This is a genomic window from Streptacidiphilus sp. MAP12-20 (assembly GCF_041262525.1).
Classification (GTDB): Bacteria; Actinomycetota; Actinomycetes; order Streptomycetales; family Streptomycetaceae; genus Streptacidiphilus.
This window is the reverse complement of sequence record NZ_JBGCCK010000010.1, coordinates 54,921-255,048: the sequence shown is the minus strand read 5'-3', so window position 1 is coordinate 255,048 and position 200,128 is coordinate 54,921. Positions and strand designations below refer to the sequence as shown.

The window sequence follows — 200,128 nt, the reverse complement described above, 5'->3', positions numbered from 1 at the left end:
AGACGACCTTCGACCAGGTTTACGCGGTCAACGTGAAAGCCCCGTTCTTCCTCACCGCAGCCGTCGCACCCGCCATGGCGGAGGCCGGCAGCGGAACGATCATCAACCTGGGCTCCTGGATCGCGCGCCTCGGCATTCCGATCGGCGCCCTCTACAGCTCCACCAAGGGAGCCATCGAGACCCTGACCCGGGCCTGGGCCGCGGAGTTCGGGCCGCAGGGCGTCCGGGTGAACGCGATCTCGCCTGGAGTGGTGTTGACGCCCGTCCCTGGCCAGATTCATCCCGGCGAGGCCATGATGAAGGGCACCCCTGCAGGCCGGATGGGCACCCCGGACGCCATCGCGCACGCCGCCGTGTACCTGGCCGCTGACGAGTCCGCCTTCGTGCACGGCATCGTGCTCGACGTCGACGGCGGCCGCACCACCGTTGCCGTCATCGCCGGCTGATTCGGGGAATCGCCCTGAGCGAGGCTGATGTGTGAAGCGTTCTGGCGCCAGGTCACGGCACTGCGCTGCCCGCGTGGCGCAGGTCCGTGATCCCTTGGCTCAGGGCGGCGCGCAGGTGGGTGGACTGACCTGTCGACAGCAGGATCGACACGCCCCCTTGAATCGCGGCCAGCAGTGCGGCAGCCCTGGTGTCGACGTCGAGTGCCGCGGGAAGCTGGCCGGCGGCCTGTAGCGACCGGATGCCCACCGCCAAGCTCTCCTGCCAGCGGCGCATCAACTCGATCACGATCGCCCGTGCCCCGGGGGTCGAGCGCCCGATCTGAAGAAACAGCGATCCGAGCGGGCACTCGTCCCCCTGGGCCTCGTAACGCTTGATCACCACATCCTGCCACTGCTCCCAGGCTTCCCAGGAGTCCAGGCAGCCCAGGTACGGCTGCTGGTCCTCCAGGACTTGATCCGCCTCGAACTGGGCGACCGCGACCAGTAGTTCGTCCTTGCCGGCCGGGAAGTAGTGGAACAGCTGGCTCTTGCTGGTGCTGGTCCGCGCCATGATGTCGTCCAGCGTCGTCGAACTGACGCCCTTCTCCCTCAGCACCGCCGCAGCCCCTTCGATGATCCGGCTACGTGTCGCCTTCCCCTTCGCCGTCAGCTTCCCGCCCATGACCCGCCTCCTCACAATGGACTGCGCGGTCCAGTGTAATCCGGCGTCTCCGGGCATCGCCCCAGCGCAGGGTCACGTGGTCGAGTCCCGCGTCCCTGGCCGCGCAGCGCAGACAGCGGCCGAGGGTGGCCGCGCCGGATGGCCGCGCCTGGGCGATTGGGGGCGATCAATGAACGCAGAACTCGTTGCGTTCCGGGTCCTGCATCACGACGGAGAAGGAGCCCGAGTTCTCCGAGTCCTGGATGCGCTGCCTGGACGCGCCCAGGCTCTCCAGACGCGTCATCTCGGCGAGCACTCGCTCCTTGCGCGTGGCAAAGGAGACGCTCCGCCCTCCGCTCACGCCAAGATCGAGGTGCAGCCGGTTTTTGACGGCCTTCGACTCGGGCACCTGCTGGAACCAGCTCCGTGGCCCGACGCCTCGCGGATCGATCACGGAGTCACTGCAGTCGCCGGTACCGAGCTCCTCCTCCGGCACACCCTGGTCCAGCCAGTACGCGCGCCAGGTGGCGAACGATGCGGGCGGCGGCTCGACTTCGTACCCCAGTGCGGCGGCCCAGAACGCCGCGATCCGCTCCGGCTCGGCGCAGTCGATGGTCAGCTGGAGTGTGGGATGTGTGATCACCGGCCAACTGTACTGGCCGCATGAGGCTCAGACGGTGGGTTCCGTCGGCTTGGGGTTCCCATCGTGAGGGGTGCCGGTCGAACGGGAGTCTCGATCGGGTGACGGCAACCGGGGCCACCGCGGTGGGCGGGTCGTCAGGGTCGCCGGCATCCGGCGTCGCGCAGGCTGCTCGGCGTGATCGAGGCGGATGCCGTTGTCCGGGCCGGAACTGACGGCCCGGCCGAGCAGTAGGCGTCAGTAGGCCACGCCGACCACGGCCCGCTCCGACTCCGGCATGGACAGCGTGCGCAGCATCAGCTGGGCGCAGTCCGCACGGGAGATCTTGGTGCCGCCCTTGAGGTTGCGCCCGAGCGCCGTGCGGTAGGTACCGGTGAGCGGCTTGTCCGTCAGCTGCGGTGGCCGGACGAGCGTCCAGTCCAGGCCGCTGGCGCGGACCTCGTCCTCCATCGCGGCCAGGTCCGCGTAGTGGCCGCGCAGCGCGGCTTTGACCAGGGGGTTGAGGACATGGCGCATGACGAAGCCGTCGCCCGGGTCGTGCCGCGGCGGGTTCGGACGGGCAGGGGAGGGGAACGTCCCGATGGGCGCCGCGCTCACGACGACGAGGCGGCGCGTGCCCGTCGCCTGCATGGCGTCGACCAGCGCACGGGTGCCGCGCGTCGCCACGCCGTGGTCGGCCTTCGTGCGCGCTCCCAGGCCCGAGAGGACCGCGTCCGCGCCGGTCACGGCGCCGCGCAGCGCGTCGGCGTAGGCATCGGGGGAGGAGAGGTCGACCGCGATGGCGGGGACGTCGGCGTCGAGCTTGGCGGGGTTCCGGACCACGGCGGTGACCTCGTGGCCGGCGGCGAGGGACTGGGCGAGGAGCTGGCGGCCGATGCCGCCGGTCGCGGCGACGATGGTGAGCTTCATGGGTGCTCTCCTGGTTCAGGCGCAGGGGCTAGGGTTTCCTCTGTACGCCGTACTCTATGGAGACGATATCATATGGATTCCAAATCATCTCGGAGCGGTCGGGATCGAGGGCGGGCCCGCCAGGACGTCAGGGACGCGCTGCGCGAGCTCGGAATCCAGCTCGCCCAGCTGAACCGCCGCGTCAGCGGCAGGCTCAAGCTGCGTGACGTCGACATGGACTGCCTCGACCTGATCACCCGCCTCGGTCCGCTCGGGCCGGGCGCCCTCGCGAAAGCGGGGGGCTTGCATCCGGCCACGGTCACCGGGATCCTCGACCGGCTCGAGGGGGCGGGCTGGATCGTGCGCGAACGTGACCCCGACGACCGACGCGCGGTCCGGGTCCGGGCCGTGCCGGAGCGGGGCGGGGAGGTATTCGCGCAGTTCGCGGGCATGAACGGCGCGGTGCAGGAGATCTGCTCCGACTACGACGAGGAGCAGCTGCGGGTGATCGCCGGCTTCCTCGGCCGGGTCGCCGAGGCCGGGCGCGCGTCGGTGCTCGCGTTGGAGGGGGAGCAGAATTGACTGCCGGTCGGCCGGGAGGGCGCGTATGGCGGTGAAGGCTCAGCTCAGCAGGGACGCGGTCCTCGACGCCGCCGCCGAGCTCGTCCGCGCGCAGGGCCCGGCCGCGTTGACGATGCGTCGACTCGCGGCGGAGCTCGGCTGCGCGGTCACCGCGATCTACTGGCACGTGGGCAACCGCGAAACGCTGCTGGACGAACTGGTCGCCCGCACCGTCAAGGACATGGGCGAGATCCACGCCGAGGGCGACTCGCCCGCCGCCCGCGCCGAATCGGTCGCGCTCTCCCTGCGCGCCAAGCTCCGGGCCCGTCCGCATCTGATCGCACTGGTCCACGAGCGCGGTCTCACCGAGCTGATGATGCTCCCCGCCCAGCGCGCCCTCGCCCACGAGGCCCACGCGGCGGGCCTGCGCGGCGCGGCGGCGGCGGAGGCGGTCCGCGCGCTGCAGTTCCAGGTGGTCGGTTTCGTGCTGGTCGAACGCAACCGCGAACGCGCTCCGGTCCAGCGTCCGGGCGAGCCGGACCTCTGGGACACGGAGACGGCCGAACAGGACCCGGACCTGGTGGTGGCCTTCGCCGCCGCGCCGGACATCGAACGCCTCTTCCGTGCGACGATCCGCGGCCTGGTCGCCTCGTTCTGGGGCGAGGGCTAGGGCCGCTCAAGGCAGCGGCGGCTCGGTGCGGCGGACCGGCGTCCGGCATCAGGGCCGGACCGGGCCCTGTCGGGGTTCCCTGCTGCTCCGGGCCGCTGGGCTCACCCGAAAGGGGGATTTCCGTGCGGCGCGGGATACACGATCGTCTTTCGCACGTTACGCCCGACATATTGCCAGCAAGGTCGAGCAAGACCATGATTCTACGCACGTAGAACGACGCTGAAGGCGAGGCCCCGTCATGTCGGATTCCGTCAGCAGTTCCAGCTCCACCTCCTCCGCCCCGTCCCGCAGCGTGCGCGCAGCGCTCGTGCAGACCCGGTGGACCGGGGACACTGCCTCCATGGTGGATCTCCACGAGCGCTACGCGCGTGAGGCCGCCGCCCAGGGCGCGCAGGTGATCGGGTTTCAGGAGGTGTTCAACGCCCCCTACTTCTGCCAGGTCCAGGAGCCCGAGCACTACCGCTGGGCCGAGCCGGTGCCGGACGGGCCGACGGTGAGTCGCATGCGTGAGCTCGCGCGCGAGCTGAACATGGTCATGGTCGTGCCCGTCTACGAGGTCGAGCAGCCCGGGGTCTACTACAACACCGCCGCCGTCATCGACGCCGACGGCAGCTACCTCGGCAAGTACCGCAAGCACCACATTCCGCAGGTCAAGGGCTTCTGGGAGAAGTACTACTTCAAGCCCGGCAACCTCGGCTGGCCCGTCTTCGACACCGCCGTCGGCAAGGTCGGCGTCTACATCTGCTACGACCGCCACTTCCCCGAGGGCTGGCGCGCGCTCGGGCTGGCCGGGGCCGAGATCGTCTACAACCCCTCCGCCACCAGCCGCGGTCTCTCCGCCTACCTATGGCAGCTGGAGCAGCCCGCCGCCGCCGTCGCCAACGAGTACTTCGTCGCCGCCATCAACCGCGTCGGCGTCGAGGAGTACGGCGACAACGACTTCTACGGCACCAGCTACTTCGTCGACCCGCGCGGCCAGTTCGTCGGCGAGGTCGCCTCCGACAAGGAGGAGGAGCTCGTCGTCCGCGACCTCGATCTCGGTCTGATCGAAACGGTGCGCAACCAGTGGGCCTTCTACCGGGACCGGCGCCCTGACGCCTACGGTCCGCTCGCGGAGGCCTGAGCGCCGATGAGCGAGAACGAGACCTTGCTCGCCCGCCACCGCGCGGTCACCCCCTCCTGGCTCGCGCTCTACTACCGTGAACCGTTGGAGCTCACCCATGGCGAGGGCCGCCACGTCTGGGGCGCCGACGGGCGCCGCTACCTGGACTTCTTCGGCGGCATCCTCACCACCATGACGGCCCACGCGCTCCCCGAGGTCACCAGCGCCGTAGCCGAACAGGCCGGACGCATCCTGCACAGCTCGACGCTCTACCTCTCCACGCCCATGGTCGACCTCGCCGAGCAGGTCGCCGAGCTGTCCGGGATCCCGGACGCCAAGGTCTTCTTCACCACCTCCGGCACCGAGGCGAACGACGCCGCGCTGCTGCTGGCGACCAGCTACCGCCGCTCCAACCAGGTGCTGGCGATGCGCAACAGCTACCACGGGCGTTCCTTCAGCACCATTGGCATCACCGGCAACACCTCCTGGTCGCCGACCAGCCTCTCCCCGCTGCAGACCCTCTACGTGCACGGCTCCGTGCGCACCCGCGGTCCCTTCGCGGAGCTGGACGACGACGCCTTCATCGAGGCCTGCACCGCCGATCTGGAGGACATGCTCGGCCAGGTCGGCGGGCCCGTCGCCGCGCTGATCGCCGAGCCGATCCAGGGGGTGGGCGGCTTCACGCACGGCCCTGACGGCCTCTTCGCCGCGTTCAAGCGGGTGCTGGACCGCCACGGCATCCTGTGGATCAGCGACGAGGTGCAGACCGGCTGGGGACGCACCGGCGACCACTTCTGGGGCTGGCAGGCCCACGCGGACGCCGGGCCGCCCGACGCGCTGACCTTCGCCAAGGGGCTCGGCAACGGCCTCTCCATCGGCGGCGTCGTGGCCCGCGCCGAGCTGATGGACTGTCTGGGCGCCAACTCCATCTCCACCTTCGGTGGCAGCCCGGTCACCACCGCCGGCGCGTTGGCCAACCTGCGCCATCTGCTGGAGCACGACCTCCAGGGCAACGCCCGCCGCGTCGGCGCGCTGCTGCGCGAACGGATCGACACGGGCACGCGACAGCTGCCGATCGTCCGCGAGGTGCGCGGTCGTGGACTGATGCTCGGCGTCGAGCTGGTCGACCGCTCCGGCGAGCCGTCCGCCGCCGCCGCGGCGCTCGCCCTCGAACACGCCCGTGACCTCGGCCTGCTGATCGGCAAGGGCGGCCCGCAGGGCAACGTCCTGCGCGTCGCGCCGCCGCTCTCGCTCACCACCGACGAGGCCGAGCAGGGCGCCGAGCTCCTGGTCCAGGCGCTCGACCGGGCCCAGGGCGAGCTGCGGAAGATGGAGGACGCGCTGTGAGCGCCCAGCTGAGATGCAGCGTAGGTTGCGGGGTCCCGGAGCGAGGGACGAGCGAAGGGGGCACGCGGCCGGCGCGGAGCCGAAGCGGAGCACGAACGGGGAGCAAGCTGTGACAGCGAGCAACGAACGCACCGTCATCCGCGGCGGGTTGGTGGTCACCGCCGCCGAGGAGATCCACGCCGACGTGCTGATCGAGGGCGAGCGCGTCGCCGCCCTCGCCGCGCACGGCAGCGCCGCCGCCCGGGCCTGGCAGGCCGAGCACGAGATCGACGCCACCGACTGCTACGTCGTCCCCGGCGGCGTCGACGCGCACACCCACATGGAGCTGCCCTTCGGCGGCACCTCCGCGTCCGACACCTTCGAGACGGGCACCCGCGCCGCCGCCTTCGGCGGCACCACGACGATCGTCGACTTCGCCGTGCAGGGCGTCGGGCACAGCCTGCGCGAGGGCCTGGACGCCTGGCACGCCAAGGCCGAGGGCAAGTGCGCCATCGACTACGCCTTCCACATGATCATGTCCGATGTCACGCAGGACGTGCTCAAGGAGATGGACGTGCTGGTGGAGGAGGGCGTCACCTCCTTCAAGCTGTTCATGGCCTACCCCGGCGTCTTCTACAGCGACGACGGCCGCATCCTGCGCGCCATGCAGCGCTCCGCCGCCAACGGCGGGCTGATCATGATGCACGCCGAGAACGGCATCGCCATTGACGTGCTGGTCGAACAGGCCCTCGCCGCCGGGCATACCGATCCCCGCTACCACGGCGAGGTCCGCCGCGAGCTGCTGGAGGCGGAGGCCACCCACCGGGCGATCCAGCTCGCCCGGGTGGCGGGCGCCCCGCTGTACGTCGTGCACGTCTCCGCCGAACAGGCCGTCAACGAGCTGGCCCAGGCGCGGGACCTCGGGCTCAACGTCTTCGGCGAGACCTGCCCGCAGTACCTCTTCCTCTCCACCGACAACCTGGCCGAGCCGGACTTCGAGGGCGCCAAGTACGTCTGCTCGACGCCGCTGCGACCGAAGGAGCACCAGGCCGCGCTCTGGCGCGCGCTGCGCACCAACGATCTGTCCGTGGTCTCGACCGACCACTGCCCGTTCTGTTTCGTCGGGCAGAAGGAGCTGGGCCGAGGGGACTTCTCGAAGATCCCGAACGGGCTGCCGGGCGTCGAGAACCGGATGGACCTGCTGCACCAGGCCGTCCTCGACGGGCACCTCTCCCGCCGCCGCTGGATCGAGCTGGCCTGCGCAACCCCGGCCCGGATGTTCGGCCTTTACCCCCGCAAGGGCACCATCGCGCCCGGCGCGGACGCGGACATCGTCGTCTTCGACCCGCACGACCGCTACACGATGTCCGCCGCCACTCACCACATGAACGTCGACTACTCGGCCTACGAGGGCAGGCAGGTCACCGGCCGGGCCCGCACCGTCCTCTCGCGCGGCACGACCGTCGTCGACCGGGGCCGGTACCTCGGCCGGGCCGGCCACGGCGCGTACCTGCCGCGCAGCACCTCCCAGTACCTGATCTGAGCAGTACCTGATCTGAACGTGATCTGAAAGGGCGCTTCCGCATGGACATCGGCCTCGTGCTCCAGACCGACCCCCCGGCCCGCCTGCTCGTCGAGCGGATGCAGCGGGCCGAGGCGGCCGGCTTCACCCACGGCTGGACCTTCGACTCCTGCGTGCTGTGGCAGGAGCCGTTCGTGATCTACAGCCAGATCCTCGCGCAGACCGAGCGGTTGACGGTGGGCCCCATGGTGACGAACCCGGTCACCCGCACCTGGGAGGTCACCGCCTCGCTCTTCGCTACGCTGAACGACATGTTCGGCAACCGCACGGTCTGCGGCATCGGACGCGGCGACTCCGCCCAGCGCGTCGCGGGCCGCAAGCCGGCCACGCTGGAGCGGCTCTCGCACGCCATGCACGTCATCAAGGAGCTCGCCGAGGGACGCGAGGCCGAGGTCGACGGCACGGTGATGCAGATCCCCTGGATCAGCGGCGAGCCGAAGCTGCCGATCTGGATGGGCGCCTACGGACCCAAGGCGCTGGAGCTGACGGGCCGTCAGGCCGATGGCTTCATCCTGCAGCTGGCCGACCCGTTCCTGACGGAGTGGATGGTCAAGGCGGTGCGTTCCGCGGCCGAGCAGGCCGGGCGCGACCCGGCGTCCGTGACCGTCTGCGTCGCCGCCCCGGCGTACGTGACCGACGGCAGCGAGGAGCAGCTCGCGCACGCGCGTGAGCAGTGCCGCTGGTTCGGCGGCATGGTCGGCAACCACGTCGCCGACCTGGTCTCCCGCTACGGAGAGCACAGCGGGCTGGTGCCCGACGCGCTCACCGACTACATCAAGGAGCGCCAAGGCTACGACTACTCCCACCACGGGCGGGCGGGCAATCCGGACACCGCCTTCGTCCCGGACGAGATCGTCGACCGCTTCTGCCTGGTCGGACCGGTGTCCGCGCACCTGGAGAAGCTGGAACACCTGCGGTCCCTCGGCGTGGACCAGTTCGCGATCTACGCCATGCACGACGCCGTCGAGTCGACCATCGACGCCTACGGCGAGCAGATCATCCCCGTCCTGAGAGGCCGACCCCACATCGACTGACAGTGAGGATGTAGATGGCACCGCTCGGGGGTCTGACCCTCCGACTGACTGACGCTCCGGCTGTCCTTGGGTTGAATCGTCGGCCGTCCGGGCGGTGCCAGTACGCACCGCGCCGGTCGGGAGCCTGTGACCTAATAGCGCCTCTGTGTGTCAAGCGGCGGCGGCGAGGCGGGTGTGATGGTCGCGTTTCATGATCCGGTAGACCACGTTGGACAGCCGTCGCTTCAAGGCCCGGCGGGCCTCGGAGGGCGTCTTCCCCTCGGCGATCTTGCGCAGGTAGTAGTCCTGGCCGCCCATGCGGATCATGATTTATCGGACATCAGGAGGAAGATCTGCTGATTTCCAGTCGGAGTGACGCAGGGTAACCTCCGCGGTCCTGGCGTTGCCCCGTGCTTGGGGACCCTGACCGGGGATGACTATCGCTCGGCGGGCGCGCGGGGGCGGGGGACTCCGTGGAACACCTGTTGGGTGTGCCGGGTGCGGTGTTGGGGGTGGACGCGTGCCGCGCCGGGCTGCGGGCCGCGCAGCGGCCGGCCGGTCAGGTCGATCACCTGGCGTCCGGCGGGGTTTGCTGAGACGAAGCGTTGGGAGACCGTGACGGTGTCGTCGTTGGCGAGGCCGAGGACGCCCTTGTCGAAGAGCTTGTGGTGTAGTGAGCACAGGCACAGTCCGTTGTCGACCTGGCGGGGCCGTCGAAGGCCCACCAGCGTAGGTGTGCTGCTTCGAGGCATACGGGGACAGTCCCGATGCGGCCGTCGTAGCCGCAGAAGGCGCACTGGTACTCGTAGGCGGTCAGGACGAGTTCGCGCATTCTGCTGTCGCGCCGCCGAGGTCGGGACGCGTTGGACGAGGCGACTGTCTCGGCCGGCTCGAGTTAGAGGCCGACGGCCTGGCACAGGTCCTCGTGCAGGGACGGCGGGAAGTGAAGTTCCAGCAAGACCCGGGCCATGCGGGGGAGCAGTGACGGGTCTGTCCAGGCGGGCGTTCCGGTCTTCACGGCGACCACCTGCCCTCGCTCAGCCGCCCGCGGGGTGGGTGGGGTCGACCCAGGGGACGGTCTCGGGCTCGGCCACCCCGGTGATGTCCAGGTTGACCACGATGGGTTCCTGGCCGCTGCGGATCACCACGCATTCGAGAAGCCGGTCGTCGAGAGCGTTGATCTCCTGATGTGGCACGAACGGTGGCACGAAGATGAAGCTGCCGGGTCCGGCTTCGGCGGTGAACTCCAGGTTCGCACCCCACCGCATGCGGGCACGACCGCGGAGCACGTAGATCACGCTCTCCAACTCGCCGTGGTGGTGTGCCCCCGACCTTGCGCCGAGGTGGATGGCGACAGTGCCGGCCCACAGCTTCTCTGAGCCCGCCCGCGCTTGGTTGATCGCCGCGGCCCGATGCATCCCCGGCGTCTGCGGGGTGTTCGCGTCGAGCGCGTCGCCGGGAACGACCCGCACACCCTCGGTTCGCCAGTCCGGCGTCGCGCCCGGCTCGACGGTGTCCACAGCTCCAGCATAGGCCCGGTGCCGCAGGCCGGCCGGTCACCGCCGCAGAGATACGGGGATGCTCTGGGCATGGGTGGCGTCCACCCCGCAGGCGACCGACCAGGGAAGGGGCAACGGCCCCGTCTTTGAGAATCTCGAAGTCGAGGGTGTAGGCCTGGGACGACCGCAGAACCTTGCCGGTGTTGAAGGTGCCCGCGGACGCGGGCCTTCACGCGCCGGCGCTGTCCCGGCGGCAGGAGGCTGGCCAGGGCTGCGCGGCCGATCGCCTGTTTGGAGCGCTGTACTGCACGGGGGTGGAATTTCATCTCGTCGGCATAAACGGTATGGCAGTGAGCCATGCTGCCTGGGCGACGTACGACGTTCCTGCTGCGTGTCCGGAGCGTTGCCTGCTGTCGCTGCACCCAGGAGGTCGTCTGGCGACCTGGTCTTGACCGCAGGTGCACCAAGGCAATGTAGGGAGAACGCATGAGGCGTTGGCGTAGGCGGATCGCGCTCCTGGCCGCGAGTGGGCTCGCTGGAGCACTTGGGACGGCAGTGGCGCCAGCCGCGAGCGCGCAAGGTCCCCAGCACGGATCCAAGATCACCGTAGTGGCTGACCATCTGGGCAATCCGCGTGGCCTGTCGGCTGGGCCGGATGGCAGCCTCTACCTCGCGGAGGCGGGATCCGGCGGCACCGTGTGCGTCCCGGGAGGCCTGTCGGGCACCACGTGCGTCGGCCTGACCGGCTCGTTCGACCAAGTGAGTGACAGCGGCACCGTCAGGCGCGTCGTCACCCACCTGATTTCCGCCTCCGGTCCCGGCGGAATCGCAGCCGAGGGGCCGGTGTCGGTCTCCCATGGTCCCGATGACACGTTCTTCGGCCTGTTCGGCGAGAGTTCGCACGTAGTGCCGCCGAAGGGCGCAATCCCGAACAACCTGCGGCGGGCGGGGTTGGCCCAGCTCGGGCACCTCGTGCTGGTGAAGCACAACGGGAGCGTGAAGGACCTGTCGGACGTCGGCGACCAGGACTGGACGTGGACGTCCGCGCGGGTGAATCTTGCGCCCCATGACTTCCCCGACGCGAACCCCAACGCAGTCCTCTTCTCCCGGGGCCGTGTCTTTGTCGCCGATGCGGGATCGAACCTCCTGGACCAGGTGAAGCGGAACGGCAAGGCACACGTGGAGGCGTTCTTCCCGGTGCCGGCAAAGTCGCAGACCGACTCCGTGCCCACATGCGTCGCCCGTGGTCCGGACGGCGCGCTGTACGTGGGGGAGTTGCTTGGCGGTTCGGCCTCTCCTGGTGGGGCGCGCGTATGGCGCGTTGCGCCGGGCCACCAGCCGACGGTGTGGGCCACGGGGCTGACCACCGTCCAGGGCTGCGGCTTTGGTGAGGACGGCGCCTTCTATGCCACGGAGTTCCAGGTGCACGGGTTGAACTTCGGTCCGACGGCCAGTCCTGCGGGTGACGTCGTGCGGATCGACCGCTGGGGCCACCGTACTCACCTGGGGGTCGGCACGTTGTTCTTCCCTTCCGGTTTGGCTGTGGGAGTGGACGGTTCGATCTACGTGTCCAACTGCAGCATTGCTCCGGTGACTGGGATGGGTCCGCACCTTTGCTCCACCGGCGGTCAGGTTGTCCGCATCCGGCAGTAGCAGACTTCAAGCCGGGGTGAGGGTTCCGCTGTGTCGTCACTCGCGACTGCTTGGCGGGCACTACCTCGGATAACGGCCTCCCGCCTGATCCGGGAGGCCCCCGCAGAGGGGGCAAGTAGCGTCGGGGCCTGGGCGCGCGGCCATTCGGGTCGGGGGCGGCGAGGCGACGCGCACGGCGCCCGCGTCTGATGGACGCTGGAGGAGGCAGCCGGCTGCGGTGCCGCTGAGTCAAGGAGGGACCGAGCGATGAAGTTCGTTCAGATCATTGAGTTCAAGACCAGTCGGATTGACGAGTTCAATGCCCTGCTGGACGCCTGGGTCGAAAAGAACGCGGGCAACCGTCTGGCGTCGCGGGCCCTGCAGGCCCGTGACCGTGACAAGGAGAACGTGTACCTGAACATCGTGGAGTTCCCGTCCTACGAGCAGGCGATGGACAACTCCAACCGCCCCGAGACGACGGAGTTCGCGGCGCAGCTCGCGGCGCTGTGCGACGGCCCCCCGGCGTTCCGCAACCTCGACCTGCTCAACGAACGGACCTTCCAGGACTGAGTCGGGACGAAGCCTGGGGCGGGCCCGCCGGCCGGCTCATCCAGGCGTGTCGCCCGTATGGGACCGCCGCTCCGCTCACGCCTCGGCGCGCATCCCCGCCCGGCTTCCGGATGTCGGAAGACCCGTACCTCCGTGGTCAGGTACTGAGCCGGAATGCCGTGACGATCTCGCGGTGGACGCGGATGGTGTGATCCATCGTGTGATCGGTCCAGGGGCGTAGCAGGATGGCGTAGTCGGCCAGTTCCTGGGGGTCGGGGACCAGGGTCGCGTATCCGCTGACGACGACGCTCCATCCGGTTCGGCTGGACGGGTCGATCTCGTCGGCCTCGTAGGCGACCACCACGCCCACGGGGCCGGAGGCGCTCGCGGCGTTGACTAGTGCAGCAACGCGTTGATCTTGCGGGGGTCTGACTGGACGCTGGTCATGCCTCTTTGGTCGGTCGTTGGACCCATGCGTCTCCCGCTGGGGTGTTCTCGATCCAGCAGCCGGCGCCCTGCGGTTGCCAGTCGAAGTGTGCGCACTGGGCCACGAGTCGGCTGGCGACCTGCTCGGGGGTGCCCGGCCAGGGGATGATCCGGTCACCGAGTTCGCCGATCTTGGCCAGGCCGCCCTCGACGAGGGCCAGGGCGACGTCGTGGACCAGGCCGGGGCAGTCCAGCCGGTCTCCCGCCGTGGCCCGTGCGTGCCAGATCAGCGTGTCCAGGGGGACGAAATCGTCCGTTCCCTCCGTCAGCACCGCGCTGACCACGTGGCGGACCTGTGGCTTCACGGGCGGGCCTTGGTCAGGTCAGCGAGGGCAGCGTTGACTGCGGCGAGATCGAAGGCCACGGGGTCGAACTGGTCGGCGCTGTCCAGGCCGAGCCATTCCAGGCGGTCTTGGTGTTCGTCGTCTGTGGGGTCGGCGAGGATCCGCAGCAGGTCCTCGTAGCCCCAGATGCCTCCGCAGTCCTCGGGCGGGCAGGCGCGGCGGCCTGCCAGGCACTGGGGGTAGGTCGTGTCTGATTCGGCGGGGTGGACGGCCTCGACGAGGACGTCGTGCTCCCAGCCGTCGCCGAAGTCGTAGGTGTAGCGGACGCGGTCCGCGGCCTGGGGGCGACGTCACGGAGCTTCTTCGCGGCGGCGCTGCGATAGCCCAACTCCGGGTCGGGGATGCCGAAGTCACCGGCCGGGGTCTCGAAGACCCACAGGTGGGAGTCCTGCCAGCCGAAGGCTTCCTGCACCATGTGGTGGACCTGTTGCAGCGTGGCGCTGGAGGGAACCTCCAGTCGGCGCCAGATCGGCGGTCGGGACCCGCGAAGGGTGACCTTGATCCGGTGGACGCTGGTGCGGGGGTTCGCCATGCGGTCATCCTGCCAGCCGTCAGGCAGGTGGACGCGGACCCGGTCCGCGTCGACGTTGGCGTCACACTCTTCCTGAATGATCGCGGTTCGGGGGTGGGGCATGCCGGCAGTCAGTCCGTTCCTGGTGGTCTGGAACAGCGATCAGCGGGTGTTGTTGCAGGAGTTGGCACGCTCGCGGAGTGAGCCGCTGCGGCGGGTGCAGCGGGCACAGGTGGGGCTGGCCGCTGCCGACGGCACCGCGAACGCGGCCATCGCCCGCCGACTGCGGGTGCATCTGGACACCGTGCGGCGGTGGCGCAAGCGGTTTGCCACAGAGGGCCTGGCCGGGCTGGAGGACCGGCCCCGCCCGGGCCGTCCCCGGCGTTACGGTCCGCAGGTGCACCTGGCCATCGTGGCCACCGTGACCTCGACCCGGCCCGAGACCGACAGCCACTGGACCCACCGGGCCATCGCCTCGCACCTGGTATCCACCAACATCTCGGCTTCCCAGATCGGGCGGATCCTGGCCGACCTGGACCTCAAGCCGCACCTGGTGCGCGGATGGCTCACCCGCCCCGACGATCCCGACTTCTACGCGAAGGCCGCCGAGGTCTGCGCGCTCTACCTGCGCTGCCCGCCGGGTTCAGTGGTGCTGAGCGTGGACGAGAAGACCGCGATGCAGGCCCGCTCCCGCCGCCATCCGACCCGGCCGACGCGCCCCGGCCAGGTCGAACGGCGTGAGTTCGAATACCGACGATGGCACCGCCTCCGTCGTCGCGGCCCTGGACGTCCACACCGGGCAGGTGCTGGTTGAGGACATCGACCGAAACGACTCGGCCACCTTCATCGGCTTCCTACGTCTGCTCGACCAGAGCGTCGACCCGGCCCTGACGCTCCACCTGGTCATGGACAACGGTTCCTCGCACACCTCGAAAGCCACCCGGGCGTGGCTCCAGGCGCACCCCCGCTTCAGGGTCCACCACACGCCCAAGCACGCCTCCTGGCTGAACCAGGTCGAGCTCTTCTTCTCGATCCTGGCCCGCCGCCTCCTGCGACGCGGCGAATTCACCTCGCGCCAGGACCTGATCGACAAGATCCGCGAGTTCACCCTCGCCTACGACGAGCAAGCCCGGCCATTCCGCTGGACCTACGACGGCACCCCGCTAAAGACAACCTGACCCCCGCAGGATCAACGCGTTGCTGCACTAGGTCCGCGCCGTTGTGGCTGCGGATGATGATGTCGCCCTGGTCGACGATGTGGTTGACCGGGCGGATGGCCGGCAGGGCGTGCTGGGTGAACACCACGCGGCCGATCTGGGCGCCGGGCCCGACGGTGCTGCGGTCCTCCTCATCGCCGCAGGTGACAACCCCGATCGGCTCACGGATGTCATCGACGCCGTCGGACGCTACTGTGCAAGGGTCTGGGACCGGGTCACTGGCTCGGTCGGGCGGCGAACGGCGGGGTCAGGTCGTACCGCGCGATGAGGTCGGGCAGCCAGTCGGGTTGCCCGAACTGGAGCCCGTACCTGGCGGCGAGCTCCGGTATCGCGTCCTCGGTCGGCGGAGGCCCGTCGGCGAGCATCTCGGCCAGTTCGCGGAAGCAGTGTTCGAAGCCGGCCGGACTGATGATCTCGATCATCCGAGCCGGGACAGGACCGGCGTTCCACATCGTGTGCAGCTCCCCGCGCGGCTTGGTGATGTAGCCGCCGGCGCCCAGGACGACTTCTCGGTCGCCGGAACGGAAGCCGATCTCACCCTCGGTGACGATCGAGTATTCGTCTTCCCGGGTGTGCAGGTGCGGCGGCACCAACGCCCCGACCGGGAAGGGGTGTTCGACGACGGAGACCGCGCCGTTGGTGTCGGCGCCCCAGAGCTTGAAGGCGACCCCGATCGAGCCGAGGTAGCCCTCACCTCCCTCGCCGGGGCGGACGATGGTGAGCGGCGGGGCCAGCGGCTCTGTCATGGTGATCACTCCTCCATGCAATTTGGAGATACACTGGCGTTCTCCTAAAAAGTGTCCGTCTCGGATCGCAGGGCGTCAACAGGTGAGTGAGAAGCAGCGTTCATCGAAAACGCGTGGCTACGAGATGCGCAAACGTGCCGAGGACGTGGGCCGGACGCGGCAGCGCATCGTCGAGGCCGCCGTGCATCTGCACGGCACCACGGGACCGGCGTCGACCAGCATCGCGGCGATCGCCGAGCGCGCTGGGGTCACCCGGCTGACCGTCTACCGGCACTTCCCCGACGAGACCGCGCTGTTCCAGGCCTGCTCGGGGCACTGGCTGTCGCAGCAGCAGCTGCCCCAACCCGAGGAGTGGGGCGCGATCGAGGATCCGGTCGAACGGCTGACGGCCGGGCTCGCCGACCTCTACCGCTTCTACCGCGCGGGCGAGCAGATGCTGACGCTGGTCAGCCGCGACCTGCACGCGGCGCCCGACCCGATTCGCGAGGCCTGGGAGGCGAGGGACAGGCGCTACCTCGAGGTGCTGGCCGATGCGTGGCCGACGGCGGCTGAGCCCGTCCGGCGGGCGGTGATCGGCCATGCGGCGGCGTTCTCGACCTGGCGCTCCCTCTGCCGGGAACAGGAGCTGACGGACCGTCAAGCAGTCAGGGTCATGGTCACGCTGGTGGGAGCGGTCGGTCCACCAGTGCAGCCCGTACTCGACAACCAGCCCACGATCCGCCCTTAAGGGGTAGGGGGTGACCGAGACAACGCTTGCCCACGACCCCACCGGCCGCAGGGGCGGCCCTCACCGCCAGGTCGACATCCAGGCCAAGGTGAAGAGTGAGGCACTTGTCCAAGGCCGCGCGCACTGCCTCAGTGCAACCATCACGGACTTCGTCCGAATTCAAGGGCACTTGGTGGATCTTGGATCGGGAATCTGGTTCTGCGTGGACGGTGACGAGCTCATTGCGGGCCTTGACGCAGCCGCCGAATCGATGGCCTTGGCGGACACGGGGGTCAGGAGAACCCGCAACCACACGAAGTAGTCTCCGTGGCCCTGGCCGTGGCCGTGCCCGCGGCAAGTGGCTCGGGGGATCTCCAGCACTTCTGGGAGGCGTGGCCAATGATGGTTCCAAGGAACCCCGTCTCCGGCCAGCGCTGCCCTCCCGACTGCATCGACGAAGCCGTGCCACTCCAGGGCTTTCGTCCACTGGTCCTGGGTCGGATCTCCGCCGCTGCGATTGAGCGACCGGGCCGAAGCTGTAGAGGATGCTGCGATCCCGTTTAGAGGTTCGCCTGCAGGTTGGTTCCGGGAGGTAGGTCAAACGGTCTTCTACATGATGTAGTACGTTGGAGTGCCCTTCTGCTGTACGTCCCGGAGGAGCCTTCCGTGCTTGCCCAGACATCTTGCCTCTGGCTGGACCGGCTCACGTCCGCGATCGCCGGCGGTGTAGTTCGGTCCGACGCAGCGATCGCACGCGCGTCGCGGCGCTGGGTCGGGGTCCAGCGCCGGGTCTGCGTTGCTGTCACTGCTATGGCGTTTGTGGTCCTGGCCGTGCTGCCGTTGTTCGCGCAGTCTCTGCTGTTTGGGTCGTGGCGGCTCTGGCTGGACATCGTGGCCGTGCTCGCAGCGGGTGTGTCGTACTGTTCCGTTGGCGTGGAACAGGAAGGGGTGTAGAGGTGTCGGACGAGGGCGGAGCGCACACGGGTGGCGCTGGGCGTCGGGCTGCCGGAGAGCTGGAGTCCTCGGTGATGGCGGTGCTCTGGGCGGCCGACGGTGCGTTGACGGCATCGCAGGTCGGGGCGCGACTTCCGGGGGAATTGGCGTATACCACCGTGCTGACGATCTTGTCTCGGCTGTACGAAAAGGGGCAGTTGGCGCGGCACAAGGCGGGCCGTGGCTATGCCTACGCGCCGGTGCGCGACGAGGCTGCGGACACGGCGGGGCGGATGGTGTCGCTGCTGGAGCGCGGGTCGGACCGCAAGGCGGTGCTGGCCCGGTTCGTGGATGAGCTGAGCGCCGAGGACGAGGCGCTGATGCAGGATCTACTGCGCGGCGACGACGAGGGGCGCTAGGTCCGGTGCACGTCAGCGTCTACATCCCCTTCGCCGTTGCGGCCGTTTTGGCCGTGGCGGCGCCGACGCTGGCACGGCGCTTGCCGCCGCGCACCGCGACCTGGGCACTGACCTGCGCGGCGGTGGTGGCCGCGGGCAGCTGGCTGGGGGCGCTGGCGCTGCTGGCGTTCACCGGCTTCGGGCGGATCCCGCTGGTGGCGTTCGTCGGATCCTGGTCCACGCAGGCTCTGGATGCGCAGGATCCGGTCACCGGAGATGTCGCGGCGGCCTGCGCGGTGCTGCTGCTGACCGCGACCGTCGCGCTCGGCGTCGCGTCGTGGCGGCGCGGGCGGGTGCTGATCGCCGCGTTCAAGGAGTGCTGGCAGCTGGCCGGCGACGGCGAGCTCGCGGTGATCGACGACGCGGAACTGGAGGCCTTCGCCCTGCCCGGTCTGCCGGGCCTGGGCGGACGCGTCGTGGTCTCCACCGGCATGCTGCGCACACTGGAGGGCACCGAGCGCGAGGCGCTGCTGGCGCATGAGCGCGCTCATCTGCGCGGCCACCACCACTTCATTCTCCTCGCCCTGCAACTGGCCGCAGCCGCCTGCCCGCTGCTGTTCGCCCTCGCCAAGGAGGGGGCTTACACCGTGGAGCGGTGGGCGGACGAGAGCGCTGCAGAGGCCGTGGGGGATCGAAAGGCCGTCGCGCGCGCCCTGGCCCGCGCAGCCCTCGCGAAGAAGGGGCGCCAGGCACGGTCCCGGGCGGGGGTGCTGGCTGCGACCGGCGGACCGGTGCCCCGGCGCGTCAAGGCCCTCCTCGCGCCGGCCCCGGCTGCGAGCCGGGTGCCACTGGCGGCGTTCGTGCTGCTTCTGGCGCTGTGCGTCGGCAGTCTGGCCGAGGCCGCACACGACACGGAGAAGCTGTTCGAAGCCGCCCAGCACGCCTACAGCACCACCAACTGACGCGCCCCACCGCCCTGCCATCCGCTCCAGGAGATTCCCCAGATGACCGCGCCCGCCGCCACATCCTCCGACGCTGCGCCCAGGTGGCGGATGTGGCCGCTCTACGCGGCCGGGTTCACCACCGCGTTCGGCGCGCACGGCATCGCCGCGAACCTGGGCTCCTACACGGCCGGACACCACCAGTCGCTGCTCGTGCTCGGCGGGCTGCTCGCCCTGTACGACGGCGCGGAGGTGCTCCTCAAGCCGGTCTTCGGGGCGCTGGCTGATCGGATCGGTGCGCGGGTGGTGCTGCTGGGCGGGCTGGTCGCGTTCGCACTCGCCTCGCTCGGCTTCGTGCTCGCGAACGACACCGGGCTGCTGTGGGTGGCGCGGCTTGGCCAGGGTGCCGCGGCGTCCGCGTTCTCCCCGGCTGCCTCGGCGCTGGTGGCCAGGCTGAACCCGCAGGCCAAGCATGGGCGGGCGTTCGGCAGTTACGGCTTCTACAAGAGCCTCGGCTACACCGCAGGACCGCTGCTGGGCGGTGTCCTGGTCTGGGCGGGCGGCCTGCCGGTGCTCTTCGCCGTGATGGCCGCGCTCGCCGCGGCCGTCGCCGTGTGGGCCGTGGTCGCCGTTCCGTCGGTGGCACCGCTGCCGAAGCGGCGGCAGACCGTCCTGGACCTGGCCCGCGCCTTGACCCGGGGGGACTTCCTGCGCCCCACTGTCGCGTTGGCATGCGCGACCGCCGCTCTGTCGGTCGGGGTCGGCTTCTTGCCCGTCTCCGGCGCGGCCGCTCACCTGGGTCCGGTTGCCACCGGCGCGGCCGTCTCCGTCCTCGCCCTGTGCGCGGCGATCGTCCAGCCGCGGGCGGGCCGCGCGCTGGACGCGGGTCGGATCACCACTGGGTCGGGCATCCGGGTCGGGCTGCTGCTGACGGCCGCCGGACTGGCCGCGGCGATGCTGCCTGGGATTGCCGGGATGCTGATCGCAGCCCTGACGATCGGCGCCGGTACCGGGGTGATCACCCCGCTCGGCTTCGCGGCGCTCGCCGCCTCTGCCGAGCCGGAACGCCTGGGCCAGACCATGGGCGCGGCCGAACTCGGACGTGAACTCGGCGACGCGGGCGGGCCGCTGCTGGTGGCCGGTGTAGCGGCGGGCGTCACCTTGACCGCCGGCTTCGGCGCGCTGGCCGCCCTGATCGGCGCAGCTGCCTTCGCGGTGCAGCGTCGGGGCGCTACCGGCTGATCGGGGCTGAGGCCTTGGCCGGGCCGACCGGCGCGCCCGCTTCCGCGACCGGGGCGTCGGGGTCGCCGAGCGGGCCGAAGCGGGCCAGCAGCGGGGAGACGACCGGGATCTTGTCGAGTCGGGGCAGCAGCCAGGTGTGCCAGATCCCGCACAGGCAGATGATCGCCGAGGTCGAGACAAGGACGGAGCCGAGAATGTCGGTGGGGTAATGCGCGCCGATGTACAGGCGTGAGAAGCCGACGAGTGCGACCGCCGCGAGCCCGCCGAGGGCGACCGGCCACTGGCGGTGGGTGCCGCGGGCGAGGAAGTAGGCGGCGATCACGGCGGAGACGGTGAAGGCGACGTGGCCGCTGGGGAAGCTGTTGGAGCCGATCTCCGGATCGAGCGAGTGCACGGCAGCGATCGGGGGTCGGTTGCGCGCGACGAGGATCTTCGCGATCTCGCTGCTGTTCCAGCCCACCGCGACCACCAGGAACGTGGACACGGTCTTGACCGGGTCGTGGCGCCGGAAGAGCAGCCAGCCGCACCAGATCGCGAGGATGGCCAGGCCGCCGACAGGGGAGGCGATGTCGCTGATCAGCTTCATGACCGGCGTGAGCAGCGAGGAGCGGGTGTCGTTCTCCAGGTGCTGGTCCCACTTGAGGTCGTGCGGCTGGATCAGCGAGGTGTGGGCCGCGACCAGCCCCAGCACGAGCGCGATCCCGAACAGCAGCAGGGAGTTGCGCAGCCAGTGGCGCACGTGGGGCATGGGTGGGTCCTTCCAGTGGCAGGGGCACCAGCGGGTGCCGGGGGCAGCCTCCGCCGTTCCCCGGGTCACTCCGCCGCCATAGAGAAGGTGGCGTCGAGATGGCGTAGAGATGGCATGGCGGCGACTGCCCGGCATAAACTACTACACGCTGTAGATTGGTGGGTGGTTCCACCGATCCGGGCGGCGTAGCAGCGGCTCGGCCCGACGTGAGGAATGGCGGATGCACGCGATCACCGACTGGCTCGGCAGCCTGTCCGGACCCGTGGTCTACGCCGTGGTGTTCGCCCTGGTCTTCTGCGAGGATGCGCTCTTCGTCGGCTTCGTCCTGCCGGGGGAGACCTCGGTGGTCCTTGGCGGAGTGCTGGCCAGCCAGGGCAAGGTCTCGGTGTGGTGGCTCGCCCTGGTCGTGGTGCTGGCCGCGATCAGCGGCGACAGTGTCGGCTACGAGGTCGGCCGCCATTTCGGACCGCGGATCCTGACGGTCCGACCCTTGAGGAAGCATCAAGAACGCGTCGCGAAGGCTCAGGACCTGATCCGCCGCCGCGGACCCGAGGCGGTCTTCCTGGGCCGCTTCATCGCGTTCTTCCGCGCCATGATGCCCGCGCTCGCGGGCATCTCCCGGATGCCCTACCGGCGCTTCCTGCTCTTCAACGCCCTCGGCGGCCTGGTCTGGGGAATCGGCTTCACCCTGCTGGGCTACTTCGCCGGCAACGCCTACACCAAGGTCGAGGCCCAGGTCGGCCGGGCCATCGCCATCATCATCGCAGTCGTTGTGGTCGGCGGCCTGGTTGCATGGCGCCTGCGGCGGCGCCGCAGGATCGACGCCGCCGAAACCGACTCCGAGACGTCCACCACCGGCGTAGCCAGCCGGGACATCCAGCCCCCGAAGCCCTGACTGCCGTAGGCGCGGTCACGTCAGATACCCGCTGAGGACGGCCGTGATGTACACGATGACCAGCGGGATGGTCATGCACAGCAGCGCGAGGGTGAGTTCGGCTCCGACTCGGCGGCGCAGCGACGGACTGAGCAGCAGGGCGATGACCAGGGCGCAGGAGAGCGGCAGTACGGGCAGGACGAGCCAGTCCGCTACGGAGAAGGTGCTGGTGGGATCGGGCATGCTCACCGGCCGGTCGAGCGGAAGTCGTTGACTACATGTTCCAGGCCGCGCTCCGGTCTCAGCAGGAAGCCCACCACGCCCAAGCTCCCTTGTTCATGCGCGAGATCACGCTCACGACGGCCTCTGTGTCGGCCCTGTACTCCCGAAGCTACGGCCAACCGACAAGTACTCTCTGTAGCCGATCCAACTGGCTTCTGTCCCGGATTCCGGGGTTCTCGCTCTCGCTCTGATGTGCTCGCGTCACTTTGGTCGCGTCGTGGCATGGCTCTGTCAGGAATTCTCCCCGGGTGGGGCACCATTGTCTCGGCGCTTCTGTGGTGCCTGGATGGCGCGATCGGCGTCTACGCTGGCTGGATAGGCTGGGAACTGTTCAACCATCCGAACAACGGTGTGACGATTAACATCGACTGGTGGTACGACGTATGGATCGGCCATGAGTAGCCGGCGACTAAGCGCAGGGCTTTCCATCGCGGGCATTCTGGTCCTGCTCGCAGGACTCCTGCTCTTCATCGCTGGAAGTAACAGCGACAAGGGCGCAGCTGCACTCGCAAGCGGATTTGGGTTCGCCCTGATCTGCCTGGGACAGGCCGTCCGGAAGCTCTGAGCTGACCCACTGGTCCGCCCTGCCCCGGCCATCAAGCCGGGGCAGGGCGGCTCCGAGGCCTGCTTCATGCGTAAACGATCGTTCGCGAGACACAAAGATCGACATGACGAACCCGCAGGCCGCGACTGTAACGCTACCCGCGTACGCGCCTATGTAACGCTTACCCTTGTTCGCGATACAGTCGGGGTATGAGAATCGGCGTCGCCCGGGTCGGCACTCGCGACCGGCACCCCGAAGCCCAGCAGGACGCGTTGCGCGCGGCCGGCTGCGAGAAGATCTTCACCGACAAGGCCTCCGGCAAGCTCGCCCGCCGACCCGAACTCGACAAGGCGCTGCTCGTCGCCCGCGAAGGCGACCAGATCGTCGTCACCAAGCTCGACCGCCTCGGCCGCTCCCTGGAGAACCTGATCGAGCTCTCGAAGGAGCTGCAGGAGCGCGGGGTCGGCCTCGTCGTGCTGGACCAGGGCATCGACACCACCACGGCCGTCGGGCGGATGTTCTTCCAGATCCTGGGCGCGATCGCTGAATTCGAGCACGCCCTCATGTCTGAGCGCACCATGGACGGCCTGGCCGCAGCGCGCTCCCGGGGCCGGACCGGCGGTCAGAAACCCAAGCTCGGCCCCCGTCAGGTCCAGCTCGCCCGCGAGATGTACGACTCCGGCGAGCTGACCGTCCAGCAGATCGCCGAAGAGTTTGGCGTCACCCGCCCCACCATCTACCGCCACCTCGATAAGAACGCCGACAAGCCGTCGACCTGACCATGAGCACGGTCATCGCACGGCCGGGCGCTGGGGTTGCCTCCCACAGAGGCAGCCCCAGCCTGCCGACAAGCCTGCAGCAATGGCACGGGACTGACGCTGCGTGACACACCGTCCCCGTCGGCGGGACCACCACCTTCCTAGGCTGCGCGTAGCCGCTGAACCAGAAGCGTCAGGCGTCGGCTCGCGTCACCTGCACCGATGAGGCGGTCCCATTCCGAATCCGGGCGCCCCGGTGCCGTGCGTCCGAGCGACTCCAAGTGCGTCATCGTCAGGCTGACCCAGCACCAAGATCATTCCGTGGCGGGTTTTGGGCTTACCTTGGCCGACCCCCCTGACACTCCGGCGGGGGGCAGGCCGCACCAGGGCGTCCGCTGTTCAGTTCGGCACTGACTGGCGCCCATAGTTCTACAGCATGTAGTAGTTTAGTGCGTGCCCCGCCCACCGCTGTCCACCCCGTCCGTCGGAGCGCCCGATGACCATGCACTCACCCGATGCCGTCGCTCTCGCCCAAGGTGCATCCGCCCTGGCCTGCCTGGTTGCGGTAGCCCTGGCGTGGGTGCTGCTCTCGCCGGACGTCCGTCGCCAGTTGCGCGCGTCGGTCCTGGTCGCAATGGTCGCGTTCATCGTGATCGTGACGCCCGCGACGCTCTACGCAGCCGGACGCGTCTAAAGCCGACGCTGGTTCCCGCGTCGCGAATCATGCGCCGCGCCCGTGCCCGAGCGCGGAGCGCGCGATCGAACACCCCTGGAGGGATCCATGTCCGCTGGCCAGGGCCGCGCCGCAGACCAGGGCCGCCGACGGGTGAGCCCTGATGCCCCTGCCCGTAGTGCTTCGCAGATCGCGGTCAGGATGGGCGACCTCACTGTGCTGGTCCTGGTGATGCTTCCGATCGTCCTGGTCCTGACCGGGGTGGCGTTTGGCCTCGTGGCTGCGGTTTTCGCGCTCATCGCCGCATAGGACTCTTGGATCGGCCGAGTGGTACCAGCCTCCGGGAGGCCGGGCCGCCCTGGCCAGGGCGGCCCGGCCCGCTGTGGCTCTTGTCACCGGCGTTCTCTTCGCGCTCGCGGTGACGGGCCCCGGACACTTGGTGGCGCCGGGTCGGCGCGCGACGCACGCGTAGGCCGTTGCTGGACCCTCGCACCGGAGCCGCCGTGAACGAGGCTCGCGTATGCGGGGTTACCCGAACAGCTACATCTTGTAGTAGTTTCTGGCCCCAGTCCTCCGAGCCCGCCGCCGCGGCCTCGCGCAGACCCCCTTCTCCTCATGCCCGGCTTCGGCCGGGCCGTCGTCGCAGCGACGCCCCGGGTGCTTTCCGTCAGTCAGGAGGCTGATCAGCCGTGCCGTATCGCGACAAGCTGGCGAACGCCGACACGCTCCCGCTGCCCGGCCCGACCTCCGCGCGGGACCGGCAGCGCATCGTGATCGTCTCCGCGAGCGTGGGGGCGGGGCACGACGGCGCGGCCACGGAACTGGCCCGGCGTCTTGAGGCTTCGGGCTTCCACGTGGACAGGCACGACTTCCTCGACTTCCTGCCGGCGCACTCGGGCGGGGCGCTCCGCGCCGCGTACCACCTGCTGCTGACCTGGACGCCCTCCGTCTATCAGCGGATCTACGCAAAGACCGAGAAGACCGGCCGCCCAGGACCCGGCATCCGCGCGCTGTTCCGCGCCGCCGAGCGCCGGATCCTGCGGGCACTGCCAGCGGACACCAGCGCGGTGATATCGACCTACCCCGGAGCCAGCCAGGTCCTGGGGCGGCTGCGGAAGACCGGCCGACTGGGGATACCGGCACTGACCTACCTGACGGACTTCTCGGTCCACGGACTGTGGGTCGCCGCAGGCATCGACGTCCATCTCGCCGCCCACCCCGTTCCGGCCGCCCAGGCCCACGCCCAGGGCGCAGCCGGCGTCACCGTGTCCGGCCCGCTGGTGGATCCGCGGTTCCACTCGGCCACCGAAGCCGAACGGCACGCCGCACGCACACGGTTCGGACTCCCCGAGGACGCCCGGCTGGCGCTGCTGGTCGCCGGTTCCTGGGGCGTGGGACCGGTGCGGCAGGCCGCCGCCGAGATCGCCTCAACCGGGGTCGCGGTTCCGGTCGTGGTGTGCGGACGCAACCAGACCCTGGTCGACCAGCTGCACGCGGACGGCATCGAGCACGCCTTCGGATGGGTCTCGGACATGCCCGAACTGATGCGCGCCGCCGACGTGCTGGTGCAGAACGCGGGCGGCCTGTCCTGCCTGGAGGCCTTCGCCAGCGGACTGCCGGTGGCCAGCTACCGGTGCATCCCCGGCCACGGCCAGACCAACGCCGCCGCCCTGGACGAGGCCGAACTCGCCACCTGGATCCCGGAACCGCACCACCTCGGACCGGTCCTCGCCCAACTCCTCGACGGCCCCAGGGGCGAACGTCAGCGCGCCGACGCACTCGCGCTCTACCAGCACTCGACCGGCCCCATCGCCACCATCGCCCAGAGCGTCCGGACTGCCCAGACTGCTGCCGTGGCGACGCCGACCACTGCGGTGCGCCGCCCGGCCCGCCGCCGACTCACCCTGGTCACGGCGACGCTGGCCATGACCGCCGTGCTCGGGGTCGGCGCGCCACTCGCCGACGCCGCCACCGGGGCGCCGTTCTACCTGGGCGCATACACCAAGTTCCTCGCCGGGCCACCACGGTGAGCCGCGCCACATCCGTCATTGGGGCGGTGGCACTGTCCGCGCCCGCGTTGCGCGCCGACTCGGTGCGCTCAGCGCTTGCGCCGCTGCGCGGGGCCCTCATGCCGCGCGTGGCCGGACAAGGACGCCCTGGGCACGTCGCGCTGACCTTCGACGACGGCCCCGACCAGCTGTCCACCCCGCGATTCCTGCGGATACTGGAAGCCCGGGGCGTCCACGCCACCTTCTTCCTCCTTGGCTCCCAGCTGGCCCGGAACCGCTCGCTGGCCAAAGAGATGGCCGCCGCGGGACACGAGCTCGCGATCCACGGCTGGGACCACCGCCCGCTGCTGCTGCGCGGCCCCCGCGCCACCCGCGAGGACCTGGCCCGCGCGTGCGACCTGCTCGGTGAGACCACGGGCCAGGCGCCGCGCTGGTTCCGGCCCCCCTACGGCGTCATGAGCACCAGCGCCCGCCTTGCCTGCCGAAAAGTCGGGCTGACGCCGGTGCTGTGGACCACTTGGGGCCAGCACTGGCGCTCCCGCGCCGCCCCGCGCACTCTCTACGACACCGCAGCCCCCGACCCGGCAGGGGGCAGCACGATCCTCCTCCACGACGCCGACACCGCCTCCGCGGTCGGCTCCTGGAAGCCCGACCTGCATGCCCTGCCCGCCCTCCTGGACGCCTGCGAGCAGCGCGGCCTGGCAGTAGGCCCGCTGCGCGACCACCAGCCGTCCCACCCTGCCACCGACGAGAGCACCATGACCCTCCAGCACGACCTGAGCCAGCGCCGGTGATCGGCTCCGAAGTAGCCGCAGCGGGCACCGCGTTCGGCTCGGCCGGCTGCTTCGCCGTGTCCACCTCCCTGCAGCACCGCACCAGCAGCACCGCCCCTGCCGGAGCCGACAAGGCGGTCGGGCTGCTGAGCTATCTGGCCCGTCAACCGCTGTGGCTGCTGGGCACCGCCGCAGGCGTGTGCGGGCTCGCCCTGCACGCGTTGGCACTGCACCTGGGCGCGATCGCCCTCGTGCAGCCGCTGATGGCCAGCGGCCTGGTCCTCGCCCTCCCGGTCCGCGCCGCCCTGGACCGGCGCGCCCCCGCGCCGCGCAACCTGGCCTGGGCCACGACCGTCGCCACCGGGCTGGCCCTCTTCCTGATCGTCGCCGATCCCACCCCCGGGGCCGCACCGGCGGACCAGGCCGCCGCGGCGCTTCTCGTCCTGGCCGGCGCCACCATCGCTCAGGGCCTCACCGGGGCGGCGGCACGGGCGAGCACCGGCCGCAATGCCGCCCTGCTGCTCGGCGCCGCAGCCGGCGTGCTGTTCGGGTTGGTCGCGGGCCTGACGAAAATGGCCACCGCCGCCCTGGCCAGTCGCGGACCGGTCGGACTGCTGGTCAGCTGGCAGGCCTACGCACTGTTCGCTCTGGGCGGCTGGGCCTTCGCGCTGAACCAGCGTGCCTACCAATCAGCACCGTTGAGCGTCTCGATGCCGGTCCTCAACGTGATCAGCCCACTGGGAGCCATCGGCTTCGGGCGCCTGGTCTTCCGGGAACGCATCAGCGACCAGCCCTGGGACATCGCCCTCGAACTCCTCTCCCTGGCCCTCGTCGTGGCCGGGATGGTCCAACTGGCCCGCACGACCACCCCCACCGGCCACGGCACCCCCACCACCGGCGCAGAACGCGCCCTGGCCAGCGAGCACGCATAAACACCGACACAGCAGTCCCGCTCGGCGCGCTCGCCGGAGCCCACGGCCCCTACTGCGGCGTGTGCAAGGACGTCCCGACCGTGCTCGCCTCCGGCTGAAGCGCCACGCAATCGACGTGGCCAGCGACGGCCTACCTGCCGGCCCGGGGACGCAACGGCACAGGCCCACTCATGTCGCGGCCGCCGTCGGTTCGGGGCGAAGCCCGATGGCCCCGCGAGCGGCGGAAGGGCGGGCAACGGGCCGTGCCCGGCCATGGCGATGGCCGGGCACGGGAATCAGCTGTCTTCCCGAGAGGGGAAGTGAGCGAGCGTCAGGACACGCTGATGTCGTCGTAGTAGGTGTAGGTCGGGTCGCCTGTGTAGTTGTCGTCCTTGTTGGTCAGGGTCAGGGTGTAGCTGTGACCTGCCGTGACGGACGCGGTCTTGAGGACCCAGCCGGAGCTGGAGACGCAGGTCTTGGCGAGGACGGTGGTCGTGGTGCCGCTGGTGTTGTCCTTCAACGTGGCCGTTGCCCAGTCGTAGGTGACGGTGTCGGGGCAGGTCACGTTGTAGTAGAAGGACAGCTTGGTGGCGCCGGTTGGTGCGGTGAAGGTCTGCGCCGCAGTCGAGGTGTTGGACGGGCTGGTCGCGCCGAGCATCGCGCCGTAGCTGCCGGTGTGCTTGGCCGTGGCGTTCACCGCGGCGTTGCCGGTGCTGGTCCATCCGGAGAAGGTGCCGGTCTCGAAGCCCCCATTGGTGATGCCGCCGGTGACCGCGGTGGTCACGGTCCAGGTGAAGCTTGCGGTCCCGGAAGCGGTGCCGGAGGTGGCGGTGACCACGACCGAGGAGGACCCGGTCGCTGTCGGCGTGCCGCTGATCAGACCCGAGGAGGAGATGGACAGGCCGGCGGGGAGCCCGGTGGCGCTGTAGGTCAGCGACTTACCGGCCGAGTCGGTTGCGGAGATCTGCTTGGAGACCGAGGTGTTGACCGTGCTGCTCTGGTTGCCGGGGTTGGTCACCGTGACCGTCTCGACGCTGGAGCCTGCCTTGAACGCGGCGACCCCGTTCGGCGTGCCCCAGCCGGTGGGGCCGTCGTAGCCGACCTCGGCGGTGCAGAGGTACGCCGGCGAGCAGCTTCCGTTGTTGCCGGAGGTGACGTCGTTGAGGGAGGAGGTGTGCTGGTAGGGGTACTTGGCGGGGTAGTCGCTGCTGCCCGGGGTCCCGGCGTCGGCGTAGACGCCGGCGATGATCGGGGAGGAGGCGCTGGTGCCGCCGTAGACGTTCCAGCCGGTGGCCTGGTAGCTGTCGTAGACCGCGACACCGGTCGCCGGGTCCGCGACCGCCGAGACGTCGGAGATGGTCCGGTTCGAGCAGCCGGTATCGGTCTGCCAGCTCGGCTTGGGATCGTAGGCCGAGCAGCCGGAACCGGTGCCCTCGGTGCTGCTGGTCGACCAGACCGACTCGGTCCAGCCACGGCTGTTGGACGCGCGCGAGAGCGCCGTGCCGCCGACCGAGGTCACGTACTGCGAGCCCGCCGGGTACTGCGCGCCGTACGCGCTGTCACCGGCGGAGACCGTGATGGCCACGCCCGGGTGGTTGAAGTAACTGCTGTCGGAGGACAGGTCGGTGGAATCCTCCGCGCCGCCGTAGCTGTTGGAGACGTACTTGGCGCCCAACGCGACGGCCTCGTTGACGGAGGTGCCGAGGTCGGAGATCGTCGCCGAGGTGGCCTCGACCAGGATGATGTGGGCGTTCGGGGCGATCGCAGAGACCATGTCGAGGTCGAGGGAGATCTCGCCGGCCCAGCCGGAGTCGGCGGTGGGGTAGCTGGTGCCGCCGTTCTCGTCGACCTTCTTGAAGCAGCCGTTGGCCGTCGTGCAGGCGGACAGTCCGTACTGGCTGCGGTAGGTGGCCAGGTCGGACTCGGCGTTGGGGTCGTCCTGGGCGTCGACGATGGCGATCGTCGCGCCAGCGCCGCCGTTCGCGGGCAGGTTGTAGGCGGAGAGCAGGTCACTGGGCCCGTAGCCGGAGGGTGTGGCGTTCGGTGATACGGCGTTGATGGTGAAGGCGTGCGGCTGGGTGACGTCGGTGCGGGCCAGGGCGAGGCAGGACATCTGGCGCACGTGGGCGGGTGCGGCGCACAGGTGCTTGACGTGGACCGCCTGGCCGGCGGAGGCGTCCGCGGGAACTGTGCCCGCGGCGAGTGCGCCGGTGGCTATGGAGAGCGAGGCGAGGCCGGACAGGACGATGCGCCTTGTCCGGGCCGGGCTTGGGGCGGTACCCATGATTGGGGTCCTCTCTCAACGGCTGGCCCTGGCGCGCCGGTCGGCGATAGGGGCCACGTGCCGGGACTGGGAACCGAGCGCGCACTACCCCGCATTCCGAGCAGGGACCGGGAATTCCACACGCTTCCGACCGACAGACAGCCCGCGGGGGCAGTGCCGGCTGGGCAGCACGGGAGTCACTCGGGGCTCCAGCGAGGCCACCCGCGAAGCAGAACCACACCGTGCTGCTGTGGAGCTCAGGCGCTGATCTTCAAGCAGGACACCATGATTGACTGCGTGTCACCACGGCTTGGGGTGTGTTCTCGGCGAGCAGAGCAAAGCAGACTTGACGAAAGCGGGTCAACGGTGCGGACGGAGCCTCCTGGCCGCCCGAATATTTCTTCTGAATTACCTCTGAGGCCAGGGGTCGTCTCCGCGCGTAGACCTCCAACTGGTGGGAATTTTCCCGCTGTTCGACGGATGGCCTGGATCGCCCTCCGGTCCAATGCGAGTGACCGGCAACCGCGCGGATACCGCCGCGACCACCCTGGGATGGGTCCGCGGCCACTGCGGCGACCTGGGGCTCCGGTCAGGAGTGACTGGCGCGGGTGCCGGATGTCCGGGCGCCTGGCGTGTGAAGCTGTCGCCCCGGAGGCGGGGTTGACTGAGAGGAAACTCAGAGGAACGATCGGCTCCGCTGCCGTGCCGCACCCCCGGGTGCCGATGCGCTGGCGACGAGACTGCTCCGGGTGGGGGTGTGCGGGTGGACGTGCTTGTGGAGCCCGGCCCCGGCCGTCTCGCCGGCGGGGAGTCGGGGCCAGGGTCGAGCGTCGCGGGCTACGGCGCGCTCTACTGCCGGGTCCCGCATCGGCGCTCGCCGAACCAGTCGGGTGTGGACCTGCGCGAGGCGGCGTGCCGGGCTCTCGCCGCCGAGCAAGGTGTCCACATCGCGCCCCGACATATCTTCATCGACCACCAGGCCGCCTCCTGGTCCAAGGACCGGCGACGTGATGCCTGGCAGGCGATGGTGCGGACGGTCGAGACCGCGCGGCTCTCCCACCTCCTTCTGTTCGACGCTCGGGAACTGCAGCGTTTCCAACCCTGGGATCTCCAACAGCTGCTGACCTTGGCCGACCAACACGGCCTGGTCCTGCTGGAACCCGCGGGCGAATGGGAGTTGAACGCGCCCGCCGCCCGTGGCTCCCTCCTTGAAGAGACCGAAGCGCTGTGCCGTCGACGTCAGAACTCCTCTCGGTCAGCCCGCACGGCCCAGCGGGCCGCGGCCGACCAGGGCCGGCCCCACGGGGGAGGCCGCCGAGCTTACGGATACACGCTCGGCACTTATGAGCTGGTCCCGGCCGAAGCTGCAGTGGTCCGCGAGATCTTCGACCGCTACCTGGCCGGGGACTCGCTGCGCTCGATCGCCTGGTCGCTCAACGAGCGCGGCGCCCTCACTGCGTACGCGGCCCTGTGGAGCCCCTCCCGGGTTGCGCGGATCCTCGACGCCCCGCGCTACGCAGGAATTCTGGTGACTGGCAGTGAGCCCGCCCGCACCGCTGACGGCAGCTACCGCTTCGGGGACTGGACCCCGTGCGTCAGCGTGGCCGACTGGGAGGCCGTCCAGGCGCTACGCCAGCGGCATGCCGAGCAAGCCGACCAGGAGCGGCGCCCGTCGCGCTACTACCCGCTGACCGGATTGGTGTGCTGTACACGCTGCGAGCGGAGCATGGTCGGGTCGATGGTCGTCAACTTCCCCACCTACGCCTGTGCCGGCAGCAGCTTGCCCGCACCGCACTCTTGTTCACGGCACATCAGCGCGGCCCGTCTCGAAGAGCACGTCGACGAGTGGATCGTGACCCTGCTCGAACGCCTCGGAACGGGCGTGGACGCAGCGGCAGTCTCCGTCTCCGTGCTCAGTCGTGAATCGGCGAAGCGTAGAGCGCTGGCAGAGGCGAGCCTGCACGAACTCACGGACATGAACGGCTCCTCCGGCCAGAGACGCAAGGCGCTGATCGCGCAGATCCGCGCCGAGAACCAGGACATCACCGTCCGGGCTGCCGACGCTCTCGACGACGTGGTCACCGGCAAACGAGCCCGCCAGGCATGGAGGCGGACCTCCCGAGCCCGGCGCGACGAGGTACGTCGGTTCCTCATCTCCCAGATCCGCGTCGGCCCACTGGCCGGACCCCGCGGCGTCTTCGATCCGTCCCGAGTGGAGATCGTGCCGAATTCCCTGTGATCCAGCCGGTATCCGCAGGCCCGACGGCCACACGGTGCGACGGATACATGGACGCGCCGACCGCTGCCCAAGACTGGTGGCGGGACCGCCTCGCGGTGAAGATCCTGTGCCTGCGGCAGTCCGGTCGCGGCGGCGGGCGCAACCGCTCAAGCGCGCGCAGTGACGCGCGTTGCGCTATGCGGCACCACCGTGGTGCGTATACGGCAGGGGACGACTGGTTTTGGCCAGGTTCGTAAAACGTGAGGATCACCTTCCGTTCACTCTTGTCGGCCTCTCATCACCTCGCTACCGTTCTCGCCAGCTGTCACCCCAGCAGAGGGTGTACAGAAGTTCCGAAGCGCCATCAGGCTCAACCCGCAGCAGGGCCACCCCCTTTACGCGGTCGCACCAGCACGCCCCCCGTTCACCCGTTTCAGGAGGTCGTACGTTGCGCACCACTTCGATAGCCACTGCCGCCCGGCGGACCGCCGTCCCGCTTCTCGGCTCGGCCGCCCTCGCGGTTTCCGGTCTGCTCGCCGCCCTGCCGGCCAATGCCGCCGGTCACGGCGTCACCTGGAGCCGTGCCTGCGCCGTCGACCTGACGCCAGGTCACGCCTACTGCAACGCGCTGCACGTCACGAGCACCACCGAGCGCGTCCACGCGATGGGCGTCACCCCGAACGCGACCCCGTCCGGTTTCGGCCCCGGCGACCTGCTCTCCGCGTACAACATCCCGGCGAACGGTGGCGCGGGTCAGACCGTGGCAATCGTGGACGCCTACAACGACCCGAACGCGGCCGCCGACATGGCCACCTACCGGGCCCAGTACGGCCTGCCCGCCTGCACGGTGGCCAGCGGCTGCTTCAAGCAGGTCAACCAGAAGGGCAGCACCTCCAGCCTGCCGCGCAACAACGCCTCCTGGTCCGGGGAGATCTCGCTCGACCTGGACATGGTCTCCGCCATCGCCCCGAACGCCCACATCATCCTCGTCGAGGCGTCCACCGCCTCCATGACCAACCTGGGCACCGCGGTCAACACCGCCGCCAGCCTGGGCGCGACCGAGATCTCCAACAGCTACGGCGGCTCGGAGTCCTCGGCCGACACCGGCTACGACTCGACCTACTTCAACCACCCGGGCATCGCCATCACCGTCTCCTCCGGTGACAGCGGCTACGGCGTGCAGTACCCGGCCGCCTCCAAGAACGTCACCGCCGTCGGCGGCACCGCGCTCACCAAGGCGTCCAACTCCCGCGGCTGGAGCGAGAGCGTCTGGAACACCAGCGCCACCGAGGGCGCCGGCTCGGGCTGCTCCGCCTACGACCCCAAGCCCACCTGGCAGACCGACTCCGGCTGCTCCCACCGCACCGTCGCCGACGTCTCTGCCGTCGCTGACCCGGCCACCGGCGTCGCGGTCTACCAGACCTACGGCGGCACCGGCTGGACCGTCTACGGCGGCACCTCCGTCGCGTCCCCGCTCATCGCCGGCGTCTACGCCGACGCCGGCAGCCACAGCACCGCAATCCCGGCCGCCAACCTCTACTCGCACAGCTCCTCGCTGAACGACGTCACCACCGGCGCAACCGCCACCTGCACCCCCGCCTACCTCTGCACCGCGGAGGTCGGCTATGACGGCCCGACTGGCCTGGGCACCCCCAACGGCCTGACCGCTTTCACAGGCTGATCCACGTGCACTGACCCAGGCTCCGGCTGCCCCCCATGGGCGGTCGGAGCCTTCGTCGTGTCGTGCCGGGCGGCGACCTCGCCTCGGCGATCTGCGAAGTCACGGCCGGCTGCATGCCCGGCTGTGGGATGGGCGTCGGGAAGACCGAGTTGATCCAGTGAGCCGAGCGCCTCCGGCGCCCTAGTCGGGTCCCGCACCGGGAGTGCGGGCAGTTGGCGACTTACTCGCCATCACGTTGCCGCTCTACCCGTTCTTGTCTCCTGCGGGCCCATCCTGGGTTGACCGGCTCGCGGTCAACGTGTCGGAAGGGCGCGACTGGTAGAAGACCTTCGCCCAGGCACCGCGAGCTGGATCACTGACTCGGCCGCCTCCGACGGACAACGACGAACCCGCCAATGGCCGCGAGCACCACCGCGCCACCCGCAGCAGCCCACGGCCACGTCGCGGATCCCTCCGCAGCGACAGTCGTTACGGTGACGGCGCGCGTGTTCGGGGAGAGTGAGGGCGGGGCCCACCCCGCCGGAAGCGCGTGGGTCGCGGTACACGCGTTGTCCTGGAACGGACTGGACGCGTTGAGCGGGTCGAACACGTACCAAGCACCCGCCTGGTACGTCCGGTCCACCGTTGTATGCTCCGCACCCGCCGCAGGTGAGCCGACCACCTCGACCACGGCGCCTGTGAGTGTCCGCACTTGGGCGTCTACACCGCCCCGGCTAGTGGACAGCACCTTCCCGGTGAACTCGTCCGCCGAGACAGGCCCCGGAGCAGCACAGGACGCATAGGCTGGGGCAGCCGTGATCAGTGCACTCGCCATCGCCGCCGCAGCCACGATCCAGCCCCCACGCGCAAGTCTTCGCATGCGGCTGGGACGCACCCCGATCGCATCCGGTTCCCCTTCCGAGGAGGTGAGAGCGTCCCGCCCCAAGACCTTCGCGCCCGCGGGGGCAGCCGCGACTGTACGTCGGTCAGCGGGCGCTTGCACTCCCGGCAGCGCACCACCCGGCGCTCTGGGGAACTGCTGTGTGCGGGGGAGTGGTTGCTCGATCATCCGGAACTCCGTTCAGCTTTTCGGCTCTGCCCCTAAATGCTGGCCGTGGACACGGCGCACGCGGTCAACTCTTCCACGGCAACCCGGCCAGCAGGCCGGACGCCACCGTCGTGAGGAGTCAGCCACTCATGCTCAAGCTCCAGAAGATCCGCCACGTCACCGCGATGACCGCCGCCAGCCTCGCGCTCGCCGGCGGCGGCATCATCGGGCTCGGGGCCACTGCCGCGCACGCGGACACCAACTGCTCGGGCGGACTTGGCGGCTCCGCCGGATACCCGTGGTGGAGCTGGACCATCCACGCTTGCCTGAAGCTCGACGGAAGCGGTCTTCATGGCGTGACCGAGGGTGCTGGGGGCACCACGGACGTGCGCTTGTACGTGAAGCTGTGGAGGGAGTGCAACGGGAACACAGCCACGGTGGTCGCCAGCACCAACAACCTGGCGTACCCGTCGTCCGGCAGTGCGGTGACGTCCGGCGCGACGGTCTACTCGGGCTGTGACTACTACTCGGAGTCCTGGCTCACCGAGAGCGGTAACGCGACGCCGCACGCCTACTCGGCCACCTTCTTCGGCTAGTGAATATCGCGTGATGGGTAGCCCACCATGGTGCGCTACCCATCACGCATCGCCCGCGCGTTCGGCGCTGCCGGCGTTGCTCCCGCCGGGAGTGGGCAGGTCGTCCATGGTTTCCAAGGTCGCCGCCGGGTCGCCCGGCGGCATCCCGACTGCGACCGCCTCAGTCTGTCGCCCACTCGACCACGAGCCCTTCGCGGGTTCCGAAGCGCGCGATGTTGTCGCCGATGATCTGCTGCAGTCGGGCCAGGGCCGCCGGGCCGGCAGCCTCGATGGTGAACACCAAGCCGTCGGGCTGCGCGGTCATCCGGCAAGTTCCCATATGGTCGGGGAACTCGATCACGCCGTGGGGCGAGGTCCACTGCGCGTGGGGCGTCTTCCAGGTGGCATGGCTGCACAACTGCTTGGCGTACCGCTCGGCCTTCGGCGTCGCCACCCGGCCGGTGGACCGGACCGCCGACCCGTGGGGAGGGGGCGGGGCGGTCGGTCCGGGGTTCCGAGGCCGGGCTGCTCGGAGCCGGGCCGTGAGCGGAGCGAGATGGGTGAGGATCTGGGCCATGTGCGAGCGAGGGGTGTGCATGGTGCTCTCCCATTCCTGCCGGGAAATGTACCTTCTGACGCGCAGCTAGGCGTCGCGGCGCTTGATGAGGAAATAGCCCAAGGTGAGCGCGATGGCCGCGTACAGGCCCAGGACCGCGAAGCCGGACCACGGCCCCAGACCGCCCGCTTCGGGGTGCAGCGAGTAGATCGCGTCCCCGGCGTTCATCGGCAGGTAGGGGCCGATGCTCGTGCGCCAGTTCTGCGGCAGCAGACTGACCAGGATGGTGGGCACGAACAGCAGGCCGAACAGGGTGGCGATGGCGCCCGCGCTGGCCCGGATCACCGCGCCGAGCCCCAGCCCGAGCAGCCCGAGAAGAGTCAGGTAGAGGCCGCCGCCGACGGCCGCGCGCAGCACGCCGGGGTCGCCGATCGAGGCCTTCAGACCGTCACCACCCGAGGGCAGGAACGCCTCAAAGACGAAGAACGCGGCCAGACAGGACCCGATCCCGGCGACCAGGGCAGTCGCCGCGAAGCTGACGAGCTTCCCGGTCAGGACCAGTCGGCGCTGCGGCACGGCCGCCAGCGTCGCGCGGATCATCCCGGTGCCGTACTCGCTGGTGATGATGAGCACCCCAAGGACACCGAAGGCGATCTGCGAGAGGTGGATACCGGCCAGGCTGAGCCGGACGGGGTCGGCGGTGGCCCTGTCGGCGGTGCTCAGGCGGCTGACGAGGAACAGGGCGACCAGGGCCGCCAGGACAATGTTCGACAGCAAGGCGGTGAACACGGTCCAGAACGTTGAGCGGATCGAGTAGAGCTTGCAGAACTCCGACCGCAGGACGTTGCCGAAGTCCGCCAGTCGGCCGTCGGTGGCGCGCCGCTGTGGTGTCGCGAGGGTGGTTGCCATGATTCAGCCTCAGTTCCTGGCCGCCGGGACGGAGGCGTCCTCGGTCGTGCGGTAGTCGACGGCGTCGCTGGTGAGTTCCATGTACCGCTGCTCCAGCGACGTCTGCTGCGTGGAGAGCTCCAGCAGGGCCAGTCCGTTCGCGCGGGCAAGCTCGCCCACCAGGTCGCTGGTGGCGTCGGTGACCTTGAGTGCGTCCTGTCCCTCGTGGACGGCGGTGGCCCCGCGGGCCCGCAGGAGCGTGGCGAGAGCGTCGCGGTCGGGGGAGCGGACCCGCAGGTAGTTGCCCGCGCCGCCGTCCAGCAGGTCCGCGACGGTCGTCTCGGCGATGAGGCGACCGCGTCCGATGATGATCAGCCGGTCCGCAGTCAGGGCCATCTCGCTCATCAAGTGGCTGGAGAGGAACACCGTGCGGCCCTCTGCGGCCAGCGCCTTGAGCAGGTTGCGGATCCACAGAACTCCCTCGGGATCCAGGCCATTGACGGGCTCGTCGAACATCAGCACCGGCGGGTCGCCTAGCAGCGCGGCGGCGATACCCAGGCGCTGGCCCATGCCGAGGGAGAATCCCCCCGCGGGCTTGCGGGCGACGCTGCGCAGGCCCACCTGGTCCAGGACCTGTTCCACCCGCACCTTGCCGATGCCGTTGCTCAGTGCGAGGGAGCGCAAGTGGTGGTAGGCGCTGCGCCCGCCGTGGATCGCCTTTGCCTCCAGCAGCGCTCCGACCTCGAACAGCGGGCGGCGGTAGGCGGTGTAGGGCTTTCCGTTGACGGTCACCGAGCCGGAGCTGGGCGCGTCCAGGCCCAGGATCATCCGCATGGTGGTGGACTTCCCGGCGCCGTTGGGGCCGAGGAATCCGGTCACCTGGCCCGGCGGCACAGTGAACGACAAGTCGTCGACCGCCACCGTGTCGCCGTACCGCTTGCTGAGGCCGATCGCCTCGATCATGACAGTGAACCCTTCTGCTGCGCTTTCGTCGTGGAGGTACCGCGACCACGTCTCTACGCCGAAGCGGAGACGCTCAGTGCGATCCGGGGCCGAAGACTCCGGCCAGGTGCAGGACGAGCATCAGCACGACCAGCAGGACGCCGAGCGCGATCCCGGCCAGTGCTTTCCCCCGTGGCCCTCGGGGCGTGAGCGCGCTCTCCGGCGCTTCGGTGGTGTTGTCGCCTGCGTCGGGGTGCGTGGGCAAGTCAGCCATTGGAATCTCCTGAACGGCTCGAACGGGGACGTCGGTCCCTGACGGCGCCAGTTTTGCGAGACAAACTGTCTCTGTCAACTCATTCTGTCGCTCCATGGGCGTCATGTATAGTGCGAGGGTGCCGAAGCTGTGGAACGAGACGGTCGAAGCGCACCGCCACGCGGTGCGCGACGCGATCATGGAGACCACCGCCGCCCTTGCGGCCGAGCACGGGCTCGCGGCCGTGAAGATGTCCCAGATCGCCGAGCAGGCGGGCATCGGGCGCGCCACCTTGTACAAGTACTTCCCCGACGTCGAGTCGATCCTGGTGGCCCGGCACCAGCTCCACGTCACCGCTCACCTCGCGCAGCTGGCCGAGCTCCGTGACCGCGCCGGCACGCCCGTCGAACGCCTCGAAGCCGTCGTCGCGGCCTACGCGCTGATCTGCCACTACCGGGCCCGCCACGGCGGCACCGAAGTCGCGGCCCTGGTTCACCGCGGCGAGCCCATGGTCCAGGCCGAGCAGCAGCTGGTCGACCTCTTCCGGGACCTGCTCGCGGAGGTCGCGGCGACCGGCGAACTGCGTGGCGACATCGCCCCGGATGAGCTGGCCGCCTACTGCCTGCACGCCCTCGGCGCGGCGGGCAGCCTGCCTTCCGAGGCGGCCGTACAGCGCCTGGTCACGGTTACCCTGGCCGGTCTGCGCCCGGCGACGGAAGCGAGTTCATCTCCCGCGCACGGGGCCGAGCCGCCTCAGGCGCACCGACCTCCCCACTCCCATCGCCACAGGGCGCACTGAATTCAGGCGACCAGTTCGGGCTCCTTGGCCGGACGGGGCGAGGGGGTGAGTTTGCCGCTGCGGGCGAGCAGGGCGAGGGCGCCGGTGCAGGCAGCGCCGGTGACGGCGAGGGCGAGCCAGGGCAGGCGCGGGTGTCCGGCGGTCCGGGCCGTGTCCCAGACGGCACCGGTGGCGAGGTTGCCGAGGGTGATGCCGATGCCTGTGATCGTGTTGTAGAGGCCGTAGTGGGTGGCCACCAGTCGGTTGCCCGAGAGCGCGACGACGGTGTCCATCTCGAAGGGGTAGAGCAGCGCAGTGGCCAACGCGATCAGGGCCGCCGTGGCGAGCAATGGGGTGAGGGCTTCGACCCAGTGGCGCAGAGGATCCGCGCTGGTGACGACGTGCGAACCGGTCAGCGGGGGCAGGAACGCGGCCGCCATCAGCGCCAAGCCGTAACAGATCGCGCGGGCGGTGGACCAGCGGGCGCGGGCCCAGCGGGTCAGCCGCACCTGGGCCGTGACCGCAACCAGTGCGGAGACGGCGAACAGGGCGGTGGTCACGTCGTTGCCGTGGCCGGGCACGGTCTGCTCGGCGGCAAGCGGCAGGGCGAGGTAGACCTGGAAGGAAAGCACGTAGGAGCCGGTCATCGCAGCGGCGAAGAGCAGGAACGGGCGGTTGGCGATGACGCTGCGCCAGTCGGCCAGCACACCGTTGCTGTTACCCGGGGCGGTGGCGCGATGTTCGGGCAGTGCGCGGGCCTGGAGCAGCGTGAGGGCCAGGAAGAGCAGGGCGGCCACCGCGCAGACCAGGCGGAAGTCGAAGGCCAGCAGGGCGAGCCCGATCAGCGGCCCGATCAGCATGCCCGCCTGGTAGAAGGCGTTGAAGAGGGCGAACGCCTCCACCCGGCGCTCCGGACCCGCGGAGGCGGCGAGGTAGGCGCGGACGGCGGGGTTGAACAGGGCCCCGGCGAAACCGGTGGCGGCGGACGCGATGATCAGCACAGGCAGGTCGGTGGCGACCCCGAGCAGTACGAACCCTGCGGTCCGCAGCAGGCAACCGGCCATCATGACGCGCTTGTAGCCGAGACGGTCGGCCAGCGTGCCGCCGATCAGGAACAGGCCCTGCTGGCTGAGGTTGCGCACGCCCAGCACCAGGCCGACCGCCCAGGCCGCCAGTCCGAGGCCGTGGGCCAGGTGGGTGGCGAGGTAGGGCATCAGCATGTAGAAGGCGGCGTTGATGGTGAACTGCTGCACCATCAGCAGCCGGACCGGGCCGGGGAAGGACCGGAACTGGGCGAGAGCCGTCTTCATCGGACACCTGCTCTGGGGGTGGTGAAGGTGGTGGTGCGGGTCCAGCGTTCGACCGCGCGGGCTGCGGGATGGGGGATCTCGTCGGGGTTCTCGGCGGGTGGGCGGTCCAGCAGATCGTGCTCGCGGCACCAGGTGTCGTTGTAGACGGTGTCCCAGTAGCGGTGGACTCCGTCAGGGAAGACAGCGGCAATGCGGGTACCCGGAGGCTGCGTGCGCGCGAGCCAGCCGGCGACCAGCGCGACCGCGCCCACGCTCCAGCCACCGCTGGTGTAGTGGTGCCGGGCCAGTTGGCGGCAGGTCCATACGGCCTCGTGAGGGGCGACCCAGTGGACCTCGTCGAAGGCCTGGTGGTCGACGTTGCACGGGTGGATGCTGCTGCCCAAACCGCGCATCAGTCGCGGACCGGCCGGCTGGCCGAAGACAGTGGAGCGGATCGAGTCCACCCCGACCAGTCGCAGCTCGGGGAACCAGCGCCGTAGCGCGCGGGCGATACCGGCCGAGTGTCCGCCGGTGCCCACTCCACAGACCAGAGTGTCGACGCGGCCGAGCTGATCGACGAGCTCGTGGGCGAGCGTGGCGTAGGCGGCGGGGTTGTCGGGGTTGTTGTACTGATCCGGGCACCAGGCGTCACGGTTCGCGGTCAGGAGGGCGCGGACCTTGGTGCGGCGGGCCTCCTGCCATCCGCCGGTCGGGTGCGGTTCGTCAACGATGACCACCTCGGCGCCGAGCGCGCGCAGTTGGTGCACCATCAGAGGCTCCAGCCCCGGGTCAGTGACCAGGACGACGGGGTGGCCGAAGGTGATGCCGGCCAACGCCAGGCCCAGGCCGAGGGTGCCGCTGGTGGATTCCACGATCGGCGCCCCCGGCTTGAGCCGGCCGCGGGCGCGGGCGGCGGCGACCATGTGCAGGGCCGGACGGTCCTTGATGCCGCCCGGATTGGCGCCTTCCAGCTTGGCCCAGAAGCCGTGCGGCGCGGAGACCAGCGGCTCCCCGATCCACAGCACAGGGGTATCGCCGACCAGTTCGGCCGCTGAGCGGCGCGGGGGCCGCGGGGGCTCGGTCGGACGGCCGAAGGGGTCGGCGGGGTAGGGGGCGTGAAGCGGGGGCAGGAGCTGAAGACGGTGTTCGAGGAGGCTGCGCGCGGTGGTGGCCGTCATGGCGTGGTCCTTCTGCGCCCAGGGCAGGGGGAGCGCCGGGCGTCGGGGAAGTGCGTACGGGGAGGCGACGGGCGCGGCGGTCGGACCCATCTGGGAGCGGTGACCACCGGGCGGCCGGCTCTACGTACGGCTCACGCAGTTCAGCAACAGGGCCGGGGCCGAAGGCGGAGGGAGCCCGAGGAGACTGTGCGGCACCGGGGCCGGTCCGGCAGTTGCGAGCGTCCCAGCCCCGTCCGGTCCGTCGGTCGGTGCGGGCGCCAGGTCCGCGAGCGCAATCGGGGTCAGGGTGCGCGCCGCAGGCAGGTCCGCCTGATCCGCGCAGCAGGTGTCGTGTTCAGATGCCTCGGGTTGCGCGGGAGCCGCCGCGGCGATCAGGGTGCGCGACCCGGCTTCAGCGGCCTGGCAGCCCAGGAGATGCAGCGATCCTAGGACGACCAGGGCTGCGGCGACAGCCATCGCCGTCACGCGCAGCCCGACCAGTTGCAGCAGAACCGGACGCATGCGACTGATCGTAACCATGCGATCGCTCTGTGCTGCATTCTGACAACTCCCGGGTGATAAGTCGGACCAGCTGCCCGCGGCGGATGCACCGGCGATCGCCGGCTTCGAATGAGGGGCGCGGCTCCGGTTCCGCGCTCGATGCTGCTGCGGGGAACGCTAGGCTCACCGGGTAACGACTCGTCCCCTGCGGAAGAACGGCCGGACCCGATGGCGCCCCAGCCCGCACCCCTCGCCCGCAGGGCGTGCGGCGTGCTGCTCGCGCTGCTGGTCGCGCTCGCCGTGCTCGTGCATCACGACGCCCCGGCCGCCATGGCCGACGCGCAGGCGATGCCGATGGCAGCAACCGGCGCGCCGCAGAACCCGGTGACCGCGGTTGTGCCAGTCGGCCCAAGCGTGTCCTCCGCTCCCGCGTCATGCGCGGGCTCGATGCAGACCTGCACCGCCGCCGGCGTCGTCACCAGTGAATTCTTCCCGCCAGCGTCGGCATGCCTTCCCGCCACCGGGCCGACCTGCCCGACCGCATCAGCGCTCGCGCTGCATGCCGACCGCGCGCACGCGCGCTCGCGGCCGCCCGAATCCTCGACTGTCCTGCGCATATAGGCCCAGCGGCCGGCCGCCGCATGCCTGCACGGCGGGCTGCGGCGCCCCATCCGCGACCCCTGAAGCCTTCAGCGCGCCCTGTTGAGGTGCGCCGTGCAGTCACGAGGACATCTCCATGAACAAGCACACCCCTGTCCCGCAGCCCACCCGCCGAACCGTCCTGCTCGCCGGGACCGCGGTAGCCGGCGCGGGGCTCCTGGCCGCCTGCACCAAGAGCAGCAGGACGCCCGGCAAGGGCGACAGTTCCACTACCGGCAGCGGCGCCGAACTGGTCAGCCCGTCCGGCCCGCAGGTGGCCGCCGCCGACGCCAAGCGCACCCGCACCGGCCGCACCACAACGGTGGCGCTCACCGCCACCGCGGGCACGGTCGACCTCGGTGGACCAATGGTGAAGACCTGGACCTTCGGCGGACAGCTGCCCGGCCGCGAGATCCGCTTCACCGCCGGCGACGCCCTGGAAGCGAAGGTCGCCAACCACCTGCCCGCCCCCACCGCCGTGCACTGGCACGGCCTGGCCCTGCGCAACGACATGGACGGCGTAGCGCCCATCACCCAGCGCGCGATTGCCGCGGGCGGCTCCTTCACCTACCGCTTCACCCTCGACACTCCGGGCACCTACTGGTTCCACCCGCACGTCGGCGTCCAACTGGACCGCGGCCTGTACGCGCCGCTGATCGTCGAGGACCCGCACGAACCGCTGGCCTACGACAGCGAATGGGTGGTCGTCCTGGACGACTGGCTGGACGGCACCGGCACCACCCCCGACGACGTCAAGGCCATGCTCACCATGGGGATGAGCTCCCCGGCCGCGAGCGCTTCCCCCTCTGCGTCCGACTCGATGGGCGGCATGGCGAGTATGCCCGGCATGGACATGAGCTCCTCAGCGTCTGCCGGTGCGTCGTCCACGGCGATGCCCGGCATGAGCGGCATGCCGGGGATGGGCGGCGGAGCCGCTTCCTCGTACATGCTGATGGGCGCGACCAGCACCCTGCTGGGCGGCGACGCCGGCGACGTGAAGTACCCCTACTACCTGGTCAACGGTCGCGTCCCGGCGGCACCGGAGGTCTTCACCAGCAAGCCCGGCAAGAAGATCCGCCTGCGGCTGATCAACGCGGGCGGCGACACCGCGTTCCGCGTCGCGCTGGGCGGACACCGGCTGATCGTCACTCACACCGACGGCTTCCCCGTCCAGCACCAGCAGGTCGACGCCCTGCTTATCGGACCGGGTGAGCGCTACGACGTGCTGGTCACCCTCGGAGACGGCGTCTTCCCGCTCGCTGCGCTCGCCGAGGGCAAGGGCGCCGCCGGGCGGGCGCTGGTGCGGACCGGCTGGGGCAGCGCCCCCGCAGTTGGAGTACGGCCGAAGGAACTGGACGGGATGCTGATGACCGGCGCGCAGCTGCGCGCCGCCGACAGCGTCCGTCTCGCGTCGAAGACAGTGGACCGCACCCACCGGCTGGAGCTGACCGGCAGCATGAGCAGCTACAACTGGGCCATCAACGGCCGCCGGTTCGACATGAACCAACCGACCGCGAACCCGTTCCTGGCGCGCGAAGGCCAGCGGATCCGGCTGGAGTTCGTCAACAAGACCACCATGTGGCACCCGATGCACCTGCACGGCCACACGTTCCAGCTCGGTGCGGACGGCCCGCGCAAGGACACCGCGATCGTGCTCCCAGGACGGACTGTCGCCTGCGACTTCGACGCGGACAACCCCGGGCAGTGGCTGATCCACTGCCACAACGTCTACCACGGCGAGGCAGGCATGATGGGCCTGCTCGGCTACACCACCTGACGCGAGGCTGGCCCCGCCCGCTGGGGCGGGGCCAGCGCTCACGCCCGGCGTCCGCGGAAGGCCGCGACCAGTCCCGCTCCCGCCACTTGGACCTGGACCCCGGTCAGCGGGGCTCGTCGAGCCGACGGCGCAGCTCCTGATCTGCGGCCAGCCGGAACTGTGCGCCTTCCAGGCGATGGAAGCCCCGGGCCAGGGCTGTTTCGAGTAGGTCGTAGCCCATCAGCAGACCACCCGGTCGCAGCACCCGGGCCGCCTCGGCCAGTGCCTCCTCCCAGGCGCCGACGTGGTGCAGCATCAGGAACATCAGCACCGCGTCGAAGGACCCGTCGTCGAACGGCAGATCGGTGGCGTCTCCCTGGACCGCGCGCGCCCTGTGCCCGTAGGGGGCCAGGCGCGTTCGGGCTGCGGTGACCATAGCGGGGTCGGGGTCCAGCGTGGTGAGCGAGAGCCAAGGGCGGTCGGCCAGCAGCCGGGCGGCCATCGCACCGCTGCCGGCACCGATCTCCAGCCCATCCCCGGCGGGATCCGCGCCCCAGCTCGCCGACGTGCTCGCTGGGCTCCTCCCCGACTGCGGGTCTCAAGTCGGCGCAGGGCCGCCTCGGACAGGAGGTTGAGCCCCACGGGGAGAGCTCCCAGCAGCCCCGGGGCAACGACGGCCGGGCCCGCATAGGACGCCACGTGATAGCGCAGCAGGACGATGCCGGTGACGGTGAGGCAGACCGACAGAAGCAGCAGCACCCCTCCCCAGCGGGACAGAGCCGCGTCCGGTTCAGGCTTCCCTGCTTGCTCGGGTCCCGCCTCTCGCCAGGCCTCGACAAGCCAGCCCAGACCGAGGACCACCAGGACCGCGCCGACGAACAGCAGGTCGTCCCGCTTGAAGGCGACGTACCAGGCGATCAGCAGCGCCGCCCCGACGGCGAGCGGGATCACGCCGAAGAAGACAATCAGCCACCAGGGACGGCCCCCTGACGGGGTCTTGGTGTGCCCGTAGCGGAACTGGCGTCCGATGAAGACGAGACTGCACAGGGCGTACACCGTCAGGGTCCAGTTCAGCGCCGACTGAGACAGCGCGTGCGTGGACTCATAGACCAGGACGACCGTGCCGACCAGGAAGACGGTGCGGGGAAGTCCCCACTTCAGGCGACTGAGCCAGTTGTTCCTTCGGGATTCCTGCACGGAACCTGACGCCATGCTCGTGACTCCCTGCGTCGTCCGCCGCTCGCTTTCGGGAATCGCTGTTCGTTCCCCGAATTGTGCCCGTCGTTGTCGGCGGCAACCGGGCTCTGGCCTGGTCCTGGGGGCAGTGTCGCATCGCCGAGCCCGGTCTGTGCACCTGATATTCGGGTGCCTGCGCGGCCTGCTCCTGGCGCTCGATCAGGATGCCGTTCTCGAACCTAGCCCCCGCGCGGACCAGTGCGACCACGTGGGCGGCGGTGATCGCGCGTCAGCGTTCCTGGGCGGACTCGACCAGCTTGAAGACCATCGCCGGGGCTGCGGCCGGGCTGCCGGCGCCGCGGTGACCTTGGTGCGGAGTTTGACGGTGGAGAACTGGCTTTGCAACTCAGGGCGGGAGTCGTTCCGACGCGGATGCGGGAGTCAGTACTGGCCCGCTGTCGGAACCGTCTTTCGGGAGGCGGCTCACGTCCCGCGGCGGTGCCGGTCTTCGGGCGTAGGGTTCGAGAGATCGTGCAACTGCTCGTCGTAGTCGGCCAGCAGGCGCCTGAGCTGGTCGAGCGATTCCGCAGGGACGTTGTTGGGGGCGGCGTCGACAAGGTATCGGGCGGCGGCGGTGAGCGCGGCGAGTTCGTAGGTGTGGAACTTGCCGCGCAGCACCGTCGGCCGGATTCGCTCCAGTTGCATCACGCGGCCTTGGATCGGATGTAGTCGCCTACCTGCTGGAGTTCGGCCTTGAACTGGTCGTAGTCCTCCTGCATGCCGTTGATGTAGGCGCTCCAGCCCAGGCTGGCCTTGGCGTAGTGGACGGCTTCCTGGATCTCCTCGTCGGTGGCGCCGAAGAGCTTGGCGGCCTCGGTGTGGAACAGCGAGCAGTAGTGGCACTTGGTCTCGGCGTGCAGGTGTTGGGGATCAGCGTCTCGCCGAGCTCGATGCGCTTGAAGATCTCCCACTCGGGCCCGAGCAGTTCGGTGGGGATCGCGGTGAAGAAGTGCGGGACGAGGCCGAGGGTGGCCTTGATGTCGGCCTCGATCTCGGCGCGGTTGGTGGTCATGGTCCGTCCTCGGTTCCCTTGAGGTTCGTTCGGGTGTTTCAGGGTTCCTTGCGTGCGAGCAGGCTGATGCTGGTGACGCCGTAGGTGCGGGTCGCCCCTTGGGCGCGCTCGGACAGGAAGCGGTAGCGGTCGTTCGCGCGGACGGTCTCGATCCGGAGTCCGGCTTGTTCGATCGCGTGGCGGTAGTCGTCCTGCTGCATCGCGCCGCCGATGCAGGCCGCCCACAGCGCGGCATCGCAGGTGACCCCTTGGGGCAGCTGGGTCGCGGTGACGATGTCGGCGATGGCGAGTCGGCCGCCGGGGCGCAGGACTCGTGCCGCCTCGCGGAACACGGCTGGCTTGTCGGGGCAGAGGTTGATGACTCCGTTGGAGATCACCGCATCGGCCGAGGCGTCCTGGACGGGCAACTGTTCGAGGTACCCGGGCCGGAAGTCGGTGTTCGACACGCCGGCCTGCCTGGCGAGCCGGGTCGCCTTGGCCAGTTGGGCGTCGGTCATGTCGACGCCGATCACCCGCCCGGACGGTCCGGTGGCGTGCGCGGCAAGGAAGCTGTCCGTCCCGGAGCCGCTGCCGAGGTCGACGACGGTCTCGCCGGGGCGGATCGCGGCCAGGTCGAGGAAGTAGCCCACCCCGGCGAACGAGTCGATCGCCTGCGCCGGGATCGCGTCCAGTTCGCCGGCCGGGTAGCCGAGGCGTTCGGCCAGGGGGCGCCCGGTCTCGAAGTGGAACGCATGGGTCGGATGCTCGGCGACCTCGCGGTACATCTGCTGGACGCGCTGCTTGAGGTCGGCGGTGTCGAGTCTGCTCGCTGTACTTTCGGCGGTCGTCATCGTATGCTCCGATGCATTCAAGAATTCTCTTGATTACTTGAGAACAGCACTCGGACGTACTCTTGTCAAGAGACTTCTTGAATACTGACTGTCGAGGCATCGCATCCCGGAGGCCGATACCCATGGGCGACCGAACGGCCAAGAACGCCCTGTACGACGGCTTCGCGCAGGTCGCCAGAGCCCTCGCCAGCGGTCGGCGGGCTGAGATCGTCGACCTGCTGGCCCAGGGCGAGCGCTCCGTCGAGGAGGTCGCGGCCGAGATCGACCAGTCCGTCGCGAACACCTCCCAGCACCTGCGCGTCCTGGCCCGCTCCGGCCTGGTCCGCACCCGCCGCGAGGGGAACCGGATCTTCTACGGCCTCAGCGGCACCCATGTGGCCGCGCTGTGGACCGCGGTGCGCGAGGTGGCCGCCGACTACACCGCCGACATCGACCGCCTGGCCGCCGCCTACCTGGGCGACCGCACCGGCCTGGAGACCGTCACCCGCGAAGACCTCCTCCAGCGCCTGCACGACGGCACGGTGACCGTGCTCGACGTCCGCCCGGCGGCCGAGTACCGCGCCGGGCACATCCCATCCGCCCGCTCGGTCCCGCTCTCCCGGCTGCACGCCGAACTCGCCGCACTGCCCGCCGACGGTGAGATCGTCGCCTACTGCCGCGGCCCCTACTGCATCTACGCCGACGAAGCCGTACGCGAACTGCGCCGCCACGGCAGGCAAGCCAGCCGGCTCGAAGACGGCTTCCCCGAATGGGCGCACGCCGACCTGCCGGTCGCCGCGGGCGCCCCCGACCAGGACGACGCGGACGCCAGGACCGGACCCGCGACCAGCCTCAGGAAGGACACGTGATGGGCTTCACCGACGACCACCTGATACCGCTGGTCGACGGGGGCCTGGGCAACAGCGCCTACCTGGTCGACCTCGGCGACGGACGGGCCCTCGCCGTGGACGCGAGCCGGGACTTGCGGACCCTCAAGGCCGCCGCTACCCGGCGCGGACTGCGGGTCGCCTTCGCCGCCGACACCCACCTGCACGCGGACTTCCTCTCCGGCGCCGTCCAGCTGGCCCACGACGACGACGCCCGCGTGCTGGCCTCCGCCGCCGGACAGCGGGCCTTCCCGCACACGCCGCTGGCCGACGGGGACGACACCGACCTCGGCGGCTTGACCCTGCGGGCGCTCGCCACCCCCGGTCACACCGACGAACACCTGTCCTTCCTGCTCCTGGACGGCGATCGGGAGCTCGGCGTCTTCACCGGCGGCTCGATGATCGTGAACTCCGCAGCCCGCACCGACCTCCTCGGCCCCGACCGCACCGAGGAACTCGCCCGCGCCCAGTACCGGTCCCTGCGCCGCCTCGCCGCACTGCCGGACCAGACCGCGGTCTGGCCCACCCACGGCGCAGGCTCCTTCTGCTCCGCCGCGCTCGGGGTCGACCGGACCTCCACCATCGGCGCGCAGAAGCAGACCAACCCCCTGCTGGCAGCCCCGGACGAGGACGTCTTCGTCCAGCGGTTGGTGTCCTCTCTGGGCAGCTACCCCGGCTACTTCGACCGGCTCGCCGACGCCAACCGGCGCGGCGCCGCCGTCCTGACAGCGGCCCCGCTCCTGGCCGACCTCACCGCCGCCCAGGCCACGTCCCTGCTCGGCGAAGGCGGCCAGATCGTCGACGTCCGCCCGGCGGCCGACTACGCGGCCGGCCACATCCCCGGTTCCCTGTCCATCCCGCTGCGCGGCCAGTTCGCCACCTGGCTCGGCTGGCTCCTGCCCGACACCGCACCGCTCGTCTTCGTCGCCAACGAGGACCAGGACCTCGCCGAGATCGTCTGGCAGTCCTACAAGATCGGCTACGAGCGCCTGGCCGGCCGCCTCGCGGGCGGCATGACCGCCTGGCTCGCCGACGGCAACCCGCAGACCAGCACCGCCTTCCTCACCCCCGACGACACCGCGGACCGTCCCTACCTCGACGTGCGGCAGAACGCGGAGTTCGCGGCCGGACACGTCGCGGGCGCGCTCAGCATCGAGCTCGGCGGCCTCGCGGCCGAAGCCGTTGACGCCCCCGCGGGCGCGGTCGTGGCCTGCGGCCACGGCGAGCGCGCGATGACGGCCGCCAGCATCCTCGAACGCGCCGGCCACACCGACGTCGCCGTCCTCGACGGAGGACCCGCCGACTACGCCGCCGCCCACGGCCGACCCCTGATCCGGGGAGCCGAGGACATCCGCCCGTGAACACCACCACCCCCGCGACTGCGCCGGCAGGCGCGCACGGCCGGCCCGTGCGCCTGGGCCTGCGCGAGAACTGGCTCCAGTTCACCCTGCTGGTCATCGTCAACATCTGCGTGGGCGGCCTGGTCGGCCTGGAGCGCACGACCGTCCCACTCATCGGCTCCAGGACCTTCGGCCTGACCAGCGACCTGGCCGTGTTCTCGTTCATCATCGCCTTCGGCGTCACCAAGGCCCTGACCAACCTCGCCGCCGGCGCTCTGACCGCCCGGTTCCACCGCAAGCAGCTGCTGGTGGCGGGCTGGCTCATCGGCGTCCCCGTCCCGTTCGCGCTCGCCTTCGCGCCGTCGTGGGGCTGGATCGTGGCCGCCAACGTACTGCTGGGCCTGAACCAGGGCCTGACCTGGTCGATGACAGTCAACATGAAGATCGACCTGGTCGGCCCGGCCCGGCGCGGGCTCGCCACCGGCCTCAACGAGGCCGCCGGTTACACGGCCGTGGGTGTCACGGCTCTGCTCACCGGCTACCTCGCCACCACGCACGGCCTGCGCCCGGTCCCCGAGCTCATCGGCGTCGTCTTCGTCGTCGCCGGCCTGGCCCTGTCCCTGGTCGTCCGCGACACCGCCGCCCACGTCGCGCTCGAACTCGCCCACCACGCCAAGCCGTTGCCCAGCGGCGAGGGCACGGGCCTCAAGGCCGTCTTCGCGCGCACCTCCTGGCACAACCGCTCGCTGCGCGGCACCAGCCAGGCCGGACTGGTCAACAACCTCAACGACGGCCTGACCTGGGGCGTCTTCCCACTCCTGTTCACCCAGCACGGGCTCGGCCTGACCGCCGTCGGCCTGATCAAGGGCCTCTATCCCATCCTGTGGGGGATCGGGCAGACCGTCACCGGCCACCTCTCCGACCGCGTCGGCCGCAAGCCCCTGATCGTCTACGGCATGCTCGTCCAGGCCGTCGGTTTCGGCCTCGCCCTCGCGCTGCTGGACCGCCCACTGCAGGCCGGGATCCTCTCCGCCGTCTTCCTCGGCCTGGGCACCGCCATGGTCTACCCGGCCCTGATCGCCTCCGTCTCCGACCACGCCCACCCTGCCTGGCGCGCCAACGCCCTCGGCGTCTACCGCTTCTGGCGCGACATCGGCTACGCCGCGGGCGCGCTCGTCGCCGGCGTCCTCGCCGACGCCCTCGGCCTCAACGCGACAATCTTCGCCGCCGCCGTCCTCACCGCCGTCTCCGGCCTGCTCGCCGCCCGCTGGATCACCGAGCACCAGACAGGCTGAACCCCCGCCAACCGGCCCCACCCCAGGCCGCCATCCCGGATGTCGCAGCGGCACGCGCGCCCTTTGCAGGTCAGACACCTACTTCCCTACGGAATGCTAGGCCCCGAGGACGTGCGTCCTCGGGGCCTACAGCAGTTCCTCCCGGTCGTCGGTGAAACGCCCCAGGTCGCGGTGGGTGGGGCTGCGACCAGGGCGAATGCCTCGAATATCCTGGACGCATGAACGAGACCCTGCCGCCCTGCCCGAAGTGCTCCAGCGAATACACCTACGAGATGGGTGAACTGCTGTTCTGCCCCGAGTGCGCCCACGAATGGCAGCCCGCGGCGGCCGGCAGCGCCGACGACGCGGAGAGCGGCGGCGTGATCCGGGATGCGGTCGGCAACGTGCTCGCGGACGGCGACGACGTGACCGTGGTCAAGACCCTGAAGGTCAAGGGCGTCCAGGGCGGCATCAAGGCCGGCACGAAGGTCCGCAACATCCGTCTCGTCGCCGGTGTCGGCGACCACGACATCGACTGCCGGATCGACGGCATCGGCGCCATGCAGCTCAAGTCCAGCGTCGTCAAGAAGGCCTGACCCGGCCCGCGTTCCGCTGCTCGCTGCGAACGGCTGACCAGGGGCCGGTCTCCCCGGGTGTCGCCGAGCGGCTCCTCCCGCCCGGCCGTACCGTGCGGCCAGACCGTGCCCACCGGTTCACCCCACGCCGCCTCGCATCCACCTGGTCACCCGGCGGCGCGGGGCCGGGCGGTCGCAAATCAGTCCAAGCTGGTCGAGGAAGTCCAAGACGTACGCGTCCTCGCCCCGCGCGCGGACGGAAAGGGCAGGAAGCCCCTGACGGACGGGGCGTGCGGCGCGCAAGCCACCCGGGGAGCGGCTCCGCAGTGCCTATCGGAGGCAGCTCTGTCGACGGGGGAGGCGTCAGGGCTGCCAGGCGACGATGGTGACCGAAGGCCGTGTTCCGGTCAAGAGTGGGTCGTGTCCGCTCATTTCCGGCTGTTTCATGGCAACTCGCAGGACGGGTGCCCGACGCACCGGCCCGTGGGTGAGCTGCAGCGCGGCTGGTCGCGGATGATGTCTACGAAACGGTCCGAATCGAGAGGTGGCGACCATGAAGTACGTCGTGTTCTACGAATCGGCTGACGACCTCGCGGACAGGGCCCCCGCGCATTTCGAAGCCCACGTCGCCCGTTACACGCCGTACATCGAGCGCGGCGAGCTGCTCATGATCGGCCCCTTCGCGGACCCGCAGAAGGACGGCTCCATGGCGGTCTTCGCCACCAGGGAGTCCGCCGAGGACTTCGTGAAAGACGATCCCTTCGTCGTCCACGGGGTCGTGAAGTCCTGGCGGATCCTCGAATGGAACGAGGCAATCGCGCTGTAAGCGATCAGACGGCAGTCCTGGGTGCCGCTCACGCACCCCCACGTGCATCAACGATGCGGTCACCCGGTCTCGTCGCCGAGGCGAACAGGGTCGAGGATGACGATGCGGCCGCGGGCGAGGCGGAGCAGGCCGCGGTCTGCGAGGTCGCGCAGGACTTTGGTGGTGGTTTCGCGGGTGGTTCCGGCGAGGGCGGCGATCTGCTGGTGGGTGAGGCGGATCTCGGGCTTGCGCGGGCCGAGCGGGCCGCGTCTGCTGGTGTCGGCGGCCAGGGTGACCAGCGTGGTGGCGACGCGTTGTGGGACGGATTTGAAGACGGTGTCGGTCAGGCGCTGTTCGATGTCGGTGAGGCGTTGGCCGAGGAGTTCGGTGATGCGGGTGGCGATGCGGGCGTCGGCCAGCAGGAGGCGGCGGACGTCTGTGCGGCTCATGACGCAGACGATGACGTCGTCGAGGGCCTCGGCGAAGTTGTCGTGCATGCGTTGCCCGAGCAGGACCATTTCGCCGAAGATCGTTCCGGGCTCCAGGATGGCCGTGGTCAGGGCGCGGCCGTCGGCGGAGACGCGGAAGAGCCGGACTCGGCCGGCGCGGAGCATGAACAGGGTCTCGGAGGGTTGGTGGGGGGAGTAGAGGAGTTCGCCGGTGGTGTAGGTCTTCATGGGGGCTGCGGCGGCGAGGGCTTCCATTTCCTGGTCGTTGAGGTCGCGCAGGATGTCGACGTCGGCGATGCACCACGTGGGGCTGTCGGGGAGCTCGGGGTCGGTCATCCGTACGGCTCTTTCGATCAGGGTCGGGGTCTCGCGGCGGCCCGGCGCCCACGGCGGGGGCGTGGTGCCCCACGGGGGCCGGGCCAGCGCACGGGTGGTGGTCTCGTCGAGACAGTACGCGCCGGGTTCGGGTTCGGGGGCGCGGCCGTCGGATGCCGCGCCCCCGGGGGTGTCGTTCACGGCTACCGGCTGTGGCGGGTGCGGCACATGGCCCTGTGGACTCCGGCGTAGGCCAGGCCCAGGACCGCCCCGTACATCAGGTGGCCGACCAGGCTCTTGCCGCTGGTGGCCGTGAGCTGGAAGACGGGCATGCCGAGCCGGGCGGGCATCAGCCACAGCGCGCCGAGCACCCACCACACCGCCCCGTAGCCCATGCCGAGGAGCGCCGCGGGTCGCAGTTTCTCGGCGCGCCCACCGGCGAGCAGTGCGAAACCGGCGCCGAGGGCGGCGGAGACGGCGAGGTGGACGGTCCACGCGACGGCCGTCGAGTTGCTGTGGACGAGCATGCCGACCATCGAAATCATGCCCATCGCCTGCATCTTCACGCCGAAGACGATGCCGCCCGCCAGGCCCGCAGCGGCGCCGAGGGCGGCGTGCGCGGGCGCGGCGGACAAGGCGTGCGGGGTGGCGTGGGTCGTGGTCATTGCAGGGATCCCTTCTCCGGGTGGTGCTGACGGTCTCGACGGTAGGAGGAGGGACGGCACCGGGTATGTGAGCGGCCTTACGTACCCGCCGTATCGCAGGTCGGTCACGGTCTCGTCGGTCACGGTTTGGCGGCGACGAGCAGCGCGTAGCCGAGATGCCCGTCCGCGACGGCCGCTCGTGCGGCGGCCAGGACGGCGGGTGCGGCGCCCGCGTCGACACCGAGTTCGGCGAGTCGGCCGGGCGAGGTGGCGTGAAGGAGCTGGAGGCGGGCCTGGATCTGATCGAGCATCCGCAGCAGCGCGTGGTCGTGGCGTTCGGTCCGCAGAACGCGCAGGCCGGCGTGTGTGAGGAGTGTGGTGTAGCCGGTCAGGGGTCGGGCGTCGGCGATGCAGGCGATGCGGGCTGCGAGGCCGCGCAGTTGGTCGGGCAGGCGGTCCGGGTCGGCGGTGACGTCGGTGATGCCGAGGCGTCCGCCGGGGCGCAGGACCCGGGCGAACTCGGTAGCGGCGCGGGGCTTGTCGGGGAAGGTGCACAGGGCGCACTCGCACACGAGGGCGTCGAAGGTGGCGTCGGGGTAGGGCAGGTGCTCCGCGTCGCCGGTGGTGAAGCGGGTCCGGTCGGCCAGACCGAGTCGCTGGGCGGTGCCTTGGGCGAGGGCGGTGTTGGCGGGGGAGTAGTCGATGCCGTCCACCTGTGCCCGGTAGGTGTCGGCGAGGAGCAGGGCGGTGGTGCCGCGCCCGCAAGCCACGTCCAGTACCCGCGATCCGGGGGCGAGCGCGAGATTGTCGGCCAGTCGGCGGGTGAGGGCGGTGCCGCCGGGGTGGTAGGCGTCGCCGAGCAGCAGCGCCACGGTGTCGCTGGAGTAGGCGGCGGCGCAGCACGCCTTCAGCCGGCGGCTGTCGTCGGTCATCGTTTCTCTCCCAGGAAACCCCTGGCTTCAGCCAGGGGAGGAATGGGTCCTTGGCGCGGAGCCGCGCAGCGGCGGAGGTCGCTGCGGGGCTGGTGCCAGCAGGGTGGATGAGACGGTTGTCGGTGGGTTGTGTGAGGGTGTGGATCATGCATCTGCGGTACTCCTATCGGGTCTATCCGACAGCCGGTCAGCGCCAAGCGCTGGCGCGGACGTTCGGCTGTGCCCGCGTGGTGTTCAACGACGCGCTCGCGGCACGCAAGCAGGCGTACCAGGCCGATAAGTCGCGGATCGCTACGGGTGTACTGGCGAAGGCAGTGATCACCGATGCGAAGAAGACGCCGGAGCGTGCGTGGCTTGCAGAGGTTTCCGTGGACGCCTTGCAGTCTTCGCTCCGCGACCTCGACACCGCCTACCGGAACTTCTTCGACTCGGTGTCGGGGAAGCGTCAGGGCCGGAAGGTCGGGCTGCCCCGGTTCAAGTCGAAGCGGGACAGCAGGCAGTCGCTGCGGTTTACCCGGAACGGGTTCCGGCTGCGGCCGAACGGGAAGTTGAACCTCGCGAAGATCGGTGACGTGCGGGTGAAGTGGTCCCGCAAGCTCCCCGCCGACCCGTCGTCGGTGACGGTCGTGCTGGACCCCTCGGGCCGGGACTACGCCTCGTTCGTCGTGGACGTGGAACCCGACCACTTGCCCGCCCTCGACACCGAAGTCGGTATCGACCTCGGGCTGACCACCTACGCCGTCCTCTCCGACGGCACCGTGATCGACAACCCCCGGTTCCTGCGCAAGGCCGAGAAGAAGCTCAAGGCTGCGCAGCGGGACCTGTCCCGTAAGGCGAAGGGGTCGAAGAACCGCGCGAAGGCCCGCCGGAAGGTCGCCCGCGCGCACGCCCGCGTGGCCGACACCCGCAACGACTGGATGCACAAGCAGACCACCCGGTTGATCCGCGAAAATCAAGCGATCTACCTGGAAGACCTGAACGTCCACGGCCTGGGACGCACCAACCTGGCGAAGTCCGTCCACGATGCCGGATGGGCCACCTTCCGGCGCATGCTCGAAGAGAAAGCCACCCGCTACGGCCGCCACATCGGCGTGATCGGCCGGTTCGAGCCCACCAGCCAGGTGTGCTCCGCGTGCGGGGTGAAGGACGGCCCCAAGCCCCTGCACGTCCGGGAGTGGACCTGTGGTGCGTGCGGTGCCCTGCATGACCGTGACCTCAATGCTGCTCGTAACATCCTGGCCGCCGGACAGGCGGACAGGCTAAACGCCTGCGGAGGGCCGGTAAGACCTGGTGTGGCGATCCCACACCAGGCACAGCCCGGTGAAACAGGAACCCACCGGAACGCCAGCCGCACGGGGCACAAGCCCCGCGCCGCAGGCGCGGCCGGAATCCCCCGGCTTTAGCCGGGGGAGGAAGTCAAGACGGCTGGTCCTCCCCGGCGAGGGTTTTGGAGCCGTATGGCGTGGCGGTGAGCCGGTCGGTGAGGGGGAGGGCGTTGGGGGCGACCGGTGCCACGGGCACGCCGGACATCTGCGCGCGGACCTGTTCGCGGTAGCCGACGGAGTTGTAGGCGCAGAAGGGGATGAGCCGCCCGTCGGGGGTGATCTCTTCGACACAGCACTTCATCAGCTGTTTGACGTTGAGGGTGTAGGGGTCCTGGAAGTCCTGCACCACGATCATGAACGCGTGTTCGCCCAGGTTCTTGACCGCTTCGGGCAGGTCGATGCCGCAGGCGTCGGCGCAGTCCAGCGCCTCGGCGGCGGTGCGCAACTGCTCGTCGGTGGTGGCGCTGCCCATGAACGCGGACGCGGACCAGAGCCGTTCGAGGGCGTCGCGGATCGCGGGGTCGGGCATGACCCGGTTGGAGACGTAGTCGAGGTAGTCCTCGACCTGCAGGACGCGGGGGATCGGCACGACGGTGCGGTGACCGCCGGGTTCGCCGGCGGTGAGCAGGTAGGTGATGGAGCGGCAGGTGGGGAAGCAGCAGGGGACGGGGAAGAAGTCGCCGGGCTGGAACCACTGCGGCAGTTGCTGGTTGATGAGCCTGATGACGTCGGGGTTGGTGAGCCGGTTCAGCGGGTCGAAGGGGACGTGGCGGCCGGAGTGGGTGACCGGCTGGAACGCGACCGAGCGCACGGCTGGGTGGTCGAGGCCGAAGACGATGATCGGCCCGAGTTCGTGCTCGTTCAGACCGCGTTCGACGGCGGCCACCAGGGTCACCGTGAGGCCGTGTTCGGCGCAGCGGTCCAGGGCACGCTGCTTGATGGCGCGCAGGTCGCGGCCGCGCAGTTCGCGATGGGTGCGCTCGTCCAGGCCGTCGAACTGGAGGTAGATGTTGACGGAGCGTCCTGGGGTTCGGTTGCGCTTGCCGAGTTCGGCGACGAAGCCGGGGTCGGTGGCGAGGCGGATGCCGTTGGTGTTGAGGTTGACGTTGCGGATCGGGCGGGCCTGGGCGAGGTCGATGAAGTCCAGGATGTGCTTGTGGATGGTGGGTTCACCGCCGGAGAACATCACCACCTCCGCCTCGCCCTCGGAGGCGACGAAGGCGTCGAGCATCGTCGCGCACTGCGCCATGCTGATGCTGTAGCCGTCCTGCTGATGGCCGGAGTCGGCGAAGCAGACGGGGCAGTCCAGGTTGCAGCCGGTGTTGACCTCGATGATGCCCAGGCAGGCGTGCTGCTTGTGCTCCGGGCACAGGCCGCAGTCGCTCGGGCAGCCGTCCCGCACCTCGGTCTGGAAGGTGAGTGGGATCGTGCCGGGCTTGTTGAAGCGGGCGGAATTCAGGTACTCCTGTGCATCGCCGTAGACCAGGGCCTCGAACCAGCCGTGGTCCGGGCAGCGCTTGCGCAGGTAGACCTTGTCCTCGCGGATGTTCACCTGCGCGTCCACGACCCGCTTGCACAGCGGGCAGACCGAGCGGGTGAACTCGACGAACACCTCCTCCCGGTCCCGCTTCACCTGTGCTGCCACCGGGATTGACCCCGCTTCCTCCACGGACATCGCAACCTCCTTGAATCACACCATCGGGACAGGCTGGCGGTGACCGGCCCCGGCGCGGGCACGGCGGGCGGATCGCAGGAGCACGGCCGCGTATACCAGGGTGAGGGCGTCCTGGGCGAGCGTGAAGGCACTCAGGTGCTGGCCGAGGTAGCGACCGAAGCAGCCGCAGTTGGTGACCGTGAGCCCGCGCGCGTAGGCCTGGACCGCGAGTACGGTCCAGGCCACCGATACGGCGGTGTACACCCACACCGGAGCCACGGCCGTCGAGCGGGGCCGGGCCAGGAGCCACAGCCCGCACACCAACTCGCCCACGATCAGCACAACGGCCATCGCCCCGGCCGCCGGGCCGCGCACGAGACCGTAAGCACCCAGGATGCACGGCATCACCGATAGCGAGGCCAGCTGGCCGATGCCCATGGCCGAGTACACCGCACCGAGCACGATCCGCAGCACCATGACGCCACCGTAGGCGCGCCGAACCCGAGGCTTCTGTAAGCGCGCTCACCGACAGCACGTGCGAGCGAAGGATCGCCCGCCCATGGCTGACCGGCCCGTCACCGCGGAGCAGCGCTTCGACGCCCTCGTAGGCGAACTCAGCTCCCTGGAGGGTGTGACCGAACCACAGGACGCGCCGGGACGCGAGGGCCGATTCGGCTCCGCCGCGCTCAAGGTCCACGGGAAGATCTTCGCGATGCTCGTGCGCGAACGCCTGGTGCTGAAGCTGCCACGCCGCCGTGTGGACGAACTCGTGGAGGCCGCGGAGGGCGAGCGGTTCGACGCCGGCCGTGACCGGCCCATGCGCGAGTGGCTCTGCCTCGCCCCGGAGTCCGGCCAGGACTGGTCGACGCTGGCCCGCGAGGCCTTGGCGTTCGTCGGCCGAAGCGCCGGGCCGGCGGGACGCGACTGAGGGCTTCGCCGCCCTGCTTCAGCGGCGCGCGCCGGTGCGGCGTTCCCCCTCCGCCTTCACGGAGGCGATGGAGGAGGCCACGGTGGCCTCCCACTGTGCGGCGACCAGACGCCCCCAGCGTTCGCCGAGCGCCCACAGGTCGGTGCCCAGCTCGCCCGCGTACTCCAGCCGTGTTCCCCCAGCCGCGGTCTCGGTCAGAGTGAAGGACTCAACGACATGCGGGACCGGGCCACGGGTCAGGCGGAAATCGATCCGGTCCGGGCGGGTGAACCGGACCGTCTCCACGGTCACGGCGTTCAGCCGCCCTCGCGCCAGCGGGGTGGTGTGCGCGGCGAGCACCAGGTCGCTGCCGCGTTCCAGCACCCGGACCTTTTCGAGCTGAGCCCGGGTGGGGCGTCCCAGGTAGGGCTGCGCGAGGATGTCGAAGACCAGCTCACGCGGCGCGGCGATCTCCACCGTCTGCGGTCCGAGCGGCCGCACGCGCCGCCCCACCCCGAGATCCACCGGGACGGCGCCGGACACCAGCCCCCAGTAGCCCGTGGCCAGGGCCCCGCCCGCCACGAGCGAGCCGACAGCGAGACGCAGGGGCCAGCCCATCGTTCACGCCCGCCGCTCGGTGGCGGTCTCGTGGGACTCCTCCACGACGACGCCGTGCCAGAACGCCACGTGATTCTTGATCTTCCGCGCGAGCGGACTCGGCCTTGGGTAGAACCACGCGGCTCCCGGGTTGGTCCGCCCGTCGACGGTCACGTCGTAATAGTGAGCGATGCCCTTCCATGGGCACAGCGTCCGCGAGCTGCTGTCCGCGAAGTACTCGTTGTGGAGCGCCTCGGGCGGGAAGTAGTGGTTCCCCTCGACGACGAGGGTCTGTTCGGACTCGGCCAGCACCACGCCGTTCCATACCGCACGCACCATGATCTGTCCTGCCTTCCTCGTCGCTCGTCGCCCCCGTTCCTCACCGTAGAACGACTGTGGGCCCCGATTCGGTGTCCGTCCTCACACTTCGCCACCGACCTGCCGCCCTGCGCGCCAGCGGCGCACGGCGAGGACAAGCTGCATGGCGGCGGCGGGCCGCAACAGTGCGGGACGCGGGGCGTCCACCATCCGCCCGCGCGTCAGGCTGGCGACGGTCACCGCGGCCACGGGCGCAGCCCAGAGCAGCAGCGCCGCCCGGCGCCAGCGCGGGTCCCGCTCGCCGCACAGCGTCAGCCAGGTCCAGAAGGCGGCATCCGCAAAGGTGTCCGCATAGGCGCCGAACGGCGACGTCGTCCCGCTGCGCCGGGCCATCCGCCCGTCGGCGAGATCCAAGGCGATGGCCCAGAACCCGAGCCGGCGGCCACCCGTACGGGCCAGTGCCGGGAGGTTCCCCCGGGCCAGACTCAGCACGTCCGCGGCGGAAAGATGACGCCGCTCCTCCAGCAACCCCAGATGCGTGACACACAGCATCCAGCTCGCGCCGGTCCAACGCCGGCCCGGCTCCTGCGACATCCGAAGGAAGAGACCATGCAGGGCGGTGACCTCGGCCAGCGCCGCCGGTCGGCGCAGGGCCTGGCTCGCCGACCTCTTCGCCGCGCAGAACCCGAACTCCACCCAGCCGTCCCTGTGCAGCACCGCGAGCAGCTCGTCCGTCGCAGCCCGACTGCCGGCCAGCGCGGCGATCCGCGCGGACGGACCACGGCGCAGCCACTCGCTGAAGCCAAGCCGACGCAGCGCGACAGCCACTCCACCAAGAGAGCTGGACATTTCCTCAGATGGAGTGATTGGCCAGTCAGCTCTCACCTGAGGGCTCCTCTCGGCGGACGCGAAGTACTGAGTCCGGCCCTTCACGCTACGCCGTTGTGAGGGCCCTCGGTTCTGCCAAGGTCAGCCGGCGGTAGGGGCTGCGAGGTGCTGGCTGAGCCATTCCAAGCCGGCGGGGATGACGATCTTGAAGTCCGAGGTGAGGTACTGGGCGTGGGGGACCTCCAGGTTGGTGATCTTCACGGTGGCGGAGGCCTTGGTGATGAAGGCCTTCACCCCGTTGATTTCGTAGGGCTCTGCGCCCCTGGCGGTGGCCAGCGTGTCCAGGTCGGCGGTGCTGCGGGGGAGCATCCGCTGGGGGTTGTTGGCGAGACGGTCGGCCTCGTGCCTTTTCCACAGCAGCGAGTACGGGATGAAGTAGGCATCGATCGGCACGGCGGCCTTGAAAGTGCCTGGGTACTGCAGGGTGCTCGACGACCAGTTCGCCCTCCCCGATGAGCAGGTCCGGCTCGCTGTGCCAGTCGGGGCAGGCGGCCGAGGGCGATGGCCTGCTCGGTGCCCCGGAACTCTGGGGTTCTCCCGTCCAGGGTGAGCTTGCCGCGGCACCGACAGGGAGGTACGTCAGCGGACGACGTCGAAGACGTTCTTCTGGATGCCGTTGGCGTAGGCCTCCTGTTCGACGAGCTTCAGCTTCTGGGCGTCCCTGTCCGTGGCGCTGAACAGGCGCTTGCCCGCGCCCAGCAGCAGCGGGAAGACGAGCAGGTGGTAACGGTCGATCAGGCCGGCGTCCGACAGGCTCTGGTTCAGGGCGGCGCTGCCGTGGAGGATGATCGGGCCGCCCTCGGTCTCCTTCAACGCTGCGACGTCGTCGATCGAGCGCAGGATCGTGGTCTCGCCCCAGTTCGACACCAGGTCGCTCTCGGTGAGGGTGGTGGAGACCACGTACTTCGGCATCACCTTGTAGTCGGCGAACTCCGGCATGGTCGGCCACACCGGGCTGAACGCCTCGTAGCTGACCCGGCCCAGCAGCATCGCGGCGGCTTCCTGCTGCTCGCGACCCTTGATGTCGAAGGCCTCGGGGAGGAACTCCACGTCCTTGAAGGTCCACCCGGAGTTCCGGTAGCCGGGTTCGCCGCCCGGGGCCTCCACGACGCCGTCGAGAGAGATGAAGGCGGAGCTGATCAGGGTGCGCATCTTGGGTTCCTTGCGTCTCGTATCTGATTCTCGGCGGATTCGGTTTGCCTGTGGGGTGTGTGTTCAGCGGGCCTGGAGGGTGTAGTGGGCCTCGATGACGCCGTTGTTGAAGGAGCGGGTGGAGGCCAGGGTCATCGGGATCTGCTCGCCGTCGGCGAGGGTGCGGCCGGTGCCGGCGACGACGGGATCGATCTGGAGGTAGAGCTCGTCCAACAGGCCGTTGCGCATGAGCCACTGGACGAGGGTGACGCTGCCGCCGACGTTGATGTTGCCGCCGGGCTGCCGCTTGAGCTCCTGGATCTGGCCGGCGACATCGGCGCCGGTGATCAGGTGGCTGTTGCGCCACTCCTGCACGCCGGTGAGGGTGGAGGAGACGACGTACTTGGGCGCGGCGTTCATCCAGTCGGCGGTCGGGACCTGCTCGTTGGTGACGTGGGGGAAGAAGCCGCTCCACATCTGGTAGGTGTGGCGGCCCAGCAGGGCGGTGTCGGCATCTTCGAAGAGCCGCATCAGGGACGCGGTGACCTCGGGGGTGCTGTAGGGCATGCTCCACTTCTCCGGGGACTCCACCACGCCGTCCAGCGAGACGAACAGGCCTGCGACGATCTTCTTCATGAGGTACTCCTGCAAGCTTGGGTATCGATTGCTTCACCCGGTCAGACGGAGCACCGCGGCGGAACTCATCGCTGCTCGGCAGAGATTTCCAAGAAACTTCTCGGGCCGTCCGGACGTCCGGCCGTCGCACCGATGAGTCGAAGGCTCCTGGGCGGTCTGAATCGGTATGAAGACCGTCGTGTTCACCCTGGACCAGCTCGGTCCCGGCAGCGGGCCGTTTCTGTGTGACCAGTTGGCCGCGCTGCTTGCGGACCACCCCGAGGCGGTGGTCGTGATCTGCGACGTGTCCGCCCTGGAGCACCCCATGCCTGCCGACCTCGACCACCTGGCCCGGCTGCGGTTGACCGCGCGGCGCGCCGGACGCGAGCTCGTGCTGCGCGGGGTCGGAGCGCGGCTGCGGTTGTTGCTGACCCTGACCGGCCTGGCGGAAGCCTTCGGCTGCGAGGCCGAGGCATCAGCTCCCGGCGGAGTCGGCGGCCAGCCGCATGGGCAGGCCCCATAGCGGGAACAGCCGCTCGGTGTCCATGTGGTTGGTCATGGCGCTGATCCTGCCGTCGGTGATCTCCAGCAGCGTGATGCCCCACGGCGTCCAGCCGTCGCCGTCCTCGGCGGGCCGGTACTGCGCGAAGGCGGGCGTTCCGTTCGCCTCCACCGGGAGCATGCGCGAGCCCCGGCAGCCGCAGCCCGCGCCGAGCCACCACTCGCCGAGCTCCACCACGCCCTGCACCCACATCTGGTACGGCGGCATGTTGAGGACGGCGTCCTCGTGCAGGAGCCTCTTCAGCCCGTCGATGTCGAACGCCTCGAACGCGCTGACGTACCTCGCCAGGAGGGCCTGCTGGGTCTCGTCCAGCGGCTTGAAGGTGTCACTCTCCGGTACGCCGCCGCTGTCGGCGAGCGTGGCCCGCGCACGCTGAAGTGCGCTGTTGACGGAGGCGACAGAGGTCTCCAGCAGTTCGGCGGTCTCGGCCGCCGACCAGGCCAACACCTCACGCAGGATCAGCACCGCGCGCTGGCGCGCGGGCAGCTTCTGCAGTGCGGAGACGAAGGCCAGCCGTATCGTTTCACGCCCGACCGCGATCTCCGCCGGGTCACCGGAGAGCACCCGCTCGTCAGGGATCGGCCCTACCCAGATGTTCTCCTCCAGCTGCGCCAGGTTCGGCGCGGTGGCCGAGCACGGCGCGGACAGGTCCATCGGCCGGGCGCGGCGCTGCGCGGCCGGGGCCATGTCGAGGCACACGTTGGTGGCGATCCGGTACAGCCAGGTCCGCAGCGCGGCGCGGCCCTGGAAGCCGTCGAACTTCGACCAGGCCCGCACCAGCGTCTCCTGGACGGCGTCCTCGGCTTCGAAGGCCGAACCCAACATGCGGTAGCAGTAGGCCGTCAGCTCCCGCCGGAAGGGCTCGAGCTGCTCGACGACATCATCACGATCCATGGTCACAGGCACACCGGCACCCTAGCCGCCGAAGCCGACCAAGATCAGTATCCTGGCGGCGCGGCCACCCTACAACTCGCCCAGGGAGTGGGCTTCAGCGCCCGCTCGTGCTCCGGCGGTGGGCCAGGAGCAGGCCGAAGGCGGCCAGGAGGGCCGCGGCGGCCTCGGCGAAGGCGGAGAGGGTCTTTTCCGGGTACCAGACAGGTTCGTACATGTCGCGCAGCGGTCCGAGCGCGCCGACGTCGACGTAGCGATAGAGCAGCACGGCGCCTACGCCGGCTGCGGCCACGCTCAGCGCATAGGCCCAGACCAGTCGCCGGGTGCCGAAAAGGATCAGTAGCAGGGCGGCCAGGGCGGCGGCCGCGGCCTCGATGCGAAAGAGCTGGCCCTGGCTGATTCCAGGACCGCTGAAGTCGTAGGTGGGAGCCAGGTCCGCGTGCACGTAGGCGTCCACCGCGAGGCCGGCTGCTGTGAGCAATCGCAGCGCCCAGAGGGCGGCTACGGTCGCGACGGCGAACCGATGGGTGGGCTCAGTCGCTGCTGTGCCGGAGCGCATCTCATTCACCCCGGCCGGCGTCGCCCTGGGATTCGGGTATCGGTGTTGGGGGCATGTCACCATTCCTTTCGGGTTGATCCCGGCGCGCGCGGGACAGCTCTCGCCTGCCTTGGCTACGCCTGCCGCGCTTGCCGGGTTCACTGGCTTGAGCGTCGCGAGCCGACGCGGCGTGCGGGGGCGGGCGGGGTCAGGTCTGCGGAATCTCGACGAGCAGGCGGCCGGAGGCGTCGAGGACGTCCATCCGGTTGATGTCCTGCGGGCTGATCGAGGCGGAGGCGGGGATGCTCACGCTCGTGGCGTAGCCCGACGCCCAGGTCGCTGCGATTTCGGTGCGGCCGTCGCGGGCGTGCACCACCAGACGGCAGGTGATGGCCGACGGCAGGCCGCCCAGCTTCAGCTGCACCGCGGTCCCGGACTGGGTGGCTGTGAGTGACGCGGAAGCCGAGACCTGCGTCGTCGGGCTGTGAGCGGGCCGTCACCTCGGCCCCCGAGGTCGGACGGGCTGGATCGACGCTGCTCTTCGTTGAAAGGCGGTTCCGACCGCTCTCGTTCCTCAGGTAGTTGGCCCGGCAAGCAGGTGAGGGGCGACTGTGTGCGGCGGTGTCGGGTCTCGGCGGGCGCGTTGGGTCTGGGCGGGCGCCTACAGCTGCTCGAAGTGGAAGGAGCGGATGAAGCAGTCTCGCGGCTGGCCGATCGCGAACAGGACGCAGTCGAGCACGGATTGGGCGGTCAGCGGGTCGCTGGTGGTCCGGGAAGCGTGATCCCAGGTGGGGTGGAGTGAGTCGCCGTCCATGAAGTCCGGTGGGTAGAGCGAGATGACGCGGATGCCCTCGGGTCGGAGCCGGTGGGAGAGGATGTCGACGAAGCCGGCCTGGGCGGCTTTCGCCGCGTAGAACGCGGGGTGGGCCTGGGAACGGTGGTTGCGGGCTTCCGCCGCCGAGGAGACCAGATTGACCACGTCCGCACCGTCGGAGGCGCGCAGCAGCGGCAGGAAGTGCTTGACCGTCAGCAGCGTGCCGGTGGCTCCGGAGGCGATGGTGTCGGCGATCGCGTCGTCGTCTGCGTCGCACAGATCGGGACCCTCCAGGTAGCGGGCACCATTGTTGATCAGCACATCCACCCGGTCGGCGCGAGCGGTGATCCCATCGGCGAAGGCCCGTATGGAGGCCGGGTCGGCCAGATCGCAGGCGAACGCGTCCGCTTTCGCGCCGCTGTCGGTTGCTACTTCATCGGCCACTGTCCGGGCTGCAGTCAGAGATCGCGCGGACAGGAATATGCGGGCACCCAACCGTCCTGTTTGCAGCGCCAACGCTCGCCCGAACCCACGTCCGGCCCCGGTAATCACCACCGTGCGCCCAGTGAGATCCACGCGCACACCTCCCTCTACTCAGTCTTGATCACCGCGAGCCTAGCCCTGCGATCCAACGCGCTACCCCTCAGCCGGAGCAAGGGTGGGGAGATCCACTGGCACGCTTGCCCAGGACATGAGCTTCACCTGGCCGTTTCTTGACAGAGCGCCAGCGGGATGACCAGGGCGGCGAAGCCACGCCCATCGAGGCCGAACGCACCTGCATGACCCTGCGCGGGGTCCAGGCCACCGGCTGCACCACCATCACCTCCACCCTGTTGGGGCTGCTCCGCCGTGATCCGCGCTCGCGCGGTGAGTTCCTCGCTCGACCGGCCACCTCATCGAACGGCGAGGTGGAGTGGCGGCTGCGAAGGGGAGTAGCCCCGCGATACCGGTCGTCGACACACTGGAGCCCTCGGGTTCCCGGTGGCCGGGCCCGCCGTTCGTGAGGATGCGGGTGGGCGAGACCTTCGGCCCAGTGTCGACGACATATATCAGCGTGTCGGCGGGGTCGAAGCCGTCTGCCGCTCCCGCGGCGGTCACGCTTCTCGACCCGCGGCGGATCGTCGTCGGCGGCGGCCTCGCCCGTGCGGGTGGTTTCCTGCTCGAACCGCTGGAAGCGGCACTCGACGCGCGGCTCACCTTCGAGGCACGCCCGCAGGTGGTGCCGGCGGCGCTTGGCCACCGCGCCGGCGGCCTCGGGGCCGGTCTGCTCGCTCTGGAGACGTACCGTGCGCGCCGGTGCACCCGCTCCTCGTGGTCGGTGCCGCGTGCCGTGGAGCCTCGTGTGCTGCGCGCAGCCGCAGCACACGGGGGGCGGCAGCCGGGACACCGGGGAGTGGCCGGCCGTGAACTGTCAGGCCGCCCCCAGCGCCGGCGCAGGCATCGTGTGCGCACCTGTTGGCCTGCGCCTGGTCAGCGAGAACCCGTCCGTCCTGGGGCTACCGCTGGATCCAAGGCGAACTCACCACGTTCGGGCGGCGACATGCGCCACCGCTGGGTTGAAATGTGACCCAGCTAACATATGTCACAACACATGTGTCGTGTAATCTATTGGATATGGACACTGCAGCGAAGAACCCGACCCTCGTCTTCATCCCCTGCTTCTCCGGCGCCCCGTGGAGCGCCGAACAGCTCGCCCCCTACGGCGAGGCGCCCAAGCGCACGCTGCGCCTGCCCGAGGGCGTGAACGACATGGAGCGCTACGCCGACTACGTCGAAGACGCGATCGCGGACCTGGACGACTACGTGCTGGTCGGCGACTCGTTCGGCGCGAACATCGCGCTCGCCCTCGCGACCCGCCGCCCGCGGGGCCTGCGCGCCCTGGTCCTGTCCGGCGGATTCGCGGCCAACCCGGTCGACTCGAAGCCCTTGAAGGCGCTCGCGCAGGTGATGGGCAAGGCCCGCGGCCCGCTCTACCGGCAGCTGACGCTGCGGGCCCACGTCCACCGCCTCGCCTCCCCGTTCGACGGCGAGGGCCAGGTGCCCTGGGCCGAGGCAAACAGCCGCGAGCTGTTCATTACCAACACCCCGGCCCCCTCCTACGGTGCCCGCGTGCAGGCCGCCCTCACCGCCGACTACGTCGACGTGCTCGGCCGGGTCCAGGTCCCGACCCTGATTCTGACCCCCTCGCACGACGTGCTGATCGGCGAGAACGCCTCCAAGATCATGCTCGCCGGCATCCCCGACGCCCGGGAGGTCGTGCTGCCGCGCACCGGCCACATGTTCCGCTTCTCCCACCCGGCCACTTACGCCACCGCAGTCACGGACTTCCTCGCCGGCCTGCCTGCCACCCGGCAGGCCGCCGGTGCGTAAGGCCGAACACCTCCGGTTCGCGATCCTGGCCGCCCAACGCGAAGGCAACCGGCTGCTGACCCAGGCCCTCAAACCCCACGGCATCACCCCGTCGCAGGCTGAGGTGCTGCGCCTGCTCCAGCAGCACGGCACCCTGAGCCTCAACGGGCTCGGACAGCTCCTGGTGTGCGAGAGCGGCACCAACCCCAGCCGACTGGTCGAACGCACCGTCGCCGCCGGCCTGGTCGAGCGCCGCACCGACGCCGAAGACCGCCGCTACCTCCAACTCAGCCTCACCCCCGAGGGCGAACGCCTGGCCACCACGGTCGCCGGGATCGAACAGGACATGTACACCCTGCTCGACGCCGTCTCCGAGGGCCTGGAAGCCGACGCGGTCCTCGAATTCCTGCACAGGCTCATCGACACCCTGCCCTCGGGCGAGGCCCTCAACAAACGCCTCGACCTCGACTGACCCTACGACCCGCACGGGACGTGCCGACCGCGCGCCCAGGCAAGGAACGATCATGCGATTCGACAACACCGTGACCATCAACGCGCCTGTCGGCGAGGTCTTCGCCTACCTCGCACGGCCCGAGATCCTCCCACGCTGGAACTACGCGCTCGACCACACCGAGCAGACCTCCCCCGGACCGATCGGGGTCGGCTCGACCTACCGCCAGACCCGCACGATTCCGCGCCCGGCCGAGGAGCACTTCCGCATCATCGAGTACGACCCCCCGAACCTGCTGACCATGGACGGCAACTTCGGCCCGTTCACCGGAACCGCCTCCTACCGGCTAACCCCGCTCGACCAGCACGCCACCCGACTGGTCAACACCTTCCACGTCACCGCACCCGGAGCCCTCAAGGCCATCGCCGCGATCGCCGGCCCCCGGGTCAAACACGCGGTCGCCAGGAACCTCAACGTCCTGAAGGGCATCCTCGAAACCCGATGAACGCCCTCCCTGTCACCGACGACCCGCGCTCACAGCCAGCCAGCGAAGAAAGGACGACATCGGAAGCGTCAACTCCCTCATCCCGCGGAAGTTCTTGACGCTCAACTGCGATATGCGCAAGACCGGCTACCTCACCGTCTGTTGCTCTGTGCGCCGTGCCCGAGTTCGCATGCCCACAAATTCGTCCAGCAGTCCCGGCCGAGCGGGAGGACCTGAGTCCGGCCGACGGGCCCACCGCTGACTCCCGGCTCCGGCAGGTCATCGGCGTCGGCTCCGCGATGCGGCCGCTTTTGCGCAGGCGTTGCTATGTCGGGTCGGCGAGGCCGCTGCGGGGGCGAAGACGACGAGTTGGGCGCGGTCGCGGGCGCCGATCTTGACCATGGCGCGATTGGCGTGCGTCTTGACCGTCGCGGGTTTGAGGACAAGGTGGCGGCGATCTCGTCGTTGGACTGTGCGGGTGCCGATGAATCGTCGGGCCGGAACGCGGGACACCGCGTGTGACCTGCGGAAACGACCCACCCTAGAGACGCGCCCTCCAGGCGGTCGCAGCAATGTCCCCGCAGGTCAGGCCTAACTTTCGGCCCTCCAGGCCGCCGACTTGTGTCGGACCCCGGCGACTCGGCCCGCCGCGGAGCTACACCGCGTTTGACCCACTGGAGCCAGGCTTTCCGTCCGTGCAGATCGTCACACGCCGCGCTCATTCTCGATCTGCTCAAGGGATTTGCCGGACGTGTCTGGCATGAAGTTGAAGCCTGTCACTGCGCTGATCATCAGGAACAGCGCCAGCAGCCCGCTCAGCGGCCTGATGCCGCGGTGGTGTTCGTCTCGGTGAAGCGGCCGAGCAGGGCGCGGGCCTGTCGTCGACTGGTGACGTGGTGCACGGTCGCGTCGCCCGCGTGCGACTGGATGAGCTGTGTCACGCGCGGGGCCATCGTCGTGCGGTACTGCCACACGTAGCGCAGGAACGACCAGGTGATCCGGTCGTAGACGCCGGTTGCGTCGTTCTGGCCTCCGCCGTACCGCAGACGGCGCTGGGCGATCCCCCACAGGCAGACCCGTGCGGTCAGATCCAGGAAGATCACGGTATCGGCGCGGGCGAGCCGGATCGGCAGCGTCCCCGCGTAGTTCCCTTCGATCACCCAGGCCGGCGCGGAGACCAGTTCCTCTTGGATCGCGGCGAACTTCTCCTTGTCCAGCGCGTTCCAGCCGTCGTCGTAGTACACGGCGTCCAGGTGCGTGACCGGAGCGTCGACGAGTTCCCCGAGCTGCTTCGACAACCACGTCTTGCCGCTGCCGCCGCAGCCGATGAGGGCGATTCGTTTCACGGTTACGGACGCTACCGAGACGGGTGGGTGGGATGAGGTGGGAAACCACCATCTTCCCCCCAATCGACGCAAGGTGGTGTTGATCGTTTCGATTTGCCGAGACAAGCGAACGGTTAAGTACGGGCAGATCCTCGTCGACGGCTCCGGCCGCACCCTGTATCTTCTGACCGCGGACTCGGGCATGAAGTCGACGTGCTACGGCACCTGCGCCTCGATATGGCCGCCGGATGTGACGACCGGGACCCCGGCCAGCAGCGGTCTGACCGCCTCGATGGTCGGCACGACCGCACGCACCGACCACACGATGCAGGACGCCTACCACGGTCACCCCCTCTATACTTTCACCCACGACACCAAGGCCGGTGACGTGAACGGCGAGGGCCTCACGACGTTCGGCGGCACCTGGTACGTGGTCGGCGTCGACGGAAACGCGATCACCAGCGCCCCGGCGGCCCCCGCCCCGAGCACCTCCGGCGGCCACAAGTACTGATTCCGGCGTCGCGAACACCCGGGACGGCACGGTGCACGGGTCGGGACCTCAGTGGGCATCGTGCGGCCGGCCGCGGGTCGCAGGACGGGGCGCCCCGCGACTCTGCCCCGGCCGACACCATCCAGCCCCCAGCGCCCTCTCTATGGGCACCACGCGGCGCGTGGCCAGGACGTCTCCCCGCAGCGGACCGTTGACGGACAGCCCCGGGGTCCGAAGCACGGCGGAGGGCCCCGGGCTCCCGCACGGGCCGCTCGCCGCTGGTGTCAGGCGAGTTGGTTGACGACGGCCGTGAAGACGGCGGGGAGGCGGGCCGCTGCCGGAACGATGGCGGAGGCCAGGCGGGGCCGGTGACGGGCCCACAGCAGGGTCTCGGTGAGCAGGCGGTGGCGGCGTGAGACGCGGCGCCACGCGTGTTCGTACGCCTGCGGGCGTTCGGCGCGGACGCAGTGCACCAGTTCGGCGGCGGAAGCCAGGGCCAGCGATACGCCCTCCCCGGTGAGAGCGTCGATGTAGCCCGCCGCGTCGCCGACCAACAGCACCCGTCCGGCCACGCGGCAGCGGACGAGCTGACGCAAGGGGCCGGCCCCCCGGACCGCCGTGGCAGCTGTCGGGGGCAGCCGCCGGGCCAGGGCCGGGAACTGCGCCAAGTGCGTCTCGAACGGGCCACGCTCGGAGGTCAGCACGGCGACGCCGACGAGGTTGCGGGCCAGCGGGGTGACGTAGGCCTCGGCCCGTGGTGACCAGTGCACCTCGACGCAGTCGGTCCAGGGCCGAACCGCGAAGTGACGGCGCAGCCCGTACCTCGGCGGCCTCGGGTCGGGCCGGTCCAGGGCGAGCTGACGTCTGATCGGTGAGTGCAGGCCGTCCGCGGCGGCCAGGTAGCGGGCGGTGATTCCGGCGGCGGAGACCCCGGAGTGCTCCTGCCGGACGGCGCCTACCCGCAGCGGGAGGACTGGCACGCCGAGCTCCGCGGCGCGGCGGGCCAGGGCAGCGTGCAGGTCGGTGCGCCGCACCCCCCGGCCGGATTCGCCCTGGAAGAGGGCCTGGGCGCTGCGGAGGTGGTCGAGGTAGCGGATGCCCCGGATGGGCTGTCCCTCGATCGCGATGCCGAGATCCGCCAGGGCGTGGACGGCTCCCGGCATCAGTCCCTCGCCGCACGCCTTGTCGATGGGGGCGGGGCGCGGCTCGGCGACGGCGACGTCGAGTCCGGCTCGGGCGGCGTGGATCGCTGTGGCGAGTCCGGCGGGGCCGCCACCGACGACCAGCAGGTCGATCACAGCCCGGCCGGTGCCGCTGGTGCGGCCGGTTCGGCGGCCGGCGGGGCCGACCCGGCGAGCGCCGCGTTCTCGCAGCGCACGCGGGTGGCCAGCAGCGGCAGATTGAGGGCGGTGAAGCCGGTGGCGGAGAGCCAGTTGGAGTGCACCAGCGGGAGCGCCGCTCCCTCGACGATGACGGCCGCGTAGTTGGGGTGGCTCAGCCAGCGGTAGGGGCCGCCGGTGACCAGGGGCAGTCCGGGGACCACGATGACCCGGGTGTTCCAGCGCGGTCCGAGGGTGGTGATGCACCACCAGCGCAGCGCCTGGGCGGCGACGGTCAGGACCAGCATCGGCCAGCCGAGCGCGGGCAGGAACGGGCGGTGGCCGAGGCCGGTCTCCAGCAGACAGCCGGCCAGCAGTGCGGTGTGCAGGGCGACCATCACCGGGTAGTGGCCGCGCCCGTACTCCACCCCGCCGTGGCGATCGCTCCAGGCGGCGTTGCGGCGCGCGGTAACAAGTTCGGCCAGGCGTTCGAGGGCGACCAGGAGGACGAGAGCAGTGTAGGGGTCGAGGGTGGGCATGTGGCGGCTACCAGCGGAGGAGGACGAGTTCGGTGCTGAATCCGGGGCCCATCGCCAGCAGCAGGCCCGGCGTCCCCGGCGGGGGCGGTCGCAGCGCGAGCGTGTCGCGCAGCACGTGCAGAACGGAGGCCGAGGAGAGGTTGCCGACCTCGGCCAGCGAACGCCAGGTCAGCTCCAGCGCGCGGGCCGGGAGCGCCAGCGCCTCGCGGACCGCGTCCAGGACCTTGGGGCCGCCGGGATGGCAGACCCAGGCCGTCACGTCCTCGGTCTTCAGGTCGTGGTCGGCGAGGAACGCGCGGACCTCCTCCCCGAGGTGGGTGCGGACCAGGTCCGGCAGGTCGGCGCCGAGGACGATGCGGAAGCCGCTGTCGCTGATGTCCCAGCCCAGCATCCGTTCCGTGCCGGGGTAGAGGTGGCTGCGTGTCGCGACCACGGTGGGGGCGGGGCGGGGTCGGGTGTGGGCGCGGTCGCGGCCGACGGCCAGCAGGGCGGCGGCGCCGTCGCCGAACAGGGCGCTGGCCACCAGGTTCTGCGGAGAGGCGTCAGCGCGCTGCAGGGTCAGTGAGCACAGTTCGACCGAGAGCAGCAGGGCGACGTGGTCGGGGCGGCCTTCGAGGTAGTCGTGCAGCCGGGCGATCCCGGCGGCGCCGCCGACGCAGCCGAGCCCGAAGCTGGGGACCCGCTTCACGTCCGGCCGCAGTCCCAGACGTCCTGCCAGGCGCGCCTCGATCGAGGGCGCGGCGATGCCGGTGACCGAGGTCGAGACGACCAGGTCGATGTCCTCGGGTCGCAGCGTCGCCTGCGCAAGCGCGCCGCGTACGGCCTGCTCCGCGAGAGGGAGAGCGAGCTCGATGAAGGCGTCGTTGGCCGCGCCGAAGCCGCTCAGCGAGCCGTATCGCTCCAGCGGCAGCGCCAGATGGCGTCCCTGCACGCGAGAGGTCGCGTGCAGCCGCTCCAGCACCCCCCGGTCGCCGTCCGGTGGCAGGAGTATGGCCGCGAGGGCCTCGGTGATGTCGCTCTGCTCGTAGCGGTGCTCGGGGAGTACGCCATGCACAGCGACGATTCGCGTCATGACGCCAGCATAGTGAGAAAGTGACTAACTATCATGAATCAGTCATCACTGGCGTTTCCGGGCGTAGCATGACAGCGTGCTCAGCAAGGTCGGCAAGGTCGGCAAGGTCAGCAGTCTCGGCGAAGAGAGCGCGAAAGGCCCGGCGCCTCGGGCGCGGACCGTCGCGCCCGTGCTCGGACTGCTGCTGGCCGCTCACCCCGCGCCGGCGGGCGCCGTCACGGCCCTGAGTACCGCGCTCGCCGCGGCCTCCGGGCGCGACCTGCGCGGCTGCCTGCTGGTCGCGCTGGCCGTACTCGCCGGGCAGCTCTCGGTCGGCTGGAGCAACGACTGCATCGACCTGCGCCGTGACCTGGACGCGGAGCGCCGGGACAAGCCGCTGGCCTCCGGCACGGTGCGAGCCCACGTGGTGGCGACCGCCGCCGGGGGCGCCCTGGCGCTCTGCGTCCCGCTCTCCCTGGCCAGCGGCGTCCTCGCCGGATCGGCCCATCTGATCGGGGTCGCGGCCGCCTGGACGTACAACCTCGGGGTCAAGGCGACGTTGTTCTCCTGGCTGCCCTATGCCATCGGCTTCGGGCTCCTGCCCGCGTTCGTCGTGCTCGGTCTGCCGGGCCATCCCTGGCCCCCGCTCTGGCTCGTGGCGGCGGGCGCCCTGCTGGGCGTGGGCGCCCACGTCACCAACGTCCTGCCCGACATCGACACCGATCTGGCCGCGGGCATTCGCGGCCTGCCTCAGCGCCTCGGTCGAAAACGCTCCGGCGTGGCGGCGGCTGTCGCCCTGCTCGGGGCGTCCAGCGTGCTGTTCCTGGGTCCCCCGGGCCCGCAGGGCCTCACCGGTCGACTGGGACTGGCCGTCACCGCGGCCCTGGCCCTGGCGGTCGCCCTTCCTGCCGCCCTGCCCACCGTCGGCAATCCCCGCAGTCGTCTCCCCTTCCTGGCCACCCTCGGCCTGGCCGGCGTCGACGCCACCCTGCTCGTGCTGCGCGGCAGCCACCTCGCCTGACGCACCAGCCGCGGGCAGGCAACCACCGGCTCTCCATCGACACGAGAAGGACGAGTCCATCAATGAGGACTCGCCAGCGAACCGCCGCGTCGCTACCCCGCTTGCCGTCCATCAGTGCGGAAGACTCCGTCACCCTCGGCGGCGGAACCAGCTCCGGGCAAGGAGCACCCGCCCGGACACGACGGTCACCGCTCGCAATACCGCGTAGCCGGGTGCCCGGTCATCATGGAACCGGGCGAACCCCGGTCCCCTGCGCGATCCACACCCCGCCCAGCACCACCAGAACGGCTCCGATGATCCGCAGGATCCACATGTCGCACCCTTCGGCATGGAAACGCCTGCCACCCCGGCACGTTCTACCGCCTCCAGCGCGGCGGGGTGGCCAGAGGTTCACGAAAGCTCGCGGGCGTCTGACGCCTCGGATTCCTGTGCCGCCAGAGGGCCCCAGTCTGTCGACCGCTTAATCCCGCATGCCGGGTACCTCCGGGTCCGGCCGCGCTCCTTGGTCAGGCAACCTGGTCGCAGTAGTCGATGAAGGTGCGAAGCCTGGTGGCGAACCGCCTGGGGTCGACGAGGTGGACGAAGTGCCCGTCACCCACCCACTCCTCGATCTGCGCGTCCGGCATGCGGTCGAGCCGCTCGCGCTCGCCGTCGGTGGCGGGCCGGCCGAACACTGCGAGGCAGGGGATCTGGATCCTGGCCGCGCTTTCGTCAATCCGGGCCTGCAGCTCGGCCGGATCGGTCGTCAGGACCTCATCCCAGTATCCGAGCACGACGTCCTGGTCGACGTTGTGCGTGTCCAGCACGAGCGTGCGGGCGGGTTCGGGGATGCGGTCGAGCCCGAGGCTGTTCTCGAAGTTCGGCCAGACCTGGTCGAAGGCGGGGCCGTGCAGCATCGGTGCGATCTGGTGGAGCATCTGGGCGAAGGGGAGGACCTCCGTCGCCTGGTCCACCAGGACGATGCCGCGCGCCGGGTACGTGGACGCGTAGAGACCAGCGATCGCGGCGGCCATGGAGTGCCCGACGACGACCGGGCGTGCGATGTCCAGCGACTCCAGAAGCCGGTGGATCTGCTCGACGACGTCCGCCAGCCGGGTCGCCCGGCCGCCGCTGCCGCCGTGCCCCGGGAGGTCGATCGCGATGCTCGTGAAGGAGCCGCCCAGCCCCTCGATGACCGGCCGCCACGTGCGGCGGTCGAAGGTCAGCCCGTGCAGGAGCACGACGGGCGTGCCCGTTCCCTCGATGTCGTAGGCCAGGCCGGTCTTCAGGTCGGTCGCGGTTGCCATGATGCACCTCCTCGGAGATGTCTCATCGCGATGAGACGAGGCCGCCTCGATTTCGCGACAATGTTTCGTTTCTTTGTAACGTAATAGTGTTCCGCTATGCTGTCAAGGTGGGACGCAAGCGTGTGCACAACGAGGAGACAGCCGAGGCGCTGCTGGGCGCGGCGGAGCGGATCCTGGAGGCCGAGGGTCTGGAGGCGCTGACCGTGCGCCGGGTCGCCGACGAGGTGGGGGCCACGACACGGGCCGTCTACACCAGCCTGGGCTCCAAGGACGCCCTGCTCGCCGGTTTGGGCGTGCGGGGGTTCGCGCTGCTCGCGGCGAAAGTCGCGGCACTGCCCAGGACCGAAGATCCCGCTGCGGACCTTATTGTGGCCGCGGTATCGGGATTCCGGGCATGGGCGCTGGCCCATCCCGCGCTCTTCCAGGTCACCTTCCAGCAGCGGGCCACCGCCTCCCCGGAGGTCAGCAAGCGCTTCGAACCGGCCAGGGTGGGGGCTCTGGAGACTCTCCTCGAGCGGATCCGGCGACTTCGGGACTCCGGTGGTGCGGGGGGCCGGACGCTTCAGGAAGCCGCCTGGCAGTTCAGTAGCCTGTGCGAGGGACTCGCCGCGCTGGACCTCCGGCTTGCCGCGTCGGGCCTTGAGCCAGACAGCGCGCCGATCTGGGCGGACGCGGTCAGCGCACTGATCGCAGGATGGCAATCGACAAGCAGAACCTGACCGCCCCAATCCGCACAACGCGCCGCTGAACCCAGGCGACCCACCACTAGATCCGGCCCAGGCGGTCAAGAAGTGGCTACCGGAGCACCCCCGCTTCGAGATGCACTCCGCCGAGCTCCCGCTTCGTCGGCTCGACCGAGGGGGCTTCTGTTCCACCTGGCGAGGTGACCCTCGCACTCGAAGAGTGGCGGAAGTTCTGGAACGCGGACGCAGAATCGTTCAGGTGGACCAAGACCGCCGACCAGATCATCGAGGCCATAGGACGCTACTGTCGAAGCCGCGCGACCTGGTGAGGTGGATGGCGGGCCAACCGCTCACTGATCACTGTTGATCGACGGCCAGCCATCGCGCAGCACGTCGTCGAGATCACCGAGCTCAGCGGTATCGGCCTCAGCCAGGTAGTCGACCTGGCCGTCCTGATCTCCCACGACATAGAGATCGTCATCGTCGAGGTCGGGGTTCTGCGGGGTGATGCCGTTCTGCGGCACGGTGCGCTCCTTCTCGCGGGGAATGGGTGCGCGCTCAGCTCAGCAGCGCATGAAGGAGGCCGCGCGCCGTCGCGTCCGATCGGGTGGGTAACTGACCGTCGCGGGGACGGGCGCACCGTTGATCGCGTGCGCCAGGCGTGGGCGCTGGAGGTGCGCTCCGCCGCCCGGTGGACCCTGCGACGCTCCCTGGCCGTCCTCGTCGTTGTTGAGGATGTGACCATTGGGACCGGGGCCCCGGCGCCTTCACACGGGCGGTCTGGCGAGACGCCGCTGTACGAGCAGACTGCGGAGCTGTGGGTAGCGCTCGGCCGTACGGTGCCGGGGCTCCCCGATCCCGAGTGGGAACGTCTCGTCGGAGGCGGTGCGGGGCGTCGACGCCGTCGTGTTGTACAGCTACCGCGCCAGGGGGCCGCCTGATCGCGATTTCCGGGGCTTCGCTGATGGATGATGCTCCTACATCGACCCGACGGAACGCCGATGAGCCGAGATCGGCGAACGACGGTCGGCTACCGGCGCTGCGGTTGACCGGCCTACACGAGGCGTTCGGAGCGGTAGTCCTGTCGGGAGGGGGCGGCGTTGTCACCTCCTGTCTGTCCGGGCGATCAGGTGTGGCCGTCCCCTGACTCGATGAGTTTGCCGTTCTTCGACAGGTCCGGGTCGGTGCAGGCGGAGAGGTTGAAACAGCAGGGCCGTCTCTTCCCGTTCTGCATCTTCGAGATGCTCACGTCGACGCGTCGTCTGCGCGTGTCAGGGTTCCTTGTGGCGTTGACCCAGCGCACCCATTCCCAACGCGCCATCGGGGTGATCTCGTTCCAGAGGCTCTGGATCTGCAGCGGTGCGGTTGCCAGAGCTGTCGCAAGATCCGGGGGAATGCCCGGCTCTGACCAATCCGCAGTCATCTCGATGTCGACCGTCGCGGTGTCACCCGCGCTGATGCCGGCAGCGCGTTGCAGCGCGTCATCGACCCTCATCCAGTGGCCGAGATTTCCGTCTGGTTCGAGCACCGTCTGGAACTCGATGCCGTTGATCATCGAGTGACTCACGTTGTCACTGTACAGCGGGAGTTCCTTGACTCAGCCGGGCCGTGATCAACTGGGGCGAAGTGGCGTTGCACATCGGCAGGGGCCGTCGCGACCGGCTCGACGGTCTGTGACTGGCAGCGAGCGCTAGCTGGGCTGGGGTTGCGGCTGCCCTGCGGCCTCGGGTGCCCTGGGGGGAAGCTGCGCTCCCGGTTCAGACCAGCCCGGTTTCGTAGGCGAAGACGACAAGCTGAGCGCGGTCGCGTGCGCGGATCTTGGTCATGGCGTGGGAGACGTGGGTCTTGGCCGTCGCGGGGGAGATGACCAGCTCGGCGGCGATCTCCTCGTTGGACAGTCCCCGTCCGACCAGGGCGACGACCTCGCGTTCGCGTTCCGTCAGCGCGGTTCCCGCGGCCGTGAGCCCGGGCGGCAGTGTGGTGCCGCGCCGGGTGAAGGTGCCGATCAGGCGGCGGGTGACGCTGGGGGAGAGCAGGGCCTCGCCTGCGGCTACGACGCGGACGGCGCGGCGCAGTTCGTCCGGGTCGAGGTCCTTGAGCAGGAAGCCGCTGGCGCCGGCGCGCAGTGCGCGGTGGATGTACTCGTCGAGCTCGAAGGTGGTCACCACCACGACTCGGGTGCCGGCCAGGGCCGGGTCCGCGGCGATGCGCTCGGTGGCGGCGATGCCGTCCAGCAGCGGCATGCGAACGTCCATCAGCACCACGTCTGGCCGCAACCGCCCGGCCTGCGTGACGGCGTCAAGTCCGTCGACGGCCTCGCCGACCACCTCGATGTCCTCGGCGCGGTGCAGCAGTGAGCGGAATCCGGCGCGGACCAGGGCCTGGTCGTCGGCGATCAGGACGCGGATCACAAGGTCTCCCAGGGTAGTTCGGCGCGGACCAGCCAGCCGCCGCCGGTCCCGGGTCCGGCCTGGACCCGGCCGCCCAGCGATTCGGCGCGTTCCTTCATGCCCAGCAGTCCGAAGCCGTCCCCTGAGCCCGTCGCGGCGACGCCCGTGCCGTCGTCCACGACCAGGAGCAGGAGCGCGTCGCGTTCCCGCGCCACGGTGACCGTCGCCTGCCTGGCGCCGGCATGGCGCAGAGTGTTGGTCAGTGCCTCCTGGGTGATGCGGTAGGCGGTCAGCTGCACCAGCGGTGTCAGCATCAGCGCCGCCTCCGGCAGGCGAAGCTCGACCGTCAGACCGCTGTCGAGGAACTGGTCCGCGAGTTCGGCGAGTTGACCGAGCCCGGGTTGCGGGCGCCCGTCCGCCTCCGCTGCCCGGCCGCGCAACAGGTCGAGCGCTGCGCGCAGTTCCGGCATGGCCTGCCGCGCGGCGCCGCGGACCAGCAGCATCGCCTCACGTGCTTCGCCGGTGTCCGGCGGCGCCGCGTCGAGGGCGTCGAGGGCGACGTTGCTCTGGATCGCGACGACGGAGATGGTGTGCGCGAGCACGTCGTGCAGCTCGCGTGCGATCCGCAGGCGCTCCTCGGCGAGGCGGCGGCCCAGCCGTTCCTCCGCCGCGGCCGCCTCCTCGCGGACCAGGGCCTCGTGCTCCAGTCGGCGCCGGCGTGCCGAGTGGGCGACGACGGCGGTGGCGCCGTAGGAGAGCGCGGGCATCGAGACGTCCAGGGCGTACCAGTTCAGGGAGTTGGGAGGCAGGGTTGGCAGCAGCCACACGAGGCCCGCGGCCAGCAGCCCCAGCAGTAGTCCGTGGTGTGGCGTGTAGAGGCCGAGCGCGGCGCAGGCGACGAAGGCCAGCACGGCCGGGGCGAGCCCTGGATACCCGGTGGCGTGGTAGCCGGCCACAAAGGCCAGGCAGAGCGCCGCCGCCGGGATCGGCAGGCGTCGACGCCACAACAGCGGCACGGCAGCGGCAAGGACGAAGAGGTAGGCTCCCGGCGCCCACGGGTAGGTGCGGGTGGTGTAGTGCAGCTCGGCCCAGACGCCGAAGCAGGCGAAGGCCGCGACCGGCCCGACGACCGCCACGTCCGCCACACTCGGTGCAGTCGACGTGGCGGCCGCCGGGCCGAGGGCGCGGTTCCAGGCGTTGAGCACGGTGGCAGCGTAGGCGGTCATCCGCTGGTCGCGGCAGAGGCCGCGCCGGTTCGGCCCGGCCGGTGCCGCCGGCCCTGGGCCAGGACGGCCAGCCCGGCGAAGCCCATGCACCAAGCTGCCAGGACCGCCACGTCAGCCCAGGTCGGCGCATGCCCGGCGGCGATCCGCCAGCCGAGGTCGGCGAGCCGGTAGGTCGGCAGCGCGTGAGCGACCTGCTGCAACGCAGGGGAGAGTTGGGCGGGCGGCACCCACAATCCGCCCAGCGCGGACGTGGCCATGTAGAGGCCGTAGCTCAGCGGAAATGAGGCCTCCGGGCCGACCAGGAGCCCGACGACCACGCCCAGCAGCGCGAACGGCAGGCTGCCCAGCCACATCGCAGGCAGCAGCGCCGCCCATTGCCACGCCTCCAGCCGGACACCCTTGGCCACCACGGCGGTGGCGCAGACCAGCACCAGCGCGGGCAGGGCCACCGCCAGCCCGGCAGCGATCTTCGCGGTAAGCAGCTGACGCGCGGTCACCGGCATCGCCCGCAACTGCCCGAGCCAGCCGCTGCTGCGCTCGTGCGCGAGCCGTGGCCCGGTCGCGGACAATGCGCCCCAGATCGCGCCGTAGGCGGCCATCGCCACCATGATCTCGACGGTGCCCTTGAGCTCGCCGGGCCGCGTCGGGCCGCCGCCGAAGACGGTCGCGAAGAGCAGGTAGAAGCCGATCGGGGCGATGACGGCGAGGGCGAGGTAGCGCGGGTCGCGTAGCATCCGCAGGCATTCGAGTCGGAACAGGTGGAGCGTCATCGGACGTGCGCCTCCTCGGGAACAGCTGTCGCGGTCTCAGCGGAACCGGTCAGCGCCAGGAACGAGTCGTCCAGGCTCGGGGGAGTGACCCGCAGGTCGCTCCAGTCGACGTCGCACGCCGCAAGTCGGCGCACCACCTCGTCAGGTGCCCCGGTCCGGATCGTTGCCCAGCCGTGCTCGCGCGTGACCTCACCAGGCAGCGGCGGCAGCGGCGCTTGCTCGGGAAGACGGAACCGCACCACCGCACGCCCACCGGCCTCCCGGATCCGCGCGGGCGTCCCGTCGGCGGCGATCCGGCCGCGCGCCAGGACGACCACCCGCTCGGCGTTCTCCTCCACCTCGTCCAGGTAGTGGGTCGCGAACACGATGGTCCGGCCGGCGGCGGCGCAGTTGCGCATCGCCGCCCAGAACTCGCGGCGCCCCTGCACGTCCAGCGCCCGAGTCGGCTCGTCCAAGAGCATCGTGTCGACGCCCGCGACGGCGACCAGGGCGAACTTCAGCCGCTGCACCTGGCCCCCCGACATCCGCTCGACCCGGCGCCGCGCCACCTCGCGCAGCCCCGCCAGCTCCAGCGCCTCCTCCACCCGCAGCGGGGCGGGATACATCCGCCGGGCCAGGCCCACCAGCTCCGCCGCCGTCACACCGGGCATCAGCCCGCTGTCCTGCAGCATCGCCGCGATCCGGCCCTCCACCACGGCCTGCCGCGGCGCCCGGCCGCCGACGCTGACGGTGCCTGCGTCCGGCGCCAGCAGGCCCATCAGCATCGCCACCGTGGTGCTCTTTCCCGCGCCGTTCGCGCCCAGCAGTGCGACGGTGGCGCCCCGCCCGATCTCCAGGCTGAGCGCCGCAACGGCGGTCAGCTCCCCGAAACGCTTCGTTGCCCTGTCCAGGACGATGGCGGTCTCCATGCCCTGATCGTCCGCCGGGACCGGCCCCTGCCGCGTCGGACACCGGATGCGTCCAGGGCACGCCCGCCTACTCCCGGGGATGTAGGTGCAAAGCCAGTCGCCGACTCTCCGGGGGCCGCTCGGGCGCGTGGAACGACTCGAGCGGCCCCCAGGGAAGCCACGCGCCACGGAGGGGTCACTCGTGCTCGGCCGGCGCCGAGGCGCATCCCCCGGATGGCGCGAGAGGCCGGGGGCGGGCGTGGGGCCCGCCCCCGGCCTCGTTCAGGTGTGGATCTTCAGGAGACCGGTTGCCGAAAGGTTGTCGGTCGCCTGGTCAGTGCAGGATCGCGTGGGAGATGGCGCAGTTGTTGGTGTCGTTGGACCAGCTGGCCTGCTCGGCGTAGGTGCCGAAGGTGCCGAAGGAGATGTTGGCGGCGCCGCCGGAGGTGCCGGGGGAGAGCCAGGCGCACTCGTCGGAGTTCTCCTGGCCCTGGTAGGAGCTGCCGGTGTTGTTGGTCCAGCCGCCGGCCGGGTTCTGGTCGGACATCGTCTCGTGCCACTCGTGACCGAGGGTCATGGTGTAGCCGTCGAGGGTGCCGGGGGAGTTGACGAAGCCGACACCGCAGCTGGCGCCGAGGTCCATGTTGTAGGGCTGGTTGGAGAAGGCTATGTCGCCGTAGGGCGAGGTGACCGCGCCGCCGGTGAGTGTGGTGTCACCGTTGTAGTCGTGCCAGGCGCAGTAGCCGGTGAGCGGGTTCTGGTAGTCGTCCGGGTTCACACCGTGGGGCGACAGGACCACGTAGTAGGCGTCGCGGTTGGAGGCGGCGGTGGTGTTGCCGAAGTGGGCTGCCGCGTTGACGGCCTCCACGCCCAGCTGGTGGCCTGAGGCCTTGGTCGGCGAGGCCTTGGAGTTGTCGTACCAGACGCCGGCCAGGACGCCACCGGCCTGGTAGGGGATGAAGTTGGCGTTGCTCGGGCAGCTCGTCGCGCCGGCCGTGACGTTCGGGCCGTCGCACCACTGGGTCAGGTCCGCCGACCAGGTCTCGCTGTTGGTGCCGATGCCCTTGAACATCTGCTGGGCAGCGGAGGCGGCGTGGTCCGGGTCCTTGGTGAACGTCGCATTGCCCTTGGAGTCGGTGCCCTTGGTGCCCCACTGGGTGCCGTAGAAGACCAGGTAGACCTTGGAGTGGCCGCTCTGCACGCCGATCCCGTCGATGCCGCCGCCGTAGGACAGCGTCTCGGGTCCGGTGGCCAGCGCGGCGGCGTGGGTCTTCGCCCACCCCTGCATCTTGGCGTTCTGGGCGCGGGTGGGGATCGCCCCGTGGCGGTAGGGGTGCTGGTACGTCGGGCTGTAGGGGTTCGCCTGCGGCGCGGTGTGCGAGGCGCTCGCCGCCACGGCCTGGGACTGCGCCGCGAGCACGGCACCGGTGATCAGGGTCAGCGAGGCGAGTCCGGTCAGGAGCTTGTGGCTCGCACCGCGCTGGTGGGGGTGACCCATGGAAGGTTGATCCTCTCTGCGTTCCACGCCGTCCCCGGACGGAGACGGCGCATGTCTGCCAGGGCGATCCGCGCGACGGGGTTGCCGCACGAGGGACCGCGAACTGGCGTGCTGGGAAACGTGCTTGAGGGAGTACCGGCAGAACGGACGAGCGGTGCACCACTGGCCGTGGTGTAGCGAAGCAGACTTGTTGAAAGTTGGTCAATACCTCGTGCGAAGTCAAAGGTTCCGTTAACCGGCTTGGAACCGCCCGGAAACGGAGGTGATCATGGCGAACCGCATGCCGCTTCCAGGGCGGGAGACGGAGAGACTGCCAAAGCGACTGCGCAGCACCCGGTCCGTCAGTTGCTCAGGCATCCAAGGCGCCTTGGCGACGATGGCACGTGGCCCACTGGTCGCCGTCGATGCGTGCCGGACAGCAGCGTGGGCGGTGTCGACGATCTGGGAGCGGGCCATGTGTTTGCGCTCACATTTGTGTTGCAACGATTCTTGACGCGACCTCCCCCCGGGTCCATAGTCTTCGTTGCGGCGCCGCGCAGCCCCCTTTGATTCTGGACAGCGGGGCGTTTTTTCTGGGTCAGATTGTTAGCGCTAACAATTCAGTGGTGACGCGCGCAGGCAGGTGCTGTGCCGCGCGGCCCTGAAGGCCGCCTCTGTGGTGCCCGCTTCCAGGCGCGGGCACGCGACTGTTCCGAGCGTTCCGTCTCTTCCCACCCGATGAGTGAAGGAGCTCGCACATGATTGTTCGATCGTCGATGCGTATAGCCAGGCGTGTACTTGTGGCGACGGGGGCGAGTCTCGCGCTCGCCGCCGCTGTCCTCACCGGCACGGCAACGTCGTCGCACGCTGCCACGCAGGAGCCGTGCGACATCTACGCCGCCGGCGGCACGCCGTGTGCCGCCGCGCACAGCACCACCCGAGCGTTGTACGCCGCGTACAACGGCTCGCTCTACCAGGTACGCCGCTCCTCGGACAACGCCACGTTGAGCATCGGGGTGCTCAGCGCGGGCGGGTACGCGAACGCCGCCGCGCAGGACTCGTTCTGCTCCGGCACGACCTGCGTCATCACCGTGATATACGACCAGTCTGGGCACGGTAACAACCTGACCGACGCCCCCGCCGGAGGCGCGGCCGGTGGCCCCGACGCCCTCGCGAACGCGACCGCGGCCCCGACCACCCTCAACGGCCACAAGGCCTACGGGGTCTACGTGGCCGGCGGCGTCGGCTACCGCGACGACTCCACCTCGGGCATCGCCACCGGCGACAATCCGGAGAGCGAATACGCCATCTTCGACGGCACGCACTACAACGGCGGCTGCTGCTTCGACTACGGCAACGCCGAGACGAACAACAACGACGACGGCAACGGCACCATGGAAGCCATCTACTTCGGCAACAGCACGGTCTGGGGATCCGGCGCCGGCAGCGGCCCGTGGGTCATGGCGGACATGGAGAACGGTCTGTACTCCGGGCGCAACGCGGGCTACAACTCCAACGACCCGACCGTCAACTACCGGTACACCACCGCCATGATCGAAGGCGGCGCGAACCAGTGGGCGATCCTGGCCGGCAATGCGCAGTCCGGCGGCCTCTCGACGGAATACAGCGGCGCGCGCCCCAACGTCTCAGGCTACAACCCGATGCGCAAGCAGGGCGCGATCATCCTCGGCATCGGCGGCGACAACAGCAAGAGCTCGTCCGGCACCTTCTACGAGGGCGTGATGACCTCCGGCTACGCGTCCGCGTCCACCGAGAGCGCGGTCCAGGCCAACATCGTCGCCGCCGGCTACGGCACCGGCTCCAGCAGCGGGAGCAGCACCGGCCCTCTGAACGCGGTGGGTGCGGGCAAGTGCCTCGACGACCCGAACTCGACCACCACCCTCGGCACCCAGCAGCAGATCTACACCTGCAGCGGCGCGGCGAACCAGACCTGGACACACACCTCCTCCGGTCAGCTGACCCTCACCGTCTCCGGCACCACCCTGTGCTTGGACGCCAGCGGCCAGGGCACCACCGCGGGAACGAAGGTCGACGTCTATTCGTGCAACGGCCAGGCCAACCAGCAGTGGAACCTCAACTCCAACGGCACCGTCACCGGAGTTCAATCAGGCCTCTGCCTGGACGTGACCGGCGCTTCCAAAGCCAACGGAGCCCTGGTCGAACTATGGACCTGCAACGGCGGATCCAATCAGCAGTGGACCCTCTGACAACTATTGGCGCGCAGTGGTCCACTGAGCTACTGGAGTGCGCGGGAACCTGAACCGACGTACCTTCAATACCCTGATGGCCGGTGCTGCCACGGCTCTCGTGCTTCCGAGCGGTGCCGCGTACGCCGCAGACGCGCCCGAGGCCGCAGGCAGCCAGGTGAACGCACTCCGTGACGTTCGACAAGTACTCGCTCATCGTCGACGGTCGCAGGGTCGTGCTGTGGTCGGGCGAAGATCGCATCCGGCCTATCGCTGACGTGCTATGGAGAGGGCAGCGCCCAGGAGCTCCCCGATCATCTTCGCCACGCCCGGCGTCCGGGACTTCGCCGAACAGGTCGACGAAAGGTGGCCGCCAGCATTCAGGCGCCCGCCGCTAGGGCGGCCGCACGGTCAGCCGTAGATCGTGCGGCCGTGCGTGGCGGAGGGGCGGTGGGACCGATGTGAGCGGGGCCGTATCGGCGCCGCCACCGTGGGAGCCACCGCGATCGGGATCGGAGTCGGTGGGGAGTCGGGGCGCGGTTTTCGCCGCTGGCGGTGACGGTTCGGGCAGGGCGCGCGGGGTGGCGTTCCCGAACCGTGACCGGCGAGCGTGCGCCTACATCGGTTTGGGGTTGATGACGGCGAAGATCGCCCCCTGGGGGTCGGCGAGGACGGCCATGCGTCCCGCCATCATGTCGAACGGGGGGACCAGCGCCTTGCCGCCGTTCCTGGTCAGGGTGTCGACGATGGTGTCGGTGCTGTCGGCGGCGAAGTAGGTCAGCCAGTGGGCCGGGGTGCCGGCCGGGTCGTTATGGAGGTTGGCGACTCCGGCGACGCTCCGCCCGTTGACGTTGAAGGAGTGGTAGTCGCCCGCACCCTCCATCTGCATGGGTGCGATCTCGGCGCCGAAGACGTCGCGGTAGAACTCGGTCGCCGCGGCGAAGTCGCCGGTGTGCAGTTCGTTCCACGTCAGTGCGCCGGGCTCGTTGACGATGCCGGCTCCCCGGAAGTCGAGCGGCTGCCAGACACCGAACACGGCGCCGGTCGGGTCGGCGGCGACCAGACTGCGGCCGATGGTGCCGACGTCCATCACCGGCATCATAACCGTGCCGCCCGCCTCGGTGATCGCCAGCTGCGCGGCGTCAGCATCGTCGGTGGACAGGTAGGTGGTCCAGACCGGCGGCGGAACCGGCTGCCCTTCCTGGGCCGGAGCGGTCATGACTCCCGCCACCGGCTTGCCCTTGAGCGTGCAGACCGCGTAGCCGCCGAACTCGGCCGGGCCGACCTCGCCCTGCCAGCCGAACAGGTCCGCGTACAGGTCCAGTGCCGCCTGCTGATCCTTGGCCAGCACATCGACCCAGCAGGGAGTGCCCGGTGCATAAGGTTCGGTTACTTCGGCCATGGGTCTTCCTTCTCTTGTCGTGCTGTTCAGCGCCAGGCTTGCCCGGATGCCGGTCTTGGGCCAGTAACCACGCCGGGGGCCGGTGATCGCAGGCCAGGAATCCGCACGAACGGCGTCCGGGAGCGGAGAGCGATTGCTCGACGCCCCGCAAGCTGTTCCAGGGTGACCATGCGTCATTCGGACCCCGCCGCGAACGACAGTGCCGCCTCACATGGGCTCGACCAGACCGGCCCGCCACTCCGGGCGCGGATCAGCCCCGGGACTCGTCCAGTACTCCCGACCGCGTTCGATCCGCCCCTGCCGGACGGTCCAGAACGAAGCCGCGCGGAACACGCCAAGATGGCCGTGCAGCACCTCGACCTCGGAAGCCACCTCATCGCCGTCGGCCACGACCCGCAGCACCCGAATCGACCAACCCTCAGGATATTCACGGTTCACCGCCACGAAGTTCCTGCTGCCAACGATGCGCTCCGCGCTGACCGGCCACTCGACCACGGCATCCTCAGCGACCAAGTCTGCGACACCTGACCAGTCCCGTGCCTGGATCCGATCCCACAATGCCTCAACCACGCCCGAAGACTCCATGCGGGCATCCTCACAGGAGCCACTGACACCACCACCCCTGGGACCTCATGACAGCCTGGACGTCGACCCCAAAACGGCCACGCCCTCACTGCTGCTTATCGATCCCCAGGTCGTTAGCGGGCGGAATGGTCGGCGTTCGTCTCGCGAGAGGCACCGGCCGTCCTGCCGTGACGGGCAGTCAGCGCGCTGATCCCGGCAAGCAGGACGAGCAGGATCCCGGCGAACCACGTCATCACGTTGGTCTCGGTGGTGTAGCGGGCGGCTATGCCGACACCGATCGCGGGGACAGCCAGCCCCAGATAGGAAAAGAGGAACAGGCCAGCGAGGGCCTCGCTGCGTTTGGCGGGACTGGCCGTGGCGGCGACGGCGGCGACCGAGGACTTGAATACGACCCCGGCGCCGGCGCCCACGACGATCCCGGCGACTACGAACGTGCCGAGGTCGGCGATGTGCATGCTGATCGCGAGGACGATCACCCCCACGGCCTGAGCAACTGGCCCGACATATGTGCGCAGCCGGGCATTGAGTCGACCCGTCAGCGTCTGTGCGAGGGCGGCGGCGCCGAACACGCTGAACACGACCAGCCCTGCCAGAGCCCGGGACGGTTGGTGCAGGGTCCCGCTGATGAAGCCCGGGGCCACCGAGGTGAACAGTCCGAACACGGCGAAGGCGGCGAAGCCGGCCGCGCAGGCGCTGATGTAGCCCGTCGGGTCGGCGCGGTCGATGCTAATGCGCTGAGGGCGGGGTAGGGGTTTCATGTGCCTCGCCCCGACGGTCTCGGGCGTCAGGGCGACCGCGGCGATGCCGATCACCAGCAGGGCGCCGAAGACGATGTAGGGCACGCGCAGTGGCGCGCCAAGGTACTGGGCGAGGAGGCCGGAGACGAGCGGCCCGACGCCGAGGCCGCCGATGTTCGCTGCGGTGGACACGACCTCGAACCGTTGCGGCGTGGCGCCGGGGCGATGGATGCGGTGCAACTCCTGCAGGTACGCGGTCGCGGTCGCGGTGACCAGGCCGATGCCGAGGCCGCTGATCACTCGCGCGGCGATCAGGGCCGGGAGCGGCGGCTCGACGATGAACACGGCGGCCGCGACCAGTTCGAGGGTCAGTGCGGCGAACAGCACGTTCTTGCGGCCGACCTGGTCCGAGACGCGCCCGGCCAGCAGCAAGCTCGTGAGCACGCCGACGGCGTACCCGGCGAAGACGACGGTGACCATGAAGACGGAGAAGCCGTCGCGCGCCTGGTAGAGCGGGTAGAGCGGGGTGGGGACGGTAGAGAACGCCATGGCGGTGAGGAACGCGAAGGCGATCAACCAGAAGCCGGCGCCGTGCCTGCCGTCGGAGCGGATACCCGGCGGGACGGCTCGTGCGGCGGATGGGCGACGAGCACGCGAGGGGGCGAACAACGACATGGACATACTCCCGTTCGAACGCGTGATGCTCCGGCGGACTTCGGACCCTTGAGGCAATGATGGAATCAAAGCAAAACTGAACGTACAGTTTCTAAAATGCGCTATGGCCCTCCGCTATTCCCGGGTCGCGGGGGGGGGCGGGCTAGCTCGCCTGTCTTGAGATCCGCCGGTGCGATCGGCGCTTCGTCGATCGGCGCGCGTGCCCGAGCGCGGGTGCGGTGCTCCAGGAGGCCCGAGGAGACCGCGATGGACAGCCCGGCGAGGTCGAGGGGGAGGCCGGTGGCGACGGCGTTGGGCGCGGTGTAGCCGAGGCCGGCGGAGAGTGCGAGGCCGCCGAGCCATGCGCCGAGGGCGTTGGCGATGTTGAACGCGGCCTGGTTGGCGCCCGAAGCGACATTCGGGGCGTTGCCGGCCTCGGCCACGATGCGGCTCTGCAGGGCCGGGACGACGGCGAAACTCGCGGCGGCGAACAGGAAGACGGTGACAGCCGCGGCCACCTTGCCATGTGCGGTGATCATGAAGAGCGCGGCGACGCCCGCCTGGAGCGCGAGCGCTCCGTAGAGGGTCGGCATGAGCGCTCTGTCGGCCAGTCGCGCGCCGAGGAGGTTGCCTGCGGTCATGCCCAGTCCGAACAGGACAAGGATCAAGGTGACGCTGGAGGGCGCGTACCCGGCCACGTTCGTCATCATCGGGGCGATGTAGCTGAAGGTGGCGAACAGGCCGCCGCCGCCGAGCATCGCCACGCCCAGCGCGAGCCAGACCTGAGTGCTGCGGAACGCGCGCAGCTCGCCGCGCAGCACCTCGGTCGCCTGAGTGCGCGGAGCTCAACGGCCGACCGGCGGACCATCGATCGGGGTGCTGATCGAGGCGAGGTTTATCAGATCGGACCGCACAGGCGCGGGCACTGGCCGCCGCACATCGTCGAACCCTGACCCCACAGTGTCGTCCTTCTGAAAGCGCTGGTGGATGCCCTCAGAGGTCACCGCGAGATTGAAGAAGGTGCTCTACACGGCCAACCGCCGGGAGTTGGCATTTCTGGACGGTGAGGTCCGCAGCCTGGAGCCGGAGAACCGGGCCTGCTACGTGGCATTGCGCGACTACTTGGAATACACGCTCGTCGACGCCGTTTCAGCGGTGTCGACGTGGGCGTATTCAGCACCGCGCGTCCCGCAGATGCGTGCCGGGCGGTCTTCGCCATGCGTCAGGGGGCTACTTCGGTGCACTGCGCGCCGGCGCGGCGCTCGGCGGCGATGGGCTCAGGAGTGGGGGACGATCGCGATCGGGCCGTGGCCGTAGTGGATGGCGGCGTGGGTGACCGGGCCGAGGGCGGAGATCGGACGGTGTCGGCGGCGGCCGAGCACGAGCAGGAGGGCGTGGTTGGCCTCGTCCACCATCACGTGGGCCGCGTTGCCCATGCGGCTGTCGAAGTGGACCTGGACGTGCGGGTACTTCTCGGCCAGCGGCATGACCTCGTCCCGGAGCTGCTGCTCGACGTGGTCCTCTGCGGCTGCGCGCTCGGCCTCGCCGGGCGGGATCGGTCCCGTGGTCCACAGGAACGGCGGCATCCAGGCGTGCACGACTCGCAGCGGGGCTGAGCGGCGTTCTGCCTCGGCGAGGGCGAACTCGATGACGGGTTCCCGGCCGGGACCGGCTTCGAGGCCGAGGACCATCTCGTGGCGGGGCAGTCGCGGGTCGTCGTGGGCGCGCACGACGACGACCGGGTGCTCGGCGCCTGCGACGATGTTGAGCGCGGTCGAGCCGAGCAGCAGGGCGGCGAACCCGCCGCTTCCGCGGGAGCCGATGACCAGTGTGGAGCCCGTCTCAGCGGTGCTCAGCAACTGGTTGATGGCGGTGCCCGCGACGAGCTCGCAGTCGATGTGCAGGCCGAGGTGCTTGGTGCGCAGTTCCTCGGCGATGCGGGCGAGCATCTTCATGACCTCGGCCTGCAGGTGGTCGTAGTCGGCGGGAAGGGGCTTCCCTTCGGGGAGCAGCCAGTGGGCGAAGATCAGGCGCAACGGTGCACCGGTCAGGGTGGCTTCGGTGGCGGCCCACTCGGCTGCGGCCAGGCTGGGCTTCGAACCGTCGACTCCGACGATGAGGGGGAGGGCCATGGCGATCGGTCCTTTCGGCGACTGTGCCGGACGGATTGGGCGGTGCTCTCGTGAGCTCCACCTTCCTCTCTGCTCCCGGTCCCGTTCTCGGGCCGAGCGGGTCCCTTCGGCAGGGCTGAACGGCCCTGCTACCAGGCCTCAGGTGATGCCGTGTCAGGCCGGTTCGCCAGGGGCGTCGGGGAGTCGGCGGAGGCGGCGGAGGTAGGGGTCGGGGGTGTGGCGGGGTTCGAGGCGGACGCGGGCGTCCACGCAGGCGACGCCGTCCTTGCCGCAGATCAGGGGATTGAGGTCGACCTCGGCGAGCTGCGGCAGATCAGTGGCCATCCGGCCGAGCCGGGCCAGGACGTCCTCGATCGCAGCCAGGTCGGCCAATGGACGCCCGCGGTAGCCGAACAACAGCGGCGTGGTGCGCAGCGAGGTCAGCATCGCGTGCAGATCGGACTCGGTGAGCGGGGCGAGCCTTGCGATGCGGTCGTCGAGCAGGTCGGCGGTGGTGCCGCCGGCGCCGAAGACGACCAGCGGACCGAAGACGGCGTCCTGGACCACGCCGGCCAGCAGCTCGGTCCCTTCCGCTTGGCGGGCCTGGACGAGCACGCCGTCCAGGCGTTCGCCGAACCGCTCGACGAACTCCCGGTGCACGGCGCGGACCTGCTCCTCCGGGGCCGGGACGACACGTACCGCGCCGAGGTCGCTCTTGTGGACCTGTCCGGGCCAGTGGGCCTTGAGCACTACCTCGCCGTTCTCGCCACTTCGGGCGAGCACTCGGGCCGCCTGGACGGTCGCATCCTCGCCGGAGCAACAGATCGAGGTGACCAGGGGCAGTCCGTAGCAGTCCAGCAGTTGGGTCAGCAGCGGCGGTTCGAGCCAGCCGCCGTCCGGATGCGTGCGCAGGTACTGCTCGACCAGCGCGGCGGCAACGGTGGTCCGACAGCCGGGAGTCTCCCGCTCCGGGGAGGGCGGCTGCGCCAGCCAGCGTGAGCGTTGGAGCGCGTGGGCGAGCGCGCGGGCGGCGGACTGGGCGTCGGCGTAGGCGGGGATCCGCGAACCGTCGGCGCAGTCCAGGAAGCGGACCGGTTCGCGCTGGTCCAACAGGACGACGGCGACGGGTCGGGTGCGCGCACCGGGCAGTGCGAGCAGCGGCGCGAGCGTCTCCTCGGTCGACTCGGCGCTCCCCAGCACGGTGGGCGCCAGGCAGAGCAGGACCGCCTCGACGGCGCCGCTCTCGGCGAGCGCGTCGACGGCCGCGATCAGCGTCTCGACGGGGGCGGCGGTCGCGTCGACGGGGTTGGCGGTCGCGGAGCCGTCCGGCAGCAGCTCGGCCAGGCGCATCGTCAGGGGTGCGGGCAGCTCGGGGACGCTGAGGCCGTTGTCGGTGCAGGCGTCGGCGGCCAGTACGCCGATGCCGCCGGCGTTGGAGATCACTGCCACCGTGCCGGTGGTGCCGGGCAGCGGCTGGGACTCCAGCAGGGCTGCGGTCTCGACGAGTTCGGCGATACTGCGGGTCGCGGTGATGCCGGCCTGGGTGAACAGCGCCTGCCGGGTGACGGTCGGCGTGGCCGCGGCGGCGGTGTGCGAGGCTGCGCCGCGGCGGCCCGCGACCGAGCGTCCGGCGTCGACGGTGAGGATCGGCATCGTGCGGGCGACTCGGCGGGCGGTGCGTGAGAAGGCGCGCGGATTGCCGAAGGACTCAAGGTGCAACAGGGCAAGCCGGGTCAGGCCGTCGTGCTCCCACCACTGCAGCAGGTCGTTGCCGCTGACGTCGTACTTGTCGCCGAGCGAGACGAAGTCGGAGACGCCGATGCCGAGCGAGTCCAACTGTTCCATCAGCGCGATGCCGACGCCGCCGGACTGCACGGCCACGCCTGCCGTGCCGGGCTTCGGGGCGGAGCGGCCGAACTCGGCGTCCAGGCTGATCCCGGGGGCGGTGGTGGCGAGGCCGAGGCAGTTCGGGCCGAGCAGGCGCATGCTGTGGCGGCGGCAGGCCCGCATGAGCCGCGCCGCCTGAGTCCGGGTCAGTCCTGCGGTGAGCACCACCAGGGCGCGTACGCCGCGCTGCCCGCAGTCCTCGGCGACCGCACCGATCTGGTTCGCTGGGACGGCGAGGACAGCCAGGTCCGGGGTGCTGGGCAGGGCGTCCAGGGCGGGGTAGCAGGGCACTCCCTCGATTTGGTCGGCGTGCGGGTTGACCGGCCAGAGGGAGCCGGTGAACCGGCCCCGGCGGATCTTCAGCAGCAGGCTGTGTCCGACCGTGCCGGGTCGTCGGGAGACGCCGACGAGTGCGACCGAGTGAGGCCGTAGCAGTGGCCGCAGGCTGGCGAGGTCGGCCCGGCTGCCGCGCGCTTCGACGGCGTCGAGGTAGTCGTTCGAGGTTTCGTCCAGGACCGCCTCGATCCGCACCTCGGCGTTCGCCCAGTGACGTCGCGTCTCCAGGCCGAGGTCGTGGAAGACCTTGTGCATGGCGTGGTTGTCCGCGAGGGCGTCGGCCACCAGCACCCGGACCCCGCGAGCCCTGGCGGCATGGACCAGGTGCTCGATCAGCAGCGTGCCGACGCCGTGCTGGTGCCAGTCGTCGGCGACGGCGATGGCGAGCTCGGCCCGGTCCGGATCGTCAGGATCGATCTGCGCCTCGACGACGCCGAGCAGTTGGCCGCTGCCGGGGGCGAACGCGCCCAGCGCGACGAAGTCCGCGCGCGGGGGAGCGGAGAGCCGGTCGGCGGTCAGCTCGGCCGCGCGGCTGCTGGTGCCGAAGAAGCGCAGCCGCTGGTTGTCCGCCGACATGCGCCGCGAGTGCAGCTCAGCGACGGCGTCGTGGTCGGCCGCTCTTAGCGCACGGATCGTGACCACGGTGCCGTCGGCGAGGAGCGCCTCGGCGCTGCGGGGGAGCTCGGGGGAGGTGACCATCGAAGGGTGCCGCCTTGTCGTCGGTCCGGCTGCGGCCGGAGGGTGGGTTGAGGCCGTTCGCGGTCAGCCGAGCGAGTCGGTGGCCGAAGCGCGGGGGGTAGCCGGGCCCTCGGGGCCGTAGCCGAGCCGGATCAGCATCTGCACGTGCTCGGGTCCGCTGCGCGGGTCGCGAAGCAGCCACCGCAGATCCGGCCACTCCATCGGCTGGTAGAGCATCGAGGCGCGGACCTGGGCGCGGGTCGCGAGCAGCAGCACGTGCTGGAGTGCGATTCCGGCGCGCAGCCAGTCCGCGCGCCGGTCGTGGGCGGTGGAGAGCACGGCCAGCTGCGGGTGCCTCTCGAAGGGGAGGGACGGCGGGTAGGCGGGCGCGCGTAGCGCGGAGAAGTCCCGCATTGGCAGGTGGCCGAGAGCGTCCTGGGGTCCGAGTGCTGCCGGGGGGATGCCGTAGGAGGTGTCGGCGGGGGTGCGGATCCAGCGGCGGCTCTCCTCGCGGCGGGCCTGGTCCGTCGTCGTGCGGATCTCGCCCTCTCGGGTCAGGGCGAGCAGCCGGTGTGCCTCGTTGGCATCGGGCAGGCGAAGTCGTGCGCCCTCGGTCTGCGCGGCGTCGACCAGCTCGGCCAGCAGCAGGGGCGGAAGCGGCCGGCCGGAGAAGGGGTGGCGGCTGGAGTGGCGGCGCCAGATCTGCTCGTACAGGTCCGGCTCGGCGGCCGACCCGCTCTGCGGCCTGCCGGCCAGCCGGACGGAGGCGAGCAGTTGCGGCTCGTGCGGGGCGGGCAGCAGTCGCAGCACCGGTTCCCAGCCGTTGTGGGCAACCGCGAGGCGCAGGTTGAACGCGGCGGCGCCGACGGAGATGTGCAGGCCGCGGCCGTCCGGGTCCTCGGCGCGCAGGCCGCGCTCGATCGCCGCGCGGATCTCGATGGTGTGGGTCTCGGGGCGCAGCCGGAACCGCCAGGGCTGCGTGTTGTGCATCGACGGTGCGGCCACGGCGGCGGAGACGAGTTCCTCCAGCGTGGCGGCGTTGAGAGCCGTGGCGAACATGGAGACCCTCCTCGCGTGGTGTGGAGCCGAACGGCCCCGCTGCTCTGAGCCTGCGCTGCTGTGGCGGGCGGGCGCAGGGCCGCTCGGGGAGCCTCCGCCCGCCGAACGGCCCTGCTTGACCCTGACGCCCTCAGCCGCTCAGCCCGACCACGCCCAGTCGGCGACTTCGGGCAGGTCGGTGCCGTGGAGGCGGATCCAGGCGTGGTGGCGGCTGCGGGCATCAGCCATCCGCTGGCGCAGCGGCGCGGCGCGCACCGCCAGCCCGGGGACGCGGTCGATGACGTCCATGACCAGCCTGTAGCGGTCCAGGTCGTTGCGGACGACCATGTCGAAGGGCGTGGTCGTGGTGCCGGACTCCTTGTAGCCGCGCACGTGGAGCTGGGCGTGGCCGGCGCGGCGATAGGCGAGGCGGTGGATCAGCCAGGGGTAGCCGTGGTAGCCGAAGATGATCGGCTTGTCGCGGGTGAAGACGGCGTCGAACTCGTGGTCGGAGAGGCCGTGCGGGTGCTCGCGGGTCGGCAGCAGCCGGGCCAGGTCGACGACGTTGACCACGCGCACGGCCAGTTCGGGGAGCTCCCGGCGGAGCAGCTGCGCTGCTGCGAGGATCTCCTGGGTCGGCACGTCGCCCGCGCAGGCGAGGACCACGTCGGGCTCGCGGTCGCCGCGTTCGGTGCCCGCCCAGTCCCAGATGCCGAGGCCGCGCGCGCAGTGGGCGCGGGCCTGCTCCAGGCTCAGCCAGTCGAAGCTGGGCTGCTTGCCTGCGACGACGACGTTGACGTAGTCGCGGCTGCCGAGCACGTGCTCGGCCACGCAGAGCAGGGTGTTGGCGTCCGGCGGCAGATAGACCCGGACGGCTTCGGGGCTCTTGTTCAGCACGTGGTCCACGAAGCCGGGGTCCTGGTGGGAGAAGCCGTTGTGGTCCTGGCGCCACACGTGTGAGGTGAGCAGGTAGTTGAGTGAGGCGATCGGCGCTCGCCAGGGGATCTCGCGGGTGGTCCGCAGCCATTTGATGTGCTGGTTGACCATCGAGTCGACGATGTGGACGAAGGCTTCGTAGCAGGAGAAGAGGCCGTGACGGCCGGTCAGCAGGTAGCCCTCCAGCCAGCCCTGGCACAGGTGCTCGGAGAGGATCTCCATCACCCGGCCGTCGCGGGACAGGTGCTCGTCCACGGGGAGGACCTGTGCCTGCCAGGCCTTGCCGCTGGCCTGGAAGACGGCTTGCAGCCGGTTGGAGGCGGTCTCGTCCGGGCCGACCAGGCGGAAGTCGCGGTGCTGCGCGGTGTCGGCCATGATCTGGGCGAGGTAGTCGCCCAGCACCCGGGTGGGCTCGTGCAGGGTCGCGCCGGGCTTGTCGACCGGGACGGCGAAGCGCTCCAGCGGGCGCAGTGGCAGTGCGCGCAGCAGCAGGCCGCCGTTGGCGTGCGGGTTCGCGCCGAGGCGGCGGGAGCCGGTCGGGGTCTGCGCCAGGACCTGCGCGGTCGGCTGGCCCTGCGCGTCGAAGAGCTCCTCCGGGCGGTAGGAGCGCAGCCAGGCATCCAGCTGGCGTCGGTGCTCGGGGTTCTCGCGCACCTGGTCGAGCGGGACCTGGTGAGCGCGCCAGGTGCCTTCGACGGGCAGGCCGTCGACCTCGGCGGGCCCGGTCCAGCCCTTCGGTGTGCGCAGCACGATCATCGGCCAGTGGGGCCGCTCTGTCGCTCCTTCGGTCCTGGCCGCGCGCTGGGCGGCGGCGATGGCGTCGAGTGAGGCGTCCATCGCGGCGGCGAGGGCGCGGTGCACGGCGGCGGGATCGTCGCCGGTGACGTGGATCGGGGCGTGCCCGTAGCCGCGCAGCAGCTCGTCGAGCTCGGGTTCGGGCAGGCGGGCGAGGACGGTCGGGTTGGCGATCTTGTAGCCGTTCAGGTGCAGGATCGGGAGCACCACGCCGTCGTGGACCGGGTCGAGGAACTTGTTGCTGTGCCACGATGCCGCCAGCGGGCCGGTCTCTGCCTCGCCGTCGCCGATGACGCAGGCGACGACCAGCTCGGGGTTGTCCAGCGCGGCACCGTAGGCGTGGGCGAGCGAGTAGCCGAGCTCGCCCCCCTCGTGGATCGACCCGGGCGTCTCCGGTGCGACATGGCTGGGCACGCCGCCAGGGAAGGAGAACTGGCGGAACAGTCGGGTCATGCCCTGCTCGTCGCGGGTGACGTCGGGGTAGTGGTCGGTGTAGCTGCCGTCCAGCCAGGAACAGGCCAGCACGGCCGGGCCGCCGTGCCCCGGTCCCCAGACACAGAGCGCGTCCAGATCGCGGGCGCGGATCGCCCGGTTCAGGTGCGTGTGTACGAGGTTGAGGCCGGGGGAGGTGCCCCAGTGGCCCAGGAGCCGGGGCTTGATGTGCTCGGGGCGCAGCGGCTCCCGGAGCAGCGCGTTGTCCAGCAGGTAGATCTGCCCGACGGACAGGTAGTTGGCGGCGCGCCAGTGCGCGTCCAGCTCGGCGAGTTCGACGTCGGTCAGGGGTGCGCTCATGGGTCGGCTCTCCTCCTCGGAGTCCGGTCGTCGGCGTCTTCCCACCCACCGTCCCTGTCGAGCGGGGGCGGGGGACAGGGCCGACCGGGCCAAACCGCCGGTCGCTCGGGGCCGTTCGGCTCTCCGCAAGGACCCGCCCGGTCCTGCCGGGCCGCTCGCGTCCGGCGGGAGTCTGTGGAGGCGGCGAGAACGCTGTTCCCCGAAGGAGGCGAGACCCATGGCAACGCTGGCACGTCCTGGGCTCCAGCTGGGCACACCTGACCCTGGAGGACAGCGGTACCGTCGCGATCAGCGGCGACCTGGGCCGGCCGGTCCACCGGCTGCTGCTGCCGCCCGAGCCCTTCTCCGGCGCCGACGTGCTGCTGATCGAGTCGACCTAAGGTTGATCGGGGCCGGTCGGCCCAGACAGCGGGGGCGGCCGGCCCAGGACACGGGTGACCGATCCGGCGCACCGTGGAGACAGAAGCAGCGGAGCCGTCCGAAGGAGGCTGGAGGCCATGACCAGGACTGTGAACCGGGGCACGCGGGACCGTGCTCGGCCCGACGCCGCGTTGCCGCACCACCGCCGCGTCGAACAGCTGATGACCCGCCAAGTGATCGCGGTCCAGCCCGACGCCGACTTCGTCACCGTCCTGGCGGCACTGCGCCGCACCGGGCACGACGACCTGCCGGTGGTCGACGACGAGGGCCGGGTCATGGGCATGGTCTGCGCCCCCGACCTGCTGGCCAAGCTCGCCGCCAGCGACCTGCCGGAGCCGTCGATGTTCGAGACCCGACGTGTGCGCGCGATCCGCCGCCGGGCCCAGGCGGTCACCGCGGGGGAGCTGATGACCACCCCGGTGTGCAGCGTCGGCCCGCAGGACACCGCCGCCCACGCGGCCCTGCTCGCGCTGCGCCACCACATCCACCAACTGCCCGTCGTCGACGAGCACCACGCGCTGGTCGGACTCGTCACCATGAACGACCTGCTCGACGCCCTGCGCCGCACCGACGCAGAGATAGCGGGCGAGGTCACCGAGGTGGCCCTCGGCTACGACTTCGGCGTCAAGGCCGCCACCCTGCGGGTCGCCTGCGAACGCGGGCGGGTGCAGCTCGACGCCCGGACCTCGCTGCGCACCCAGGCCGAGCGCCTGGTGGCCCGGGTCCGCCAGGTCGAGGGCGTGGTGGACCTCGCCGAGACCGTGCGCTGGGAGATCGACGACACGCTCCGCCCTGGAGCGCCCAAGGAGATGGCATCATGACCGCCCCCGACACGACCCCGGACCCCCGCCGCATCCTGGTTGCCTACGCGAGCCGCAGCGGCGCGACGGCCGAGATCGCCGAGTGGATCGCCGACCGGCTGCGCACGCAGGACGAGCCGTGCGAGGTCGACGTGGCGGAGGCGAGCGACACGCTCGACCCGGCCGGTTACGACGCTCTGGTACTCGGCTCCGCCCTCTACGAGGGCCGCTGGCTGCGCGCCGCGTCCCGCTTCGCCCGCCGCCACCAGCACGAACTGGCGAACTGCTGGGTGTGGACCTTCAGCAGCGGACCGCTGGACGACTCGGCGACCGAGGGTGAAATCGTCATCACGAAGAGCGCGGACCGCGCCTCCCGCCGTCTCCTCGCCCGCGACCACGCCATCTTCGGCGGCCGGCTGGCCCCGGACTCCCGCGGCTGGCTCGCGCACACCCTGGTCGAGGGCGGCCACGGCGGCGACTTCCGAAACCGCGACCAGATCGACGCCTACGCCGACCAGATCGGCGGCGAACTGTCCATGCTGCCCCGGCACCGCCACGGCCATCGGGCGGCCTGACGGGGCGCAGCGGTGTGACACGCGCGCGGCGGGCCGCGGCGCGGGTGGGCTTGCGGGTGGAGAGGAGCAAGGCGGCCTGGACGTCGGCGTCCAGCGAAAGGCTGTTGCGCCCGCCGGAGTTGATGGGTGCAAGCGAACGACGCCAGCGGCAGGACGGCCCTAGGGCTGAAATCCCATGCGTGCGCTCGCCCCAGTACCCGGCACAGTTCCCCTCTCATGTCGGTGAGGAGAACGCCGACTGACGGATCGTCATCCCATCGGGTCCGTGGCTTCAGGCTGCCCTTCCAGCGCGAACCAGGGGCCGCGGTCGAGGCGGTCCTGTACGACCTCGCGGGCGTCGGGGTCGGCGATGTGGTCGGTGAGGGATTGGGCCTGGGCTTTGAGTTCCCGCGCGTCCGGTGAGCCGGTGGCGGCGGCCGTCCGGGCCCGGATCTCGGTGGCGAGGGCCCGGTCCCAGTCGGTGAAGTCGTCGGGGTGCTCGGCGATCAGCTCTGCGTAGCGCGGGGCGTGGTGGGCGGCGATCTGGGGGCGGCCGATGGCCAGCGCTGTCTGGGCGATGCTGTACTCGCTGCGGCCGTGGTTGGCCGGGGTGCCTGCCTCCAGCCAGTGGTAGCACGCTGCGTAGGCCTGGTAGAGGGCGCGGTCCTGCTCTGCGCGCGGGGTGTCGGGGGTGAGGTCGAAGAGCAGGTCCCCGAGCGCGTTGTTGAGCTCGACGGCGAACCAGCGGTGGAGATCGCGCTCACGCGGTTGCCGGTTGCCGAACGCGGAGACCAGGTCCTGCCAGCGGGCGAAGCCGTGCTCGCGGGCGATGACGTGCTGCGCATCGCGTATCGAGAACCGGGCCGGGTCCACCCGGCCGGTCGTGGCCGTGCGCTCGACGGCGCCGGGCTTGCCGTGCTGGACGGCCCGGCGCAGGTCCTTGGCCTGGTTGCGCAACTGCCCCAGGTCGGTCTCGGCGGGAAGGGCGGGGGTGGTGCTGGCCATGGCTGTCGTTCCTTCAGGTCACGGGTGGGGGCGCGGGCGGGTCACCAGAACCGCGGTTGGGCGGGGATGGCCTCCAGGTCGGTGAGGACCAGTTCGCGGTCCTCGTCCTGGGCGATGTCCTCGGCGGCGGCCAGGGCCTGCTCGGTCCAGGTACGGGCCTGGTCCTTGTCGCCGGCCACCGCGTGGGCTCGGGCGAGGGACTCGTAGGCGTAGGCCAGGTCCCAGTCCCCGATGCCGTGGGCCTGGCAGATCTCCAGGCCCCGTCTGGCGTGGTGCAGGGCGGGCTCGGCCCGACCCAGCACGGAGTAGACCCGTGAGCACTGCCACTCGCCGCGGCTGAGGTTCGCCGGGGCGCCGACCTGGCCCCAGTGGTAGCGCGAAGCGTGCGCCATGTGCAGCATCCGGTCGTCCTCCTCGACGCTGCGGTCCTCCTTCTCCAGCAGTCGCCATACCCCGTTGAACAGGTCGACGGCAATTTGCCGCTCGTCGCCCGTCGCACCGGCCGTGTTCTGCGTGTCCTGGTCGGTCATCGCTGTGGTGACTCCGTCCTCGATGAGGTGGTCGGTGCGGTGGAGGTCGCCCCGGACCCGGTCCAGGCGTGACTGGAGTCGGCGCCGGTGCTGGATCAGGACCTGCTTGATCGCGGCCTCGTCGTCCGGCTCGACCAGACACGCGCGCACTTGCTCCAGCGGGACGTCGACCGAGCGGAGGAGCCGCACCAGCCGCGCGGGCGCGACCTGCTCGGCGCTGTAGAGCCGGTAGCCCGTGTCGGGGTCGACCGCGGCGGGCGCCAGCAGTCCCACACGGTCGTAGTGCCGCAGCGCCTTCGCGGTCAGGCCGACACGGCGTGCCAGCTGACCGACCGTAATCAGCTCAGGTCCATCCACCATGTCCTGAACCTAGAACCTTGCCCCGCGGGAACCTCAAACGCAGCGCCCAGAACGATGACAGATCATGACGAACAGCCGGAATCGATGTGAAAGAGATCCTCTGGCGGCAGGCTATGCACTCGCCTCATCTTGTTTGGAGTCCGTTGTCGGGCGTCTCGGAGATCCGGCAGGCGCGCTGGTTCCGGTCCTGGCGGGCAGCCGGCTGTTCTCCGCTGCCGACTGCTCTGAGAGTGCACGCAGTGCACCGCGCGCATCGCCCCTGGAGCAGATGGCCGTCCGATCCGGTCGTGGCGTCGGTCGCATCGAGGACAGGGCTTCGGGAGGGACGCGTGCAGGCACAGCTTCTCGGCTACGCAATGGAGTGATTCGCGCGTGCCGAGGCGTGCTTCTGGAGCTGGAGGGGTGTTGTCCTTGCTCTGTCGATTCGCGGGCTCCTGGCCTACGCTGGTGGGGCTGCCCCAGCCCCCGGCCGCCGGCGTTCAACTCGCCCCATGGCTGCCCGGGAAGGCTGGTGGTACCTCGATGGCTTCCCGCGATGCTCCGCAAGGACTGCCTACTGCTGCACGGCCATCGCCCCTCGGAACAGACGGCACTGCGCCCACCCGGGTCGGCGTGTCCTGAACTGCGCGGTCCTGGCGGCGTGGGGATGCCGCACGGACTCGCGTCCGGCCGCCGCCCAGGGGAATGTGGGGGATGCGGCGGCACGTGGCCCGCACTGCCTGCCGGTTGGTGCGGGCCACGCCAAGGCGGAAGAACGCGCCGGATCGACGGATTCGGCCCTCGGGTGGGCAGTGGCTGCTTCCGGCTGCCGTGACTGACGAGGCAAGGGGGCGCTGTACGGGTCCACCTGGCGCAGCCCTTCTGTGACACGGCCGAGTCCGATGATCAGTCTTGAGCTTTTGGAACTGCTGCGGTTGCAGCCGACCGAGGAACTGCCCAGGGAGAGCGCCCAGGTCCTCGGAGTCGACGGCGTCGCGGTTTCTCTGGCGCTCGATGGGTCCGGCGACTCCGGGCAGCCTGGCCAGCGAGATGCCCGGCTCAGCTGCCGTTCGGGCCAAGGCGGCGTCCGTGCACCACCTCGGGCAGGATGTGGATCTCGGCGTGGCCGTCCGCCAGGGCGACGACGGCGCGGCCCAGTAGCGTGACGCACCAGCCGGCGCCGTCCGGGCCGGTGAGCTCATCGGCCTCGAAGGCGACCAGGGTGCCGTCCACGGACTCGGCGAGCCCCGACCTGGCGTCGGTGCGCAGCACCACTCCGGCCTCCGGGTCGAGGCGGAAGGGGAGCGGCCAGACAGCAGGCATGGCGGCGATCGTGTAAATGACACGCCCCGTCGACACGCAGGCCATCAGGCTCAGCGCGCTGCCCTCGTCCAGGTACTCCACTTGCATGGTCATGCTTCGATCGTCGCCGAGGGATGGACGGGCCGCGAGGGGCGAACGGCCCGGGGCGTCGTGCCGGTCGGCCCCGATCGGTCAGTGCCTGCCGCGGCCATGCTCGCCCTCGGCCCGGGTCAACGCCTGGGAGGCGATCACGGCTGCCTGGACCCGGCGTTCCACGCCGAGCTTGGCCAGCATCCGGGAGATGTGGTTCTTGACCGTCTTCTCGGCAAGGAAGAGGCGCTGACCGATCTGGCGATTGGTCAATCCCTCGCCGATCAGCGCCAGGATGTCGCGCTCGCGGTCCGTCAGCTCGGCCAGCGCGTCGGGCTGATGCGGCGCCTCGCTCGCCTGGCCGCGTAGGCGGGCCATCAGCCGGGTGGCGGCGCCGGAGTCCAGCATCGACTGGCCGGAGCCGACCGTGCGCACAGCCGAGATGAGGTCGGTTCCGCTGATCTGTTTGAGCACGTAGCCGGAGGCGCCCGCCATGATGGCGTCGAGCAGTGCGTCCTCGTCGTCGAACGAGGTGAGCATCAGGCAGGCGAGCTCGGGCAGCTGCGAGCGCAGCTCGCGGCAGACGGTGACGCCGTCGCCGTCCGGGAGCCGCACGTCCAACACCGCCACGTCCGGACGGAGAGCCGGCACGCGTGCGAGCGCCTGGGCGACGGTGGCGCCTTCGCCGACGACCTCGATGCCGGGCTCGGCGTCGAGGAGGTCGTGCACGCCGCGACGGACGACCTCGTGGTCGTCGAGGAGGAAGACCCGAATGGTGCTCATACCCTCAGCGCCCGAAGTGTCGCCAGTCATTCCACTTCCCCTGTTCCTTGGCCCGCGCGCAGCATCACGCCTCGGTGATCCGGATCATGCCCGGACGCCTGGGACCTTCGATAGGGCCGAACGGTCCCATCATCCCGCAGACGGCGGGCCGAGCGGCAGTCCGCCCACCCCCGCCTCCGCGCACATCCTGGGCACGGCTCGCCGCGCGGACTGAGCCGTCCGCCAGGGTGAGCCGGACGCCCGGGGCGCTCCGAGCGGTCGGCCATGCGGGGGGCGTCTGCGGCGTACCAGGTGCGCTGGCCGTGTGCGGGGTACGCGCTGCGAGAAGCTGCTCGGCAAGTTCATGTCCTGAGCGCAACGGGGGAGCCGAACGTCATGGCGTCAGCCGCGCCGGCCGGCGTGACCGGCCGGAACCATCGCCCGGTCTGGGCGGCCGTGGTGTTCGCCGTGGTGCTCGGGGTGCTCTGGGCGCGCTTCTGGGCGAGTGCCAGCGGTGACCTGGCCGCGCAGCTGGCCTGGGCGGGTTTCGCGGCCGACCACCCGGGCTCGGCCTACGATCTGGCCTGGTACGGCGGCATGTCCCCCGCCTCCTACAGCCTGCTGGCGCCGTATCTGATGGCGGTGCTCGGGGTACGCGGGGCCGCGCTAGCCGCACTGGCTGTCGCGGCGTCACTTCTCGCGGTGCTCGCAGTGCGGGCCCCCGTGCGGCATCCGACGCTGCTGGCGTTGTGGGGTGCTCTGGCGCTGGTGTGCAACGTCGCCGCCGGTCGGGTGTCCTTCGCGCTTGGCATTGCCTTCGCGCTCGCGGCGCTCGTGGCGGCCACCGCCGAAGGTTCCGCCGGCTGGTGGCGCGTCGCGGGTTGCGCCACGGCGGCGCTGCTCGCGACGGTGGCCAGTCCGCTGGCGGGTCTGTTCCTGGAGGTCGTGGCGGCGGCTCTGCTCCTGACCAGGCGGTGGCGCACCGGCTGGGCGCTCGCCCTGCCGCCGCCGCTGACCGTGGTGGCCACGACGCTGCTGTTCCCGTCCAGCGGCGTCGACCCGATCACGGTGTCCACCGTGGCGTTCACCCTTGCCTCCGCTCTCGCAGTCGGATGGCTCTGCCCCCGGTCCTGGCGGACGGTCCGGATCGGGTCGGCCGTCTACGCGGTGGGCGCCGCCCTGTGCTGGATGGTCCCGACGCCCATCGGCGGCAATGTGGGACGTCTGGCGCTGGTCTTCGCCAGCGTCGTGCTGCTGGCCGTTCTGCTGCGTGCGGCGCCGGCCGGAGCGCAACAGTCCCGCCGCCGCACGGTTGCCCTGCTGGTGGCGTTCGCCGCGTGCGGCTACTGGCTGATCGCCGCGGATCTCGTCGGCCTGCCCGCACCGTCGCCGCCCCGGGAGGCGGGCCCGCTCGTGGCCGAACTGCGGCAACTCCACGCCGACCAGGCCCGCTTGGAGGCCGTGCCGATGCTCAACCACGGGGAGGCCTGGGACCTGGTCGGGTCGGCGGTCCTGGCCCGCGGCTGGAACAGGCAACTGGATGTCCAGCGCAACCCCCTCTTCTACACCGCCACGCTCAGCGCGGCCGACTACCACGCCTGGTTGCGGCGCTGGGCGGTCCGCTATGTCGTGCTGCCGACGGCTCCGCTCGATCCCGCCGCCGACACGGAGTCCGCCGTGATCGAGTCCCACCCCGGCTGGCTGAGCGAGGTGTGGCGGAACCCGCACTGGCAGCTGTTCCGCGTCGCCGACCCGCTACCGCTCGGCGACCCGCCCGCGCGCGTCCAGCACGCCGGCGTGGCCGATCTCGAGGTGGCTCTTCCAGCAGCGGCGACGGTGCGTCTACGCGTCGCCTGGTCGCCCTGGCTCGCCGTAAGCGGCCCGGCGAGCGCCTGCCTGGCCCAGGACGGAGCCTGGACCAGCCTGCGCGCGTCCGGCGCCGGGGTCTACCGGCTCACCGCCCCCTACGCCTGGCCCCGTGGCGCTCCGTGTCCGCACCGCTGATGGTGACGGTCCGTCAGCCAGTAGCGGCCGGCCAGGCGTCGCACGGCGAACCAGATCCACGAGGGAGCGCGTTCGCGCCCGAGATCAGCGTGAGCACCGTGGTGAGTCGGCTGACCCGCGCGCCGCCTTCCGGGCGCTGGAGACCGCACTCACCGGGGTCTGCCCGGCCTGAGCCAAGGGTATGGTCGCGCAGACGCCGCAGGCTCGATACCGTGGCTCTGACCGGGGAAAAGGTCGAAAAGCCAGTGGGGTGGAGGGCCTGTGCCGGAGGATTCGGTGTCGGAGTCGAGCAAGGGGTTGCCGGGGCTGCCCGAGCTACGGCTCGACCAGCTGCTGGAGGAGCTGCAGTCAAGGCTCGACCTGGCCCGCGGCACTCGGGACCGTGTGCACTCGCTGTTGGAGGCCGTGCTGTCGGTCGGCCGCGAGCTGGACCTGGACCAGGCGCTGCAGCAGATCGTCGAGTCGGCGACGACCCTGGTGGACGCGCGCTTCGGGGCGCTCGGGGTGATCGGTGAAGACCGGATGCTGGCGAAGTTCCTCACGGTGGGGCTGAGCGCCGAGCAGGTCGCGGAGATCGGGCCGTTCCCGACCGGGCACGGCATCCTGGGTGAGCTGATCAGGCACCCGGCACCGCTGCGCCTGCGCGACATCTCCGAGCACCCCGCCTCGGTCGGCTTCCCTGCCAACCATCCGCCGATGTACAGCTTCGTCGGGGTGCCGATCCGGGTGCGTGGCGAGGTCTTCGGCAACCTGTACCTCACCGAGAAGCGCGGCGGCGGCCAGTTCGACGCCGAGGACGAGTCGGTGCTGCAGACCCTCGCCGTCGCCGCCGGCGTCGCCATCGACAACGCGCGCCTGTACAGGGACGCGCGCCTGCGTGAGCGCTGGCTGCAGGCCAGCGGGGAGATCACCAGCAAGTTGCTCTCCGGGAGCTCCGAGGTGGACGTGCTCGGGGAACTGGTTGAGGCCTCGCTGGACATCCTGGAGGCGGACCTCGGCGTGATCGCACTCCCGCTGTCCACGGCCGAGGGCACCGAGCTGGCCGTCCAGCTCGCCGAGGGTCTGGACGCGGAGCTGCACCGTGGTCTGCTGCTGCCGCTGGAAGGGTCATTCATGGGCGCCGCCTTCACCGAGGCGCAGGCCGTCACCAGCACGGACGTCAGCAAGGACCCGCGGATCACCGCAGGCCCGCCGCGTTGGGAGGGGCTGGGGGCGGCCGTGGCGGTGCCGATGGGCCGGGCCGTGGGCGGTCCGCGCGGGGTGCTGATGCTCGCCCGCCGACAAGGTGCCTACCCCTTCGCGGCCGCCGACGCCATGCCGCTGCAGACTTTCGCCGACCAGGCGGCGGTCGCGCTGGAGCTGGCCGTACGTCGCCGCGAAGCCGAGCAACTGGTGATGCTGGAGGATCACGACCGGATCGCCCGTGACCTGCACGACCTGGCCATTCAGCGGATCTTCGCCACGGGTATGACGCTGCAGAGTGCCCAGCGCTTCGTCACCCACCCCCAGGCCGCCGAGCGCATCGCGCGGGCGGTGGACGACCTCGACGAGACCGTGAAGATCATCCGTACTTCGATCTTCGGCCTGCGTTCCCGCGGCTCCGCGCAGGAGGCGTCTGGGCTGCGCGCGCGGCTGGTGGACGTGGTGGGCCGGTTCATCCCCACGCTTGGCTTCACGCCCTCGCTGCGACTCGAAGGCCTGCTGGACACCGATGTCCCTCTCGACATCGCCGAGGACGTACTGGCCGTGCTGGAGGAGGCGCTGAGCAACGCCTCGCGGCACGCGGCCGCCCGAGCCATCGAGGTCTCCGCGAAGGTGACCGGCGGCGCGGCTCCCGAGGTCGTGCTGACCGTGACTGACAACGGCGTGGGGCTGTCCGCGGACGGCCGCCGCAGCGGACTGGTGAATCTGGAGGAGCGCGCCGCCAGAAGCGGCGGCACGCTCCTCGTCGAGCCCGGCTCCAGCGGTGGCACCCGCCTGGTCTGGCGCGTGCCGCTGCCGACGACGGTCTGACCCGACGACCGCCTGACCTTCGGGCCTACGGACCTGGTCCGCCTGCTTGACGAGCACCGGATCAGCGCGCTCCCGGTGCTGGACAGCCGGCGTCCCTGCTGCTCGGCCCGCTGATGGTTGGTCACCTGCGACAGATCGCCGGGCACCACGCGTGTGCGTGACGATCAGCTCATCTCAACGCGAGCACATCTCGTCCAGGAAGGCGTCGAGGACCCCGAGATAGACGTCGACGTCGGCGGCGTCGTGCGCGAAGCCCGCGTGGGGGCCGGACGAGGAAATGGCGTCCCACACACCCCGATTGGCGAAGAACACCCGACGAGTGTCGGTGAACAGCGGGTCGAAGCCGGCATGGGCCTCGTGCGCGTTCCGGGGCAGCTCGGGCAGCAGGCAGTAGCCGGAGCGAGCACCGAACCTGTGGGCCCGCCACTCCAGCCCGCGTTCCCGTGCGGCGGATTCGATGCCGTCCGACAGGCGCCCGCCGAGTCGTGCGATCCGGTGGTGCTCGGCCGGGGTCATCAACTCGGTCAGGACGACCTCGGCGCAGACGAGCGACAGGGCGTTGGCGAACAGCGTGCCACCCAGGGCGATTCCGACCGTCGCACCGGTTTCGTCCCCGAGATTCGACTCGACCAGCGAGGCCAGTTCACGGGTCATGCCCACGGTGCCGATGGGGATGCCGCCACCGATGCCCTTGCCGCCGGTGACCATGTCGGGCGAGATGCCGTAATGAGTGACCGTTCCTCCGTAGAGGTCGAACTGGGTGTGGGTCTCGTCCAACACCAGGAGCGTGCCGTACAGCGTGCACGCCTCGCGCAGTCCGTGCAGGAAGTCGGCGTCGGGCAGCACGGTCCCGCAGTTGGTCAGCACGCCCTCGGTCAGGACGGCTGCCGTCCTTTCCTTGCTCAGCACCCGCTCGACCGCATCGAGGTCGTTGAACTCCACCACCGCGAGATCACGCGGCGCCGCGCCCAGGCCGGTCGCCTCCGGCAGGAGCCAACCGGCCCCTGCGTCGGCCCAAAGGGTCTCCTGGAGCTGACCGTGGTACTTCCCACCGAACAGCAGAACGCCCTGGCGGCCGGTGGCCACCCGGGCAATCCTGAGGGCCTCGCTGTTGGCGGTCGTCGCGGAGAGGGTGAACTGCCACTGCGGAAGCCCGAAGCGCAGTCGCAGCTGCTCGCATACTCCCAGCGCCGGCTCGACCGGCAGGAAGCTCTGTACGGCGCGTGCGGCCTGCTCACCGATGACCTGGGCCAGCCGGGGGTGTGCGTAGCCGAGGACGGTCGACATGTCGCCGACGTTGAAGTCGAGGTAGCTGTTGCCGTCGACATCCGTGAACGTCGCTCCGTGGCCGTGGGAGACCCACACGGTCGGGGTCCGGTAGAAACCGGCCATCCAGGCCATGGGCACGCCGCTGGGCATGCACTCGCGTGCCTTCGCGCCGAGGGCCAGCGACTGCGGGACCCGTGCGCGGAAGTCCGCGTCCTCGCGTTGGCGGATCCGCTTCAGAGATTCGTATTGTTGTTCGGTCAGTCCGAGCGATGTGTCCATGAGTCAGCACCTCTCCATGGATTGGTGCCACGGCCCAGCCTAGTTCGAGTGCGCGGCAGTGCGTGGTGATGAGGGCTGGTCGACCGCAGCGGATCGTCGAGTTCTCGACTTCGGTCATGACGTGGTCAGAAACATTGAATACCTGACATAGCGGCATATGCGACCGCCGGTCGTGCTGGAATGACACCTTCCGGGGCCGGGGTGGGGTCGAGCAAAGGCGGCGCGGTGCGTACCACGACGGAGAAGACCTTCCGAGCGCTGCTGGAAGCAGCGCCCGACGCCATGGTGATCTGCGGCCGGGACGGGCTCATCGCTCTGGTCAACGCGCAGACCGAGGCGTTGTTCGGCTACGGGCGCGAGGAACTCCTCGGTCGGCCGGTCGAGGTGTTGGTGCCGGGCCGCTTCCGGGGAGCTCACGTCGGCCACCGGAGCGCCTACGTCGCCGACCGCAGGGTCCGGCCGATGGGCGCGGGCCTCGATCTGTTCGGGCTGCGCAAGAACGGGGAGGAATTCCCGGTCGAGATCAGCCTCAGCCCCTTGGAGACCGCCGAGGGCACGCTGCTCTCCGCCGCCATCCGCGACGTCAGCGACCGCAAGGCCACCGAAGCCGCGTTGGCGCGGCTCTACGAAGAGCAGCGGCACGTCGCGCTGACCCTCCAGCGCAGCCTGATGGGCTCGCCGCCGCCGGTGCCGGGCGTGCTCACCGCCGCCCGCTGGCTGCCCGCCAGGCAGGGCGCCGGCGTCGGCGGGGACTGGTTCGACCTGATCCCGCTGGGCGGCGGCCGGATCGGCATGCTGATCGGCGACGTGATGGGACGCGGCCTGGACGCGGCCGCCGTCATGGGCCAACTGCGTTCCGCCGCCCACGCCCTGGCCAAGACCGGGATGCCGCCCTGGCAGCTGATGCAGGCCCTGGACGCCGTGGTGGCCGAGCTCCCGGACCAGTTGGTCACCTGCTGCTACCTGACACTGGACGCCGACAGAGGCGAGCTGACGGTCTGCTCGGCAGGCCATCTGCCGGTGCTGCTGCTCGACCCGGAGGGCCTGGCCCGTCCGCTGCCGGTACCGGTCAGCGTCCCGCTGGGTGTGGGGGAGGTCCCGCACCACCAGGCGACCCTGCCGGTCGTCCCCGGCTCGGTACTCGCCCTCTACACCGACGGGCTGGTCGAGAGCCCTGGTACGGACCTCCAGCTCCAGATCGACTCGCTCGGCACCGCCCTGGAGAAGCTGGTCCCCACCGCGCCGACCCTCGACCGCGCGGCGGACGAGATTCTGGCGGCTCTTCTGCCCGGTCTCGACGACTACGCCGACGACGTCACCCTTCTGCTCGCCCGGATCCCCCCGCCCGCCCTGACGGTCCACTCGCCTGAGCTTCCGGGCGACGCCTCCGCTGCCAGTGTGGTGAGACGGTTCCTGCGCATGAGCCTGGCGGACTGGGGTTGCGCGCCGGACCTCATCGACCTCGCCGTTCTGCTGGCGTCGGAGCTCGTCGCCAACGCCGTCCGCCACGCTTGCGGTCCGATCGGGCTGAGGCTCCGGCTGGCGCACGGTGAACTCGGCCTCGAGGTCAGCGACGGTAGTCCGTTCCTCCCGCAGGCCCGGCGCGCGACGGCGGACGAGGAGTCGGGCCGGGGTCTGCAGCTGATCGACTCCCTGTCCGCCGCCTGGGGAACCCGTGCCACGACCACGGGCAAGGCCGTGTGGCTGGCCCTACCCTTCACCGGAGCCGTGGGCGGTTCCGACAGCCACTGACCTCCCCTTCGGGCCTCGCGTGTGCTGGCGGGTGGCCGATCCGGCGGAGTGAGCCGTGGGTCGGCGTTCAGCCGACCGGGACGACCGCGACGGGGCACCGCGCGTGCTGCACAACGGCCCGACTGACCGATCCGAGGCGGCGTTACGGGGCCCTCCGCCGAAGCCGTGGCCGTCACTCCGACGCCTCATCACAGGGGGTGCGTCGGCACGGAGTGGTGTTCCATGAATGGAAGGCTTGATTGCGGCCGGATCTTAGCGCTCCAGCGGCCGCTTGCAGCGGGGCGAATCCAGCTGATCGTGCGGAAGGATGTGCTCCTGCGTCCGCTTGACCTCCAGTCACCGGCTTTCCGGGCTGAAGTTCTCGACGAGCCGTTCGGGTGCGGCCTGCTTCCAGGAGTCCACCAGAATGTCGTACAGCTCGGCACTGCCTTCCAGAGCGCCGAGTCGCACACGTACCCAAGCGGAAGACGCCTCATGCGGCGGCACCCAGAACTTCCGTGGCTCCGCAGAGATCAACTCCGCCCGATCATGCTTCGGACACCGCACGGCGAATGACGTCTGGTCGTCGGGAACCGTGACGAACATCTTCCCGGCGACCCGAAACGTGGGCATGTTCCACGCCTCCTTTTCCACGGTCTCCGGGAGGGACAACGCGATACGGCGGACATCATCGGCATCGACCATGGTCGCCACCCTAGACGCGCAGGGTGGCCGCGTCGGCATCAGCCACCCGTTCGGGCCGTGGCCTCGGATCGGTGGCCGGGGCGTCAGAATGTCACCGTTCCCCAGCTGCTCGCTCCGGGCACGGCGGAACCGGGGACTATCTACCGGTGACAGCCGGCACTCCGGGCTTGGTGGCGCGTCGGGTCAGTCCAGCTCGGGGTAGTACCTGCGCTGGTACTCCGAGAGCTGGGAGGCCGCCAGATCGCCGCTGCCCCGGCAGATCGGGCAGACCTGCTCGTGGCCGCACAACTGGCAGCGGCCCCACGCGCCGGACCCCCACCCGCTGCCGCCGCACGCCGGACACCAGCCCAGGCCGTCGCACTCATAGCACAGGACGTAGCCCGGGGTGAGCGTCTCCGGCGTCCGGACCGGCTCCGGCCAAGGAGACGCGGAGCGCCCGCCCTGATCCTCGCTCATGTCACCACCCCCCGGTCGGCCAGTGTACGGCGGACCAGTCGGACAGGGGCATCCGGCTTCGTGCTCGTCGGGCTGTGAAGAGGTGACCGCCTCGCTCTTCGCGACGCTGAAACGCCCGCGAGCAGTGCCGCTGGTTCAGTGAGGCAGGCCGCGGCCGAACCTGGCCACCAACCGCCGGTAGACGCGCGAGCCGCGGATCGACAGCGATTCGGGGAACGGCGCGGTCGGCGCCCCGCGACCCTCCAACCAGGACTGGAAAACGGCCGGCGAGGTGTCCGCGCGGACCGTCAGCCTGGCGAGCCGCAGGGTGTCGTCGGAGGTCGAGCTCAACGCGTTACCCGTAGCGCAGGCGCAGTCCCAGTCGGCCCGTTGCACCCTCCTGCGCACGGCAGCGCCGTGATATCCGTGCGGGTACGCGTAGCAGGAGGCGCTGTGCCCGAGAGCGTCCTCCAGCTCCTGCTTGCACAGCACGATCTCCTCACAGAGGCGCTTGCCGGGCAGGGTGTCCAGCGCGGCGTGCGTGCGCGAGTGACCGCCGATCTCGACGCCGAGTGCGTCCAGCCCCGCGATCTGACGCCAGTTCAGCATGTCGGCCGGGGGCAGTAGGCTGCCGGTGGGCTGCCCGCCGGGCGGATGCACGGCCCCGGTGGTGACGAAGAGCGTCACCGGCATCTCGCGGGCGGCGAGCAGCGGGGCGACGGTCCAGTAGAAGTCCGCGAATCCGTCGTCGAAGGTCAGCACGGCCGCTCGGGGTGGCAGCGGTGTTCCGCCCCGGATCGCGGAGACCAGCCGCCGCAGCGGGACTACCGAGACGCCGACGTCCCTGAGGCGGTCCAGCTGTTCGACGAAGGCGCGCGGCGTCACTGTGAGCGGTGCGATCCAGTCCGGCGGGTCGTCCGTGACGGAGTGGTAGAGCAGGATCGGAACCGCGTTCATGGTCCGGCACCGCCCTGCGCGCCCACGTCGGCGCCCAGGACCCGGCAGGGGGCGCCCCCTTGAGCGGCCGCGTACTGGACCGTAGTACGTGGGCGATTCGGCAATCCTCCAGCTTTCGGCCGGGAGGTGCCCCCTGCGAGGTGCCGGGCGAGGCTCCACCGGCCTCCGGCCGGAGGCGCCCCCTGGGCTGGACGGAGAGACGCCCGCGCCGCAGCGCGGCGGCCTGCCCCGGGAGGGCCGCGGCGTTCCGGTTCCGCCTCGACTCCGGTGCCCGCAGGCGCGGCGGTCGCCCGCTCGGCACGCCCCGAGCCGGTCGGTCGAGGCCCCGGCCCCGGACGCGGCCGCGCCTGCGACCGTGACGGAAGCGCGTGCGGTCCGGTCGGCAGGCACGTCATGGCGGCTCACCCCCTCCGGCAGCGCAGCGCGCCACAGAGGTAGCCGAGCGGGCCGTAGGCCATGCCGCGCAGCTCGAGCCGGGTCAGCTGCGCCCCGTCGACGCCGAGCCCCAGCCCGAGTCCCGGCGCGCTCAGGGCGGCACTCGGCGCCGGCGAACGGCGCGAACGGCGGAGGGCCTGCCCGACGCCGCGCTGAGCCCCGCGCAGCAGCACCGGCAGCATCGTCGGCTCGTGGGCGACGGCCGCCGCGAGATAGGCGCCGAAACCGGCGCCGGAGCCGTAGGCCTGTGCCGGCAGGGCGTCGCGGGTACGCCGGGGGTGGTGCCAGACGAGTGCGTCGGGGGAGTAGGCCAGCGTGGCTCCGGCCACCAGGACCCGGAAGAAGGCGAGCAGGTCGTCGCCGCCCCGCGCGTGGGTGCCGGTGCCCGTGGCCGGGTCGAATCCGCCCAGCCGCCGCAGCAGTTCGGCCCGGAAGGCCATGTTCGCTCCCGTCCCGAAGTGGGCGCCGACGAACGGGAAGAGCGGACTGGCCGAGGGCTCGTCCAAGGACCAGCGACGGGGGGTGAAGCCCATCACCTGCCGCCGAGCCTCCAGCGCGGCCTGCACGGCGGTCTCCAGTTCGGCCGCCAGGACGAGACCGGTCACGCAGCCGAGGGTCGGGTCCGCTGCGAAGGCGGCTGCGAGGGCCCAGGGCCACCCGGGGTCGACCACGGCTGCGTCCTCGGTGAAGGCCACCAGCGGTCCGTGCGCGGCGGCCAGGCCGCGGTTGTGGGCGCGGGCCAGACCCGGCAGCGGTTCGCGCAGATAGCGCACCCGCGCCGGGTACCCGGTCAGCACCAACTCCCTGACCTCGTCGTCGCCGGGCGTGTTGTCCACCACCAGCACCTCGAGCCGCGGATAGCCGGTCCGCAGCAAGGAGTCCAGGCAGCGGCCGAGCGACTCGGGTCGGTTGTGCGTGGCGACGACCACGCTGATCCCCGGTGCCTCGCCGGCCTCGAGCGGGGCGGCCTCGCGCCGCGCGACCGGGGGATTGCTGACGGGGCGGAGTTCACGATGGGCGGCGGCGACCAGCGCGCGGCGGAGCCCGGCCGGATCGCCGGGTGCGCCGGTGGCCTGGACCAGTCCGAGCGGGTGTCCGTGCAGCCGCACCAGCGCCGACACGCGTCCGTACGGGACGACCGGCCCGAGGCCGCCCGGTGAGCGCAGCTCCTCCGGCCGGTCCAGTTCCAGCTCGACGACCCGGACGGGGGTGTAGCGCATTTCGCGTGCGGCGAGGCAGGGGCAGGCTGCTGCGGAGCGCCGGTCGTGGCCTCTCATCGGACTACCTCCATCCCCTCCACCGCCGCGTGGCCGGCCCGCCATTCGCGGGATCGTCCGGCGGGCAGGGTGCGCGGCACCCGGCGTCCTTCGGACATCGTGCAAAGCTGCGCGTGTCCGTTGCGGCGGGGAAGTCTACGGCGGGGGAGTGTGCGGCGCGGAAGTTCCGGGCCAGGGACCGCGACAGGGACCGCGACGACGCGCAGGTCCGAGCGGTGCGCGGGCCGGCACAGTGAGTCCCGGCGACGGGGTCGACAGCCGGGCTGACGGTGGCTCGGACTCGTGGTCCTTCGGCGCGCCGACCTGGGCGCGGCGCGGCGTTGCTCATCGGAGAAGGCCTCTCCGCAGGGGGAGGGTCGGCGCGCGGCGGCTCCGCCTCGCTCGGCGACGTGTGCGTCGGGCGCGGCTTTACGGCGCGGGTGCTCCCGCACAGGGAAGAATTGATCGCAACAGCGGCTGCCCCAGCCCTGACTCCTCGGCCCCACCCGAGTCTTGCCCCCGGCCACTGGTCGATCTGGACGCTTTGGCGTCGACCACCACGGCGGCAGTCGCAAGGACTGCCAGGAACCCATCATGGGAAGCCGGGGCTCCGAAAGTCAAGACTATTTGCCCAAGTTTTCACTAATTGCCGGATTTGCCAGGCTTGCTGGCACTCGCCAGGATCAGCGCGTCCAGTGCCTCCGGCGCGGCGGGCCGGCCGAAGTACCAGCCCTGCCCCCAGGCGCAGCCCAGGCGCCGCAGCCGTTCCGCGGTCTCCGGCGTCTCCACGCCTTCGGCGGTCAGGACGAGGCCGAGACTGTCCGCCAGTGAAACCAGGCCGCTGACGATCCGCCAGGCGACATCGTCCTCGCCCCGGTCGCCGGGGTCGACGATGAACGAGCTGGACAACTTGAGTCCGGCCAGTGGCAGGTCGCGCAGGTAGGCGAGGTTCGACCAGCCGGTGCCGAAGTCGTCGACGGCCAGGGTGACGCCCCGGTCGACCAGCCCCTGCAGCACCCGCAGGGACTCGTGCCCGGGGTCGAGCGCGGTGCCCTCGGTGAGCTCCAGCTGGAGCAGGGACGGTTCGAGTCCGGTGTCCGCGAGAATCCTGCCGACGTCGGTGAGCAGCCCCTTGCTGCGGGCCTGACGAGCCGTGATGTTGACGTTTACCTGGGGCGCGAGCGGGCCGAAACGGCGCTGCCAGTCGGCCGCCTGGGCGCAGGCCTGCTCCAGGATCCAGCGGCCGAGCGGCAGGATCAGGCCGGTCTCCTCGGCCGCGGCCACGAACTCGTCCGGCACCAGGACCCCGAGCAGCGGATGGCGCCAGCGCACCAGCGCTTCCACCGCTGCCAGCGAGCCGTCCGACAGTGCGCACAGCGGCTGGTACTCCAGGAAGAACTCCCCCCGTTCGAGTGCCAGCGGCATCCGCACGGTCACCGTGTAGCGGCTGACCGCCTCGGCGTTCGTCCGCGCGTCGTAGAGCGTCCAGCGATCGCCGCCCGCCTCCTTGGCGCGGTAAAGGGTGAGGTCCGCGGCGCGGACGGCCGCGCCGGGGGTGATCGTTCCGACCGGGCGCTCCAGCACGCCGACGCTCGCGCCCACGGCGAGCTGGTGCCCGTCGATCCGGATCGGCTCCTCCAGCGCGTCGAGGACCGTCCGTGCGGCGCTGACGGCGTCGTGCTCGCCCCGGCAGTGCTCCAGCAGCACCACGAACTCGTCGCCGCCCAGTCGGGCGACCAGGTGGCCCAGCGGGGTCAGCGCGGCGGAGAGCCGCGCCGCCACCTCGACCAGCAGCTGGTCGCCGGTGGCGTGGCCGAGGCTGTCATTGACGATCTTGAATCGGTCCAGGTCGATGTAGCAGAGGCCGAAGTGGGAGCCGGGCTCCGCGGTCGCGAACAGCTGCTCCAGCCGCTCGAAGAAGGTCGCCCGGTTCGGCAGGCCGGTCAGCGGGTCGTGGGTGGCCTGGTGGCGCAGCCGCTCCTGGAGCCGGTAGCGGTCGGTGATGTCCTCGAGCATGGCGACCTGGTAGCGCGGCTCCCCGTCCTCGTCCCTGATCAGCGAGCAGGTCAGGTGGGTCCAGACCACCTCGCCGTCCTGGCGGTAATACGGCTTGTCGCACTGGAAGCTCTCCCGCTTGCCGGCGATCAGATCCTCGTAGGCGCGCCAGACCTCGGGGCTGTCCTCCGGGTGGACGAGGTCGGTCACCTGCTGCCCCTGCAGGTCCTCCAGCCTGGCCCCGAACATCTCCAGCAGCGAGCGGTTGGCGGTCAGGATCTCGCCCTCGACGCTGCCCACGCCGATGCCGACCGCCGCGTGCTCGAACAGGGCCCGGAACCGCGCCTCGGAGGCGTGCAGTGCCTGCTCGGCCTCGCGACGCGCGATGTCCGCGGCGGCCCGAATCGCCTCCTGCTGGAACAGCGTGCGGTCGCGTAGCGCGGTGGCCCAGGCCGCTGCGAAGGCGCCGCTCAGATCCGGCTCCTGGGAACCTCCGGGCATGGCGCGGAGCAGCTGCACCGCGTGCGCCAGCAGGTCCGGATCGGTGAAGTGCGCGTTGACCAGCGCCGTGGCGGCCTGGTCGGCCCGGCCGGAGCGGATCATGGCGGCCGTCAGCGCGCCGAGGGCGGTGATCTTCCGCGGATGCAAGGAACTGCCATGGGCCTGGAGGAGTTCCGTCCAGCGCTCTGGGAAGGGAGTCTGGGGCTGATCTCCGGGCGGCGTTCCGGTCACGGCAATCGCCCGACGCCGACCAGTCCGGCCATCCGCTCCGGTGCCGGTCCGACCGCGTCCGGGCTGTCCGGCCGCCATTGGGTGAGGTAGACGATGCCCGGGTCCACCACGTCGAAGCCGTCGAAGAAGGCGGTGATCTCCTCACGGCCGCGCATCGTGAGCGGAGTGCGGGTGCGCAGGTAGATGTTCTGGTGCGGGCCCACCTGGTCCGGGCGGCCTTCGCGGCAGGCGTGGCAGAGCACCAGCGCGCTGCCCGGAGGCAGGGCGTCCCGCAGGTGCGCCACCAGGCGGTGCGGCTCGGCCTCGTCGGGAACGAAGTGCAGCACGGCTACCAGCAGCAGGGCCACCGGGGCCCCGCCGTCCAGCAGGGCGGCCACGTCCGGGCGGGCCAGCAGATCGTCCGGTTCGGTCAGGTCGGCCTGGACCACGAGGCTGAGCGGGTCCTCGGTCAGCATCGCCGCGCTGTGCGCGACGGCCACCGGATCGCGGTCGACGTAGACCACGCGCGCCTCGGGCTGCAGCTCGCGGGAGACCTCGTGGACCGGGCCGAGCGTCGGGATGCCGGAGCCGATGTCCAGGAACCGGGTGAAGCCCTCACCGGCCAGATACTGGACCGAGCGACGCAGAAAAGCGCGGTTCGCCCGCATGATCTGCGGGAGTTCCGGCCAGAGTTCCATGGCCTTGCGCGCCATCCTGCGGTCGGCCTCGAAGTTGTGACTGCCACCGAGGTAGTAGTCGTACACCCGGGCCGCATTGGGCACGTCGAGATCGATCCAGCTCGGTGACCATGTCTTGCGTCGCACGGTTCGCGCTCCTTCCGGCCGGGAGCGACATCCGGGGCTGTGAGGCACCATACTATGACAAAAGCCGCAAATTCGGACGACAAGCGCGGAGTTGTCGCAGTCGCGGAGCAACTTCGGTGGGACGGCACGATGGCTGGACGCATCGAGGACTACGCGCTAATCGGCGACCTGGGCACGGCGGCGCTGGTAGGCGCCGACGGATCGGTCGACTGGCTCTGCCTGCCGCGCTTCGACTCGCCCTCCTGCTTCGCCGCGCTGCTCGGCGAGGAACGCCACGGCCACTGGCGCCTCGCGCCTGCGTCCACCTTCTCACCGGCGCCCGGTCCCGCGCCGGCCTCCGCGCCCGCTCCCGCGCCGGCCTCCGCGCCCGGTCCCGCGCCGGCCTCCGCGCCCGGTTCCGCGCCGGCCTCCGCGCCCGCTCCCGCGTCAGGGCCCGCATCCGCCTCTGCGTCAGCGCGCGGGCCCGCCTTGTCGCCCACGTCCGCGCCCGCGCCCGCGTTCGCGTCCGGATCCGCTGACGCCGTCGTCGTCGGGCGGCGCTACGTGGGTGACACCCTGGTGCTGGAGACCCGCTGGCGGACGCCAGGGGGTGAGGTGCGGGTGGTCGACTTCATGCCGCACCGGGTGCGCGAGCCACGGCTGGTCCGGCTGGTGGAGGGGCTCTCGGGCAGCGTGGAGATGCGCGGTGAGCTACGGCTCCGCTTCCACTACGGCCGCGTGGTGCCCTGGGTGCGCCGCACCGGCCACCACCGCGTCGCCGTCGCCGGACCCGACGCCGTCTGGCTGAGCGTTCCCCTGGGCGTGCACACGTATGGTGCGGGGGCCGGGGCCGACGGCTGCACCCGCTCGGACTTCATCGTCACCGCCGGGCAGAGCGTCGCCTTCACGCTCGCCTGGCAGCCTTCGCACCTGACCACGATCGGCCGCTTCGACGCGGCGCAGAGCCTGCGGCAGACCCTCGCGGCGTGGGAGCGCTGGTCGGCGGGCTGCCGGTACCAGGGGCCTTGGAGGGCGCCGGTGCTGCGTTCGCTGCTGACGCTCAAGGCGCTCAGCTACGAGCCCACCGGCGGCATCGTCGCCGCGCCCACCACCTCGCTGCCCGAGTGGATCGGTGGTGAGCGCAACTGGGACTACCGCTACTGCTGGTTGCGCGACTCCAGCCTCACCCTGGCCGCGTTGCTCCGCGGCGGCTACCAGGAGGAGGCCGCGAGCTGGCGGCGCTGGCTGCTGCGTGCCATCGCGGGTGACCGGACCGGCGTGCAGGCGCTGTATGGGGTGGCGGGGGAGCGGGCTCTGGAGGAGTCGGTCGCCGAATGGCTGCCCGGCTATCGGGGCTCACGTCCGGTGCGGGTCGGCAACGCGGCGGTGCGGCAGGTGCAGCTGGACGTCTACGGCGAGGTGGCGGACACGCTCTGCCGCGCGCTGCGGGCCGGGATCCCGATGGAGCGCCAGGTCTGGAGCCTGTTTCGATCCCTGATGGCGGCGATGGCCAGCCGCTGGCGGGAGCCGGACGAGGGCCTGTGGGAGATGCGCGCCGGGCGGCGGCACTTCGTGCACTCCAAGGTCATGTGCTGGGTTGCCGCGGACCGCGCGGTGCGGATGGCCGAGCAGACCGGCCTGCCGGCCCCGCTCGCCGAGTGGCGCGCGCTGCGCGACGCGGTCCACGCGGACGTCTGCGCGCGCGGATACGACGCGGAGCGCGGCGCGTTCGTGCAGTACTACGGCGGCACCGGGCTGGACGCCTCCGCGCTGTTGCTGGCGCAGAGCGGCTTCCTGCCGGCGCAGGACCCGCGCGTGGTCCGCACCGTGGAGGCGATCAGTTCCGAGCTCGGTCCTGACGGTTTCGTCCGCCGCTACGGCCAGGGAGCCGAAGGCGATGGGCTGGACGGACCCGAGGGAGCGTTCCTGGCCTGCAACTTCTGGCTGGCCGAGGCGCTGGCGCGCGGCGGCAGCCCGGACCGGGCGGCAGAGGTCTTCGCCAGGACGGCGGCGGCCGGCGGCGAGCTCGGCCTGCTCAGCGAGCAGTGGGACCCGGCGACGGGCCTTCAGCTGGGCAACGCCCCACAGGCGTTCACCCACGTCGCGCTCGTCAACGCGGCCTTCGCGCTGGCCGACTCGGCAGCGCAGTCGGCAGCGAACCCGGCCGTGGGGGCCTCCCTGGCCGCCGCCGATGCGCCGTCAGGGGAGTGAGCGGCGCATTCGGAATGGCACGCGCCCCTGATGCACTGGGCGCGCCCTACAGTGTGTCATCGAGCTTGCGCGCTCTGTCATGAGAGTGCTAGCAATTGTCACTGAACGCACCTGCCTAGGGATCCCCCTGACCATGCGGCTCACCTTCCTCGGGACCACCTCCAACAACGGCAACTGCCCCACGCTCTACGCGACCGATCGGGGCACCCTGGTGGTCCAGGGCTACACGGTCACCGATCCGCACGCGCGGGACCAGCTGCGGGATCTGCTGCCGGGGGAGGACGTGGTCGAGATCCCGAGGGAGCTGCTGCTGCACTTCCTGGGTTGAGCCGCCCCGGCTGAGCGGCGGTTGCCGGGGGCGGCGGAGGGGCGGAGGGGGCGGTGGCGTGACGGACTTTCAGCGCGAGCGCGAAGCGCTGGGGGCGTGGCTGCACCGGCTGCGCCGCGACTCGGGGCTCAACGGCAAGGATCTCGCGCTGCGCCTCGGCTGGGCCGCGTCCAAGGTCTCCAGGATCGAGCACGGGAGGCAGACGCCGACCACGGCCGACCTCGCCGCCTGGGCGCAGGCCTGCGGCAGTCCGGAGGCGGCGGCCGAGCTGTCGGCCCGGCTGCAGGCACTCGACAGCCACTACGTCACCTGGCGCCGCTCGCTGCGCGCGGGCCACGCGCCGCGCCAGCGCGTCGGCATGGAGCTGGACCGGGGCACGTCGGTGCTGCGCGTCTTCGAGTCGGCCATGGTCCCCGGCCTGCTGCAGACCGCGGAGTACGCGCGCGCCCTGTTCACCTCGCTGGTCGCCCTGCAGGGCACCCCGGACGACGTCCCGCAGGCGGTCGAGGCCCGGATGGAGCGGCAGCGCAGCCTCTACCACCCCGGCCACGAGTTCCACTTCGTGCTCACCACGGCCGCGCTGCGGGCCAGGCTCTGCCCCGTCGAGGCGCACCGCGGCCAACTGGACCGGCTGCTCGCCGTCGCCTCACTGCCCGGGGTGCGCCTGGGCGTGATACCGGACGAGGCGCTGCTGCCGCTCTCCCCGCTGCACTCGTTCTGGATCTACGACGAGCGCCTGGTCCAGGTGGAGACCTGGACGGCGGAGGTCAACGTCACCGACGCCGCGGAGATCGCGCTCTACCTCCGCGTCTTCGAGCACTACGCCGCCGTCGCCCGGTACGGCGGGGGCGCCCGCCGGGTGCTGGCGACGGTGCTCGCCGAGCTGGGCGCGCCGGCTGATGCGGCGGTTCCGCCCCAGCTCAGCAGGGATTCGCAATAACGCGCAATCACCCTCCCGCTACGGACGGGTGGGATCTACCCTCCCCCTATGGCGGACAGCTCCCTGGCGATCGGCTGGCTGCTGCGCGCAGCGCCCGTCCCTGGCCTGACCTTGGCCGAGTGGGACGGCCGCCCGGACGGCAGCGCCGAACTCGCCGTTGGCGTGGTCTGGGACGCGGTGCGCGCCGATCTCGAACTCGGCATCGAGGCCCTCGACCGGCTCCGCCTGGCGGGCCGGGCGGGCCCGGCCCTGTGCGCGGTACGGGAGAACCTGGTCACCGTCCTGGTCCCGGTCGGCACCGCCCGTAGCTGGACTCCGCCCATCGCCGGCGTCACCGCCTTCGGCCGCGGCGAACCGCTGCGGGTGCCGGTCCCGCGGATCTCCTTCGGCCCCTACCACTGGCTCGTACCGCCGGACGGCAGCGGCTTCCTCACCGACCCCTGCTGGCTCCGCCGCGCGCTGCTGCGCGCCCAGGGCGTCTACGCCGCCGTGCAGGCGGGCTGAACTGTCCCGCAGCGCAGGCCCGCTGCCCACAGCCCGGCGCTGGTGCTGGTGCCTTTCCAGCGCGCGGAGAGCGGAGAGTCGGCCCTCGCGGGCTGACCGTCACGCGGGCCCTTGGGTGGACCGACCGCTCGCGGTCCTCGCGTCGTGGGTGCCGTGGTGCCGGTCCGCAGCGCCCTCGGCCGGTCTCTACGCCGTCCGCGCCGGACTGCGCGGCCACCTGGCGCGGCTCAGACCGCCACGGACTCCGCCGCGTAAGGGGCCAGGACCAGGCGGATGGCCTCCTCCAGGCGGGCGTAGGCGTCCGCGAGGGTGGTGCGGCCGGTGACCCAGCCGACGAGTTCGCTCTGCCACGCCGCGTCGATGATGTGCGGGACCACCAGCCGCGCCGCCGCAGGGAGCTCCGGCATCAGCGCGAGGAGCGAGGCGCGGCCGGTGCTCGCCATGGCGTCGACGACCTCGCTCGCGAAGGGGTCCGTCGAGATCGTCACGGAGACCAGCAGCCGCGCCAGGTTCGGCTGCCGCTGGAAGGCGCGCATGCCGCGGTGCACGAAGCGGACGACGCGGTCGCTGCCGTGCGAGGGCGGCACCGGGCCGCGCAGTTCCGCGGCGAGGTCGTCCATCAGCCTCGCGCGCCAGTCGGAGGCCGCCGCGGCGAGCAGATGGTCCTTGGAGGAGAAGTAGCGGTAGGTCGTGCCGAGGGCGACCCCCGAGCGTTCGCTGACCTGCTTCATCTGAAGTCTTTCGACACCGGCCTCGGAGACGAGCGCGAGGGCCGCGTCGATCAGGTGTTTCCGGCGTTCCAACTGGCGGGGAGACATGGTCTCGACCGGCCTGGGGGACAGGTCTACCTTGGACACCACGCCATGGTACCGGGAACCTTGTTGCACCGGTATGACGCCTCATCAGCTGATCCGACCGGCGAGGAACCGCGGAGCGGCCCCCGCCGGTGGAACAGCGTTCTCGACGCGTGCCCCGGGATCGGGCTCAGGCCAGCGATATCTGCCCACCGCTGACGGTGATCTTCTCCGGCGCGAGCGGGGCCGGCGCCGGGCCGTGCGCGACGCTGCCGTCGGTGATGTGGTACTGGCTCCCGTGGCACGGGCAGTTGATGGTGCCACCGGAAACGCTGGCCACGGTGCAGCCCATGTGCGTGCAGATAGCGGTGAAGCACTTGAAGTCGTTGGCCGTGGGCTGGGTGACCACGACCTTCTGCGTGGTGTAGACCTTGCCGCCGCCCACCGGCACGTCCGACACCGGCCCGAGCGCCGCGCCCTGCGCCGCGGGGCTCGAGGCCGCCGGGCCGGAGGGGCTGCCGCCGCCGGTGGCGGGGGCCGTGGTCGACGCGGGCGGGGTCGTCGTCGGGGCGGTCGCGCCGCCGCCACTGCTGCTCCCGCCGCTCCCGCCGCTCGAGCACGCGGCCAGCACCGCGGTCGCGCCTACGACGCCGACCCCGGCCAGCACGGTCCGGCGGGAGGCTGTGGGCTCGAAGGCGGAGGCGGCGTCGGAGTCGGTGTCGTGGTTGTCGTGCGTGGGCGCGGACGTCATGGCTACTCCCGAGGTTCGAGGGTCTGTCGGGAGTGGGTACGCATGGCGCCCGCATGGGGTTCACGCGTCGGTGATGTCAGTCAGACTGTCGGCCTCCGCGTCGAGTTGCCGCCGGGCGTACTCACTGAGGAAGGGGAGGAACGCCCCGCAGTCCCGGCACGCGCGGGCGAAGGACGCCTCGTAGGTCGGTCGGGCCTTGAAGAAGCCGCCCCGGGGGAATCGGAGTTGGATCCGGTCGTTCCACCGCTGGGTGGCGAGGTGGAGCTCGCCCAGGGGACTGAGGCGCTCCGATCCGCAGACGCTGCATCGCATTCGCGGGACGATACAGAGCGCCGAACCCGGTCCCGCCACCGGGTCCCCGCCGCGCGGACCGCCAGGTCAGGGCAGCAGCAGTCCGCGCACCCGAGCCCAGCAGTCCGCGTCCGCGGCTGCCAGCAGGCCGGTGCGCGCGTCGCCGGGACCGTAGCGGTCGCCGTCGGGGCGGCGGGCGTGGCCGCCGGCCTCCTCCAGCAGCAGCACGCCCGGCGCATGGTCCCAGGGGAGAGTGCGCTGGTAGAGGATGAAGTCGCGCTCGCCGCGCAGCAGGCGCGGGTAGTCGACGCCCGCGCAGCTCGCGCCGCGGCCGAGGGACGCGAAGCGCGGCGCGGTCGCGGCCACCCGCTCGCGTGCCGGCTCGTCGAGAAAGCGCGTCAGCGCGTCCCCGTGGAGTGCCGCCGGATCGGCGGGCGCCGGTGCGCGGCGCAGCCGCGTCCCGTCGCACCACGCCCCCGAGCCGCGTTCGGCGACGAAGGCCTCGCCGGTCTCGGGCCGCAGGATCCAGCCCGCGACCGTCTCGCCGTCGCGTACCAGCGCCGCCATCACGGCGTACTCGGGTCGTCCGGCGACGAAGTTGGCCGTGCCGTCGAGCGGGTCCACGACCCACACCGCAGGGGCCTCGCTCAGCGCGTCCGGCAGCGTCGGGTCGGCGTCCGTCGCCTCCTCGCCGACCACGGGCGCGTCCAGCAGTTCCCGCAGCCGACGGGTGATCAGGGCCTCGGCCTCCCGGTCCGCGACCGTGACGACCTCCCCCGGGGCCTTCTCGCTGACCTCACCCTCCCGAAGCGCCCGGAAGCGCGGCACGATGGCGATCTCGGCTGCCTCGCGCAGGATCAGGGTCACGTCGTCGATCCTCATGTCCGACACCATAGGTCGCCCGGGGTCACGATTCAGGGCGGGTCACGAAGCAGTCGAGCAACGCGTCCAGTCCCGCGGTCAACTTCGGCAGGCCGCCGCGGACGGCTAGCTTCGGGGTTACGGCGCGCAGTCTTGGAAACTCTCTGGCCGAGATGTGCTGGAGGCCCAGACGGAAAGCAGGATTGCTTTCGTCGGGAGCGTCCACCATGGCCTCCAGGTCGGTCAGGACGTAGCCGAGGATCCATGCGGTGATGGCCTGGTGCGCCGTGGCGGCGTCGCGGTCGCTGAGGCCGGCGTCGGCCAGCAGTGCCAGCACGCGCTCGTGGTTCCTGAGGACGACGGGTGACCGACGCGCGAGTGGTACGGCCAACATGCGCGTCGCCAGGAGCGGGACGGCGTTGGGGTGGGTTCGGGAGACCTGGTAGGTGGCGAAGGCGGTCCGATGAATTCCGTGGCGCCACTCGGGTCCAGAAGGGTGACGGGCCGGATCGGCGTCAGGCGCGTCAGTGGCGAGGAGTTGGGAAATCTCATCGTGCAGCGTTTCCACCAGGCCGTCGAGCAGGCCGTCCTTGCTGTTCGCGTACCGGTACAGGGCCATGGCCTCGACGTCGAGTTCGGCCGCCACTCGGCGCATGCTGAGTGCCGACAGGCCATCGCGGTCTACCACTTGAAGGGCTGTGTCCAGCACGCGCTCCCGGCTCAGCCTGCCGTACCTGCCCGTGTCTCCGGCCCTGCGGCCGGGGCCGGAGTAGGCCTCTTCTTCCGGCATGCCTCGCCTCCGAGATAAGGAATGAGTGGAGCGGTATACGCATACGGTAGAAAATTACATCGTAGACAGCCGAGAACACGGGACGGAGCGAACGGACAACTCGTATCGTCGGCCTAGTACTCTCGAGTAAGGGGCCGATCGCCTCGTGCGTTTCCAGCAGGGCCGGGTGTCCCAGTGATGAGGGCTTCTGATCGACGGCTTGCTCGCGTTTCCCTCGCGCGCCGAGGGAGGCCGGTCCGGCTTCTCGTTCTGATGACTGTTCTGGCGCTATGGGTCGCGTTCGTGGGCTCGGCGCCCGGGAACGGCAGCCATTCCAGTGGCGCGGCGGTCGGATGCACGGTTCCGGCTCCCGTCGCGTCCACCCCCGCGACGCGGTCGCTCGGACTGTCCGGCCTTTCCGGTCTTCGCCTGGTGAACTACTATCCCTCGACCGCGGCATGGACCCTCATGTGGACCGATTGGCAGCCCCGGCGGATCGGCACGGACTTCGCCGCGATTCGCGCGCTGGGAGCGAATGCCGTTCGACTCATCCTCCAGCCCTCAGCATTCGGGTTCCCGAAGCCTTCGGCCGCGCGGCTCTCCGAACTCCACGAGGCGGTCACGCTCGCATCGCAGCACGGCCTGGCCGTCCAGTTGACGCTCTTCGACTGGTGGCGGGGGTACCAGGACCTCGCCGGCAGCGACCAGTGGGCCCGATCCGTCCTGCTGCCCTACCGCGACTCCCGTGAGGTCGCCTTCGTCGAGGTCCAGAACGAGATCGCCCCCGACGACCCCCAGGCCGTGTCCTGGCTTCGGCACGAGCTCCCCTACGTCCAGGAGGTCGCGGGTTCCATCCCTGTCACCGTCTCGGTCAGCGGAGTGAATCCGTTGCAGCAACTCGCCGCGTTGCGCAGCGCCCTCGTCGCCACCCCTGCTGACTTCTACGACCTCCACTTCTACGGGAATCCGGCCGCGGCGCTGGCCACCTTCAAGGCAGCGCGCCTTCTCGTGGCACCAGCCCCCCTGTTCGTCGGCGAAACGGGTGCGTCGTCGGTGTCACCGGGCTCGGACAGCGGCGCGCGGACCCAGGACCTCTACCTGCGGACAGTCGAATGGGCAGCGCACGCCGCCGGTCTGCCACCTGCCGCTCCCTGGATCTTTCAGGACATCAAACCGACCGCCGTCCCGGCGGGCGCCGAGAACTCGTCCCAGCTCTTGTCGTACGGGCTGCTGGACGGGAACGGCAACCCCAAACCGGCCGCCGCCTCGATCCGCTCCGCCTTCCTCGGCGAGGGGACGGACATGGCTTTCAACAACGACATGACCGTCGGATCGAACGGTCTGCCGGCGGACTGGGTGGCGGCAGCCGCAGGTCAGGGGACGGTCTCCTGGGTTCCCCCTGCGGGGCGCGGCGCACAGGGTGCCGCCATGTTCAGTCGGACCCAGGGCACGCCCGACAGCACTCCCTCGCTGTCGGTGGCGCCGGTGCTCCAGCCGGCCGCGCCGGGTGAGCGGTTCCGCATGACCGCCAGGGCGCGGGGTCTCGAGGCATCAGGCGTCAATGACATCGCCATCGCCTGGTACAACCTGTGCGACCAGTATCTCGGCGAGGACGACTCAGCCGCGCTGCCGAGCGGAACATCGCAGTGGCGGACACTTTCGGTCGAGTCGACGGCTCCGCCTGGCGCCGCCTACGAGCGACTGATGCTGAAGTCGACCGGCAATGCCGGCTCTGTGTCGTTCGCGGACGTGGCTTTCGACCAGGTCGGCGCCGCGCCGCCGCTCCCGTCGTAGGCGGGCGACAGGCGGGGGAGATTCCCCGTTGACGAGGCGGGATCAGGGGGCCATGCTGAACGTATACGGGACAAACTTCAGCTGTAAACATGGCTGGCTGGTCGACAGCGCTGACGCACACGCGTCGGCCCTTCCCTGCGCGAGCGGTGGCCCGGCCGAATTCATCACGGGCTGACGGGCTCTGAATCCGTGCGATCGCCGGAGAGCCTCTCCCTCGCCCCTTGCTCTTGCACGAGAGTGCAGCCCGCGTCAGGCAACCGGGCCCGCTCCCTTCCTTCGGGGAGACATTCAGAATGACCAAGACCTTGCGCTCGGAAAGACTGTCCGAGTTGCGCAGAGAAACCCGCCGAGAAACCCGCCGAGAAACCCCCAGGGCAGACGGGGCCCAGCTGGGCGGCGGTGTCAAGCTCTCGATTCTCATGGCCGCCTACAACGAGGAACGCACGATCTCCCGCGCGATCGACGCGGTTCTCGCGGTCCAGTACCCCTGCGAGATCGAGCTGATCGTCGTCGATGACGGCAGCTGGGACCGGACGGCGCAGTTGCTGGGGAAGGCGAGCGACGAGCGGCTTCGCGTCTCCACGCATCCCTGCAACCAGGGCAAGGGCGCGGCGCTTCTGACCGCGGCAGGCATCGCCACCGGAACGCACGTGCTGCCGTTCGACGCCGACATGGAATACGTTCCGACGGACATCCCGCGGCTGCTGGACCCGGTCATCCGGGGGCGTTGCGACGTGGTCTACGGGGCGCGCCTCTTCGGATTCAACACGGTGTATCAGTCCTATCGGTACGCCGTCGGCAACCGGCTGCTGACCCTCGCGGCCAACGTCCTGTTCGATGCCCACCTGGCCGATCTTCACACGTGTCTCAAACTGGTGCCGCTGCAGACGTTCCGGTCCTTGCACCTCACCTCGAAAGGGTTCGGGCTGGACACGGAGATCACTGCCAGGCTGCTGCAACGGGGTGTCAGGCCGTTCGAGGTCCCGGTCTCGTACTACAGCAGGTCACGCGCCGACGGAAAGAAGGTCACCTGGAAGGACGGCGTGCGCTGCCTGCTGATCCTGGGCCGGATTCGGGCGTCACGCAGCCACCAGCCTTCCCGGGGCCCGGTCCTGTTGAGGCCGTCTCCCGGTCGTCCGGGCAGAGTGGGGGGCGGCGTCGTCGGATCCGGATCGGGTGAGGCGGCATGAAGCGCACAGAGGTGGCCGGCCCCGGCACTCGCGAGCAGACGGAGGGGCCCGGCGGCGCTGCGTGGAAGAGCCCGGGTGCGCCTGCCCTGCTGAGCCCGCAGGGCAGGTCGCCCCTTTCCGTGGTGCGCTGCACCTCCCTGGCGGAGTTGGCCGAACTTCACCTCCCCTGGCAGGAGCTGCGGCAGCGCTGCGGCTCGCGCAATCCGTACACCTCGCCCACTTGGGTGGCCGCCTGGGCCGCGCACTTCACCGCCAAAGGCCGGCTCGACGTCCTGGCGGTGCTGCGCTCAGGTCAGCTGGTCGGCGTCGCGCCCTGCTACGTGCGTGCGCTGGGACCGGCGCTGCGCGTCGTACACCTCGTCGGGGCCGGGCAGCACTCGGCGCTGACCGAGCTGCCGCAGGTGCTCACGGAGACCTCCCAGGCGCGCTTGGTGCTGCGTGAGGTCGTCAGGCACTGGTGCAGTCGCTCCGCCGAGTGGGACTGGCTCGAACTGCCCATCGGAGCCGATCAGGGCTGGTTCGAAGCGGAGTGGCTCAGCGGTGAGATCGCGGCGCACGGACTGGTCCGTCACAAGACCACGCGTCCCAGCGTGGTGCTTCCGTTGCCCGAGCGGGTCGAGGAACTCGAGTCCACGCTCAAGCGCAACGTCCGCGAGAGCATCCACCGGGCGCACAACCGGCTCGAACGCTCCGGTCGCGCCTGGACAGTCACCCGGCACACCGGAGAGGGGGCGGTGCGGCGGGCGTTGCCGGTCCTTACCCGGCTGCACGAGGCGAGGTCACAGCTTCCGGGCCGCCGCCGCCATCCCGACGTACTGGGAGCGGCGGCTCACCGGGCGTTCCTGGCCGATGCCCTGCCGCGCATGGCCGCCGAGAGCGAGGCGGAGATCCTGACCCTCGACGTCGAAGGTCAGGCCGTGGCCGCCGAGCTCGTGCTCAGCGCGCCCCGGGCTGACTATCTGGCGTTCAGCGGGGTGGACCCCGCCTGGTGGCACGTCAGTCCCGTGACGCTGCTGGTCTGGCAGGCCGCCCGGAACGCGACCGCGCGCGGCCGTGCCGAACTCAACCTGTCGCTCGGCCCTGACGTGGCCAAGCTTCGCTGGAGCGAACGGGTGGTCCAGCACCCGGAGTTCGCGGTGTGCGGCCCCCGGATGCGGTCCCGGGCGGCTTACACGGGATACGCGGCGGCGGCCGCGGTTGCCTCGGTGCATCGGGAAGCCGCCCGCCATCGCGTCACGGGACAGTGAGTGAAGGGCTCGGTGACATGCAGACAAGTGACCGTCGTCCTCGGGTATGCGTCGTGGGGCCGAGTTGGCTCTTCACCGGCGGGCTGAGCCAGTACACCTGCCGTCTGGCGCGCGCGTTGGCGGAGGAGACCGAGGTCTCGGCGCTGCTCATGCGCCGGCTCCTGCCGAAGCGGCTGTATCCGGGGCGGGCTCGTGTCGGCGCCAAGGTCGCCTCCAGCGCTTACGACCCACGTGTCGAGGTCTACGACGGGGTGGACTGGTACTGGATCCCCAGCCTGCTCGGCGGGCTCCGGTGGCTGCGACGCCGGCACCCCGACCTGGTGGTGTTCCAGTGGTGGACCGGGACGGTCGCGCACAGCTATCTGGTCCTGGCCGCTGCCGCACGGTCTTTCGGAGCGAAAGTCGTCATCGAGTTCCATGAGCTGCAGGACACCGGAGAGGCCAAGGTCCCTGCCACCCAGGCCTACACCGGTTGGATCCTGTCCCGGCTGGTGCGGCGTGCCGACTCCTTCATCGTGCACTCCGCCTACGACCGGAGCCGACTGTCGAAACTGCTCGACCTGACCGGACAGCCCGTCGCCGTGGTGCCGCACGGGCCGTTCGACCAGTACGCGGTGCAGCATGCGCCGTCCCGGGACGGCACCGTCCGGCTCCTCTTCTTCGGTCTGATCCGGCCGTACAAGGGACTGGAGTACCTGTTGTCCGCCTTCGACCGGCTCAGCGCACAGGAGGTCGCGGGTTTCCATCTCACGGTGGTGGGCGAGACCTGGGAGGGCTGCACCGCACCGATCCGGATGATCGAGAGGGCGGAGCACCGCGACCGGATCACCTTGGTGAACCGGTATGTGACGGACGACGAAGCCAAGCACTACTTCGCCCACGCCGACGTGCTGGTCCTTCCCTACCTGCGCTGTTCGGCGAGCGGACCGTTGCACATCGCGATGAGCAACGGCCTGCCTGTGCTCATGAGCCGGGTCGGCGGACTGGCCGAGGCGGCCCGGGACTACCCGGGCGCGGTCATGGTCGAACCGGCCGACGTCGACGCACTCGTGGCCGGGCTGCGCACGGTGCGCGGCCGTGTGGGCGGGCACTATCGCGATCCGCACAGCTGGCGCCGCAACGTCGACGCCCTGCTGGCCTGCTCCGGGCAGGATGTCCCGGAGGCAGCGCCGTGAAGATCGCCATGGTCGCTCCCGGATACCCGCCGGCACCCGGTGGAGTGGAGACCGTCGTCGCGCACAGCGCCCGCGCGCTGGTCCGGGCCGGACTCGCCGTCGAGGTGCTCACCCAGGAACCCCGGCGCGGCAGCGGCTCGGTGGGCAGCGGCTCGGTGGGCAGCGACGCGGTGGACAGCGGCTCGGTGACCTGGGACCAGGGAGTGCTGGTACGCCGGTTCAGCTGCAACCGGGCGCGGACGTACCGCTGCGCACCAGGGCTGTACTGGTATCTGAACCGGCACTGCGAGGAGTACGACGTCGTGCACGGCCACAGCTACCACGCCCTGACCGGTGTCGCCGCGGCGCTCTGCCTTCCGACGAAGCAGCCCCGGACCCCCTATGTCTTCACACCGCACTACCACGGCACCGGTCACACCCCGGCCCGGGAACTCCTGCACCACGCCTTCCGGCCACTCGGCCGCGCCGCCGCAACGGCCGCCGAAGCCATCGTGTGCGTCTCACCTCCCGAGGCGGACCTTCTGCGCAGCCATTTCCCCCACGTCACGGAAAAGATCACGATCATTCCCAACGCCGTGGACGCCACCGCGATCCGCGCCGCGCACGCCGTGGACGACCAGCCGCCGACCGTCCTCAGTGTCGGCCGCCTGGAGCGCTACAAGCACACGGACCTGCTCATCGAGGCTCTGGCCCACCTGCCCGTCACGCTCGGACCGAGCAGCGTCGGCGGTCCGCTCCAGCTCGTCGTGATCGGTTCCGGACCCGACGGCCCCCGTCTGCGGCAACTCGCCCGGGACTGCGGTGTCGCCGACCGGGTGCGCTTCCTGGGGCAGATCGCCGACGAGGACGTGCACCGCTGGCTTCGCACCGCCCGTGTCCTGTGCAGCCTGTCCGAACGCGAGGCGTACGGCCTCGCGCCCGCGGAAGCGCTGGTGGCGGGCGCGCGCGTCGTCCTGTCCGACATCCCCGCACACGCCGCCCTGGCCGGCGCTCAGCCAGGTGCCTGCCTGGTGCCGGCGGACGCCGGGACCCCCCGGATCGCCGCCACGCTCGCGGACGCCTTGAGGGCAACCGGCCCGGGGCCGGCCGGTCCCATGCCCGGCTGGGACGACGTGGCGACCATGCTGATCGACGTCTACCGCGCGGCGGCGCACGCCGGGGCCGGGGCCGTAGCGGCAGGACCCCGACCCGTACCGGGACCCTCCACCTCCGGCACCCTGCGGCCCGCCCAGGGGGCGGTGGGTGGCGACAGCGAGCCGGACGGCTCTCACAAGAGAGGCAGCCCGACGATGGGCATCCCCAGGAGATACACGCCGGAGCCGCGTGAACCCGCGGTGTTGCGGTACCGCACAATCGGGCCGAAGCCCGCGATCCGCCGCCCCGCCGACCCCCCCGGTGCGCGCCCGGACACGCTGCCCGAACGGATAGGGCGGGATCAGCCCGACCGCGGTGAGCGCGGCGAGCGGCTCACCACCCCGGAGCACGAAGAGCCGGCAGCTCCGCGGCACAGCACCCCCGCACCGACCACCGCCCACCCGGACCTGAAACCCCGACAACTCGCTCCGCCCGCGCCGTCACCGTCCCCGCCCCCCGCGCCGCAGCGCAGGCCCGGCACCCCACCGGACCAGAGGCCGCGATTCGGTTCTCCGGCCGCCTGGCTCGTCCTGTGGACGACAGCGACCGGCGGCGCCGTCCTTGTCGCGCTCTCCTTCTCCCTGGCCGCCGCGTCCTCGACCGGCACGGCCCACTTCGCGGTCTTCTGGCTCGGCATGGTGGTGTTCTTCGTCCCGGCCGTCGTGGTGACCACGGCCCGACACGTCAGCGACAAGGTGCGCATCGTCTGGATGCTCGGCTACGGCATCGTCAGCTTCGTACCCAAGCTCCTGCGCGATCCGTCTCAGCCGCTGTTCCACGACGAGATCGCCCACTGGCGTCAAACCACGAACATGGCCGCCGACGGGAAGCTGTTCCAGCCCAGCGCCCTGATCCACATCATCGACCGGTTCCCCGGGCTGCACCTGGTGACCGCGTCCATCAGCGACGCGACCGGAATGACGGTGTGGCAGAGCGCGCTCGTCCTCATGCTCGTCGCGCACATCCTGGCCCTCTTCGGCGCTTTCATGATCGGCGACAGCCTCTTCGGATCGATGCGGGCGGGCGCGGTCGTCGCCCTCCTCTACAGCCTCAATCCCAGCTTCATGTACTTCGACACCCAGTTCGCCTACGAGTCACTGGCCATGCCGCTGCTCATCTGGTGCGTGGCATGCCTGGCCAAAGTGCACCGGGCCGAGGGCCGGGGCGAGCGCGTCGGCTGGAGCGTGGCCGCCGCTCTGCTGGGGCTCGGTGTGCTGCCGACCCACCACCTCGCTGCCGCCGTGCTGGTCCTGCTGCTGCTCATGGCGGCCGCCATCACCTGGGCCGCGGCGCGGCGCGGGGCCGTGCCGCGCGCCACAGCAGCGGCCACGACGGGTGTGGCGCTCACGATCGGCGGCGCCGCGGCGGCATGGCTGGCCCTGGCAGCGCCTGGCACGTTCGCCTACCTGTCCCCCTATCTCAGGAGCGGGTCGTCCCAACTCCTGCACCTCTTCTCCGGCTCCCAGAGCGGGGCTCGTGTCCCCTTCCAGGCCGGCGCCGGCCCCTTCTACGAGCGGCTCGCCGCCTTCACCGTGCCGGTGTTGGCCCTCGTCCTTGCCGTCCTGGCGATTCGGCAGTGGTGGCGCACGGCCCGCACCGAACGCAGGGCCGAGCCGCTGCGACTGGCCCTCGGCCTGTTCGGGCTGCTGTACTTCCCCGCGCTGCCCTTCATCCTGGCTCAGGCCGGAGCGGAGGGCGCCCGGCGCAGCTGGGGATTCACCTACATCGGACTGGCCGTCCTGGTCGCACCGATCGTTCTGGCGGGTCTGGACCGGCTCTCCCGGCTCACCGTCAGAGCCTCGACCAGCGTTGGCCTGGCGGCCACCCTGTTGGCCTGCGACGCGCTGATGGGAAACGTCGCCGCCGGCCTGAACGCGGACTACCGCTTTCCCGGTCCTTTCGTCTTCGGCTCCGATGCCCGTTCTTCCACCGCGGAGCTGGCATCGATGTCCCAGTGGATCGGCCGGAACCTGGGAAGCGGGGTGCGCGTCGTTTCCGACCGCTACACCGGATTGAGCCTGGTCCGCGACGCGGGTGCGCTCCCGGCAGCGCCCAGCACCGGCTTCGCGACCTACGACCTGTATGTCAACAGCGGCCCCCCGTCGGCATTCCTGGTCCAAGAACTGAGCTCCTCGAACTACACCTACCTCGTGATCGACGAGCGCCTGGCCACCCAGTCGCCACAGCTCGGCGTGATCTTCGAGCCCGACGAACCGTTCGCCCACACCGCCGGGAACCGGGTCACCTCCCAGAACCTGGCGCGGTACCACAACCTGCCTTGGACCACCGAGGTCTACGAGAGCGACAACTACTCGGTCTACCGGTTCGACTTCAACGCGATCCACGACACCGTCCCCACGCCACCTGGGAGGCATCGTGCGTAACATCCCCTGGCGGCGTACGGCAGTCCTTGCCCTGCTGGTCCTGATCGGCGCCATCGCCTACGTGGCGCAGGCGCCGACGCCGCTGCGAGCTCTGCTCCTGGCTCCCGCCCTCTTCTGGGTCCCCGGTCGCAGCCTCGTGGCGGTGACGGGCGTGGCGCGGACGGCGGGCCGTTTCACCGCCCCGCTCTGCGTGGCGTTGAGCCTGGTCTCGTTGATCTTCGCTGGGCTGGTGGTGAATCTCGCCGTCGGGCACGTCCCGCTGAGTGTCCTGCCCCTGTGGCTGAGCGCTCTCCTGCTTCCGCTGAACCTGCTGGAGCGGGCTCCGGTCGGCTCGCGGCCACGATCGGTCGCACGGGCCATGCGCACCACGGCTTGGCTCAGCGCCGGGTTGATAGCCTCGGCGACGATCGTGTGGACGGTCCACGCGAACCTGCCGGCGGCACCCCAGCAGCCGTACCTGTCGTTCTCCCTGGGCGCCCCGTACTCCACCGTGCACGGGGTGGTGCCCATCCGAGCCGGACAGACGCTGAAGATCCCCGCCGACGTGGAGTCCTCTCAGAGCAGTGACTGGTCGCAGTACTCGGTCAGCGCGCTCGTCGACGGCCGTACAGTCCCCTCGGCCTCCGCACTACTGGTCCGGGCAACCGGCCCGCACAGCGCGGACGTTGCGGTGAGGGTGCCGATGCCGTCCCCTTGCCTGCACCAGATCCGGCTCGTGCTCACCCAGGCCGGCAAGCCGCTCAGAAGCGTGGACCTGTACGTGAACGCGACCGCCGGCACCGGCGGAGGCGGAAGCTGTGCCCGACACTGAGGCCTCGAACCCCGGCCGATGGCACGACCGCGACGTCCGGGCGACGGCCCGTCAACCGGGCCCGAAACCCCGCCGAGCCCTTCCGGCCGGCTCATCCGCGCCCCCTGCACGCCAGGCGACGGTCACCCCCGCCGTCGAAGGCGCCGTGCCGCCCTCGACAAGCCGGGAGCCGGTCAGGGCCGGGCACTCGCTGACCGGGAACAGCCTCGCCATCATGGCCACCGGCGCCGTCAACGCCCTGTTCGGCTACGGATACTGGACACTGGCCGCACGCAGCATGCCGACCGAGGCCGTCGGACTCGGCTCGGCCGCCACCTCCGCCATGGTCCTGCTGTCCCTGCTCGTACACCTGGGTCCCGGCGCCGGCCTCATCGCCCGGCTGCCCGGCCGGACCACGCCCGCGCAGTGGCGGGTCACGGCCGTCTCCACCCTGGTCCTCACCGCAACCGCGACGTTGACCGTCGCGGCGGTCGCAGTCCTGCCGCTCGGGTTCGCGGTCACAGCCCTGCGCCCGCTCACCCGCGACCCGGCCTTCGCCCTGTGTTTCATCCTGGGCGCCACGTTCTGGACCTGCGCCGGAATCTGCGACTACGTCTTCATCGCCGAGCGGCGCAGCGACCTGATGCTCGTGCGGAACGCCACCACCGCCGCGACGAAACTGACCCTCCTGGTCGTGCTGTGGAGGACAGTCCCGAGCATCGGGGCCCTGGGCCTGGTGGCCACCTGGGCCGTGGGCGGTCTGCTGGGCTTCGCCATGGGCCTGTGGCTGTGCAATCGCCGAGTGAACCGACTCGGACGGGTGCACCTGATATCGATGGCACAGGAGGCGACCCACCTGATCCGGCCCGCGCTGGGACATCACGGCATCAGCGTCGGCGGACTCGCCCCCACGCTGCTACTTCCGCTGGTGGTGACGGCACGGTTGGGAGCCCACACCAACGCGCACTTCTACGTCACCTGGATGGTCGGCAGCTCCATCTTCATGATCAGCCCCGCGGTCTCCGCCGCGCTCTTCGCCCATGGCAGCCACCACCGCGACGGCCTGCGCCGGGTCGCCCTGCGCTCACTGGGGACCACGCTCGCAGCCATCACCGTGCCTGCCGTCGTCCTGGGACTGATCGGACGGCCGGTCCTGGAACTGTTCGGCGCCGGCTACAGCTCGGGCTACGTCCTGCTCCTGCTGTTGATCGCATCAGCCTTCCCGGACACGGTCAGCAATGTCGCAGTGGCCACCCTCCGCGTGCGGGGACTTCTCACCCGGGCGGTCTGCCTGAACGCCGTGATAGGCGTCGCCGCCGTCGCCGGCACCTGGCTGCTGACACCCGACCTCGGCATCGACGGCGCAGGACTGGCCTGGCTGGGGGCCCAGACCATCGGCGCGCTCGCGGTTCTCGCGCTGCCCAAGGCCCTTCTCCCCCCGCCCGACAGCCACAGGCCCGTCAGCCACAGGAAGGAGCACCGGCCCCCAGCGCCCTAGCAGCCGACGAAAGGCGTCCCGTCATGCGCATCGTTCAGTTGACAGACTTCTACCCGCCCACCATCGGGGGAGTGGAACGCCATGTCGAGACGCTCTCCAGGGAATTCGTCCGCCTCGGGCACGACGTCACCGTCATCACCCTGCAGACGGGGGGCCTGCCGGACCACGAGACCGTGGACGGTGTGCAGCTCGTCCGGATCCGCAGCTGGAGCAGCGCCTTTCCATGGCTGTACGTCGATGCTTCCCTGCCTTTCCACCCGCCCTTTCCCGATCCGGGCGCTCTGGCGGCCCTGCGCACTGCTGTAGGCGCCGCCAGACCGGACATCGTGCACAGCCACAGCTGGCTGTGGCACTCCTACGAGCCCCTGTACCGAACGTCCGCAGATTCACCGGGCCACGTGGTCACGCTGCACGATCACAGTCTGGGCTGCGCAAAGAAGACCTACCAACACCGAACAGGCGTCTGCACTGGTCCCGGCCTGGCCAAATGCCTCCGCTGCGCCAGCGCGCACTACGGAGTACCGAAGGGGATGGCACTCGTGGCCGGGCTGCGGGCCAGCCGGGCGCTCAACCGCCGAGTCGACGCCTACGTGGCCGTGAGCACCGCGGTCGCCGAGACCAGCAGTCGGGTGCTGCCCGCTGGTAAGAAGATTCGGGTGATCCCCAGCATGGTGCAGGACGACCTCGAAGAACTGGCGCACAACACCCCGCGACCCGACTTCCTGCCCGACCATGACGGCTATCTGCTCTTCGTCGGTGCGCTGGGGCGACACAAGGGGCTGGACGTTCTGCTGGAGGCCCACCGGCGGCTGCGTCACACCGTCCCTCTGGTATTGATCGGCACGATGTGCAGGGACGAGCCCGACGTGCGGGGCCCTGGTGTCACGGTCGCCCTGAACGTGGCCACACCGCAGGTGATGGCGGCCTGGCGGCATGCGTCGGTGGCCGTCGTGCCGTCCGTCTGGCAGGAGGGGATGGGCCGGGTAGCGGTCGAAGCGATGTTCGCCGGCCGCCCGGTCGTCGCCTCCGACATCGGAGGGCTGAAAGACGTCGTGGAGGACGGCGTGACCGGCATACGAGTCCCGCCGGGGGATGCCGGCCTGCTCGCGCAGGCGCTGGACCGCCTCCTCGACGATCCCGTCCTGCGCGGCCGCATGGGCGACGCAGGGCGGAAAGAGGCCAGTCGGTTCACCGCCGGCGTCGTTACGCCACAACTCCTGCGGGTCTTCGAGGACGTCCTCGAGGAGCGCCGCCGAACCGCGCCTGCACCCCCGATGAGCCGGCCGACCCGCACAGCTCTGCGCGAGGCCGGCCAAACCGAAAGGTCCCTACCGTGACACGCGTGCGGAGCGTTCCGGCCACGTCCGGTCCCCTCATTTCCCTGATCCCGACCGACGACCCCGGCCGCTGGGCCGACGCGTGCCGCCGTTCCGGCCAGACGGTGACGCCGTTTCATACATACGAATGGCTCTCGCAGGCCGCACGCATGACCGCCACCGAATTCACGCCGATCATCGTGCGAGCCGGCGACGAGGACGTCGGAGTGGTCCCGTGGCTGTCCAGAAGACGCGGGCCGCTGGCTGTGGTCAATTGGCTGCCATTCCCCTATGTCGGCCCGTTGGTGCCGCAGTCTCTCATCGGATCATGCCTCACGGTCCTGCGCGGGCATGCGCTCCGTAAGCGTGCGGCCGTGACCCAGCTCTCCTTCCCACCCCGCACCGAATTCAGTGCCGAAGACATCACTGCGAGGGGATTCGAGCTGCACTTCGACGAGACCTACATCATCGACACCAGCCAGGACGAAGAGGAACTCTGGGCCGGGTTGCACAAGAAATGCCGCCGTAACACCCGGCGGGCCGAAAGCCTGGGGGTGACCATACATCAGTCCGGCCAGGCGGCGAAGGTGCTGGCCCGAGTCGTCGACGCGGCTTTCGCAAGGACTCGCGGAAAGTCCGGCTATGTGGGCGACTTCCCCCCGATGTCTTCCACGTTCACAGACGGCGCCCTTGCCGTGCACTGGACGGTTGCCACCTATCAGGGAATCGATGTCGGCACGCTCGTCACGCTGCTTCACCACGACTATGCGACCTGTTGGATGGGGGGCGTCCTCCCGGAATATCGGAGCAGCCAAGCAAATATGCTTCTCCATTGGGATGCAATTCGCTGGGCAAGGCGCAGCGGGGCGAGCTCGCTCGACCTGGTCGGGGTGCCGAACGAACGCATTCGCAATATCAAGAGGCAGTACGGAGGAAGTCTGTACACGTATCCCGTCCTGCAGAGAATGGCGCCGGGCTGGCGTCAGGTGCGCACTGTGGCAGGCAAGCTCGGGATCCAATGAGGCGCGAGAGTCCGAGACCGGAACGTCGAACACCCGGCGTTACAGCGTCGGCCGTCATACCGATCGGCTGCCCCCGCGCCGCAGGGCGCGGTCCACGCGTGCTTCGAGCGCCGCGCGGCGCTCCGGCCACTCGGCCGCGATGATCGAGAAGATCGCCGCATCGCGGAGCAGCCCCTCCTCGCCCGGTGCCCAGGAGCGGGACGAGCTGCGCAGGACGCCCTCGAAGCTCGCGCCCACCGCCTCGATCGCCGCCCGCGAACGGGCGTTGCGGGCGTCCGTCTTGAGATCGACGCGGGCCACGCCCCACTTCTCGAAGGCGTGACGGAACAGCAGGAGCTTGGACTCGGCGTTGATCCCGGTGCCTTGGGCCCTGGCGGCCAGCCAGGTGAAGCCGACCTCCACGGCGAAGAGCGCGCCCCGCTCCGACCAGCGCGGCTCCCAGAACGAGGTGCTGCCCACGGCACGCCCGGTCGCCAGGGAGATCTGGGCATAGGGGGCCAGTCGCCCGGTCGCGGCGCGGGCGTGCTGGGCGTCGATGTAGGCGCTGACCTCGTCCGGCGTCGGCACCAAGGTGAACCCGTAGGACGCGCGGTCCCCGGACACCGCCTCCGCGAGGCCCGGCGCGTGGCGCTGCTCCAGCGGCTCCAGCCGCACGAGCGTGCCCTCGAGAACAGGTCCGTCCAGACGGAGATCCACGGTGCTGAGCCCTCCCAGGGTCGTCGACTGCCCGGCCACGACCCTAGCGAGCGCGGCGCCTCCCCGGCATCCCGATTTCAGCCCGCGGCCGGCTCACGCACGGACGCGGATCAGCGCCTCCTGGACCACCGAGGCCACCAACAGCCCGTCGCGCGTGTAGAACTCACCCTGCGCCAGCCCACGGCCGTCCGAGGAGCTGGGGCTGCGCTGGGCGAAGAGCAGCCACTCGTCCGCGCGGAAGGGGCGGTGGAACCACATCGCGTGGTCGAGCGAGGCCAGGTTGATCCGGGACGGACCCTGGCGCTCCGCGCGCGGGAGCTGCACGTGCAGGGCGGCGGTGGAGGCGAGGGTCAGGTCGGAGAGGTAGGCCAGCGCGCAGACCTGCATCAGCGGCTCGTCGGCGGGCAGCGGCTGGGCGGACTTGAGCCAGACGAACTGCTGGACCACACCCGGCAGCTCCGTGGGCAGGCCGGGCAGGTCGCGGGGGACGATGCGCATGTCCAGGGTGAGCCGGCCGGTCGAGGCCCAGTAGCCCGCCGGATCGCTCGCCGCCCAGGCGTCGTAGGGGTCCGGCAGGCCCTCGGGGCCGGGCAGCTCGGGCATCGTGCGCTGGCGGTCCGCGCTCTCCTCCGGCCGCTTGAAGGAAGCAGACAGCGTGAAGACCGCCTCGCCGCCCTGGATCGCCGTGACCCGGCGGGTCGAGTACGAGCCGCCGTCACGCAGCGACTCGACCTCGTAGACCAGCGGGCGACGCGGGTCGCCCGGCCGCATGAAGTAGCCGTGCAGTGAGTGCACGTGCCGGCCCTCGGTGAGCGTCCGCCCGGCGGCGACCAGCGCCTGCGCCGCGACCTGGCCGCCGAAGGCGCGCAGCGGCGCACCCGCGTGGCACCAGCCGCGGAAGAGGCCCTGGTCGATCTCGTCCAGGCTGAGCAGGTCGACGAAGCTGGTGATGGCGGTGGGCTGGGGCGTTGCGGCGGTCATCCGCATATCGTTTCAGACCGCAACCAGCTCCTTGCTGTGATCTGTGCCTCCTTGCGGCTATCTGGCGAAGTTTCCGCCGAGCTTGCGGAAGTCCCAGGAGGTCAGCGTGGCGGGCTCGATCCGGAGCCAGGCGTGGCGGCCGTCGTGGAACATCTGCTCGCCGAAGCCGTACTTCGCCGCGAAGATCTTCTCCGGCACCTCCAGCGCGGCGAAGGGCTCGCCGGTCCCCGTGCGCGGCGCCTCGCCGACCGGCTCGACGCTGCCGGTGATCTCCACGCCGCGCAGCTCGCCGTACTCCTCGCCGGAGTCGATCACGACGGCGATGCGCGGGTCCACCTGGAGTTCGGCCCAGCGGCGGCTGCGGGTGATCGAGTAGAGCCAGAGGCAGGAGCCGTCCCAGGCGAACCACAGCGGGGTCGCGTGCGGCCGCCCGTCGGCGGAGACGGTGGCGACCCGGCAGGTCCGCTGCGCGGCGAGGAAGGCGTCGCGCTCCTCGGGGGTCATCATGATGCGCCGTCCGTGGCGTTGCTCGCGCATGGTGACTCGGCCTTCTTTCTTTCCGCGTTCTCCGCGTTCTCCGCGTTCGCTCTTCGTTCTTCCCTCTTCCCGGGAGAGCCGGGATGACGGACCATGAGGCCATTAGTAGAACGTGTTCTCGTTCATTGCGCCAGAGGTAGGGGAGGCAGCACGTGGGTCGATTCGAGACGCTGGGCTACGAGGCCGGCGACGACGGCGTGGCCTGGGTGACGCTGGACCGGCCCGAGGTGCACAACGCCTTCGACGCGCGCATGCTGCGCGAGCTGCGCGCGCTCTGGCGCGAACTGCGCGAGGACGACGCCGTGCGGGTGGTGGTGCTGACCGGCGCGGGGGAGCGGGCCTTCTGCACCGGCGTCGACCGGGGCGCGCTCGCCGACCCCGAGCTCGGCATCGGCACGCGCGGCGGCACACCGTTGCACTTCGACGACCCGGGCGACTGGATCAGCCCGAAGACGGCGGGCGACCTGTGGAAGCCGGTCATCGCGGCGGTCAACGGCATGGCCTGCGGCGGCGCGTTCTACCTGCTGGGCCAGGTGGAGTTCATCATCGCGGCGGACCATGCCACCTTCTTCGACCCGCACACCAGCTACGGCATGGCCTCGGTCTTCGAGTCGATGGCGATGCTGCAGCGGATGCCGCTCGGCGAGGTGATGCGCATGCAGCTGACCGGCAGCCACGAACGCCTCTCGGCGCAACGCGCCCACCAGATCGGCCTGGTCCAGGAGGTCGTCCCGGCCGCCGAGCTCCACGCCGCGGCGGCGCGCGTCGCCGCCGCGATCGCCTCCCAGCCACCGCTCGCCGTCCAGGCGACGCTGCGCGCCGTCTGGTACGCCCAGGAGCTGGGCTACCGCCAGGCGTTGGACGTGGCCAAGACCCTGATCCAACTCGGCAACGACCCGGCCTCCCTGGCCGAGGGTCAGGCCGCGTTCACCTCGGGCGCGCGCGTACCGTGGCGCTTGCGCTAGCCGACTGACTCCGGTCAGTTGCACCATCAGGGGCGCGAGGAACTGCGCGAGAAACCGTGGGTGGCTTCTCGCGCACGCAGTTGATCAAGCAGAGCCTCGCGCCCCTGGTAGTGCAGCTACCGCACGTGCCGATCATGCCGTCGGATACCGTGCCGCCATGACTGCGACCAAGTTCTCCTGGGACACCGAAGCCACCCGTTACGACGAGTCGCGCGGCGGCGAGGCACGGGCCGAGGCCGCCGCGGAGGGGTTGGAGCGGCTGCTGCCGGCGGGCGTCCGGCTGCTCGCGGATGTCGGCGGCGGGACCGGGATCATCAGTCGGCGGCTTCGGCGCGAGGACCGCGACGTCGTCGTGGTCGATCTGACGGCCGGGATGCTCGCGCTCGCCGCGCAGCGGCTGCCGGGTGGGAGGGCGGTGCGGGCCACCGCCGAGCGGCTGCCGTTCCCGGACGCGTCGCTGGACGCGATCACCTGCGTGTGGCTGCTGCACCTCGTCCCTGACACCCGGCCCGTCGTCACCGAGTTCGCGCGCGTCCTGCGGCCTGGCGGCGTGCTTGTCTGCACGGTCGACAAGGACGCCTGCCACGACGTCGGCAGCGACATCGACGACGCGATCGGCGACCTGCACCCGCGCCGTGGCAACGCCGCGGGCGCGGCCGAGCAGGACGCGACCGAGCGGATCGTCGACCACGGCGCGGCGGTCGGCCTCGAACCGGCCGGTGAGTCCTCCTTCACCGCCCACCTGCGCGGCACCAGCCCGGCCTCCCTCGCCGAGCTGATCCGCACCGACCGCTACCAGTTCTGGGCCCGCCGCCTCGCCCCCGTCGACCGGGACGGGATCCTCTCCCGCCTCGCCGCCCTCCCCGACCAGGACCGCAAGCGCCCCGACCCCGACTTCCGCCTCCTCGCACTGCGCAAGAAGGCGTGAGGGCGCGCCGTCGGATCTGAGCGACCCTCAGACGCGCGCGCCCACCGTGGCATCGTCCTCGTCCGGGTCCTGGCCCGAGGAGGCCACAGCCGGAAGCACCTCCGTCGCCTCGACCGGGATCGGCTCGACGACGGTCGGCGCGACGACGCGCCACCAGGGGCGTTGCGGGAGCGGTTGGGACGGTTCGAAGGGCTCGCCGGGGCGGGGGGTGGCGAGGGGGAGGTCGTGGGCGAGTGCTGCGGCAAGGGTGCGTTCGATCGGGTCGTCCCAGGCGTGCGGGGCCAGATCGAAGGTGCACCAGTGGATCGGCAGCAGCACGCCGCCGCCCAGGTCGAGGTGGGCCCGGACGCCCTCTTCGGGCGTCATGTGGACCTCGGGCCAGAACCGGCTGTACGCGCCGATCTGGATCATCGCCGCGTCAAAGGGCCCATGGACCGCGCCGATCTCGGCGAAGCCGGGGAAGTAGCCGGTGTCGCCGCTGTGGAAGATCCGGTGCCCGCCACCGGCCACCACCCAGGAGGACCACAGCTGGTACGGGCTGGTGCGCGGCCCGCGCGAGCAGTAGTGGCGGGCAGGCGTCGCCGTCAGGGTGAGCCCGGCGACGCGTGCGGACTCGTGCCAGTCCAGCTCGACGATCCGCTCCGCCGGAACGCCCCAGAACTCGAGGTGCGCGCCGACGCCCAGTGGTGCGGCGAAGACCGCGCCGGACGCGGCCAGCACGCGCACGGCGGTGAGGTCGAGATGGTCGTAGTGGTCGTGCGAGATCACCACCACGTCGACCGGCCCGAGTTCGCGCGGCGGGATCGGGTTCGGGTGGAGCCGGCGCGGGCCGAAGCCCGCGATCGGCGAGCAGCGCTCGCCGAAGACCGGGTCGAACAGGACCCGCCGCCCGCCGATCTCGGCGAGCACGCCCGCGTGGCCGAGCCAGGTCAGCCGCAGGCCGTCGGCGGGCGGCATGGCCAGTTGCTGCGGGGTGAGCCGGTGCACCGGCACGGCCCCGGCGGGGCGGCGCCGGTCCCGGTTCTCCGTCAGGCCCGCGCGCAGCCCCGGCAGGAACGCGCCGGGCAGCATCCGCCGCGTCGGCACCGGGTTGCGGAAGGCGCCGTCCACGAACTGCGGGGAGCGTCTGATCCTGGCCAGCCGCTCCCCGGCCGGCTCGGCGCCGAAGCCCTCGGGACGGACCCGGCCCAGCAAGGGCGCGGGGAGAGCGGCCAGGTCGGCCAGGTCGGACAGCACAGAGCGGGCGAAGCCAAGCACAGCACCTCCAGGAGACGCGGCGATCTTTCGCAGACTACCCGCGCCCTACCCCGCTCACCTGCGCCGCTCACCTGCGGAGGTCAGTCGGTCACGCGTAGAAGCGGGTGATCGTGTCGGCGACGCAGTGCGGCTTGCCGCCGTCCCTGCCGGAGATCGTGAAGCGGACGACCGCCTGGAGGCCGCCGGGGACCTCCTCGGCGGAGACCAGTTCGGCGGTCGCCCGGACAGCCGAACCCACCGGCACGGGGGAGGGGAAGCGGACCTTGTCCGAACCGTAGTTCACGGCCATCCGGATGCCCTCGACGCCGTAGCACTCCTTGGCGAGCACCGGGATCAGCGACAGGGTGAGGTAGCCGTGGGCGATCGTGGTCCCGAAGGGACCGGCCTTGGCGCGCTCGGGGTCGACGTGGATCCACTGGTGGTCGCCGGTGGCCTCGGCGAAGAGGTCGACCCGCTGCTGGTCGATGACGTGCCAGTCACTGCTGCCGAGCTCGGTGCCGACGGCTGCGGTGAAGTCTGCGAGGGACGCGAAGATGGTCATGGTTCCGGAGCGTAGTCCCGCCCCGCGACCGGCTGAATGTGGTGCAGGTCACCGGGGCGGCGCACCGGTCCCGCTCAGGCGCTCGTGCCCGAGCGGGACAGGGCCAGGACCCGGCCGGTGATGAGTTCCGGCGTCAGCCGGATCGGCGCGTCCGCCGTACCGGCCTCGGCGCGCCCGTGGACCAGCACGGAGCGGCCGGACATGGTCGCCGGGTCGAGCTCCTCGACGTGCAGCGCGACCACCGTGCCGTCCACTGCGTCGGCCAGCCGGGACGCGTGCGGGGCGGGGATGCGGATCGTGCCGCTCTGATCGTCGTAGGCGAAGTGCACGGGCAGCACGTCCGGAATGGCGTGGCGGGTGAAGACCACCCGTCCCACGGAACTGCGGGAGAGCAGGTCGACGCATTCGTCCTGGCGCATGGCTACCTCTTCCTCGATCCGCTGCATGGGTCCCAGCATTGATCATGGAAGCGTTAACGGGGTAGGGGAGTAGGTCCCGCTCCGGGTGGGCGCTTCGGGCAGAACGCGCGGGTTTTCAGGCCCTGGAAGGGGGTAGAGGGCCCAGGCAGGCAGCCGTGGCGCATGTGATCGGCATATGCCACGACTGAGCCTGACCGGCCCGGGGAGGGGTCGCGTCACCGGGCGGAGCAGGACAAAGCAGGGCAGAGCCGTGCCGGGCAGGACTGGCCGGGGCAGGGGGGTTCGTGGATCTCGCAGTGGAACTGGTGCTCATCGGGGCCGAGTGCCCGGAGGAGCGCGCCTTCGGCGGCTCGCTCGGCGCGGCCCTGGGTGCCCAGCGCTTCTGGCGCGCGGTGACGGGCACCCTGCTCGACGCCGGGCCCGGCCGCTGCCGCATCACCACCGTCCATCCCGAGGCCGACGCGAACGCCATGCTCTCCGCGCTCAAACAGGCGGCCGCCCGTGGCGGGCGGCTGCTTCTCGTCTACCTCGCCGGTCAGCTCGCCTGGGACCCGCGCCGCCGCCGTCCGGTCCTCGTCGCCGCCGGAAGCCTTCGGGAGAACGCCGCCCGACGCGGTCTCTCCTGTGACTGGGTGACCAGCGCGATGGCGCACTGCGGCCAGACGGAGTCGCTGCTGGTACTCGATCTCGCCGCCGAGCCCGCCGCCTGGCAGGAGTGGCCCGCCTGGGCCGCGGCAGAGCTCACCGTCCCCGCCTGGGGCCGGATCGTCCGGCACGATGTGCCCCGGCGCGGCCGAGCACCGGCCGAGGGCGGAGCCGGCGTGCTGGCCGAGGAGCTCGCCGAGCTGCTCGACGCCGGGGTGCCCGGCGCACCGGCGGTGCTCGACCCGGCCGCGCTCGACGCCAGGCTGCCGTCGCGGACCGGCCACGGTTCGGGCGAAGCGAAGGGCGCCGTCCACCTGCTGGAAGCGCCCCAGGAGTGCCGCCTGCTCCTGCGGAACCGTGCCGTACTGCGCGGATCCTTGCGTTCCACCTTGACGTGAGCATTACGTTAGGGAGAATTTCAGCCACATCCCGGGACAGCTCGCCCGGTGAGGCATATGGTGCTGAACACCGTCAACTGGGGAAGAGACGGCAAGGGGGGAGCCATGCGGCGCCTGGGAACGCAGTTCCTGAACCACCCTTCGCGTGACAACTCGGTCGGAACCACCACGGCTCCGACCCGACCCGTCACGACAGTCATCGCGTCGGCGCTGCTCAGCGCTCTGCTCGCCGCCCTGCTGGCGGCCTGCGGCAACGGTGGCGGCGCGGAGACGCTCAACGGCGCACCCTCGAACCCGGCGACGCCCGCCGTGCCGAGCGGCCTCGCCGCACCGGCCCTCTCAAGTGACGCCGCGCAACTGGTGCTCCGCGCCTACAGCGGCTACTGGGCGGCCGAGGTGCAGGCGATGTCCACCGGCCAGGCGGACGGGAGCGACCTGTCCACCTACGCCACCGGGGCCGCGCTCAGCGACAGTTACGCGGATGTCGTACGGCTGGTCACCAACGGCCTGCTGATGTCCGGCGCACCGCACAACAGCCCGAGGGTGACGGGCGTAGGCCCGCTTCCAGGTGCGGCCGACGAGAGCCAGGCGACCCTCGTCGACTGCCTGGACGTCTCCGGCTGGCACCAGGTGAACGCGAAGGGCGGACAGGTGAACGAGCCGGCCAAGCGGCTCACCCGGTATCCGGTCGTGGTGACCGCACGCACCGTCGGAGGAGTGTGGATGATCAGTCAGATCGCCCGCGAGACGGGCAAGTCGTGCTGACCCGCGGCCGACGCGCGACAACGCGGCTCGCGACCGCGCTGCTTCTGGTCCTCACCGGCATCCTCGGCACGGCGAGCAGCGCCCACGCCGCGGTCCAGCCGTGCGACAACTCCTACGTCTGCGTCGTCGTGGGCTCGCCGGGATCCGGCGGCGGGAGCTCGGGCGGTGGCAGTGGTGGCGGAGGCGGCGGAGGGGGCAGCGGCGCCTGCTCCTACGGCGGCCAGATCCTGCCGTGCTACATCCCCGGCATCGGCTGGCTCAGCGCCAACGACGGTTGCTACTACATCGAGATGCAGCCGCAGCCTCCGGCGGGGGATCCACTCTGGCAGGGCAACCCGCCGGGCACCGGCGCCGTCTACGTCCGTACCTGCTCGCTGAACGCCGGTGGGGGCACGGTCAGCCTCTGGCTGCCCGCGGCTCCGGCGACCGCCCCGCAGGTGACGCCGGGTGAGCTGGCCCGCCTCGCCGTCTCGAAGCTCCCGCTGCACGCGGCGAAGGTCGACACCGCGCCGAAGGCGGACACCAAGCACTCCGGACTGGTCGGGGCTCCGATCTGGCTCTGGCTGGACGAGAAGGCCGGCAACTACAACAATTCCTGGGCTTCCGCGGCGAACCCGCTCACGGTGACGGCCAGCGTGCCGGGGCTGTCGGTGACGGCCTACGTCTCCTCGCCGTACGTGATCTGGGTGATGGGCGACGGGCACCGCAAGCTCTGCTCGGGCGGACTCGGTGCGGGGATCGCCTACCCGGGCGATGCGAAATCGGCCTGCACCTACACCTACCAGCGACCCTCCAAGGACTACCTGATCGAGGCGATCGTGGGCTGGCAGGTGCGCTGGACCTCCAACACCGGAGCCACCGGAGCCTTCCGTATGAACGACATCCGCACCCCGGCACAGCAGTTGCGGATCGAGGAGCTCCAAGTCCTCAACTGAGCCGGCACCTCCGCACGAACCTCCCGACGAACCTCCACACGAAACGAACCGCACGAACGCGCGCACCACCTGAACTCCGATCGAACCGCACAGCTCGGAACGGACCAAGGAAAGAGGCGAGACCCCGGTGGAAGCTCCCGCGTCGTCGACGCTCACAGCAGGGCAACGCCCAGCCGCGCCCATGCGCACGCCGCAGCGGCGCCGGCGCAGGCCCGCGGTCCTCGCTCTCGGCATCGCCCTGGTCGCCGCTGGTGGGCTGGGGGGAGCCACCCTCTACGTGACGACCGGTCAGCGGGTGGCCGTCCTGGCGCTCGCCCACGACGTCCCGGCCGGGCAGGCCATCACCGCCGCCGATCTGACGGAGGTGCAGATCTCGCTCGATCCGGCGGTCAAGCCCCTCTCCGCGAACAGCCACGTGCTCAACATGCGAGCCGCCGCCGACCTCAAGGCGGGGCAGCTGCTCACCGCCGGGGACCTGACCAACGACCCGCTCGTCGGACCCGGCGACACAGTTGTCCCGATCGCGGCGAAGCAGTCCCAGTTCCCCGCCGAGGGGACGCGGGCGGGCGCCTGGGTGGTGCTCGTCTACACACCGTCGGCCCAGGGCAACGGCGGCGCGGCGGCCGCCCCGGCGCCCTCCGCGGCCGCCGGCTCGGTGACCGTGTCGAGCCTGGTCGCGCGGGTGGTCGATGTCGGCCCCGTCTCGCAGACCGACCAGACCGTCGTCATCGACCTCGCGATTCCGACCGCGAAGGCCGCCGCCGTGGCGGACCTGGCGGCGAGCGGCAAGTTCATGCTGCTGCTTGCCGCCCCCGGCAGCCAGAGCGGGGGCGGCTGATGGCGGTCGTCACGATCACCGGCGCCCCTGGCGCTCCCGGAGCGACCAGCGCCGCACTCGCCCTCCTGCTCAGCTGGCCGCTGGCGGACGGCCGACGTGTCCTGTTGCTCGAAGGCGATCCCGATGGCGGCGCGATCCTGGCCGGCGCCCTTCAGGGTCGCGTCGAGGCGGCCGCCGGTCTGCGCAACCTGGCGCTCGCCGACCGGCGTGGCCGACTGCTCGAGGCCATGTGGGAGCAGTGCCTCGACGTCTCGCCGGAGCGAACCGGGGACCGGCTGCTGCTGCCCGGACTCAGCGACCCCGCCCAGGCGATGGCCCTGGCACACACCTGGGCGCCGCTCGCACACGCGTGCCGCTCGCTGGACGCCTTCGGCTGTGACGTCATCGTCGACCTCGGCCGCTCGGGCGGCCAGGGACCGTCGGCGGTGATGGCCCGTCAGTCGGACGCGGTGCTGGCGGTGCTGCGCACGACGCTGCGCGGGCTGAGCGCGGCACGTCCGCGCGTGGCCGCGCTGGCGGCGGATCTGGCGACGGAGGGCGGGGGCGTGGACGTGCTCGGTCTGCTGCTCGTCCAGGAGGGGCCGTATTCGGCCTCGGAGATATCGCGTGCGCTGCAGGCGCCCGTGCTCGGCCTGCTCCCGTTCGCCCCGAAGGAGGCACGGATCCTGTCGGACGGCGGGCGCACCGCGGATCGCCGGTTCCAGCGCTCCCAGCTGATGCGCGCCGCCCGCTCCACGGCGGACGAGCTGCGCGTCCTCATCGCCCGCCGCCGCGTGCGGGCCCCGGGCCCGGCCGCTCCGATCGCCGCCGGTGCGGCCCCGGTTCCCGCAGTCCCGGCAGTCCCCGCGTCCGACTACCCTGCGCATCTCAGCCCTGTCAGCCCGGTGGGCCTGCACCAGCAGCCTCCGTCTCCCGGACCGGCCGCGCCGTCGGGGGCCGCTCCACTCCACGGGCACCGCGACCTGCAGCCGCCTCCTGTCGCCGCGCAGTTCGCACCGCCGGGCGGCTTCTCCCCGGCGGACCGGCTGTCGCCGACGGTTCCTGCCACGCCAGGGACGGGAAGCCCGAGCGCGGCCGTCGCGGGACACCCGCCGTACGGGGGCGCGCCGCAGCCGCCGACTTCCACGCCGCTGGGCTACCGACCGGCGCTGCGTCAGGAACCGCCGACCTGGTCGGTGCAGGACGTGCTCGACCTCGCCGCCTCGGCGCAGCTCGGGGAGGGCGGCCCCGAGAACTCCGCTGTGACACCCGGCGTCGTTCCCTCCGCGTATCCGCCGTACGAGGTCTCCGCGCCCCCTTCCGGCCCGACCTCCACAGCTGGTGGTCCGGTGACGCCGGGCCAGGCGGCGCGGCTGCGGGCCGTGCATCTGGAGTCCGAGCCCGGGACCGGCGCGGGGGCCAACCCTCACCCTGAACCTCAGGTTCAGGGTGGACCCAGCTTCCGCCCCGCCGACCCGGGCGCGGCGCCGGTCTCGGACGCCGACCGGGACTGGTTCGCTCCGCTCCACACCGCCCCTCCGCCGCCACTGGCGGACCTCGCGCCACGGCCGCCCGCACCGGAGCAGTTCCGGCCGCCGGAGCCCGCGCCGGTCCCCACGCAGACGAACGCTGCCGCGCCGTCGTCCGGGGAGGTGGCGCATGTCCGTTGAGCCGATGGACCGTCTGCTCGGAGCGCTCGTCGACCCGAAGGTCGCGCGTGAGCTCAAGCGTCAGGTGGCGGCCGACCTGCATGAGCAGCTCAGCGCCCAGGACGGGGTGACGGCGGGCGCCGGAGTGGACGCGGCCAACCAGCGTCAGCGGGGCCGGGCCCTCATCGAGGAGGCCGTCGCCCGCTGGTCGGACGCCCATGCCGGAGCGCATGGACTCGCCCCGACCCGCGAGCAGGACCGCGCCCTCGCCGAGGTGGTCTTCGACCTGCTCTTCCGCGCCGGCCGACTCCAGCCCTACCTGGACGACCCCGAGATCGAGAACATCCTCATCAACGGCTGCGACGACGTCTGGATCTCCAAGGCCAACCAGCCCCTGTGCCAGGTGCCACCGGTCGCGGACAGCGACGCGGAGCTGATCGAGCTGCTGCAGGACCTGGCCCGCCGTCACGGTGGCGGCGAGCGCAGCCTCTCGACCTCCAGCCCCATGCTCGCCCTCCGGCTGGAGGGCGGGATGCGGCTGCAGGCCATGACCGGCGTCACCCCGCGCCCGTACGTCGCGATCCGCCGCCACCGCGTCGCCAACGCGACGCTGGGCGATCTGGTCGCGCTCGGCACCGTCGACTCCACGATGGCCGCGTTCCTCGCCGCCGCGATCCGCGCGCGCAAGAACGTGATGATCACCGGCACCCAGGGCGTCGGCAAGACCAGCCTGCTGCGCGCGATGGCCGGCGAGATCCCGCCGGACGAGCGGGTCGGCACGCTGGAGTCGGAGTTCGAACTGTGGCTGCACACGCTCGGCCATCTGCGCCAGGTCGTGCCGATGGAGGCCCGCGAGGGTAACGGTGAACGCGTCGACGGCCGTGCGGCGGGCGAGCTCTCCATCGGCGAACTGATCCCGGCGGCCCTGCGGATGACGCTCAGCCGGATCATCGTCGGCGAGGTCCGCTCCAGTGAGGTCGTGCCGATGCTGCGGGTCATGACCAACGGCGAGGGCGGCTCCATGTGCACGCTGCACGCGCGCACCCCGCACATGGTCGTGGACCGCATCGCCGAGCTGTGCCTCGAGTACGGCGCGCAGATGACGGACCTGCTGGCCTACCGGCTGACCGCCAACGCGCTGGACTTCATCGTCCACGTCACCATGATCGACGAGACCGGCATCGGCGGAAAGCGCCACCGCTTCGTCTCGCACGTCCTGGAGGTCACCGGCCTGGGCGAGCAGGGGCGGCCGGCGCTCAACACCGTCTTCGGCCCGCGCAAGGGCGGCGTCGACGGTCAGGGGCGGCAGATCTGGTCCGAGCCGCGCGGGGTCCCGCAGACGCCGCCAGCCTGCCTCGATGACCTGCGCCGCGCCGGCTTCGACGCGGGCCTGCTGCGCAACCCCTACGGGACCTGGTCCGCGCCGCTGAGCCTGCGGGTGAGCGGGGTCCAGCCCGGCGGCATGGGAGGAGCGGCATGAGCCTGTTGCTCTGGGCCACCTGCGGAGCGGTCCTGCTGGGCGGCGTGGTGGCTCTGATCGCCTTCGGCCGGGGCAGCGAGCAGCGTCCGCCCGAGGTGCAGCGACCGGCGTTCGTGGCCGACAGCGAGGTCCGACGTCGGCAACTGCTGGTCGGTCTCTCGGTCGCGGGCGCGGCGCTGGTCTGGCTGCTGACCGGCTACCTGGTGGCTCTGGTCATCGTGCCGCTGTTGGTGTTCGGCGTGCCCTGGCTGGTCTCCGCGACGACTTCCAGTACTGCGGGGATCGACCGATTGGAGGCGCTGTCCGAATGGACGCAGCGGCTCTCCGACGTCCTGCTTCTCGGCGTCGGCCTGGAACAGGCGATCATCGGCAGTCTCAAGACCGTGCCGGCGGCGCTGGAGGCCGATGTGACCGACCTGGTCGGCCGCATCCGGGCTCGGATGCAGCCTGAGGAGGCACTGCGCGTCTTCGCAGACCGGCTGGGTGACGCCACCTCCGACAAGGTGATGGCGGCGCTGCTGCTCCGGGTCAACGACCGTGGCCCCGGCCTGGCCCGCGCGCTCGCTGACATGGCCGATTCCGTGCGTGCCGAAGTGCGCCAGCGCCGCGTGATCGAAGCGGACCGGGCCAAGCACCGGGCGACGGTGCGGTGGATGGTCCTGATCATCCTGGCGGTGATCGCGGCGGGCGCGCTGAACACGGAGTACATCAGCCCCTACCGGACGCTGGTCGGCCAGGTGGTGGTTCTGGTCTGCGCGATGGGTTTCTTCGGGGTGGTGTCCTGGATGGGCCGAATGGCACGGTACCGGCCGGTGCCCCGCTTTCTCGAGTACGACCGTCGGACCAAGGTCGGTCGGGCCCAGGCACCGGACGAGGAGGGAGGGCCGGCATGACGATGACCTGGCTGATCCTGGTGGGGATCGTGGCCGGCGCGGGCCTGGCCGTCATGATTGCCGAACTCCGCCCGGCTCCACCCGAACTGGGCGCGGCGCTCGACCGCCTGCACCAGCGGCCCGGTACGTCGGGCGAGCACGGATGGTCCGAGGAGCCGGTCAGCGCGCTGGACCGTGTGGGCGGCCGACTGCTGGGTCTGTCCTTCGCCACGGTGCCGCGCCAGGAGCTCCTGCTGGTTGGGCGGACTCCGGCCAGGTTCATGTTCCACAAGCTGGCCTTCGCGGTCCTCGGCCTGCTGGCTGCACCGTACCTGCAACTCATGCTCACCATGACAGGGCTGTCCGTGTCGGTCGTGATTCCCGCGGTCGGCTCGCTCGGGGTGGCTGCCCTGTGCTGGTTCATTCCCGATCTCGTCGTGCGGGGTGAGGCCAAGGAGGCCCGGACCGACTACCTGCACGCCATTGCCGCCTACCTGGAACTGGTCGCGCTGGAGCGCGCGGCGGACTGCGGTCCCGCCGAGGCACTGCTGCGGGCGGCCAAAGTCGGCCGTGGGCGGGCCTTCCAGCAGTTGGAGGCCGTCCTTGACCGCAGCGCGCTCGAACGCCGCCCGCCCTGGGACGGGCTGACGGAGATGGCGTCGGAGCTGGGCCTGACGCCCCTTCAGGATTTGTCAGACACCATGCGAATGTCCGGTGACGACGGCGCTGCCGTCTACCGAACCCTGCGGGCGCGGGCAGAGAACCTCCGCGCGGAGCTGCTGTCCGCGGAACTGGCGAAGTCCAACGTGGTCAGCGAAAAGATGGTCGTCCCCGGAGTAGCACTGGTCATGATCATGACTATGCTGATCGCCTTTCCGGCGGTCTACCGAATGTTCACCAATGCCTGAGAAGGCGTCAGACGAATGGAGAGACACCATGCGCACCAAGGAAATCCCCGCGCCGCTCGTTCCGCTCTTCCTGGCCGTGGCAGGTGTACGTGACCGGGCGCGCCGGGTGAGCCGGACCGACGATCTCGGCGCGCTCAGCCTCGAGATGGCGCTGCTCGTCGCCTGCCTCGTCATCGTCGCGGGTTTCGTCGTCGTTGCCATCACGAACGCCGTCAACGCGCACAAGGGGGGCATTCATTGAGTCGAGGCGATCGCGGGGCCATGTCGCTCAGCCTGGCGCTGGTCTTTCCCATGGTCCTGCTCGTCGTCTGGCTCACCGTCCAGGGGGCGTTCTGGTGGTACGACCGCCAGGTCGCCCTCGGGGCGGCCAGGCAGGGCAGCGAAGTGGCCTCGAGTGCGACGCCTGCGGGCCTGCCCGGGGACGGGACGCAGGAGGCACGAGCGTGGATGCAGGCGAACGCCGGAGGGGGGAAGGACATGGATCTGCAGAGCTGGCAGACGGTCAACGGCGACACCGTCACCGTCTATGCGCACCTCAAGGCTCAGTCGATCCTGCTCGGCTTCTTCCCGCTGTCGATCACGGTGCACGTGAGTGCGCCGCTGGAGAAGTTCGCCCCGGCGGGACCATGAGCGAGACCGGCGATCGGCGGCGCGAGCAGGGCGCGATCCCCTTGGAGGCCGCCCTGCTCGCGCCCGTCCTGCTGATGATGCTGCTCTTCGGCGTGGCAGCCGGGCGTACCGAGACCAGCCATGGGTTTCTCAACGCGGCGGCGCGGGCGGCCGCGCGGGCCGCTTCGTTGAGTCGCACGCCCACGTCGGCGCAGACCAACGGGCAAGCAGCCGCCCAGTCGATCCTGAAGGCCCAGGGGGTGCCATGCACGCCGTACACACACGTGGACACGAGTCAGATCGGGAAGAGGCCCGGCACGCCGGGCTATGTCACCGTGGTGATCCACTGCCGGCTCTCGCTCAAGGACCTCACACTGGTACCGGGCCTGCCCGGCTCGATCCCGGTGGACGCCACGTTCGTGTCGACCATCGACACCTACCGCGCCAAGCACTGACAACCGGTCGACGCGATCGGGGTGCGCTCTCGCTCTTCGTCGCCGTCAGCGCAGTTGGCCTGCTCGCCCTGTGCGGACTGGTCCTGGACGGCGGGGGACGTCTCAACGCCCAGGAGGAGGCGACCGCGATCGCGCGCGAGGCGGCGCGCACCGGGTGCGAGCAGATCGACCAGCAGGCGCTGCTCGCGGGAAAGGGCTACGTGCTGAACCGCGCCTCCGCGACGGCGGCCGCGCTCGACTACCTCCGACAAGCCAAGGTGGCCGGTTCACCTGTCATCGGGGCAGGGGGCTGCCAGGTGGCGATCACGTACAACTACCGCACCAGCACGCTCGCGATCATCGGCATCACGTCGCTCACCGTCGACGCGACCGGATCGGCCCACTTCGTCCACGGTGTCACCGGTCCGGAGGGGCACTGATGTTGCGCACCCTGATCCGCGCGATCTTCGCGTTCGTCACGCTTGTCGCGTTGCTCGTCGGGCTCCCCGGGGTGCTCGCTCTCGGAACCCTGGCGGTCACGCGTCAGGCCAGACCGCAGCAGGACAGCCTGGTGCAGCTGCTGACCACGCCCGACAACGGGAACCTCTTCCTCTGGGCGCTGGTGATCGTCGGCTGGGTCGCGTGGCTGGCCTTCGCCGTCTCGGTGCTCGTCGAGATTCCGGCACAGCTGCGCGGGCGGATGCCGCGTCGACTGCCCACGCTCGGCTGGAGCCAGCGCCTGGCCGGGGGATTGGTCGGCGCGGTGCTCGCGCTGCTGCCCGTGGCCGGAGGAGCCCTCGCCGCGACCGGCGCGCCCGCGCCCCGACTCGCCGTCAGCGCGCCCCTGACGCCTGCGGCGGAGGCGCACGACGACGCGGCTGCCACGGCCGCGAGTGCGGACCACCCCGGCACGGTGACCGCCACGCCGACGACGCATGCCGACGCGCACGGACACCACCGCCCGCACTACACCGTGCGCGCCACCCGCCCGGCGGAGAGCCTGTGGAGCATCGCCGAGCACGTGCTCGGCTCGGGTGAGCGCTGGCGGGAGATCGCGGCGCTCAACCAGGGCAGGGTGATGGACGCCCAGCAGCACGTCTTCGACGCGGACCGGCCCATCGAGCCGGGCTGGAAGCTGGCGCTCCCCGCCGACGCCAAGCTTCCCCAGACACCGGCCATCGCCCCGGCCGCCGCAGCCGCGACCGCTCCGGCGACCGGCACCGGCACACGGCAGGTGACGGTGCGTCCGGGAGACACGCTCTCCGACATCGCCGAGCGCGAGATGGGCAGCTCCGCAGACTGGCCACGGCTCTTCGCCGCCAACCGAGGCGTCACGGCCCCCGATGGCCACCGGCTCACCGACCCCAACCTCATCGAACCGGGCATGCGGCTCACCATCCCCGGCGCCGCCGCACCCGTCCCTCCCGCCAGACAGCCCACCCCTCCGCCGACGCCCCCGCAGACCAGGCCGGCCGCAAGCACGTCGACCCCGACCCCGACTCCGACTCCGACGGCGACGCCCACGCCGACTCCGACGCCGCAAGCCGGCGGCTTGGCCGCCTCGCCGCCCGTGGACAACGCGTCGCACCACGGCGGGTCCCAGTCGCTGGGCCAGTTCGCCGTCGCGGCCGGGACCAGTGTGCTCGGCGCGGTGCTGCTCGGCGCGGTCGCGCTGCGGCGTTCCCGCCGCCGCGCGATGCCTCCGCATCAGCCGCAGCATCGGACCTCGCGCGGCCCACGTCCTGAGCCCCCGGCTCCGCCGTCCGTCGCGGCGGCCTTGCCGTCCGAGCCGCTCCGTCGGACTCCGAGCCACGCGGCGCCACCGCCCACGCCGGTCGCTCCGCTGCCGCCGCTCGCGCCCGCACCGCCGATGCCGCCCGAGCCCGAGCCCGTGCAGCAGTCCAGCCGCGACCTCGACCTGCTCGGACGCGCGCTGCGCAGCATGGCCCGCAACGTCGCCCGCGAGGGACGCCGACTGCCGCCGCTCAACGTCGTCCGGGTCACCGCCGCACACACGATCGAGCTCCACCTCGTCGCGCCCGCACCGCCCATCCCGCCGTTCCGCGCCGCGCACGCGTCGACGGTGTGGTGGTGCACGGCGGACGCGCCGGGCCTGCTCGGGCCGGAGGCGGCGGCCGTCGTGCCCTCGCCGTACCCCGCACTGGTCAGCCTGGGCGAGACCGTCGACGGAGCGACCGTCCTGGTCGACCTCGAAGCCATCCGGCTGCTGCACATCTCCGGCGCGCCGCGCGACATCGCCCGGGTGCTGCGCACCCTGGCCCTCGAGCTCACCTTCACCCCGCTCGCCGACCGCGTCGGCGTCCACGTCGTGGGCGTCGCACAGGAGTTGGCGGCTGTGGCTGACGACCGTCTGGTCGTCCACCCGGATCTCGAACATGCGGTCGGCGCCCTGCAACACCGCGACGCCTCCGTCCGCTCGGCACTCCTGCGCGCCAACGCGGCCACCCCGCGCGAGGCGCGCAGCCGGGGCATCGGCGGCGAGGAGTGGGCCCCGGAGGTCGTCCTCTGCGCCGCCTACCCGACCGGCACGACGCCCGAGGCGCTCGGCCGCCTGCTGGACGCGCGACCGCGCGGCAGCGTCGCCGTGGTGACGGCCGCTCCGCCGCAGGGGACCGGCCCTGTCGCCCGGTGGACGCTGCCGGCCTCGGGCTCGGGCGTGGTGCCCGGCCTGGAGATGAACATCGCCCTGCAGAAGCTGGACGACGAGACCTACGACCGCTGGCTCCGCCTCCTCGGCGCGAACGTGGTCCCACCCACCGAGCAGACCCCCACCCCACCCCCGTCCTGGCCGGACCCCACCCTCCCGGACCTCCTCACCCCAACCGCCCCTGACACCTGGCCACCGGACCCGTACTCACCGCGATCACCCGAACCGCCGACCGGCTACCCTGCTCCCACCGGGCCATGGGACGCGCCGGGCCCAGCTGACCCGCGCTTTCTGCCGGACCGCTCCGGGCTCTCCGCCGCACCGCCGCTCTGGCCGGACCCGGCCGTGGAGCCTTCCAGCGGGCTTGCTCCCGGTGATCCGCGCTTCCTGCCGGACCGCTCCGGGGCCTCCGCCGCAGCGCCCTACGGCTCCGAAGCCGCGTCGGCGGGCGAGCCGACAGGCGGGCAGGTCGACCCCCGCTTCCTGCCGCACCGTCCCGTGCCCCTGGCCGGGTCTGCCGGGCCGTCAGGGCCGGGCGACCCCGCCGACGCGGGTTCCGGGGCCGGGGACCGGCGATTCCTGCCGAGACCGGCGAGCGCATCGCCCCTCCCGACCGGCGAACCTGGCGGCGCGGACCGGTGGAGTGCCACCGGTGCGCCCACCGGCGCAGGAGGCGTTCCCGCGCGGCCTGCCGGACCCACGCCCGCCGACCCGTTGGCAGCCATGGCCCCGGCGTCAGCGCGCCCCGTCGCGGGCGCAAGCGGCACCGGCTCCGGGCGGATGTCCGCCGGCCGACAGCTGACCTCACGTCAAGCGCCCGTCCCCACACCCGGCGCCGTCCCCGCCCCGCCGCGGCCGCAGCCCCAGCCGACGCCGCATGGGTCCGCCTCCGCGCCCGTCGAGTACGGCGAGCCCCTACCCCAGCAGCGGCTCCCCACCGACCCGTGGATCCTCGCGCTGCTCGCCACCCCGCCCGGCTCGGCCACGCCCGCCAACCCGCAGCTGCGCATCATCGGCCCGGTCGAGCTCGTCGGCGCTGCAGGGCCCGTCGAGCCCGAGCGCCGCGCCGCGCTGATCGAGGCGGCCGCTCGCCGGGCCCTCGGCCCGGCCCAGGGCGCGTACGTCTCCGCCGACGCGATCGGCCGGCTGCGCGAGTGGCTCGGTGACGGGCCCGAGGGAAGACCCGTCAATCTGCGCTGCGACTGGGACGACTTCCAGGCGCTGTGCGCACGTGGCCTGAGCGACAACGGCGCGTCCGGGGATACCGCGCTCGCGCGCGCCCTCGCGCTCGTGCGCGGAGCGCCGTTCGCCGAGGCCGCCTACCCGTGGGCGGAGGCGTTGCGCCGCGGGATCACCACCGCAGTCGTCGACGTCGCGCACGAACTGACTCTCCGCCGACTCCGGGCACGCGACCACAGGGGCGGGGAGGGGGCCGCCGTACGCGGGCTGGTCGCTGATCCGGACGCCGAGTTGCTGCTGCGCGACCTGATCTGCCTCTATGCCGATTCCGGCAGCGGCCAACAGCTCCAACGGACCGTCGCCCGCCTGGAATCCAAGGCGGCCAGGACCGGATTCCCGCTGGAGCCCGAGTCCGCCGCCCTCCTCGACGAGCTGCGTGCCCCCGCCGATCATCTGCTGCCCCGACGGTAGGGTGACGGTCGACGGGGGCGGTCGGCCCGCCCAGCCGACCGACGAGGGCGAGGTGGGGCGTGAGCGAGGGCGGCGGAGGACTGCGCGGTCGGGTGCTCGTGATCGACGGTGGTGGCGGACGGGCCGGTCGGCGCTTCCCACCGCGCGCGACCCGGCCCGCGCCCGGGCTCTCGTCGATCCTCGCCTCGATAGCCCCGCAGGTGCTGCTCGCCGCCGACGGCGTCGACACCGTGCACCTGCCCGCGAGCACCGACGCGGCAGGCGTCCGCGACCACCTGCGGGCCTCCGCCCGCCACCCTGGTCCACTGCTGGTCCACATCGGCGGCCACCTGGCCCGCGACCGCCGCAGCGGCGCGCTCGACCTCGACCTCGACGCCTCCCGACTGCCCTGGCGCGTCCTCGCCGAGGAACTGCGGCTGCGCCCGCCGCAGACCGGGACCCTCGTCATCGCCGACCTCAGCGCGGAACCCGCCGCGCTGCCGCAACTGCGTGTGCTTCCCTCTCCGCTGGCAGCCGGCCTGCCGCTCTGGGCGGCGATCAGCCCCGACCCGCAGCAGGTCGGCGTCTTCACGCGCGCGCTGGTCGAGGCCCTGCACGGCGGACGCCCAGGCGCGGGGGAGCGGCTGACGCCGGAGCAGTTGCAGCAGCAGGTCCACACCGTGCTGCGACCCGAGACCCAGATCGTGGTCTCGCACGGGCCTGGCTGGCGCGTCTTCCGCAACACCTCCCGCCGCCTGGGCCCGACCCTCGTGGAACGGGAGCTTGTGCCCCCGGCCGCTGCCGCTGCCGCTCCTACCCCCGCGCCCGCTCCTCCCGCTGCTCCTGTTCCGGCTGCCGCGCCCGCTACCCCCGCGTCCGCTGCTCCCGTTCCGTTTCCCGGGCCCGCTGCTGCCGCGCCCGCGCCTGCACTCCCCGTCCCCGGCGCTCCCGTCCCCGGCGCTCCCGCTCTGGCCGGCCCGGCAGTCGAACTGCGCAACGAGGGCGACACCGTCGAACTCCCCTCCCTGGCACCGGCGGAGCTACCCCCCTTCGACCTGCCGCCGCTCCCGCCGCACCCACCCACCGTGCACCTCTCCGCTCCGCCCACGCCCACCCCGCAAGCCGCCCCCCGCGCGCAGCGCGCCGCCGCGCTCCTCGCCGACGAACTCGACCCCTACCGCACCGCCATCGGCTCCATCGTCGCCGCCGCGGACGCGGGCGAGCACGCCCGCGCGGTCAACGAGGCCATCGCGCTCGAAGGCTCCGCCGTCGCCCGCCACGGCCAGGACGCCGAACCGGCGCTGAAGCTGCGTCAGGTCCGAGCCCATGTCACCCGCCTGGCGGGACTCCAGCGCGACGCCGCCCTGCTCTACCGCGACGTGGCACTGAGCCTGCTCGACGACAGGGGCGCCGACGACCCGGAGACCCGCCAGGCGGCCGCCAACGCCGAAGCCTGCTGGCGGGCGATCGAGGACGACACGGAGGCCCGCATGCTCGGCCCCGCTCTGCTGAGGCTCCGTCAGGCAGTGCCGGACCAAGGGAGGTTGAGTTCAGTCGAGCGCCATCTGGCGCGCCTGCGCGGTGAGGACGCCACCATCGCCCGCTGACGGAACCGTCGGGCCCCTGCGGTAGTTGATCGCGCCGTAACGGGGCAAGCCTCCACGCCGTCAAAGGATTTACCATCGTGGCAACACCTTGAGGCTCCCGCCTGTCCCCGCCTGGCCGGACACTGATCCGACCATCCCGGTCCCGACTCAGCGAGGAGCCTCCATGTCCGTGGCCGAAAAGGGCGAGCAGAGCGCACCATCCGCCTCCCCACCAGTGCAGCGACTGAAGGCCGGATCCGTCGGTCTGGTCGGTGTCATCTTCATGGCCCTGGCGACCGCCGCGCCGATCACGGCGATGACCGGCAACCTCCCCGTCATCATCGGGATGGGCAGCGGCACCGCCGCCCCCGCCGCTTTCGTCTTCGTGACACTCGTGCTGACCGTCTTCACCATCGGCTACGTTGCAATGGCCCGTCACATCACCACGGCCGGCGCCTTCTACGGCTTCGTCTCCCACGGCCTGGGCCGTGTCGCCGGCATGGCCTCCGGTCTGCTCGCGGTGCTCGCCTACGTGGTCTTCGAGGCGTCCATCGTCGGCATCTTCGCCTACTTCGCGCAGCAGGCCTTCGAGTCGCAGTTCCACATCCATCTGCACTGGCAGGTCTTCGCTCTGGCGATGCTCGGCGTCACCGCGCTGCTGTCCTACTTCGACCTGCACCTCGCCTCGCGCGTGCTCGGGGTCTTCCTGGTCGGTGAGGTGGTGATGCTGCTGCTGCTCGGCGGGGCGGTGCTCTTCCACGGCGGCGGCCCCACCGGCCTGCACATCGGCACGCTGAACCCGGCCAAGGCCTTCGCCGGCGCCAACGCGGGCGTCGGGCTCTTCTTCTGCTTCTGGTCCTGGATCGGCTTCGAGTCGACGGCGATGTACGGGGAGGAGTCCCGCAACCCCAAGCGGATCATCCCGCGCGCGACGCTGCTGGCCGTGATCTCGCTCGGCATCCTCTACACCCTGGTGACCTGGACGACCCTGGTCGCCACGAGCCCCACCGACGCGGTCAAGACGGCCAACGGCAGCAACCCGCTCGACCTCTTCCTCGTCCCGGCGCAGACCTACCTCGGACACTGGGCCGTGTCCGCGTTCTCCTGGCTGATGTGCACCAGTGCCTTCGCCTGCGGCATGGCCTTCCACCAGTGCGCCTCGCGCTACCTCTACGCGATCGGCCGGGAGGGCTTCCTGCACCGCGGGCTCGGCCGCACCCACCCCAAGTACGGCTCGCCGCACGTCGCTTCGTTCACCCAGACCGGCATCGCCCTGGTGATCATCGGTTCGTTCTGGGCGACCGGCCAGGACCCGTACATCAGCCTCTACACCCTGATGGCCATCCTCGGCACGCTCGCGCTGCTGGTGGTGCAGACGCTCTGCTCGTTCTCGGTGATCGCCTACTTCCGCCGCAATCACCCCGAGTCACGGCACTGGTTCCGCACCTTCACCGCGCCGCTGCTGGGTGGGCTCGGCATGCTGGCGGCGATCTATCTGCTGGTCACCAACCTGGACACGGCGGCAGGAGCGGCGTCGAAGATTCTCTTCTTCCGCTTCATCCCGCCGATCGTCGGCGCCGTGTTCCTGGCCGGCATCGGCCTGGCCCTCTACATGCGGGCCAGGCACCCGGACCGTTACGAGCTGATGGGCCGCCTCGTCGCCGCTGACACCCAGGAGCGCGAGGACTGACGCTCCCGGGCTCCTCGCTCTTCGGGGACGAGGGGCTGACGACGGATCACCACGGGTGCGGGCGGTAGTCCTTGAGGAAGACGCCGAACAGGTCCTCGCCCGCCTCGCCACGCACGACCGGGTCGTAGACGCGCGCCGCGCCGTCGACCAGGTCGAGCGGGGCGTGGAAGCCCACGTCCGCCATCCGCATCTTGTCGGGGTGCGGGCGCTCGTCGGTGATCCAGCCGGTGTCGACGGCCGTCATCAGGATGCCGTCCGTGTCCAGCATCTCCTGGGCGCTGGTGCGGGTGAGCATGTTGAGGGCGGCCTTCGCCATGTTCGTGTGCGGGTGGCCGGGGCCCTTGTAGCCGCGGCCGAACTGGCCCTCCATCGCGGAGACGTTCACCACGTACTTGCGCCGGGCCGGGGAGGCGGCCATCGCCGCGCGCAGGCGGCTGACCAGGATGAACGGCGCGGTCACATTGCAGAGCTGGACCTCCAGCAGCTCGATCGGGTCCACCTCCTCGACCCGCTGGATCCAGCTGTTGGACGCGTCCAGGTCCGGCACCAGCCCGCCCGCGTCGATGGCCGTACCGGCCTCGATCAGCGCGGGCGCGGCCGAGCCGCTGGTCAGCGCGAGCGCGGTGAGCGCCTCCGCGCTCAGAGCCTCTCGCCGCGGGCTGCCGGCCTGGGCCGGCAGAACCGGCTGGCGGCTCAGGTCGAAGCGGCCCAGCGTCACCGAGGAGGGCAGCTCCCCGGCCGGCAGCGGCGCGTCCTCGGCGTCGATCAGCTCTTGGTAGGCCCGGGGGGAGCGGCGCACGGTCTGCGCGGCGTTGTTGATCAGGATGTCCAGCGGTCCGGCCGCACTGACCGACTCCGCCAGCGCGATGACCTGGGACGGGTCGCGCAGGTCGATGCCGACGATGTTGAGGCGGTGCAGCCACTCGGCGCTGTCCGGCATCGCCTTGAAGCGACGGATCGCGTCGTTGGGGAAGCGGGTGGTGATCGTGGTGTGCGCGCCGTCGCGCAGCAGCCGCAGCGCGATGTACATCCCGATCTTCGCGCGGCCGCCGGTGAGCAGCGCGCGGCGACCTGTCAGGTCGGTACGGGCATCGCGGCGGGACCGGCTCTCCTGGGCGCAGCTCTGGCAGAGCTGGTGGTAGAAGGCGTCGACCTCGACGAAACGCTGCTTGCAGATGTAGCAGGCGCGCGGCCGCTCCAGTATCCCGGCGATCTCGCTGGTCACGGAGGTGGTCAGCTGCAGGCCCTGGGTCTCGTCGTCGATCCGGTCGGCTGCGCCGGTCGCGGTGCGCTCGGTGACCTCGCGGTCGTTGGCGGTCTTCGCGGCCCGGCGCTCCTGCCGGCGGCGGTGCTTGACCTCGCGGTACAGGCCGGCCGTGGCCCGCCGCAGCTCGATGGCCTGCGGGTGGTCCAGCGGGAGCTCGTTCAGCTCGGCCAGGGCGTCCAGTACCAGCTGCAGGCGGTCCGGATCGATCCCGGGGTGGGCCTCGGCGGCGGTCATCACGTCGGGTCCTGCGTTCATCGCCTGCTTGGTCTCGTGAGGGGGGCGGGTGGGGTGGTGCGGAAGCGAGAGGTCAACCCGATCAACTCTACTGGGTCCCGCTGCTTGGTCCGCCCGACGTCCTGCCGCACCTCAGCCGCCCGGCCACCTGCCCCAGCCCCTCGGCGATGTGCGTCAGCTGCTCGGGGGTGAGCACATCGATCAGCGCCTCGCGCACCGCCTCGACGTGACCGGGGGCGGCGAAGCGCAGCACCTCCCACCCCTGGTCCGTGATCTCGGCGAAGACGCCGCGCACGTCGCTGGGACAGGAGCGGCGGAATACCAGACCGGCCCGTTCGAGTTGGGTGATCTGGTAGGTCAGCCCGCTCTTGGAGGTGACCAGGCGGTCGGCCAGCTCGGTCATCCGCAGGGCGCCGCCGGGGGCGTCCGCGAGCTGTACGAGGACCTCGTACTGGGTGTGGGAGAGCCCGGCGTCGTCCTTGAGCTGCTGCTCGAGGCGGCGGCTGACCAGGTTGGTGGCACTGAGGAAGGCGAGCCAGGCGGCCTTTTCCTGATCGTCCAGCCAGCGGGGTTCTCTCATATCCACCACTCTACTCCTGTTGTTCAAATTTGAAACACGGTGTAGCGTCGGTCACGTTGCTTGGTTCAAATTGGAACTGACTGGAGCGGAGTCACCCTATGAGCGAGATCCCCGAGGCGACGGTCCGCACCCGTGTCCGTGTCCCGTTGCGTTTCGGCGACGGCTACAGCGTCGACGCCGAGCTCGCCACCTTCCACGGTCTGGCCGACGGCCTGGAGCACCTCGCGGTGGTCCTGGGCGACCCGGACCCGGCCGAGACCCCGCTGGTCCGCCTCCACTCCGAGTGCCTGACCGGCGACGTCTTCGGCTCGGCCCGCTGCGACTGCGGCCCGCAGCTCCGCGAGGCCGTCGAACGCATCGCCGCCCGTGGCGGCTACCTGCTCTACCTCCGCCAGGAGGGCCGGGGCATCGGCCTCTACAACAAGCTGGACGCCTACGCGCTCCAGGAGCAGGGCCTGGACACCTACGCCGCCAACGCCGCCCTCGGCCTCCCCGAGGACGGCCGCGACTACACCGCCGCCGCCCAGATGCTCACCGCGCTCGGCGTGGGCTCCCTGGACCTCCTCTCTAACAACCCGGACAAGGCCGCCCAGCTCCGCGACCTCGGCGTCCCGATCCGCGACCGCGTCCCCACCGGCGTCCACGCCACCCCGCACAACCTCCGCTACCTCCGCGCGAAGGTTCACGGGACAGCTGGATCACTCGCTCATGATCTGTTGCAGGGGCGCATCGCCTGAGAGTTGGGATGCCCTCGCGGACTTCCGCAGATCACCGGGATGCCGTGCCCGTCCACGCCGGGTCACACGTTCAGTCGCGCGCGAACGAGGGTGTCGAGGCGCTGCCAGGCCGGGGACGACGCATTGACGGCGCCCTGGACGAGGGCTGGAATCTCGGATTCGGCGTCCTGCCCCGGAAGGTCGTCGGGTCCGTAGCGCTTCTTGGTTGCCTCGACGATTCGGCGGGCGAGGTCGTCGATGCGGGGATCGTCGGCGTCCAGGTCGTGCGCGTAGTCGTAGTCGAGGAAGAGCCTTCGGAGTGCTGGCTCGGCGACGGTCTCGGCTTGGTCATGGAACAGCGTGGCGGCGAGGTCTGGGTGGGTGGCGAACACGAGGATCCACAGGTCGCGCTGCAGGTCCACCCATCGCGGCGTGAATCCCAAGGAAGTCAGGTGGTCCAGGTAGGCGCTGACCTCGGCGGGCAGTGGTTCCAGACGCCCGGTGGCGAGCTGGCGCAGGCGCTTCTGGGTCGCCCGCAGGCCACGGATGCGGGCGGTGAGCTCTTGGTCGATCTCGCGCAGCGCTGTCTGGAACTCGTCGTCGGTCCCTGATCTCAGATCCCGGATGCGGGCCAGTGGGACTCCGGCCTCGGCGAGAGTCCGGATCTTGATCAACTCGACGGCGTCGCGCGCGTCGTACCGCCGGTAGCCGGACGCGTCGCGGTCGGGTTCGGGGAGCAGCCCCTTGTCGTGATAGACGCGGATCGTCTTCGTCGACACTCCGATGTACCCGGCCAGCTGCCCAATGGTGATCACCTGGCCATCGTCCCACTTGACCTTGCCCTAGGGGCAAGGTCGCACCATGGGCGTCATGGCAGACAGAAATTTCGACCGGGAGACCCTGCGCGAGCTCGCCGACGAGGGCAACGAGACCGCCTGGGACCGGCTGGCCGACCTCGCCGATGCAGACGGGGACCTTGAGGAGCTGAGCGGGCTACTGGACGAGGGATGCATGCGCGCCGGGTTTCTCCTTACGCGACGTGCGGTCGCAGCCGGCGACCTGCGCGAGCTGCAACGGATCTCGGACGCCGGCTACGACGGGGCCGGGGACGAACTGGAGCGGCTGCTGAAGACACCGGCCGACGGACGTCGGGATTGAACGCCGAGCGACTGCCGATGCAGTGCGATCCGGGCGACGTCCCCGGCCCTCCGCTGCCCTTGCGATGTTCAAGGGCAAGACCGCTTCATGCTGCGCTCGCGACCTGCCCTCCTCGCCGGCGATCTCGGCCACTCTCCGTCACGATTGGCGGCCAGTTGACTCCCCATCAGCTGGCCGCCAGCGGGGAATCTCAGCGGCTCTGATCAACATTTCGGGATGGCCGAGCGTATACGGCTCACGAGCAGGAAGGACTCGGAGGTTATCCTTCCTGCGCTGTCGCCCGGCGCCGTCCTTCTGGAGTGAAGGTGAGCTGGCGGCGAATGGAGCGTCACACGGCGGACTGCCCACAGCAGTGGCTGCTCACGGCGCGGTGGCCAGGAGCACCGACGGTGTGCCGAAGGTCGAGGTCACGTCGGCCCATACCCGGTCCTGGCTGGCCGATCTCGCGCCGCAATGAGGTGATTCCTCGTCAGATCACCGGCTGGCGACCTACACTGGAGCAAGCCCCGGACCCGACCGGGCGCAGCTGTGTGACGGCGATTCCCGCTCGTCCGGATGGTTCGCTCCGGTCGACGGGCTCGTCCCGGAGGGAACTTGCCAGGCGCGCGGGCCGAAAGTTGCTCGACGCGCGCCGCAGAGGAGCCCCTCGACCTCACCTATGTGTGATCGCAACCGGAGCTTCCCGGACGCGCTGTGGAACCGAGGCGTCATGCCCACCACTCTGTTCGATCCCTTCTTGGTCGCCTCTCCCGCCCTTCGCGCCCGCCTCGTCTCGGGTGGTGCCCGGTGACCGCCCGATCCGAGGCCGGTGGGGGTTCGTCGGGGCGCGAGCGGGCCGCAGACGGGGTGATCCTGCGTCGGCTGAGTCGTTGGCAGGCTGAGGAACTGCGTGAGGATCTGGCGGACCTGCATGTCGAGTCGTGGGAGACCGCGGCCGGCGGAGAGTATTCCGGTCGGCAGGAGTTCCTGACGCGCTTGGCGGCAGCGGTGCGGCAGCCCGGCTTCGTCATGGTGGTAGCGGAGTCGAACACGCTGGTGGGCTGTGCCTTCGGATTCCCGGTGGGACGGGACGGCGTCTGGTGGCGGGGGTTCGACGGCGGACTGCCGCGGACTGTGGAGCAGTTGACGGCTTCCGGCCATGTGTTCGCGATAACGGAAGTGACAGTGCATCCGTATGCGCGCGACCAGGGTCTCTTCCAGCGGTTGCAGGCGGAGTTGCTGGCCGGGCAGGAGGCCTCATTCGCCGCCACCCTGGTGGACGAGGCCGACCGAACGTCGTACTCCGCCTTCCGGTCCACGGGGTGGCAGGAGATCGGGGAGGCGCACTGGCCGTCCGGGGCGCCGGCCCGGCGGGCGCTGCTCCTTCCGCTGGGCAACCGCGCGGCAGGCAGCCCCGGCGGTCTTGCTCACAACGCCCGCACCCAGCGTCCGGAGGGGTCGGCCGACTCTCCGTCGATGCCGCGAGCCGTGCCGCCGGAGTCTCCCTGACAGCCGCGCACGCGCATCGACCCGCGGCGATGACGCCGCGGGTCACTGCGCGCTTCGCGCCTACACGGTCTCGGATGCGCCGTTGGGTGCCGGCACGAGAAGGGACCTGGTCCCGGTCGGTGCGTGCTGGGGGAGCGCCGGCGTCGGCGCCGTGGCGGCGGCTTTGGCTGCGAGCGCCTCGCGGGAGAGGAAGGCGCCGAGTTCGCCGATGGTGCTCATCAGCGGTGCGGGGAAGACGACGGTGGTGTTCTTGTCGACCCCGATCTCGACCAGGCTCTGCAGGTTGCGCAGCTGCAGGGCGAGCGGGTGAGCCATCATCATGTCGGAGGCCTCGCCCAGGGCGGCGGCGGCCAGGGACTCTCCCTCGGCATTGATGATCTTGGCGCGCTTCTCCCGCTCGGCCTCGGCCTGGCGGGCCATCGCGCGCTTCATGGTGTCGGGCAGCTGGATGTCCTTGAGCTCGACCAGGGTGACCAGCACGCCCCACTCGGCGGTGGTGACGTCCAGGATCTGACGGATGTCCAGGTTGATGCGGTCGGTCTCGGACAGGGTCTCGTCCAGGGTGTGCTGGCCGACGACCTTGCGCAGGGTGGTCTGCGCGATCTGGTTGATCGCGGCGTTCACGTTCTCGATGGCGATGACCGACTTGACCGCGTCCTGGACACGGAAGTAAGCCACGGCGGAGACGTCGACGCTGACGTTGTCGCGGGTGATGATGCCCTGGGACTGGATCGGCATGGTGACGATCCGCAGCGAGACCCGATGCAGGACGTCGACCAGCGGGATGATGAACCGGAGACCGGCGGCGCGCGGACCGACCAGGCGGCCGAAGCGGAACAGGACGCCCTGCTCGTACTGCCGGACGACGCGGATCGCCATCGCCAGCCCGATCAGGACCAGGACGACGAGCACCACGAGGATGGTGATCAGGACTGCCATGTTCGCTCCCTCGGAGGACGGACCGCGCCGAAAGGGCATCGGTCCTGGAACTGCGTCGCTGCAGGGGCAAGGCCGGGAGGCGCGAGACCGCTTCTCGGCCTCACCGTGAGCCTGCTCCGCCCACGTCGCCGCGGAGTAGGGCCGAACAGGCCCTGTGCCGCCCGAGACCGGCCCTCGCAGGGACCACGAACGCGCGGCAGCTTGTCGGCGATCAGCAGTCCGGCAAAGGCCCCGGTGGCGCCGAGTAGCAGCAATCCCAGGAGAATCATGTGCTCCGTCCCTTCATGGCGTGGTGCAACTCCGGCGTCGTTCACCTGCCCGTCGACGCCTCGGACTGACGGCGGTGCGTGCCCGGAACAGCTTCTGCTCCTCGCGCCGTCGCGATCGAGATGCGCCTACCCGCCACGCGTTGCCGCAGCCGCTGGGCGGGAGGTCAGTTCGCCTCCTGCGCATGACGGTAGTGGGCAGCCTCCAGCGCTTCCCGGCACTGAGACGTCTCGTCAGCTACGTCGGCGTCCAGCGTGCGGACGCGAAGAAGGCCCCGCCGAACAGCGCGTGCCCGTGACGCGCGCAAGGCGCGGTCGCGCACCTCACCGTTGCGGGCGTCGGGCCCGACGTCCGGACCAGCGGACGCCGGCGAAGGCGAGGTCGGCGACCAACAGGACGCAGCCGATGACCAGCAGGAAGACCAGTCCCTTGGCGACGGCCCCGATGATGCCCAGAACGATCGCGAGGATGACTACGAGGAGGAACAGCGCCATGGTGTCGCCTCCGAGGGCGAGGTGGTCAGCGGCGGGCGAGCTGCCGCTCGCCGCCGGCACCGGGTTGGTAGGTCAGACCGTAGTGCTTGAAGATCGCTTCCTCACCGGAGGCCGGCAGCACGTCGTCGGTGCCGATCGCAGGGCAGTCCTTCACCAGGGACCTGCTGTAGTTCACCCGGACGTAGCCGGGGCCGACGATCACGTCGTCGAGAGGGACGAACACCAGCCGATGTCGCGTGGGCAGGCCGACCTGCACCGTGGCCATGGCCGGCTCGTCGCTGCTGGTGTCCACGTAGACCGCCTCCAGCGTGCCGATCTTGCGCCCGTCCGGATCGATCACATCGTGTGACCGCCACTCGCGTAGATCCGCTGCCTCGATCACGGCGTCTCCCTTCGCAGGCATCCAGAGGCGGACGGCGAGACACCGGTACCAGCAACTCTGGGGTCCCATCCCAACGTACTCCCGCGTGTGCCGGCGGGCATTTGCGCTGTACAGAATTGCTCAGCGGACGGAGCCGACCGGCGGGTTCCCGCAGGGCCGGGACCTCCGGAGCCGCGCCCGGCGCGTACGAGCGCGAGCCCGGGCCGGCGCAGGGGGCAGTCGCTCACGAACGGCTTCCCAACTTGCCGATCGCGCCGCCGACGGCGGCGTAGACCAGGGCCGGCAGGCCGAAGACCACGACCGCGTGCAGCTTGCTGTTCGTGACGGAACCGAAGATGCCGCGAGTCCAGCCGGCGAGCCAGTCGGCGGCCTGTTGGAGTAGATGGACGATTGAGTTCCCGGTGCTGGCGTCGAACAGGAAGAGCAAGATCCAGACGACCAGCAGGAGCGCCGCGAGGTATGCGGCCAATCGGACGATGCGCAGAAGAGCACCCATGCTTCGCGCCTGCCCCGAACCGGCCGCGGAAAACGGCGGGGGCGACTACGGGTTCGGCCTTCCGTCCCCTCAATCCCGCTTCGAAGCGGCCATGGAGGACGCAGTCCTGCCCTACCCTCCGCCGCTCCCGCTCCCGCCGCTGCCCCGAAGCCGCCGGTCGAGCTCGGCGCGCACGCTGCGTTCCATCAAGATGGGAACGTACGTTCGTACAGGGCTTCCCTCGAAGCGGCGTCGCGCGATCGCCAACACCTGATCCACATCACCGGGCGCCACCCTCCGCCCGTACCGGTGCTGCATCCGCTCACGCAGGCGCGCGATCGCGGTCTCCTCCTTTTGGTCCGCCGCTTCCATCTGCGGCCTCCTGGGCTCCTGGGTCGGCTCTCTTCGTGCCTCGGACCCGCCGACGTGCTCCTCGCGTTGAGGCGGTCAGGGCTGCGGTGTGGACTTGGCCGGGTGCGGGATGAGGGTGGTGTCGAAGGTGCCGTCGGCGATCTCGCGGGCCAGTTGGGACATCTTCTGTCGGTTGGCGCGGGCGTAGACGCGGAAGGCGGCGAATGCCTCGTCCGTGGTGATCTGCCAGCGTTCCGCGAGGATGCCCTTGACCTGTTCCAGGACGATGCGGGTGGTGAGCGCGGACTGGAGCTGGCCGCGCTCGAGTTCGCTGTGCGCCAGGGTGCGCTGCTGCAGGATGGCGATGGTCGCCAGGTCTGCCAGGGCCTGCGCGAGGGCGACGTCCTCGGCGCCCAGGGGGGTGGGGGCGGCGCGGAACAGGCCCAGGACGCCGATGACGCGGCCGCGCAGGCGCAGCGGGATGGCGTTGGCGGACACGAAGCCTGATGTGCGCGCGGCGGGCGTGAACTGCGGCCATCGCGTGGCGGCTTGTGGGTCGTCGAGGTCGATGTTGGTGTGCGGCAGGCCGCTTCGGTAGCACTCGACGCAGGGGCCCTGGTCGTGCTGGAGAGCGAAGAGCTCGAGCAGGCGCGTGTGTTCGTCCGAGGCGGCCAGGACCTGAAGGATGTCGTGCTGGTCGGCCAGCAGGACGCCGACGGCCGCCACGTCCAGGAGTTCCATGCAGCGAACGGAGAGCTGCTGGAGGAAGTCGATCAGGTCGAAGTCGTCGATCAGGGAGTCGGCGACCTCCACGAAGACTTTGGTGAGCTGCTGTTCGCGGGTCATGGCGATCAGTCCTTGTCTGCGACGGGTGTGGAGGTGCCGTTGCCGTTGCCGTTGTCGTCCAGGCGGAGCCGCCGGGTCACGATGTCCTTGGATACGTCGGTGATGGAGCGGCCACTGCTGTAAGCGTGGGCGCGGAGCCGCAGCAGCGCCTGGGGCAGGGGCAGGGCGAGTTGGACGCTGACCATGCCGGTGGCCTGATGCACGACAGCATGCTGCAAGGCGTGGGGGGAGTCCACGGGGGTGGGGCCGTCCAGGCGCGGCTCCTTGCTGCCCAGGAATCGGGCGGTCAGGGCGGACGCGAGAGTCTGGGCGTCGCCGATCTGCTGGTCGGTGAGGGGTCCGGGGGTCCTGCGAACGGCGGTCAGGACACCGGCGCGGATCGCGCCTATTCCCATGGGAAAGCAGAACACCGCGCGGGCGTCCAGGTCGGGGGCCTCCATGGTGAGCGCGGGCCAGCGGTCGTGACGTACGCGGACCAGGTCCGGCACCAGCATCATCACCCCGGTGGACACCGCGTCGGGGCCGGGTCCTTCCCCGAGGGTGAACTGCAGGTCCTCGAATCGGCGGGTGGTCTCGGATGAGCACCACAGGAGTTCGGTGAGGTCCGCGGCGGTCACCAGGGACACGGCGAGGCCGTCCATGCCGAGTGCCAGTGCGCCGGCCGCGGTGATGTCGGCGACTGCGTCGGACTGATCGTCGAGCTGCAACTCGCGCAGGACGGCGACCATGCGGTCACTGATCACCGCTCACCGCCGAGCCCCCGGAGGCCGGAGCTGGAGGCCTCCGTTCGCAGGCCTGGGGGTCGGGGTGGGTGCGTGGGGGAGCAGGAGGGCGGAGGTTCCGGTCAGGGTGAGGAGTCGAGTCAGTTTCGGGCTGACGTGGGTGAGCTGGAGGCTGCCTCCCGCCGCGGTGGCGCGCCGCGAGGCTTCGAGGAACGCGTTGACGCCGCTGATGTCGCAGAAGGTGACGGCGGTCAGGTCGCAGGCGATGGTGCGGTCGCCTCTGCTCAGGATCTGGCCGACCGTGTGGCGCAGCAGGGGCACCGAGGCCAGGTCGATCTCTCCGGACAACGCGAGCGAGGGGCCGCGCCGGAGGATGCTGAGTCCGTACACGACCGGCGTCAGGGCATCCCTGCGTGACCGGCCGACGCAACGGTGGATCAGGCGTCTGACGTCCGACGTCCATGTTCGTGGGGCGCCCGCGAGGGCGGTGGTGGTGTTCACAGGCGGTGGCCTTCCACGCGGGCGGGGCTGGGCCAGTGGGCATCGGTGGCCCAGCCGGCGCGTTCGAACAGGTGGATGACGGCGGCGCTCAGGTCGATCTGTCGGCGGTCGACGCCGTGGCGGGCGCAGGTGGGGTCGGCGTGGTGCAGGTTGTGCCAGCTTTCGCCGAAGGAGAGCAGAGCCAGCGGCCACAGGTTGGTGGCGCGGTCGTGGCGGCGGGTACGGAACGGGCGCTCGCCGATCATGTGGCACAGCGAGTTCACGCTCCACGTCACGTGCTGCAGCGCGGCCACGCGCACCAGTCCCGCCCAGATCAGGGCCGTGAGAGCGTCGTGGAGTGTGCCGCCGATCGCCCACCCCAGGCCGAGGGGCAGCGCGAGCGACAGGACGCACAGCGCAGGGAAAGCGGCGGAGACCCTGCGCATGTCACGGTCGGCGACCAGGTCGGGCGCGTAGCGGTCCGCCGGGGTGAGGTCGCTGGTGAACAGCCAGCCGACGTGGGCGTGGGTCAGGCCGCGGAGTTGGCCGCGCAGTGTGGTGCCGTAGCGGAAGGGGGAGTGCGGGTCACCGGGGCGGTCGGTGAAGTCGTGGTGGCGCCGGTGTGTGGCGACCCAGCTGATCACGTCGCCCTGGAAGGTCATCGATCCGGTCACCGCGAGCACGATCCGCAGGGTGCGGGTGGCGGTGAAGCTGTGGTGGGTCAGACAGCGATGGAATCCCACGGTGACGCCCAGACAGGTGACGGCGTAGAGCATGACGGCGAGCGCCACGTCCACGGGACCGATCAGCTGCCCCCACAGGACCCAGCCCGCCAGGAGGACCGCGAGAAATGGGAAGGCCACGATCGCGGCGGTTGCTGCCACCTGCCAGCCCTGCGGACGAAGATCAGGCGCGGACTCTGTGCGAGGAAAGGGCTCGCTGCCGTTGTAGACCGACTGCGTGGCCGACACGCGGGGGAGTGACGTCGACGCTGTCTGCTTGTGACTGGACACCGGCACTCCTGGCCGTCGTGAACGCGACGCAGCCAGGGTCAAGGGCAGCCGGACGACACCGCCCAAGAGGGGCGCAATTCGCACGAGGGGAATGGATCGCTCTCCGGGAAAGGTGTCTCTCCACCCAGAGTAGCGCCGTATTCCCACCTCTGGTTCCGATCGCTGTCGATCGGTTCGGCTGCGCGCGGGCAGTGCGCTCCGCCGGGGCGTACGCGGAGCGGATGAGGTGCAGGCTGAGGCGGCGGCGTCCCACGACCGGGTGGCGCTGGACCGGCTGCCGTCAGGGGGTGCCGGCCCAGGTCCAGTCCCTGATCTCCGGGAGGTCCTGGCCGTGCCTGGCGATGTACCGGCTGTGCTCGACGAGTCTGTCCTGCATGATCTGTTTGAGGTAGTCGCCCTTGGCTCCGAGCTGCGGCAGCCGGTCGATGACGTCCTGGACCAGGTGGAAGCGGTCCAGGCGGTTCTGCACCCGGACGTCGAAGGCCGTGGTGATCGTGCCTTCCTCGGTGTAGCCGCGCACGTGCAGGTTGTGGTTGGTCCGGCGGTAGGTGAGCCGGTGGATCAGCCACGGGTAGCCGTGGAAGGCGAAGACGATGTGCTTGTCCCGCGTGAAGAGCGAGTCGTAGTCCGCGTCGCTGAGGCCGTGCGGGTGCTCGGTGTCGGGTTCCAGCTTCATCAGGTCCACCACGTTGACCACGCGAACCCTCACCTCGGGCAGGTGTTCGCGCAGGATGGTGACCGCCGCGAGGACCTCCAGAGTCGGGGTGTCGCCGCAGCAGCCCAGCACCACATCGGGTTCGCCGCCCTGGTCGTTGCTCGCCCACTGCCAGATGCCGACGCCCTGCGTGCAGTGCACGGCGGCGGCTTCCACGGTCAGCCACTGCGGCATCGCGCGCTTTCCCGCCACCACGACGTTGACGTAGTGGCGGCTGCGCAGGCAGTGGTCCATGACCGAGAGCAGGCAGTTGGCGTCCGGTGGCAGGTAGACCCGCACCACGTCGGCCTTCTTGTTGACGACGTGGTCCAGGAAGCCCGGGTCCTGGTGCGTGAAGCCGTTGTGGTCCTGCTGCCAGACGTGGGAGGTGAGGAGGTAGTTCAGCGAGGCGATGTCGCGGCGCCAGGGCAGGCCCTTGGTGACCTTCAGCCACTTGGCGTGCTGGTTGAACATCGAGTCGACGATGTGGATGAACGCCTCGTAGCAGTTGAACAAGCCGTGACGGCCAGTCAGGAGGTAGCCCTCAAGCCAGCCTTCGCACTGGTGCTCGCTCAGCATCGAGTCCAGAACCCGCCCGTCGGGCGCCAGGAACTCGTCCCCCGCCTCGGTCCGGCCCTCCCACTGTCGGGCCGTCACGTCGAAGACCGCACCGAGGAAGTTGGACAGGGTCTCGTCGGGGCCGAAGAGACGGAAGTTCCGCTGCTGCGCGTTGCGGGCGATCACGTCCCGCAGGAAACCTCCGAGGACGAGGGTGTCCTGCGCCTGGACCGCGCCGGGCTCGGACACCTCGACGGCGTGGGCGCGGAAGTCCGGCATCCGCAGGTCCCGCAGCAGCCGGCCGCCGTTGGTGTGCGGGTTCGCGCCCATCCGGCGGTCGCCCTTGGGAGCCAGCTCCGCCAGTTCCGGCATCAACCGGCCGTCCGCGTCGAACAGCTCCTGCGGCCGGTAGCTGCGCATCCAGTTCTCCAGCTGGGCCAGGTGGGTGGGGTGTTCGGCGTCCACCAGCAGCGGCACCTGGTGGGAGCGGAAGGTGGCCTCGATGGGCAGGCCGTCGACGAACCTGGGGCCGGTCCAGCCCTTGGGCGAGCGTAGGACGATCATGGGCCAGCGCGGCCGGGTGGTGTCACCAGTGGTGCGGGCGTGGGCCTGGATCTCCTTGATCCGCTCGACGGCGCGGTCCAGGGCGGTCGCCATGAGCTGGTGCATCGCCATGGGGTCGTCGCCGGCCACCAGGTGGGGTTCCCAGCCGCAGCCGGTCAGGAACTGCTCCAGTTCCCCGTCCGGGATCCGGGCCAGGACGGTCGGGTTGCTGATCTTGTAGCCGTTCAGGTGCAGGATCGGCAGAACCGCGCCGTCGCTGACCGGGTTGAGGAACTTGGTGGAGTGCCAGGCGGTGGCCAGCGGCCCGGTCTCGGCCTCGCCGTCGCCGACCACGCAGGCGACGACCAGGTCGGGGTTGTCGAAGGCGGCGCCGAAGGAGTGGCTGAGCGAGTAGCCCAGTTCGCCTCCTTCGTGGATCGAGCCGGGGGTGGTCGGTGCGACATGGCTGGAGATGCCGCCGGGAAAGGAGAACTGGGTGAACAGCTTCTTCATCCCGGCCTCGTCCTGGCTGACGTCCGGGTAGATCTCGCTGTAGGAGCCCTCCAGATAGGTGTTCCCGACCAGCGCGGGTCCGCCGTGGCCGGGGCCGGCGACGTAGAACATGTTCAGGTCGTACTCGGTGATGACCCGGTTCAGGTGGACGTAGATGAAGTTCTGGCCCGGGGTCGTACCCCAGTGCCCCACCACCAGTGGCTTGACGTCGGACAGTTCCAGCGGCCGTTTCAGCAACGGATTGTCATAGAGGTAGAGCTGGCCCACCGACAGGTAGTTGGCGGCTCGCCAGTACGCGTCCATCCGGTTCACCTGGTCGGGCGCGAGTGCGGGGGCGGTGCGGGTGGTCGTCGTCATCGGTTCCGACTCCTTCGCGGGGGAACTCCGGCAGCTCTCGGCCTGGGGGAGCGCGGTGTCAGCCTGGGTACGATTTCCCGGCCGGTGACCGGTGGGCTGGATGGACCGAGCTGCATGCTCCACGCCGGCGACCTGGCAGGACCCTGGCCGGGCCTGCTACGGCGCGGCGAAGACCGTGGCAGTCTCGCCGTGCCAGTCCCTGGGCGCGGTCGCATCCCAGCGCTTCGATCCCCAACGGCTGGTGGAGTCCGGGTCGAGCAGAGCGCCGGCGCTCTGCCGGTTCCCGGCGCCGGACGCGGCCGCCATCAGTCGGGCGGCTTCGTCCGGGTCGGTTTCGGGAGGCACCACGAGCAGGTCCCAGCGGCCCACCTGGTAGGAGAACAGGCTGATCTCGTACGGGTCCTGCTCGGCGTCGAACCATCCCAGGCGCAGCGTGTGCACCCCGGTCCGGACCCGGCCCGGGATAGTCGGCCACAGATGCCGGTTGACTGTGGCGTGGGTGATGCGGCCCCAGCGGACGTCGAGCTCCGCGACCAGGGGAGGCAGCTCCTGCTTCAGGTCGCGTGAGTGGGGCCACCAGGCGCCGTCGAGGCGGCAGCGTTCTCCGTCCGGGGTGACGCTCAGGCGCAGCGGTAGCCCGCGAGCCGCTGTCGCGGTCGGTTCGGCCGGGGCGGGGCGCTGAGGGGCGATGTCGGTGGCCATGATGCGGAGCCTGACCCCAGGCGGTCACCCGCCCGGTGCTGCCGTTCCCCGAGGACGACGCGACCGTGACTGTCGCCTGCGAAATACCCTCGACGCTTCCAACGTACTCCGGTGCGGTTCTGGTCGGGACACGCGCCGTGGAGCGGCGGGACCGCAGGGACAGCCTTCAGCGGCGACCACCGCGGACAGTACGGTCCCACGCCCCTGCTGCCGTCGCTTGGATTCCGCGATCCAGCCGAGCGCAGGATGCCGGCCGTCGGGGCCGCTTCGGGCGCTGAGGTCACGCCTTGGGGGTTGAACCCGCGAGGTCGGGGAATGATCATTGTTACGAAGGGAAGAGAGCCATGGTTCCCACAGGTACCGCGGCGATGCACGACCCCGTCGCCGCCGAGGTGATGATTCCGGCCGATCTGCAGGTCAGCGACCACACGGCCGTGGACAAGGCGCTGTCCATCCTGCACAGTGCCCACATCGACCACTTGCTCATTCGCGGCGACGATGGCAGATGCGTTGGTCTGGTCACCCGTGACCAGCTCGCCGGCTATCTGTCGCAGCCCTGGTACGGCCAGCATTCCCGGCTGCGCGATATCGAACACGATGGCGGCCCGTTCGCCCGCGCCGACATGTCCGCGGCCGCCGCGGCTGCCGTCATGAAGGCGCGCGATCTGAGCGCCTGGCCCGTTGTCAACGATGACGGCTTTGCCCTCGGGGTGATCACCGAGGAGCGGCTCCGCATCCTCGGGGCGTAGTCCCTTCCCCGACCTCATGGTCACCTGTCATCGGGCGATGAGTTCGTCAAGGTCCTGGACGACGACGTGCGGAGCCTGCGCGTCTGCTGCGCTCTCGCCGCAAGAGTGAGCGCGGTGATGCCGATAACGGCCACGATCAGGATCACAACGGCCATGCCTGTGGACATATCCATCCACCCGAGCGAGTGGGTGGCTGCTCAGCGCCTGAACGCGTCCTTGGCCTTCTGTCCGGACTGCTTCAGGTTCCCCACGACGCGGTCGGTCCTGCCCTCTGTCCGCACGCGCCGGTTGCCGGTGGCGCGCCCGAAGCCTTCCTTGAGGCGACCTTTGAGTACCTGCTTCGTATTACTGATCTTCTGACCAATGCTCATGGTCATTCCTTTCGGGTGTGACTTACCGGCGGCACTTCGAACGCAGCGTCCCTGAACCGTACTTGTCGATCCGCGCCTGCCCCGGCCCGGCTCCGCCAACCCTGAACGCGGACGCCGTGGATCGGCACGACGGAGATGAGCAGAAGCCCGTCACGAGAAGGCAGCGCAGCGACAAGGACAACGTGCGGGCTGCCTGAGACGACCGGTGCTCCATGGGCTGATGGATGACCTGTCCCCGCCGTCCGCGCGGGGCTATGCTGGCGAGTGTCCCAGACCCCGACGGCGCGCTGCTGCTTGGCACAGGTGCCTGCGGGGGGCGGACCATTCGTTCGGTCGTCCTGGGCATCCCCGAGGGGAACCAGCCGGATCATAACCTTGATGCCACGGGCTTTTGATCGGCCATTCGCCCTACACCCGGAAGTACGACCGTCCCCCGGGGCGTCCCCGCAGGTGCGGGGATGCCGGCACTCGCGCAAGCCGCTGCCCCGGACGGCCCGGTGAACTGAGGCGATCATGCTCAGCCCAGAGACACTCGGCATCTGTCGGCGCGACACGACGAACCAGGCCCTGATCACCCCGATCGGGGAGATCGACCTCGAATCCGCCCATCTGCTGGGAGAAGCGCTGGATACGTGCCTGCGCGACGGCATCCGCACCATCGACATCGACGCGAGTGCGGTCACCTTCTGCGACTTCCGGGGCCTGAACGTTCTGCTCACGGCCTCGCAACACACCGCGATGCTCGGCGGATCCCTGCGCCTTCATTCGCCCAGTCCCATGCTGACGCGGTTCCTCGCCTTCGCCGGCGCGGGCTGCCTGCTCCTCGCACTGCCCGACGACCTGGTCGCCACCACGCTCTCACCGCCGCCCTCGACGCGGTACGAGGGCATGCACCAACTCGTCTCGGTGATGTCCACCGTGTCGGGCGGTGCTCGGTGACCACCGCGGAACTCGCTGACGTGATGACACTTACCGAAGCCGGACCACGCGCGCGGTCCTGGGCGCGGCCTGAGCAGGTGAAACCGCCCGCCGGCGGCGGAGCCCGGGACGCCCGTGCCGCCTCCGTCGTGCTGTTCGCCCGGCTGCACGACCTCGAGGAGGGCTCGCCGGAGCGCACCTGCGTGCGCAACAGCCTGGTCGAACTCAACCTCACCTTGGTCAAGTTCGTCGCCGCCCGGTTCCGCGGCCGCAGCGAGCCGATGGAGGACATCATCCAGTCCGGAACCATCGGCCTGATCAAGGCCGTCAACCGCTTCGACCCGGACCGCCGGGTGGCGTTCCCGACCTTCGCCATCCCCACCATCACCGGCGAGATCAAACGGTTCATCAGGGACACCAGCTGGGCCGTCCACGTCCCGCGCCGGCTCCAGGAGCTGCGCCTCACACTGGCCAAGGCGTCCGACGAACTCACACAGTCGCTCAACCGCGCCCCCACCACCCCGGAACTCGCCGGATTCCTCGGACTGCCTGAGAGCGAGGTGATCGAGGGACTGCGCGCGAGCAACGCCTACACGGCCGGTTCACTGGACACCGTCGAGGAGGAGTCTGCCGCCCACAGCGCCATGGGCGACCGCACCTGGCGTGCGGATGCCGCCGCCCTGGAGAGCGTTGTGAACCGCGAGTCCCTGAAACCGCTGCTCGCCGCTCTGCCGGAGCGCGACCGGATCATCCTGTCCCTGCGCTTCGGCCAGGAGCTCACCCAGTCCCAGATCGCCGCCGAGCTGGGTCTCTCCCAGATGCAGATCTCCCGCCTGCTGTCCCGCGCCCTGGGACTGCTCCGCAGCGGGCTGCTCACCGACGACCACGCACCGGTACCTGGTGCGGTCCCCCCGGTCGCGCCGTCCGGGAACCCGCCGGCCAAGGTTTCCTCAGCCCATGTGTCCGCCTCTGCTGCTGAGGAATGGCCGTCTGACCCGCCACCGGCACGTCATGAACGGAACCCGGTCGCGCCCACGAACCCTCGACCACCGGAGGAGAGAGTCAACCATGCCCGGCACGACGGTCATCAGTGTGGCGCCGGCCACCGTCCACGTTCCGGCGGTCGTACTGCTGGGCGAGTGGAGGCCAGACCTCCGCTGCGGCCGGTCGGCCGAACCCTTCGAGGAGGAGACCTACGCAATCACACCGCCGTAGCGCCCGTCCTCCGGTCCTCGGCAGACGCCTCAGCCACCCAGCCCCTCGCGCCGCCGTCGCGCAGGAGGAGCGTCTGCGCAGGGCTCAGACAGCGAAGCGCCTCCGCCCGTCGCCGACCACGCTCCAGGAGGCCCGGGCAGCCGCCAAGTTGCCGCCTCCCCACTGCCGGCGTTCCCGGCCGTCGCCTCCGAGTCGCAGGCACGGATCGAGGCTCCACATCGCAGGCGCGCCACAGCCACCGCTCGGTCATGCGGCCCGCGCGGGGCTCCGCCCGATCAGCCTGCCCCATTGCAACCGCCGCCGGGTACAGCCCCTGCATGTCTTTGGCCCGTCAGAATCGTTGTTGCTTATGGATGCTTGGGTGGTGGGACGACAGCGAGAAATGGGGTTCCAGTGAGCGGCGGACGGGTGAGTGCCGCGAATTGGCCTGCGGCTTTTGGGTGCGAGGGCGGATCGGCCGGATGAAATGGAACCTCCGGGCGCTCGCCGTCAACCAGGACGTGTGGCAGGCGGAATTGCGACGTCGCCTGGCTGAACACGGCTTGGTGATCTCCGTGGGGAAGATGTCCAATCTCTGGACCGGACAGCCGGTATCGCTCAAGTTGGAGGAGCTGGACATCATCTGTGTCGTGCTCGGCTGCGCGATCGGCGAGTTGCTGGAGCCGGAGCCGGAGAAGGTCACCTGCCCCATGGAGAAGTCCGCACCACCTGCGGTGGATCTGATCGACACAGGGGCGGCGAACCAGAGCCTCGCACCGTTCAGAGGCGCTTTCCGGCCCGTCCCCGGGCACCCGGGAATGTTCGATCTCCGGGGGACGACCGCGGAGCAGCCCTGCTCCTGATCTCTCCTCGGGCCCGGTGCAGCCGCCACTCGTCTCCTCGCGGGTCAGGGGGTTCGTGGCGGTTCGGTCACCGTTCGGGGTCGGGGCAGGTCCCTGCGTTCGCGGGCTGTCAGGTGGCGCTGAATCGCGCGTCGCCCGACACAGGCAAAGCGGAGAAGGGCGTGATCGGGAAGGAATACCGCGTCAGCGACGATCATCGCGCCGGAGAACACCGGCAGCCCGAGCAGGACGGCGATCCCGGCGTGCATGCCGATCAGCAGGCCGAGGAGGACGTATTTGAGCCTGCTGAACAGGGCGAAGGGAAACGCCACCTGGACCAGGACGGTGACGTAGCCGGCGATTGCGATCAGGAGGTCGTGGGCGTCGGCGAGGTGCGAGAGCGTGGGCCAGGGCTGGAACAGGTCGAGATTGAGCACGTAGTGGAGTGCGGTGCCGTCCCGCCACATGCCTCCTTGCACTTTGTACAGGCCGGCGGCTCCGTAGAGGATGCACACCTGCGCCGCGATCACGAACATGCCGCAGTTGTGCACCAGCGCGGTCAGCTGCGACCGGAGCATCTTCGCCTGCTGCCAGGATGGCCCCGACCTGGGGTCGGTCGACTCGGGACCCGGCCGACCAGGGGCGGACTCACGGAGCCGTCGCCTGAGGGCGTCCAGAGACCAGCGACGGCCACAGGCCGTGAACGTCAGGTAGATGGCCATCAGCACGATCAGGTTGTCCCCGCCGTCCGTCATGAAGACGGCGCGGCCGTGGAAAGAGGTCACCACGAGGGCGAACAGAACGGATGCCACTCTGGTGTGCCAGCCCAGCATGAACACGGTCGACGTGAGCAGCGCCAGGATGTAGCAGGCCTCGAAGTACGCCCTGTCGTCGGAGAGGGTGAGCAGGCTGAACCAGCCGTTCTGGTGGGACAGCTCGCGGGCCAGATCCGGAGTCCAGGGAGAGTCTGGTCCCCAGATCTCGTCGCGGTGGGGGAACTCGCGGAGCAGGAACGTGAGGTAGAGCAGTCCGTACCCGATGCGCAGCAGGGCCGCTGCGTGGAGCGAGACGGCCCGTTCGGTCAGGAAGACGAACGCCCTGGTGACGGGGTCGGGGCGGCTCTGCGCGGGGTAGGGGGCGATCGATGGCTGACCGTCATGGCGGGCTTCGGCGTGGGATGTCCGGTCAGTGATCACGAGACCTCACTTGCCACCACGGGAGGTACCTGGTGTTGGACGGGGTTTGAGCGGGACGGGTGCCGGAGACCTGGGCTGGAGCCGGACCGATCGAGGTGGTGATGACGCGCAACTGGACGGCGTCGAAGGTCCGGTCGCCACGGGCGGCGAGGCGTTGGGCGGCGATGTTGAGCAGGTACTCCTGGAGCATGCGGGCGCGCTCGGAGTGCGACGTGTCGCTGTCGCCGTGCGATTCGAGGTAGGCGCTCCACGCTCGGCGCAGCATGTTCTGTGAGGTGTGGCTGGGGAAGGGGTCGTGTTTGATCGCGGCGTCGTCCACGGCGGTCAGGTCGACCCAGTCGCTGACCTGTGTGGATCCGTCAGGAGCTGTACGGGCCGTGCGTGCGGAGACCTGTTGCTGGGCTGACTGAGGGTCCGGCGCGAAGAGGCGCCAGTTCTGCTCGAAGTAGGGGTAGATCCAGGCGTTGATCTGCTGCTCGTACTGTGTGGAGATCGTGTTTGTCGGCGCGACATAGAGGAAGAGCAGCACGAGATGTGTGACCGTGACCATGACACACACCGCGACCGCGCTGGCAACCAGGAGTCCAGCCGACCGTGACAGCAGCGGACGGCGACTCCCGGTTCGGTCGTCGATCTGGTGGACCGCGGAAGAGGCGGTCAGGGGTGCGGTCAGCAGCCCCCCAGTGGCCTGTCTTTCCTCACGGCCGGTCGCGGTGGCGTCGTGGTCGCTGCGGCTCATCTCGTCCTCCTCGCTCGTCCATCGGCTCTTGCCAGTCGTTCGCCGCCAGCAGTTGCAGAGCAGGGAGTGTGGTCGGCGCCTGCCTGGGAGTGCGCTGATGTGTCCGGAAGGACGGCACGTGGCGGCGTCCTGCATGTGCTCCGCCACGGCCGTCCTTCCGGCGCCCGGCCAACCGCGTTCGGCTACGACTTCGCCAAGCTGCGCGCGTCGGACTGGTGAGCGCCGCATCCCTGGTCGCACGTGCCGCACGTGTGGTCACACTGCTTGCACTGGTCCTGGCACTTGTCGCACAGGTTTTGGCAGGGGCTGCACTGATCCTGGCAGGGGCTGCACTGGTCCTGGCACTGTCCGCCCGCGCCGCCGGCGGTCGCGCCGCCCGAGGTGCCAGCGGTGGTGCCGGCGGTGGTGCCGGCCGTGGTGCCTGCGGTGGTGCCGGCGACCACCCCGCCGATGAGCCCGGTACCGCCGACGAGACCAGTGCCGCCGATCAGCCCGCCGGTGCCCCCGGTCGTACCGCCGATCAGCCCGCCGGTGGCTCCGGCGGTGGTGCCTCCTGTCGCGCCGGCGATCAGGCCGCCGGTGGCACCGGCAGTGATTCCGCCGGTCGTGGATCCGGCCGCACACGTCGCCCGGGTGATGACGTTCGTATCCAAAGTGACCGACCCGTTGCGGGCGAGCGCCCGACCGTCAATGGTCGCTCCGGTGGTGACCGAGATCGACGTGAGGGCCAGGATGTTGCCGACGAAGGTGGAGTTGGTGCCGAGCGTCGCGGAGCTGCCCACCTGCCAGTAGACATTGCACGGCTGGGCGCCGTTGATCAGTAGGACCCGGCTGGCGGATGCTGTCTGCAGCGTCGATCCGATCTGGAAGATGAAGACCGCGTTCGGGTTCCCGTGGGCGTCAAGCGTGAGCGTGCCCGAGAGGTTGATCGACGACGCGGCCGTGTAGACACCCGGGGCCAGCGTCTGACCGACCAGGTCTCCCGGCGAGGTGAGCGTGACATCCGAGGCCTGGCCGGCGGCGTTGTTGTACGCAGTGGTCAGATCGCTTTGCGCCTGGGCCGCGACGGCGTCCGTCTGGTGGATGGCGCCATTGACCATGACGGGGGTGAGGCCGGTGATCGAGGTCCCCGGGAACACGCCGACATCCCCCGTGATGGTGGTCGGTCCCGTGTTCGTGACGGACTGACCGCCCAGCACCGCGAAGCTGTCCGCCGTCCCCAGCGGCACGGCCACGCCGATCGCATGCGCGCTGGTCGGTGCCAGCGCGACCCCAGCGGCCGCGAGTGACAGCATCAGGGCGCCGGAAATCCAGGCGGTGAACACACGCCACGAAGGCGCGACAGAGACATTCAATTCCATCTAGGTGCCCAACTCCTTCAAGATGTTTCTGTGAATATCGGATGGTCCGCCATTGGGCCCTGGCTCTGAACTGCGAGCCGTGTCAGCGGTTCTGAATTATCGAATACCTGCCCTATTTTCAATTTCTGTGAAAGTGGGTCGGATGCGAAGACATTAGCCTCGGTCTCATTTGCTCGACCGGTGTGGAGGGCGAGGCAGACGGGTGATATTCGAAGGAACGTTTCTTCCGGTCGGACAGCCCCGGTCGGTTGAGTCGGCAGATCGAGGGTGCCGTCCGACTCCAGTTGCCGACTGGCACGCGGGGTGCTCCGCCGCAGTCCAGTTCACTCGTCTGGGCGAAGTCTCCGGGATATGCACTCGGGATATGGCGGGTTCGGTGAGCATGACGGCCACCGCCGCTGAACCGGGGGCCGGCGAGTACCCGCAGCAGACAACGCCGAACCGATGGAGGCGCATTGATGGAAAGACAGTCCACGGACCCGGACAACGACTCGGCGGACCGGCAACGGCGCCCGTGCTTCGTGTGCGCGGTGGCGGCCGGTGACGCGGACCACCGGGACGAGATCATCTACGAGGACGAAGGCCACCTGGCATTCCTGCACGGCTGGCCGCTCCTGCCCGCCAGGCTGCTGGTCGCGCCCAAGCAGCATGTCGAGCACGCAGTCGGCGACGTCATGACGCCCGCCTTCCTGCGCACGATGCAGGTGCTGCGCCTGGTGGCGCTGGCTGTCGAGGACGTGTTGGGAGGGGAGAGAACGTATGTGTCGGGCGTGGACGGCCAGGCCGAGACCGCGCACGTGCACTGGCAGGTAGCCCGGACGCCCGAGGGCGATTCCCCCGGCGGGCAGGGGCTCGAAACGACGAACCCTGAGTACGCCGTGTTCGCCTGCACCGCCCAGGAGCAGGCGGACCTTCCCGGGCGGCTGCGCACGGCCGTCGCTGCGCAGCGTCGACGGGGTCCTTGGGCTTCCGCCTGGGCCGCGTCAGTTCAGGACGGCCGGGCCGACGTTTGCCCGGGCGGCGAACGGGGAGCAGCCGGACAAGAGAACCCGTCGTGAGGAGGGCGCTGTGATCGTCCTGGGAGTCATCCTGCTCGTCATCGGCTTCGTAGCCAAGATTTCGGTCCTGTGGACCGTCGGCATCATCGTGCTTGCGGTCGGGGCGGTGTTGCTCCTCCTCGGCTCGGCGGGGCACGCGGTACGCGGAAGGCGCCACTACTGGTAGCTGGACACCTCCCCACGTCAGGCCGTGCCGGATGACGACGGTCGAGACTCGCTCTTCGACCGTTGGACGTACGTGATCCGGCCCTGGCGCCGCTCACCGACGGGCCTGCGCGGGCGTGCGGCAGGGTGCCGAGTCAGGGGACCGATCCGCTCCCGCCGCCGGTTCACTGGACGCCGCCGCGAGAGCGTCATGCCCGTGCGCACGACGCCGAGGTCGGACTGGGCCTGGCCGCTGAGCCAGGCGCGGGCGGGGTCAGGCGGATCAGGCCGGTTCGCCGGGGGCGTCCGGGAGGTGGCGGAGGTGGCGGAGGTAGGGGTCGGGGGTGTGGCGCGGTTCGAGGCGGCTCTGCCGTCGGGCACCGTGTGCCGCAGGCGACCTCGTCGGTCGATGGGAGAGCTTGAGGCAGACCCGAGATCGGAGTCGCTCGTGCTTCACTCGGCGGATGCGGGTGTTGAGGCCGCATGGTGTACGGCGTCGGTGGTGTCCGCGGCGGCTGCGGTGGCCTGGGCCGCTACGGTGCGCCGGACGAAGACGAGAGCCACCGGGATGCCGGCCAGGCAGACGAGCCCGCAGATCAAGAACGCCGAGTGGAATCCGCCGTTGAGCGCGTTTGCTACGGCGTGACCCTGGCCGAGTAGGGCACGGGAGCGGGTGGCGGCCACGGTTGATGCGATCGCGATGCCGATCGCACCGCCGAGTTGCTGGGATGAGTCGATGAGTCCGGAGGCGACTCCGGCGTCGCGTTCGGTGACCCCGACCAGGGCTCCGATCGATACCGGGATGAACACCCAGGTGACGGTGCCGGTCAGGAAGAATGGGCCGGCCAGGTGCGCCCAGAAGCCTCCCTGGGCGGGGAGCTGTGTTGCCCACAGGATTCCCGCGCCGGTCAACGCCAGCCCGACCGCCATCACCAGCCTGACCGACGCGCGGGTGACGAGCAGTTGCGCGGGCCCGGCGAGCGCTACCCCGGTCAGGCCGACTACCAGCCAGGACAGGCCGGTCTTCATCGCGGAGTATCCGAGTACCTGCTGCATGTACAGGGTGCCGGTGAAGATGTAGCCGTAGAAGGCGGCGCCGAGCAGGAAGCCGACCGCGTTGGACCCGGTGAGGGTCTTGAGCCGGAAAAGCCGCAGCGGCAGCAGCGGTGCGTCCGCCCTGGCCTCGATGAGGAGGAACGCGGCCAGCAGGACTGCGGCCGAGGCGAGCAGCGCCAGGGTGCGGCCGGCTGCCCACCCGACGGCCGGGGCCTGCGAGACCGCGTACACCAGCAGCACCAGAGCACCGGTCACGGTGATCGCGCCGAGCGGGTCGTAGCGTCGCCGTGCGCCTTCCAGCCTGCTCTCCGGCAGTACCCGCCGGGCGAGCAGCAGCGCGACCGCGCCGACGGCGACGTTCAGATAGAAGATGTACGGCCAGCCCGCGTACCGGGTCAGGGCGCCGCCGGCCAGGACGCCGACGGTCGCCCCGCTGGCGCCGATCGCGCCCCAAAGCCCGAGCGCCTTGTTGCGCTCGGCGCCCTCGGGGAACATGTTCATCACGATCGACAGCGCCGCGGGCAGTACCAGGGCCGCGCCCAGGCCCTGGACACCACGCATGATGATCAGGAACGTGCCGGTGGTGGCCAGTGCGCAGGCCAGCGAGGCTGCGGTGAACAGCGCCAGCCCAAGCATGAACACGCGCCTACGGCCGAGTAGGTCCGCAGCTCTGCCTCCGAGCAGCAGGAATCCACCGAAGGTGAGCGCGTACGCGGTCACCACCCATTGCAGGTCCGACTCGGCGAATCGCAGCTTGACGCCGATCGTCGGCAGCGCGACGTTGACGATCAGCATGTCTACGGCGGTCATGAAGTACGCCAGGGCGAGCAGCGAGAAGGCCCGCCAGCGGTGCACCTCGCCCGGTGCTGCGGCTTGCCCCCGCCCGTCGTGCCTGGCTTCCAGTGAGGTCATGTGAGCCTCCGGTGTTTGCTGGTCATGTCGTCTACTGGTTGAAACCCCAGCCGTCCTGGCGATTCACCGACGAATACGCCGCGCCGCCGGTGTTGTACTTCCAGGAGGCGTTATCCAGGTGCCATGCGGAAGGACAGGACATGCCGTGACCGAGGTGACCCTCGCCCGTGCCCAGGCCGGCGACGGTGAGGCCTTCAGCGAGCTGATCGCTCCCCATCGCCGCGAGCTGCAGGCGCACTGCTACCGGATCCTCGGATCGGTTCAGGACGCCGAGGACGTGCTTCAGGAGGCTCTGTTGGCCGCATGGCGTTCGATTGGCAGGTTCGACGGCCGGTCGCTGCGGGCCTGGCTGTATCGCATCGCCACCAACCGCTGCCTCAACTTCCTGCGTGGTGAGTCCCGCAGGCCCCACCTGGTTGATCTGGCCAATCCGGACACCGGAAGCAACAGGTCGGCTCGGTCCGACGAGCCGTGGTGGATCGAGCCTTACCCGGATGATCTCGACGATCTGGTTCCCGGTCCCGAAGCCCGCTACGACACCCGGGAGTCGATCGCCCTGTCGTTCGTGGCGGGCCTGCAGCACCTGCCGCCCCAGCAGCGAGCCGTCCTCGTTCTGCGGGATGTGCTCGGCTTTCCGGCTGCAGAAGCGGCCGACATCCTCGGCACGACGCAAACTGCGGTCAACAGCGCACTCATCCGGGCACGCGCCGGTCTGCGACCCGAGCGCGACCTGCATGACGTGCCGGCTCCCAAGTCCCCGGCCGAGGCCGCCGTCGTCGATCGGTTCGTCAGCGCGTTCGAGAGCTTCAACCTGGACGAACTGGTAGCCGTCCTGACCGACACCGCCAGGCTCACCATGCCGCCTGAACCCCTCGAGCATCGGGGACCCCAGCCGATTGCACGATTCCTCTTGGAATCCCACGCCGGTCAGGCTCTCAAATTCTTCCCCACCCGGGCCAACGGCCAGCCTGCCCTGATCCTCTACCTCCCCGACCCCAGTGCCCCTCTCTGGCGGGCCTGCGGCCTCATCGTGCTCACGCTACGAGGAGACCGAATCCACGCGCTCACCCGCTTCGCAGATGTGGGTCTCGTCGGACGCTTCGGCTTCCCCCGCGCACTCCCACGAAACTGACCATTCGCCACTGTGACTGGCAGGCCGCCCTCCGGGACGTCGCACCCGGAGGGTGGCCGGGCGTCCGCCATGCGAGAGCATCCCGGAAATCCTTGACCCCCACGGTGCGTCTCTGCTGAACTCACCTTCATGAACCCGCGCGTGGACCTCACTCGGCGGCGCCACATCGATCTGGCGCACGTGTCCAGCGCTTTTTGTTGTCGCTGACCCGGTAGTCGGTCCTCGACAGCCTCAGGTGAGCCAAGCACGCAACTCTGCTTTCCGCGAGACAACGTGACGCGCCGCCTGCCCGTGGTTCCCTAGGACCCTCGTACCGCTTTCCTGGCACACGACTTCGGGCTCTTGTCTCCTCCCTCCCGTCCCGGCCGCACCACACCGCTGCGTGCGGCCGGGGATCGAGCGCGGCCGCGCCGGCTGCGGGAGCGGGTGAGCGTCCCATTCCGGCGACGTCACGACGGTGATTCACCAGGCGTTCGGCGTCCCTGAACTGACATGTCGTCATGCCCGCTCATCGGGCCCTCCATTCACTTTCGTATCCGGCGGCGCCTCAGGGTGCCCGTGTAGCCGGGGGAGTTCCTCATGCCTCTGTCCGTCCGTAAGCTCACCAGCCGCATCGGCGCGGTGGTCGAAGGTGTCGACCCCGCGTCCGAGCCCGGCCCGTACACGATCGCGGCGCTCCGCGACGCGCTCAACGAATACAAGGCGATCGTCTTCGTGGACCACCCGCGCCGCCTCAACCGGGTGACCATCGCCGGCGACGCGCCGGTCGGCGTCGACGGACGCGGCAGCGAGCAGCGCCTGGGCGACGCCTCCCGTGACACCTCCGTTCCGGAGGTCGCGGCATGACCGACGTCAGCCTGGCCGTGCCGGTCGCCGAGGAGCGGCCGAGCACGTCGCGGACAGCGGTGCGCGAGCGGCAGGTCTTCCTGCCGGGCGAAGCACGGAGCCGGACGGCCTTCAGCGCGCTGCGGGCGCGCCTGAGGTGGCCGCTCGGGACCTACACCACACCCGTCGCGGTCCTGATCCTGTGGGAGGTCCTCGCCACCACCGGGGTACTGTCGCCGACCTACGCCCCCGCACCCAGCTCGCTCGTGCACTCGGCCGCCGACCTGTGGCAGGAGGGCACTCTCGGGCCGGACCTGGCGATCTCGCTGCAGCGGGCCGGGATCGGGCTGGCCCTCGGGCTCACCATCGGCATCACCGCCGGTGTGCTCGGCGGTCTGCTGCGCAGCGGCGAGTACCTGTTCAACGGCCTGGTCCAGATCTTCAACACGATCCCGCTGCTGGCCGTACTGCCGCTGATGATCGTGTGGTTCGGCATCGACGAGCTGACCAAGGTGCTGCTGATCTCCTTCGGCGCGGGCGTCCCGATGTACCTCAACCTCTTCGCTGCGATCCGCGGGGTCGACCAGCGGCTGATCGAGATGGCGCGGACGACCGGCGCTGGCACCTGGCGCCTGGTCACGCGGGTGCTGGTCCCCGGAGCCCTGCCGGGATTTCTGGTCGGACTGCGCTTCTCGCTCGCCTACAGCGTTCTCGGCCTCGTCGCCGCCGAGACGGTCAACGCCGACAAGGGGCTCGGGTTCCTCATCACCCAGGGGCAGACCTACCTCCAGACCGACCAGGTCTTCGTGGGGCTGGCGATCTACTCGGTCCTCGGTCTGCTCGCCGACCAGTTCGTCCGGATTCTCGAGCGGGTGCTGCTGCGGTGGCGCCCCGGATATGAGGCAGCATGAGCGCCACGCCGAGCACGCGCACCCGGCAGCAGGCCGCGGTCGTCGTCGAGAAGGCCGTCCGCCGGTTCGGTGACCGGGTCGTGCTCGACGAGCTGGACCTGACCATCGCCGACGAAGAACTCGTGGTCCTGCTGGGCCCCTCAGGCTGCGGCAAAAGCACCCTGCTGCGCCTGCTCGCAGGGCTGGACCGGCCCGACGGCGGAGTGGTGGAGGTCCCGGCCAGGCGCGCGGTCGTCTTCCAGGCCGACCGACTGCTGCCCTGGCAGCGGGTGCTGCGCAACGTCACGCTGGGCCTGCAGGGACCGGACGCGGAGCAGCGAGCCGGTGAGGCCCTCGCCGAGGTCGGGCTCGCGGGCCGGGAGCGGGCCTGGCCCAAGGAGCTCTCCGGCGGGGAGGCCCAACGGGTAGCACTGGCACGGGCATTGGTATCCGAGCCGGAACTGGTCCTGCTCGACGAGCCCTTCGCGGCGCTCGACGCGATCACCCGGCTGCGCATGCACGACCTCGTGCGGGCCCTGCGCAGCCGGCATCACGCGGCGATGTTGCTCGTCACCCACGACGTCGACGAGGCCATCGCCTTGGCGGACCGGATCCTCGTCATGGGCAACGGCCGCATCGGCAACGAGCACCGTGTCGACCTGTCCTCCGCCGATCGCGAGGCGAGCGTCGCGCGCGAAGAGCTCCGCTCCACGCTGCTGGCCCATCTCGGCCTCGCCGGCCAGCACTGAATTCGACCTCCGGGTTCTGAATCCCCCCTCCTCCTGAACACCTTCACCGAACGTCACACAGAAAGCGCCCAAGAACCCATGCGCATCGCGACGACCTCCAGAGCCCTTCGCATCGCCGCCGCCTTCGGCGCAATGGCCCTTGTGAGCACCCTGACCGCCTGCTCGACTGCTTCGCAGGCCGCCGCGCCGCTGAGCGGCGCGAGCGGTTCCAGCGCGGCTGCCCATCCGGAATGGAGCCAGTACACCTTCACCGTCGGCGACAACGGCGGTGACGGCAGCGAGGCGTTGTCGAAGATCACCGGAGTCTTCGACAACGCGCCGTACAAGGTGAAGTTCGCCCGGTTCACCTACGGCCCGCCGCTCATCCAGGCAGCCGCCTCGGGCGAGATCGACCTGGGCAGTGTCGGCGACGTGCCGCCGATCACCGGGGCCGCCAAGGAGTACGGCTTCAAGATCGTCGCCGTCGAGCGCTCCCTGACGCCCACGCAGTCGCAGGAGAACATCATCGTGCCCAAGGGCTCGCCGCTGCAGACCCTCGCGGACCTCAGGGGCAAAAAGATCGCCGTCCCGCAGGGCAGTTCGGCCCACGGCCTCGCACTGAACGCGCTCAAGAGCGTCGGACTCACCCCCAAGGACGTGCAACTGGTCTTCCTCGCGCCGGCCGCCGGCGCCACCGCCTTCGCGACCGGCAAGGTCGACGCGTGGGCGATCTGGAACCCGCAGTCGGCGATCGCCGTCGAGCACGGCGCGCGGATCCTGGCCAAGGGCCTGCCGCCGATCGACCAGACCAGCGCCTACTACGTGGCCAGTGAGAAGTCGCTGAACGATCCGTCGAAGCGGGCGGCCCTCACCGACGTGCTGCAGCGGCTGGCGCGCGAGTTCGCCTGGGCGCACCAGCACCCCGGCCCGTACGCGCAGGCGATCTCCCAGGAGGACGGCATCTCCCTGTCCGACGCCAAGGTCTCGCTCGCCGCCCTGGAGAACCGGGTGACCCCGGTCGAACCGTCCGACATCACCGCCGAGCAGCGGCTCGGGGACGCCTTTCTCCAGGCCGGTCAGATCTCTCAGAAGGTCGACGTCGCCTCGATCACCGACAGCATCCTCCCCGCCGGCTTCGACAGCTCGAAGCTCAACTGAGCCCGGCGCCCGCACAAGCGAAAGGAGAACATTCGTGAGCACCGAACGACGGCGCCGCCTGCACCTCAACGCCTTCCTCATGGAGGCCGGCCACCACGAGGCATCCTGGCGGCTCCCGGACAGCAACCCCCGGGCCGACTTCGACCTGCAGCACTGGATCAGGCTCGCACAACTGGCCGAGAGCGCGAAGTTCGACTCCCTGTTCCTCGCGGACGGTCCGGCGCTCAACGGCACCGGCGAGTTCCGGCCGCCGGGCCAGCTCGAACCGCTGACCCTGCTGACCGCGCTGTCCCAGGCAACCAGCAGGATCGGACTCATCGCGACCGTCTCCTCGACCTACAACGAGCCCTACAACCTCGCCCGCCGGCTCGCCTCCGTCGACCACGTCAGCGGCGGCCGGGCCGGCTGGAACATCGTCACCTCCGCCGGAGCGGACGAAGCGGCCAACTTCGGCCTCCAGGACCGTCCGTCCCACGCGGAGCGCTATGCGCGTGCCGACGAGTTCCTCGGGGTCGCGAAGGCGCTGTGGGACAGCTGGGAGTCCGAGGCGGTCGTCGCCGACAAGGCAGCAGGCCGTTACGCCGATCCCGACCGGCTGCACCGGCTCGAGCACCAGGGCCGGTACTTCAGCGTGGCGGGCCCGCTCAACGTCGAGCGCTCGCCGCAGGGCTACCCGCTGCTCGTTCAGGCCGGCTCCTCCGAGGACGGCAAGGACTTCGCGGCCCGGCACGCCGAGGCGATCTTCACGGCCCACCGGACCTACGAGCGGGCCGCGGACTTCTACGGCGACATCAAAGCACGCGCGAAGGCAGCCGGACGCGACCCGGAGGGCGTGATCGTGCTGCCGGGCATCGTGCCTTACATCGCCTCGACCGAGGCCGAGGCCCGGTCGTTGGCCGAGGAGCTCGACCAGCTGCGGGTGCCCGCCTACGGGCTGCGGCAGCTCGCCGCGATCTTCGAGACCGAGCCGTCGGCGTTCGAGCTCGACGAGCCGCTGCCGGACTTCATCCTGGCCCGGCCGAAGCTGGAGGGCTCGCAGAGCCGCTCCGACCTCTTCATCGAGCTCGCGGCGCGCGAGCAGCTGACGGTCCGGCAGCTCATCTCACGGATCGGCGGCGGCCGCGGCCACTTCGAGTTCGTCGGCACACCCGACCAGGTGGCGGACACCATCACGGCCTGGTTCGAGGGCGGCGCTGCGGACGGCTTCAACATCATGGCGCCGGCCCTGCCGTCCGGCCTGGAGGTCTTCATCGAGCACGTTCTGCCGATCCTGCGCGGCAAGGGCCTGTTCCGCGAGGAGTACGAGGGCACGACCCTGCGCGAACACTACGGACTCCCGGTCCCCGCCAACCAGTTCCACCTGACGCGAACCGGCCCCTCGCGCAGCTGATTGCCTCCAACTGTCCCCGCGAGGACACCGGGCACCCACACACACTCCGCCGCACAGCCAACCAAGGAGGAACCGCATGACCACCACCGCACCCCCCACCGCCGGCCTCACCGCCCGCAAGCTCAGCGCCCGCATCGGCGCCCAGGTCGGCGGGATCGACCTGCGCGAGGATCTCACCCCCGAGACCGTGGCCGCGCTGCGCGAGGCCGTCAACGTCCACAAGGTCCTCGTCTTCGACGCCGAGGGCCTCGACGACGCCGGACAGGAACGCTTCGCCCGCGCCTTCGGCGATCTGACGACCGCCCACCCCACCGTCCCGGCCCAGCCCGGAGCACCCAACATCCTGCCCGTCGACAGCGAGTTCGGCCGGGCCAACCACTGGCACACCGACGTCACCTTCGTCCTCAACCCGCCGCAGCTCAGCACGCTGCGAAGCATCACCGTGCCGCCCTATGGCGGAGAGACCCTGATCGCCAATTCGGCCGCCGCCTACCGGGACCTGCCGGAACCGCTGCGCTCCCTGGCGGACGGGCTGTGGGCCGTGCACACCAACGACTACGACTACGCCGTTCCGAAGGAGGGGCAGGCCGCGGAGGCGCTGGAGCGCCGCGCGGTGTTCACCTCCACCGTCTACGAGACCGTCCACCCGGTCGTCCGGGTCCACCCGCTCACGGGGGAGCGCGGCCTGTTCATCGGCGGCTTCGCGCAGCGGATCGTGGGCCTGTCCGCGGCCGAGTCGCGCGATGTGCTGCGCCTGCTGCAGGCGTATGTGACCCGCCCCGAGAACGTACTGCGCCACCGCTGGCAGCCCGGCCAGCTGGTGCTCTTCGACAACCGGATCACCCAGCACTATGGCGTCGACAACTACGACGACCACCCGCGCCGACTGAACCGGGTGACCGTGGCGGGCGACGTCCCGGCGGGCATCGACGGCACCCGCAGCCACTCCGTCAAGGGCGACGCCTCCCACTACAGCACGGTCGCGGACCTGTCGGCGACCATCTGAACAGGCGCGCGGGTGACGGGCGCCCGTCACCCGCCCGCCCGTTCTCGCCTGCACGACGCCGTACCGCCCACGGCCGCCCAGCCCAGCCCAGCCTGGCGGGCTACACGTCCGCTCGCCTGTTCGCCGCACCCGCCGACCGCGACCGAAGGAGCGACGAACAACTGCTCGCGGCGCGCCTCGTTCCGGACCACCACCCCGCCGGACGGCGTTCGGCTCCGCCAAGGCCCGCTCGTGTGCGGCGTGCCAGCGATCACGTCTCCCGGGTGTCGGTCGGATCGGGTCCGCCGACGAGGCGGTGGAATCGGCTGGCGTGGAAGACCAGCGGAGCCACCGCGTGGTCGGCGTCGAGGTCGTGGACCCGCAGCAGCGCGATGTCGTGGTCGCCCGCCCTGACGATTCGGTCGATGCTGCAGTCGAACCAGGCCGTCGCACCCTCGATCAGTACGGCCCCGTCGGCGGTCGTGGTCCAGTCGAGGCCGGCGAACCGGTCACCGTCGCCGGCGGCGAGTTGCCGGCAGGCATCCTCCTGGTGCGCGCCGAGCACGCTGACGCCGATGCGGGTGCGATCGCGCAGCAGCGGCCAGGTGGTCGAGCTGTGGGCGACGCAGACCGAGACCAGGGGCGGGGCGAGCGACACGGAGGTGAAGGAGCTGGCGGCGAGGCCGACCGGCGTTCCGTCGGCCAGCGCCGCGAGAGCGGTGACGCCGGTCGGGAACGCCGCGAAGGCGTGCCGCAGCTCCTGAGCGCCGAGGGCCCGGATCTCCGTCTGTGTCGCGGTCATCGCTGTCCCCATTCCTCGGCGAGCAGCTCGTAGGAGCGGACTCGGTCCTCGTGCCGGTGGGTGATGGTCGTGATGATCAGTTCGTCCGCGCCGGTGGCGTCCCTGAGCGCCTCCAACTGGTCGGCGACCTGTCCCGGTGAGCCGACGAACTGGGTCTCGGTGCGGTCCGCCACCAGCGCGTGGTCCGCCTTGGTCCAGGAGTGCGCGCGGGCTTCGTCAGGGGTGGGGAACGGGATCGCGCCGTCGCCGCTGCGGATGCTGCGCACCCACAGGCCGTAGCCGGTGGCCAGCTCCCGGGCGGTGGCCTCGTCCTCGGCGACCACGACGTCGGCGGAGACGCTGACGTGGGGGCGGTCCAGTTCGGCGGAAGGCTGGAAGGCTGCGCGGTAGCTCTCGGCCGCCTCCAGCACGGTGGCCGGGCTGACGTGGTAGTTCGCGGCGAAGCGCAGGCCGTGCGCGCCGGCGACCTCGGCGCTGATCCCGGCGCTGCTGCCCAGGATCCAGACCTGGAGGTCGGCGCCCTCGCCTGGCACGACGTGCGCTTCGACTCCGTCCGCGGTGGTGTAGGTGCCGGCCAGAAGGGCGAGGACGTCGGCTATCTGTTCGTCGTAGGGCTGGGATTCGGCGCCCGGCAGCTGGAGCAGCTTCTTGTGCAGGGCGAAGCGCGGGTGACGCAGCAGGTGCTCGTAGGAGAACCGGCCCGGGATCCGCAGTCCACCCGGAGTGCGGCCGTCGACCACGGTCGTCGCGCCGACCAGGGCGGGCTCCCGGGCGGTCGGCGCGGACCGGCCGCCGGACCGGCCGCCGGAGCGGCCGAGGCCCAGGTCGAACCTGCCGGGGTGCAGCGCGTCGAGCAGCCCGAACTCCTCGACGGTGGACAGGGCGGTGCGGTGTCCGAGCTGGACGGCGCCCGCCCCAAGCCGGATCGTCGAGGTGGCGGCCGCGGTGAGAGCGAGCACGACCGCGGGGGAGGTGCCCGCGACGCCGGGGTTGAGGTGGTGTTCGGCGAACCAGTAGCGCGCGTAGCCGAGGTCTTCGGCCTGCTGGGCCAGGTCGATGCTGTTGCGGAGGGCCTCGGTCGCGTCGGAGCCGGAGGAGATCGGGACGAGGTCCAGCACGGTGAGCGGGGTGTTGGCCATGGAGGGTTCCTTCGTCACTTCGCGGCGCACGCGGACACGGACGCGGCCGGGGCTGGGGCTGGGGCGGAGGCTTCGGTGACCGGGCCCCACGGTCCGGGCGGATCGGGGATCTCCCGGCGCAGCGTGGGGGCGATGTCGGACTGGAACAGTTCCAGGCTGTCCCGGTGCTGGGCGTCGGTGAGGCCGCCGGCGTCGGCGTGCAGGTGCAGCACGCTGTGGCCGAGCTGCTCGTGGTACCGGTGCACCTTCTCGATCACCTGCTGCGGGCTGCCGATCAGGGCGGAGCTGCGTTCGACGAAGTCCTCCAGGGTCGGGAAGACCGGTGCCAGGCCGAGTTCCTTCTGGAAGGCCAGCCGGCCCTCGAAGACCGGTCGGTAGACCGCCAACGCCTCCTGCGAGGTGCGCGCGGCGTAGTAGCCGGCGGTGCCCGCGCCGACGGTGGCCAGGGCCGGGTCGTGGCCGTAGTGCTCCCACTGCTCGCGGTAGTGCCGGACGAGTTCGGCGTAGGGCTCGATCGGGTTCGTGACGTTGGCGGAGAAGAGCGGGTCCCCGTAGCGGGCGGCGAGGTCGACCGACTCGCGGCTGGTCGCGCTGCCGTGCCAGACCCGGATCGGCTGCTGGAGCGGGCGGGGCCAGACCTCGGCATCGGTCAGCTCAGGGCGGAAACGCGGCTTGTACGTCACCTTGTCCTGCCGCCAGATGCGCCGGAACAGCTCGTAGGACTCGGCGTTGCGCTCCCACTGGTTCTCGGGGGTGACCTGGAAGAGCTCGCGCTGGGCCGCGCCGTTGCCCTTTCCGATGATCAGCTCCAGCCGGCCCCGGGAGAGGTGATCGAGGGTCGCGTAGTCCTCGTACGCGCGGACCGGGTCGAGCAGGCTCAAGGTCGTCACCGCCGTGAACAGGCGGATCCGGTGGGTGAGGGCGGCGATGTGACTGAGGACCACCGGTGGCGAGGAGGAGATGAACGGCCGCTCGTGGCGCTCGCCCACGCCGAAGCCGTCGAAGCCCAGCTCCTCGGCGAACAGCGCGTTGTCGACGACCTCCCGGAAGCGCTCCTGCGTGGACTTGCGTGCGCCGGTCACGGGGTCCGGCGTGTGCACGATCAGGGTGATGGCGAGAAATTTCACGACGGCACCACGGCCGCGTCGCTGGTGCGTGCCGTGCGGGGTGCGCCGAGGCCGAGGTGGTCGCGCAGCGTCTCGCCCTCGTACTCGGTGCGGAACACCCCGCGCTCCTGGAGCAGCGGGACGACGGTGTCGGCGAACTCGTCCAGGCCGCCCGGGGTCAGGTGCGGTGCGAGGATGAACCCGTCGCTCGCGTCGGTCTGCACGAACTCGTTCAGCTGCGCGGCGACCCGGGCCGGGGTGCCGATGAACGACTGACGCCCGGTCACCTCGACGATCAGCTCTCGGATCGACAGGTTCTTGGTCTCGGCGAGAGTGCGCCACTGGGCGGCGACGGCCAGCGGGTCGCGGTGCATCCGCACGGAGGCCCGGCCGCGGGCGACGGTGTTCTCGCCGGTGAGCGGGTCCAGCTCAGGGAGCGGTCCGTCGGGGTCGTAGCCGCTGAGGTCGCGGTTCCACAGCTGCTCGAGGAGCTTGATCGCGGTCTGGCCGCTGACCTGCTGGTGGCGGATCAGGTCCGCCTTCTCCTGGGCCTCGGCGTCGGTGTCGCCCAGCACGAAGGTGACGCCGGGCAGGATCTTCAGCTCGTCGGGGGAGCGGCCGTAGCGGGCCAGGCGACCCTTGACGTCGGCGTAGAAGGCCCGGCCCGCCTCCAGTGTGCCGTGCCGGGTGAAGATGGCGTCGGCGGCCGAGGCGGCGAACTCGCGGCCCTCCTCGGAGTCGCCCGCCTGGAAGATCACCGGGCGGCCCTGCGGACTGCGCGGGACGTTGAAGCGGCCGGAGATGTCGAACTGGCTGACGTGGTGGTCGAACCGGCCCGGGTCCGGGTCGCCGAGGAAGACGCCCGTCTCCTTGTCCGCCACGATCTCGTCGCCCCGCCAGGAGTCGAACAACTCCCACGTCGCCGTCAGGAACTGCCTGGCGCGCTCGTAGCGGTCCTCCTGAGCGAGGAACCCGCCGCGGCGGAAGTTCTCGCCGGTGAACTCGTCCCAGGAGGTGACGACGTTCCAGGCCGCGCGGCCCGCCGACAGGTGGTCCAATGAGCCGAACTGCCGTGCCACCTCGTAGGGTTCGTTGAAGGTGGAGTTGATGGTTCCGGCGAGGCCGAGCCTGTCGGTGACGGCCGCCAGCGCAGCCAGGACGGTGAAGGTGTCCGGTCGGCCCACGACATCCAGATCGTAGATCTCGCCGTTCTGCTCGCGCAGCCGCAGCCCTTCGGCGAGGAACAGGAAGTCGAACTTGGCCCGCTCCGCCGTCCGCGCGAGGTGGACGAAGGAGCTGAAGTCGATCTGGCTGCCGGCGGCCGGGTCGCTCCACACGGTGGTGTTGTTGACGCCGGGGAAGTGCGCGGCGAGGTGGATCTGCTTGACGGGCTTGCTCATGGATGATGCGGTCCTTCCGGCTCAGGCGCGGGCGCTGACGGCGCTGGTGGCGTAGCGGTTGGCGGGGCGCGGCAGGCCGAGCAGTCCGCGTAGGGTCGGTGCCTCGTAGGCGGTGCGGAAGATCCCTCGGCGCTGGAGCTCGGGCACCAGGCGGCGGGTGATCTGCTCCAGGTCGTAGGGGAGAGCGCCGGGACGAAGCCGGAAGCCGGTGAGTCCGGCCCGCTGCCACTCCTGGAGGAGATCGGCGAGTTCGGCCGGCGTTCCGGTGAAGATCCGGGCGTCGCTGGTGTAAGCGGCGCCGGCCCGCTGGTCCAGGCGGGCCTTGCAGTCCGCGGCGGCGCCGGGGTCGTCGTCGAGGAAGACCACCAGGTCGCCGAAGACGTGCACGGTCTCGCCCGCGCGGCCGGCGGCCGCCTGCGCGTCGCGGATCTGGGCGACGATGGACCGGGCGTCCTCGGCATCGCGCGGGGTGACGAAGCCGAGATCGGCCGACCGGCCGACCAGGCGGTAGGGCTCGCCCCGGTGCGCCAACGCGGCGACCACGGGCTGGCCCTGCGGTGGGCGCGGCGTGATGGAGGGTCCCCGCACGCTGAACCTGGTGCCCTCGAAGTCGATGTAGTGCAGCTTGGCGCGGTCGACGAACCGGCCGGTGGCGACGTCGCGGATCTCCGCGTCGTCCTCCCAGCTGTCCCAGAGCCGGCGCAGGACCTCGACGTAGTCCTCGGCCTCGGAGAACAGATCCCGGAGCAGTTCGCGCCCTGCCTCCGAGTCGAGGTCCTCGACGCGTAGTTGCGGCGCCGGGCGGCGTCCGACGTGCGCGGCTTCGTCGGCGCGTCCGGACACCTTGACCCGGATCCCGGCGCGACCGGTGCTCACGTAGTCGAGGGTGGCGATCGCCTTGGAGAGGTGGAATGGCTCGGTGTGGGTGACGACTGCGGTCGGGAGCAGCCCGATGCTCCGGGTCAGTGGCGCGATACGGGCGGCGATCAGCACCGCGTCCAGCCGGCCGCGCACCTGGTCGGTTCGCTGGTCCGGCCCGGTGGGGTGGGTGGACTGGAGGCTCAGTGAGTCCTCGATCGTCACCAGGTCCAGCAGGCCGTGCTCGGCCTCGGTGACCAGGTCGGCCCAGTACCGGGCGGTGAACAGGGCCTCTGGTCGGGCGTCGTGCTCGCGCCAGGCGGCGGGATGCCAGCCGGCGCCGTCGAGTGCGACGGCCAGGTGCAGGGCTGCACGGGTTTCAGGCATGGGAACCACCTCGTGATCGGATGGATGTCTGCTCGGAGGGGTGCGCTGACTCTGTGCGGCACGCGGCACGCCGAACGGGCCACACCATCGGCAACGGGGGCGCCGGGCCGGGGCTGGAGGGGGACGAACGGAGTGGCGACGCGGGTCAGGCGGCGGCGTGCGGCGCGGCGACGTGCCGCACGAGGGCGTACTCGGACGCCGGACACAGCGCGGTGGTGACGCGCTGCAGATCGATGTGGAGCCGCGCGAAGGTGGTGGTGACGCGGCATCGGGCCTTGACGGTGACGACGGCAGACAGCATGCGGGCCTGTCGCACTGTCGTCACCTCCGTCCCGATCGGTTCCGCACCGCTTCGAGCTCGCGCTTGCGGGCGCCGTTCTCGGCTCCGCCGGGTCCTCACCTGGAGCACCCCACCGCGTGGGAGGGTTGCCGTTCAGCAAGCCAGGGCTTGACGCTGACACTCATGACCTGGCTGAACCGTAACCCGACGGCGGCGCTCGACACAATCCCGTTGAAAGAACAACGATCACGGTGAAGGCGTTCGCAGCCGATCAGGACTGGCGGGCGTAACGGGCCGCAATATGACTGCAATCGAAGGAGGTTGATCGCCCCGGT

200 protein-coding genes, 10 pseudogenes and 1 riboswitch are annotated in these 200,128 nt (G+C 70.7%); of the genes and pseudogenes, 99 read left to right on the top strand and 111 right to left on the bottom strand.

What is annotated here, in order from left to right; genetic code table 11:
- Positions 1–446 (top strand): SDR family NAD(P)-dependent oxidoreductase (locus ABIA32_RS16580; RefSeq protein WP_370095701.1); only part of this gene is annotated, 446 nt, incomplete at its 5' end.
- A gap of 52 nt (positions 447–498) precedes the next feature.
- Here the strand turns inward: ABIA32_RS16580 and ABIA32_RS16575 are convergent.
- From ABIA32_RS16575 to ABIA32_RS16565, 3 genes are all read right to left on the bottom strand, one after another.
- A complete protein-coding gene (locus ABIA32_RS16575; RefSeq protein ID WP_370095698.1) occupies positions 499–1,107 on the bottom strand; it encodes a TetR/AcrR family transcriptional regulator in 609 nt (202 codons plus the stop codon).
- 166 nt (positions 1,108–1,273) lie between these two features.
- Positions 1,274–1,729, bottom strand: a complete 456-nt coding sequence (locus ABIA32_RS16570; protein ID WP_370095695.1) for a VOC family protein — start codon at positions 1,727–1,729, stop codon at positions 1,274–1,276.
- A gap of 234 nt (positions 1,730–1,963) precedes the next feature.
- The gene (locus ABIA32_RS16565; RefSeq protein ID WP_370095692.1) at positions 1,964–2,635 is read right to left on the bottom strand and encodes an NAD(P)-dependent oxidoreductase; all 672 of its coding nucleotides are present in this window, start codon (positions 2,633–2,635) and stop codon (positions 1,964–1,966) included.
- Positions 2,636–2,707: 72 nt separating this feature from the next.
- On the opposite strand from ABIA32_RS16565, the gene ABIA32_RS16560 reads away from it, so the two are divergent.
- The 6 genes from ABIA32_RS16560 to ABIA32_RS16535 all read left to right on the top strand — a co-directional run bounded on the left by ABIA32_RS16560 (position 2,708) and on the right by ABIA32_RS16535 (position 8,889).
- Positions 2,708–3,196 (top strand): MarR family winged helix-turn-helix transcriptional regulator, encoded by a 489-nt coding sequence (locus ABIA32_RS16560; RefSeq protein WP_370095689.1) that lies wholly within the window; start codon positions 2,708–2,710, stop codon positions 3,194–3,196.
- 25 nt (positions 3,197–3,221) lie between these two features.
- Positions 3,222–3,845 (top strand): TetR/AcrR family transcriptional regulator, encoded by a 624-nt coding sequence (locus ABIA32_RS16555; protein WP_370095686.1) that lies wholly within the window; start codon positions 3,222–3,224, stop codon positions 3,843–3,845.
- A gap of 238 nt (positions 3,846–4,083) precedes the next feature.
- Complete coding sequence (locus ABIA32_RS16550) at positions 4,084–4,968, top strand: nitrilase-related carbon-nitrogen hydrolase (protein WP_370095684.1); 885 nt, start codon at positions 4,084–4,086, stop codon at positions 4,966–4,968.
- Between the two features lie 6 nt (positions 4,969–4,974).
- Positions 4,975–6,294, top strand: coding sequence for an aspartate aminotransferase family protein (locus ABIA32_RS16545; protein WP_370095681.1), 1,320 nt, complete (start codon positions 4,975–4,977; stop codon positions 6,292–6,294).
- Positions 6,295–6,403: 109 nt separating this feature from the next.
- Positions 6,404–7,816, top strand: a complete 1,413-nt coding sequence (gene hydA, locus ABIA32_RS16540; protein ID WP_370095679.1) for a dihydropyrimidinase — start codon at positions 6,404–6,406, stop codon at positions 7,814–7,816.
- Between the two features lie 41 nt (positions 7,817–7,857).
- Complete coding sequence (locus tag ABIA32_RS16535) at positions 7,858–8,889, top strand: TIGR03842 family LLM class F420-dependent oxidoreductase (RefSeq protein ID WP_370095677.1); 1,032 nt, start codon at positions 7,858–7,860, stop codon at positions 8,887–8,889.
- 150 nt (positions 8,890–9,039) lie between these two features.
- Here ABIA32_RS16535 and ABIA32_RS16530 read toward each other — a convergent pair whose 3' ends face one another.
- The 3 genes and pseudogenes from ABIA32_RS16530 to ABIA32_RS16520 form a co-directional block, all read right to left on the bottom strand.
- Positions 9,040–9,186 carry a hypothetical protein gene (locus ABIA32_RS16530; RefSeq protein WP_370095675.1) on the bottom strand — a complete coding sequence of 49 codons (147 nt, stop codon included), beginning with the start codon at positions 9,184–9,186 and terminating at the stop codon, positions 9,040–9,042.
- A gap of 119 nt (positions 9,187–9,305) precedes the next feature.
- A pseudogene (locus tag ABIA32_RS16525) lies at positions 9,306–9,943 on the bottom strand (phosphorothioated DNA-binding restriction endonuclease); the annotation flags it as partial.
- Positions 9,906–10,286, bottom strand: a complete 381-nt coding sequence (locus ABIA32_RS16520) for a cupin domain-containing protein (protein WP_370095732.1) — start codon at positions 10,284–10,286, stop codon at positions 9,906–9,908. The gene ABIA32_RS16520 and the pseudogene ABIA32_RS16525, both read right to left, overlap by 38 nt.
- A 690-nt stretch (positions 10,287–10,976) precedes the next feature.
- Here ABIA32_RS16520 and ABIA32_RS16515 point away from each other — a divergent pair.
- Positions 10,977–12,020: a ScyD/ScyE family protein gene (locus ABIA32_RS16515; RefSeq protein ID WP_370095673.1), complete on the top strand. Its 1,044-nt coding sequence runs from the start codon at positions 10,977–10,979 to the stop codon at positions 12,018–12,020.
- Positions 12,021–12,266: 246 nt separating this feature from the next.
- Positions 12,267–12,569: a hypothetical protein gene (locus tag ABIA32_RS16510; protein WP_370095670.1), complete on the top strand. Its 303-nt coding sequence runs from the start codon at positions 12,267–12,269 to the stop codon at positions 12,567–12,569.
- A 136-nt stretch (positions 12,570–12,705) separates the two neighbouring features.
- Here the strand turns inward: ABIA32_RS16510 and ABIA32_RS16505 are convergent.
- From ABIA32_RS16505 to ABIA32_RS16490, 4 genes and pseudogenes are all read right to left on the bottom strand, one after another.
- Positions 12,706–12,936, bottom strand: a pseudogene (locus ABIA32_RS16505) (pyridoxamine 5'-phosphate oxidase family protein); the annotation flags it as partial.
- A 55-nt stretch (positions 12,937–12,991) separates the two neighbouring features.
- A complete protein-coding gene (locus ABIA32_RS16500; protein ID WP_370095734.1) occupies positions 12,992–13,339 on the bottom strand; it encodes a hypothetical protein in 348 nt (115 codons plus the stop codon).
- Positions 13,336–13,596: pseudogene (locus tag ABIA32_RS16495) on the bottom strand (plasmid pRiA4b ORF-3 family protein); the annotation flags it as partial. The gene ABIA32_RS16500 and the pseudogene ABIA32_RS16495, both read right to left, overlap by 4 nt.
- Positions 13,597–13,670: 74 nt before the next feature.
- Positions 13,671–13,910: pseudogene (locus tag ABIA32_RS16490) on the bottom strand (plasmid pRiA4b ORF-3 family protein); the annotation flags it as partial.
- 100 nt (positions 13,911–14,010) lie between these two features.
- On the opposite strand from ABIA32_RS16490, the gene ABIA32_RS16485 reads away from it, so the two are divergent.
- Positions 14,011–14,703 carry an IS630 family transposase gene (locus ABIA32_RS16485; protein WP_370095668.1) on the top strand — a complete coding sequence of 231 codons (693 nt, stop codon included), beginning with the start codon at positions 14,011–14,013 and terminating at the stop codon, positions 14,701–14,703.
- Positions 14,627–15,067 carry an IS630 family transposase gene (locus ABIA32_RS16480; protein ID WP_370095666.1) on the top strand — a complete coding sequence of 147 codons (441 nt, stop codon included), beginning with the start codon at positions 14,627–14,629 and terminating at the stop codon, positions 15,065–15,067. Before ABIA32_RS16485 ends, ABIA32_RS16480 begins: the two co-directional genes overlap by 77 nt.
- Here the strand turns inward: ABIA32_RS16480 and ABIA32_RS16475 are convergent.
- Together ABIA32_RS16475 and ABIA32_RS16470 are read right to left on the bottom strand one after the other, a co-directional pair.
- Positions 14,994–15,191, bottom strand: coding sequence for a hypothetical protein (locus ABIA32_RS16475; RefSeq protein WP_370095729.1), 198 nt, complete (start codon positions 15,189–15,191; stop codon positions 14,994–14,996). The two genes, ABIA32_RS16480 and ABIA32_RS16475, sit on opposite strands and share 74 nt — an antisense overlap.
- Positions 15,192–15,321: 130 nt before the next feature.
- Entirely contained in the window at positions 15,322–15,852 is a 531-nt protein-coding gene (locus tag ABIA32_RS16470) for a cupin domain-containing protein (RefSeq protein WP_370095665.1), read from the bottom strand.
- Positions 15,853–15,976: 124 nt separating this feature from the next.
- Between ABIA32_RS16470 and ABIA32_RS16465 the strand changes: the two genes are divergently transcribed.
- From ABIA32_RS16465 to ABIA32_RS16440, 6 genes are all read left to right on the top strand, one after another.
- Positions 15,977–16,579, top strand: a complete 603-nt coding sequence (locus ABIA32_RS16465) for a TetR/AcrR family transcriptional regulator (RefSeq protein ID WP_370095663.1) — start codon at positions 15,977–15,979, stop codon at positions 16,577–16,579.
- A 10-nt stretch (positions 16,580–16,589) separates the two neighbouring features.
- Positions 16,590–16,880, top strand: a complete 291-nt coding sequence (locus tag ABIA32_RS16460) for a hypothetical protein (RefSeq protein WP_370095661.1) — start codon at positions 16,590–16,592, stop codon at positions 16,878–16,880.
- A 344-nt stretch (positions 16,881–17,224) separates the two neighbouring features.
- The gene (locus ABIA32_RS16455) at positions 17,225–17,512 is read left to right on the top strand and encodes a hypothetical protein (protein WP_370095659.1); all 288 of its coding nucleotides are present in this window, start codon (positions 17,225–17,227) and stop codon (positions 17,510–17,512) included.
- 2 nt (positions 17,513–17,514) lie between these two features.
- A complete protein-coding gene (locus ABIA32_RS16450) occupies positions 17,515–17,910 on the top strand; it encodes a BlaI/MecI/CopY family transcriptional regulator (protein ID WP_370095656.1) in 396 nt (131 codons plus the stop codon).
- Positions 17,911–17,915: 5 nt separating this feature from the next.
- Positions 17,916–18,851: a M48 family metalloprotease gene (locus tag ABIA32_RS16445; RefSeq protein WP_370095654.1), complete on the top strand. Its 936-nt coding sequence runs from the start codon at positions 17,916–17,918 to the stop codon at positions 18,849–18,851.
- A 42-nt stretch (positions 18,852–18,893) separates the two neighbouring features.
- Entirely contained in the window at positions 18,894–20,072 is a 1,179-nt protein-coding gene (locus ABIA32_RS16440; protein WP_370095651.1) for an MFS transporter, read from the top strand.
- Here the strand turns inward: ABIA32_RS16440 and ABIA32_RS16435 are convergent.
- Complete coding sequence (locus ABIA32_RS16435; protein ID WP_370095648.1) at positions 20,062–20,820, bottom strand: phosphatase PAP2 family protein; 759 nt, start codon at positions 20,818–20,820, stop codon at positions 20,062–20,064. The two genes, ABIA32_RS16440 and ABIA32_RS16435, sit on opposite strands and share 11 nt — an antisense overlap.
- A gap of 220 nt (positions 20,821–21,040) precedes the next feature.
- Here ABIA32_RS16435 and ABIA32_RS16430 point away from each other — a divergent pair, with 220 nt between their 5' ends.
- The gene (locus ABIA32_RS16430; protein ID WP_370095645.1) at positions 21,041–21,715 is read left to right on the top strand and encodes a DedA family protein; all 675 of its coding nucleotides are present in this window, start codon (positions 21,041–21,043) and stop codon (positions 21,713–21,715) included.
- Positions 21,716–21,730: 15 nt separating this feature from the next.
- Here ABIA32_RS16430 and ABIA32_RS16425 read toward each other — a convergent pair whose 3' ends face one another.
- Complete coding sequence (locus ABIA32_RS16425) at positions 21,731–21,943, bottom strand: hypothetical protein (RefSeq protein ID WP_370095642.1); 213 nt, start codon at positions 21,941–21,943, stop codon at positions 21,731–21,733.
- Between the two features lie 255 nt (positions 21,944–22,198).
- On the opposite strand from ABIA32_RS16425, the gene ABIA32_RS16420 reads away from it, so the two are divergent.
- The 7 genes from ABIA32_RS16420 to ABIA32_RS16390 all read left to right on the top strand — a co-directional run bounded on the left by ABIA32_RS16420 (position 22,199) and on the right by ABIA32_RS16390 (position 27,665).
- Positions 22,199–22,378: a hypothetical protein gene (locus tag ABIA32_RS16420; protein ID WP_370095640.1), complete on the top strand. Its 180-nt coding sequence runs from the start codon at positions 22,199–22,201 to the stop codon at positions 22,376–22,378.
- A gap of 351 nt (positions 22,379–22,729) precedes the next feature.
- A complete protein-coding gene (locus ABIA32_RS16415; RefSeq protein ID WP_370095637.1) occupies positions 22,730–23,299 on the top strand; it encodes a recombinase family protein in 570 nt (189 codons plus the stop codon).
- 475 nt (positions 23,300–23,774) lie between these two features.
- Positions 23,775–23,972 carry a hypothetical protein gene (locus ABIA32_RS16410; protein WP_370095635.1) on the top strand — a complete coding sequence of 66 codons (198 nt, stop codon included), beginning with the start codon at positions 23,775–23,777 and terminating at the stop codon, positions 23,970–23,972.
- 87 nt (positions 23,973–24,059) lie between these two features.
- Positions 24,060–24,260: a hypothetical protein gene (locus ABIA32_RS16405; RefSeq protein ID WP_370095632.1), complete on the top strand. Its 201-nt coding sequence runs from the start codon at positions 24,060–24,062 to the stop codon at positions 24,258–24,260.
- Between the two features lie 380 nt (positions 24,261–24,640).
- Positions 24,641–25,981, top strand: coding sequence for a glycosyltransferase (locus ABIA32_RS16400; RefSeq protein WP_370095629.1), 1,341 nt, complete (start codon positions 24,641–24,643; stop codon positions 25,979–25,981).
- Between the two features lie 98 nt (positions 25,982–26,079).
- Positions 26,080–26,754 carry a polysaccharide deacetylase family protein gene (locus tag ABIA32_RS16395; RefSeq protein WP_370095727.1) on the top strand — a complete coding sequence of 225 codons (675 nt, stop codon included), beginning with the start codon at positions 26,080–26,082 and terminating at the stop codon, positions 26,752–26,754.
- Entirely contained in the window at positions 26,751–27,665 is a 915-nt protein-coding gene (locus ABIA32_RS16390; protein ID WP_370095627.1) for a DMT family transporter, read from the top strand. Before ABIA32_RS16395 ends, ABIA32_RS16390 begins: the two co-directional genes overlap by 4 nt.
- A 310-nt stretch (positions 27,666–27,975) precedes the next feature.
- On the opposite strand, the gene ABIA32_RS16385 is transcribed toward ABIA32_RS16390, so the two are convergent.
- On the bottom strand, positions 27,976–29,928 hold the full coding sequence (locus ABIA32_RS16385; protein WP_370095625.1) for a putative Ig domain-containing protein: 1,953 nt from the start codon (positions 29,926–29,928) through the stop codon (positions 27,976–27,978).
- Between the two features lie 742 nt (positions 29,929–30,670).
- On the opposite strand from ABIA32_RS16385, the gene ABIA32_RS16380 reads away from it, so the two are divergent.
- From ABIA32_RS16380 to ABIA32_RS16370, 3 genes are all read left to right on the top strand, one after another.
- A complete protein-coding gene (locus ABIA32_RS16380) occupies positions 30,671–32,146 on the top strand; it encodes a recombinase family protein (RefSeq protein WP_370095623.1) in 1,476 nt (491 codons plus the stop codon).
- 427 nt (positions 32,147–32,573) lie between these two features.
- Positions 32,574–33,806, top strand: coding sequence for a peptidase S8 (locus ABIA32_RS16375; protein ID WP_370095620.1), 1,233 nt, complete (start codon positions 32,574–32,576; stop codon positions 33,804–33,806).
- A 1,176-nt stretch (positions 33,807–34,982) separates the two neighbouring features.
- On the top strand, positions 34,983–35,429 hold the full coding sequence (locus tag ABIA32_RS16370; RefSeq protein WP_370095617.1) for a hypothetical protein: 447 nt from the start codon (positions 34,983–34,985) through the stop codon (positions 35,427–35,429).
- Between the two features lie 160 nt (positions 35,430–35,589).
- Here the strand turns inward: ABIA32_RS16370 and ABIA32_RS16365 are convergent, their stop codons facing one another.
- The 4 genes from ABIA32_RS16365 to ABIA32_RS16350 all read right to left on the bottom strand — a co-directional run bounded on the left by ABIA32_RS16365 (position 35,590) and on the right by ABIA32_RS16350 (position 38,068).
- A complete protein-coding gene (locus ABIA32_RS16365; protein WP_370095615.1) occupies positions 35,590–36,006 on the bottom strand; it encodes a DUF2218 domain-containing protein in 417 nt (138 codons plus the stop codon).
- Positions 36,007–36,051: 45 nt separating this feature from the next.
- Entirely contained in the window at positions 36,052–36,873 is an 822-nt protein-coding gene (locus ABIA32_RS16360) for an ABC transporter permease (protein WP_370095612.1), read from the bottom strand.
- 9 nt (positions 36,874–36,882) lie between these two features.
- Positions 36,883–37,815, bottom strand: a complete 933-nt coding sequence (locus ABIA32_RS16355) for an ABC transporter ATP-binding protein (RefSeq protein ID WP_370095609.1) — start codon at positions 37,813–37,815, stop codon at positions 36,883–36,885.
- Between the two features lie 73 nt (positions 37,816–37,888).
- Positions 37,889–38,068 carry a hypothetical protein gene (locus ABIA32_RS16350; RefSeq protein WP_370095607.1) on the bottom strand — a complete coding sequence of 60 codons (180 nt, stop codon included), beginning with the start codon at positions 38,066–38,068 and terminating at the stop codon, positions 37,889–37,891.
- Positions 38,069–38,186: 118 nt separating this feature from the next.
- On the opposite strand from ABIA32_RS16350, the gene ABIA32_RS16345 reads away from it, so the two are divergent.
- A complete protein-coding gene (locus ABIA32_RS16345; protein ID WP_370095604.1) occupies positions 38,187–38,846 on the top strand; it encodes a TetR/AcrR family transcriptional regulator in 660 nt (219 codons plus the stop codon).
- A 2-nt stretch (positions 38,847–38,848) separates the two neighbouring features.
- On the opposite strand, the gene ABIA32_RS16340 is transcribed toward ABIA32_RS16345, so the two are convergent.
- The 3 genes from ABIA32_RS16340 to ABIA32_RS16330 form a co-directional block, all read right to left on the bottom strand.
- On the bottom strand, positions 38,849–40,135 hold the full coding sequence (locus tag ABIA32_RS16340) for an MFS transporter (RefSeq protein WP_370095602.1): 1,287 nt from the start codon (positions 40,133–40,135) through the stop codon (positions 38,849–38,851).
- A complete protein-coding gene (locus tag ABIA32_RS16335) occupies positions 40,132–41,292 on the bottom strand; it encodes a PLP-dependent cysteine synthase family protein (RefSeq protein ID WP_370095599.1) in 1,161 nt (386 codons plus the stop codon). The genes ABIA32_RS16340 and ABIA32_RS16335 overlap by 4 nt, the downstream gene beginning before the upstream one ends.
- A gap of 120 nt (positions 41,293–41,412) precedes the next feature.
- Complete coding sequence (locus ABIA32_RS16330; RefSeq protein WP_370095596.1) at positions 41,413–41,793, bottom strand: hypothetical protein; 381 nt, start codon at positions 41,791–41,793, stop codon at positions 41,413–41,415.
- A 249-nt stretch (positions 41,794–42,042) separates the two neighbouring features.
- On the opposite strand from ABIA32_RS16330, the gene ABIA32_RS16325 reads away from it, so the two are divergent.
- Positions 42,043–42,393: a hypothetical protein gene (locus ABIA32_RS16325; protein ID WP_370095593.1), complete on the top strand. Its 351-nt coding sequence runs from the start codon at positions 42,043–42,045 to the stop codon at positions 42,391–42,393.
- A gap of 115 nt (positions 42,394–42,508) precedes the next feature.
- On the top strand, positions 42,509–44,188 hold the full coding sequence (locus ABIA32_RS16320; RefSeq protein WP_370095590.1) for a multicopper oxidase family protein: 1,680 nt from the start codon (positions 42,509–42,511) through the stop codon (positions 44,186–44,188).
- A 103-nt stretch (positions 44,189–44,291) separates the two neighbouring features.
- Here ABIA32_RS16320 and ABIA32_RS16315 read toward each other — a convergent pair.
- The 5 genes and pseudogenes from ABIA32_RS16315 to ABIA32_RS16295 all read right to left on the bottom strand — a co-directional run.
- Positions 44,292–44,699, bottom strand: a pseudogene (locus ABIA32_RS16315) (class I SAM-dependent methyltransferase); the annotation flags it as partial.
- An 840-nt stretch (positions 44,700–45,539) separates the two neighbouring features.
- Positions 45,540–45,748 (bottom strand): annotated as a pseudogene (locus tag ABIA32_RS16310) (IS256 family transposase); the annotation flags it as partial.
- 78 nt (positions 45,749–45,826) lie between these two features.
- On the bottom strand, positions 45,827–46,048 hold the full coding sequence (locus ABIA32_RS16305; RefSeq protein ID WP_370095587.1) for a hypothetical protein: 222 nt from the start codon (positions 46,046–46,048) through the stop codon (positions 45,827–45,829).
- Positions 46,048–46,314, bottom strand: coding sequence for a carboxymuconolactone decarboxylase family protein (locus tag ABIA32_RS16300; protein ID WP_370095585.1), 267 nt, complete (start codon positions 46,312–46,314; stop codon positions 46,048–46,050). The genes ABIA32_RS16305 and ABIA32_RS16300 overlap by 1 nt, the downstream gene beginning before the upstream one ends.
- Positions 46,315–46,453: 139 nt before the next feature.
- Positions 46,454–47,245 carry a methyltransferase domain-containing protein gene (locus ABIA32_RS16295; protein ID WP_370095582.1) on the bottom strand — a complete coding sequence of 264 codons (792 nt, stop codon included), beginning with the start codon at positions 47,243–47,245 and terminating at the stop codon, positions 46,454–46,456.
- 122 nt (positions 47,246–47,367) lie between these two features.
- On the opposite strand from ABIA32_RS16295, the gene ABIA32_RS16290 reads away from it, so the two are divergent.
- The 5 genes from ABIA32_RS16290 (at position 47,368) to ABIA32_RS16270 (ending at position 52,126) form a co-directional block, all read left to right on the top strand.
- Positions 47,368–48,093, top strand: a complete 726-nt coding sequence (locus ABIA32_RS16290) for an ArsR/SmtB family transcription factor (RefSeq protein WP_370095580.1) — start codon at positions 47,368–47,370, stop codon at positions 48,091–48,093.
- Positions 48,093–49,472: a rhodanese-like domain-containing protein gene (locus ABIA32_RS16285; protein WP_370095577.1), complete on the top strand. Its 1,380-nt coding sequence runs from the start codon at positions 48,093–48,095 to the stop codon at positions 49,470–49,472. Before ABIA32_RS16290 ends, ABIA32_RS16285 begins: the two co-directional genes overlap by 1 nt.
- Entirely contained in the window at positions 49,469–50,746 is a 1,278-nt protein-coding gene (locus ABIA32_RS16280; RefSeq protein ID WP_370095575.1) for an MFS transporter, read from the top strand. The genes ABIA32_RS16285 and ABIA32_RS16280 overlap by 4 nt, the downstream gene beginning before the upstream one ends.
- Before the next feature lie 218 nt (positions 50,747–50,964).
- Entirely contained in the window at positions 50,965–51,321 is a 357-nt protein-coding gene (locus ABIA32_RS16275; protein ID WP_370095572.1) for a zinc ribbon domain-containing protein YjdM, read from the top strand.
- A 532-nt stretch (positions 51,322–51,853) separates the two neighbouring features.
- Complete coding sequence (locus ABIA32_RS16270; RefSeq protein ID WP_370095569.1) at positions 51,854–52,126, top strand: YciI family protein; 273 nt, start codon at positions 51,854–51,856, stop codon at positions 52,124–52,126.
- 59 nt (positions 52,127–52,185) lie between these two features.
- Here ABIA32_RS16270 and ABIA32_RS16265 read toward each other — a convergent pair whose 3' ends face one another.
- The 3 genes from ABIA32_RS16265 to ABIA32_RS16255 form a co-directional block, all read right to left on the bottom strand.
- Positions 52,186–53,070: a Crp/Fnr family transcriptional regulator gene (locus tag ABIA32_RS16265; RefSeq protein WP_370095567.1), complete on the bottom strand. Its 885-nt coding sequence runs from the start codon at positions 53,068–53,070 to the stop codon at positions 52,186–52,188.
- 2 nt (positions 53,071–53,072) lie between these two features.
- Positions 53,073–53,534: a hypothetical protein gene (locus ABIA32_RS16260; protein WP_370095565.1), complete on the bottom strand. Its 462-nt coding sequence runs from the start codon at positions 53,532–53,534 to the stop codon at positions 53,073–53,075.
- A gap of 119 nt (positions 53,535–53,653) precedes the next feature.
- On the bottom strand, positions 53,654–54,445 hold the full coding sequence (locus ABIA32_RS16255; protein WP_370095563.1) for a class I SAM-dependent methyltransferase: 792 nt from the start codon (positions 54,443–54,445) through the stop codon (positions 53,654–53,656).
- Between the two features lie 146 nt (positions 54,446–54,591).
- Between ABIA32_RS16255 and ABIA32_RS16250 the strand changes: the two genes are divergently transcribed.
- Positions 54,592–55,848 (top strand): RNA-guided endonuclease InsQ/TnpB family protein, encoded by a 1,257-nt coding sequence (locus ABIA32_RS16250; protein WP_370095560.1) that lies wholly within the window; start codon positions 54,592–54,594, stop codon positions 55,846–55,848.
- Positions 55,849–55,861: 13 nt separating this feature from the next.
- Here the strand turns inward: ABIA32_RS16250 and ABIA32_RS16245 are convergent, their stop codons facing one another.
- Together ABIA32_RS16245 and ABIA32_RS16240 are read right to left on the bottom strand one after the other, a co-directional pair.
- Positions 55,862–57,445, bottom strand: coding sequence for a radical SAM protein (locus ABIA32_RS16245; protein ID WP_370095559.1), 1,584 nt, complete (start codon positions 57,443–57,445; stop codon positions 55,862–55,864).
- A gap of 15 nt (positions 57,446–57,460) precedes the next feature.
- The gene (locus tag ABIA32_RS16240; protein ID WP_370095557.1) at positions 57,461–57,901 is read right to left on the bottom strand and encodes a MauE/DoxX family redox-associated membrane protein; all 441 of its coding nucleotides are present in this window, start codon (positions 57,899–57,901) and stop codon (positions 57,461–57,463) included.
- 82 nt (positions 57,902–57,983) lie between these two features.
- Here ABIA32_RS16240 and ABIA32_RS16235 point away from each other — a divergent pair, with 82 nt between their 5' ends.
- The gene (locus ABIA32_RS16235) at positions 57,984–58,352 is read left to right on the top strand and encodes a hypothetical protein (protein WP_370095555.1); all 369 of its coding nucleotides are present in this window, start codon (positions 57,984–57,986) and stop codon (positions 58,350–58,352) included.
- 18 nt (positions 58,353–58,370) lie between these two features.
- Here the strand turns inward: ABIA32_RS16235 and ABIA32_RS16230 are convergent, their stop codons facing one another.
- The 6 genes from ABIA32_RS16230 to ABIA32_RS16205 form a co-directional block, all read right to left on the bottom strand.
- Positions 58,371–58,949, bottom strand: coding sequence for an SRPBCC family protein (locus tag ABIA32_RS16230; protein ID WP_370095553.1), 579 nt, complete (start codon positions 58,947–58,949; stop codon positions 58,371–58,373).
- A 3-nt stretch (positions 58,950–58,952) separates the two neighbouring features.
- Positions 58,953–59,267 (bottom strand): DUF427 domain-containing protein, encoded by a 315-nt coding sequence (locus ABIA32_RS16225; protein WP_370095551.1) that lies wholly within the window; start codon positions 59,265–59,267, stop codon positions 58,953–58,955.
- Positions 59,268–59,348: 81 nt separating this feature from the next.
- Positions 59,349–60,095, bottom strand: a complete 747-nt coding sequence (locus tag ABIA32_RS16220; RefSeq protein WP_370095548.1) for a CDP-alcohol phosphatidyltransferase family protein — start codon at positions 60,093–60,095, stop codon at positions 59,349–59,351.
- Positions 60,096–60,215: 120 nt separating this feature from the next.
- A complete protein-coding gene (locus tag ABIA32_RS16215) occupies positions 60,216–60,527 on the bottom strand; it encodes a hypothetical protein (RefSeq protein ID WP_370095546.1) in 312 nt (103 codons plus the stop codon).
- A 186-nt stretch (positions 60,528–60,713) separates the two neighbouring features.
- Positions 60,714–61,286 carry a dihydrofolate reductase family protein gene (locus ABIA32_RS16210; protein WP_370095543.1) on the bottom strand — a complete coding sequence of 191 codons (573 nt, stop codon included), beginning with the start codon at positions 61,284–61,286 and terminating at the stop codon, positions 60,714–60,716.
- 63 nt (positions 61,287–61,349) lie between these two features.
- Positions 61,350–61,901, bottom strand: a complete 552-nt coding sequence (locus tag ABIA32_RS16205; protein ID WP_370095541.1) for a dihydrofolate reductase family protein — start codon at positions 61,899–61,901, stop codon at positions 61,350–61,352.
- 166 nt (positions 61,902–62,067) lie between these two features.
- On the opposite strand from ABIA32_RS16205, the gene ABIA32_RS16200 reads away from it, so the two are divergent.
- Positions 62,068–62,403 (top strand): hypothetical protein, encoded by a 336-nt coding sequence (locus ABIA32_RS16200; RefSeq protein ID WP_370095538.1) that lies wholly within the window; start codon positions 62,068–62,070, stop codon positions 62,401–62,403.
- Here the strand turns inward: ABIA32_RS16200 and ABIA32_RS16195 are convergent.
- The 4 genes from ABIA32_RS16195 to ABIA32_RS16180 form a co-directional block, all read right to left on the bottom strand.
- Positions 62,356–63,336 (bottom strand): sigma-70 family RNA polymerase sigma factor, encoded by a 981-nt coding sequence (locus ABIA32_RS16195; protein WP_370095536.1) that lies wholly within the window; start codon positions 63,334–63,336, stop codon positions 62,356–62,358. The genes ABIA32_RS16200 and ABIA32_RS16195 overlap by 48 nt on opposite strands.
- Before the next feature lie 94 nt (positions 63,337–63,430).
- Complete coding sequence (locus tag ABIA32_RS16190; protein WP_370095534.1) at positions 63,431–63,892, bottom strand: hypothetical protein; 462 nt, start codon at positions 63,890–63,892, stop codon at positions 63,431–63,433.
- A 187-nt stretch (positions 63,893–64,079) separates the two neighbouring features.
- On the bottom strand, positions 64,080–64,295 hold the full coding sequence (locus tag ABIA32_RS16185) for a hypothetical protein (RefSeq protein ID WP_370095532.1): 216 nt from the start codon (positions 64,293–64,295) through the stop codon (positions 64,080–64,082).
- A gap of 237 nt (positions 64,296–64,532) precedes the next feature.
- On the bottom strand, positions 64,533–65,261 hold the full coding sequence (locus ABIA32_RS16180; protein WP_370095725.1) for an SDR family oxidoreductase: 729 nt from the start codon (positions 65,259–65,261) through the stop codon (positions 64,533–64,535).
- 137 nt (positions 65,262–65,398) lie between these two features.
- Between ABIA32_RS16180 and ABIA32_RS16175 the strand changes: the two genes are divergently transcribed.
- Genes ABIA32_RS16175 through ABIA32_RS16155 form a run of 5 tightly spaced genes read left to right on the top strand, consistent with a single transcriptional unit; the run spans position 65,399 to position 67,990 of the window.
- Positions 65,399–65,689, top strand: a complete 291-nt coding sequence (locus tag ABIA32_RS16175; RefSeq protein WP_370095529.1) for a GTP cyclohydrolase I — start codon at positions 65,399–65,401, stop codon at positions 65,687–65,689.
- 2 nt (positions 65,690–65,691) lie between these two features.
- The gene (locus ABIA32_RS16170; RefSeq protein WP_370095526.1) at positions 65,692–66,252 is read left to right on the top strand and encodes an ROK family protein; all 561 of its coding nucleotides are present in this window, start codon (positions 65,692–65,694) and stop codon (positions 66,250–66,252) included.
- 47 nt (positions 66,253–66,299) lie between these two features.
- Positions 66,300–67,055, top strand: a complete 756-nt coding sequence (locus ABIA32_RS16165) for an alpha/beta fold hydrolase (RefSeq protein ID WP_370095524.1) — start codon at positions 66,300–66,302, stop codon at positions 67,053–67,055.
- Positions 67,048–67,506 (top strand): MarR family winged helix-turn-helix transcriptional regulator, encoded by a 459-nt coding sequence (locus tag ABIA32_RS16160; protein WP_370095521.1) that lies wholly within the window; start codon positions 67,048–67,050, stop codon positions 67,504–67,506. Before ABIA32_RS16165 ends, ABIA32_RS16160 begins: the two co-directional genes overlap by 8 nt.
- A 52-nt stretch (positions 67,507–67,558) precedes the next feature.
- Positions 67,559–67,990 (top strand): SRPBCC family protein, encoded by a 432-nt coding sequence (locus tag ABIA32_RS16155; protein WP_370095518.1) that lies wholly within the window; start codon positions 67,559–67,561, stop codon positions 67,988–67,990.
- A 258-nt stretch (positions 67,991–68,248) separates the two neighbouring features.
- On the opposite strand, the pseudogene ABIA32_RS16150 reads toward ABIA32_RS16155, so the two are convergent.
- Positions 68,249–68,454, bottom strand: a pseudogene (locus ABIA32_RS16150) (LuxR C-terminal-related transcriptional regulator); the annotation flags it as partial.
- 330 nt (positions 68,455–68,784) lie between these two features.
- Positions 68,785–69,315, bottom strand: coding sequence for a topology modulation protein (locus tag ABIA32_RS16145; RefSeq protein WP_370095517.1), 531 nt, complete (start codon positions 69,313–69,315; stop codon positions 68,785–68,787).
- Between ABIA32_RS16145 and ABIA32_RS16140 the strand changes: the two genes are divergently transcribed.
- Entirely contained in the window at positions 69,296–69,805 is a 510-nt protein-coding gene (locus tag ABIA32_RS16140; RefSeq protein ID WP_370095514.1) for a hypothetical protein, read from the top strand. The two genes, ABIA32_RS16145 and ABIA32_RS16140, sit on opposite strands and share 20 nt — an antisense overlap.
- Positions 69,806–70,068: 263 nt before the next feature.
- On the opposite strand, the gene ABIA32_RS16135 is transcribed toward ABIA32_RS16140, so the two are convergent.
- The 3 genes from ABIA32_RS16135 to ABIA32_RS16125 are packed head-to-tail and all read right to left on the bottom strand — an operon-like array spanning position 70,069 to position 72,714.
- Entirely contained in the window at positions 70,069–71,082 is a 1,014-nt protein-coding gene (locus ABIA32_RS16135) for an NAD(P)/FAD-dependent oxidoreductase (protein ID WP_370095513.1), read from the bottom strand.
- A complete protein-coding gene (locus ABIA32_RS16130; RefSeq protein ID WP_370095510.1) occupies positions 71,079–71,642 on the bottom strand; it encodes an isoprenylcysteine carboxyl methyltransferase family protein in 564 nt (187 codons plus the stop codon). The genes ABIA32_RS16135 and ABIA32_RS16130 overlap by 4 nt, the downstream gene beginning before the upstream one ends.
- Before the next feature lie 7 nt (positions 71,643–71,649).
- Positions 71,650–72,714, bottom strand: coding sequence for a type III polyketide synthase (locus tag ABIA32_RS16125; protein ID WP_370095508.1), 1,065 nt, complete (start codon positions 72,712–72,714; stop codon positions 71,650–71,652).
- Positions 72,715–72,790: 76 nt separating this feature from the next.
- On the opposite strand from ABIA32_RS16125, the gene ABIA32_RS16120 reads away from it, so the two are divergent.
- Complete coding sequence (locus ABIA32_RS16120) at positions 72,791–73,714, top strand: UbiA family prenyltransferase (RefSeq protein ID WP_370095507.1); 924 nt, start codon at positions 72,791–72,793, stop codon at positions 73,712–73,714.
- 506 nt (positions 73,715–74,220) lie between these two features.
- On the opposite strand, the gene ABIA32_RS16115 is transcribed toward ABIA32_RS16120, so the two are convergent.
- A complete protein-coding gene (locus tag ABIA32_RS16115; RefSeq protein ID WP_370095504.1) occupies positions 74,221–75,000 on the bottom strand; it encodes an alpha/beta fold hydrolase in 780 nt (259 codons plus the stop codon).
- 107 nt (positions 75,001–75,107) lie between these two features.
- Between ABIA32_RS16115 and ABIA32_RS16110 the strand changes: the two genes are divergently transcribed.
- Positions 75,108–75,719 (top strand): TetR/AcrR family transcriptional regulator, encoded by a 612-nt coding sequence (locus tag ABIA32_RS16110; protein ID WP_370095503.1) that lies wholly within the window; start codon positions 75,108–75,110, stop codon positions 75,717–75,719.
- Positions 75,720–76,033: 314 nt separating this feature from the next.
- On the opposite strand, the gene ABIA32_RS16105 is transcribed toward ABIA32_RS16110, so the two are convergent.
- The 7 genes from ABIA32_RS16105 to ABIA32_RS16075 all read right to left on the bottom strand — a co-directional run bounded on the left by ABIA32_RS16105 (position 76,034) and on the right by ABIA32_RS16075 (position 82,454).
- The gene (locus tag ABIA32_RS16105) at positions 76,034–76,207 is read right to left on the bottom strand and encodes a hypothetical protein (RefSeq protein WP_370095500.1); all 174 of its coding nucleotides are present in this window, start codon (positions 76,205–76,207) and stop codon (positions 76,034–76,036) included.
- A gap of 602 nt (positions 76,208–76,809) precedes the next feature.
- On the bottom strand, positions 76,810–77,250 hold the full coding sequence (locus ABIA32_RS16100) for a YdeI/OmpD-associated family protein (protein ID WP_370095498.1): 441 nt from the start codon (positions 77,248–77,250) through the stop codon (positions 76,810–76,812).
- A gap of 190 nt (positions 77,251–77,440) precedes the next feature.
- Positions 77,441–78,094, bottom strand: a complete 654-nt coding sequence (locus ABIA32_RS16095) for a response regulator (RefSeq protein ID WP_370095495.1) — start codon at positions 78,092–78,094, stop codon at positions 77,441–77,443.
- Positions 78,091–79,299, bottom strand: coding sequence for a sensor histidine kinase (locus ABIA32_RS16090; protein ID WP_370095493.1), 1,209 nt, complete (start codon positions 79,297–79,299; stop codon positions 78,091–78,093). The genes ABIA32_RS16095 and ABIA32_RS16090 overlap by 4 nt, the downstream gene beginning before the upstream one ends.
- Entirely contained in the window at positions 79,296–80,069 is a 774-nt protein-coding gene (locus ABIA32_RS16085) for an ABC transporter permease (protein WP_370095490.1), read from the bottom strand. The genes ABIA32_RS16090 and ABIA32_RS16085 overlap by 4 nt, the downstream gene beginning before the upstream one ends.
- Complete coding sequence (locus ABIA32_RS16080; RefSeq protein WP_370095487.1) at positions 80,066–80,977, bottom strand: ABC transporter ATP-binding protein; 912 nt, start codon at positions 80,975–80,977, stop codon at positions 80,066–80,068. The genes ABIA32_RS16085 and ABIA32_RS16080 overlap by 4 nt, the downstream gene beginning before the upstream one ends.
- A 313-nt stretch (positions 80,978–81,290) precedes the next feature.
- Positions 81,291–82,454: a hypothetical protein gene (locus ABIA32_RS16075; RefSeq protein WP_370095485.1), complete on the bottom strand. Its 1,164-nt coding sequence runs from the start codon at positions 82,452–82,454 to the stop codon at positions 81,291–81,293.
- A gap of 737 nt (positions 82,455–83,191) precedes the next feature.
- Between ABIA32_RS16075 and ABIA32_RS16070 the strand changes: the two genes are divergently transcribed.
- Positions 83,192–84,661, top strand: coding sequence for an arabinofuranosidase catalytic domain-containing protein (locus ABIA32_RS16070; RefSeq protein ID WP_370095482.1), 1,470 nt, complete (start codon positions 83,192–83,194; stop codon positions 84,659–84,661).
- Positions 84,662–85,256: 595 nt separating this feature from the next.
- Here ABIA32_RS16070 and ABIA32_RS16065 read toward each other — a convergent pair.
- The 8 genes from ABIA32_RS16065 to ABIA32_RS16030 form a co-directional block, all read right to left on the bottom strand.
- Positions 85,257–86,042 (bottom strand): VOC family protein, encoded by a 786-nt coding sequence (locus ABIA32_RS16065; RefSeq protein ID WP_370095479.1) that lies wholly within the window; start codon positions 86,040–86,042, stop codon positions 85,257–85,259.
- A gap of 207 nt (positions 86,043–86,249) precedes the next feature.
- Positions 86,250–86,627 carry a nuclear transport factor 2 family protein gene (locus tag ABIA32_RS16060; protein ID WP_370095477.1) on the bottom strand — a complete coding sequence of 126 codons (378 nt, stop codon included), beginning with the start codon at positions 86,625–86,627 and terminating at the stop codon, positions 86,250–86,252.
- A gap of 113 nt (positions 86,628–86,740) precedes the next feature.
- Entirely contained in the window at positions 86,741–88,039 is a 1,299-nt protein-coding gene (locus ABIA32_RS16055; protein WP_370095474.1) for an MFS transporter, read from the bottom strand.
- Between the two features lie 101 nt (positions 88,040–88,140).
- Positions 88,141–88,839, bottom strand: coding sequence for an MFS transporter (locus tag ABIA32_RS16050; protein WP_370095471.1), 699 nt, complete (start codon positions 88,837–88,839; stop codon positions 88,141–88,143).
- A 456-nt stretch (positions 88,840–89,295) separates the two neighbouring features.
- The gene (locus ABIA32_RS16045) at positions 89,296–90,150 is read right to left on the bottom strand and encodes a universal stress protein (protein WP_370095469.1); all 855 of its coding nucleotides are present in this window, start codon (positions 90,148–90,150) and stop codon (positions 89,296–89,298) included.
- Positions 90,151–90,303: 153 nt separating this feature from the next.
- Positions 90,304–93,051, bottom strand: coding sequence for a GNAT family N-acetyltransferase (locus tag ABIA32_RS16040; protein WP_370095466.1), 2,748 nt, complete (start codon positions 93,049–93,051; stop codon positions 90,304–90,306).
- 63 nt (positions 93,052–93,114) lie between these two features.
- Positions 93,115–94,089, bottom strand: a complete 975-nt coding sequence (locus ABIA32_RS16035; RefSeq protein WP_370095463.1) for a hypothetical protein — start codon at positions 94,087–94,089, stop codon at positions 93,115–93,117.
- A 138-nt stretch (positions 94,090–94,227) separates the two neighbouring features.
- Complete coding sequence (locus ABIA32_RS16030) at positions 94,228–96,591, bottom strand: phosphoketolase (protein ID WP_370095461.1); 2,364 nt, start codon at positions 96,589–96,591, stop codon at positions 94,228–94,230.
- 497 nt (positions 96,592–97,088) lie between these two features.
- On the opposite strand from ABIA32_RS16030, the gene ABIA32_RS16025 reads away from it, so the two are divergent.
- Together ABIA32_RS16025 and ABIA32_RS16020 are read left to right on the top strand one after the other, a co-directional pair.
- Positions 97,089–97,832, top strand: coding sequence for a CBS domain-containing protein (locus tag ABIA32_RS16025; RefSeq protein ID WP_370095458.1), 744 nt, complete (start codon positions 97,089–97,091; stop codon positions 97,830–97,832).
- Positions 97,829–98,386 (top strand): flavodoxin domain-containing protein, encoded by a 558-nt coding sequence (locus tag ABIA32_RS16020; RefSeq protein WP_370095455.1) that lies wholly within the window; start codon positions 97,829–97,831, stop codon positions 98,384–98,386. Before ABIA32_RS16025 ends, ABIA32_RS16020 begins: the two co-directional genes overlap by 4 nt.
- A 249-nt stretch (positions 98,387–98,635) precedes the next feature.
- Here ABIA32_RS16020 and ABIA32_RS16015 read toward each other — a convergent pair whose 3' ends face one another.
- From ABIA32_RS16015 to ABIA32_RS16000, 4 genes are all read right to left on the bottom strand, one after another.
- A complete protein-coding gene (locus tag ABIA32_RS16015; RefSeq protein WP_370095453.1) occupies positions 98,636–99,370 on the bottom strand; it encodes a hypothetical protein in 735 nt (244 codons plus the stop codon).
- A gap of 41 nt (positions 99,371–99,411) precedes the next feature.
- Positions 99,412–100,260, bottom strand: coding sequence for a MerR family transcriptional regulator (locus ABIA32_RS16010; RefSeq protein WP_370095450.1), 849 nt, complete (start codon positions 100,258–100,260; stop codon positions 99,412–99,414).
- 1,038 nt (positions 100,261–101,298) lie between these two features.
- Positions 101,299–101,655 (bottom strand): pyridoxamine 5'-phosphate oxidase family protein, encoded by a 357-nt coding sequence (locus tag ABIA32_RS16005; protein ID WP_370095447.1) that lies wholly within the window; start codon positions 101,653–101,655, stop codon positions 101,299–101,301.
- A 78-nt stretch (positions 101,656–101,733) separates the two neighbouring features.
- A complete protein-coding gene (locus ABIA32_RS16000; protein ID WP_370095445.1) occupies positions 101,734–102,414 on the bottom strand; it encodes a response regulator in 681 nt (226 codons plus the stop codon).
- Positions 102,415–102,789: 375 nt separating this feature from the next.
- Between ABIA32_RS16000 and ABIA32_RS15995 the strand changes: the two genes are divergently transcribed.
- Both ABIA32_RS15995 and ABIA32_RS15990 read left to right on the top strand, forming a co-directional pair.
- Positions 102,790–104,397 (top strand): MFS transporter, encoded by a 1,608-nt coding sequence (locus ABIA32_RS15995; RefSeq protein WP_370095442.1) that lies wholly within the window; start codon positions 102,790–102,792, stop codon positions 104,395–104,397.
- Between the two features lie 276 nt (positions 104,398–104,673).
- A complete protein-coding gene (locus ABIA32_RS15990; protein WP_370095440.1) occupies positions 104,674–106,410 on the top strand; it encodes a GAF domain-containing protein in 1,737 nt (578 codons plus the stop codon).
- A gap of 174 nt (positions 106,411–106,584) precedes the next feature.
- Here the strand turns inward: ABIA32_RS15990 and ABIA32_RS15985 are convergent, their stop codons facing one another.
- Positions 106,585–107,958 carry an aminotransferase class III-fold pyridoxal phosphate-dependent enzyme gene (locus tag ABIA32_RS15985; RefSeq protein ID WP_370095439.1) on the bottom strand — a complete coding sequence of 458 codons (1,374 nt, stop codon included), beginning with the start codon at positions 107,956–107,958 and terminating at the stop codon, positions 106,585–106,587.
- A gap of 225 nt (positions 107,959–108,183) precedes the next feature.
- On the opposite strand from ABIA32_RS15985, the gene ABIA32_RS15980 reads away from it, so the two are divergent.
- Positions 108,184–109,710 (top strand): SpoIIE family protein phosphatase, encoded by a 1,527-nt coding sequence (locus tag ABIA32_RS15980; RefSeq protein WP_370095436.1) that lies wholly within the window; start codon positions 108,184–108,186, stop codon positions 109,708–109,710.
- A 67-nt stretch (positions 109,711–109,777) separates the two neighbouring features.
- Here ABIA32_RS15980 and ABIA32_RS15975 read toward each other — a convergent pair.
- From ABIA32_RS15975 to ABIA32_RS15945, 7 genes and pseudogenes are all read right to left on the bottom strand, one after another.
- Positions 109,778–109,843: pseudogene (locus ABIA32_RS15975) on the bottom strand (hypothetical protein); the annotation flags it as partial.
- Between the two features lie 203 nt (positions 109,844–110,046).
- Positions 110,047–110,394, bottom strand: coding sequence for an MmcQ/YjbR family DNA-binding protein (locus ABIA32_RS15970; RefSeq protein WP_370095435.1), 348 nt, complete (start codon positions 110,392–110,394; stop codon positions 110,047–110,049).
- A 183-nt stretch (positions 110,395–110,577) separates the two neighbouring features.
- Positions 110,578–110,850, bottom strand: a complete 273-nt coding sequence (locus tag ABIA32_RS15965; protein ID WP_370095432.1) for a hypothetical protein — start codon at positions 110,848–110,850, stop codon at positions 110,578–110,580.
- A gap of 135 nt (positions 110,851–110,985) precedes the next feature.
- Entirely contained in the window at positions 110,986–111,786 is an 801-nt protein-coding gene (locus ABIA32_RS15960) for a polysaccharide deacetylase family protein (protein WP_370095430.1), read from the bottom strand.
- 401 nt (positions 111,787–112,187) lie between these two features.
- Positions 112,188–113,498: a glycosyltransferase family 2 protein gene (locus ABIA32_RS15955; protein WP_370095428.1), complete on the bottom strand. Its 1,311-nt coding sequence runs from the start codon at positions 113,496–113,498 to the stop codon at positions 112,188–112,190.
- 621 nt (positions 113,499–114,119) lie between these two features.
- Positions 114,120–116,120: a putative bifunctional diguanylate cyclase/phosphodiesterase gene (locus tag ABIA32_RS15950; RefSeq protein WP_370095425.1), complete on the bottom strand. Its 2,001-nt coding sequence runs from the start codon at positions 116,118–116,120 to the stop codon at positions 114,120–114,122.
- Between the two features lie 80 nt (positions 116,121–116,200).
- Complete coding sequence (locus tag ABIA32_RS15945) at positions 116,201–117,007, bottom strand: SAM-dependent methyltransferase (protein WP_370095422.1); 807 nt, start codon at positions 117,005–117,007, stop codon at positions 116,201–116,203.
- 129 nt (positions 117,008–117,136) lie between these two features.
- On the opposite strand from ABIA32_RS15945, the gene ABIA32_RS15940 reads away from it, so the two are divergent.
- From ABIA32_RS15940 to ABIA32_RS15925, 4 genes are all read left to right on the top strand, one after another.
- Positions 117,137–119,197, top strand: coding sequence for a glycoside hydrolase family 15 protein (locus ABIA32_RS15940; protein ID WP_370095419.1), 2,061 nt, complete (start codon positions 117,137–117,139; stop codon positions 119,195–119,197).
- Between the two features lie 133 nt (positions 119,198–119,330).
- On the top strand, positions 119,331–119,525 hold the full coding sequence (locus ABIA32_RS15935; RefSeq protein ID WP_370095417.1) for a hypothetical protein: 195 nt from the start codon (positions 119,331–119,333) through the stop codon (positions 119,523–119,525).
- 58 nt (positions 119,526–119,583) lie between these two features.
- On the top strand, positions 119,584–120,465 hold the full coding sequence (locus tag ABIA32_RS15930) for a helix-turn-helix domain-containing protein (protein ID WP_370095414.1): 882 nt from the start codon (positions 119,584–119,586) through the stop codon (positions 120,463–120,465).
- 48 nt (positions 120,466–120,513) lie between these two features.
- The gene (locus ABIA32_RS15925; protein ID WP_370095411.1) at positions 120,514–120,969 is read left to right on the top strand and encodes a hypothetical protein; all 456 of its coding nucleotides are present in this window, start codon (positions 120,514–120,516) and stop codon (positions 120,967–120,969) included.
- 227 nt (positions 120,970–121,196) lie between these two features.
- On the opposite strand, the gene ABIA32_RS15920 is transcribed toward ABIA32_RS15925, so the two are convergent.
- The 5 genes from ABIA32_RS15920 to ABIA32_RS15900 all read right to left on the bottom strand — a co-directional run bounded on the left by ABIA32_RS15920 (position 121,197) and on the right by ABIA32_RS15900 (position 124,456).
- Entirely contained in the window at positions 121,197–121,826 is a 630-nt protein-coding gene (locus ABIA32_RS15920; RefSeq protein WP_370095409.1) for a TetR/AcrR family transcriptional regulator, read from the bottom strand.
- Between the two features lie 127 nt (positions 121,827–121,953).
- Positions 121,954–122,514, bottom strand: coding sequence for a Rieske (2Fe-2S) protein (locus ABIA32_RS15915; RefSeq protein WP_370095407.1), 561 nt, complete (start codon positions 122,512–122,514; stop codon positions 121,954–121,956).
- A gap of 60 nt (positions 122,515–122,574) precedes the next feature.
- Complete coding sequence (locus tag ABIA32_RS15910) at positions 122,575–122,826, bottom strand: hypothetical protein (protein ID WP_370095404.1); 252 nt, start codon at positions 122,824–122,826, stop codon at positions 122,575–122,577.
- A gap of 66 nt (positions 122,827–122,892) precedes the next feature.
- Complete coding sequence (locus ABIA32_RS15905; protein WP_370095403.1) at positions 122,893–123,687, bottom strand: inositol monophosphatase; 795 nt, start codon at positions 123,685–123,687, stop codon at positions 122,893–122,895.
- A gap of 25 nt (positions 123,688–123,712) precedes the next feature.
- Entirely contained in the window at positions 123,713–124,456 is a 744-nt protein-coding gene (locus ABIA32_RS15900; protein ID WP_370095401.1) for a TetR/AcrR family transcriptional regulator, read from the bottom strand.
- Positions 124,457–124,867: 411 nt separating this feature from the next.
- Between ABIA32_RS15900 and ABIA32_RS15895 the strand changes: the two genes are divergently transcribed.
- The 9 genes from ABIA32_RS15895 to ABIA32_RS15855 all read left to right on the top strand — a co-directional run bounded on the left by ABIA32_RS15895 (position 124,868) and on the right by ABIA32_RS15855 (position 137,985).
- Positions 124,868–126,229 (top strand): hypothetical protein, encoded by a 1,362-nt coding sequence (locus ABIA32_RS15895; protein ID WP_370095400.1) that lies wholly within the window; start codon positions 124,868–124,870, stop codon positions 126,227–126,229.
- Between the two features lie 293 nt (positions 126,230–126,522).
- Positions 126,523–127,419, top strand: a complete 897-nt coding sequence (locus tag ABIA32_RS15890) for a glycosyltransferase family 2 protein (protein WP_370095399.1) — start codon at positions 126,523–126,525, stop codon at positions 127,417–127,419.
- Positions 127,416–128,666: a GNAT family N-acetyltransferase gene (locus tag ABIA32_RS15885; protein ID WP_370095397.1), complete on the top strand. Its 1,251-nt coding sequence runs from the start codon at positions 127,416–127,418 to the stop codon at positions 128,664–128,666. The genes ABIA32_RS15890 and ABIA32_RS15885 overlap by 4 nt, the downstream gene beginning before the upstream one ends.
- Positions 128,667–128,719: 53 nt before the next feature.
- Positions 128,720–129,841, top strand: a complete 1,122-nt coding sequence (locus ABIA32_RS15880; protein ID WP_370095395.1) for a glycosyltransferase — start codon at positions 128,720–128,722, stop codon at positions 129,839–129,841.
- Positions 129,838–133,359 (top strand): glycosyltransferase, encoded by a 3,522-nt coding sequence (locus ABIA32_RS15875; RefSeq protein WP_370095393.1) that lies wholly within the window; start codon positions 129,838–129,840, stop codon positions 133,357–133,359. The genes ABIA32_RS15880 and ABIA32_RS15875 overlap by 4 nt, the downstream gene beginning before the upstream one ends.
- Positions 133,352–134,170, top strand: coding sequence for a hypothetical protein (locus ABIA32_RS15870; RefSeq protein WP_370095392.1), 819 nt, complete (start codon positions 133,352–133,354; stop codon positions 134,168–134,170). Before ABIA32_RS15875 ends, ABIA32_RS15870 begins: the two co-directional genes overlap by 8 nt.
- A 214-nt stretch (positions 134,171–134,384) precedes the next feature.
- Entirely contained in the window at positions 134,385–135,647 is a 1,263-nt protein-coding gene (locus tag ABIA32_RS15865) for a lipopolysaccharide biosynthesis protein (protein ID WP_370095390.1), read from the top strand.
- Positions 135,648–135,670: 23 nt separating this feature from the next.
- The gene (locus ABIA32_RS15860) at positions 135,671–136,984 is read left to right on the top strand and encodes a glycosyltransferase family 4 protein (RefSeq protein WP_370095388.1); all 1,314 of its coding nucleotides are present in this window, start codon (positions 135,671–135,673) and stop codon (positions 136,982–136,984) included.
- Positions 136,985–136,989: 5 nt separating this feature from the next.
- Positions 136,990–137,985 carry a GNAT family N-acetyltransferase gene (locus ABIA32_RS15855; RefSeq protein ID WP_370095386.1) on the top strand — a complete coding sequence of 332 codons (996 nt, stop codon included), beginning with the start codon at positions 136,990–136,992 and terminating at the stop codon, positions 137,983–137,985.
- A 54-nt stretch (positions 137,986–138,039) separates the two neighbouring features.
- Here the strand turns inward: ABIA32_RS15855 and ABIA32_RS15850 are convergent, their stop codons facing one another.
- From ABIA32_RS15850 to ABIA32_RS15840, 3 genes are all read right to left on the bottom strand, one after another.
- Entirely contained in the window at positions 138,040–138,681 is a 642-nt protein-coding gene (locus tag ABIA32_RS15850) for a GNAT family N-acetyltransferase (protein WP_370095384.1), read from the bottom strand.
- A gap of 93 nt (positions 138,682–138,774) precedes the next feature.
- Positions 138,775–139,662 carry an acyl-CoA thioesterase gene (locus ABIA32_RS15845; protein ID WP_370095382.1) on the bottom strand — a complete coding sequence of 296 codons (888 nt, stop codon included), beginning with the start codon at positions 139,660–139,662 and terminating at the stop codon, positions 138,775–138,777.
- Positions 139,663–139,719: 57 nt separating this feature from the next.
- Positions 139,720–140,199: a pyridoxamine 5'-phosphate oxidase family protein gene (locus ABIA32_RS15840; protein WP_370095380.1), complete on the bottom strand. Its 480-nt coding sequence runs from the start codon at positions 140,197–140,199 to the stop codon at positions 139,720–139,722.
- A gap of 152 nt (positions 140,200–140,351) precedes the next feature.
- Between ABIA32_RS15840 and ABIA32_RS15835 the strand changes: the two genes are divergently transcribed.
- Positions 140,352–141,164 (top strand): enoyl-CoA hydratase/isomerase family protein, encoded by an 813-nt coding sequence (locus ABIA32_RS15835; RefSeq protein WP_370095378.1) that lies wholly within the window; start codon positions 140,352–140,354, stop codon positions 141,162–141,164.
- A 157-nt stretch (positions 141,165–141,321) separates the two neighbouring features.
- Entirely contained in the window at positions 141,322–142,092 is a 771-nt protein-coding gene (locus ABIA32_RS15830) for a class I SAM-dependent methyltransferase (protein WP_370095375.1), read from the top strand.
- Positions 142,093–142,119: 27 nt separating this feature from the next.
- On the opposite strand, the gene ABIA32_RS15825 is transcribed toward ABIA32_RS15830, so the two are convergent.
- The 3 genes from ABIA32_RS15825 to ABIA32_RS15815 all read right to left on the bottom strand — a co-directional run bounded on the left by ABIA32_RS15825 (position 142,120) and on the right by ABIA32_RS15815 (position 144,336).
- The gene (locus ABIA32_RS15825; RefSeq protein WP_370095722.1) at positions 142,120–143,283 is read right to left on the bottom strand and encodes an MBL fold metallo-hydrolase; all 1,164 of its coding nucleotides are present in this window, start codon (positions 143,281–143,283) and stop codon (positions 142,120–142,122) included.
- 154 nt (positions 143,284–143,437) lie between these two features.
- The gene (locus ABIA32_RS15820; RefSeq protein WP_370095373.1) at positions 143,438–143,890 is read right to left on the bottom strand and encodes a MaoC family dehydratase; all 453 of its coding nucleotides are present in this window, start codon (positions 143,888–143,890) and stop codon (positions 143,438–143,440) included.
- 74 nt (positions 143,891–143,964) lie between these two features.
- Complete coding sequence (locus tag ABIA32_RS15815; protein WP_370095371.1) at positions 143,965–144,336, bottom strand: pyridoxamine 5'-phosphate oxidase family protein; 372 nt, start codon at positions 144,334–144,336, stop codon at positions 143,965–143,967.
- A gap of 257 nt (positions 144,337–144,593) precedes the next feature.
- Here ABIA32_RS15815 and ABIA32_RS15810 point away from each other — a divergent pair, with 257 nt between their 5' ends.
- The 15 genes from ABIA32_RS15810 to ABIA32_RS15740 all read left to right on the top strand — a co-directional run bounded on the left by ABIA32_RS15810 (position 144,594) and on the right by ABIA32_RS15740 (position 161,394).
- Complete coding sequence (locus ABIA32_RS15810) at positions 144,594–145,352, top strand: hypothetical protein (protein ID WP_370095368.1); 759 nt, start codon at positions 144,594–144,596, stop codon at positions 145,350–145,352.
- 105 nt (positions 145,353–145,457) lie between these two features.
- A complete protein-coding gene (locus tag ABIA32_RS15805) occupies positions 145,458–146,117 on the top strand; it encodes a hypothetical protein (RefSeq protein WP_370095366.1) in 660 nt (219 codons plus the stop codon).
- Positions 146,111–147,052, top strand: a complete 942-nt coding sequence (locus ABIA32_RS15800) for a hypothetical protein (protein WP_370095364.1) — start codon at positions 146,111–146,113, stop codon at positions 147,050–147,052. Before ABIA32_RS15805 ends, ABIA32_RS15800 begins: the two co-directional genes overlap by 7 nt.
- A gap of 181 nt (positions 147,053–147,233) precedes the next feature.
- A complete protein-coding gene (locus tag ABIA32_RS15795; RefSeq protein WP_370095362.1) occupies positions 147,234–147,890 on the top strand; it encodes an SAF domain-containing protein in 657 nt (218 codons plus the stop codon).
- On the top strand, positions 147,890–149,539 hold the full coding sequence (locus tag ABIA32_RS15790) for a hypothetical protein (protein WP_370095360.1): 1,650 nt from the start codon (positions 147,890–147,892) through the stop codon (positions 149,537–149,539). The genes ABIA32_RS15795 and ABIA32_RS15790 overlap by 1 nt, the downstream gene beginning before the upstream one ends.
- Positions 149,529–150,998 (top strand): CpaF family protein, encoded by a 1,470-nt coding sequence (locus tag ABIA32_RS15785; RefSeq protein ID WP_370095358.1) that lies wholly within the window; start codon positions 149,529–149,531, stop codon positions 150,996–150,998. The genes ABIA32_RS15790 and ABIA32_RS15785 overlap by 11 nt, the downstream gene beginning before the upstream one ends.
- Complete coding sequence (locus ABIA32_RS15780) at positions 150,995–151,891, top strand: type II secretion system F family protein (protein WP_370095356.1); 897 nt, start codon at positions 150,995–150,997, stop codon at positions 151,889–151,891. The genes ABIA32_RS15785 and ABIA32_RS15780 overlap by 4 nt, the downstream gene beginning before the upstream one ends.
- A complete protein-coding gene (locus tag ABIA32_RS15775) occupies positions 151,888–152,778 on the top strand; it encodes a type II secretion system F family protein (RefSeq protein WP_370095354.1) in 891 nt (296 codons plus the stop codon). The genes ABIA32_RS15780 and ABIA32_RS15775 overlap by 4 nt, the downstream gene beginning before the upstream one ends.
- A gap of 28 nt (positions 152,779–152,806) precedes the next feature.
- Positions 152,807–153,019: a hypothetical protein gene (locus ABIA32_RS15770; RefSeq protein ID WP_370095352.1), complete on the top strand. Its 213-nt coding sequence runs from the start codon at positions 152,807–152,809 to the stop codon at positions 153,017–153,019.
- 20 nt (positions 153,020–153,039) lie between these two features.
- The gene (locus tag ABIA32_RS15765) at positions 153,040–153,408 is read left to right on the top strand and encodes a TadE family protein (RefSeq protein WP_370095351.1); all 369 of its coding nucleotides are present in this window, start codon (positions 153,040–153,042) and stop codon (positions 153,406–153,408) included.
- A complete protein-coding gene (locus tag ABIA32_RS15760) occupies positions 153,405–153,842 on the top strand; it encodes a TadE/TadG family type IV pilus assembly protein (RefSeq protein ID WP_370095349.1) in 438 nt (145 codons plus the stop codon). The genes ABIA32_RS15765 and ABIA32_RS15760 overlap by 4 nt, the downstream gene beginning before the upstream one ends.
- 200 nt (positions 153,843–154,042) lie before the next feature.
- A complete protein-coding gene (locus ABIA32_RS15755; protein ID WP_370095347.1) occupies positions 154,043–154,261 on the top strand; it encodes a hypothetical protein in 219 nt (72 codons plus the stop codon).
- Entirely contained in the window at positions 154,261–158,139 is a 3,879-nt protein-coding gene (locus ABIA32_RS15750) for a LysM peptidoglycan-binding domain-containing protein (protein ID WP_370095345.1), read from the top strand. Before ABIA32_RS15755 ends, ABIA32_RS15750 begins: the two co-directional genes overlap by 1 nt.
- A gap of 59 nt (positions 158,140–158,198) precedes the next feature.
- Positions 158,199–159,725, top strand: coding sequence for a hypothetical protein (locus ABIA32_RS15745; RefSeq protein WP_370095343.1), 1,527 nt, complete (start codon positions 158,199–158,201; stop codon positions 159,723–159,725).
- A 163-nt stretch (positions 159,726–159,888) separates the two neighbouring features.
- A complete protein-coding gene (locus ABIA32_RS15740; protein WP_370095341.1) occupies positions 159,889–161,394 on the top strand; it encodes an APC family permease in 1,506 nt (501 codons plus the stop codon).
- A 46-nt stretch (positions 161,395–161,440) separates the two neighbouring features.
- Here the strand turns inward: ABIA32_RS15740 and ABIA32_RS15735 are convergent, their stop codons facing one another.
- Together ABIA32_RS15735 and ABIA32_RS15730 are read right to left on the bottom strand one after the other, a co-directional pair.
- On the bottom strand, positions 161,441–162,916 hold the full coding sequence (locus ABIA32_RS15735; protein WP_370095339.1) for an SDR family NAD(P)-dependent oxidoreductase: 1,476 nt from the start codon (positions 162,914–162,916) through the stop codon (positions 161,441–161,443).
- A 67-nt stretch (positions 162,917–162,983) separates the two neighbouring features.
- A complete protein-coding gene (locus ABIA32_RS15730; protein WP_370095337.1) occupies positions 162,984–163,475 on the bottom strand; it encodes a MarR family winged helix-turn-helix transcriptional regulator in 492 nt (163 codons plus the stop codon).
- A 98-nt stretch (positions 163,476–163,573) separates the two neighbouring features.
- Between ABIA32_RS15730 and ribA the strand changes: the two genes are divergently transcribed.
- Complete coding sequence (ribA, locus tag ABIA32_RS15725) at positions 163,574–164,212, top strand: GTP cyclohydrolase II (RefSeq protein WP_370095335.1); 639 nt, start codon at positions 163,574–163,576, stop codon at positions 164,210–164,212.
- A 62-nt stretch (positions 164,213–164,274) separates the two neighbouring features.
- On the opposite strand, the gene ABIA32_RS15720 is transcribed toward ribA, so the two are convergent.
- Positions 164,275–165,006: a MerR family transcriptional regulator gene (locus tag ABIA32_RS15720; protein WP_370095333.1), complete on the bottom strand. Its 732-nt coding sequence runs from the start codon at positions 165,004–165,006 to the stop codon at positions 164,275–164,277.
- 55 nt (positions 165,007–165,061) lie between these two features.
- Here ABIA32_RS15720 and ABIA32_RS15715 point away from each other — a divergent pair, with 55 nt between their 5' ends.
- Positions 165,062–165,349 (top strand): hypothetical protein, encoded by a 288-nt coding sequence (locus ABIA32_RS15715; RefSeq protein WP_370095331.1) that lies wholly within the window; start codon positions 165,062–165,064, stop codon positions 165,347–165,349.
- An 846-nt stretch (positions 165,350–166,195) separates the two neighbouring features.
- Positions 166,196–166,837, top strand: a complete 642-nt coding sequence (locus ABIA32_RS15710) for a hypothetical protein (protein WP_370095329.1) — start codon at positions 166,196–166,198, stop codon at positions 166,835–166,837.
- Positions 166,838–166,897: 60 nt separating this feature from the next.
- Here the strand turns inward: ABIA32_RS15710 and ABIA32_RS15705 are convergent, their stop codons facing one another.
- The 11 genes from ABIA32_RS15705 to ABIA32_RS15655 all read right to left on the bottom strand — a co-directional run bounded on the left by ABIA32_RS15705 (position 166,898) and on the right by ABIA32_RS15655 (position 176,173).
- Positions 166,898–167,776: a slipin family protein gene (locus tag ABIA32_RS15705; protein ID WP_370095327.1), complete on the bottom strand. Its 879-nt coding sequence runs from the start codon at positions 167,774–167,776 to the stop codon at positions 166,898–166,900.
- A 590-nt stretch (positions 167,777–168,366) separates the two neighbouring features.
- Positions 168,367–168,537, bottom strand: coding sequence for a hypothetical protein (locus tag ABIA32_RS15700; protein WP_370095325.1), 171 nt, complete (start codon positions 168,535–168,537; stop codon positions 168,367–168,369).
- A gap of 25 nt (positions 168,538–168,562) precedes the next feature.
- A complete protein-coding gene (locus tag ABIA32_RS15695) occupies positions 168,563–168,919 on the bottom strand; it encodes a PRC-barrel domain-containing protein (RefSeq protein ID WP_370095323.1) in 357 nt (118 codons plus the stop codon).
- A gap of 223 nt (positions 168,920–169,142) precedes the next feature.
- On the bottom strand, positions 169,143–169,415 hold the full coding sequence (locus ABIA32_RS15690; RefSeq protein WP_370095321.1) for a hypothetical protein: 273 nt from the start codon (positions 169,413–169,415) through the stop codon (positions 169,143–169,145).
- Between the two features lie 111 nt (positions 169,416–169,526).
- The gene (locus ABIA32_RS15685; RefSeq protein ID WP_370095319.1) at positions 169,527–169,766 is read right to left on the bottom strand and encodes a three-helix bundle dimerization domain-containing protein; all 240 of its coding nucleotides are present in this window, start codon (positions 169,764–169,766) and stop codon (positions 169,527–169,529) included.
- Between the two features lie 75 nt (positions 169,767–169,841).
- Positions 169,842–170,591, bottom strand: a complete 750-nt coding sequence (locus tag ABIA32_RS15680) for a GAF domain-containing protein (protein WP_370095317.1) — start codon at positions 170,589–170,591, stop codon at positions 169,842–169,844.
- 5 nt (positions 170,592–170,596) lie between these two features.
- The gene (locus ABIA32_RS15675) at positions 170,597–171,334 is read right to left on the bottom strand and encodes a hypothetical protein (protein WP_370095315.1); all 738 of its coding nucleotides are present in this window, start codon (positions 171,332–171,334) and stop codon (positions 170,597–170,599) included.
- A gap of 3 nt (positions 171,335–171,337) precedes the next feature.
- Positions 171,338–171,703, bottom strand: coding sequence for an STAS domain-containing protein (locus ABIA32_RS15670; protein ID WP_370095313.1), 366 nt, complete (start codon positions 171,701–171,703; stop codon positions 171,338–171,340).
- A gap of 107 nt (positions 171,704–171,810) precedes the next feature.
- Entirely contained in the window at positions 171,811–172,764 is a 954-nt protein-coding gene (locus ABIA32_RS15665) for an acyl-CoA desaturase (protein ID WP_370095719.1), read from the bottom strand.
- A gap of 322 nt (positions 172,765–173,086) precedes the next feature.
- Entirely contained in the window at positions 173,087–175,471 is a 2,385-nt protein-coding gene (locus tag ABIA32_RS15660; RefSeq protein ID WP_370095311.1) for a phosphoketolase, read from the bottom strand.
- Between the two features lie 156 nt (positions 175,472–175,627).
- A complete protein-coding gene (locus ABIA32_RS15655) occupies positions 175,628–176,173 on the bottom strand; it encodes a DUF5994 family protein (protein ID WP_370095309.1) in 546 nt (181 codons plus the stop codon).
- A gap of 368 nt (positions 176,174–176,541) precedes the next feature.
- Between ABIA32_RS15655 and ABIA32_RS15650 the strand changes: the two genes are divergently transcribed.
- The gene (locus ABIA32_RS15650) at positions 176,542–176,922 is read left to right on the top strand and encodes a CBS domain-containing protein (protein ID WP_370095307.1); all 381 of its coding nucleotides are present in this window, start codon (positions 176,542–176,544) and stop codon (positions 176,920–176,922) included.
- Positions 176,923–177,119: 197 nt separating this feature from the next.
- Here ABIA32_RS15650 and ABIA32_RS15645 read toward each other — a convergent pair whose 3' ends face one another.
- Complete coding sequence (locus ABIA32_RS15645; RefSeq protein ID WP_370095305.1) at positions 177,120–177,293, bottom strand: CsbD family protein; 174 nt, start codon at positions 177,291–177,293, stop codon at positions 177,120–177,122.
- A gap of 513 nt (positions 177,294–177,806) precedes the next feature.
- Between ABIA32_RS15645 and ABIA32_RS15640 the strand changes: the two genes are divergently transcribed.
- The 3 genes and pseudogenes from ABIA32_RS15640 to ABIA32_RS15630 all read left to right on the top strand — a co-directional run bounded on the left by ABIA32_RS15640 (position 177,807) and on the right by ABIA32_RS15630 (position 180,268).
- On the top strand, positions 177,807–178,232 hold the full coding sequence (locus ABIA32_RS15640; RefSeq protein WP_370095303.1) for an STAS domain-containing protein: 426 nt from the start codon (positions 177,807–177,809) through the stop codon (positions 178,230–178,232).
- A gap of 23 nt (positions 178,233–178,255) precedes the next feature.
- A pseudogene (locus tag ABIA32_RS15635) lies at positions 178,256–179,095 on the top strand (SigB/SigF/SigG family RNA polymerase sigma factor); the annotation flags it as partial.
- A 579-nt stretch (positions 179,096–179,674) separates the two neighbouring features.
- The gene (locus tag ABIA32_RS15630) at positions 179,675–180,268 is read left to right on the top strand and encodes a helix-turn-helix domain-containing protein (RefSeq protein ID WP_370095716.1); all 594 of its coding nucleotides are present in this window, start codon (positions 179,675–179,677) and stop codon (positions 180,266–180,268) included.
- A 44-nt stretch (positions 180,269–180,312) separates the two neighbouring features.
- Here ABIA32_RS15630 and ABIA32_RS15625 read toward each other — a convergent pair whose 3' ends face one another.
- The 3 genes from ABIA32_RS15625 to ABIA32_RS15615 form a co-directional block, all read right to left on the bottom strand.
- Entirely contained in the window at positions 180,313–181,389 is a 1,077-nt protein-coding gene (locus ABIA32_RS15625; RefSeq protein ID WP_370095713.1) for an HTTM domain-containing protein, read from the bottom strand.
- Between the two features lie 43 nt (positions 181,390–181,432).
- On the bottom strand, positions 181,433–182,182 hold the full coding sequence (locus ABIA32_RS15620; protein WP_370095301.1) for a DUF5819 family protein: 750 nt from the start codon (positions 182,180–182,182) through the stop codon (positions 181,433–181,435).
- A gap of 182 nt (positions 182,183–182,364) precedes the next feature.
- Positions 182,365–183,543 (bottom strand): ice-binding family protein, encoded by a 1,179-nt coding sequence (locus tag ABIA32_RS15615; protein ID WP_370095299.1) that lies wholly within the window; start codon positions 183,541–183,543, stop codon positions 182,365–182,367.
- A gap of 458 nt (positions 183,544–184,001) precedes the next feature.
- Between ABIA32_RS15615 and ABIA32_RS15610 the strand changes: the two genes are divergently transcribed.
- Together ABIA32_RS15610 and ABIA32_RS15605 are read left to right on the top strand one after the other, a co-directional pair.
- Positions 184,002–184,601: an HIT family protein gene (locus ABIA32_RS15610; RefSeq protein ID WP_370095297.1), complete on the top strand. Its 600-nt coding sequence runs from the start codon at positions 184,002–184,004 to the stop codon at positions 184,599–184,601.
- Positions 184,483–184,767, top strand: a complete 285-nt coding sequence (locus ABIA32_RS15605; protein WP_370095711.1) for a DUF6131 family protein — start codon at positions 184,483–184,485, stop codon at positions 184,765–184,767. Before ABIA32_RS15610 ends, ABIA32_RS15605 begins: the two co-directional genes overlap by 119 nt.
- Before the next feature lie 431 nt (positions 184,768–185,198).
- On the opposite strand, the gene ABIA32_RS15600 is transcribed toward ABIA32_RS15605, so the two are convergent.
- A complete protein-coding gene (locus ABIA32_RS15600) occupies positions 185,199–186,713 on the bottom strand; it encodes an MFS transporter (protein WP_370095295.1) in 1,515 nt (504 codons plus the stop codon).
- Positions 186,714–186,858: 145 nt separating this feature from the next.
- Here ABIA32_RS15600 and ABIA32_RS15595 point away from each other — a divergent pair, with 145 nt between their 5' ends.
- The 7 genes and pseudogenes from ABIA32_RS15595 (at position 186,859) to ABIA32_RS15565 (ending at position 193,842) form a co-directional block, all read left to right on the top strand.
- Positions 186,859–187,845, top strand: a complete 987-nt coding sequence (locus tag ABIA32_RS15595; RefSeq protein WP_370095293.1) for an RNA polymerase subunit sigma-70 — start codon at positions 186,859–186,861, stop codon at positions 187,843–187,845.
- A 723-nt stretch (positions 187,846–188,568) separates the two neighbouring features.
- Positions 188,569–188,691, top strand: a pseudogene (locus tag ABIA32_RS15590) (TauD/TfdA family dioxygenase); the annotation flags it as partial.
- The gene (locus ABIA32_RS15585; protein WP_370095291.1) at positions 188,688–189,581 is read left to right on the top strand and encodes an ABC transporter permease; all 894 of its coding nucleotides are present in this window, start codon (positions 188,688–188,690) and stop codon (positions 189,579–189,581) included. The pseudogene ABIA32_RS15590 and the gene ABIA32_RS15585, both read left to right, overlap by 4 nt.
- Positions 189,578–190,309 carry an ABC transporter ATP-binding protein gene (locus ABIA32_RS15580; RefSeq protein WP_370095289.1) on the top strand — a complete coding sequence of 244 codons (732 nt, stop codon included), beginning with the start codon at positions 189,578–189,580 and terminating at the stop codon, positions 190,307–190,309. The genes ABIA32_RS15585 and ABIA32_RS15580 overlap by 4 nt, the downstream gene beginning before the upstream one ends.
- Before the next feature lie 132 nt (positions 190,310–190,441).
- Entirely contained in the window at positions 190,442–191,446 is a 1,005-nt protein-coding gene (locus ABIA32_RS15575; protein ID WP_370095708.1) for an aliphatic sulfonate ABC transporter substrate-binding protein, read from the top strand.
- A 79-nt stretch (positions 191,447–191,525) separates the two neighbouring features.
- The gene (locus ABIA32_RS15570) at positions 191,526–192,836 is read left to right on the top strand and encodes an LLM class flavin-dependent oxidoreductase (RefSeq protein ID WP_370095706.1); all 1,311 of its coding nucleotides are present in this window, start codon (positions 191,526–191,528) and stop codon (positions 192,834–192,836) included.
- 76 nt (positions 192,837–192,912) lie between these two features.
- Entirely contained in the window at positions 192,913–193,842 is a 930-nt protein-coding gene (locus ABIA32_RS15565; RefSeq protein WP_370095287.1) for a TauD/TfdA dioxygenase family protein, read from the top strand.
- A 250-nt stretch (positions 193,843–194,092) separates the two neighbouring features.
- On the opposite strand, the gene ABIA32_RS15560 is transcribed toward ABIA32_RS15565, so the two are convergent.
- The 6 genes from ABIA32_RS15560 to ABIA32_RS15535 all read right to left on the bottom strand — a co-directional run bounded on the left by ABIA32_RS15560 (position 194,093) and on the right by ABIA32_RS15535 (position 199,829).
- Complete coding sequence (locus ABIA32_RS15560; RefSeq protein ID WP_370095285.1) at positions 194,093–194,623, bottom strand: flavin reductase family protein; 531 nt, start codon at positions 194,621–194,623, stop codon at positions 194,093–194,095.
- Positions 194,620–195,762 carry an LLM class flavin-dependent oxidoreductase gene (locus tag ABIA32_RS15555; protein WP_370095283.1) on the bottom strand — a complete coding sequence of 381 codons (1,143 nt, stop codon included), beginning with the start codon at positions 195,760–195,762 and terminating at the stop codon, positions 194,620–194,622. The genes ABIA32_RS15560 and ABIA32_RS15555 overlap by 4 nt, the downstream gene beginning before the upstream one ends.
- Positions 195,763–195,776: 14 nt before the next feature.
- A complete protein-coding gene (locus ABIA32_RS15550) occupies positions 195,777–196,889 on the bottom strand; it encodes an LLM class flavin-dependent oxidoreductase (protein ID WP_370095281.1) in 1,113 nt (370 codons plus the stop codon).
- Entirely contained in the window at positions 196,886–198,268 is a 1,383-nt protein-coding gene (locus tag ABIA32_RS15545) for an NtaA/DmoA family FMN-dependent monooxygenase (protein WP_370095279.1), read from the bottom strand. The genes ABIA32_RS15550 and ABIA32_RS15545 overlap by 4 nt, the downstream gene beginning before the upstream one ends.
- A gap of 21 nt (positions 198,269–198,289) precedes the next feature.
- Entirely contained in the window at positions 198,290–199,513 is a 1,224-nt protein-coding gene (locus ABIA32_RS15540; protein WP_370095277.1) for an LLM class flavin-dependent oxidoreductase, read from the bottom strand.
- Between the two features lie 145 nt (positions 199,514–199,658).
- A complete protein-coding gene (locus ABIA32_RS15535; protein WP_370095275.1) occupies positions 199,659–199,829 on the bottom strand; it encodes a hypothetical protein in 171 nt (56 codons plus the stop codon).
- 39 nt (positions 199,830–199,868) lie between these two features.
- Positions 199,869–199,982, bottom strand: a riboswitch (SAM riboswitch).
- Positions 199,983–200,128: the final 146 nt, after the last annotated feature.

Bases quoted from the DNA above. Each gene is read 5' to 3' on its own strand.
- ABIA32_RS16170 (WP_370095526.1), top strand. From the start codon at position 65,692: ATGCGGGTGGGCGAGACCTTCGGCCCAGTGTCGACGACATATATCAGC.
- ABIA32_RS16360 (WP_370095612.1), bottom strand. From the start codon at position 36,873: ATGGCAACCACCCTCGCGACACCACAGCGGCGCGCCACCGACGGCCGA.
- ABIA32_RS16370 (WP_370095617.1), top strand. From the start codon at position 34,983: ATGCTCAAGCTCCAGAAGATCCGCCACGTCACCGCGATGACCGCCGCC.
- ABIA32_RS15910 (WP_370095404.1), bottom strand. From the start codon at position 122,826: ATGCGATGCAGCGTCTGCGGATCGGAGCGCCTCAGTCCCCTGGGCGAG.
- ABIA32_RS16465 (WP_370095663.1), top strand. From the start codon at position 15,977: ATGCGCAAACGTGCCGAGGACGTGGGCCGGACGCGGCAGCGCATCGTC.
- ABIA32_RS15650 (WP_370095307.1), top strand. From the start codon at position 176,542: ATGCACGACCCCGTCGCCGCCGAGGTGATGATTCCGGCCGATCTGCAG.
- ABIA32_RS16255 (WP_370095563.1), bottom strand. From the start codon at position 54,445: ATGACCGACGACAGCCGCCGGCTGAAGGCGTGCTGCGCCGCCGCCTAC.
- ABIA32_RS15785 (WP_370095358.1), top strand. From the start codon at position 149,529: ATGTCCGTTGAGCCGATGGACCGTCTGCTCGGAGCGCTCGTCGACCCG.
- ABIA32_RS15655 (WP_370095309.1), bottom strand. From the start codon at position 176,173: ATGGCCACCGACATCGCCCCTCAGCGCCCCGCCCCGGCCGAACCGACC.
- ABIA32_RS16060 (WP_370095477.1), bottom strand. From the start codon at position 86,627: ATGGAGTCTTCGGGCGTGGTTGAGGCATTGTGGGATCGGATCCAGGCA.
- ABIA32_RS15965 (WP_370095432.1), bottom strand. From the start codon at position 110,850: ATGAGCGAGGATCAGGGCGGGCGCTCCGCGTCTCCTTGGCCGGAGCCG.
- ABIA32_RS15705 (WP_370095327.1), bottom strand. From the start codon at position 167,776: ATGGCAGTCCTGATCACCATCCTCGTGGTGCTCGTCGTCCTGGTCCTG.
- ABIA32_RS16565 (WP_370095692.1), bottom strand. From the start codon at position 2,635: ATGAAGCTCACCATCGTCGCCGCGACCGGCGGCATCGGCCGCCAGCTC.
- ABIA32_RS16260 (WP_370095565.1), bottom strand. From the start codon at position 53,534: ATGACCACGACCCACGCCACCCCGCACGCCTTGTCCGCCGCGCCCGCG.
- ABIA32_RS16520 (WP_370095732.1), bottom strand. From the start codon at position 10,286: ATGCATCGGGCCGCGGCGATCAACCAAGCGCGGGCGGGCTCAGAGAAG.
- ABIA32_RS16485 (WP_370095668.1), top strand. From the start codon at position 14,011: ATGCCGGCAGTCAGTCCGTTCCTGGTGGTCTGGAACAGCGATCAGCGG.
- ABIA32_RS16385 (WP_370095625.1), bottom strand. From the start codon at position 29,928: ATGGGTACCGCCCCAAGCCCGGCCCGGACAAGGCGCATCGTCCTGTCC.
- ABIA32_RS15815 (WP_370095371.1), bottom strand. From the start codon at position 144,336: ATGCAGCGGATCGAGGAAGAGGTAGCCATGCGCCAGGACGAATGCGTC.
- ABIA32_RS16080 (WP_370095487.1), bottom strand. From the start codon at position 80,977: ATGGAGACCGCCATCGTCCTGGACAGGGCAACGAAGCGTTTCGGGGAG.
- ABIA32_RS15885 (WP_370095397.1), top strand. From the start codon at position 127,416: ATGAAGCGCACAGAGGTGGCCGGCCCCGGCACTCGCGAGCAGACGGAG.
- ABIA32_RS15900 (WP_370095401.1), bottom strand. From the start codon at position 124,456: ATGCCGGAAGAAGAGGCCTACTCCGGCCCCGGCCGCAGGGCCGGAGAC.
- ABIA32_RS15860 (WP_370095388.1), top strand. From the start codon at position 135,671: ATGCGCATCGTTCAGTTGACAGACTTCTACCCGCCCACCATCGGGGGA.
- ABIA32_RS15560 (WP_370095285.1), bottom strand. From the start codon at position 194,623: ATGACCGCGACACAGACGGAGATCCGGGCCCTCGGCGCTCAGGAGCTG.
- ABIA32_RS16020 (WP_370095455.1), top strand. From the start codon at position 97,829: ATGACCGCCCCCGACACGACCCCGGACCCCCGCCGCATCCTGGTTGCC.
- ABIA32_RS15830 (WP_370095375.1), top strand. From the start codon at position 141,322: ATGACTGCGACCAAGTTCTCCTGGGACACCGAAGCCACCCGTTACGAC.
- ABIA32_RS15545 (WP_370095279.1), bottom strand. From the start codon at position 198,268: ATGAGCAAGCCCGTCAAGCAGATCCACCTCGCCGCGCACTTCCCCGGC.
- ABIA32_RS15925 (WP_370095411.1), top strand. From the start codon at position 120,514: ATGGCGGACAGCTCCCTGGCGATCGGCTGGCTGCTGCGCGCAGCGCCC.
- ABIA32_RS16240 (WP_370095557.1), bottom strand. From the start codon at position 57,901: ATGGTGCTGCGGATCGTGCTCGGTGCGGTGTACTCGGCCATGGGCATC.
- ABIA32_RS15570 (WP_370095706.1), top strand. From the start codon at position 191,526: ATGGAGGCCGGCCACCACGAGGCATCCTGGCGGCTCCCGGACAGCAAC.
- ABIA32_RS16030 (WP_370095461.1), bottom strand. From the start codon at position 96,591: ATGAGCGCACCCCTGACCGACGTCGAACTCGCCGAGCTGGACGCGCAC.
- ABIA32_RS16470 (WP_370095665.1), bottom strand. From the start codon at position 15,852: ATGACAGAGCCGCTGGCCCCGCCGCTCACCATCGTCCGCCCCGGCGAG.
- ABIA32_RS16295 (WP_370095582.1), bottom strand. From the start codon at position 47,245: ATGACGACCGCCGAAAGTACAGCGAGCAGACTCGACACCGCCGACCTC.
- ABIA32_RS15780 (WP_370095356.1), top strand. From the start codon at position 150,995: ATGAGCCTGTTGCTCTGGGCCACCTGCGGAGCGGTCCTGCTGGGCGGC.
- ABIA32_RS15760 (WP_370095349.1), top strand. From the start codon at position 153,405: ATGAGCGAGACCGGCGATCGGCGGCGCGAGCAGGGCGCGATCCCCTTG.
- ABIA32_RS15645 (WP_370095305.1), bottom strand. From the start codon at position 177,293: ATGAGCATTGGTCAGAAGATCAGTAATACGAAGCAGGTACTCAAAGGT.
- ABIA32_RS16125 (WP_370095508.1), bottom strand. From the start codon at position 72,714: ATGACGCGAATCGTCGCTGTGCATGGCGTACTCCCCGAGCACCGCTAC.
- ABIA32_RS15735 (WP_370095339.1), bottom strand. From the start codon at position 162,916: ATGAACGCAGGACCCGACGTGATGACCGCCGCCGAGGCCCACCCCGGG.
- ABIA32_RS16365 (WP_370095615.1), bottom strand. From the start codon at position 36,006: ATGCACACCCCTCGCTCGCACATGGCCCAGATCCTCACCCATCTCGCT.
- ABIA32_RS16115 (WP_370095504.1), bottom strand. From the start codon at position 75,000: ATGGCAACCGCGACCGACCTGAAGACCGGCCTGGCCTACGACATCGAG.
- ABIA32_RS16415 (WP_370095637.1), top strand. From the start codon at position 22,730: ATGAGAATCGGCGTCGCCCGGGTCGGCACTCGCGACCGGCACCCCGAA.
- ABIA32_RS16140 (WP_370095514.1), top strand. From the start codon at position 69,296: ATGAGGGCGATTCGTTTCACGGTTACGGACGCTACCGAGACGGGTGGG.
- ABIA32_RS16435 (WP_370095648.1), bottom strand. From the start codon at position 20,820: ATGCCCCACGTGCGCCACTGGCTGCGCAACTCCCTGCTGCTGTTCGGG.
- ABIA32_RS16205 (WP_370095541.1), bottom strand. From the start codon at position 61,901: ATGAAGAAGATCGTCGCAGGCCTGTTCGTCTCGCTGGACGGCGTGGTG.
- ABIA32_RS16010 (WP_370095450.1), bottom strand. From the start codon at position 100,260: ATGGTGGATGGACCTGAGCTGATTACGGTCGGTCAGCTGGCACGCCGT.
- ABIA32_RS16165 (WP_370095524.1), top strand. From the start codon at position 66,300: ATGGACACTGCAGCGAAGAACCCGACCCTCGTCTTCATCCCCTGCTTC.
- ABIA32_RS15620 (WP_370095301.1), bottom strand. From the start codon at position 182,182: ATGAGCCGCAGCGACCACGACGCCACCGCGACCGGCCGTGAGGAAAGA.
- ABIA32_RS15865 (WP_370095390.1), top strand. From the start codon at position 134,385: ATGGCCACCGGCGCCGTCAACGCCCTGTTCGGCTACGGATACTGGACA.
- ABIA32_RS16420 (WP_370095640.1), top strand. From the start codon at position 22,199: ATGGCTCTGTCAGGAATTCTCCCCGGGTGGGGCACCATTGTCTCGGCG.
- ABIA32_RS16155 (WP_370095518.1), top strand. From the start codon at position 67,559: ATGCGATTCGACAACACCGTGACCATCAACGCGCCTGTCGGCGAGGTC.
- ABIA32_RS16065 (WP_370095479.1), bottom strand. From the start codon at position 86,042: ATGGCCGAAGTAACCGAACCTTATGCACCGGGCACTCCCTGCTGGGTC.
- ABIA32_RS16200 (WP_370095538.1), top strand. From the start codon at position 62,068: ATGAAGACCGTCGTGTTCACCCTGGACCAGCTCGGTCCCGGCAGCGGG.
- ABIA32_RS15960 (WP_370095430.1), bottom strand. From the start codon at position 111,786: ATGAACGCGGTTCCGATCCTGCTCTACCACTCCGTCACGGACGACCCG.
- ABIA32_RS15540 (WP_370095277.1), bottom strand. From the start codon at position 199,513: ATGCCTGAAACCCGTGCAGCCCTGCACCTGGCCGTCGCACTCGACGGC.
- ABIA32_RS16320 (WP_370095590.1), top strand. From the start codon at position 42,509: ATGAACAAGCACACCCCTGTCCCGCAGCCCACCCGCCGAACCGTCCTG.
- ABIA32_RS16355 (WP_370095609.1), bottom strand. From the start codon at position 37,815: ATGATCGAGGCGATCGGCCTCAGCAAGCGGTACGGCGACACGGTGGCG.
- ABIA32_RS16575 (WP_370095698.1), bottom strand. From the start codon at position 1,107: ATGGGCGGGAAGCTGACGGCGAAGGGGAAGGCGACACGTAGCCGGATC.
- ABIA32_RS15750 (WP_370095345.1), top strand. From the start codon at position 154,261: ATGTTGCGCACCCTGATCCGCGCGATCTTCGCGTTCGTCACGCTTGTC.
- ABIA32_RS15555 (WP_370095283.1), bottom strand. From the start codon at position 195,762: ATGGCCAACACCCCGCTCACCGTGCTGGACCTCGTCCCGATCTCCTCC.
- ABIA32_RS16405 (WP_370095632.1), top strand. From the start codon at position 24,060: ATGTCCGCTGGCCAGGGCCGCGCCGCAGACCAGGGCCGCCGACGGGTG.
- ABIA32_RS16305 (WP_370095587.1), bottom strand. From the start codon at position 46,048: ATGCAACTGGAGCGAATCCGGCCGACGGTGCTGCGCGGCAAGTTCCAC.
- ABIA32_RS15585 (WP_370095291.1), top strand. From the start codon at position 188,688: ATGACCGACGTCAGCCTGGCCGTGCCGGTCGCCGAGGAGCGGCCGAGC.
- ABIA32_RS15955 (WP_370095428.1), bottom strand. From the start codon at position 113,498: ATGAGAGGCCACGACCGGCGCTCCGCAGCAGCCTGCCCCTGCCTCGCC.
- ABIA32_RS16040 (WP_370095466.1), bottom strand. From the start codon at position 93,051: ATGGTCACCTCCCCCGAGCTCCCCCGCAGCGCCGAGGCGCTCCTCGCC.
- ABIA32_RS16410 (WP_370095635.1), top strand. From the start codon at position 23,775: ATGACCATGCACTCACCCGATGCCGTCGCTCTCGCCCAAGGTGCATCC.
- ABIA32_RS15805 (WP_370095366.1), top strand. From the start codon at position 145,458: ATGCGGCGCCTGGGAACGCAGTTCCTGAACCACCCTTCGCGTGACAAC.
- ABIA32_RS16250 (WP_370095560.1), top strand. From the start codon at position 54,592: ATGCATCTGCGGTACTCCTATCGGGTCTATCCGACAGCCGGTCAGCGC.
- ABIA32_RS15685 (WP_370095319.1), bottom strand. From the start codon at position 169,766: ATGGAAGCGGCGGACCAAAAGGAGGAGACCGCGATCGCGCGCCTGCGT.
- ABIA32_RS16015 (WP_370095453.1), bottom strand. From the start codon at position 99,370: ATGGCCAGCACCACCCCCGCCCTTCCCGCCGAGACCGACCTGGGGCAG.
- ABIA32_RS16560 (WP_370095689.1), top strand. From the start codon at position 2,708: ATGGATTCCAAATCATCTCGGAGCGGTCGGGATCGAGGGCGGGCCCGC.
- ABIA32_RS16330 (WP_370095596.1), bottom strand. From the start codon at position 41,793: ATGCGTCCGGTTCTGCTGCAACTGGTCGGGCTGCGCGTGACGGCGATG.
- ABIA32_RS16350 (WP_370095607.1), bottom strand. From the start codon at position 38,068: ATGGCTGACTTGCCCACGCACCCCGACGCAGGCGACAACACCACCGAA.
- ABIA32_RS16555 (WP_370095686.1), top strand. From the start codon at position 3,222: ATGGCGGTGAAGGCTCAGCTCAGCAGGGACGCGGTCCTCGACGCCGCC.
- ABIA32_RS15565 (WP_370095287.1), top strand. From the start codon at position 192,913: ATGACCACCACCGCACCCCCCACCGCCGGCCTCACCGCCCGCAAGCTC.
- ABIA32_RS16130 (WP_370095510.1), bottom strand. From the start codon at position 71,642: ATGCCCACCCTCGACCCCTACACTGCTCTCGTCCTCCTGGTCGCCCTC.
- ABIA32_RS15995 (WP_370095442.1), top strand. From the start codon at position 102,790: ATGGCGTCAGCCGCGCCGGCCGGCGTGACCGGCCGGAACCATCGCCCG.
- ABIA32_RS15770 (WP_370095352.1), top strand. From the start codon at position 152,807: ATGCGCACCAAGGAAATCCCCGCGCCGCTCGTTCCGCTCTTCCTGGCC.
- ABIA32_RS15700 (WP_370095325.1), bottom strand. From the start codon at position 168,537: ATGGCGCTGTTCCTCCTCGTAGTCATCCTCGCGATCGTTCTGGGCATC.
- ABIA32_RS16225 (WP_370095551.1), bottom strand. From the start codon at position 59,267: ATGGTGCGTGCGGTATGGAACGGCGTGGTGCTGGCCGAGTCCGAACAG.
- ABIA32_RS15610 (WP_370095297.1), top strand. From the start codon at position 184,002: ATGGAAAGACAGTCCACGGACCCGGACAACGACTCGGCGGACCGGCAA.
- ABIA32_RS15600 (WP_370095295.1), bottom strand. From the start codon at position 186,713: ATGACCTCACTGGAAGCCAGGCACGACGGGCGGGGGCAAGCCGCAGCA.
- ABIA32_RS15580 (WP_370095289.1), top strand. From the start codon at position 189,578: ATGAGCGCCACGCCGAGCACGCGCACCCGGCAGCAGGCCGCGGTCGTC.
- ABIA32_RS16510 (WP_370095670.1), top strand. From the start codon at position 12,267: ATGAAGTTCGTTCAGATCATTGAGTTCAAGACCAGTCGGATTGACGAG.
- ABIA32_RS16395 (WP_370095727.1), top strand. From the start codon at position 26,080: ATGCCGCGCGTGGCCGGACAAGGACGCCCTGGGCACGTCGCGCTGACC.
- ABIA32_RS16075 (WP_370095485.1), bottom strand. From the start codon at position 82,454: ATGGGTCACCCCCACCAGCGCGGTGCGAGCCACAAGCTCCTGACCGGA.
- ABIA32_RS15575 (WP_370095708.1), top strand. From the start codon at position 190,442: ATGGCCCTTGTGAGCACCCTGACCGCCTGCTCGACTGCTTCGCAGGCC.
- ABIA32_RS16430 (WP_370095645.1), top strand. From the start codon at position 21,041: ATGCACGCGATCACCGACTGGCTCGGCAGCCTGTCCGGACCCGTGGTC.
- ABIA32_RS16530 (WP_370095675.1), bottom strand. From the start codon at position 9,186: ATGGGCGGCCAGGACTACTACCTGCGCAAGATCGCCGAGGGGAAGACG.
- ABIA32_RS15765 (WP_370095351.1), top strand. From the start codon at position 153,040: ATGTCGCTCAGCCTGGCGCTGGTCTTTCCCATGGTCCTGCTCGTCGTC.
- ABIA32_RS15970 (WP_370095435.1), bottom strand. From the start codon at position 110,394: ATGGTCGATGCCGATGATGTCCGCCGTATCGCGTTGTCCCTCCCGGAG.
- ABIA32_RS16190 (WP_370095534.1), bottom strand. From the start codon at position 63,892: ATGCGCTCCGGCACAGCAGCGACTGAGCCCACCCATCGGTTCGCCGTC.
- ABIA32_RS15890 (WP_370095399.1), top strand. From the start codon at position 126,523: ATGACCAAGACCTTGCGCTCGGAAAGACTGTCCGAGTTGCGCAGAGAA.
- ABIA32_RS15820 (WP_370095373.1), bottom strand. From the start codon at position 143,890: ATGACCATCTTCGCGTCCCTCGCAGACTTCACCGCAGCCGTCGGCACC.
- ABIA32_RS16000 (WP_370095445.1), bottom strand. From the start codon at position 102,414: ATGAGCACCATTCGGGTCTTCCTCCTCGACGACCACGAGGTCGTCCGT.
- ABIA32_RS16245 (WP_370095559.1), bottom strand. From the start codon at position 57,445: ATGTCCGTGGAGGAAGCGGGGTCAATCCCGGTGGCAGCACAGGTGAAG.
- ABIA32_RS15845 (WP_370095382.1), bottom strand. From the start codon at position 139,662: ATGACCGCCGCAACGCCCCAGCCCACCGCCATCACCAGCTTCGTCGAC.
- ABIA32_RS16275 (WP_370095572.1), top strand. From the start codon at position 50,965: ATGAACGAGACCCTGCCGCCCTGCCCGAAGTGCTCCAGCGAATACACC.
- ABIA32_RS15715 (WP_370095331.1), top strand. From the start codon at position 165,062: ATGGCAGACAGAAATTTCGACCGGGAGACCCTGCGCGAGCTCGCCGAC.
- ABIA32_RS16195 (WP_370095536.1), bottom strand. From the start codon at position 63,336: ATGGATCGTGATGATGTCGTCGAGCAGCTCGAGCCCTTCCGGCGGGAG.
- ABIA32_RS15730 (WP_370095337.1), bottom strand. From the start codon at position 163,475: ATGAGAGAACCCCGCTGGCTGGACGATCAGGAAAAGGCCGCCTGGCTC.
- ABIA32_RS15935 (WP_370095417.1), top strand. From the start codon at position 119,331: ATGCGGCTCACCTTCCTCGGGACCACCTCCAACAACGGCAACTGCCCC.
- ABIA32_RS15680 (WP_370095317.1), bottom strand. From the start codon at position 170,591: ATGACCCGCGAACAGCAGCTCACCAAAGTCTTCGTGGAGGTCGCCGAC.
- ABIA32_RS16025 (WP_370095458.1), top strand. From the start codon at position 97,089: ATGACCAGGACTGTGAACCGGGGCACGCGGGACCGTGCTCGGCCCGAC.
- ABIA32_RS15905 (WP_370095403.1), bottom strand. From the start codon at position 123,687: ATGAGGATCGACGACGTGACCCTGATCCTGCGCGAGGCAGCCGAGATC.
- ABIA32_RS16535 (WP_370095677.1), top strand. From the start codon at position 7,858: ATGGACATCGGCCTCGTGCTCCAGACCGACCCCCCGGCCCGCCTGCTC.
- ABIA32_RS15985 (WP_370095439.1), bottom strand. From the start codon at position 107,958: ATGGACACATCGCTCGGACTGACCGAACAACAATACGAATCTCTGAAG.
- ABIA32_RS15690 (WP_370095321.1), bottom strand. From the start codon at position 169,415: ATGGGTGCTCTTCTGCGCATCGTCCGATTGGCCGCATACCTCGCGGCG.
- ABIA32_RS16230 (WP_370095553.1), bottom strand. From the start codon at position 58,949: ATGGGCTGGCCCCTGCGTCTCGCTGTCGGCTCGCTCGTGGCGGGCGGG.
- ABIA32_RS16440 (WP_370095651.1), top strand. From the start codon at position 18,894: ATGACCGCGCCCGCCGCCACATCCTCCGACGCTGCGCCCAGGTGGCGG.
- ABIA32_RS16545 (WP_370095681.1), top strand. From the start codon at position 4,975: ATGAGCGAGAACGAGACCTTGCTCGCCCGCCACCGCGCGGTCACCCCC.
- ABIA32_RS15775 (WP_370095354.1), top strand. From the start codon at position 151,888: ATGACGATGACCTGGCTGATCCTGGTGGGGATCGTGGCCGGCGCGGGC.
- ABIA32_RS16210 (WP_370095543.1), bottom strand. From the start codon at position 61,286: ATGCGCACCCTGATCAGCTCCGCCTTCATCTCTCTCGACGGCGTCGTG.
- ABIA32_RS15790 (WP_370095360.1), top strand. From the start codon at position 147,890: ATGGCGGTCGTCACGATCACCGGCGCCCCTGGCGCTCCCGGAGCGACC.
- ABIA32_RS15660 (WP_370095311.1), bottom strand. From the start codon at position 175,471: ATGACGACGACCACCCGCACCGCCCCCGCACTCGCGCCCGACCAGGTG.
- ABIA32_RS16085 (WP_370095490.1), bottom strand. From the start codon at position 80,069: ATGACGCTCCACCTGTTCCGACTCGAATGCCTGCGGATGCTACGCGAC.
- ABIA32_RS16270 (WP_370095569.1), top strand. From the start codon at position 51,854: ATGAAGTACGTCGTGTTCTACGAATCGGCTGACGACCTCGCGGACAGG.
- ABIA32_RS15630 (WP_370095716.1), top strand. From the start codon at position 179,675: ATGCGGCCCGCGCGGGGCTCCGCCCGATCAGCCTGCCCCATTGCAACC.
- ABIA32_RS16055 (WP_370095474.1), bottom strand. From the start codon at position 88,039: ATGTCGTTGTTCGCCCCCTCGCGTGCTCGTCGCCCATCCGCCGCACGA.
- ABIA32_RS15615 (WP_370095299.1), bottom strand. From the start codon at position 183,543: ATGGAATTGAATGTCTCTGTCGCGCCTTCGTGGCGTGTGTTCACCGCC.
- ABIA32_RS16335 (WP_370095599.1), bottom strand. From the start codon at position 41,292: ATGACGGCCACCACCGCGCGCAGCCTCCTCGAACACCGTCTTCAGCTC.
- ribA (WP_370095335.1), top strand. From the start codon at position 163,574: ATGAGCGAGATCCCCGAGGCGACGGTCCGCACCCGTGTCCGTGTCCCG.
- ABIA32_RS15915 (WP_370095407.1), bottom strand. From the start codon at position 122,514: ATGACGTCCGCGCCCACGCACGACAACCACGACACCGACTCCGACGCC.
- ABIA32_RS16035 (WP_370095463.1), bottom strand. From the start codon at position 94,089: ATGTTCGCCACGGCTCTCAACGCCGCCACGCTGGAGGAACTCGTCTCC.
- ABIA32_RS16340 (WP_370095602.1), bottom strand. From the start codon at position 40,135: ATGAAGACGGCTCTCGCCCAGTTCCGGTCCTTCCCCGGCCCGGTCCGG.
- ABIA32_RS15940 (WP_370095419.1), top strand. From the start codon at position 117,137: ATGGCTGGACGCATCGAGGACTACGCGCTAATCGGCGACCTGGGCACG.
- ABIA32_RS16070 (WP_370095482.1), top strand. From the start codon at position 83,192: ATGATTGTTCGATCGTCGATGCGTATAGCCAGGCGTGTACTTGTGGCG.
- ABIA32_RS15640 (WP_370095303.1), top strand. From the start codon at position 177,807: ATGCTCAGCCCAGAGACACTCGGCATCTGTCGGCGCGACACGACGAAC.
- ABIA32_RS16285 (WP_370095577.1), top strand. From the start codon at position 48,093: ATGGGCTTCACCGACGACCACCTGATACCGCTGGTCGACGGGGGCCTG.
- ABIA32_RS16220 (WP_370095548.1), bottom strand. From the start codon at position 60,095: ATGTCCAGCTCTCTTGGTGGAGTGGCTGTCGCGCTGCGTCGGCTTGGC.
- ABIA32_RS15795 (WP_370095362.1), top strand. From the start codon at position 147,234: ATGCGCACGCCGCAGCGGCGCCGGCGCAGGCCCGCGGTCCTCGCTCTC.
- ABIA32_RS16550 (WP_370095684.1), top strand. From the start codon at position 4,084: ATGTCGGATTCCGTCAGCAGTTCCAGCTCCACCTCCTCCGCCCCGTCC.
- ABIA32_RS15740 (WP_370095341.1), top strand. From the start codon at position 159,889: ATGTCCGTGGCCGAAAAGGGCGAGCAGAGCGCACCATCCGCCTCCCCA.
- ABIA32_RS15840 (WP_370095380.1), bottom strand. From the start codon at position 140,199: ATGCGCGAGCAACGCCACGGACGGCGCATCATGATGACCCCCGAGGAG.
- ABIA32_RS16235 (WP_370095555.1), top strand. From the start codon at position 57,984: ATGGCTGACCGGCCCGTCACCGCGGAGCAGCGCTTCGACGCCCTCGTA.
- ABIA32_RS16005 (WP_370095447.1), bottom strand. From the start codon at position 101,655: ATGACCATGCAAGTGGAGTACCTGGACGAGGGCAGCGCGCTGAGCCTG.
- ABIA32_RS16290 (WP_370095580.1), top strand. From the start codon at position 47,368: ATGGGCGACCGAACGGCCAAGAACGCCCTGTACGACGGCTTCGCGCAG.
- ABIA32_RS16090 (WP_370095493.1), bottom strand. From the start codon at position 79,299: ATGACCGCCTACGCTGCCACCGTGCTCAACGCCTGGAACCGCGCCCTC.
- ABIA32_RS16045 (WP_370095469.1), bottom strand. From the start codon at position 90,150: ATGGCCCTCCCCCTCATCGTCGGAGTCGACGGTTCGAAGCCCAGCCTG.